The sequence below is a fragment of the Geobacillus uzenensis genome, from assembly GCF_002217665.1.
Lineage (GTDB): Bacteria > Bacillota > Bacilli > Bacillales > Anoxybacillaceae > Geobacillus > Geobacillus subterraneus.
Map to the genome: position 1 here is coordinate 113,804 of NZ_NEWL01000002.1, position 230,686 is coordinate 344,489.

Here is a 230,686-nt window from a genome sequence, read left to right on the forward strand (position 1 = left end):
GGTCTTGGAAGTGAACGGTGTCATTCAAGAGGCAGGCGAAGCGGAGGCGTTCCTTTCCTCGCCGCTTTATAACCATCAAACATTTTTGCAAATGATCAAACAGGTGAAGGAAGATGACCGTGTCAAAGCCATCGTATTGCGCATCAACTCACCAGGCGGCGGGGTCGCCGAAAGCGCGGAAATTCATAACCAGCTGTTGAAATTGAAAAAAGAGACGAAGAAGCCGATTTACGTATCGATGGGAGCGATGGCGGCGTCAGGCGGCTATTACATCGCCACAGCGGGCGATAAGCTGTTCGCTAGCCCGGAGACGATCACCGGCTCGATCGGCGTCATTATGCAAAGTGTCAACTACGAAGGGCTGGCCAAAAAATACGGCGTCGAGCTCGTCACAATCAAAAGCGGCCCGTACAAGGACATCATGAACCCAGCGCGCAAAATGACGGATGCGGAGCGGGACATTTTGCAGCGGCTGATCAACCAGTCGTATGAGGCGTTTGTCGACGTTATTGTCAAAGGCAGAAAGCTGCCGGAAGAGGCGGTGCGCAAACTGGCGGATGGCCGCATTTACGACGGCCGCCAGGCGAAATCGCTCCGGTTGATTGATGAGTTTGGTTATTTGGACGATACAATTGCGGCGCTCAAAAAAGAACATCGGCTCGCCAATGCTCAAGTTGTGAAATATGTAGGCGATGCCCCGTGGGGCTCCCTGTTCGGGTTGATATCCAACCGGGCGAAGCCGGAAACAGAAGCGGCCGAGCTCATCCGTCTGTTGTCGCAGCCGTCATCGCCGCGGCTCATGTATTTATTTACTGAGTAAAGGAAGTGGGAGGATGACTGATACGCAAGCGATGGCGCCGCCTGCGCCTGAACACCGTTTGCCGGTGGAAGCGGCTCCCCGCTACGGCGGATTTTGGCTTCGTTTTTGGGCGTATTTGCTTGACGTTATAGTCGTTTCAAGCATAAACCGGCTTGTCGTTTGGCCGTTGTTTCGCTTGTTTGACTGGCCGTTAGCGCGGGATCATTGGTTTGCGCCGGCCGCGGTGGCGGCGGCTGCCGTCTTTTACGCCTATTTTGTTTTGATGACGAAAGCGTTCGGGCAGACGCTTGGCAAAATGGTGTTCGGCCTAAAAGTCGTCGATGAGCGGGGCGTGCCGCTTACATGGCTGACGGTGCTGTTCCGCGAAGTCATCGGCAAATTTATCGCCAAAAAACTGTTGTTCATCGGTTTTTTGTTTGTCGCTTTTTCGGAAAAGAAAAAAGGGATGCACGATCAGTTTGCTGATACGATCGTCATTCGGGATTGACGGGCTTTTGTTTGCATCCGTCCGCCCTCAATAACCACCACCTGCCGCTATGGCAGGTTTATTTTTTTTCCATATGGTGACAATGTATGGTGAAAGGAAGTGCGGACATTGAGAATCGTGATCATAGCCGTCGTGGTGGTGGCTCTTTTTCTCCTTCTTGTCGCATGGATGAAAATTTCGGTAACGGTCGTATTCCGTCATGCTGAAGACGATGACGAGTACAAAATTGTGCTGCGCACCCTATTTGGCCTCATCCGCTACACGATTCGCGTCCCGCTCATCAAGATCGAAACTGAACCCGAGTCGCCCGGGGTGGCGCTTGTTCATAAAGAGGGAACGGGAGGAACGCGCGGGAAAGAGGAAAAGAAAAGCAAATGGACGCCGAGCGACATTGCCGATTTCTTTCGTCAAGTCAAGCAGTTTCTCAAACAAGTTGTCGACTTGCATGAAATTATGAAACAGTTTTGCCGTCATGTCACGATTACAAAATGGGAATGGCGGACCAAAATCGGCACCGGCGACGCGGCGTCAACCGGGTTGGTCGCCGGGCTTGGCTGGTCGTTGAAATACACGATCATCGGCACGGTGAGCCGTTACACGAAGATGAAAACCATCCCGGTGATTACGATCGTTCCGACCTATGACCGGGCTGTTTCGGAAACGGCGTTTTTATGTATGTTTCAGTTTCGAATCGGGCATGCTATGTTAGCAGGATTGCGAGTGATCAAACATTGGCGCGGACGGCGCTTGAGGAAACGAAACCCGTTGACAGCAAGACAGGCAAATGAAGGATATTAGGAGGAATGAGCATGACGAATCATCCGATTCAAGGCCTAATGACAACAGCGATGGAAAACTTAAAACAAATGATTGATGTCAATACGATTATCGGCGACCCGGTTGAGACGCCTGACGGCAGCGTCATTTTAACCGTATCGAAAGTCGGCTTTGGGTTTGCTGCCGGCGGCAGCGAGTTTATGCTCGACGGCCAGCAAAACGGCCAAGGGACGCAAGCGGGCGGAAATGGGCAAAACGGGCAAGCCCAAGGGAACGGGCATCCGTTTGGCGGCGGCAGCGGCGGCGGTGTCTCCATTACCCCGATTGCGTTTCTTGTCGTCAATTCGTCCGGTGTCAAACTTCTCCATTTGGATGAAAGCACGCACTTATATGAGAAAATACTCGATGTCGCCCCGCAGGCGTTTGAGAAAATTCAAGCGATGTTGAAGAAAAACAAGCAAGACGGGGCGGCTTCTGCTTCGGCGAACGACTTTGACATTTAGCTGAGCGCGGCGCTGGATCGTTTATCGTCCGGCTCTTTTTCATCCTGTCAGTGGCGGAAGGCCAGGCTTTTCGTTCCATGATCAGCCTTCCAATGAGACAAAACAATTGCAAAAATCGTTTCCCCGTTTTACTATGGAAATAGTACATATTTTTTCTTAAGGGGGAGAGAGCCCATGGCTAATGTGACGTTTAAAGGAAACCCGGTCACGCTCGTCGGCAACGAAGTGAACGTCGGCGACAAGGCGCCGGATTTTACGGTGCTTGACCAAAACTTGCAAGAAGTGACGCTTGCCGATACGAAAGGGCATGTCCGCTTAATCAGCGTCGTTCCGTCGCTGGACACCGGGGTTTGCGACGCGCAGACGCGCCGGTTTAACGAAGAAGCGGCGAAGCTCGACAATGTGAAAGTGCTGACCATCAGCGTCGATTTGCCGTTTGCGCAAAAACGGTGGTGCGGCGCTGCCGGCATCGAAAACGTCCAAGTGTTGTCCGACCATCGCGACGTTTCGTTCGGACAAGCGTACGGCGTCTTAATCAAAGAACTGCGCTTGCTCGCCCGCGCGGTCTTTGTCATCGACAGCAACGATACGGTGACGTACGTAGAATACGTGCCGGAAGTGACGAACCATCCGAACTACGAATCGGCGATTGAAGCGGCAAAAGCAGCGAAATAACGGAAAAAGGCCCCGATTTGTTCGGGGTCTTTTCTTTCCTGTCGGCGCGCTTCTTGCGGCACGGGGCGGATCGGCGTACAATAGCAGAAGGGACATGGGCAGAAAGGTGGGATATACGGAATGATGACGCCAGTTGAGCGGCTGTTCACTGTATTGGATGAAACAGCTCAGATTTTGCAGGAAGAATTGCAATGCACGTATTTAGAAGCGGTCGCGGAAACGGGGGAAAACTTGTTCCACGGCGATGTGCTGCAGGATGAAGTGAGCGAGCTAAACGCCAAACGGCTGAAAAAACAATATCGCGAACTTGTGCTCGACCGGTTTCAAAATGAAGAAATCCGCAAGGCGTTCCAGCTCGCTGCCTTAAAAGGGATGCGCCAGCATGTTCAGCCACACCATCAAATGACTCCGGATGCGGTCAGTTTATTTTTGGCGTATTTAGTGCGCCGGTTTACACGCCCGCATTTGGCGCTCACTATCCTTGACCCGGCCGTCGGCACGGCGAACTTATTGACGGCGGTGCTCAACGGACTGAGCGGCAAGCAGGCGAAAAGCTATGGCGTCGATGTCGATGACTTGCTCGTCAAACTCGCGTATGTCAACGCCAACTTGCAAAAACACGCGGTGCAGCTGTTTAACCAAGACAGCTTGCGCCCGCTTTTTGTCGAACCGGCTGATGTCGTCGTCTGCGATTTGCCGGTCGGTTATTACCCGGATGATGACAATGCGTCCCGGTTTGCTCTGAAAGCGGAAGAAGGGCGGTCGTACGCGCACCATTTGCTGATCGAGCAAAGCTTGCGGTATACAAAAGACGGCGGCTATTTGTTTTTCCTTATTCCCAATACGTTGTTTTCAAGCCCGCAAGCGCAACAGCTGAACACATTCTTAAAAGAGACGGCCATCGTCCAAGGCGTGCTGCAGCTGCCGCTGTCGATGTTTCAACACGAACAGGCGGCGAAAAGCGTGTTCATTTTGCAAAAGAAAGGGCCGATGGCAAAGCCGCCAAAAAACGTGCTGCTTGCCGAACTGCCGCGCTTTTCGAACAAGACGGCGATGCAGGCGATGATGGCGAAAATCGAAGCGTGGATCGCGAATGAAAAAGGAAGCTGAGCGGCAAAAGGCGGCCCCGTCTTCAACGGGGGCTAGGAGATGGCGGCAAGGAAGCATGCAGCGCGTGGATATCGTGATGAAAAGGGGGTCCGATCTTTTGGGGACTCCCTCGTTTGCATTTTTCACAACATAAAGACTTTTTCTTGCAACCGATTACTAAACGAGCAAGCGCTTGAAAGAACAATAAGGGGGGCATACAATGAAAAAGGCATAGTGAAACGGCCGCCCATCGCGCACACTAATGGTAGGCGCGATCGGATTTTGCAAAAAGGAGCTGTTTGGATATATGGCGAACGTGTTAGCCATTAACGCGGGTAGTTCATCATTGAAATTCCAATTGTTTGAGATGCCGGCGGAAACGGTGTTGACGAAAGGGGTCGTCGAGCGCATCGGCTTTGACGACGCGATTTTCACCATCGTTGTCAACGGGGAGAAGCAACAGGAAGTGACCGCCATCCCGAACCACGCCGTGGCGGTGAAAATGCTGTTGGATAAATTGATTCGCTACGGCATTATTCGATCGTTTGAGGAAATCGACGGCATCGGCCACCGCGTCGTTCACGGCGGCGAAAAGTTCAGCGACTCCGTGTTAATTACCGATGAAGTGATGAAACAAATCGAAAAAGTTTCCGAGCTCGCCCCGCTCCACAACCCGGCCAACCTTGTCGGCATCCGGGCGTTCCAAGAAGTGCTGCCAAACGTGCCGGCGGTGGCGGTGTTTGATACGGCGTTCCACCAAACGATGCCGGAACAGTCGTTTTTATACAGCTTGCCGTATGAGTATTACACGAAGTTTGGCATCCGCAAATACGGATTCCACGGCACGTCGCATAAATACGTCACCCAGCGCGCGGCCGAATTGCTCGGCCGGCCGATCGAACAGCTGCGCCTCATCTCGTGCCATTTAGGCAACGGCGCGAGCATCGCAGCGGTGGAAGCAGGAAAATCGATTGATACGTCGATGGGCTTTACCCCATTAGCCGGTGTAGCGATGGGGACGCGCTCCGGCAACATCGATCCGGCGCTCATCCCGTATATTATGGAAAAAACAGGGATGACGGCCGATGAAGTGATTGAAGTGTTAAACAAACGAAGCGGCATGCTCGGCTTGTCCGGCATTTCAAGCGACTTGCGCGACCTCGAAAAAGCGGCGGCGGAAGGAAATGAACGGGCCGAGCTGGCGCTTGAAGTGTTTGCGAGCCGGATCCATAAATATATCGGTTCATATGCGGCCCGCATGTGCGGCGTTGATGCCATCATTTTCACCGCCGGCATCGGCGAAAACAGCGATGTCGTGCGCGCCAAAGTATTGCGCGGCCTCGAATTCATGGGCGTCTACTGGGATCCGGTGTTGAACAAAGTGCGCGGCAAAGAAGCGTTCATCAGCTATCCGCACTCGCCGGTCAAAGTGCTCGTCATCCCGACGAACGAAGAGGTCATGATCGCCCGTGATGTGATGCGGTTGGCGAATTTGTAAAATCATTAGAAGGACGTTGAAAATAACCGGTTCGCTCGATTGGCGAGAACTCGAAGTGGATCAGGTTATAGTGTCGCAAGTCTTTTCAACTTGAGAAATGCTGCTGGGAGCACCAGTTTCCCTTAAATCACCATCCTTTTAGAATAACAAAGAATTTTCGCAGCCATTTTGGCCAAAACGGTTGTTCCAAACAAACGGGGCGGCCGTTTTTTTGTATGGCGCTTTGGTGCATTTCGTTCATGTTTCAACCCATATGAAGGGGGATGTCTTGTGTTTTTCGTCTCCCCGGCAATCGTCGGAATTGCCCGTGGCGTTGTTTCGTGCCAAAATGAGAGTGCATACCCGGTTTAAAGGGAGTGAACGGATATGGCTTTGTTTCGTGATGATGTTCATGTGTATCGGGTGATCGGCGAGTTCATGCAAATCCCATCGCGGCCGCGGACGATCGAAGAGCTGCGGCAATGGTGGGGCCATCATCCCGCCTATTATGAACAAGGGAACGAATTGGAGCAAATCAACCGCATCGGCGAGCAAATCCACCGTTCCCGCGCCGCGTTCGTTTTTTACTTGACCGATCCGGAGGCGGTCATCAGCATCGATGCGAGGCGGCCAAAGCCCGGCGCACATTACGAAGTGCTGTTCGGCCGGGGGCTTGATCAGCCTGATGTCGCCATTCAGACAGCGGGGGACGTCGCCCATCAATTTTGGGGCGGCAATGTCAGCGTTCCGTTGGCACTGATGACTGGAAAAATGAGGGCAAAAGGATCGAAAGCGAAGGCGCTCCAGCTGCTGCCGCGCATCGTGCCGGCGTTTCCGCTTTATCGGCGCTATTTGGAACTGATTGATGAGCGCGTGCTTCTCCATGTTTTAAAAGCGTAAAAACATCGGGGGAGCGCCGCGCAGGAGGAAAGAAAGTTCCGACGATTTTCGGGATAGGACGTGGAACGGAAAGACGATATAGTAAAAGTACAAAATAATATTTCAGATAGTTCTAAATTTTAAGGAGGTCATGAAGATGACGACGGTAAGAGACATTTTCCAACTGATCGATTCGCAATTGAGGGAAGATCCATCCCGCGCTGATGGGGTTGTCGCGGTGTACCAGTTTAACTTAAGTGGGTCTGATGCGGGGGTGTACCAAGTCGTCCTTCGCCCAGATGCCGGATTTGTCATTGAAGGAGAGCAAGAAACGTCCGATTGCACGCTCAGCATGGACAGCGAGGATTTTAAGAAAATGGTGGACGGCGAGCTCAACGGAACGGAAGCGTTTATGAGCGGGCGGCTTCGCATTGATGGGGATATGGGGCTGGCGCTGCGTCTTCAAGAAGTGCTGTCCGCCTATAACAGCGCCAATCAGAGCCAATAAGCACACCAAGAAAAACAACCAGCATGTTGTTCCGTGCATTGACAACAGCACCGACCGTCAGAAGGAAAGGAGACAAAATGCAGCGGGCTTGGCCTTTTTCGCAGGCCCACCCAATTTGGTTAAAGGAGACGAGGGCATGGATTTGCGCACGGTTTGGACAAAAAATATCGAGCAGTTCGGTCCTTACGCGGCGTTGATATTTGAAGGGAAAGAGTACACGAACGTCGAGTGCGACGCCCGTTCGTCCCAATTGGCTCACACGTTGATCGAGCTAGGGGTCAGGCCGGGCGACCGCGTTGTCGTGACGATGCCGAACAGCCCGGAAGTGGTGATCGCCTTCAGCGGCGTCGTGAAGGCCGGAGCGGTGGTTGTGCCGGTGTTGCCGCTGTTGCAGGCGCAGGAGATCCACTATATTTTCCGGGATTGTTCGCCGAAAGTTGTGCTTACAGCGGAAATGCTGCTCGGGAAAGTGAGGGAAGCGGCGCGCGATTTGCCGCGTTCGCCGTCCGTGTTGACGCTCGAGCCTTCCAACTCGCCTCACTCTTTGTGGACGAGGATGGAGCAGGCTCCTTCCACTCTGCCGGAGGTGGCGGTCGCTGACAACGATGCAGCCGCATTGCTTTATACATCAGGAACAACTGGCCAGCCGAAAGGGGTCGTATTGACGCATCGCAACTTGTACGCCAATGCCGAAGCGGCAGCCGAAATGGCCAAGCTGCTGCAAACGAAGAGCGATCGTGTCAGCCTCGGTGTTTTGCCGATTTCTCATGCGTTCGGTTTTACGATGATGAATGTGGCGCTGCTGCTTGGCGACCGTGTCGTTCTTCTGCCGCATTTCGAGCCGAAAAAAGTGCTTGAAGCCATCGAAGTGCACCGGGTGACGCACACCGCGATGGTGCCGGCCATGTTTCACGCCTTATGCCATGCTCCTGAGGCCGATCGGTATGACACCTCAAGCTTAGCGGCCTGCGTGTCCGGCTCTGCCTCGCTGCCGCCGGCGCTTGCCGAACGGTTTCAGCGCAAGTTTGGCTGCTTGATTTTGGAAGGCTACGGCCTGTCGGAAGCGGCGCCGATCGTTACAGCAACCGATCCGACGAAACCGATCAAGCCCGGATCGGTCGGACTGCCGTTGCCGAGCGTGAAAGTCGCCGTTGTCGATGAACAAGGCAATCCCCTGCCGCCCAATAAGGTTGGGGAGCTGATTGTTTCTGGGCCGAACGTTTTCCGCGGCTACTATGGAAAAGATGAGGAGACGCGTCGAGCGCTGCGCGGCGGCTGGCTGTACACCGGCGACATGGCGCGCATCGATGAAGACGGGTACGTGTTTATCGTCGACCGGAAAAAAGATGTCATCATCCGCGGCGGATTCAACATTTACCCGCGCGATCTCGAAGAACTGCTCATGTCGCATCCCGATGTGCTGGAGGCGGGCGTTGTCGGCGTTCCATCGCCGAGGATGGGAGAAGAAGTCGCCGCTTACGTCGTCATCCGCCGCGGGGCGAGCGTGACGGAAGAGGAACTCATTCGCTTTTGCCAAGAGAAAGTGGCTAAGTACAAAAGCCCGCGCTTTTTGAAGATCGTTGGTTATTTGCCGAAAAATCTGCTCGGAAAAACGGACAAGAAAAAGTTGCGCGAGTGGGCGAACGAGTTCGTTCCCGCCGTTGTGGATAGGAACGAATGAGCGGAACGCGCGCACCCATTCTGATTGGCATAAAAGGAGGGAGGAACGATGATCTCATTTCGGCCGACCGAAGAGGAGCAAGCGTTTTGTGAAGTGGCGAAAACGATCGCCGATGAAGAGCTGCGGCCGAGCGCCCACGATTGTGAACAGCATCGTTTTGTAAGCGCCTCCATCGTCAAACGCCTTCACGAATTGGGGTTTTTAGGACTGGAACTTCCAGAAAGCTGGGGAGGGCTTGAACTTCCGCTCATATCCCAAGCGCAAATTTGGCAAGTGCTCAGCTATGGAGATTTAGGTATTGTTCAAGGGCTTCCCGGACCAGGTGAAGTCGCCTCGCTCATGCGCCAGACGCCTGATCACCCCATTTGGCAGTCGTATCGGGAAGCAGGCCAAACGGGAATGTGGCCGACGGTGGCATTCATTGACGGTGAAGAAACGATCGATGTCCGCCGCGGCCGCGACGGCTATCGGCTCAACGGGACATCCGTGCCGGTTCGGCGCGCCGCCTTTGCCGATTGGGTGGTTGTGGCCGCCAAAGACGGCGGGGGGGAACCGGTGATTTTCGTCTTCGATGAGCGCACATGGGAGACGGTCGAGGGCGATTTCCGGCTCGGGCTGCTGGCGGCGGGGCTTGGGCGCATTCGCTTTTCCGAGGTGTTCGCGAGCACTGGCCGCATGCTTGCCCGCGGAGAGGAGGCATCCACCTTGCTTGGGCACGCCCGCGCCCGCCAGTGCGTGCTCGAAGCGGCGAAGGAAGTCGGGCTGATGGAGGCGGCGCTTAGTTACACCATCGAATACACTGCTGGCCGAAAGGCGTTCGGGCAGGAAATCGCCAAATTCCAAGGCGTATCGTTTACGGTTGCGGAAATGGCGTTTGAATGCCGCGGGGCGCGGAACATCGCCTGGGCCGCCGCCTGCCGCGTTGACGAGCAAGGAAGGACGGCGGAAGGCTTCGCCTGGCGGGCGCTCGCCCGCGCCCACCGGTCGGTGCGCTACGTCACCGATCAGGCTGTGCAAATGCTGGGCGGGCACGGATATGTGCAAGAATATCCGGCCGAAAAATGGATGCGCGACGCCCAAGCGCAAGTGCTGCTGTATGCGCGGGAAACGGACTGGTTCATCCGCCGCGGCGAACAGCTGCTGGACGAACGGAAAGAGAGGGTGGCGCCATGATTTCGTTTACCTTATCACCGCAGCAAAAACAGATCAAAGAACTCGTCCATTGGTTCGCCAAACATGAAGTGCGCCCGCTTGCCCTCGAGGCCGACCGGCTCGGACGGGTGCCGGAGGAGTGGCTGCAAAAAGTCAACAAAATGGGCATCCAGCTGAACACATCATCATTCGGCGGCGGACGATCGGCACCAGCAACGGAGCAGAAACCGGAAAAAAAAGAACGCGAAGGCAACCGCGTGGCGGTGATTGCCGCCGAGGAGCTCGCGTGGGGCTGCCCGGCCATTACCTTGTCCCTTCCCGGCCCCGGCCTTGGTGGGCCGCCGATTCAGTCAAGCGGCACTCCGGAACAGAAGCAGCGCTTTTTATCGATATTCACGAAAGACGAACCGCGCTGGGGGGCGTATGCGCTGACCGAGCCGGAGGCCGGTTCGGATGCGTCCGGCATTCGGACGACAGCGAGAAAAGTTGACGGCGGCTATGTGTTGAACGGGCAAAAAATTTTCATCACCAACGGCGCCCGCGCTTCATGGGTCGTCGTGTTCGCCACGGTGGATCCGAAGCTCGGCCGCGCCGGACACCGGGCGTTTGTCGTCGAAAAAGGGACGCCGGGATTTTCGGCGGCGCGCACCGTCCATAAAATGGGACTGCGCGCCAACGAGACAGCGGAGCTCGTGTTTGAAGACTGCTTCGTCCCGGCGGAAAATTTGCTCGGCGGAGAGGAGCTGTACAGCGCCGCGGCCCATCAACCATCCGGCTTTCAAGTGGCGATGAAGACGTTTGACAGCACGCGGCCGATCGTCGCCGCCATGGCGGTGGGCATCGCCCGCGCGGCGTACGAATATACGCTTGAGGTCGTCAAACGGGAATATCCGAAGCAAGGCCGTTTGTACTATGAAGCGGCTGAGCTGCTCGCCGAGGCGGAGCAAGAGATCGATGCGGCGCGTCTGCTCACGTGGGAAGCGGCGTGGAAAGGGGACATCGGTGAAGCGAACGCGATGGAAGCGGCGATTTGCAAGGCGGTGGCTGGCAAAATGGCGCTGCGCGTATGCGCGATGTGCCTTGAGCTGCTCGGCCCTGTCGGCCTTGATGGGCATTTGGTTGAGAAACTGTATCGCGACGTGAAAGTGTTCGATATTTTCGAAGGCACGCAGCAAATCCAGCGCCTCGTCACCGCCCGACGGTTGTATGCGCCATACGGCGTGCACGTCTAGAAGGGAGAGGCGGCGGCCCAAGCCTCTTCTGCTCGCGACGGAGAACGATGATCATTTGTGAAGTTGCTGGTTTGATCGAATGAAAGGGGGAATTCCGATGCCTTATGAAACGTTGCGCATCGAGCGGCGTGACAAAGGAGTCGCCTGGCTGATCATCGACAACCCGCCGGCGAACGCCATTAGCGAACGGCTGATGGAAGAGTTGGAGAAAGCGGCTGATGAGTTGGAAGCCGACAGCAAGGTGCGCGTAGTCGTCATCGCATCCGCCCATCCGAAAACGTTTCTTGCCGGCGCGGATTTAAAGGACATGATTCAGCGGGGAAGCCAGTTTGCCGGCAATGAGGCGGGCATTGCCGAACAGAGCGCCCGCATGCAGCGTTGCTTCGACCGCTTCGCGGCGATGCCAAAGCCGGTCATCGCGGCCATCAACGGCTATGCGCTCGGCGGCGGCTGCGAATTGGCGCTCGCTTGCGATTTCCGCCTCATGGGCGGGGGCAAAATCGGCCTCACAGAAGTTTCCCTCGGCCTCATTCCCGGCGCGGGCGGCACGCAGCGGCTGACGCGTCTTGTCGGACGGTCGAAAGCGACAGAGCTTATTTTTCTCGCCCGACGGCTCGACCCGCAAGAAGCGCTCGCTCTCGGCCTCGTTCATCGCGTCGCACCCCCAGAGCGGCTCGAAGAAGAAGCGGCAGCGTTTGCCGAGCAATTGTCAGAAGGCGCGGTGCGGGCGATGGGGCTCGCCAAGCGGGCCATCTATGCGGCCGAGGGGCTTCGGGAAGACGGATTTGGCATCGAAGCGGCGTCATTTGCGGCCACGTTTAAGACGGGAGAGCCGGCGATCGGGCTGGCTGCGTTTTTCCGAAAGAAACAACCGCAATTTTTACGGTAAACGGAGGGATTATCGATGTCATCATGGGCGGAACTGCTGAAAGGAAAAGTGGCGGTCGTCACCGGTGCTTCGCGGGGGCTGGGGCGCGCGGATGCGCTGGCGTTGGCGGAAGCGGGGGCTGATGTCGTCATTACCGATATTTTGCTTGAATCGGATGAGGAAAGCAGGCAAACGGCGCAAAAATACGGACCGCTCTCCCAAGTGATGCAAAGCACGAAAGTTGTGTATGCGGAAAAAACAGCGGAAGAAATCCGCGTCATGGGGCGGCGGGCAATGGCGCTCAAACTGGACGTCACCGACCGCGAACAAGTGAAGGAAGTGTTTGCCCGCGTCAAAGAGGAGTTCGGATCGATCGACATTTTGGTCAACAATGCCGGCACGCTCGACCACGTTTCGCAAATCGAAAAGCAAAATGATGCGTTTTGGGAGCGCGATTTGCGGGTGAACTTAACCGGCACGTACAACTGTACAAAAGCGGTTTGGCCGTACATGAAAGAGCAAGGATGGGGACGGATCATCAACATGTCGTCCGTCGCCGGCACGCTTGGCGGCTTCGGCCAGGCGAGCTATTCGGCGACAAAAGGAGCGGTGTTGAGCTTTACGAAAAGCATGGCGCTTGAAGGAGCGCGCTATGGCATTACAGTGAACGCCATCGTGCCGGGCATTATCAACACGGAAGCGTTCCGCATGGGCAACCCGAAAATGAACGAACGGATGATCCAGCGCACGGCGTTCCGCCGCCCGGGTGAGCCGGAAGACGTCGCCAACGCCATCGTCTTCCTTTGCTCGGATAAGGCGAAATACATTACGGGGATTGGATTGAATGTTTCCGGCGGCATTGAATTGTTTACGTTTTGAACCAAAAACGCGGGAACGGGGGCGCCGGCCTGACGGCAGCCAACTTTTTAGGCTGTCCGGAAGCTCCGTTTTCTAACCGCGTCGGAAACGTCCTTGGCCAAGACCGAGATCAGGTGGAGCATGGTGAGGGGATCCGAAGCGGCGGGGCTTCTGCAGCCCGCAGCGGCTCGCCATGAAGGGAGCAGATGGACTTTCATATAGAACAGGAGGAGCGGCATGAGGGAAGTTGTCATTGTCGATGCCGTGCGCACGGCGATCGGCAAGAAAAAAGGGGCGCTCGCAAACGTCCATCCGGTTGACTTGCTCGTCCCTGTGCTGCGGGCGCTTGTGGACCGAAACGGATTGGACGCCGGCTTGGTGGAAGACATCGTTGTCGGCTGCGTGACGATGACGGGGGAGCAAGGCGGCAATATTGGCCGCCAAGCGGCGCTGGCTGCCGGATTTCCGGTCGAAGTGCCGGCGTTTTCCTTAAACCGGATGTGTGGCTCGAGCCAACAGGCGATTCACAGCGCGGCGCAGGCGATTTTGGCCGGCGACATGGACATCGCCATCGCCGCCGGCGTGGAAAGCATGACCCGCGTGCCGATGGGAAGCGACATGGGACGGTTCAGCCGGCAGCTGACAAGTCGGTACAACATTGTGCCGCAAGGGATTTCCGCCGAGATGATCACGAAAAAATGGGGGTTGTCGCGGGAAGAGTTGGATGCGTTTTCACTCGAAAGCCACCAAAAAGCGGCCGCGGCGGCCGACGGCGGGATGTTTGCGCGGGAAATCATCCCGCTTGAAGTGCGAGGCGAAAACGGAACGATAACATTTGCCCGTGATGAAGGGATCCGCCGCGATACATCGAAGGAGAAGTTAGCGGCGCTTACGCCGTCATTTCAGCCGAAAGGCGGCGTCATTACGGCGGGCAACTCAAGCCAAGTGAGCGACGGAGCGGCCGGCGTGCTGCTCATGTCGTCGGATAAAGCCCGGCAGCTTGGCTTGCGGCCTAGGGCGCGCATCGTCGCCCGCACGGTTGTCGGCGAAGATCCGATTCTGATGCTCACGGGCGTCATCCCGGCCACGCGCCGCGTGCTCGAAAAAACGGGACTGCGCCTTGACCAAATCGATGTCATCGAAATCAATGAAGCGTTCGCTTCGGTCGTGAAGGCGTGGGAGCGGGAACTCGAGCCGGATATGGCGAAAGTCAATCCGCGCGGCGGGGCGATCGCCCTCGGCCACCCGCTCGGCGCGAGCGGCGCCCGGTTGATGACGACGCTGCTGCATGAACTCGAGGACATGGACGGGACATACGGACTGCAGGTGATGTGCATCGGCTTTGGCATGGCGACCGCCACGATCATCGAGCGGCTGTAAGCATAAGCAGAAAGGGGGAAGCGGGTTGCACGCATCACTTGAAACGGCCAAAACAACACCGACGCCCGACTTGGCGGCTATCGGCGCCGCCATTGAAGTCGAGCTGGCCGCCATCACGGCGGGAAGGCGGCGGAGAAAAATCATGGCGACGCTTGTCAAAAACGGGCTTGGCATGGTGTTTGGCGATGTCATTGCCCATAAACTGCGGGGGAAAGAAGGGGACAGTGATTCCTTGCGCCAGATCGGCCGCCGGCTGCGTTTGGCGTTTGAGGAGTTGGGACCGACGTTCATCAAGCTTGGACAGGTGCTCGTCACCAGGCAGGATTTGCTGCCGGAGCCGATCACGGTCGAGCTCGAACGGCTGCTTGATCGGGTGCCGCCGATCGAGTTTGCGAAAATCCAGTACATTCTTGACCGGGAGCTGTCAGACGGTCTTGAGACGTTTGAATGGATCGAAGAAACGCCGCTCGGCTCGGCATCGCTCGCTCAAGTGTACAAAGCGAAACTCAAAGACGGACCGGTTGTCGCGGTCAAAGTCGTGCGCCCGACAGTCGAAAAACTGTTTCAAACCGACATCGCCATTATCAAAAAAATGGCTGCCCGCCTGCAGAAGCGGCTGCCGCCTGAGTTGCAGGCCGCCCTTGACCTCGGGGGACTCGTGCAAGATTACTACAGCAGCGCCATGGATGAGCTCGACATGACGGGAGAAGCAAGAAAAATGCAAGAAATGAAGCAAAAGTACGAAAGGAGGACCGAACATGTCACAGTTCCACACGTGTACGAAGCGACGAAAAGCGTCTTGATCATGGAATACATTGACGGCTGGCTCATTAAAGACTTTCCTGTCGATTTTCTTACTTTCGAAGAGCGGGTCAACATCATGATCGATCTGGTTCATCATTACGTGCAAACGATGCTCGACGGCCATTATCATGCGGATGCCCACGGTTCCAACATCATGATCGACAAACGGACGAAAAAGGCGGTCATCATCGACTGGGGAATGACCGGGCGGATGGATAGCTTGATGGCACAAATTTTGATGCGCGTCATTTTGCACATCCAGCTCAACCAAGCGGAAGACGCTGCCGAAGTGTTTATGGAGCTCCTGACGCCGACCATTTACACCGATGTTGTCAAATTGAAGGATGAGCTACGGACGCTGACGTTAAACTATGTATCCGCCCACCAGGGAAGCAGCCGCTACAATTACGGCCGCCTTGTCCTTGAAGCGACGGCGATCGGGTTTCGCAACTACTGCAAAGTCCCGAATGGCTTGGCGCTTTGGGCGAAAGGATTTTCCGCCACCGAGGGAACGGCGCGCTGGATTTGTCCGGAAATTTCGTACGGCGAAGTCGTCGAGGCGTATGAAATCCCGATTTTGAAGAGCATTCTCGGAAAGCGCTTTAATTTCCGCGCCAACGCCAGCTTTGTCGCCGAAACGGCGGAAATGATCGCCACCTTCCCGCGCCGGTTCAACAAAGTGCTCGAGACGATGGCGGAAAACAAATGGCGCATGACCGTGCAGCTGCAAACCGACCCGGTGACGCGCAATACGCTCAATCAAATCGCCAACCGGCTGGCGCTTTCCCTCATCGCGTTTGCCATCATCGTCGCCACTGGGTTTGTCATTGCCAGCATTCCGAGCGGGACGTTTTTAGGAATGGACAAAACGACGGTCGCCAACATCGGGTTGGCCGCCTCTTTCCTCTTGGTCGTGTTTCTTTGCTGGAGGCTGTTCCGCACGCGCAAGCAGCGACCATGGTTTTAACGAGAGCGTCGCGGAAATGGGAGAGACACTCCGCACGAGATCCGATTGGGCATGAGGAGACGATCAGAGCGGGATTCGCCCTCGGCAAACGTTCGTCAAAGGGAAAAAGCGCGTCAAGGGCGACGGGAAAGACGAGAAGTGGGGAGGGAGGAGAAAGCATGCATGACGATGAACAAGAACAACTGACGATGTCCAAACGAATCGAAGCGTTTTATCGGCAAAGCGGCGGACCGGGAAACCCGACGATCCGTCGGCTGTTGGAGAGGCATTTGTTGTATGGAAAAGACCATGGCATTCCCGGAAAACGGGAAGAATTTACGGACGCGTTTCGTGAAGTGTTTTTGCAGGATCATTCCACCCGCTCGCTCGTTCTCGGGCTGTTCAAGCTGAAAGCCGCCTTCCAGGACGAATGGAACGCCTACCTCGATGCGCTGCGAGGTCAAGGCGCCGTCCGTGAAGAGGAAGCGGATATGGCGGGCAAGCGGGCGTAATATGGGGATGGAAAAGGAGGAAACGACATGACGAAAGCTGCGGTATTGCACCGTTATGGGGAGCCGCTGACAATCGAAGAAGTGGAGGTGGCGAGCCCCAAGCGCGGGGAAGTCAAGGTGAAACTGAAAGCGGCCGGCCTTTGCCATAGCGATTGGCACGTCGTCGAAGGCAAGCTCCCTCTGCCGCTGCCGATCGTGCTTGGCCACGAAGGAGCGGGCGTTGTCGAGGAAGTCGGAGAAGGCGTGACAAATGTCAAGCAAGGCGACCATGTGGTGCTCAATTGGGTGCCATCGTGCGGCCGGTGTCCTTATTGCCGCCTTGGCCGGCCTGATTTATGCGAAACAGCGGCCCAGCTGACGGCGACCGGCACGCTGCCGGACGGGACGACGCGCTTTTCCCTCGGCGGAAAGCCAGTCTATCAATTTCTCACCGCCGGGGCGTTCAGTGAGCGCACGATCGTGCCGGAGCAGGCGGTCATCCCGATCCGTCGGGATGTGCCGTTTGAACTGGCGGCCTTGATCGGCTGCAGCGTCATGACTGGGGTGGGGGCGGTCATTCATACGGCCCGCGTTCGCCCGGGCAGCACAGTTGCAGTCATTGGCGCCGGCGGCGTCGGCTTCAACATCATCCAAGGAGCGGCGCTGGCTGGGGCTAAACAAATTATCGCCGTCGACATTGTCGAGGAAAAATTGGCGATGACGAAAACGTTCGGGGCGACGCATACAGTCAACGCCCGCGAGGAAGATGCCGTCAGCGCCGTGCTCGACTTGACTGACGGCCTCGGCGTCGACTACGCGTTTGAAGCGATCGGCCGCCCGGAAACGATGGCGGACGCGTACAACATGACGAGAAAGGCGGGAACGACAGTCATCGTCGGCATCGCCGCGCCGCATGAAACGGTGGAGATCAACGCCTTTTCGCTGCCATCCCAATCGAAAACGTTGACTGGTTCTTGGCTCGGCCAAGGTAATCCCCCGGTCGACTATCCGAAGCTGCTCGACTTGTACGCGGCGGGCAAGTTGAAGCTTGAACCGCTCATCAGCGCTGTCTATGCGCTCGAACAAATTAACGACGGGTTCGCCGCCTTAAAGAGCGGGCAAAACATCCGCGGCCTGATCCGCTTTGATGAATAAAAGCGCACCAAAAAAGAGCGGCAATGCCTCACGGCGGTCTTCAGCCGAAGGGCTCTGGAATGATCCGTCCCTGCCAGAAGCGGGATTCCGTAAGGCGGCCGTTCATTGGGCGACATCACCAACTTAGAAGGAATTAGGGATGGGGACAGCGCCTTTACGCGACATCACCAACTTAGAAAGGGGAAAACGATATGCCGATGTTTCAAAGTGAGCAAGAGCTGTATGACGTTCTCGGTCGCTTTTTTGAAAAAGTGGCGGAGACGGAAGAATCGAAACAATTGATCGCTGGAATGGAGTTGGGAGCTGGCTATGACGCGTTTGTCCAGTACGTGTTCCATAAGCCGGAAGCGAAAATTACGTGGACGCAAGAAAACGGGAGGCTGAAAATCGTCTGCGGCGAGACGGACTTGCGGCCGGAGCTCATTTTTGAGCAGACGGCGGATGTCGGGCATAAGTTTTGGCTTGGGAAGCTCGACTTGCAGCAGGCGCTCGCCCGCCAGCAAATCAAAGTGCAAGGCCCGCTCGTGAACGCGTTGAAAGTGCTGCCGCAGCTTGACGCCATCTACCCGGCGTACCGCGAATATTTGCAGGAAATCGGACGAAGCGATTTATTGCCGTAGCGGCCTGTTGATTCAGCGCCCGATCGATCGGGAGCGTGGAGCGATGAAAAGGAGGAGATGACAATGATTTCCGCTCAAACGACAGAAGCGGATTTATGGATTGATGGAGAATGGCGGCCGTCCTCAAGTGGCGAACGGTTTGACGTCATCGATCCAGCGACGGGCGAAGTGACGGCACGCGTCGCCAACGCTGGGGAAGACGATGTTGACGCGGCGGTTGCTGTCGCACAAGAGGCGTTTTTGGATCAGCGCTGGCTGGCGATTCCGCCGCTCGAGCGCGGGCGCATCTTGCGCCGCATTGCTGAGCTGATCCGCCAGCATCACGATGAGCTGGCCCGGCTGATGACAAGGGAAAACGGCATGCCGATCAACATGGCGCGGTTTATCGAAATTCCGCTCGCCGCCGATTGTTTCGACTTTTTCGCCTCGCTTGTCGTCAAGCCGCAAGGAGAGGTGCTGCCGTTTTCCGTTGCCGGCGCGGCGCCCGATTATATGGCGTGGACGATGAAAGAGCCGATCGGGGTGGCGGGACTGATTACGCCATGGAACTTCCCGCTTTTGATGCCGGCATGGAAAATCGCCCCGGCGCTGGCGGCGGGCTGTACGATGGTGCTAAAACCGGCGCCGGAAACGCCGCTAACGGCGCTCAAACTTGCCGAACTTTGCCAGGAAGCCGGCGTGCCGGACGGCGTCGTCAACGTTCTGCCGGGGCGGGATGAAGCGGGCAAAGCGCTCGTCCGCCATCCGAGCGTGCCGAAGATCGCGTTTACCGGCGAGACGGCAACGGGGCGCCATATCTTGCAGGCGGCCGCCCCCCACATTAAGCGGGTGACGCTCGAGCTCGGCGGCAAGTCGCCGAACATCATCTTTGCTGATGCGGATCTCGAGCAGGCGGCAAAAAGCGCGCTGTTTGGCGTGTTCTACAACTCCGGGCAAGTATGCCAGGCCGGGAGCCGCATTTTAGTCGAACGGCCGGTGTACGAAACATTCGTTCAGCTGTTGGCCGACCGGGCCAACACATTGCGAATGGGCCCCGGGATGAACGCGCGCACTGACATTGGTCCGGTCGTCAGCCGCGAGCAGTACGACAAAGTGCTGCACTACATCGATATCGGCCGGCAGGAGGGAGCGAAACTGGTGGCTGGGGGGAGCGCGCGGCCGGAGCTCGGCGGCTACTTTATCGAGCCGACGATCTTTGCCGATGTCAAGCCATCGATGCGCATCGCCCGTGAAGAAATTTTCGGCCCGGTGGCGGCGGTTATTCCGTTCGAGGATGAAGAAGAAGCCGCTTCCATTGCCAATGATACGATGTATGGCTTGGCAGCAGCGGTGTGGACGAACGACATCAAGCGGGCGCTCCGCTTAGCGCGCCGGGTGAAAAGCGGAACGGTATGGATCAACACGTATCAAGTGCTGTCGCCGACCGCCCCGTTTGGCGGCTATAAGCAGAGCGGCCTCGGCCGCGAGCTCGGGATGCAGGCGCTTGAACCGTATTTGGAGACGAAAACCGTCATTTGCGACGTAAACGACCGGCCGATGACTTTGTTTTAAGAGAGGGGTTTAAAAGACCGGTGACAACCAGCCGGTTCGCTCGGTTTGCGAGAAGCCGAAAGGGAGCGCGTGATGGTGCTGCAAAATGTTTCCGCTTGAGAAACGCGGTTGAGAGCACCTTTTTCCCTTACATCACTAGCCTTCAAAGGAGGAGAAAAGCGATGACTCGCCATGATGGATTTCAAACGGTGAAAGGAACGATCGATTGGGAGCATCCGATGTACAAATTGTATGAAAAGGCGAAGCGCAACGGGAAATGGAATCCGGCCGACATCGATTTCAGCCAAGACAAAGAAGATTTCGCCCGTTTGACAAGCGAAGAAAAGATCGTGGCGCTGCCGCTCGTCGCCGGCTTTTCCGCCGGAGAAGAGGCGGTGACGCTCGATATTTTGCCGATGACGAACGCCCTCGCGCGCCAAGGGCGGCTCGAGGATGTCCTGTTTTTAACGACGTTTATGCACGACGAAGCGAAACATGTCGAGATGTTTTCCCGCTGGCAGCAAGCCGTTGGCATTGGACAAATGGACTTGTCCGTCTTCCATAACGACCATTACAAACGAATCTTTTACGAAGCGCTGCCGGAAGCGATGGATCGATTGTATACCGACGACTCGCCGCAAGCGATCATCCGCGCCGCCACGGTGTACAACATGATTGTCGAAGGAACACTTGCCGAATCGGGGTATTATACATTCCGGCAAATTCACAAAAAAGCTGGGCTGTTCCCAGGGCTGCTGCAAGGCATCGATTATTTGAACATGGACGAGGGCCGCCATATTCAGTTTGGTCTGTACACGATCCAGCGGCTTGTCAACGAAGACGAGCGGTATTACGATTTGTTCATCCAATATATGGATGAATTATGGCCTCATGTTGTCGGCTATGTCGCCTATTTGACCGAGCTCGGACAGCGCCAGCAGCAGCTCGCCCGCACATCTACGTTAGAAATCGATTATGAGATGCTGAACAACTATGTTATCAAGCAGTTCAACATCCGCAAAAAACAAATCAGCCGCACGAAGCGGTATGACAGCGTCGAGGAACTGGAAAAAACATCTGCCGAGTCCTAGAGCAGACGGGCGGGTTTCGCCCGCCCGCCTGCGTCTGGCAGAAGAAAAAATCGGTTTCGCCAGCATCCTTCTGGAGGGAACCGGAAAGCAGCAGGAGAGAAAGGGATTCGTGCCCGATGTCTGTGGCAACTGTCGGTTTCGTGGGAAACAAGGTATTTATTTTGGGGGGAATAGGGATGAAGAAAGAATCATCGGATGGGAGAAAAACAGGGGGTATGAAAAATGGGGAACTTGTTTGCGGTCAATCCAAAACGATTTGCGATTGCGGGCGGAACGGGATTTCTCGCAGTCATCGCCCTAGTTGCTATGTTGCTTCTGTCAGGGACGGCGTTTGCCGCGTTTCCGCTGTCAGGCGTCGGCGGATTTACGATCAGCGCAGATAAAATTACGGGCACCGGATTTAAACTGTATCCTGCCATCGGTGAAACGGAACAAACAGGGGCCTGGGGACAGGCAGCCATCGACTTGGCGTCGGCGAACATCACGAATTTGGTGCTGGCGAAAAACATTAACACTGAATCGGCTCTCGGCGCTTATGGTATTAAAAGCATCGATGTCGTCGTCACCGGCGGCAATGTAAGTGGGCAAAATTTGAGACTGCGCGTCACCGGCATTCAAACGGACAGCACGTCATTTGCCGGCTTGGAGGTGCAAGAGCATAAAACCGACAACCCACTCAATGTCATAGACATGAGCGCGCCGAACTTGACGCTTGACAAACCGAGCTTGAATACGCATTACCTGTCGGCGGGCTCGATCACCATTCCGAACATGAAGGTGAAATTGATTGCCAACATGAAAGATGGAAGCCGGATCGGCGACTTTTAATCCGTTCTGATCATCATTTGGATGCGAGCTGTTCATGCCCTATTCCTCCCAAAATAAATGAGAAGTTCTATTTGTCATCTTGTTTCCTGTGTCATCACGTATTCATGCACAAGGCTTGTGCGCCGCTTCTTTTCATACAGGAAGGTTTTCTTCTCATCATCGCTTTTGGCAAATGAAGGGATGGTAAAGCAAGGGGGAGCCAAGAGACGAACTGCGGCGTGTTCATGCTGTTGCTCGGCCAAAAAGGAACTGAAAACAGTTAAGGAGGCAAGATGAGATGATGAGGAAAATAGTTGAAATGGGACAAATGACGGCCATCGGTGCGCTGACGGGCGCGTTTATCAGTGGAATCGTCGTTCGCGGTGGAGTGAACGGAGCGCTGTGGGGGGGACTGTTGTTGGCGGTCGTTCTCTCCTTGCTTGTCTGGTTCTTTTCTAACCGTCCAACGGCGATGGTCCGCATGAAATACGGAGCGGCTGCTTTTTTGCCGGGGATGCTTGTTGGTGGCAGCCAATGGGTGTCGCTTGGGGCTGTCGGCGCTGTGGTGGGAGGGATAGCAAGCAGCGTGCTGGCTGCTTTTTTGGCACATGACATCATCGAGAAGCAGGAAGAACAAGGACGATACATTCGCACACGGTTTCATTATATTTGGTTGTTTTTTGGAGGATCCGTTGCGACGTTTTGTGCTTTGAACGCCTTTTTTGCCGTTGAGCAGGCGGTGCCGTGGCAAACATGGGTGCGCTCCATTCCTATGGTGGTTCAGACATCGGTCGTTCTGGCTGTCGTGCTGCTTGGGTCTGTCATTTGCGTCGGTTGGAAAAAGAGAAACGCTGAAACTTGGCAGCAAGCGTGGACGTCTGCCCGCCGCCCGAGAGGAGTGCTAGTGGTTGGTGGAATGGTGGCCATCATCGCCGCTTCGCTTTTCCATTACGGCTTTTTGTCTGTCCATACCGCCGCCCGCTTCGTCGGTCCTCTGTTGTCGTATGCCTTCGGTTGGATGTTGCCGTGTGCTGTCGGGTATTTGCTTGCCGCCAACCGCCGTCGCCCTGTTTTAGGATCGGTGCTGGCGATGATTGGTGCGGTGTTTGTCTTGATTGTAGGTATCAGTGTGTTTCCAATGTTGTTGCTTCCTGGAAGTGGACTGATGTGGGCTGGGCTGGTAACGGGGTTGGTGATGATCGTTTTGGCCATTTTAAGCATCATCAAGCCGCAAAGCCATGTGGTACTCGGCAGTTTTCTCATTCTTGCTTCCATTCTTTCGTTTGTCGGTGCAGCCGGCGGCCTGATCATCGGGGGCATCATCGGTCTTTTGGGCGGTGCGCTGGTGGCGGGATGGAACGGACGGCAAGCGGGGGAGACGGACAGCGACTATCCTCCTCCCGCTTCACCTCTTCCCAACCGCTCATCAACGATGACGGGATGAAGGAGGAGACAAATGAAATCAAGCAAATGGTTGAAAACAGCGCTTCTCGCTTTGACGCTTCTTCTCTGCCTGCCGCTTGGCGGGGCGCGTTCGCTTGCCGCCGGGGAAGAACAAGGCTTTGTCATTCATGCCGATAAAGTGGTCGGCATCTTGGACTTAGGTGGGATTGTCCTTGGTTCGCCGAAAGTGATCGTCGGCAAGCTTCCAATTGCTTTCATCCAAGCCGACATCAGCGGATTGTCCATGGAGAGGGCCATCGACACGCCGCAAGGAACGATCATGTTGTCGATTCGATCGGAAGGAACGGCGCGAGCCACTTGGATGAAGCTGGATGTAACGAAATTAAAGTTTGGGGGCCTTTGCTTCGATGGTTTCCCGATTAAACAATGCTTGAAAGACGTCACGTTGGTGGCGACGAAAATGACGGCCTCGCGCCTCGCCATTCCCGATATGTCGCTGTCAGCCTCATTTTCCGGCGCATCAATGATGCAAGCAGAGCGAAGCGCGCTCGAACAAACGGATCTCGCCCAAGAAGTCGAACGGCTCATTTGGCAGCTTGATGAGCAAAAGCAAGGCAGCAACAGCGCTGCCCGCATGGTGAAGACGCTGCAAACTGATATCCCGACGCTTGAGAAGCACGTCAAGTCCAGGATGGACGAATGGACGGCGATGGAAGAAAAGCAAACCGCTGTTTCAGCTTCCCTCGAACCGCTTGAACAGGCCATGACGGGAGAACAGATAGCCGGAAGCGAAGAGCGGACGCAATATGAAGCGGTGGTGATGCGCTTTCAAGAGTGGAAACAAATGCTGGAGCGGCAAAGCGTCGCCCTTAGTGAAGACGTAGTAAAATGGAATGAACAAGATGCTTTATGGGAAAAAGCCGCTTCATACGCCGCAAAGAGCTTGAAGCTTGGAGAACAATCGAACGCGATGAGCATTCTTTCCGATTTGCGCTCATCGCTCGATGGCATCAAACAGCAGCTCGACAAGCAGAAAGAGGCCAAAGCCGTTTGGAGCCAAACGGTGAACGAGTTCGAGAAGCGGCTGGATGCGGTCGAGGAATGGTTGAAACGGAAACCGGCTGCCGGAGAGAAGAGCACAGCTGGGCGTTCCGACTTACCGCTTTCTTCGCCTAGAACAGACGGTGAAGCCACTCCATAGAGGAATAGAAGGGGGTGTCCCAGAAGGAGCGGGACACCCTGTTTCATCTTATATGCAATGTCTGCTTGTATCTACAGTGGGGATTGTGTCTGTCTTGAAGACAAACGGACCCTAACGCGAAGCGATGCCGTCGGGAAGCTCGGGCACGCGACCGAGGCACCGCCGCTGCCTTAAATGATCCCGTCGCGAATGGCCTTGACGATGGCTTCCGTCCGGTTTTTGGCGTTCATTTTTTGCAAAATCGCCGACACATAGTCGCGCACCGTATACTCGCTCAAATGGAGCCGTTTCGCGGTCTCATAGGTTGACGCACCTTCGGCGACGAGCTTCAGCACCTCGATTTCCCGTGGCGACAGGTGAGGCGTCGATGGAACGAGCTCCGGACGGCCGCCGCTGCACTTGGCCAAAATCTCCCCCGCACTTTGTCCGAATTTCATCATCGCCGTGTAGAGGTCATTGGGCAATTGAAAGGCTGTCTTCGGGCCACAATCCAAAATGGCGACGCCGATGAGCCGGTTTTCCGACGGTGCATAAATCGGGGCAATGACGATTGATTCAAGTTGAAACTGCTTGACGTATTTCATCGGCAATGCTTGCTCCGCATGGCGGATGTAAATCGGTGGTACGTTTGTCATTTGGTGAATGTATCGCTTAATGAAAGGAAGATTGTCAATATGTTCATGAATGCTTTTGATTTCATGATTATCAAGCTGATAGCCGTACAGTCCAAATCCGCTTTTATGAGTGCTGGAATAGGCGAACAGCGCACATCGTTCGAATGGCAGGTAGGCGACAAATCCAGTTGAAATGTATTCAATTGCCTGATAGAGCGATTTGGCTCGCATGATCCATTGATCAAACAACAAGACTGCGTCTTTCCAAAGATGCTGCTCTTTCGTGCGGATGAAAGTCTTCTGAGCGGCATGAAACTGTTCAAGAGCGTGAAGAAGAAACGGGATGGCGAACCGATCTTCCCCTTCGGTACAAACGAGCAAAAGATCGTCCCCCCATGGGAGCGGGATCAATCGCGTTCTGCTGGTATCCATGCGGGAAAGAATGCGTTCACATAAAGCGAAAATCGTCTCTCCGTACACCGCGCTGTCGATAAGCGCATCAGCCGCGTTCCCATACCATTTGGCGACGATGAATAATCCATTGGCTGTTCTTACCAATTGGGCGATCCATGCGATCGGCAACTGCTTGGATGAAACGATTTGCTCAAGAAACTGCTCCAAATCGAATTCCGTGCAATCAGAAGTATTAACGGACTCATGAAGCTTCAAAAAAACGTACTGAATGGCTTGATGGACACGGAAATCCATAACACCGTCCGACTGAATGGCTTCGTGGACCGCGTTTTCCATCATCGATAAAATGGCGGTCGATTGGTTGGACGACAGTTCTCCATTTCGTTTTTCCCATTCGCGGCGAAACGACGCCAGCCATTCGGCGATATCATTCATCGGATGGATCCATCGCGAAGAGAACGCGTCAATGGCAAGCCGCAAAGGCTGGGCGGCGGCGTGCTGTTTGTCCTCCAGTTCACCATATTTGTATAACCAAGCAGAAAGAATGCTGTCGCGGTGATGTTCGATCACATTCCACCCTTCTTTCAAAATGGCGTCCAATCGGCTTGAGAGGCGCAAGTTCATTCGTTTTCCCTCCTTATGTTTCTTATATGTCTTGCTTTGTTTTTTGTTTGAAAGATGAAATCGCTTTTTTCTGTCCATCAATCGTTCCGCACAAAACAGGGCATGTTGGTCGAGTTTGTCTATATGGCTGGTGAAAAACTAGTTTTTGCTTAAACCGGCGATATTTGATCAGAAAGGAGAACAGATCTGACAAGGCTTCTTTAACTGAAAAAGAGTTGGGATGAGCCGCCTTTTTCATTAAATCACCGGCCTTCTATGTCGGGAGAGAAAACCGAGTTCAAACATTTTGACAACAAGAAAAACCGGCTGTGGAGTTCCCTTTTATTTATCAAGGTAATTTATGTTAATAATATTATAACATTATTTATAGTTAATAATATTATAACAATTCAGTCTATTATGATACAAATGATTTGCGAACCGTATTCTAGTTGTGTACGATAGAGGCAAAGAAAAGAAAGGGGCTCGTGAACGGATGAGCACGACCGAACATAAGCAAGAAGCGCTCAAAACCGTCCGCTGCAAAGTCATCACTATCAGCGACACGAGAACGGAGGAAACCGACCGGAGCGGCCGGCTGATGATCGAGCTGCTCACGGAAGCCGGGCATGAGGTCGTCAGCTATGAGGTCGTCAAAGACGAAGCGGACGCCATTCGCGAGGCGGTGCTGGACGGCTGCCGCCGCGCCGATGTTGATGCGGTGCTCACCAACGGCGGCACCGGCATCGCCAAGCGCGACGTGACGATCGAAACGGTGAAAGCGCTGCTTGAGAAAGAACTCGTCGGCTTTGGCGAGCTGTTCCGCTTCCTAAGCTACACCGAAGACATCGGCCCGGCCGCCATGCTGTCGCGCGCCGTCGCCGGCGTGGCGATGGACACCGCCGTCTTTTGCACTCCCGGCTCCACCGGCGCTGTGCGCCTCGCGATGACGAAGCTCATCTTGTCGGAGCTCGGGCATGTCATAAGAGAGATTCGGAAAGACCGGTAAAGAAAAACGTGTCCGTTCGGTAAGAACGGACACGAAGTTTGATCAGGCGTTTTTCTGTTTTTCCCTTTCTTGATTGCGAAGGATAAACCGCTGGATTTTTCCGCTCGGCGTTTTCGGCAGTTCGGCGACAAATTCGACTTCGCGTGGGTATTCGTGCTTTGACAAACGCGTTTTGACAAACAACGACAGCTCTTCAGCCAGCTCATCGGATGGAGCATAGCCCTCTTTCAGCACGACAAACGCTTTGACGATCTCTCCTTTGACGGGATCCGGCTTCCCGACGGCGGCTGCTTCGACGACAGCCGGATGCTCAAGGAGGCAGCTTTCGATTTCAAACGGCCCGATGCGGTAGCCGGCGCTGGAGATGATATCGTCAGCCCGCCCCTGGAACCAGAAATACCCGTCTTCATCTTTGGTCGCCAAATCGCCGGTCAAAAACCAATGGCCGACGAGCCGCTCGGCGGTTTTTTCAGGGTCTTTCCAATCCCCCTTAAAGACGTTGGGGATCGAGTCGGTGTTAAAGGCAATTTGTCCAACTTCGCCGTCGGCGACCGGATTCCCATTCTCATCGAGCAAGGCGATGTCAAACCCCGGAAGCGGCCATCCTATCGAGCCCGGGCGGATGTCCATGTCAGCGGCGTTGAGGTTTCCAATCAGCATCAACGTTTCCGACAAGCCATAATGGTCGTGGATCGTGACGCCCACGTGCTCTTGGAAAAAGCGGATGACTTCCGGATTGAGCGGTTCGCCGGCTGAGCTCATCGCGCGCACGTTTAGATGATAGCGGCGGATGACGTCCGCGCCGGCCGCCGCCATCGCCCGGTACGCGGTCGGGGCGTACGCGAAATTGGTCACCCGGTATTTTTCCATCAAGGAATAGCACGTTTCCGGTTGAAACGGCCCTTCGTAAAAGACGATCGGCACGCCGAACGCCATCGGGGCAAAGGTGCAGAAAATCAATCCGTACGCCCAGCCCGGGTCGGCTCCGCCAAAAAAGATATCGTCGTCCCGCAAATCGATGGCATAGCGCATGTACGGATAAATATTGATCAGCATGTTATGCGGCCACATGGTTCCTTTTGGCATTCCAGTCGAGCCGGACGTATATTGGATGGCGAGCAGGTCATCGGCCGTCGTTTCTTCGATCGAGTGCTCAGTCGATGCTTTCGAAAGCGTTTCCAAAACGGATGATCTTGGCTATCTTCGCGCTCATCATCGACGACAAAAATGTGCTCGAGCGTCGGCATTTTTTCCTTTGCCGGCAATTTGGCGCGCTGTTCCTTGTTCGTCAAGAGGACTTTCGCCTCGGAATGGTTGATGCGATATTCAATTGCCTGCGGGCCAAACGCGGTAAAGAGCGGCACATACACGGCGCCGACTTTCCAAGCCGCCAAAATGTAGACGACAAGAGCCGGGTTTTTCGGCATGAGCGCGCAGACGCGATCCCCTTTTTTCACGCCCAGCTTGCGGAGCACGTTTGCCATTTGGTTGGACCAATCGCGCAATTGCCGATAGGTGATCGTTTTTTGCTCTCCTAAAGCGCTTTCATAAAAGAGCGCAATGCGGTCGGGTCATTGGCATAGCGGTCGCATATTCATGGGCGACGTTGAACCGGCTGCGGGGATCTCCATCATAATGGGCAAATACGTGATCCCAGGAAAACGATTGGATGAGTGAGACGGGTGATGTGTTGTTCACCATGTTGATCCCTCCGTTTTGTATAAAAGAAGATAAGTTAATAATAATCAAAATAACGGAAAAATTCATTATATTTTTGAAGGATAATAACGGGAGTCGTTCACACACTGAATAAAAAAGGGGGCGATTCCCTTATATCGCCCTCATTCCTTTGTTTGTACGTTTTCGCAACGTGACATTCGGCCTTGTCCGATACCAAATCCACAAATCGTTGACCATCGAGGCGAGTTCGGCGATGTCGGCGTTGAGCTGGCAGGAGCGCGCAAAATCCGTTTCTTCGCCGAGCGCGTTTTGTTTTTCATTGATCTGCCGCTCCAACGCAGCGATGCGGTCAGGGATCAAGCCGCGGATCGCTTCCCACTCGAGCAAAATCGCCTCCTGTTCCTCGGCGCTGTAGTCTTCCCAATGTTTGTCCAACTGCGGCACGCGGATGCCGAGCCGCGCGTCATCGACAAATCGATGGTTCATCTGATCCCCTCCCTTTTCTCCATTATACTAAAATGTGACAGAACTAGGAGCGGAATTTTTATGCTTTTCGTTGAATAAGTATTGAAAAATCATCGGAAAGCTGATAAAGTGATTAATGTATCTGATTTGAATATTTATTTATATTTAAGTATATTTATGTGACAGGAGAGGAGAACGACCATGGCAAATCCAAAATTGGTGCTGGCCTATTCCGGCGGTTTAGATACATCGGTAGCGATTAAATGGCTGCAGGAGCGCGGGTATGATGTGATCGCCTGCTGCCTGGACCTTGGGGAAGGAAAAGATCTTGATTTCGTGAAAGAAAAAGCGCTCAAAGTCGGCGCGATCAAATCGTACGTCATCGATGTCAAAGACGAGTTTGCGAACGACTATGCGCTCATCGCTTTGCAGGCGAATGCGCTGTATGAAGGGAAATATCCGCTCGTCTCGGCGCTGTCGCGTCCGCTCATCGCGAAAAAACTCGTTGAAATCGCCGAGCTGGAAGGCGCCGTGGCGGTCGCCCACGGCTGCACGGGGAAAGGGAACGACCAAGTGCGCTTTGAAGTGTCGATCAAAGCGCTCAATCCGGATTTGGACGTCATCGCCCCCGTGCGCGAATGGAGCTGGTCGCGCGAGGAAGAAATCGAATACGCGAAAAAACACGGCATTCCGATCCCGGTTGATCTGGACAGCCCGTTTTCGATCGACCAAAACTTATGGGGCCGCAGCAACGAATGCGGCATTTTGGAAGATCCGTGGGCTGCGCCGCCGGAAGAGGCGTACGAGCTGACGGCTTCGCTTGAAAACGCGCCGGATGTGCCGGATGTCATCGAGATCGGTTTTGAACAAGGCGTGCCGGTGACGTTAAACGAGAAAGCTTACCCGCTTGCCCAATTGATTTTGGAGCTGAACGCGCTGGCCGGCAAGCATGGCGTCGGCCGCATCGACCATGTTGAGAATCGCCTTGTCGGCATTAAGTCGCGCGAAGTGTACGAATGCCCGGGGGCGATCACGCTCATTAAAGCGCATAAAGAGCTGGAAGACTTGACGCTTGTGCGGGAAGTTGCCCATTTCAAACCGCTCATCGAGCAAAAAATCGCCGAAGTCATTTACAACGGCCTTTGGTTCTCGCCGCTCAAAGACGCGTTGGTTGCGTTTTTGAAAGAAACGCAGAAAAACGTCACCGGCGTCGTGCGCGTGAAGCTGTTTAAAGGCCATGCGATCGTTGAAGGGCGCAAATCGCCGTTCTCGCTCTATGATGAAAAACTGGCGACGTACACGTCGGAAGATGAATTTGACCATCAAGCGGCGGTCGGCTTCATTTCGCTGTACGGCTTGCCGACCAAAGTCAACAGCATCGTGAACAAACAAAACAAAGCGTCGGTGTCGACCGGCCAATAAACCATCGGGAATAGGAAGGAGGAAGTCGCATTCCTCTGCGGCGTGAGGCGTGAAAAAGCTTTGGGGTGGACGGTTTACGAAAACAGCGGAAGAATGGGTCGACGAGTTTGGCGCGTCGATCCCGTTCGACCAAGAGCTCGTCGAGGAAGACATTGAAGGTAGCCTCGCCCATGTGACGATGCTCGGCGAGTGCGGCATTCTGCCGGCGGACGACGTCGAAGCCATCAAAGGCGGGCTTTTGCGCCTGCTCGAAAAAGCGAAGCGGGGAGAGCTCGAGTTTTCCGTCGCGTATGAAGATATTCATTTAAACATTGAAAAAATGTTGATTGACGACATCGGTCCGGTCGGCGGCAAGCTGCACACAGGAAGAAGCCGGAACGACCAAGTGGCGACCGATATGCATCTATATTTGCGCAAGCGCGTCGAAGAGATTCTCGGCCTCATCCGCGGGCTGCAGCGGGCGCTTGTGTCTCAAGCCGAGAAGCATGTCGAAACGATCATGCCGGGGTATACGCATTTGCAGCGGGCGCAGCCGATTTCGTTCGCCCATCATCTGCTGGCGTATGTTTGGATGTTGGAGCGCGATTATGAGCGGTTTTCCGAGTCGCAAAAGCGCATCAACAAGTCGCCGCTTGGCGCCGGGGCGCTCGCCGGCACGACGTTCCCGATCAACCGGCAGCGGACGGCCGAGCTTTTGGGCTTTGCCGATAGTTACGAAAACAGCTTAGATGCCGTGAGTGACCGCGATTTCATCATCGAATTTTTCAGCAACAGCTCGATGCTTATGATGCACTTGTCGCGGCTCGCTGAGGAGCTCATCCTTTGGTCAAGCCAAGAGTTCCAGTTCGTTGAGCTTGATGACGCGTTTGCGACCGGCAGCAGCATCATGCCGCAAAAGAAAAACCCGGACATGGCCGAGCTCATCCGCGGCAAAACCGGGCGCGTGTATGGGCACTTAATGGCCTTGTTGACGGTGATGAAAGGGCTGCCGCTTGCCTACAACAAAGATATGCAAGAAGATAAAGAAGGCATGTTCGATACGGTGAAGACGGTCATCGGTTCGTTGAAAATTTTCACCGGCATGATCGAGACGATGAATGTGCGCGCGGATGTGATGGAGCGGGCGACGAAACAAGACTTTTCGAACGCGACCGAGCTCGCCGATTACTTGGCTGCCAAAGGCATGCCGTTCCGCGAGGCGCATGAGGTCGTCGGCAAGCTCGTCTTGCGCTGCATTGAACAAGGCGTCTTTTTGGCCGATTTGCCGCTTGACGTGTATCAAGAAGCGTCGCCGCTCTTTGAAGAGGACATTTATGATGCGTTGAACCCGCGCACCGCCGTCAACCGCCGCAACAGCGCCGGCGGCACCGGGTTCGCGGAAGTGCGCACGGCGCTTGAAAAAGCGAAAGAACGATTGGGCACCCTGTAACATGGCAGGGTGCTTTTTTTGCCGTTGGATCGGTAGGGGCGACGCGGCGGATGATCACCGGGGAGGACGCGGTTGTGTGCTTCCTAGGCCTGCCATCTGATTGGACCGTCCTTGAGGCCCAACACCGCCTGTGTCTCTAGTGAAAGCGGGAGGCAAAGGTTATTCTTTCGGCGTCCTGACGACCAACACATCGCATTTCGCATGGCGGACGATGTTTTCCGACACGCTGCCGATTAAGAACCGCTCGACCGCGTTCAGCCCGGTCGCCCCGCAAATGATGAGGTCGGCTTTGTATTTTGGGGCAACGTCCTTGGCGATTTTTGCTTTCGGCGAGCCAAACGCAATGTCAATCTCCACATCGTTGAGTCCAGCGCCAACGGCCTCGTTTTTATACTGCTCGAGCAGGTCGTTGGCGTATTGCTCCGCCCGCTCCGCGAGCGCATAATCATGCGCTTCGACGGTCGTAAAGCCGCGCAAATCAATGATGTGGGATAAAATGAGCTTCGCCCCATTTCGTTTTGCCATTTCGATCGCTTTTTTCAGCGCCCATTCTGCTTCTTTCGAGCCGTCAACGGCGACGACGATCGTTTTGTATGTCGTTGCCATGTTCTCCACTCCCTTTGGATAAAAATGTTACCTCTATATATAGTATACCCTCCCCGTTCTGGCGGGAAACTAGGCCATATATTTCGATTTCGTGAACGAGGGAGGAAAAACAATGGAAAAGCGGTATGACGGCTGGCAATACGATGAGGAAGAAGTGCGGACGATCACCGAGCAAATTACCGAATCGTATGAGAGCGGCATCATCGATGACGACGAACCGTATTACGACCCGCGCCGGGAAGTCGGCGAGTAACCATAGCGGCCACGCGCTATGGTTATTTTTTTGTATTCTCTCCTGTTTGTAGTAAAGTAAAAATGAGACAGGCGAATAGCGGCAAGGAGGGAGAACAGTGCGGCACGCCTTAATCACGGCCGGAGCAAAAGGGCTGGGGAGAAAAGTGACGGAGCTGCTGCTTGACAAAGGGTATTCGGTGACGGTCAACTACCGGAGCGATGAGCGGGCAGCGCGCTCGCTCCAAGAGCGGTATAAGGATGCGAGCGATCGGCTTCAATTTGTGCGCGGCGATGTGACGAACAAAGACGATTTGGCGGCGTTGATCGACGCCGCCATGGAACGGTTCGGCCGCATTGATTGCCTCATTAACAACGCCGGGCCGTATATTTTTGAGCGGAAAAAGCTGGCCGATTATACGGAAGATGAATGGTATGAAATGATCGAAGGCAACTTGAGTTCTGTGTTCCATTTGGTGAGGCGGACGATCCCGATTATGCGCAAGCAGCGGTTCGGCCGCATTATCACCTACGGGTTCCAGGGAGCGGCCGATGCCCCGGGATGGGTGCATCGTTCGGCGTTTGGCGCGGCGAAAGTCGGATTGGTGTCGCTGACGAAAACGATCGCCCTCGAGGAGGCGGAATACGGCATCACCGCCAACATGGTCTGTCCAGGCAACATCGTCGGCGCCATGAAAGAGGCAGCGATCGCTGACGCCCGCGCGAAGCGGGATGAGGAGACACCGGTCGGGCGCCCGGGAACAGGCGAAGACATCGCTCGCGTCATCGCCTTTTTATGCGAGGATGATTCCGATTTCATCACCGGCGCGGTCATTGACGTTACCGGCGGGGTGAACGTGCTGTACCGCCACTTTTTCCAATAGGCGCCCGCGCCGCTTTTTCGTTTGCTTTTCCGCCGAACGGGGAACAATAAAAGGGGAAAAGCGAAGGAAACAGGAGGAAAAGCGGCCATGAAAATCGGAGTTCCGAAAGAGATGAAAAACAATGAGAACCGTGTCGCCATCACGCCGGCCGGCGTCATGACGCTCGTCAAAGCCGGGCACGACGTTTACGTCGAAACGAACGCCGGCGCCGAGTCCGGTTTTTCAGATGCGGAGTATGAAAGCGCCGGGGCGGTGATCGTGCCAAACGCCGAGGACGCCTGGGCGGCGGAGATGGTGTTGAAAGTGAAAGAACCGCTGCCGGAGGAGTTCCGCTATTTTCGGCCCGGATTGATTTTGTTTACGTATTTGCATTTGGCGGCGGCCGAAGCGCTGACGAAAGCGCTTGTCGAACAAAAAGTTGTCGGCATCGCCTATGAGACGGTGCAGCTTGCCAACGGCTCGCTGCCGCTTTTGACGCCGATGAGCGAGGTGGCGGGCCGCATGTCGGTGCAAGTCGGTGCCCAGTTTCTCGAGAAGCCGCACGGCGGCAAAGGCGTTTTGCTTGGCGGTGTGCCTGGGGTGCGGCGCGGCAAAGTGACGATCATCGGCGGCGGAACGGCTGGAACGAATGCGGCGAAAATCGCCGTCGGCCTCGGCGCGGACGTGACGATTTTGGACATTAACGCCGAGCGGCTGCGCGAGCTCGATGATTTGTTCGGCGACCATGTGACGACGCTCATGTCCAACTCGTACCATATCGCTGAATGTGTGCGCGAATCGGATCTGGTCGTCGGTGCCGTCTTAATCCCGGGGGCCAAAGCGCCGAAGCTCGTCACGGAAGAAATGGTGCGCTCGATGGCGCCGGGGTCGGTGCTTGTCGATATTGCGATCGACCAAGGCGGCATTTTTGAAACGACCGACCGGGTGACGACCCATGACGACCCGACATACGTCAAGCACGGTGTCGTCCATTACGCGGTTGCCAACATGCCGGGCGCTGTTCCGCGCACGTCGACGTTCGCGCTTACGAACGTCACGATTCCATACGCCTTGCAAATCGCCAACAAAGGCTACCGCGCCGCGTGCCTTGACAATCCGGCGCTGTTAAAAGGGATCAACACGCTAGACGGGCATGTCGTGTACGAAGCGGTGGCGGCAGCGCACAACATGCCGTATACTGATGTTCATCAGTTGTTACAGTGACGAAAAGGCGGGGCGCCTGCTGATTCGCTGAAGAGGGAGCACAAAAAACAGGGCCCGGCCCCCATCTTAATCAAGCACAAAGCTGCCCGAACCGGCCTTGCAACAGGCTGACGGGCAGCTTTCGTTGTGCAGGCAATCCTTTAAACGATGATCAAGTCTTTCGAAAATGATGTCAGCACCTCGACCCCGCTGGCGGTGACAGCGACGTCATCTTCAATGCGCACGCCGCCGATCGCCGGGACGTAAATGCCCGGCTCAATCGTAAACACCATGCCGGCAACGAGCGGCTCGTGGTTGGTGCTATGGAGCGACGGGTATTCGTGAATGTCGATCCCTAAGCCATGGCCGACGCGATGGGGGAAGTATGGGCCGTAGCCCGCTTGTTCAATGACGCTGCGGGCGGCGCGGTCGATCTCCCCCATGGCGATTTGCGGGCGGCAAGCGTCGATCGCCGCCTGCTGGGCGCGCCGGACGGTGTCGTAAATGAGCCGCTGCTCGTCGCTCGCCATCCGGCAGACGACGGTGCGGGTAATGTCTGAACAATAGCCGTCAACGATGACGCCTAAGTCAAACAAGACGAAGTCACCCGGGGCGACCGTCGCCGCTCCTGGGACGCCGTGCGGGTCGGCCGTGCGCGCGCCCGTGAGCACGGTCGTCGGGAATGACATCCCCTCGACGCCGAGCTTTTTCAGCTCATATTCAATGACGGCGACAAGCTCGAGCTCTGTTACGCCTGGGCGGATGGCCGATACGCCGATTTCGATCGCCCGGTCGGCGAGTTCGGCTGCTTGGCGCAACCGCTTCATTTCTTCCTCGTCTTTCATGAGGCGAAGCTGGCGCAGCTTTTCTTCGGCATCCTGCCATTGGGCGTTAGGAAACAGCGCCGAAAGCCGCTCAAAACGGGCGAACGACAAATGATGTTTCTCGACGGCGATGATGGTTGCGTTGATGTTTCGCCTTTGCAGGTGGCGGTGAATCTCCTCCCACGGGTCGGTGCTGTCGTCATAGCCGATCACCGTATCCTCCCAGCCCGCGCGTCGGGCGCGGGGAACTTCCATTTGCGGGCAGACGAGCACGGGTTCGCCCTCGGGAAAAACGAGAAGCGCGAGCAGCCGCTCATGTGGGTCACACCAAAATCCGCTGAAATAAAAGACGTTGGCGCTTGACGTGATCAAGGCGAATGAACTATGTTGTTGTTGAAGCCAAGAGGAAAATGCTTGCAGCCGTTGATTCATCGTTCCATTCCTTCCTTTTTTGCTATGGTTTATTTTGAGCGTACCAAGAAACAGGCAGCTTGTAAATGGACAAGCGGGAAAAGAAGGAAATGGACGCGCGGCGGCGAACCATGTTTAAGTGGAAAGGAGAGATGGACAATGAAAATCAGTTACCATGGCCATTCGGTCGTCCGCATTGAAACGAACGGAAAAACGATTTTGATCGACCCGTTCATTACCGGCAACGCGACGACTGATTTGAACGCGGCGGATGTGAAGGCGGATGTCATTTTGTTGACGCACGGGCATGGCGACCATGTCGGCGACACTGTTGATATCGCCAAACGAAACAACGCGCTTGTCGTGGCGACGTTTGAACTGGCGACGTATTTGAGCTGGCAAGGGGTCGAGACGTTCGGCATGAACATCGGCGGGGCGCGCCAGTTTGATTTTGGCACCGTCAAGTTGACGCAGGCGTTTCACAGCTCCGGCTTTGTGACCGATGGCCAACAAATCATTTATTTAGGCATGCCGACCGGCATTTTGTTCACCGCTGAAGGCAAAACGATCTACCATGCCGGTGACACCGGGCTGTTTTCTGACATGAAGCTGATCGGCGAGCGCCATTCAATCGATGTGGCGTTTTTGCCGATCGGCGACAGCTTTACGATGGGGCCGGAAGACGCGGCGGTCGCCGCCGAGTGGCTCGGTGCCAAACTGGTCGTGCCGATTCATTACAACACGTTCCCGCCGATTGTGCAAGATCCGGAGCGGTTCACCTCGCTCCTTCCGCCGGGCGTCGGCCGCGCATTAAAGCCGGGCGAAAGCATCGAACTGTAAAGCAAGCGCTCTTCCCCAGACGGGAAGGGCGCTGTTTCAATCAGTGCCCCGCTCTACCAATCCCTCTTTGCGACATCATTCCCTAAGGAGAAATGGTGTTACTTATGACATGCTCATTCGCCTTTGGATCGGTTGATTCATGATGAAACAAGATGAACATGCCGCAGGGAGAGAACGGGAAGATCGCCGCTGCCTCCTGCCTAACCGTTGAACCCCCGCCGCCGCCACCGTTATAATAAAAGTAACAATGCGTAAAGGGTGAAGGACCGTTGGCGACAAAACATGAACAAATTTTAGAATACATCCATCGGCTGCCGATCGGCGAGAAAATTTCCGTCCGCCAGATCGCCAAAGAAATGGGCGTGAGCGAAGGAACGGCGTACCGGGCGATCAAGGACGCGGAAAACAAAGGGTATGTGAGCACGATTGAGCGCGTCGGCACGATTCGGATCGAGAAGAAGCGGAAGGAAAACATCGAAAAGCTCACGTACGCCGAAGTCGTCAACATTGTCGACGGGCAAGTGCTCGGCGGGAAGGAAGGGCTGCATAAAACGCTGAACCGCTTTGTCATCGGCGCGATGCAGCTCGAGGCGATGATGCGCTATACCGGGGCGGGCGATTTGTTGATTGTCGGCAACCGGACGAAGGCGCATGAACTCGCGCTGCAGGCTGGGGCGGCAGTGCTCATCACCGGCGGGTTTGATACGGCCGACCACGTCAAAAAGCTCGCCGATGAGCGGCAGCTGCCGATCATCTCGACAAGCTACGATACGTTTACTGTGGCGACGATGATCAACCGTGCCATTTACGACCAGTTGATCAAAAAAGAAATTGTGCTCGTCGAGGATATTATTATCCCGCTGGAAAAAACAGCGTACTTGCGCGTCGATGATCCGGTCGAGCGGTGGTATGCGTTAAACAAAGAAACGCGCCACAGCCGCTTTCCGGTCGTCGATGACGATTGGAGAGTGCAAGGGATTGTAACAGCGAAAGACGTGCTTGATATGGATCGCCAGCTGCCGATCGAAAAAGTGATGACGAAGCAGCCGATTACGGTGAACGGAAAAACGTCGGTCGCTTTTGCCTCCCACATTATGGTATGGGAAGGGATCGAACTTTTGCCTGTTGTCGATGACCACCACCGGCTGCAAGGAATCATCAGCCGCCAAGATGTGTTAAAAGCGCTGCAGATGGCACAGCGCCAGCCGCAAGTCGGCGAAACGATCGATGATCTCGTCACCGCTCAGTTTCGCGAGTCAGGAGACAAAGAGACGCTGTTTCGCTGCTCGATCACCCCACAAATGACGAACTATTTAGGGACGCTCTCGTACGGCGTGTTTACGACGATCGTCACCGAGGCGGCGGCGCGGATGCTGCGGGCGTACAAACGCGGCGATTTAGTGATGGAAAGCATCACCATTTATTTCATCAAGCCGGTGCAAATTGACAGCACGGTCGATGTGCAGGCAAAGCTGCTTGAGCTCGGGCGCAAGTTCGGGAAAGTGGATGTCGAGGTGTATAACGAAGGGGCCATCGTCGGCAAGGCGATGATGATGTGCCAGCTGATCGACCGATAAAAGCAAAAAAGAATGTCCATTCCATATTTGGACATCCTTTTTCCTTTCCGGTTAGCCGGCGCATGCACTGCTCCCTGTTATCCTTGTTTCGCCGCTTCTTCCGCTTCTTTGACCGCCTGCGGCAAATAATGGCGATAGGCGCGATAGCCGGCCCAAACGCTGCCAAAGCCCAGGGCGATAAAAATGGCGGAGACGATGTACGTCACCGTTGTCGAATACAAAAACAGTTGGTTGATGCCGAACAACGCGACAAACAATCCGAGCGCCATGCTCGATTTCGCCGAGAAAAACTGGCGCTCGATCGGACGACGGGCGCGGACATAGCGGATTTTATAATAGACGTAAAACGAAAAGGAAAATATAATGAAAATAACCAATGCTGGCATCGCTGCTCCCTCCGTTGTCCATTTCTTTTTCCATTGTACATAGAAACGGAAAAAAAGGCCAGCGGTTGAAAATGACAGGTGATCCAAAAGGGGAAGAACAATGAGAGAACAATGCCAAGAAATTTTAGATGCCATTCGCCAATTTGAGACGATCATCATTCACCGTCATGTGCGCCCGGATCCGGACGCGTACGGGTCGCAAGGCGGATTGGCCGCGCTGCTTCAGGCGTCGTTTCCGGAAAAGCGGGTGTATGCGGTCGGGACAGATGACCCGTCGTTGTCGTTTTTGCGGAAAATGGATGCCATTGACGATGTGGTCTATGAACAGGCGTTGGTCATCGTCTGCGACACAGCCAACGAGGAGCGGATTTGCGACAGCCGCTACCGGCTCGGGCGGAAGCTCATTAAAATCGACCACCACCCGAACGACACGCCGTACGGTGACATCATGTGGGTCAATACAGACGCCAGCTCGACGAGCGAGATGATTTACGAGCTGTATTTGGCCGGGAAAGATCAAGGGCTGACGATGACGGCTGAGGCGGCGCGCTTGATTTATGCTGGCATCGTCGGCGATACGGGCCGCTTTTTGTTTCCGCGCACGAGCGAAAAAACGTTCCGCTACGCCGGGGAGCTCATTTCGTACGGCTTTTCCCTTTCGGAGCTGTATGACGGGCTGTACCGGACGAGCCTGCCGCTGGCGCGTTTGAGCGGTTACGTATTATCCCATTTCACGATCGACGAAGGGGTGGCAGCGGTGAAAATGCCGCGGGCGCTCCTTGAAGAGTACGGCGTCACCCCGCTCGAGGCGTCGCAGCTTGTCGGACTGCTCGGCAATATCGACGGCATTGTCGCCTGGGTGTTTTTTATTGAGGAGGAGAAAGACATTCGCGTCCGCTTCCGCTCGAAAGGGCCGATCATTAACGTTGTCGCCAAACGGCACGGCGGCGGCGGCCATCCGCTTGCGGCCGGCGCTTCCATCGCGTCATGGGAAGAAGCGGACCGCGTTGTTGAAGACGTGAAAGCCGCTTGCCGAGCTGGGCGGTAAGGGAATGCGGCCGCTCTTTTAGACAAAGAACGATATAGGCCGATGCGGCAATGAGAAAAGGTGTCCCGACGCTTTGGGGACACCCTCTTTTGCCGCCGACGGGCAATGGCGCGCAGCCGGACGCTTGATTACGGGAGCGGCGTTAATTTTACTTCGACAGCTAAGACGGTAAAAATGGTGAGTGTGTGAATTTGAAGCCGGTATGGTTTTTCGTGGATCGTATACGTTTTGTTTTCGATGGCCCGCTTGATCAATTCGCGGCTGTTGTATACTGTTTCAATGTCCTTTGTAATTAAATGGGACAAGTCTTCTTTGACGCTGTCTTCGATACGGAACGTCGTGTACGAGTCAAGTTTGTATTGCTCGGCGTTGGCGAGATGAACGGAAACGTCTTGCACGGTCAGCTTTTTTTTCATTTCTTTGTTGTAATGGATATAGTCTTCTTGCCAAATGCGGATTTCATTTTGCAAATCGGCGATCTGCTCGTTGAGCTCATTGACATGCCGCACTTGTTTTTCCTGCAGGACGCCGAAAATATATAAAAAGACAAACCAGCTAATCAGCGCTCCGATCGCTGCGCCGGCGAAAAAGCGCTGCCATGACGGGGATTGGTAATACGGAGGAATTCTCATGGCGAAATGTGCTCCTGCGTCAGCCACGTAATGATCGCTACCCCTGTTTGCGCGCCGCCCATGGCGGACAAAATAAGCAAAAATTGCCGTACGATATCTTTCGTTTCTCCAAGAAACAGCCCTCGCTCGACGACGTAAAACGTATCAAACGTCCCGCCGATGGCGGCCACCACCGCCCAAATGCGCAAATCGCCGGCGAACCGATACATGGCGGTCAGCGGCTGGCCGCCGCTCAAAAAAGCGCCGAGCGCGCCGATCATGGCGCCGCCAAGCAGCACGCCGACCGCGATGAAATAGCTTTGGATAAATGCCGGCAAAAAGGCCACTTTTTCGTTCATCTGTTTCCCCGCCCTTTCTTTATCTTTTACTATGTATATCAACAAATTGGACGGAATATGTAGCCGAAGGAAAAGTTTCTGCCCGTGAAACGTACGGATGAAGGAGGGATGGCCATGACGTTTGTCCATTTGCATGTGTTAAGCGGATACAGCTTGCTGCAAAGCACGGCGACGGTCGAGGCGCTTGCGGCCAAAGCGAAACAGCTCGGCTACGAGGCTTTGGCGCTCACGGACCGCCATGTGCTGTATGGCGCCATTCCGTTTTACCGGGAGTGTCAGCGCCACGGCCTTCGCCCGATCATCGGCATGACGGCTGATGTCGCCCTTGACGGGGATGGTGTGGCATTTCCGCTCGTCCTGCTGGCGGCCAATGAGGAAGGATATCGCCATTTAATCGAGATCAGCACAGCGGTTCAAATGGGGGAAGAAAAGCATATTCATGAAGTCGCCCTCCGCCGTTTGAGCGGCGGCATCATTGCCCTCACTCCGGGGCCGGACGGACGGGTTGAATCGCTGCTTGCCGCCGGAGAGATTGCGCGGGCGAAAGAATCGCTGCTTCGCTACCGGCAGCTGTTTGCCGGCCGTTTGCATATAGCCATCCGGCGCGGCGAGCGGACGCGCGCTCCATACGAAGGCGGGCTGCTGCGGCTGGCTGAAGAGACCGGCGTTCCGATCGTTGCGACGAACGATGTCCGCTACGTTGAGCGCGAGGATGCACTCGCATGGCGCTGCTTGCAGGCGATTGACCGAGGGGTGCCGCTTGCAGATATGGCGGAAGAGGCTGGGCGTTATTTGGCGGCGCCAGACGAGATGGCCCGCCGCTTTGCTGATTTGCCGGAGGCGCTTGCCAACAGTATGAAGATCGCCAATCAATGCGCGCTCCATATCGAGTTCGGCCGCCGGCGGCTGCCGAAGTTTCCGGTGCCGGATGGAGAGACGGCGGATGGCTATTTGCGCCGCTTGTGCGAACAAGGGCTCGCCCGCCGCGTGCCATCAGCTGACGCACGCTACCGGGAACGGCTTGAGCATGAGCTGCGCATCATTCAAACGATGCGTTTTAGCGACTATTTTTTGATCGTCGCCGATGTGCTCGCCTATGCCCGTCAGCGCGGCATTTTGACCGGCCCGGGCCGCGGCTCGGCGGCCGGGTCGCTCGTCGCCTACGTTTTGTCGATCACCGATGTCGATCCGATCCAATACGGGCTCTTGTTTGAGCGGTTTTTAAACCCGGAACGGGTGTCGGTCCCGGATATTGATTTAGATTTCCCCGATGACCGCCGCGAAGATGTGATCCGCTATGTCGTCGGCAAATACGGCCGTGACCGCGTCGCGCAAATCATTACGTTCGGCACGTTCGGCGCCAAAGCGGCGCTGCGCGAGACGGCAAAGGCGCTTGGCGTCCCCAGGCGCGAAGCGGAACAAGTTATGGCGCTGCTGCCGAACAAACAAGGCGTGACCATCAGCCAATGGCAGCGCGAATCCGCCGCCTTCCGCCGCGCGTTCAGCGCCCTCCCTAACGGGGAGCGGTGGCTTGCGATCGCCCAAAAACTCGAAGGGCTGCCGCGCCATACGTCGATCCACGCTGCTGGCGTCGTCATCAGCCCGGAGCCGCTCATGCGCGATGTGCCGCTGCAGCCAAGCCATGGCGAGTGGCCGCTTACGCAATACGCCATGGGGGCGTTAGAAGCGCTTGGTCTGTTGAAAATCGATTTTCTCGGCTTGCGCACGTTGTCGCTGCTCGGAGAGATGGTGCGCCTCGTCGAACGGCAGACGGGAAAGCCGTTTGACGTGCGTGCGTTGCCGCTTGATGATGAAAAAACGTATGCGCTGCTTGGCGCTGGGGATACAAGCGGCGTTTTCCAGCTTGAGTCAGGCGGCATGAAGCGCGTGCTTGCCGAACTGCGTCCGTCGACATTGGAAGAGGTCGTCGCCGTCAATGCGCTGTACCGGCCGGGGCCAATGAACATGATTCCCACTTATATCCGGCGCAAGCGCGGCGAAGAGGCGATTTCGTATCTCCATCCGGACCTTGAGCCGATTTTGGCCCCGACATACGGCGTTCTCATTTACCAAGAACAAATTATGCAAATCGCCGCCCGGCTCGCCGGGTTTTCGCTCGGCAAAGCGGATGTGCTCCGGCGGGCGGTGGCGAAAAAGGAAAAAGCGCTGCTCGCTGAATATCGGGAAGAATTTGTGGCCGGCTGCGCAGCGAACGGCTATCCGGCGCCGATGGCCGAGGAGTTGTACCGGCAAATCGTCCGCTTCGCCGATTATGGCTTTAACCGAAGCCATGCCGTCAGCTATACGCTGTTGTCGTATGCGATGGCGTACATGAAAGCCCATTACCCGCGTTGCTTTTATGCGGTCATGCTCTCGAACGCGTCCGGTGATCGGGAAAAAATGGCGCTTTATAGCCGTGAGGCGTCACGAAAAGGCATTCCGATCCTGCCGCCGTCGGTCAACCGGAGCGGCTATCGGTTCACCGTGGAAGGGGAGGCGATCCGCGCGGGGCTGGCGGCGGTGAAGCACGTCGGCTCGGCGGCGAAGCTCATCATGGACGAACGAAGGGAGCATGGGCCGTTTGCCGACTTTTTTGATTTTGCCGTTCGCCTGCTGCCAAAGGGGTTGGCGCGTCCAGCGCTTGAGGCGCTGATTTCCGTCGGCGCGTTTGACGAGTTGGGCGGGGAGCGGGGGGCACTTTTGGCCAGCATGGAGATCGCCATCGAACACGTGCAATTGATGGGGCCATACTTAGAGGCTGGCGGGCTGTCGCTCAAACCGAAATACGCGGATGCACCGCCGCTTTCCCCTGCCGAGCGGCGGCAGCGGGAAAACGAATGGCTCGGCTTCGCTGTCACCCCGCACCCGGCCGTCGTCTGCCGCCCGCTGTTTCAAGCGGCTCGGGCGGTGCCCATAGCGGAAGTGCACGGTTCGCCGGCCGTTGTCGGCGGCTGCATCGCCGAGCTGCGGAAAACGAGAACGAAGTTCGGGGATGAAATGGCGTTTATCACGGTCAGCGATGAAAGCGGAGAAATGGAGGCGGTCGCTTTTCCGTCCGTCTATGCCCGCGCGGCTGGCGAACTTGCGGAAGGGAATTTTGTGCTGCTCGCGGGAACGATGGAGATGCGCGCCGGACGGCGGCAGCTCGTTCTCCGCCGGGTGGAACGTCTGTCGGCGTCGGCGCTGTATATTCATGCGCGGCTTGCTGACAAACCGCGGCTTTCCGCGCTCAAGCCGCTGCTTGAACAGCATCGCGGCAGCACTCCGGTTTATTTGTACGATGAAGTCAAGCGGACGCTCCTCCGCCTGCCGGAGCAGTATGGCGTCGCGCTGACCGCGCCGCTTATTGATGCATTGACCGCTTTGTTCGGCGCCGGTGGCCTAGCCGTCAAATAAATCGCCCTTTACTATTTCGTTATTTTGTTATATCGTATAACCATTAGGTGGTCAGACCAGTATGGAAGCTAGAAGGCAGGGGAAACAGCGGCTTCTCGTCATTCAACGGCTTTGAAGGCCGTTAAAGAGCAGGATTCATAAGTTTTTTCATTGGAGAAATATCCTTATTACCGAATCGCCGGGAGGGATCTCCGTTCAACGACGAAAAAGTGTATGCCGAGACGCTCAAGCATATTCACCGCCTCATTGTTCACGATGGCCTCGCCCCCGGCGACAGACTGCCGTCGGAGCGGGAGCTCGCTGAACGGCTCGGTGTCGGCCGTTCGTCGGTGCGCGAGGCGCTGCGGGCGCTCGAATTTCTCGGCCTGATTGAGACGCGGCGCGGGGAAGGTACATACATGCGCGAGATCGGCAGCCATCAGCTGATCGATTTGCTGGCGATGTTTTTGCTTGAAAATGAACGGGCGAAAGCCGACTTGGCGGAAACGAAATGGCTTGTCGAACGGTTGCTGCTTGAGCTTTTCTGTCAACGCCGTAGCGAGGAAGCCATAAGCAGGCTTGAAAAAACCGTTCGCCAAAAGCCGATCGATTTCGAGCGATTTTTTCAGACGGTCGCCGAGGAGGCCGACAATTATTTGCTTGTCCGCATTTGGCGGGCGCTGTCCGCGTTTGCGGCCGCCTTTGCGCCGAAGCCGCCGCTTGCGGATTCGTTTTATGACCAGCTGCTAGCAGCATTGAAAAAGCGCGATCGGACGGAAGCCGTCGCCGTATGGGAGGCGCATCGGCCCTGGCCATTGTCGAAAAAGAACTGACACCGTTTGACAAACAATCCTACCTATTTTCGATAAAGTAGTAGAGAGGCGAAAACGCAAAGGAGGGGCTCCCTCGTGTGGAAAGATTTGTTTGTAAAAAAGAAAAAATATGCGGCACTCCCTTCCGAGCAGGTGAGGGCCGAAGTGCCGGAAGGCGTGATGACGAAATGCCCGCAATGTAAAAAAATTATGTATACAAAGGAATTGGTGAAAAACTTGCGCGTTTGTTTAAGCTGCGGTTACCATCATCCGATGCCGGCGCGCGAACGGATTGCCAGCATGCTTGATGACGGCAGCTTCCGCGAGTATGATGCCGGCATGGTGTCGGTCAACCCGCTTGGGTTTCCCGGCTACAGCGAAAAGCTGGAAGAAGACCGGCGCAAATCAGGGCTAAACGAGGCGGTCGTTACCGGCGAAGGGACGCTTGAAGGCCATCCGCTCGTCATCGCCGTGATGGACTCGTCGTTCCGCATGGGCAGCATGGGCTCCGTTGTCGGCGAAAAAATCGCCCGCGCCGTCGAGCGGGCGCGCGAACAACGGATGCCATTTCTCATTTTTACCGCTTCCGGCGGCGCCCGCATGCAAGAAGGAGTGCTAAGCCTGATGCAAATGGCCAAAACGAGCGCCGCGCTCAAACGATTCAGCAATGACGGCGGCTTGTTTATTTCCGTTATGACCCATCCGACGACGGGCGGCGTGTCGGCAAGTTTCGCCTCGCTTGGCGATTACAACTTCGCCGAACCCGGGGCGCTCATCGGTTTTGCCGGCCGCCGCGTCATCGAGCAGACGGTGCGCGAAGAGCTACCGGAAGATTTCCAGACGGCGGAGTTTTTGTTAAAGCACGGCCAGCTGGATGCCGTCATTCACCGCCATGAGCTCAAAGAGAAGCTCGCGATTGTGTTCGCAATTCATGCGGGAGGAGGGGAATCGGGATGGTGGCGGAATTAGAATTTGAAAAGCCGCTTGTTGAGCTGCGCCGCAAAATTCAAGAGCTGAAAGAGTTTATGAAAACGGCGGACGTCGATTTGTCGGCGGAAATCGAGAAACTGGAGGCGCGGCTCGCCAAGCTTGAGAACGAAGTGTATGCGAACTTGACGCCGTGGGACCGCGTACAAATCGCCCGCCATCCGCAGCGGCCGACGACGCTTGATTATATTGAGCGGCTGTTTACGAACTTTCTCGAATGCCATGGCGACCGCTGCTTTGGCGATGATGAGGCGATCGTCGGCGGCATCGCCGATTATGATGGGCTTCCGGTGACAGTCATTGGCCACCAGCGCGGCAAAGATACGAAAGAAAACTTGCGCCGCAACTTCGGCATGCCGCACCCGGAAGGCTACCGGAAGGCGCTCCGGCTCATGAAGCAGGCGGAAAAGTTTTCCCGTCCGATCATTTGCTTTATTGATACAAAAGGCGCCTATCCGGGCAAAGCGGCCGAAGAGCGCGGCCAAAGCGAAGCGATCGCCCGCAACTTATTTGAAATGGCGGGACTGACGGTGCCGGTCGTCTGCATCGTCATCGGCGAAGGCGGAAGCGGCGGGGCGCTGGCGCTTGGTGTCGGCAACCACATTCATATGCTCGAAAACTCCACGTACTCGGTCATTTCGCCGGAAGGGGCGGCGGCCATCTTATGGAAAGATGCATCATTGGCGCAGCGGGCGGCGGAAACGATGAAAATTACCGCTCACGACTTAAAGACGCTTGGCGTCATTGATGAAATCATTCCGGAAGTGAAAGGCGGCGCCCACCGCAATGCCGACGAGCAGGCGAAAGAAATCGACCGCGTGCTGCGCGCTTCGCTTAAGCAGCTGCTGGCGCTCGACGGCGAGGCGCTCGTGGAACAGCGCTACGAAAAATTTAAACAAATGGGCCAAGTCTCGTTTTTACAAGAGACGATTCGGGCAAGATAAGGAAAAAAGCTGTCTCCTTCTGTGGGACAGCTTTGTTCTGTTCAGAAAAACTTGTTCGTGTAAGCCGTTTCAGCGAAGGCTTCCATATTGTGTTCCGTAGTGGTTCATGGTACATTAGGAATGTTCAAGAGCGACAGACGTATGAGGTCGGACGTGTTGAATTTGATGTAAATGAGGTGGAAAATCATGAAACGGATTGGTGTATTGACAAGCGGCGGCGACTCGCCGGGGATGAACGCGGCCATTCGTGCTGTCGTCCGCAAGGCGATTTACCACGGCGTGGAAGTGTACGGCGTCTACCATGGCTATGCGGGGCTGATCGCCGGCAACATCAAAAAGCTGGAAGTCGGCGATGTCGGCGATATTATCCACCGCGGCGGCACGATGCTCTATACGGCCCGCTGTCCGGAGTTTAAGACGGAGGAAGGGCAGAAAAAAGGGATTGAACAGCTGAAAAAGCACGGCATTGAAGGGCTCGTTGTCATCGGCGGCGACGGTTCGTACCAAGGGGCGAAAAAACTGACTGAACATGGCTTTCCGTGCGTCGGCGTGCCGGGGACGATTGATAACGACATTCCGGGCACGGATTTTACGATCGGCTTTGATACGGCGTTGAATACCGTCATTGATGCCATTGACAAAATCCGCGATACGGCCACCTCGCACGAACGGACGTACGTCATCGAAGTCATGGGCCGCCATGCCGGCGACATCGCCTTATGGTCCGGTCTTGCCGGCGGGGCGGAAACGATTTTAATTCCGGAAGCGGACTATGATATGAACGACGTCATCGCCCGCTTGAAACGCGGCCATGAGCGCGGCAAAAAACATAGCATCATCATCGTCGCCGAAGGGGTTGGCAGCGGCGTTGACTTCGGCCGGCAAATTCAAGAGGCGACCGGGTTTGAAACGCGCGTCACCGTTTTAGGCCATGTGCAGCGCGGCGGGTCGCCGACCGCGTTTGACCGCGTTTTAGCGAGCCGTCTTGGCGCCCGTGCGGTTGAACTGCTGCTCGAAGGAAAAGGGGGCCGCTGCGTCGGCATCCAAAACAACCAGCTTGTCGACCATGACATTGCCGAAGCGTTGAGCCAGAAACATACGATCGATCAGCGGATGTACTTACTGTCAAAAGAACTGTCCATCTAATTCCCGAGGGGAAAGGAAGAAGAAACGATGAAGCGGAAAACGAAAATCGTCTGTACCATTGGGCCGGCAAGTGAAAGTGTGGACAAGCTCGTACAGCTCATTGAAGCGGGAATGAACGTGGCCCGTCTGAACTTTTCACACGGCGATCACGAGGAGCATGGACGGCGCATTGCCAACATTCGCGAGGCGGCGGAGCGGACGGGCAAAACGGTCGCCATTTTGCTCGATACGAAAGGTCCGGAAATCCGGACGCACAATATGGAAAACGGAGCGATTGAACTGAAAGAAGGGGCGAAGCTCGTCATTTCGATGAGCGAAGTGCTCGGCACGCCGGAAAAAATCTCGATCACTTATCCGGGATTGATTGACGATGTATCCGTCGGTTCGAAAATTTTGCTCGACGACGGGCTGATCGGCCTTGAGGTCACTGCGGCCGACAAACAAGCCGGAGAAATCGTGACGACCGTTTTAAACGGCGGTGTGCTGAAAAACAAAAAAGGGGTCAACGTCCCGGGCGTGCGCGTCAACTTGCCAGGGATTACCGAGAAAGACCGTGCTGACATTTTGTTTGGCATCCGCCAAGGAATCGATTTTATCGCCGCTTCGTTCGTGCGCCGGGCGTCCGATGTACTCGAAATTCGCGAGCTGCTTGAGGCGCACGATGCCCTCTATATTCAAATTATCGCCAAAATTGAAAATGAAGAAGGCGTCGCCAACATCGACGAAATTTTAGAAGCGGCCGACGGCCTGATGGTGGCCCGCGGGGATTTAGGCGTCGAAATCCCGGCTGAAGAAGTGCCGCTCATCCAAAAGCTGTTGATCAAAAAGTGCAATATGCTCGGCAAGCCGGTCATTACGGCGACGCAAATGCTCGATTCGATGCAGCGCAATCCGCGGCCGACGCGGGCGGAAGCAAGCGACGTCGCCAACGCTATTTTTGACGGCACGGACGCCGTCATGCTTTCCGGGGAAACAGCGGCCGGCCACTACCCCGTCGAAGCGGTCAGAACGATGCACCAAATCGCGCTCCGCACCGAACAGGCGCTTGAGCACCGCGACATTTTGTCCCAGCGTACAAAAGAAAGCGCGACGACGATTACTGATGCCATCGGGCAGTCGGTCGCCCATACGGCGTTGAATTTGGATGTCGCCGCGATCGTCACGCCGACGGTGAGCGGAAAAACGCCGCAAATGGTGGCAAAATACCGCCCGAAAGCGCCGATTATCGCCGTTACCTCAAACGAAGCGGTATCGCGCCGGTTGGCGCTCGTCTGGGGCGTCTATACGAAAGAAGCGCCGCATGTGAACACGACCGATGAAATGTTGGATGTGGCCGTCGATGCGGCGGTGCGTTCCGGTTTGGTGAAGCACGGAGACTTGGTCGTCATCACGGCCGGCGTGCCGGTCGGGGAAACCGGTTCGACGAACTTAATGAAAGTGCACGTCATCAGCGATCTTCTCGCCAAAGGGCAAGGCATCGGCCGCAAGTCAGCGTTCGGCAAGGCCGTTGTGGCGAAAACAGCGGAAGAAGCGCGGCAAAAAATGGTCGACGGCGGCATTTTAGTCACGATCAGCACCGATGCCGACATGATGCCGGCGATCGAAAAGGCGGCGGCGATCATTACGGAGGAAGGCGGGCTGACAAGCCATGCCGCCGTTGTCGGTTTAAGCCTTGGCATTCCGGTCGTCGTCGGGGTGACCAACGCGACAAGTTTGTTTAAAGACGGGCAGGAAATTACCGTCGACGGCGGGTTTGGCGCTGTCTACCGCGGCCATGCGAGCGTCTTGTAATGCGGTTGTCGACCAACGAAAACAGCCTTGGCCATAAGCCAAGGCTGTTTTTATGAGACCGGCTTGCCGATGATAAAGCGCCAAATGTCGCGAAAGACGTTGGCGCTATGGAGCGTGCGGATGATGACGAGCGCGACCGGACCGGCGATCAGTCCGAGAAAGCCGAGCAGCTTGAAGCCGACAAACAAGGCGATGAGCGTCGCGAGCGGGTCAAGGCCGATCGATGAGGAGAGCACTTTCGGCTCCATAATTTGCCGTTGGACGAGAACGACGATATACAACACGCCGAGCCCGATCGCAAACGGGATGTCGCCGCTGACCGCCGCGTAAATGATCCAAGGAACGAACACAATCCCCGTCCCTAAGTAGGGCAAAATATCAACGAACCCGATGATCAAGGCGATCGTAATGGCGTAATCGACGCGCAAAATAAGCAAGCCGATCAGCACGATGACCGTCGTAATCGAAATGAGCGTCGCCTGCGCCTTAATAAAGCCAAACAGCGCCCGCTTCAAATCAAGAAACACCGTTTTTCCGCTCGTGCGGGCTTTCGCCGGCAGCCATTGCTGCACCATCCGCATGAGGCGATGCCAGTCTTTGCTGATGAAAAATGTCGCGAGAAGCGAAAAAATAAACACCGTCGCCGCGTTCGGCAGCCAGGCAAGAAGCTGCGGAATGTTTTGCAGCACGCGCTGGATAAATTCGCCGACCGTCGTCGCGATTTGCGTCCCGACCGCCTGGATGTTTTGCATAATCGTATCTTGTTGGTTAGCGTTTAAGCTTTTAAACAAGACCGCCAAGTCTTGATAGAGCGGGATGAGCTGATTGGCGGCAAACGACTCCATATACGCAATGAGCGCTTGGAATTTTTCCGGCACAACGTCGGCCAAGTATTGCGTTCCGGAAACGATTTCGGCAATTAACAGCGTCACGATTCCAGCGACGGCGGCAAACAGGACGATCAACGTAATGCTGACGGCGAGCCAGCGCGGCATTTTCGCCCTCCGCTCTAAAAAATCAACGAGCGGATTGATGAAAAGCGCGATAAAAAAGGCAATAATAAACGGGTACGTCACCGTCGAGACATAGTACGCGGCAATGGCGCCGAACACAACGGCGGCGATGACAATGAGCAAGCGCAAAAAACGGTCGACATAGACTCGGGACAATGTTTCACCCCCAACGGTTCTCCATACTGATATATTACATGTTTCTTTACGAAGAAGCAAAAAGACAAGTTTCAGAGGAAAGGGCGGACGATCGTGAACGAACCGGTGTTGTTTTTGCTCTTGTTGCTGGCGATCGGGATGCTGGCGAAAAATCAGTCGCTCGTTATCGCCATTGCCGTGTTGCTGGCCATCAAACTGTTCGGCTTGGACGGGCGGTTGCTGCCGGCCATTCAGGCGAAAGGAATCAACTGGGGGGTTACGGTGATTACGATTGCCGTGTTGGCGCCGATCGCCGCGGGAGAGATCGGTTTTAAGCAGCTCGTCGGCTCGCTGCAGTCGGCGGCAGCTTGGATTGCGCTCTTATCCGGCATTTTTGTGGCGCTAATTGCCAAAGGCGGCGTGACGCTTTTGGCCAATGATCCGCACATCACGGCGGCGCTCGTGTTCGGCACGATCATTGCCGTATCGCTGTTTCACGGGGTGGCAGTCGGGCCGTTAATTGGCGCAGGCATTGCCTATACGGTCATAAAAATGGTAGAATATTTTTGAAGCTGGGGCGAGAATCGTTATTCCTGTGTAATAATCTTTTGCCAAATGGATGCATTCCCATTCACAAAAGTCTGATAATTGTTTATAATAATAGGCGTAAGCAAGTTTTCGGGTCAAGCAACACGCACGCTGCCGCAGCAGGGCGGCAGCCGGTGCGGCAATGTAAGCACTTTCGTGTGCGGATTTGTTTTTGCATCCATTTCGAGCAAGCGCTCATCGGCCATCGGTCGTTATGGCCGGAACTTATGAAGAGAAGGGGAGATTGAACATGACAGTAACCCGTGGGTTAGAGGGAGTTGTGGCCACAACTTCAAGCATCAGTTCGATCATCGATGACACGTTGACGTATGTCGGTTATGACATTGACGATTTAGCCGAAAACGCTTCCTTCGAAGAAGTCGTTTATTTGCTCTGGCATCGGGTGCTGCCGACAAAAGAGCAGCTGGCGGAGCTGAAACAGCAGCTTGCTGAAAATGCGGCCATTCCGAACGAAATCATTGAGCATTTTAAATTATATCCGATCGATCAAGTGCACCCGATGGCGGCGTTGCGCACGGCGATTTCGCTTCTCGGCCTCTATGATGAAGAAGCGGATGTCATGACGAAAGAGGCAAACTATCGGAAAGCGATTCGCCTGCAGGCAAAAATCCCGACGATCGTCACCGCATTCGCCCGCGTGCGCAAAGGATTGGAACCGGTTGCGCCGCGCCAAGATTTAAGCTTTGCCGCCAATTTCTTGTACATGCTTACCGGTGAGGAGCCGAACGAGATCGCGGAGGAGGCATTCAACAAGGCGCTCGTGCTTCATGCCGACCATGAGCTGAACGCGTCGACGTTCACGGCGCGCGTCTGCGTGGCGACGCTGTCAGACATTTATTCCGGCATCACCGCTGCGATCGGTGCGTTAAAAGGGCCGCTTCACGGCGGGGCGAACGAAGCGGTCATGAAAATGTTGACGGAAATCGGCACGGTCGACAACGTTGAGCCGTACATCCGCGGAAAACTGGCCAACAAAGAAAAAATCATGGGCTTTGGCCACCGCGTCTACCGGAAAGGCGATCCGCGCGCCAAGCATTTGAAAAAAATGTCGGAAAAGCTGACGAAGCTAGTCGGCGAACCGCACTGGTATGAAATGTCGACGAAAATTGAAGAGATCGTCACATCGGAAAAAGCGTTGCCGCCGAACGTTGACTTTTATTCCGCCTCGGTTTACCATTGTTTAGGAATCGATCATGATTTATTTACGCCGATTTTTGCCGTGAGCCGGACATCGGGATGGCTGGCCCATATTTTAGAGCAATACGACAACAACCGTCTCATTCGTCCGCGCGCGGAATACACCGGCCCGGGCAAGCAGGTGTACGTTCCGATCGAACAGCGCGGCTAAACAAGTGGACAAGGCGGTGAAGGCAAGTCCTTCACGCCTTTTCAATAAAAAATGGCATTGGGGGTTTTACTCGTGACGCAAGGGGAAAAAATTACTGTCACCAATGGTGTGCTCAACGTTCCAAACAATCCGATCATTCCGTTCATTGAAGGGGACGGAACCGGCCCGGACATTTGGGCAGCCGCTTCGCGCGTGCTCGAAGCAGCGGTGGAAAAAGCGTACAAAGGCGAGAAGAAAATCGTCTGGAAGGAAGTGCTCGCCGGTGAAAAGGCGTATAAACTGACGGGCAGTTGGCTTCCGGATGAAACGTTGGAGACGATTCGTGAATACATAATCGCCATTAAAGGGCCGTTGACGACGCCGGTCGGCGGCGGCATCCGCTCGCTGAACGTGGCGCTCCGCCAAGAGCTCGACTTGTTCGTCTGCCTCCGCCCGGTCCGCTACTTCCAAGGCGTTCCGTCGCCGGTCAAACGGCCGGAAGATACGGATATGGTCATTTTCCGCGAAAACACGGAAGACATTTACGCCGGCATCGAGTATGCGAAAGGCACGCCGGAAGTGAAAAAAGTGATCGACTTTTTGCAAAACGAAATGGGTGTGCGCAAAATCCGCTTCCCGGAAACGTCCGGCATCGGCATCAAGCCGATTTCTGAAGAGGGAACGAAGCGGCTCGTGCGTGCGGCGATCAACTATGCGATCGAACACGGCCGCAAATCGGTCACGCTCGTCCATAAAGGGAACATTATGAAGTTCACCGAAGGGGCGTTTAAAAACTGGGGCTACGAGCTGGCTGAACAAGAGTTCGGCGATAAAGTGTTCACATGGGCGCAATACGACCGCATCGTTGAAGCGGAAGGAAAAGAAGCGGCGAACAAAGCGCTGGCGGACGCGGAAGCGAATGGCAAAATCATCATTAAAGACGCCATCGCCGACATCTTCCTGCAGCAAATTTTGACGCGCCCGCGCGAGTTTGACGTCATCGCGACGATGAACTTAAACGGCGACTACATTTCCGACGCGCTCGCGGCCCAAGTCGGCGGCATCGGCATCGCGCCGGGGGCGAACATCAACTATGAAACCGGACATGCCATTTTCGAAGCGACGCACGGAACGGCGCCGAAATACGCTGGCTTGGACAAAGTCAATCCGTCGTCCGTCATTTTGTCCGGCGTCATGATGTTTGAGCATCTCGGCTGGAATGAAGCAGCTAAATTGATTATTCAAGCCATGGAAAAAACGATTGCGTCCAAAGTTGTAACGTACGATTTCGCCCGCCTGATGGAAGGGGCAACCGAAGTGAAATGTTCGGAATTTGCTGATGCGCTCATCCGCAATATGGACTAACCATTTAAGAAGGGGATGGCAAACGATGGCGATGAAACGGAAAAAAATTTCGGTCATTGGCGCCGGATTTACGGGGGCGACGACGGCGTTCCTTTTGGCGCAAAAAGAACTTGGCGACATCGTGCTTGTCGACATTCCACAGCTTGAGAATCCGACGAAAGGGAAAGCGCTCGATATGCTTGAGTCGAGCCCGGTGCTCGGCTTTGACGCAAACATCATCGGCACGTCGGATTACGCCGACACGGCGGACTCCGACATCGTCGTCATTACGGCCGGCATCGCCCGCAAGCCGGGAATGAGCCGCGACGACTTAGTGACGACAAACCAAAAAATTATGAAACAGGTGACGAAGGAAGTCGTCAAATACTCGCCAAACTGCTACATCATCGTCTTGACGAATCCCGTCGATGCGATGACGTATACGGTCTTTAAGGAGTCGGGATTCCCGAAAAACCGCGTCATCGGCCAATCGGGCGTCCTCGATACGGCGCGCTTCCGCACGTTCGTCGCCCAAGAGCTGAACGTTTCAGTAAAAGACGTCACCGGGTTTGTGTTGGGCGGCCATGGCGACGATATGGTGCCGCTCGTCCGCTACTCATATGCCGGCGGCATTCCGCTTGAAACGCTGATTCCAAAAGACCGTCTGGACGCCATCGTTGAGCGGACGCGCAAAGGCGGCGGTGAAATCGTCAACCTGCTTGGCAACGGCAGCGCCTACTACGCGCCGGCTGCTTCGCTCGCCGAAATGGTCGAGGCGATTTTGAAAGACCAACGCCGCATTTTGCCGGCGATCGCCTACCTTGAAGGCGAATACGGCTATGAAGGCATCTATCTCGGCGTGCCGACGATCTTGGGCGGCAACGGCATCGAGAAAGTGATCGAGCTTGAGCTGACCGAGGACGAAAAAGCGGCGCTCGCCAAGTCGGTCGAGTCGGTCAAAAACGTCATGCGCGTGTTAGAATAACGATAAAGCAAAAATTCGGGCATTGTCCCGAATTTTTGCGCCTTCTCTTTGAAAGCGTTTTCTATACAAAGGGGTGGGAACGTGTTAAAAAAACGGAAGCTCGGGAGAACGATCGGGGAAATTCAACCGGGAGAAAAGCTTGTCTTCCAGGCGGCTATCGAAGATAAAGATTTGCTTCTTTATCTCGGGCTGACCGATGATGCGAATCCGCTTTACATTCAGCATGACTACGCCTCACAGACGCCGCTTGGGAAGCCGATCGTCCCGTCCGTCATGCTGACGGGGATGATCACGTCAGCCGTCTCCAAATATTTGCCGGGTCCAGGAAGCTACATTACGCGTCAAGATATTCGCTTTCTCCGCCCGGTCTACCATTATGAAACGCTCGAATTTTTGCTAGAAGTGACAGAGGTCGACGAGGCGGGCCACTGTGTCACATTGACCGTGGCGGCGACACGCGGTGAGGAGACGGTGCTTGACGGAACGCTGTCCGTCTGTCCGCCGCATGCGCTGCCGCGCTTTGACGGCCGCGTGTTAGAGAATTTTTGACAGAAAGAGAAAACGAGACTGCTCGGGACTGTTTTTCCAGGGCAGTCTCGTCCCTTGTTGACAAAACGATCGTTATCCTCTCCGAAAACGGCAAACAAAGGGTTAGAGGCTGTTCTTCGCGGGTAAGCCGACCGTCGAAAGAACAGCTTCTTTCATTTTTTGACGAGTTAAAGCACGAATTATGGTATGATAAAAACGGGAGATATTGGACGGAATGGAGGCGTAGCATGGGGAAGAAAATTTTAGTTGTCGATGATGAGCAGCCGATTGTGACGCTTTTGTCTTACAATTTGGAGAAAGCCGGTTTTCAAGTCGCCGTCGCCTACGACGGCGAAGAGGCGCTTGCCAAGGTGGCGTCTGAGCAGCCGGCGCTGATCATTTTGGACTTGATGCTGCCAAAGCTTGACGGTGTCGAAGTGTGCAAACAGCTCCGCCAGCAGCAAATCATGACGCCGATTTTAATGTTGACGGCGCGGGACGATGAATTTGACAAAGTGCTCGGCCTTGAGCTTGGCGCGGATGATTACATGACGAAACCGTTCAGCCCGCGCGAAGTCGTCGCGCGTGTGAAGGCGATTTTGCGCCGCACCGAGTTTGTCCCTGCGGTGGCCGAATCGGGCGAACGGATCGTCATCGGCGAGCTGGAGATTTTTCCGGAGCGATACGAAGCGGTGATCGGCGGCAAGCCGCTTGAGCTGACGCCAAAAGAATTTGAGCTGCTTCTTCACTTGGCGCGGCATAGAGGACGGGTGCTGACGCGCGATCAATTGCTCAGCGCGGTCTGGAACTACGACTTTGCCGGCGATACGCGCATTGTTGACGTCCATATCAGCCATTTGCGCGAGAAAATTGAGGAAGATACGAAAAAACCGGCGTACATTAAAACGGTGCGCGGCCTCGGCTACAAATTGGAGGAGCCGAAGCGGCATGAATAGCTTCCGCACCCGGCTTCTATTTTGGCTCGTAACGCTCATTGTCACCGTCTTGATCGCCCTTGGCCTTTTGCTCGGGCAAGTGCTCAAGGACTTTTACGCCGAGACGATGAACAAACGGATGGAAAAAGAAGCGAAAGCGCTCGCCATTTTGCTTGAAAATGAGCCGCTTGAGCAAATTCGCGCGGACTTGAAGGAAATGGGGGATGAGCTGTCGTCGCGCATCACGGTGCTCGATCGCCAAGAGCGGCTGCGGTTTGACAGCGGGCGCATCGCGGCGATCAGCGACGAAGACCACGAGCGCATCATCCGCACCATTTTGCACAAAAAGCAGTTTCCCCGCTTTTCGGTGATCGAGAAAGCGAACGACGTGTACTACTATATTGCGCCGTATGGGCGCGGCGGCGAGCGGGGCGGATATGTCATTTTAAGCACGCCGACGAGTTCGCTGAAAAAAGTGAACCAGCAAATTTGGGGCGTGCTCATCAGCAGCCTTGGCATGGCGCTCGTCGTTATCGTTGCTCTCGGCTGGAAGATCGCCAACCAATATATGAGGCCGATTGAGGCGGCGACCAAAGTGGCGTTTGAGCTCGAAAAAGGCAATTATGCCGCTCGGGTGCCTGATGGCGAATATAAAGAAGCCGGCATGCTTGTCCGCTCCATCAACCGGCTTGCCCGCAACTTGCAGGAAATGAGCCGGGCGCGGGAAATTCAAACCGACCGGCTCCATACGCTCATCGAAAACGTCGGCAGTGGCTTGTTGTTTATCGACCACCGCGGGCATATCCATTTGATCAACCGCGCATTCCAAACGTATTTTCATCTTGAGCCGTCCGCCTGTTTGTACCGTCCGTATGCCGATGTGCTGCCGCACCGCGACATTGTCAAGTTGATCGATGATATTTTTATCACCGAAACAGCGATGCGCCGGCACATGCGGTTGACGATCGGCATTGAACGGAAGCATTTCGACGTGTACGGCGCCCCGATTATCGGGACGAACGCGGAATGGAAAGGGATCGTCGCAGTGTTCCATGACATTACCGAATTGAAGCGGCTCGAGCAAATTCGCAAGGACTTTGTCGCTAACGTTTCCCACGAGCTGAAAACGCCGGTCACCTCCATTAAAGGGTTCGCCGAGACGCTGCTTGACGGGGCGATGAAAGACGAAGAGGCGCTAGAGCACTTTTTGACGATTATTTTAAAGGAAAGCGAGCGGCTGCAAACGCTCGTTGAAGAGCTGCTCGATTTGTCGAAAATTGAGCAGCACGGATTTCAGCTGCTGCTCGATGACGTTAACGTCGCCGAAGTGACGGCCGAGGCGGTGGCGGTGTTTCGTCAAAAGGCGGAGGAAAAACAAATCGACTTGCGCGCCGAAGCGCCGCCAGGGCTTGTCATCCGCGGCGACCGAAATCGGCTGAAGCAAATTTTGCTCAACTTGCTCGCAAACGCCATCGCTTATACGCCGGAACATGGGCAAGTGGCCGTCGAAGCGGAAGAAAACGAGCGGGAAGTGCTCATTCGGGTAAAAGATACGGGCATTGGCATTGAAGAGAAGGAAATCCCCCGCATTTTTGAGCGTTTTTACCGCGTTGACAAGGCGCGCAGCCGCGATTCCGGCGGAACGGGGCTAGGTCTTTCAATCGTCAAACATTTGGTGGAGGCTCATCACGGCCATATTACGGTAGCGAGCGAAGTCGGGCGCGGCACCGTGTTTACGATTCATTTTCCAAAGCCGGAGCGGTAGCCGGCTTGTTTTTTATGGCGGGCCGCCGGCATGGTACAATAGAACAAGGAGCGTTCGAGGAGGGATGAGATTGAAGAAAAAACTCGTTTTAATTGACGGCAACAGCGTGGCGTACCGCGCCTTTTTCGCCTTGCCGCTTTTGCATAACGACAAAGGCATTCATACGAATGCGGTTTACGGGTTTACGATGATGTTGAACAAAATTTTGGCCGAAGAACGGCCAACCCACTTGCTGGTGGCGTTTGACGCCGGAAAAACGACGTTTCGCCATGAAACGTTTCAAGAGTATAAAGGCGGGCGGCAGCAGACTCCCCCGGAACTGTCTGAGCAGTTTCCGCTGTTGCGTGAGCTGTTAAACGCGTACCGCATCCCCGCTTATGAACTCGATCGTTATGAAGCGGACGATATTATCGGGACGCTTGCCGCCCGCGCTGAGCAGGAAGGATTTGAAGTGAAAGTCATTTCCGGCGACCGCGATTTAACCCAGCTCGCCTCCCCTCATGTAACGGTCGATATTACGAAAAAAGGGATCACCGATATCGAGCCGTACACGCCGGAAACGGTCGAGGAGAAATACGGCTTGACTCCGGAGCAAATGGTCGATTTAAAAGGGCTGATGGGCGATAAGTCGGACAACATCCCTGGTGTTCCGGGCATCGGGGAAAAAACAGCGGTCAAGCTGCTGAAGCAGTTTGGCACGGTCGAAAACGTGCTCGCATCGATCGATGAGATCAAAGGGGAAAAGCTGAAAGAAAACTTGCGCCAGTACCGCGATTTGGCGCTCTTAAGCAAACAGCTGGCGGCCATTCGCCGCGACGCCCCGGTTGAGCTGTCGCTAGATGACATCATCTACGAAGGGCAAGACCGGGAAAAAGTGATCGCGTTATTTAAAGAGCTCGGGTTTCAGTCGTTTTTGGAAAAAATGGATGCGCCGACAGCCGAAGACGAGACGCCGCTTATGGAGATGGAGTTTGTCATCGCTGACGGCATCACTGACGAGATGCTGGCCGACAAGGCGGCGCTTGTCGTTGAGGTGATGGAAGAAAACTATCACGATGCCCCGATTGTCGGAATCGCGCTAGTGAACGAGCACGGGCGTTTTTTCCTGCGTGCGGAGATGGCGCTTGCGGATTCGCAATTTTTGGCCTGGCTTGCCGATGAGACAAAGAAAAAAAGCATGTTTGACGCCAAGCGGGCTGCAGTTGCCTTAAAGTGGAAAGGAATTGAACTGCGCGGCGTCGCCTTTGACTTATTGCTCGCTGCCTATTTGCTCAACCCGGCTCAAGATGCCGGCGATGTTGCTGCAGTGGCGAAAATGAAACAATATGAAGCGGTGCGGCCGGATGAAGCGGTCTATGGCAAAGGCGCCAAGCGGTCGCTGCCCGACGAGCCGACGCTTGCTGAGCATCTCGTCCGCAAAGCGGCGGCCATTTGGGCGCTGGAACGGCCGTTTCTGGACGAATTGCGAAGCAACGAGCAAGACGGGTTGTTAATCAAGCTCGAGCAGCCGCTGGCAACCATTTTGGCTGAAATGGAGTTCACTGGAATAAAAGTGGATACAAAGCGGCTTGAGCAGATGGGTTCCGAGCTCGCCGAGCAGCTGCGTGCCGTCGAGCAGCGCATTTATGAGCTGGCCGGTCAAGAGTTTAACATCAACTCGCCAAAACAGCTCGGGATCATTTTATTTGAAAAGCTGCAGCTGCCAGTGCTGAAGAAAACGAAAACGGGCTATTCGACCTCGGCCGATGTGCTTGAGAAGCTCGCGCCCCACCATGAAATCGTCGAAAACATTTTGCATTACCGCCAGCTTGGCAAGCTGCAGTCGACGTATATCGAAGGATTGTTGAAAGTTGTGCATCCGGATACAGGCAAAGTGCATACGATGTTCAACCAAGCGCTGACGCAAACCGGGCGGCTCAGCTCGGCTGAGCCGAACTTGCAAAACATCCCGATTCGGCTCGAAGAAGGGCGGAAAATCCGCCAGGCGTTCGTCCCGTCAGAGCCGGACTGGCTCATTTTCGCCGCCGATTACTCGCAAATCGAACTGCGCGTCCTCGCCCATATCGCCGATGACGACAATTTAATCGAAGCGTTCCGGCGCGATTTGGATATTCATACAAAAACGGCGATGGACATCTTCCATGTGAGCGAAGAGGAAGTCACGGCCACTATGCGCCGTCAGGCAAAGGCGGTGAATTTCGGCATCGTTTACGGCATCAGCGATTATGGGCTGGCGCAAAATTTGAACATTACGCGCAAAGAAGCCGCCGAATTTATTGAACGTTACTTCGCCAGCTTTCCGGGCGTGAAGCGGTATATGGAAACCATTGTGCAAGAAGCGAAACAGAAAGGATATGTAACGACGCTGTTGCACCGGCGCCGCTATTTGCCTGATATTACAAGCCGCAACTTCAACGTCCGCAGCTTTGCTGAGCGGACGGCGATGAACACGCCGATTCAAGGAAGCGCCGCTGACATTATTAAAAAGGCGATGATCGATTTAGCAGCGCGGCTGAAAGAAGAGCGGCTGCAGGCGCGCCTGTTGCTGCAAGTGCATGACGAGCTCATTTTGGAAGCGCCAAAAGAGGAAATGGAGCGGCTATGCCAGCTCGTTCCGGAGGTGATGGAGCAGGCGGTTGCGCTCCGCGTGCCGCTGAAAGTCGATTATCATTACGGCCCGACATGGTATGATGCCAAATGAGGTGTATGTGCCCGGGCGCCAACCGGTAATGCGTGCAGGCTGCTGCTAACCGAAAAAACTTCCCCTAGCCGCGGGCTGAGGCCAATATGGAAAGATGCCGAGTCGGCGTCAATCAAGAGAACCGTCCTTGCCCGATTCGGGACGCCGGCGGGCGGCAAGGAAGAAGCCGGCATGTTTGTGAGTGTACAGACAAACGAGCAAAAAGAAAGGAGGGGGCGTGATGCCGGAATTGCCGGAAGTGGAAACGATCCGCCGCACGCTGTTGCCGCTTGTTGTTGGCAAAACGATTGCAGATGTCGAAGTGTTTTGGCCGAACATCATCCGCCATCCGCAAGATCCGAAGGCGTTTGCCGCAAGGCTTGCCGGACAGGCGGTGCGCGGCATCGATCGGCGCGGGAAATTTTTGAAGTTTTTGCTTGACCGCGATATGCTCGTTTCCCATTTGCGCATGGAAGGGCGTTACACCGTCGCCGGCGCACATGAGCCGCTTGATCCGCATACGCACGTCGTGTTCCGCTTCACGGACGGCAGCGAACTCCGTTACCGCGATGTACGCAAGTTCGGAACGATGCATGTGTACGCGAAGGAGGAGGGCGACCGCCGGCCGCCGCTTGATCAATTGGGGCCGGAGCCGCTGTCCCCGGCGTTTTCCCCGTCCGTATTGGCGGAACGGGCTGCGAAAACGAAGCGGACCGTGAAAGCGTTGCTGCTTGACCAAACGGTCGTCGCTGGGTTTGGTAACATTTACGTTGATGAATCGCTGTTTCGCGCCGGCATTCTTCCCGAACGGTCGGCCGCTTCGCTGACGGACGAAGAAATTAAGCGGCTGCATGAACAGATGGTCGCAACGATCGGCGAGGCGGTCATGAAAGGGGGAAGTACGGTGCGAACGTACGCCAACACGCAAGGGGAAGCCGGCACGTTTCAGCATAGCTTGTTCGTCTACGGCCGCAAAGGGGAACCGTGCAAACGGTGCGGAACCCCGATTGAAAAAACGGTCGTCGCCGGCCGCGGTACGCACTATTGTCCGCACTGCCAACGGTAGGCGGCAAATAAAAAGGAGAGAAGTTCAATGGCATTAACGATCGGGTTGACCGGCGGAATCGCAAGCGGCAAAAGTACGGTCAGCGCCATGATGCGTGAACTCGGCCTTCCGGTCATTGACGCGGATGAGGCGGCGCGCGCTGTCGTCGAACCGGGAGAAGAGGCGTATCGGCAAATCGTCGCCGTCTTCGGTCCGGACGTTTTACAGGAGAACGGCGAGATCGACCGGGCAAAACTCGGGGCGATCGTCTTCAACAACGAACAAGAACGGAAAAAGCTGAACGCCATCGTCCATCCGGCTGTGCGCCGAAAAATGCTTGCGGAAAAAGAGAAGCTCGTCCGTTCCGGGGCCAAAACGGTCGTATTGGATATTCCGCTCTTATTTGAAAGCGGACTGACCGATTGGGTAGACAGGGTGCTTGTTGTTTACGTCGACGATGATGTCCAGCTTCGCCGCCTCATGGTGCGAAACGGCTTCACCGAGGAGGAAGCGCTCGCCCGCATCCGCGCCCAGTGGCCGCTCGAAGAAAAAGTGAAACGGGCCGATGCGGTCATTGACAATAACGGAACAATGGAAGAGACGCGCCGACAGCTATTGTCGATTTTACAACAATGGGACGCCTTGGAAAAATAGGCGTCTTTTTTGTTTCTTTTTTGCCATTTTGTTCTCCACATTCCCGAAAAATATGATATACTATTTGTATAGATATGAATAAATAGTATAACATATATGAGAGGAGAACAAGGTGAATGAAGGCGAAAGTGGCGATTAACGGATTCGGACGAATTGGACGGATGGTATTCCGGAGAGCCATCGATTCCCCTGATCTTGATATTGTGGCGGTCAATGCCAGCTATCCGCCCGAAACGTTAGCCCATTTAGTGAAATATGACTCGAACCACGGCAAGTTTGACGGGGATGTCGCCCCCTTAGAAGACGGCCTGCTTGTCAACGGCAAAAAAGTGAAGCTATTAAACTCGCGCGATCCGCAGCAGCTGCCGTGGAAAGAGCTTGATATCGATATCGTCATCGAAGCGACCGGCAAATTTAACGCTCGCGAAAAAGCGAGTCTCCACTTAGACGCCGGGGCGAAGCGCGTCATTTTGACCGCCCCGGGCAAAAATGAGGATGTGACGATCGTCGTTGGCGTCAACGAGCAGATGCTTGACATCGACCGCCATTTCATCATTTCGAACGCGTCGTGCACGACGAACTGCCTGGCGCCGGTTGTCAAAGTGCTTGACGAGGCATTCGGCATTGAAAACGGGCTGATGACGACCGTTCATGCCTATACGAACGACCAAAAAAATATTGACAACCCGCATAAAGATTTGCGCCGCGCCCGTTCATGCGCGCAATCGATCATCCCGACGACGACCGGGGCCGCAAAAGCGCTTGGCTTAGTGTTGCCGCATTTAAAAGGAAAGCTTCACGGCATGGCGCTGCGCGTCCCGACACCGAACGTCTCGCTTGTCGATTTGGTCGTCGACGTTAAGCGGGATGTGACGATTGATGAAGTGAACGAGGCGCTGCTTCGCGCGGCCAACGGTCCGTTGAAGGGCATTTTAGATTTTACGATGGAACCGCTTGTGTCGATTGATTTCAACACGAATCCGCATTCAGCGATCATTGACGGTTTGTCGACGATGGTCATCGACGGACGGAAGGTGAAAGTGCTCGCTTGGTACGATAACGAATGGGGCTATTCGTGCCGCGTTGTTGACTTGGCCCGTCTTGTCGCCGCCAAAATGAATGAGCGTCTGCACGTCAATGCGTAATGACTCCGCCGGCCATCCGCCGGCTTATTTCATCATCCCGAACCGGGAAAAGCCCCGCTTCTTGGCGTGACTGTAGGCAGGAGAGCGTACCGCGGCCAGTTGCCTGAAAGTGCACCGCAAGGCCCATCCGATCCGCTTTTGAAAGCGCCCCGGCCGACGTCGATCGGCTTGGGCGTTTTTTCCTTTTCTTATGTAAAAAAAATTAAAAAAGCCTGTTGCAAAAACCCCCTAAACAAAGTATACTATGTTTCGTGAACTTCTTAAGGGCAAAGGTAATGTGACTACTTAAAGGGTTAGGACCTCTTAGGACTAACTTTCCCCCGTGGTAGTTATACATGCCATTTTGCAAACGACAATCTGTTTTTTTATTTGAGAAAATTGGTTCAAAGGGGGATTCTTTGCATGGATACGATGGGTCGTCACGTTATCTCGGAACTTTGGGGATGCGACTTTGACAAACTGAATGATATCGATTTTATTGAAAAAACGTTCGTCGACGCCGCATTAAAGTCAGGGGCGGAAATTCGCGAAGTCGCGTTCCATAAATTCGCTCCACAAGGCGTAAGCGGAGTCGTCATTATTTCAGAATCGCATTTAACGATTCACACGTTCCCCGAACATGGCTATGCGAGCATTGATGTGTATACATGCGGCCATTTAGACCCGACGATTGCCGCTGACTACATCGCGGAAAAGCTCGGCGCGCAAACGCGGGAAACGATCGAACTTCCGCGCGGCATGCGTCCAATCGAAGTGAAAAAGGCGCACGCGCTGTAATTGGATAATGATAAACCGAAAGGAGCGTAAGCGGAACGCTCCTTTTTTTGCGCCCTCGGCGGTGCAACAGCGGTGAAAATCATGGTATGATGGAAGAAAAAGAACGACTAGGGAGACGTGGCTATGAGCGTGTGGAAAAAGTTGAAGTATGCGTTGACAAACCATTGCGAAACGCGGGAAACCCATGAAGACCCCGAGCTGCGAAGCCATTATTATAAGGCGACGAACCGCGCTGTCATCGATGCGGTCAAGGAGCTGCTCTCGTCGCTGCCCGGCGCCGAGCTCGTTTCTGTTTCCGAAGAGCGCGGCGAAATTTGTGCGCAAACAAAGCGCGGCAAAAAGTTGTTCATCGTCGCTACCGTCATTTCCGTGCGGCCGTTTGAAACGGCGGTCGATTTTTCCGTGACGACGGAGACGAAGCTGTTGCCGTTTGATTTCGGCCGCAGCCGGGCGGTGATCCTTGAGCTGTACCGGAAGCTTGATGCTCGCCTGCCATATATCGGCTCCGGGTTAAACAGCTAAGTATGGCTTGTCTGCTTCCCGCCATTCCGGTATGATAGAAAATAAGAAGACAAACGGAGTGAATGTTATGCGATGTCCGTCATGCCATCATCAAGGCACGCGCGTGCTTGATTCGCGTCCGGCCGAGGAAGGCCGTTCGATCCGCCGCCGGCGGGAGTGCGAACAATGCCATTACCGGTTTACGACGTTTGAGCGGATCGAGGAGCCGCCGCTCATTGTCGTGAAAAAAGAGGGAACGCGAGAGGAATTCAGCCGGGAAAAAATTTTGCGCGGCTTGATTAAAGCGTGCGAAAAACGGCCGGTGGCGCTCGAGGAACTGGAAAAAGTGACGCAAGAAATCGAGCGTGAGCTGCGCAACCAAGGTGTATCGGAAGTGAAAAGCGAAACGATCGGCGAAATGGTCATGGAGCGGCTGTCGCGCATCGATGAAGTGGCCTATGTGCGCTTCGCTTCCGTCTATCGGCAGTTTAAAGACATTAATGTGTTTATCGAAGAACTAAAAGAGCTGATTAAAAAAGGACAGCGGTAAAAGGGCTTTGGCGTTAGGCGGCAAGCCCTTTTTTCAACGGTTTTTCGGGCAGGAAAGGAGAGAGACGGGTTGAAACAACTACGGCGGAATGGAAGGTCGGGACGATGGAACACCATTGGAAAGAACTGATTGCCGTCGACCGGTACACGGTGCAAAGCCGCGGAATCGTGCATGATGTGGATCGGAAAGTGTTGACGATGCTCTATCAGCCGCTCATTGGCTATCGCGCGCTCGCGCTTTATATGACGCTTTGGGGGGAGCTTGAGCTGCTCGGCGGACGGGAAGCGACCCATCACCGGCTAATGGCGCTGATGCAATGCGGGCTGCCGGACATTTACAGCGAACGGCTGAAGCTTGAAGGAATCGGACTGTTGAATACATATGTCCGCGCTTTGGAAACGGAAGAGACGAAACAGTTTCTTTACGAGCTGCGTCCGCCGTTGGCGCCTGATCAGTTTTTCCGCGACGAAATGCTCAGTGTCTTTTTGTATCGGCAAGTCGGCCGCCATTTGTTTGCTCGACTGAACGAGTTTTTTGCCCGCCCCTCGGTCGACGAGACGAAGTTTACCCGGGTGACGCGCTCGTTTTCCGATGTTTTTTCATCCGTCCAAGCGGAGCAAATCGTCGCCGGTTTCGGCGAAGAAGCGAGACATGAACTCGAGCCGCCGGACGGGAAGGTGCACATCGGACGGGATGAGGCAGCGTATGCGCTCGATGACGGCGTGTTTGATTTTGATCTGTTTTTTGCCGGATTATCGAAACAGATGGTGCCGCGCCGGGCGGTGACGGCGAAAGTGAGAGAGGCGATCAAAAGGCTGGCCTTTTTATACGGCATTCCGCCGCTTGAAATGCAAAAAATCGTCCTTGGCGTCATCGATCCGGCGTACCATATCGATATTGATGCGCTGCGCCAGGCGGCGCGCGAATGGTATGAGCTTGAGCATGGGGGCGCCGCGCCGCGGCTTGTCGAACGGGTGCAGCCGCTCGCCCACCGGACGATGGAGAGCGTCGAACCGCGCACGAAGGAAGAGCTGTTAATGAAGCAGCTCGAAACGATTTCCCCGCGCCAGCTGCTGAAAGAAATTGCCGGCGGTGCGGAACCGTCGCTGGGCGATTTGCAGCTGATTGAAGACATTATGTTTCAGCAACAGCTCCTCCCCGGTGTCGTCAACGTATTGATTTATTACGTGATGCTGCGGACGAATATGAAACTATCAAAAAAATATGTCGAAAAAATTGCCAGCCATTGGGCGCGCAAAAAAGTGCGGACGGTCAAAGAAGCGATGGAGCTGGCCAAAGAGGAAGCAAAGACATACCAAAATTGGGCGAATGAGAAGGAAAAAGGAACACGGACTGTGCGCAAGGTTGTGCGTACAGAAATCGTTCCCGATTGGCTGAAGATGGATTACAGCCAACCGGACGACGACGACTTTGATGTGGAACAGGCGCGCAAAGAGCTTGAAGAACGGCTGAAAAAATATCGTGATGGATCGTAGGTGTAAAAGTGATGGAACGAGTAAACCACTTGTTGCAGCGGCTGCTTGGCAACCAAGGGTTTAAGCAGCGTTACGAACAAATGAGGCGCTATATTTTGACACATCCGGACGTGCAGCCGTTTTTGCGGGCGCACGAGCAGCGGCTGTCAGACGATATGGTTGACCGCAGTTTGATGAAGCTGTATGAATTTATCGAGCAAAGCCGGCACTGCCGCCAATGCCCGGGGCTTGAGCAATGCCCGAACATGCTGCCGGGGTACCACCCGAACTTGGTGATCGTCGGCGGGCGGATTGACACCGAGTATGACCGCTGTCCCAAAAAAGTGCAAGACGACGAGCGGAGGCAGCAGGAATCGCTGATTCAAAGCATGTTTGTCCCGCGGGAAATTTTAAACGCCTCACTGTCTGACCTTGACCTTAGCGATGACGGGCGGATTAAAGCGATCAAGTTCGCCGAGAAGTTTGTGACAGAATACAAACCGGGAAAAAAAATGAAAGGGTTATATTTGCACGGATCGTTTGGCGTCGGCAAAACGTATTTGCTTGGGGCGATCGCCAATGAGCTCGCCAAGCGAAACATTCCGTCGCTCATTGTCTATGTGCCGGAGCTGTTTCGTGAGCTGAAACATTCGCTTCAAGACCAGACGATGAACGAAAAGCTCGATTACGTGAAAAAAGTGCCTATTTTGATGCTCGATGATCTCGGCGCTGAGGCGATGTCAAGCTGGGTGCGCGACGATGTGCTCGGCCCGATTTTGCAATACCGGATGTTTGAAAACTTGCCGACCTTTTTTACGTCCAACTTTGATCTGCAGCAGCTTGCCCATCATTTAACGTATTCGCAGCGCGGCGAGGAGGAGAAGGTGAAGGCGGCGCGCATCATGGAACGGATTCGCTACTTGGCGTACCCGATTGAACTGACCGGGCCAAACCGCCGCGAGCAAAACGGCTAATCGACGCGCCGCATTCTCGCAACCCTTGTCCGCTCTTTGCCATCGGCTCCTGAAAACAGGGCGCCGATTTTTTTGTCTGGCCGCGCTTAGGTGAAACGACGCTAAGCTTTGCGCTTTTTTTAGTCTAAACGGCCGGTTGTCCCCATATATATAAACCAAGCATTGATCTCGGACGAAGGGGGGACAGCGGGTGATCGAAATCCATTTTGACGAGGCAAGCGAGGCGGAGAAATTGTTTTGGCTGCTGAATGAACGGAAACGGGATGCGTGTCCGCTGTTTCACGCCGCCTATGACGGAAACAACACCGTGGCGGTTTACATACATGGTGAGGAGAAGCACGTGCTTGAGAGGCATATCATACCGGCCATGACGGCGTTTGTGCAGGAAATGGTGGAAGATCGGCTGCTTTTATCGATCATCTCTGACGTCTTTTATTTCCGTGATGTGGAAGAACAGCAGCAAATTTTAGCGCTCGCCCATTCGTTTTTGGACGGCGAGCGGCGCGACTACCGGAAAGGGGCGGCGTTTGCCGCTTCGCGCGCGGCTCTTGTGCGCGGCGCGTTCGCTTCCTTTTTGCGCGATGGGCTGTCGTTTTCGTTTTCTTCCTTTGTCACGTTTCGGTTAAAGCCGTATATGGAGCGCCTCCAACATTACGTCGAGCTGGCGATTGACGAATACAAACTGGAGCAGGAATACCAAACCTTTGTGCAAATGCTGCGCGACTGTCTTGCCTCCCGGACGCCGAAATGGACGCGCCTCTATTTAGTGCACGATCCGCCGCGCTTTTTGTTTTATGACAGCGACCGACGCGAATTGTCAACGGCTGAAGTGAAGCAAATGATTGACCGCCACCTCGTCTTCAGCCAGCCGATGTACATCGATTCTTCCGTGCTGGCGCCGCTTGTTTCGCTTGCCCCGGCTGAAATCGAGCTGTACACGGACCACCCGGATGACGGCATGGTGCAGACGATGCAAAACGTGTTCCAAGAGCGGCTTCGCCTCCGGCGGCGCGCCGATTTTCTCCGCCCGTCTCCCGCCAGCGCGGGAAAGCGGGAAGAATCTTGATTTTTCCTGTTGTTTTCGCTATAATGACGTCATGAAAATGAATGAACACAAGCGATGATGAGGACATGGGCGCATTTTTACGGTTTCCAGAGAGGGAAGGCAGCGGCTGGAACCTTCCTAACACGAAAAATGTGCTTACCCCCTCAGAGCTGCGGCAGCGAACGCAACGCCCAGTAGTTGCCGCCGGCGGACGGCCGTTATCGGTGTTGAGCCATGGCGTTGGTTTGCCATGGGAAGAAGGGTGGAACCACGACGAAAACTCGTCCCTTTTTGAGGGAGGAGTTTTTTTATTTTGACATCAATGCAAAGGAGTGAACTTCATGCCAGACGTCATTCGCATTACGTTCCCGGACGGAGCGCAAAAGGAGTTTCCAAGCGGAACGTCAACCGAAGACATCGCCGCCTCGATCAGCCCGGGGCTGAAGAAAAAAGCGGTCGCCGGAAAATGGAACGGCCGATTCGTCGATTTGCGCACGCCGCTTCACGAAGACGGCGAGCTCGTGATTATTACCCAAGACATGCCTGAGGCGCTTGACATTTTGCGCCATAGCACCGCCCATTTAATGGCGCAGGCCATCAAGCGGCTGTATGACAACGTTAAGCTTGGCGTCGGCCCGGTCATTGAAAACGGCTTCTACTATGATATTGATATGGAGCATAAGCTGACGCCGGATGATTTGCCGAAAATTGAGGCGGAAATGCGCAACATTGTCAAAGAAAATCTCGACATCGTCCGCAAAGAAGTGAGCCGCGATGAGGCCATTCGCCTGTATGACGAAATCGGCGACGACTTGAAACTCGAGTTGATCCGCGACATTCCGGAAGGTGAGACGATTTCCATCTACGAGCAAGGCGAGTTTTTCGATCTTTGCCGCGGCGTGCACGTGCCGTCGACCGGGAAAATCAAAGAGTTTAAGCTCCTTAGCATCTCGGGCGCGTACTGGCGCGGCGACAGCAACAACAAAATGCTGCAGCGCATTTACGGCACGGCGTTTTTCAAAAAAGAAGAGTTGGATCATTATTTGCACTTGCTTGAAGAGGCGAAAGAGCGTGACCATCGCAAGCTTGGCAAAGAGCTCGAGCTGTTTACGACATCGCAAAAAGTCGGACAAGGGCTGCCGCTTTGGCTGCCGAAAGGGGCGACGATCCGCCGCCTGATCGAACGGTACATCGTCGATAAAGAAATCGCCCTTGGCTACGACCACGTATATACGCCGGTGCTCGGCAGCGTCGAGCTGTATAAGACGTCAGGCCACTGGGACCATTATAAAGAAAACATGTTCCCGCCGATGGAAATGGATAACGAACAGCTTGTGCTGCGGCCGATGAACTGTCCGCACCATATGATGATTTATAAAAGCAAGCTTCATAGCTACCGCGAGCTGCCGATCCGCATCGCCGAGCTCGGCACGATGCACCGCTACGAAATGTCCGGGGCGCTTACCGGGCTGCAGCGCGTCCGCGGCATGACGCTCAATGACGCCCATATTTTCGTGCGTCCGGACCAAATTAAAGATGAGTTTAAGCGCGTCGTCAATTTGATTTTGGAAGTATACAAAGACTTTGGGCTCGACGAATATTCGTTCCGCCTGTCGTACCGCGACCCGCACGATAAAGAAAAATATTACGATGACGACGAGATGTGGGAAAAGGCGCAACGCATGCTGCGCGAGGCGATGGACGAGCTTGGGCTCGACTACTACGAGGCCGAAGGAGAAGCGGCGTTTTACGGGCCGAAGCTCGATGTGCAAGTGCGCACGGCGCTCGGCAAAGATGAAACGCTCTCGACCGTGCAGCTTGATTTCCTCTTGCCGGAGCGGTTTGACTTAACATACATCGGCGAAGACGGAAAACCGCATCGCCCGGTCGTCATCCACCGCGGCGTTGTTTCCACGATGGAACGGTTTGTCGCCTTCTTGATCGAAGAATACAAAGGCGCGTTTCCGACGTGGCTTGCCCCGGTGCAGGTGGAAGTCATCCCGGTATCGCCGGAAGCCCATCTCGATTATGCATATGAAGTAAAACAAGCGCTGCAGGCGAACGGCTTCCGTGTCGAAGTCGACGAACGTGATGAAAAAATCGGTTATAAAATCCGCGAAGCACAAATGCAAAAAATTCCGTATATGCTCGTCGTTGGCGACAAAGAAGCGGCCGAGCGGGCGGTCAACGTCCGCCGCTACGGCGAAAAAGAAAGCCGGACGGTCGCGCTTGATGAATTTATTGCTATGCTGGAAGAAGATGTGCGGCAAAAACAGGCGAAGGAACGATGAACTAACAGCGGCCCGCAGGCGGCATGCCCGCTTGCCGGGCCGCGTTTGTTTCATGGCGGACGGCTGCGCTGTACCAGAAACAGAGGAGAGAAGGACGGCAAAACTTTTTTGTAAAAAATCATCAATTTTCTCTTGTCAACGAAATGATGTTTCGCTATAATAAAGGACGTTGTGTTTATCAAGAGTGGCTCCTTGACATGCCATCGCCAAGGTGGTATAGTGTATAAAGTGGAATGATTGCTTGTTTGTAACAAAAGCAGAAGCACCCGCTTCTCACCTGACCGGCGCCTGGGCGGCTGTTGGCAGGTTGTTACGGTTCGCCAATGGTTTGTTCGAACGTCGTGCGCGGGTGCTTTGTGCATCCGCGCTTTTTCATTAGGAGCGGGGCTCTGCCGGCAAACAAGCCAGTCGGAAAAAACCTTGGAGGTGGCTCATTATTAGCAAAGATTTTATTATCAACGAACAAATTCGTGCCCGGGAAGTGCGCTTAATCGATCAAAACGGCGATCAGCTCGGCATTAAGTCGAAGCAGGAAGCGCTCGAGATCGCGGCAAGACGCAACTTGGACCTTGTCCTTGTCGCCCCGAACGCCAAACCGCCCGTTTGCCGCATTATGGATTACGGCAAATTCCGTTTTGAACAGCAAAAGAAAGAAAAAGAAGCGCGCAAAAAACAAAAGGTGATCAACATTAAAGAGGTGCGCCTCAGCCCGACGATCGAGGAGCATGACTTCAACACGAAACTGCGCAACGCGCGCAAGTTTTTGGAAAAAGGCGATAAAGTGAAGGCGACGATCCGGTTTAAAGGGCGGGCGATCACCCATAAAGAAATCGGACAGCGCGTCCTTGACCGCTTCTCGGAAGCATGCGCCGACATTGCGGTCGTCGAAACGGCACCGAAAATGGACGGACGCAACATGTTTTTAGTGCTGGCACCGAAAAACGACAACAAGTAAGGAGGAACTACGATGCCAAAAATGAAAACTCACCGCGGCTCGGCCAAACGGTTCAAAAAAACGGCGAGCGGCAAATTAAAACGCGGCCATGCGTATACGAGCCACTTGTTTGCGAATAAAACGAAAAAACAAAAACGCCAGCTGCGCAAAGCGACGCTCGTCTCGCCTGGCGATTTCAAGCGCATCCGTCAAATGCTTGACAACTTGAAATAATGACCGATCATAGGAGGGAACGATTATGCCACGCGTAAAAGGTGGACCAGTGACGCGCAGACGTCGCAAAAAAGTATTAAAGCTTGCGAAAGGGTATTTTGGCGCGAAACACGCGTTATATAGAGTTGCGAACCAGCAAGTGATGAAATCGCTCATGTATGCGTACCGTGACCGCCGTCAACGGAAGCGCGATTTCCGCAAATTGTGGATCGCCCGCATCAACGCGGCGGCCCGCCAAAACGGCCTGTCTTACAGCCGCCTCATGCACGGCTTGAAACTGGCTGGCGTCGAAGTAAACCGGAAAATGCTCGCTGACTTGGCGGTCAATGACCAAGCGGCATTTGCCCAACTCGCTGATTTGGCAAAAGCGAACTTGAATAAGTAATTACGATGGCCATCCTGAACGGGGATGGCCATTTTTATTATAGAAAATGGAGTGAGGGAGGGACCGTATGATACAATATGCCATAGCCGTCAATCTTCTCGCTTTTTTTGCCATGGGGCTTGATAAATATAAGGCGAGACGCCATCGTTTCCGCATCGCTGAGCGGACGCTTTGGCTGCTGGCGTGGGTGGGCGGCGCTTTCGGAGCCATGGCGGGCATGTATACGTTTCGCCATAAAACGCGCCATCGTGGATTTCGATACGGCTTGCCGCTGTTGGCGACGGCAGAATTCATTGTGTATTGGCAGTGGATCGAGTAGAAAGGGGAGGAGAGAATGAACTGGACCTTGCTTTACGACATGCAGCGGATGTTGGATGAGCGGATTGAAGCGGAGCACGGTCTCGTGCAGGAAGACTTGTTCAGCCGAAAGATGCTCGCCTTTCTCGTTGAACTCGGCGAGCTGGCGAACGAGACGCGCTGTTTTAAGTTTTGGAGCGTGAAGCCGTCTTCACCGACAGAGAAAGTGCTTGAAGAGTACGTCGATGGGTTGCACTTTTTGCTTTCGCTCGGCCTTGAGTGCGGCTTGTTTTATCAAGAAAATGAAGCCCCGTTAGCCGAGCGGTCGCTAGTCGAACAGTTTCTCGCCGTGTTTCATGCCGCTGACCGGTTTGGGATGACGAAAGCGAGTGCGGATTATCACGAGCTGTTTACCGAGTATTTGTGCCTTGGCGCGGCGCTTGGTTTTTCGCCAGATGAAATCACCGCCGCGTATCGCCGGAAAAATGAAGTGAACCACCAACGGCAAAATGAACGGTATTAAGTTCTTTTTCTTTCGGATGACAAATGATTGAATTTTGCCAACCGCCAGCTTTTTCAAGTATAATAAAAAAGTGGACAAAAACGGAAAGGGGTGCCAAGATGGCGAAGTTAGACGAAACGTTGACGATGCTGAAAGCGCTGACCGATGCCAAAGGCGTGCCGGGCAATGAACGGGAAGCGCGCGAAGTCATGAAAACATACATAGCTCCTTATGCCGATGACGTGACCACCGACGGGCTCGGCAGCTTGATCGCCAAAAAAGAAGGGAAATCCGGCGGGCCGAAAGTGATGATCGCCGGTCATTTGGACGAAGTCGGCTTTATGGTCACGCAAATCGATGACAAAGGATTCATCCGCTTTCAGACGCTCGGCGGCTGGTGGAGCCAAGTGATGCTCGCCCAACGCGTGACGATTGTGACGAAAAAAGGCGACATCACCGGTGTCATCGGGTCGAAGCCGCCGCACATTCTTCCGCCGGAAGCGCGCAAAAAGCCGGTCGACATCAAAGACATGTTCATCGACATCGGCGCGACGAGCCGCGAGGAAGCCATGGAATGGGGCGTTCGCCCGGGCGATATGATCGTGCCGTATTTTGAATTCACGGTATTGAACAATGAAAAAATGCTGCTCGCCAAAGCGTGGGACAACCGAATCGGCTGTGCGGTCGCCATCGATGTGCTCAAGCAGCTGAAGGGCGTCGACCATCCGAACACGGTATACGGCGTTGGCACGGTGCAGGAAGAAGTCGGCTTGCGCGGCGCGCGCACGGCTGCCCAGTCCGTCCAGCCGGACATCGCCTTTGCCGTTGACGTCGGCGTGGCTGGCGACACGCCGGGCGTGTCGGAAAAAGAAGCGATGGGCAAACTCGGTGCCGGCCCGCACATTGTGTTGTACGATGCGACGATGGTGTCACACCGCGGGTTGCGCGAATTTGTCATCGAGGTGGCGGAAGAACTGAACATTCCGTACCATTTTGACGCCATGCCTGGCGGCGGCACGGACGCAGGGGCGATCCATTTGACAGCGAGCGGTGTCCCGTCGCTGACGATCGCCATTCCGACGCGCTACATCCACTCGCACGCCGCCATTTTGCATCGCGACGATTATGAAAACACGGTCAAGCTGCTTGTCGAAGTAATCAAACGGCTTGACGCCGACAAAGTGAAACAACTGACGTTTGACGAATAAAAACACCGGCCAATTCGGCCGGTGTTCGTCATTGTTTCACCGCCTGCTCGAGTGTCGTGAGCATCATGTCTTTTTGCTGTTCATTGGCGTGCGTCCAAATGGCTTCAAAGAGGACGCCGAGGCCGGGCAAATATTTTTCCTCGCCACGCTGGATCGCGTCCTCGATTGTATTCTCGAGCTGTTCTTTCGAGTTGTTGGCGACGTTGTGCATAATGGCTTTCCGCAAGTTCAAATCCATTTGTCTCACCTCATTGGCCGTATTGTACACCGTTATCGTTTGCCAATGGCGGCGGATTTATACATGGAGCGGCTCTCGTATATGGTATAATAGAGGAAAAACTAGACCGAAATGAGTGATGGCGACGATGGACGAGAAACCGCTCTATGGATTGGAACGAACGGTATTTCGCCAACTGCTCCATCTATTTTCCCGTTATGCTGATGTCATTGAAAAAGTCATTTTGTTCGGCTCAAGAGCACGAGGCGATTACAAGGAAGGATCGGATATCGATTTGGCGATCAAATTTCGAAAACCGGGAGGCCCGCTGTACCTTCTGCAATCGGACTTGGATGAACTTCCGATCATTTATCCGATCGATGTTGTTGATTACAATCAAATTCACAACGAACAGCTAAAAATGAATATTGACCAAGAAGGAAAGACGATTTTTCAAACGAACGAGCACGGGAAGGTGATGGTCACCATGAGCCGGCTGATGGATCGATATTACGATTTCGAACGGGCGCTCGCCAAACTCCGGCAAAGCGCCGCAAGAGACGCGCAAACGGATGACCTTGTTGTCGATGCGGCCATTCAACGGTTTGAATTCACGTACGAACTGGCGTGGAAATGGATGAAACTTTATTTGGAGTACCAAGGATACTCCGAAGTGACGAGCCCAAGAAAAACGATTCGCGAGGCGTTTCGAGAAGGGTTGATTGAAGACGGAGAGACATGGCTTCGCATGCTGGAAGACCGCAACCGGACGTCCCATACGTATGATGAAGAAACGGCGATGGACATGTATGAACGCATTCGCACCGACTATATCCCGCTGTTTGACCGCTTGCTTGCCGAAATGAAACAACGGCTTGACTCGGAGACATGAGCGGCTGGCGTGCGGAACGGAACGCGTCTAGTTTGGTGAAGGAACTTGGCTTTGGGCGTGAAAGATGACAATTGTACACCGTTTGCTATAATCAGAAAGAAGAAACTTGACGCATGAGGTGACGACCCAAATGGAAAAAGCGACATTCGCCGGCGGCTGCTTTTGGTGCATGGTGACGCCGTTTGAGGAACTCGACGGCATTTACGGCATCGTCTCCGGCTATACGGGCGGGCATGTCGAAAACCCGACGTATGAGCAAGTGAAAACGGGGACGACCGGCCATTACGAGGCGGTGCAAATCACGTTTGACCCAGACGTGTTCCCGTATGAGCGGCTTTTGGAGCTGTATTGGTGTCAAATCGACCCGACCGATGACGGCGGCCAGTTTCACGACCGCGGGCCGCAATACCGGACGGCGATTTTTTACCATAACGAAAAACAGCGCCAGCTCGCCGAGCAGTCAAAGCGGGCGCTCGAGGAAAGCGGGCGCTTCTCGAAGCCGATTGTGACGAACATTTTGCCGGCCACAACGTTTTATCCGGCGGAAGAGTATCATCAAAACTACCATAAGAAAAACCCGGAGCATTATAAGCAAGACCGCGCCGCCTCCGGGCGCGATGAGTTTATCGCCAAACATTGGGGGGCGAAGCGGTGAAGCGAATTGAATCGCCAAAAAACGCGCGCGTGAAGCAATGGAAAAAGTTGCTGACGAAAAAAGGACGTGAGGAAACCGGGTGGTTTTTGCTCGAAGGGTTTCATCTCATCGAAGAGGCGCTAAAAAGCCAAGCGCCGCTTGTTGAGCTGATTGTGGATGAGCGGGCCGCGATTCCGCCCGGCTGGGACGTCAGCGATGTGCCGGTAGTGATCGTAACGGAAGCGGTGATGAAGGCGATCAGCAGCACGGAAACACCGCAAGGGATCATGGCTGTCTGCCGGCAAGCCGCGACCGAGCTTGGCGATGTGAACACGGCGTTGCTCATTGATGCCGTGCAAGATCCCGGCAATCTCGGCACGATGATTCGCACGGCTGATGCGGCCGGCATCGATGCGGTCATTTTAGGGGAAGGATGCGCCGATTTGTACAACCCGAAAGTCGTCCGTGCGACGCAAGGATCGCTGTTTCACCTTCCGGTTGTCAAAGGCGATCTGGCGCAGTGGATCGCGCGTTTCAAGGAGCAGGGCATTCCGGTGTACGGCACCGCCTTGGAGAACGCCGTCGATTACCGCACCGTTCCACAATCGTCTTCGTTCGCCTTGCTTGTCGGCAATGAAGGAAGCGGCGTCCGACCCGACCTGCTGCGCCTAACGACAGAGAACGTGTACATCCCGATTTACGGCCGCGCCGAGTCGCTGAACGTCGCCGTTGCGGCCGGAATTTTGCTTTATTCCTTGCAGGCGGTGCGGTAAAATAGAATCGAAAATCAATAGGACAAGGGAGCGGAGACAGATGGATGGCGAACTGCGGGCGTTATTGAACGCTGTGCTCGAGCGTCTTGATGTTCAAGGGGCCTACATCGAACAAATGCGCATGGATATCGTCAAGTTGCAAGGAAGCGTGAAACAACTCGAAGACAAAGTCGATCGCCTTCAAAGTGATGTGGACGCCATGAAAAAAGACATGGACGCCATGAAAAAAGACATGGATGCCATGAAAAAAGACATGGATGCCATGAAAAAGGACATGTTGGGGGTCAAAAAAGATGTCGCCGCGCTCAAGGAAGGGCAAGTGCGGCAGGAAAAAATTATGGAGCGCCTTGCCATCCGCTCGATTGAACAGGAAGCGGAAATCGATGAGCTGCGCAAAGAAATTTCGGCCTGACCTTGCCTTCGCCCACTCATTTGCGTATAATGAATAGCGACATTTCTCATACGGACAACAACGATGACGGAGAAAAGTAGCTTGCCGCTCGCCATCCAGGGAGAAAACGCCTTAGACTGGGAGCGTTTTTATGGCCGACGCAAGTGAAGTTCACCTCCCGAGTTGACACCAGGACCATCCCCCATAGGTGGGATGTAAAGGTGATCCGGCTTTTGGCCGTTATGGCAAGGAAGCGAACAGCGCGTCTTCATTGGCGCTGTTAACAAGGGTGGTACCGCGAGCAACAACTCGTCCCTTACTGGGGGCGGGTTTTTTTATTTGAAACGAGGAGGGATTGGCGTGAAAGAACGGTTGCATGAACTCGAGCGAGAAGCGCTTGCGAAAATTGAACAAGCTGGCGATTTAAAAGCGCTCAATGATGTGCGCGTCGCCTATTTAGGCAAAAAAGGGCCGATTACCGAAGTGCTGCGCGGCATGGGAGCATTGCCGCCAGAAGAGCGCCCGAAAATCGGCGCGCTGGCTAATGAGGTAAGAGAGGCGATCCAACAGGCGCTTGAGGCAAAACAAACGAAACTCGAGGAAGAAGAAGTCGAGCGGAAGTTGGCGGCTGAGGCGATCGATGTGACGCTTCCGGGCCGTCCGGTGAAATTGGGAAACCCGCACCCGCTGACGCGCGTCATCGAGGAAATTGAGGATTTGTTCATCGGCATGGGGTATACGGTCGCTGAAGGGCCGGAAGTTGAGACTGACTATTACAACTTTGAGGCGCTCAATTTGCCGAAAGGCCACCCGGCCCGCGATATGCAAGATTCGTTTTATATTACGGAAGAAATGTTGCTTCGCACCCACACGTCGCCGATGCAGGCGCGGACGATGGAGAAGCATCGCGGGCGCGGTCCGGTAAAAATCATTTGCCCGGGCAAAGTGTATCGCCGCGACACCGATGATGCGACCCATTCGCACCAGTTTACGCAAATTGAAGGATTGGTGGTGGACCGCCACATCCGGATGAGCGACTTGAAAGGGACGCTGCGCGAATTCGCCCGCAAGCTGTTCGGCGAAGGCCGCGACATCCGTTTCCGGCCGAGCTTTTTCCCGTTTACGGAGCCGTCGGTCGAAGTCGATGTGTCCTGCTTCCGCTGCGAAGGGCACGGCTGCAGCGTCTGCAAAGGCACGGGCTGGATTGAAATTTTGGGCGCCGGTATGGTGCACCCGAACGTGCTCGAGATGGCCGGTTTTGATTCGAAAACATATACCGGGTTTGCGTTCGGCATGGGGCCGGAGCGAATCGCGATGTTGAAATACGGCATTGACGATATCCGCCATTTCTATCAAAACGATCTTCGTTTCTTGCAACAATTTTTGCGTGTCTAAAAGAAAAAGGAGGAGTTGGGAATGCTCGTTTCGTATCGTTGGCTAGGCGAATACGTCGATTTGACGGGCGTGACGGCCGAAGAGCTCGCTGACCGCATCACCAAAAGCGGCATTGAAGTCGAGCGGGTCGAAGTGCTCAACCGGGGGATGAAGGGAGTTGTCATCGGCCATGTGCTCGAATGCGAGCCGCACCCGAACGCCGACAAACTGCGGAAGTGTCTTGTTGATCTAGGTGAAGGAGAGCCGGTGCAAATCATTTGCGGCGCCCCGAACGTCGCCAAAGGGCAAAACGTCGCTGTCGCCAAAGTCGGCGCGGTGCTGCCGGGCCATTTTAAAATCAAACGGGCGAAGCTGCGCGGCGAAGAGTCAAACGGCATGATTTGTTCGCTCCAAGAGCTCGGCGTCGAAACAAAAGTCGTGCCAAAAGAATACGCCGAAGGCATTTTCGTTTTCCCGAGCGACGCGCCGGTCGGCGCCGATGCGTTGGAATGGCTCGGCTTGCACGATGAAGTGCTCGAACTCTCGTTAACGCCCAACCGCGCTGACTGCTTAAGCATGATCGGCGTCGCCTATGAAGTGGCCGCCATTCTCGGCCGCGCGGTGAAGCTGCCGGAAGCGGCGGTCAAAGAAAACAATGAAATGATCCACGACTACATTTCCGTTCGCGTCGAAGCGCCGGAAGACAATCCGCTGTACGCCGGGCGGATCGTGAAAAACGTCCAGATCGGCCCGTCGCCGCTTTGGATGCAGGCGCGCTTGATGGCGGCCGGCATTCGCCCGCACAACAATGTTGTCGATATCACCAACTACATTTTGCTTGAGTACGGCCAGCCGCTACACGCGTTTGACTACGACCGCCTCGGTTCGAAGGAGATCGTCGTCCGCCGGGCGAAGGCAGGGGAAACGATCGTGACGCTTGACGATGCCAAGCGGAAGCTGACCGAAGACCATCTCGTCATCACGAACGGCCATGAGCCGGTCGCTTTAGCCGGCGTGATGGGCGGAGCCAACTCGGAAGTGCGCGATAACACGAAAACAGTGTTCATCGAAGCGGCGTATTTTACGAGTCCGGTCATTCGTCAGGCGGTAAAAGATCACGGACTGCGCAGCGAAGCGAGCACCCGCTTTGAAAAAGGGATCGATCCGGCGCGGACGAAAGAAGCGCTCGAGCGCGCCGCGGCGCTGATGGCCGAATACGCCGGCGGTGAGATTGTCGGCGGCATCGTCGAAGCCAGCACATGGAAAGAAGAGCCGGTGGTCGTGACGGTCACGCTTGAACGGATCAACGGTGTCCTCGGCACGGCGATGTCGAAAGAGGAAGTGGCCGCGATTTTGGCGAACTTGCAATTTCCGTTCACAGAAGACAACGGAACGTTCACCGTTCATGTCCCATCGCGCCGCCGCGATATTGCGATCGAAGAAGATATCATCGAGGAAGTCGCCCGCCTGTACGGCTACGACCATTTGCCGGCGACGTTGCCGGTGGCCGAGGCAAAACCGGGCGAGCTGACGCCATACCAAGCGAAACGCCGCCGCGTCCGCCGCTATTTGGAAGGCGCCGGCTTGTTCCAGGCGATCACGTATTCATTGACGAGCCCGGACAAAGCGACGCGGTTTGCTTTGGAGACCGCCGAACCGATCCGCTTGGCGCTGCCGATGAGCGAGGAGCGGAGCGTTCTCCGGCAAAGTTTAGTGCCGCATTTGCTTGAAGCGGCGAGCTACAACCGCGCCCGCCAAGTCGAGAACGTCGCTCTGTATGAAATCGGCTCCGTCTATTTGTCGCGTGGGGAAAACGTCCAGCCGGCGGAAAACGAGCGGCTCGCCGGCGTCATCACCGGTTTATGGCATGCTCACCTTTGGCAAGGAGAGAAAAAAGCGGCCGATTTCTATGTTGCAAAAGGCGTGCTTGACGGCTTGTTCGACCTGCTTGGGCTGTCTGATCGCATCAGCTACCGCCCGGCGAAGCGCGCCGACTTGCATCCGGGGCGGACGGCGGAGATTGCGCTTGACGGAACGGTGATCGGCTTTGTCGGCCAGCTCCACCCAGCCGTGCAAAAAGAGTACGATTTGAAAGAAACGTACGTCTTTGAGCTCGCCTTGGCCGAGCTGTTGAACGCGGAAGGAGAAGCGATCCGCTACGAATCGATTCCGCGCTTCCCGTCGGTCGTGCGCGACATCGCTTTAGTCGTCGATGACAACATCGAAGCAGACGCCCTCAAGCAGGCGATCGAAGAAGCCGGGAAACCGCTGTTGAAAGACGTCGCCCTCTTTGACGTCTACCAAGGCGACCGCCTGCCGGCCGGAAAAAAATCGCTCGCCTTCTCGCTCCGCTACTATGATCCGGAACGGACGCTCACCGATGAAGAAGTCACGGCCGTCCATGAGCGGGTATTGGCGGCGGTCGAAGAGCAGTTTGGCGCGGTGTTGCGCGGGTAATGCCGCAGCGGTATGAAGCAGGGAGCACGGGCAGCTCCCTGTTTTTCTATTCTGTCACACCGAAGCGTGCAAAAAGGGGGAGAACGATGCGAACCATTCAGGCCGCGATCATTGCCTTGCTTTTGCTTGCCGGGTTGTATGGATGCGCCGCGGGGCGGCCGGATGGCAGACAACAACCGGTTGAGCTCACCGTCTCAGCGGCTGCCAGTTTGCAAGACGCGCTAGAGGAAGTGAAAACCGTCTTCGAGCGCGAGCATCCGAACATCCGCATTCACTATAACTTTGGGTCATCCGGCGCCTTGCAAAAACAAATCGCGCAAGGGGCGCCGGTCGATTTGTTTTTCTCCGCCGCCGTCCAGCCGTTTGCGGAGCTGAAACAAGAAGGGCTGATGGATTCTGCGCATGAAAAAACGGTGTTAGCCAACGAACTCGTGCTCATTGTGCCAAAACAAGAAGAAGGGGCGATTCAGTCGCTCGATGACATCACTCGCGCGAAACGGGTGGCCATTGGCATCCCTGAGTCGGTGCCGGCCGGCATATACGCGAAACAAACGCTTGAGCAGGCCGGGTTATGGGAAAAAGTCAAGCCGCGCCTCGTTCTGGCCAAAGACGTCCGCCAAGTGTTGACGTATGTCGAAACGGGCAACGTCGACGCCGGCTTTGTGTACCGGACGGACGCGCTTGTCTCCGGCAACGTGAAAATTGCGGCTGTGGTGCCTGATGAGATGCACGAACCGATCGTCTATCCGCTCGGCGTGGTCAAGACGACCAAGTATCTGCAAGAAGCGCGCCAGTTTTATGCTTATTTAACGAGCGAACAAGCGTTGAAGCAGTTTGAACGGCATGGGTTCCGCCGCGCCCGGCAGCACTAAACAGGGGGCTCTTCACAACATCAGGGTATTTATGGTAAAATAAAACTCGTTCAACAACATAGGCGATGGGGTTCGCCATAATCGCCGGCTTCCGGCTGATGACTCCTGCTGCGTTTGCATGCGGCAGGAGTCTGTTTCTTTTTGGAAGGGAGGAACGGTCATTGGTTTATCTCGCCGTTGGCATCGCCGGCATGATCGGCGCGCTTGTCCGTTATGGGCTCGGTTTGCTTGTTCCCGCCGCCCATGGCTTTCCGTTTGCGACGCTTTTCATCAACTGGACAGGCTCGTTTTTGCTCAGCTGGCTCACGGTCACATTCACCCGCCGCCCCACGTGGCCGCCATGGGTGCAAACGGCGGTGACGAGCGGTTTTGTCGGCTCGTATACGACGTTTTCCACCCTTAGCGTCGAGTGTGTCGAATTGCTGGAACAAGGACGATGGGGCATGGCCGCTGGTTATATCGCCGCCAGTTTGTTCGGCGGTCTAACCGCGGCATGGGCGGGCTCCGCTGCCGCCCAGCCAAAGCGAAAGGGGGAAATGGTCCGATGATGGCATCGCTATTGGTGATGATCGGCGGTTTTTTTGGCGCCATCTGCCGTTACGCCGTCAGCCGCTGGGCAGCCCGGCGCTCGCCGCGCTTCCCGCTCGGCACGCTCATTGTGAACTTACTTGGCTCGTTTTTGCTCGGCTGGCTGGCTGGAAGCGGCGCCGCCGATGCTGAAAAATTGCTTGTCGGCACCGGTTTTATGGGCGCGTTCACGACGTTTTCCACGTTCAAATGGGAAAGCGTGCAAATGATGCAGCGAAAACAACAAGGAAAAACGAGGACTTATTTGGTGGTCGTCTGCTCTTATTTGGTCGTTACCTACTCGTTTGGCGTGTTGTTAGCATGGCTTGGCTACCATCTTGGGCGTTGAAAGTTTCCCAAAAAGCGGATCGGTGTGTACAGCGAGGCATGGAGCGGAACATGATGGTAAACTTTGTTCGCCGAACAGAATGGATAAAGCAGCGATGACAGCAAGGCGTTCCAAAATGCCTATCCATCCGGATGTTCGCTTTTCCCAACCGATCCGCTAAACGGGGTGTCGACGGACGACTATGGTGTCAACGAAAACAACATTGATAACATTTATTTCCTCCCTTTTTTTACTAAAAAATAAGCGGTCACCCACGAAGTGATTGGAATAGTTGATGCTACACCAATCCCGGCAAAAAAGATCGCGATCATTTCTGCGCTAAATATTTTTGAATTTACGATTTGATCGATAGAGTAGGATAAATCTTTAAACCAGATAAGCAATGCCAAATAGCTGCCGAAGAAGGCGAAAAACAACGTATTTGTACTCGTTCCTAATAGATCCCTCCCCATACGTAAACCGAAGGCAAACAAATCTTTCCTGCTAATGGATGGATGGTGATGGAATATTTCGCGCATTGGAGACGAAATGGCAATCGCCGTATCTGTAATCGCACCTATTGTACTCATAATAATGACAGATGCCCCGATTTTCACAAAGTCGATTCCAATGTAAAGGGAAAAGGCGGAAATCCCCTCGGCTTCCTCTTCGCCAAATCCTTGAATCATAGCATTTTCAGTCACAATGACAATAAAGAAGAGCAGGATCACCACAGTGGCTATGCTAGAAATGAAGGCAGTGATTGTTTTTGTGCTCACTCCATTGATGTAAAAAAGGCTAATGCAGCTGATCAACGTGGATGCAATCAATGTTAAGATGATCGGATCAGCTTTTGGAATCAGCATAATCAGGATAGTGAGTATGAGCACGCCAAAGTTGAAGAATATGGCCAAGAAAGATCGTGCCCCTTTTTTCCCGCCAACAAGGACCATCAGAATGAATAAAATGGTTCCTAACCAGAACAATGTATTCATGCTCTTGCCCTCTTTCTCTTAATGAAAAAAATAGTCGTATATAACCCTATTGGGATTGTCATTACGATTCCAATCCCCCCAGCTAAAGCTCTAGCCAATTCCAGCGAAAGGTTCATCGACAGGGTGAACATTAAGGGGGAGGCATTTTTTAAATACAAAATAAGCATAGGGATGGAGCCGCTTATATAGGCAAAAAACAAAATATTTGTCATCGTTCCCATAATATCCTTCCCGATCTCCATTCCCGAAGCTTTCAGTGCTTTGATCGATATGTTGTTATTCTTTTCATACAATCCAAAGATGGAAGAGGACATTGTAATTGCCACATCCATTACAGCTCCTAAAGATCCGATAAATACTCCGGCCATAAACACGACTTTATAAGGACGAGTTACAAATTGCATTTCCTCATATCGAAGGCCTTGTTCTGACGTGAATTGCATGACAAGATAAGTGATCAACAGCGACATAAACGTTCCCAGTAAGGTGGCAACAATAGCGGCATATGTTTTTTCATTAAACCCGTTAACGAGCAACAAAGAAATGGTAGTAAACAAAATGATACTAATGCCGCATATGATTAAGAGACTGATGCCGGATGTATGGAGATAAACATCCAATGCATAGGATAACAAAATGGAGTTGACGGCTAAACTTATAATCGACAACAATCCTTGCTTTTTCCCGATGAGAAGCAAAGTCAAGATGAAAACCCATGCCGCCATCAATACGTATTTGTCACGCTTTACACCTTGGATCGTTCCAGTTAAATGTGAGTTTTCGTTTCTATTTGCATCAATCGAAACAAACAATTCATCTCCAACACGATATTGTTGATCATAAGCTTTCGATGAGGAATACTGGTTAGTTAAGTGAATAAGCCGCCCTTTTTGGTCGCCATTTTTCAATTGAGCAATGATGCGTTGGGTGAATAGACGATCTTCATTTTCATGCATATCAGTTACTTTCGTTGTATCTGTCAGTTCTATTTTGATCACTTTGGCAATGGGACGATCATAGAAGGGATGATTGTAGTGAACAAAAAGAACGGAGGCGGCCAAACAAATTCCGATGAGCGCGTACAACAAAATTTGTTTTTGAGACATTTTTTTTAATTTGTCCTTCCATACCATTCGCAAAAACCCCCAAATGTAGGAATGAATTCACCCGGCTTCTAGAAATATTTTCTCTTATAGTCATAATACATTTTTTCACTCACTTAGCGCAAAAAGGGGGATTACAGAGGTCAGGCTGCAGGGGGACACGATGATGTGAAAAAACGATTGATTTTTCCTTTCATCCTTGTTACGTTAATAGTGGTAATGGTTCAATAGTTGAACTAAATAGGCAGATCGAGTGAGCTAATTGATCAGGCTGGCAAATGGTTCAACGAGTGAATGATTGGAGGTGAGCAGATGGTAGAAAGAAACATCGACGATTGGATCGACCGCTATTTGTCCGTTTCGTTTCTCGTGATGAAGCGCGGAGCGGCGCTCGTCAAAGTCGGGCTTGATGAGGAGATGACGCATGACCAATATTATTTGCTGCGCTACATTCGCCGGCGGGGGGCGTGCACGTCGACGGAACTGGCGGCGATGTTTGGTGTGAACAAAAGCGCGGTGACGGCGATGACGAACCGCCTCGTCGACAAAGGCTGGCTGCGCCGTGACCGTGATGAAAGCGACCGACGTGTTGTGGCCTTATCGTTGACGCCACAAGGAGAGGAATGGGTGGCGGAGATGGACCGGAGCGTCTATCGGCTGGTGGAAGACGTGATCGCTCGCTTTCCGGAGAAAGAAATCGAGACGTTCATCCGGACGTATGAAAAACTGGCCCGCGTGCTGCAGGAGGTGGAGGAAGCGAGATGAGGGCGATCATCAAAGGAAAATGGTTCGTGTTCATCGGTTGGATCATCATCGCGGCGGTGCTCATGATGACCGCTCCGAACATGGGTGCGCTCGTCCGGGAAAAAGGACAGCTGAGCGTGCCGGACGGCTATTCGTCGTCGATGGCGGCACAATTGATGAAAGAGGCAAACGAGCAAAAAAACAAAGAAAATGAACGCTCCGCCGTGCTCGTCTTTTATCAGAAAGACGGATTGACGGCGGAAGACAAACAAGAAATTGAACGGGCGGTGAACGCGCTCGAAAAGAAGAAAAGCGATCTCCATATCACGAACATCGTTTCACCGTTTGCCAATCCGGAACTAGAAAAAGAGCTTTTGTCAAAAGACAATACAACGATGCTCGTTTCCATCAGCATCGACCCGGCCGGGCGGACGGCGAAGCAGTTGACCGACGCGTTGTATGAAGCGGTGGACGGCGTCAAGGTCGAGCATTATTTCACCGGCGGGTGGATGATCGATGAAGATGTGGTGACAAGCTCGCTTGAAGGCGTGAAGAAGACGGAAGGGATTACGATCGTCTTCATTTTGCTTGTTCTGCTCGCTGTATTCCGTTCACCGGTAGCCCCGCTGATTCCATTAGTGGCGGTCGGGGCGACGTATGCCGTTTCACAGTCGATCGTTGCTTTTTTGGTTGACAACGTGAACTTTCCGCTATCAACGTTTACGCAAATCTTTTTAGTCGCCGTTTTGTTTGGCATTGGGACCGACTATTGCATTTTGCTGCTGAGCCGGTTTAAAGAAGAGTTGGCGAAACTTGGCGATCGGACAGAAGCGATTGTTGTCACGTACCGGACGGCGGGAAAAACGGTGTTGGCGAGCGGATTGGCGGTGATGATCGGGTTTGCGGCGATCGGACTGTCGACATTTCAGTTGTACCAATCGGCAGCAGCCGTCGCCGTCGGGGTGGCGGTGCTGCTTGTGGCGCTTGTGACGCTCGTGCCGTTTTTCATGGCAGTGCTTGGCGAGAAGCTGTTTTGGCCGGTTCGCGGAAAGCTTGAGCACGGACAAAGCCGGCTTTGGCTGGCGGCTGGACGGTTTGCATTCGCCCGTCCGCTGCTGGCGCTCGCCATCGTCGCAGCGGTAACGGTGCCGGTGCTCGTGACGTACGATGGCAAACTGTCGTTTGATTCAATGGAAGAAATCGGCGACCATTATCGCTCGGTTAAAGCGTTTGACATTATTGCCGACCACTTCAATCCGGGGGATGCGATGCCGACGCAAATCGTGGTAAAAGGCAAGCAGCCGCTCGATTCTGAAGAAGGGTTGGCGCTCATCGAAAAAATCAGCCGCGAGGTTGAGAACGTCGACGGCGTGGCAAGCGTCCGCTCGGCAACGCGCCCGACCGGCGAGCCGATCAAAGAGCTGTTTGTCACCGAGCAGGCGAAACAACTGAAAGACGGCCTTGGCGCCGGCAAAGACGGCATCGAAAAAATCGGTGCTGGGCTTGAAACGGCAAGCGATCAGCTCTCCGCTTCCGCGCCGCAGCTGAAGCAAGCGTCATCCGGCATCGGCCAGCTCGTCTCGGGAACGGAGCAGTTAAAAAACGGCATCGTCAAGCTGCAAAACGGCCTTCGTCAAATCGAACGAGGCGTACGCCAAGGAGCGATGGGCGCCGGCGAGCTGAAAAACGGTTTGGCGACCTTGCGCGACAATGCGAAAAAACTGCAAGACGGTGCCACGCAGCTACTTAGCGGCTACAAACAGGCCGAACAAGGCTTGGCGGCGATCAGCAGCCAATACAAGCAAGTCGAAACAGGCTTAAAGGCGGTCGCTGATCAGCTCACGGCTGTGCAAATGATGCTTGCACAAGTCGAGCAGTCGCATCCGGAGCTCGGTCAAGACGCGCAATATCAACGGGCGAAAATGACGGTCGCTGCTTTATCTGATCAAGCGAAGCAAATGGCGGCTGGCCTCGCGCAGTTGAACGGGGCGCTTGACCAAACGCGCACCGGCCTAGCGAAAGCGAATGAGTCGTTTGCCCAACTCACCGCCGGTCAGGCAGCCGTCAACGGCGGTTTAGACAAGGTGATCGCCGGGCTCGATGAACTGGCGGTTGGCTTGACGAAAGCAGCCGACGGTCAACAACAAGCCGTTGATCAACTGCCGCAATTTGCAGCTGGCCTCGAGCAAGTCAATGGCGGCCAGCGGCAGCTGCTTGAGCATTTCTCGGCGCTTGGCGGTCAGCTCGGCCAGCTTGTCAACGGCCTAGACCAAAGCGCGTCCGGTTTGCGGCAAGTGGCCAGCGGCCTTGGGACGGCGGAGGTGTATTTGGCCGATTTGTCATCGGCACCGGCGAAGGAAATGGCCGGCTGGCATATGCCGAAAGCGGCGCGTGAAAGCAAAGAGTTTGCGCAGGCGAAAGACGCGTATATGTCGAAAGACCGGCGCATTGTCACGTTCGATGTCATTTTAGATGAAAATCCGTATTCCATATCGGCGCTCGGCCGCATTGATGACATTCGCGCCGCCGCAGAACGGGCGGTGAAAGGAACGAAATGGGAAGGCGCGACGATCGCTGTCGGCGGCGTCACAAGCGTGTATGCCGATTTGCGGGCGATTTCGAACGCCGACTATCGGCATACCGCGGTGCTTATGCTTATTGGCATCGCCATCGTGTTGGCGGTGCTGCTCCGTTCGCTCATCATGCCGCTGTATTTGATGCTGTCGCTTGTATTAACCTATTACACATCCATGGCTGTCACCGAGCTGATTTTCGTCAACGGCCTCGGCTATGCCGGTTTGAACTGGGCAGTATCGTTTTTCGCCTTCGTTTTGCTTATGGCGCTCGGCATCGATTACAGCATCTTCCTGATGGACCGGTTCAACGAATATCGCGGCCGGCCGGTGAAAGAGGCGATGCTGTCAGCGATGGGACATATGGGAACGGTCATCATCTCGGCCGCCGTCATTTTGGGCGGGACGTTTGCCGCGATGTATCCGTCCGGCGTTCTGTCGCTCTTGCAAATCGCGACGATTATATTGACAGGGCTTTTGCTTTACGCTCTAGTCGTTCTCCCGCTGTTTGTCCCCGTCATGGTCCGCACGTTCGGCCGCGCCAACTGGTGGCCATTCCGGCAGCCGGTGAGCGAAGCGGATGGGCTGGAACAGCAGAAAATTAGTTAAAATGACCGGTTGCTGCCGCTCCCAAATGATTCGGGAAGCGGCTTTCTTTTTTCGCGGGGCGGTGAACAGCAGCGGTTTTTCCTCACCGTGAGCGAACGAGCGAAACGGCAAGGTTTTTCGATTGGCACAGGATGCGGTGAAGCGGCATGTTCCCTGCAATCGCTGCGCTCTTAGGCATGGTTTGCGCCATCATAGTGACATTTCCGTTTCATAAGCATATTTTTTTCGTTTTCGCTCAATGTAAAGTATGATGAGAAGCAGAGAACATTCCAGACTGGAAAGGAGGAAGGCGGGCATGACGAAACGAGTGCTTATGGTGGTGACGAACCATACGACGATCACCGACGACCACAAAACCGGGCTTTGGCTTGAAGAGTTTGCCGTGCCGTATTTGGTGTTTAAAGAAAAAGGGTATGACGTGAAAGTGGCGAGCATCAAAGGCGGCGACGTGCCGTTGGATCCGCGCAGCATCAATGAGAAAGACCCGTCTTGGGCCGAGGCGGAAGCGGCGCTGAAAAACACGGCACGTTTAAGCAAAGATGACGCGAACGGATTTGACGCCATTTTTCTCCCCGGGGGACACGGGACGATGTTCGATTTCCCGGACAACGAAACGCTGCAATACGTGTTGCAGCAATTCGCCGAAGACGGCCGGATCATCGCCGCTGTCTGCCATGGGCCGTCAGGGTTGGTGAACGCGACATACAAAGACGGGACGCCGATCGTGAAAGGGAAAACGGTCACCTCGTTTACCGATGAGGAAGAACGCGAGGTCGAACTTGATGTGCATATGCCGTTTTTGCTTGAGTCGACCTTGCGCCTGCGCGGGGCGAATTTCGTCCGCGGCGAGAAATGGACCGATTTCTCGGTGCGCGACGGCAACTTGATCACCGGGCAAAACCCGCAATCGAGCCGGAGCACGGCGGAAAAAGTCGTCGCGGCGCTCGAAGAACGGGCATGAGAGGGCGACTGACAGACACTTGAACGAGCAAGGACGGCCGTCCATGGAAAGCCGCTGCCTCTCTTTTATGTGCCGTCTCCGGTCGTTGGTCATCGGTAACCTAGGGGAAAAGGCTGTCCGAAACAACCGGTTCGCCGGATTGGATCGGACAGCCTTTTTCGCTGGTTGCGTGCTGAAAATACTTGCAAAAACGAAGACACGCGGGAAAGAGGGAAAACCGCGTCGTTCAGCCGCGGCGGGCCGGCCGTCGCAGCGACGCTAACGTTTCCCATGGACGCGGATCGAAACGATTACCGGCGCTTGGCGATGGCAAGCGCCTTTTTCGTATTGGCAAAATGAAGCTTGGCGCACGTCTCAAGCATCTCTTCCCCACGCAGGCGGATGATCCGGGCCGCGGCTTCATCGACGACAGCACCGGCGCCTTTCGGGAGCGGGAAGCCGGTGGTGCGCGATAATCGCTCCATCTCTTCTAAAAACACATAGCGGGCGATGATCGAAGCGGCGGCGACGGCTACGTGGACACTTTCCGCCTTTGGGAGGCAATGCACCCGCTCGTGGACGATGCAGTCTTCCTCAGCAAGGTAGCGGAAATACGAGTCGCGTTCTAAAAATTGGTCGATGATGATCGCTTCCGGTTCGATCGGCGCGATAGCGTCAACGAGTTTGGCGAGCGTCCGGTTGTGAAGGAGCGCCTTCATTTTCGTCTGCGGCATGCCGCTTCGCTGCCAGCGGTTATATTCGGCGTTAGTTAGCACGGTGACGGCATAAGGTGCCGTTTTCATGATGGCTGGCGCGATCCGTTTGATCGCTTCATCGTTCAATTGTTTTGAATCTCTCACGCCAAGCGCCGCGATGTTGGCGATATGCGACCGATCAACGTAGGCAGCGGCGACGACGATCGGGCCGAAATAGTCTCCGGTGCCGACTTCATCCGAACCGATGGCGGAAAGCTTCGCGAGCCTATGTTCCAATGGGGGCGAGGTGCTCTCTCTCCTCTGTCGTTTGGCTGGGTCAGCTCCCTGCTCCCCCATCCATTTCGCCGCTTCTTGCTCCGCCGCTTTCCCTTGAAACAGCACTTTCCCCGAGCGGTAGGCGGTAATCGTGACATCCGGGCGCTTGACGGCGAACAACGCTCCGGGCGGAAGCCGGTCGGACAAGGCGTTTTCGTAGTGGGCGCGCAAGGCGGCAAGCAGCTGTTGGTCGGCTTGAATCACATAGTTTGACAACGTTCGCTCTCTCCTTTATCCTCTTTTGGGTCCCTTTGTGTCGCATCTTTCCATTATACCAGCGTTCGTGATATGATAAACAGTAGGATTTGGCGAAATGGGGGAGAAAGCTTGACAAAACAGCCAAAAACGCGGGTGAGCGTCCGCATCTACGGTCAAGACTATACGATCGTCGGCACGGAAAGCCCGGCCCATATCCGGCTTGTGGCGGCGTTCGTTGACGATAAAATGCACGAGTTCAGCGAAAGAAACCCGATGCTTGATGTACCGAGGCTGGCCGTGTTGACGGCCGTCAATATCGCCAACGAATATTTAAAGCTGAAGCAAGAGTACGATCGGCTTGCGGCTAAGCTGAAAGAGGAAAAGGATGGGGAAGACGATGATTGATGTCGTGCTTTTATTTGTCCTGCTGTTAGGCGCGATGATCGGACTGAAGCGCGGTTTTATTCTCCAATTTATCCATATGGCCGGGTTTCTCATCGCCTTTTTTGTCGCTTATAGGTACTATGAGCGGTTTGTGCCGACGCTGCGCCTCTGGATTCCGTATCCGACGTTCGGCGATCCGGAGACAGTAAAGCTGTTGTTTCAGAGCACGCATTTAGATGATGCGTATTACCGCGCGATTTCGTTCGCCCTTTTGTTTTTTGTGGTGAAAATCGTGCTCCAGATCATCGGTTCGATGCTCGATTTTGTTGCCCAGCTGCCGCTGCTGCGCAGCGTCAACCGCTTGGCGGGGGCCGCGCTCGGATTTGCGGAAGTGTATTTGCTCGTCTTTTTGCTTTTGTATATCGGTGCGCTCGTGCCGATTGACAGCGTTCAAGAGCAGCTGCAGCGTTCGCTCATGGCAACCGTGATTGTGAAACATACGCCGGTGTTGTCAGAGATGCTTGACAACTGGTGGATTCATGGCCGCGTCTAACGGAGCGCGGCCGCGGTGTTTTGGGAAAGGAAGGGGACGAGAATGAACGTCCATAAAAAAGAAGTCATCCGCCTGCTCGAAACGATCGCATTGTACATGGAGATCAAAGGGGAGAACCCGTTTAAGGTGAACGCGTTCCGCAAAGCGGCGAGCGCGTTGGAAGCGGACGAACGTAGCTTGTCGGAAATCGGCGATTTCACCGCCATTCCCGGCATCGGCAAAAGCACGGCAGCGATCATCACCGAGTTTGTCGAAACCGGTTCATCATCGGTGCTAGAGGAATTAAAGCGCGACATTCCGGAAACGCTGCTCGCCTTGCTTACGATCCCGGGGCTTGGCGGCAAAAAAATCGCCAAGCTGCATCAAGAGCTGGGCATTGTCGATATGGATGGATTGAAGGAAGCGTGCCTTGCGGGAAAAGTACGAGAGCTTCCCGGCTTCGGGGCGAAAACAGAAGAAAAGCTGCTGGCGGCGATTGAGGAAGCAGGCAAACGCCCCGAGCGGCTGCCGCTTGCCTGGGTGTTGCCGATGGCGGTTGATATCGAGCGCCAGCTTGCCGAAATGGATGGGGTGATCCGTTTTTCACGGGCCGGCAGTTTGCGGCGTTTGAAGGAAACGGTGAAAGATTTGGATTATGTGATCGCTACTGATCGCCCGTCCGAAGTGCGCGAAGCGCTCCTTCGTCTTTCGCGCATCCGCGAGGTGATCGCCGCCGGAGAAACGAAAGTGTCGCTTCTTTTTCAATACGATTATGAAGTGGCGGCTGATTTCCGGCTCGTCAGCACGGCCGAGTTTGCGACCGCGCTTCACCATTTTACCGGATCGAAAGAGCATAATGTGCGCATGCGCCAGCTCGCCAAAGAGCGCAGGGAAAAAATTAGCGAATACGGCGTCGAAGACCAAACGACAGGGGATGTGAAAACATTCCCTGATGAACCGGCGTTTTACGTCCACTTCGGGTTGCCGTACATTCCGCCTGAACTGCGCGAAGACGGTACGGAAGTCGAGCGGTATTCTTCGGATTATCCACTTGTCCATGTTGACGATATCCAAGGCGATTTGCATATGCATTCGGCGTGGAGCGACGGGGCGTGTTCGCTCGAGGAGCTGGCTGAGGCGTGTCGCCGCCGCGGCTACCGGTATATCGCCATTACCGACCATTCGCACTATTTGAAAGTCGCCAACGGTTTGACGCCGGAGCGGCTGCGGCGCCAGCGCGAGGAAATTGAACGGCTGAACGCGCGCTATTCCGATTTTACGATCTTAGCCGGCATCGAGATGGATATTTTGCCGGATGGGACGCTCGATTACGATGATGACGTGCTCAAGGAGCTCGATTTTGTCATCGCTGCCATTCACTCTGCGTTCAAACAGCCACGCGAGACGATCATGAAGCGGCTTGAAGCGGCGCTTTTCCACCCGTATGTCGATGTCATCGCCCATCCGACCGGCCGGCTGATCGGGCAGCGCGACGGCTATGACGTCGATATCGAGCGGCTGATCGAGCTGGCGGCGAAGACGAAAACGGTGCTCGAGCTCAACGCCAACCCGAACCGGCTCGATTTGTCGGCTGCTTATGTGAAAAAAGCGGAGGAAGCGGGGGCGTACATCGCCATCAACACGGACGCCCACCATTTGGACATGCTCGATGATATGGCGATTGGTGTGGCGACGGCAAGGAAAGGCTGGATCAAAAAAGAGACGGTCATCAACACATGGCCGCTTGAGAAACTGCAACAGTTTTTGCGCGCCAAACGAAAGAAATGAATCAGCTGGGGGTTAGATACGTGCAACAAAAAGTGCTTCACACCCTAGAATTCGATAAAGTGAAAGAGCAGTTGGTCGAGCATGCGTCATCCGCGCTCGGTTTAGAGAAAATCACCGCCCTTGTTCCGTCGTCCGACTTGGACGAAGTGGCGGTTTGGCTCGAAGAAACGGATGAAGCGGCCGCGGTGTTGCGGCTGCGCGGCTATGTGCCGCTTGATGGAGTCGTCAACATCCGTCCGCATTTGAAACGGGCGGCGATCGGCGGCATGTTAAGTCCGCTTGAGCTGCTCGAGGTGGCGGCGACGGCCGCGGCGAGCCGGCAAATAAAGCGGTTAATTGCCGACTTGCAGGAAGAGCATGGCGGGCTTATGCGGCTTGCCGGCTATGCCGATGAGCTTGCCGAAGTGCCGGCGCTGGAAGAGGACATCCGCCGCTCAATCGATGAGCATGGCGAGGTGTTGGACGCAGCGAGCGACCGTCTTCGTTCGCTCCGGGGGCAAATCCGGACGGCCGAAGCGCGCATCCGCGAAAAACTCGAAAGCATTATCCGCTCGCCATCGGCACAAAAGCGGCTGTCGGATGCGATCATTACGATCCGCAACGACCGGTACGTCATCCCAGTCAAGCAAGAATACCGCGGCGCTTACGGCGGCATTGTCCATGACCAGTCGGCGTCCGGGGCGACGCTGTTTATCGAGCCGCAGGCGGTTGTCGAGCTGAATAACGCGCTGCGCGAGGCGCGGGCGAAAGAAAAGCAAGAAATCGAACGCATTTTGCGCGAGCTCTCAGCCAAAGTGGCCGAACAGGCCGAACCGCTCGAGCGGGCGGTTGCGGCACTCGCTCATTTGGATTTCTTGTTTGCCAAAGCGAAATACGCGCGCCGGCTACAGGCGGCAAAACCGGCAGTTAACAATCGCGGTTACCTCCGCTTTTTGCAGGCGCGCCACCCGCTGCTCGACCAAGACAAAGCGGTGCCAAACGACATTGTATTGGGCGGTGATTATACGACAATTGTCATCACTGGGCCGAACACCGGCGGAAAAACGGTGACGTTAAAAACGGTTGGCTTGTTGACATTAATGGCGCAAGCCGGGCTGTTTATCCCGGCGTCCGACGGGTCGGAAGCGGCCGTGTTCCGCGCAGTGTACGCGGATATCGGCGATGAGCAGTCGATCGAACAAAGCTTGAGCACGTTCTCGTCCCATATGGTCAATATCGTCGACATTTTGCGCCACGTTGATGAGGAAAGCCTTGTGCTCTTTGATGAGCTCGGAGCGGGCACCGACCCGCAAGAAGGGGCGGCGCTTGCCATTGCTATTTTGGACGAGGTGCACGGGCGCGGGGCGCGGACGGTGGCGACGACGCATTATCCGGAGTTGAAAGCGTACGGCTACAACCGCCCCGGGGTGGTGAACGCGAGCGTTGAATTTGACACCGAAACGCTCCGCCCAACGTATAACTTGTTGATCGGCATCCCCGGCCGCAGCAACGCCTTTGACATCTCGCGCCGCTTAGGGCTCGATGAGCGGATCATCGAGCGGGCGAAGGCGCAAGTGAGTGCTGAAACCCATAGCGTGGAAAACATGATCGCTTCGCTCGAGCGAAGCAAAAAGCAAGCCGAGGAAGATGAGGCGCGGGCGCGCGTGGCGCTTGAGGAAGCCAAGCGGCTGCGCGCCGAGTGGGAACAGAAACTCGAAGAGCTGGAAGACGAAAAAGCAGAGCAGCTCGCCGAGGCGGCGCAAAAGGCGGCCGACATCATCCGTGCTGCCGAACGCGAGGCGGAACGGGTGATCCACGAGCTGCGCCGCCTGCAAAAAGAAAAGCAGGCGGAAGTGAAAGAGCACGAGCTTATCGCTGCGAAACAGCGGCTCGCTTCTGCTATGCCGACGGTGGAAAAACGGAAAAAGGCGAAAAAAACGGCGGCGCGCCATGCGTTCCAGCCGGGTGATGAAGTGAAAGTGACGAGCTTAAACCAAAAAGGGTATTTGATCGAAAAAGTGTCAGAGGACGAATGGCAAGTGCAGCTCGGTATTTTGAAAATGAAAATTCGCGAGCGCGACTTGGAGTATATCGGCAGCGCGCCGGCCAAAGAAGTGACACCGATTGCGACGGTGAAAGGCAAGGACGCCCACGTGAGCCTCGAGCTTGATTTGCGCGGCGAACGGTACGAAGATGCCCTCGTTCGGCTGGAAAAATATATTGATGACGCTGTACTTGCCGGCTATCCGCGCGTCTCGATCATCCACGGCAAAGGAACAGGCGCGCTTCGCCAAGGAGTGCAGCAGTTTTTAAAACAGCATCGGGCGGTAAAGAGCTTCCGGTTCGGCGCGGCGAATGAAGGCGGCACTGGGGTGACGGTCGTCGAACTGAAATGATAAGGGGAGAGAGTGATGACGCCGTTTTGGGAGCACGACATGGTGAGAACGGCGGCCAATTTCAGCGTCGCGGTGTTGTGCATCGTCGTGTTTTTGGCCGTGTTTGAGCTGGTGACGAGATACAAAAATTGGGAGGAAATCCGCAACGGTAATGTGGCGGTGGCGATGGCGACGGGCGGAAAGATTTTTGGCATCGCCAACATTTTTCGCTATGCGCTTGACCGCCATGAGTCGCTGTTATCGATGGTCGGCTGGGGCGTATATGGGTTTTTGCTTTTATTGGCGGCATACTTTATTTACGAGTTTTTGACGCCGAAGTTCAATATTGATGAGGAAATCGCCAACGACAACCGGGCGGTCGGCTTTATTTCGATGGTCATTTCTGTCGGCTTGTCGTTTGTGATCGGCGAAGGCATTCAGTAAAGGGGAACAAAGCGATGGACGCAGTAGTGAAAGGGCTGTTGATCATCGTCGGTCTACTGTTGGTCGGCGGCATTGTGTATATGGCGGTGCGCAACAGATCGATGGATGTGTTGGCGAAAATTTTGTTTGTCATCTGTGCCTGTTTTCTTTTGACGGGGTTGATGTATTGGTTTTGGTGACGCTGGATATAGTTCCAGCGTTCTTTTTTTGTGATGAAAAATTGAGAATAATAGAATAAAATAAGAGCAAGGGGGGATTGTGATGGAAAAGCGATGGCTCGCTCATTATCCGCCGTCCATTCCTGCTACGCTCGACTATCCAAAGAAAACGCTTTCTGGCTATTTGCGGGAGACGGCGGAACAATTCGGAGACCATGAGGCGATTGACTTTTTGGGCAAAACGATGACGTTTCGCGAGCTGTACGAGCAAGCATTGACATTCGCGCATTATTTGCGGACGATCGGATTGAAAAAAGGGGATCGGGTGGCGATTATGCTGCCGAACTGCCCGCAGGCGGTCATCAGCTACTACGGGACGCTCCTAGCCGGCGGCATCGTCGTGCAGACGAACCCGCTTTACACCGAGTATGAGCTTGAATACCAGCTGAACGACAGCGGCGCCTCGGTGCTCGTGACGATGGATCTTCTGTATCCAAAGGCGGAAAAGGTGAAAGGGAGGACGCCGGTCAAACATTGGATTGTCACGAGAATGCAAGATTATTTGCCCACGGTGAAGAAATGGCTGTATCCGCTTGTGCAGCGGAAGCAAAACATGCCCATCGTCCGCATCGCGGAAAGCGAAACCGTTCATCTGTTCCGCACGATCGTCAGTCAGAAGGAAACCGCTCCGATCGGGGTGGACATCGATCCGGTGGAAGATGTGGCGCTGCTGCAATATACAGGCGGCACGACGGGACATCCGAAAGCGGCCATGTTGACGCATCGCAACTTGATCGCCAATACGCTCATGTGTGCCCATTGGGTGTATAAATGCGAAAAAGGAAAAGAAACGGTGCTCGGTGTGCTTCCGTTTTTCCACGTGTACGGCATGACGACGGTGATGAATTTGTCCGTGATGATGGCGAGTAAAATGGTGCTGCTCCCGCGCTTTGATGTCAAGCAAACATTAAAAGCAATCGAGCGCACCCGGCCGACGATGTTCCCAGGCGCGCCGACGATGTACATCGCTTTGTTGAACCATCCGGATTTGCCGAAATATGATTTATCCTCGATCAACGTCTGCATCAGCGGCTCCGCTCCGCTGCCGGTCGAGGTGCAGGAGCAGTTTGAACGGGCGACGGGCGGAAAGTTGATTGAAGGCTATGGGTTAACCGAGGCGTCCCCTGTCACCCATAGCAACTTCCTTTGGGATGGCGAACGGGTGAAAGGAAGCATCGGCGTTCCGTGGCCGGATACGGACGCGAAAATCATTTCCTTGGAAACGGGTGAGGAAGCAAAGCCGGGAGAGCGTGGAGAACTCGTCGTGCGCGGGCCGCAAGTGATGAAAGGCTACTGGAATCGTCCGGAAGAGACCGAGCAAGTGCTGCGCGACGGATGGCTGTATACAGGTGACATTGGATATATGGATGAGCGTGGGTATTTTTATATCGTCGACCGCAAGAAAGATGTCATTATCGCCGGCGGTTACAACATTTACCCGCGCGAAGTCGAAGAAGCGCTGTATGAGCACCCGAAAGTGCAGGAAGCGGCCGTGATCGGCGTTCCGGATCCGTACCGCGGCGAGACGGTGAAAGCGTTCGTCGTGTTAAAGCCGGGGGAGATGTGCAGCGAACAGGAGCTTGACGCGTTTATGCGCCAGCGCCTGGCTGCTTACAAAGTGCCGCGCATCTACGAGTTCCGCAGCGAATTGCCGAAGACGACGATCGGCAAAATTTTGCGCCGCGTGTTGGTGGAAGAGGAGAAAAAGAAGCTTGACAAATCGGCAGAATTGCCCGTAAAATGAAAATATGAATGATGGTTCATTCATTTGGCGGATGGAAAGTGAGAAAAGGAGAATCCATATTGCGGAGGGAAAAGCCGAAATTTAAGCAAATCATTGACGCTGCCGTCGTCGTCATCGCCGAGCACGGCTACCATCAAGCACAGGTGTCGAAAATCGCCAAGCAGGCCGGTGTCGCCGACGGCACGATCTACCTTTATTTTAAAAACAAAGAGGATATTTTAATTTCGCTTTTTCAGGAAAAGATGGGGGCGTTCATCGAGAAAATTGAACAAGAGACAGAAGGAATTTCAAGCCCCCTAGAGAAATTGTATGTATTGGTGAAAACTCATTTTTCCGCCCTCGCCGCTGATCCGCATATGGTGGTCGTGACGCAGCTTGAGCTGCGCCAGTCGAACAAAGAGCTGCGCCATCGCATCAATGAGGTGCTGAAAGGATATTTGCGGCTCATCGACCGCATCATCATGGAGGGGATGGAAAAAGGGGAGTTTCGCCAAGATTTAGACGTCCGGCTCACTCGGCAAATGATCTTTGGCACCCTGGATGAAACGGTGACGACGTGGGTGATGAACGAGCAAAAGTATGACTTGGCCGCCCTCGCCGATCCGGTGTACGAACTGCTCGTCAAAGGGTGCGCCGCCGGACGTTAGGAAAGGCAGAAAGGGGAGAGGCTTCATGAATTTTTTTCGCGTAGCGAAAGAGGAGTTCGTCGCTGTCGTGACGTTTTCGCGGCCGCCGGCGAACGCCCTTTCATCAGCGGTTTTGAAAGAGCTTTCAACCGTGTTGGACGAGCTTGAGATCGACCCGGACGTGCGCGTCGTGTTGCTTCATGGCGAGGGGCGGTTTTTCTCAGCCGGCGCCGATATTAAAGAATTCACGTCCATCGCTTCCGTCGAGGAGGCATCCGGCTTGTCGCGCAACGGCCAACTCGTGATGGAGCGGATCGAACGCTTTTCCAAACCAGTCATTGCGGCGATTCACGGCGCCGCATTAGGCGGTGGGTTGGAGCTGGCTATGAGCTGCCACATTCGTGTGGTGGCGGAAAACGCCAAACTCGGCCTGCCGGAGCTGCAGCTTGGCATCATCCCTGGATTTGCTGGCACGCAGCGGCTTGTGCGCTACGTCGGCTTTGGTAAGGCAGCCGAAATGATGTGGACGAGCGAGCCGATTACCGGCGCAGAGGCTGTGCAATGGGGGCTTGCCAACAAGGCGGTGCCGGAAGAACGGCTTCTTGACGAGGCCAAAGCGCTGGCGAAAAAGATCGCCGCCAAAAGTCCGCTTTCCGTTCGGGCGGTTATTGAGTTGCTTAACGCCGCCAAGGAAAAAACGTTCGTTGAGGCCGTGCGCGAGGAAGCGGAATGGTTTGGCCGCGTGTTTGGATCCGAGGATGCAAAAGAAGGCGTGCAGGCGTTTTTGGAAAAACGGCCGCCCGTCTTTAAAGGGAAATAATCTTTGTCAATATCTGAATGTTGGAACATGAAACAATGTTCAATCAAACCGAGGAGGGAACGACATGAACATTTTTGTGTTGATGAAACGCACGTTTGACACGGAAGAAAAAATCTCCATCGTCAACGGCAAGATTAACGAGGAAGGTGCTGAATTCATCATCAACCCGTACGATGAATACGCCATCGAAGAGGCGATCCAAGTGCGCGACAAACACGGCGGCGAAGTGACAGTCGTCACCGTCGGCAGCGAGGAAGCGGAAAAAGAGCTGCGCACAGCGCTCGCTATGGGCTGCGACAAAGCGGTGCTCATCAACATTGACGACGATGTCGAAGAGCAAGACCAATATACGACCGCGAAAGTGCTCGCCGAATACTTAAAAGATAAAAATCCGGATTTGATTTTGGCCGGCAATGTAGCCATTGACGGCGGCTCCGGGCAAGTCGGCCCGCGCGTGGCGGAATTGCTCGGCATCCCATACGTGACGACGATTACGAAGCTTGACATTGCCGACGGCGGAAAAGTGACCGTTGTGCGCGACGTCGAGGGGGATGAGGAAGTGATCGAAACGTCGCTGCCGCTCCTTGTCACCGCCCAACAAGGGCTGAATGAGCCGCGTTACCCGTCGCTGCCAGGCATTATGAAAGCGAAAAAGAAACCGCTTGATGAGCTCGAGCTTGATGACTTGGATCTTGACGAGGACGAGGTCGAGGCGAAAACGAAAACGATCGAAGTGTTCTTGCCGCCGAAGCGGGAGGCAGGAAAAATTTTGCAAGGCGAGATTGCTGATCAAGTCAAAGAGCTTGTCGGGCTGCTCCGCTCCGAAGCGAAAGTCGTTTAAAACGGCAGACGGTGCGGTTGTCGGCGCTCTCTAACGGACGGAAACCATGAACAATAAGGGTAGGGGGACTGAAACATGGCACGCAAAGTATTAACATTGGCAGAAGTTCGCGACGGATCGCTGCGCAATGTTTCGTTTGAAGCGATCGCAGCGGCCAAAACGATCGCTGAAGGCGGGGAAGTTGTGGCGGCGCTCGTCGGCGATCAAGTGCAAGCGCATGCAAATGAGCTGATTTTCCGCGGGGCGGATCGCGTCGTTGTCGTTGAGCATCCAAACTTGAAATTTTATACGTCCGACGGCTATTCGCAAGCGATAAAAGCGGTGATCGACAAAGAAGAGCCGGAAGCCATTGTCTTTGGCCATACAGCGCTCGGCAAAGACTTGTCGCCGAAGCTGGCCGTGAAGCTGGACGCCGGCCTTGTTTCCGACGTGGTGGCGGTCGAAGAAGCGGGCGGCAACATTGTGTTCACGCGCCCGATCTACTCCGGCAAAGCGTTTGAAAAGAAAATCGTCACTGACGGCATCATCTTTGCGACGGTGCGCCCGAACAACATCGCGCCGCTCGACCGCGATGAATCGCGTTCCGGCAGCGTTGAATCGATGGCGGTCGAGATTAAAGATTTGCGCGCGATCGTCAAAGAAGTCGTCCGCAAAACGGCCGAAGGAGTCGACTTGACGGAAGCGAAAGTGATTGTCGCCGGCGGCCGCGGCGTGAAAAGTGCCGAAGGGTTCCAGCCGCTCAAAGAGTTGGCCGAAGTATTGGGCGGTGCGGTCGGCGCGTCGCGCGGGGCGTGCGATGCCGGCTATTGCGACTACTCGCTGCAAATTGGTCAAACCGGGAAAGTCGTGACGCCAGACCTTTACATCGCCTGCGGCATCTCAGGCGCCATCCAGCACTTGGCGGGCATGTCGAACTCGAAAGTAATCGTCGCCATTAACAAGGACCCGGAAGCGAACATTTTCAAAGTGGCCGATTACGGCATTGTTGGCGATTTGTTCGAAGTCGTTCCGCTCCTGACCGAAGAATTCAAAAAGCTGAAAGTGCATTCGTAATCAGCCCAAACGGGTGGCGTGGCACGCGCTGCCCGTTTTTTCTTGGATAAATTCCACCGCGAAGCGAATATTAGAAACGAGGCAAAATATTCGCGTCGTTTCAAATGTCCATGGTATACTTTGCTTGCAGCATTCTAGCATATGGGAGGGATTTCGCATGGCCATTATCAATGCGACAGATCAAACATTCGCCGCAGAAACGAAAGACGGCGTCGCGCTCGTTGACTTTTGGGCGCCATGGTGCGGCCCGTGCCGCATGATCGCTCCGGTGCTTGAGGAGCTTGATCAAGAAATGGGCGACAAGGTGAAAATCGTCAAAGTCAACGTTGACGAAAACCAAGAAACAGCAGCGAAATTCGGCGTGATGAGCATTCCGACGCTGCTCGTGTTCAAAAACGGCGAACTTGTCGATAAAGCGATCGGCTACCAGCCGAAAGAAGCGCTTGTCCAGCTTGTCGGCAAACATGTGTAACTTGGCGGAAGATCCACGGTTCGATGAACGTGGATCTTTTTTATTGGCATGGTGTTCTTTTCATCACGCAGAGATGAAACATGTCCTCATTTTAGCAAAGACTTATTGACAGTGAAAATCATTATCTATTATAATAAATCGTGTTAATGAAAATCATTATCAAAATAGCGGGGGGATACATAATGTCCTGGAAATGGAAGTGGATGGCCGTGTTCACGGCCGCGGCGTTGGCGCTTGCCGCCTGCGGCCAAAGCGAACAGACGGCGAGGACAGAAAAAGAAAACAGCAATCAAACGGCCGTAGAGAAACAAGAAGAGACGAAAACGGAGACGAAAACGGAAGAGGAAAGCGAACAGGCGGACGTGGATTACGCCGGTGCCTTCAGCGAAGCGTTGGCGGAGCTTGATAAAGCAAAACAGGGCGCGACGGTTGATTTCGCGAAAGTGGAAAGCTTATACAAAGAAAAGCTGCAGCCGCTTGTGCAAAAGCGCGATGCAGAGTTGGAGGATACGCTTGACCAGCATATTACGACGGCATTGGCTGCCGGAAAAGACGGGTCGCTTGAGCCGATGGTCGTCAAGCAAATTTTTGATAAGTTGATGCAAAAAGTGTTTTACACGACGATCAAACACGAGTTTACTGAAGCGGAAGAACATTGGGCCAATAAAGAGGAAGTGAAAGAAGAGATCGAGGAAGCAAAAGCGTTTTACGCGATTTTGCAGCCGACGGTGGAAAAGCGTGATGCGGCCTATGGAACGAAGTTAGTTGACGCGATCAGCGGCGCGTTCGCGCAAATGGAGCAAGCGGTCCAAAACGACGATGCGCTGGCATTCGCCCTCGGCAAGCAAGTCGTCGATAAAACGTTGATGAAAACATTTTACTTAGCGAGCGGAGCGCTGCCGCACGGCTACGCGGCAAAGGCAGCGGCTGCGGCGAAAGAAAGTGCCGAAGAGGCAAAAGTGAAGCAGGCGGAAGGCTGGGCGTTTTATCAGTCCGTCTATCCATATATGAAACGGCATGCGGCCGAGGAAGCCGACTATATTTTGAAACAGTTCGACTTGCAGACGGACGTCAAAACGCTCGATCCGAAAGCAGTGAACCACGCGTTCGTGCGTGGATGGGCGAAAGTGGCCCTTCATGAGTATGAAGAAAGCCAAGAAAATTGGGGGCAAGACAAGTCGGTGATCACCGCTTTAGAAGGTGCGCTTTTTATTAACATGATGGAAAATGATATCAAAACGCTGCTCGGCAACGAGGCCTACAACACCTTGAACGATCAAGCGACACACTACTTAGAAGCAGCGAAGGCGAAAAATAAAGCTGAGGGCGACAAATGGCTGCCGCAAATTGAAGCCGCGCTGCAGCAAGTGATTGAAAAAGCAAAATAATCGCTGACAGGGGTGTCCGCAGGGCGCCCTTTTTTCGCAAGTGTCAGCCGCACTTGATGGCGCCTGTGTCCTAAAACTAGTCTGCCGAGCCGGCTCGACCGCCTGTCTAGATAAATGGGAACATTTAGTTTCCATCCGTGGCTCACGATGTTCACCGGCCGCTATGGTAAGATGCTAATGAACAGGGAATTTCATAACGGGGTGAAGCATATGAAAGTGATTGTGACCGGGGGAGCGGGATTTATCGGCAGCCATCTCGCTGCCTATTTGAGCGGTCAAGGATACGAGGTGGCAGCCGTTGATTGTTTTCATCCGTACTATCCCGCCGAACGGAAAGAGCGGCAGTTTCAGGCGCTTACCGGCGGCCGGGTGCCGCTTGTCCGCTTGGACTTACTTGATGGGGAACAGACAAAGCGGTGGTTTGCGCAGTTCCGTCCCGATGCCGTCTACCACTTGGCGGCGCTGCCGGGGGTGCCGTATTCGCTTGAGCAGCCGCTCACCTATATTGACTACGATATTAAGGCAACGGTGAACGTCTTGGCGGCGGCCGGGGAAGCCGAGGTCCGCCACGTGTTGTTCGCTTCGTCTTCATCCGTGTATGGCGATCGCGGCAATGTGCCGCTTAAGGAAGAAATGGCTGATGGGCGCGTCGTTTCGCCGTATGCGGCCGCAAAATACGGGGCGGAGTCGTTTTGCCATGCATACGCTCACCTCTACGGCTACAAAATGACCATTTTTCGCTATTTTACTGTTTATGGTCCGTGGGGGCGGCCGGATATGGCCATCGGCACGTTTCTCCGCCGGCTGATGAACGGCGAGGAGATCACGGTATATGGCTCTGGGACGGCGCGCGATTATACGTACATCGATGATATTGTCGCCGGCATGGTGGCGGCGCTTGATCGCAGCGGCAGCCAAAGCGAGGTATTTAACTTGGGCGCAGGGGCGCCGGTCACGATGGAACAGCTGCTTGTCGAGCTGCGGAAGCATTTCCCGGATATGAAGGTCGTGCGTGCACCGGAACGGAAAGGCGATGTCAAAGCGACGTGGGCGGACATTACGAAGGCGAAGCGGGCGTTTGGCTACGAGCCGAAGGTGCCGTTTGCTGAAGGGTTGGCCCGGACGGTGGTGTGGGCGCGCGAATATGAGCGGTAAGCTGGCTGCCAAGGTGGTGTTGCGGACGGCCGGCGCGGCGCTGCTGTTCATTTTTGTCTGGCTGACATACCGCTATTTTGACATTCGGCTGCTGCTCCGGCATCTGGCGGAACTAGTCCGCCATCCGGCGGATCTAGCTGCGGCCGCTTTTGTGTATGGCATGTCATTTTGGCTGCGGGCATGGGCATGGAAGCAGTATGTCGGGAAACCGATCGCTTTCTCTGTCTATTGGCGTGCGGTGCTGCTCAGTTTGTTCATCAATCACCTTGCGCCGGTGAAAATCGGCGATGCGGCCCGCGTTGCTGTGCTCGCCCGCCAGCCTGGCGTTTCGGCCAGCGAGTCGGTCGAGTCAGTCGCGGTCATGCGGCTGCTGGACATGGCTGTGTTAGGCAGTTTCGCCGCCGCTGGGATGTATGTGTATATGCATCGAATTCCCGGTGTTCCGCTGTTGGCGGCGCTCGCTGCGGCCGGCCTCGTACTCGCTCTTGCTGTGTTTCGCCGCCCGCTCCGTATGGAACGGTTATGGCGGCGATGGCGGACGGTGTTTCGCAGCCGGCGCGGCGTGTTGATCGCCGCGGCGGTGGCGGCGAGCTGGCTGTGCGAGGCGGCGGTCATTGACATGATCGCTAAAGCGGTCGGCATGCCGCTTTCCTTTTGGCAGGCAGTATGGGTCAACAGCGCAACCGTCTCCGGTCAAATTGCCCAACTCACTCCTGGCGGAGCAGGAACGTATGAGGCGGTGATGGCGTTTGCGTTAACTGCGCTGGGGGCGCCGGGGAGCGTGGCGTATACGGCGGCTGTGCTTACCCATGCGTTGAAATTCTTGTTTTCATACGCGGCCGGGGCCGTTGTGCTCGCGTTTTGGCGGTCCGACTGGCAGGCGGTGCGAAACGTATGGAGAAAGGAAAGGGAGAGGGTATGAAAGAAGCATCACGGTTTGAAAAAATCGCGGCGCGCTGCTGGAATTTGTTGAATGAAGGAAAACCGTTCACGCCGATTTTTGTTGCCGGAACGATGGCCATCTACCATGCTGCTGACCTCACTCAAGTTCATGCATCGGCTTGGCTGCTCGGCCTGGCAGCGGCGCTGCCGCTGTTTGTCGTCTACTATGTATACGATTACCCGCTGTTTTTGCGCAATTATTTATGGATTCCGTATATGGCATTTCTCATCATTTGGTCGTTTGCCGACGCTGCCCTATTGCTGCTGGCGGCCGGGCTCTATTTTTTCTTCACCGTCTTTTTTTGGGGAACGCTGTATTACCATTTGCGCATCGGCACGTCATGGTGGAATTTTACCCGCTTTTGGAAGCTGGTGCTAAAAAATAGCGATTCGACGAGCGGCAATGCTCAAGAACAGCTGCCGAAATGCTTCCTTCTTCTGTCCGTGTGGGAATACGCTGGGCGGCAGATCGAACAAGGGGCGTCTTTGGCGCCGCTGTACAGCTCGTTTTGGCTGTTTGCCGCCGGGGTGTGGCTGTTCTCGTGGGTGTTGCACCGGTATTTGTTCGATTGGAAACCGGATGTCATCCCGACGTATACCGACAACGTGCCCGTTCCGTCCGCGCCGGTCAATGATAAAGTATATGTCATCGTCATTGACGGCATGCGCAAAGATCGGTTTGAGGCGGCGAACGCCCCGTTTTTAAAACGGCTGCGCGCGCATGGAACGGAATTTGCACAAATGGAAACCGTTTATCCGGCGCGTACGGTCGTCTGCTTTACTTCGATGTTCACTGGCACGTACCCGTTTGAGCACGGCATCCGGTCGAATATGGTATGGAAGCTCGGGGTGAAAGTCGAGACGATTTTCGATTCACTCCGCAAAATCGGAAAAACAGGCCGCTTGCTCGGCATCGCCCATTTGGTTGATTCGTTCGGCGACGATGTGGAAACGGTGACGGCCGTCATGCCGAACGACCTCGCCGACCGTTATATCATCGAGCGGGCGAAACGCATCGTCGAGGAACAAAACCCGGACTTGCTTGTCGTACAGTTGATCGCCACCGATCAAACCGGCCATAGCCGCGGTGTGCTGTACGACGAGTATATCGAAAAAATTGAAGAAGCCGACGCCTTGGTTGCCGAGTTTGTCGGCTGGCTTGAGAAACGCGGCGAGCTTGAGCGCGCGACATTGATCGTCTGCGCCGACCACGGCCAAGCGGACGGCATCGGCGGCCACGGCCATTTGGATGAGGGAGAACGGTACGTCCCGTTTTTTCTATACGGGCCGGCCATCGAACCGGGAAAACGGGTCGACGAGAAAAAAAGCCTCGTCTCGCTCGCGCCGACGATCGCCTATTTGTTCGGCGCGCCGTATCCAAGCCATAGCCGCGGCCCGGTGTTAATTGAGGCGATACGAAAGGAGGAGAGCGATGAAGAAGCAGCGCGTCATCGTCTTTTTGCCGGCGCACAATGAAGAAGAAGCGATTGGCGACGTCATCCGCCGCATTCCGCGCCGCTTTCACCCGGATGTCGAAGTAAGCGTCCTTGTCATTGACGATGGATCGACGGACCGGACGGCTGAAGTAGCAAAAGAAGCAGGGGCCGATGACATTTGCCGTCTGCCGGAAAATCGCGGCCTCGGGGCGGCGGTGCGCCGCGGGCTTGAGGAATGCGTGCGCCGCGGCGCGGACGTCGGTGTCATGATTGACGCTGACAATGAATATCCGCCGGAGCAAATTCCCGACATTTTGGATCCCATTTTTGCCGGCGAGGCCGATTATACGATTGGCTCGCGCTTCCTTGGCACGATTCGCGGCATGAAATGGCACCGCCGCCTCGGGAATTATTTGTTCACTCGGCTGCAGTCGCTGCTTCTTGACCAGCGCCTTTATGACGGACAGTCAGGCATGCGCGCCTTTTCGCGCCAGGCAATGGAGGAGGCGGAAATTATCCACGATTACAATTACGCCCAAGTGCTGACGCTCAACTTGGTGCGCAAAGGGTTTCGACTAAAGGAAGTGCCGATCCGCTACCAAGTGCGGACGACCGGCCGCTCGTTCATCAAATTTACCGCCTACATGACCGCCGTTATTCCGGCGATATGGAAAGAAATGCGCCGCCCGGTCGCCAAAGTCGCTATCGACCGCGATTCCCGGAGCAGGTACGGCACTGTCCATAAGGCGGCTTCCCCTAGCCGCCAGCATGTTTTGTAAATCGTATTGACAGAGATTATGATAATCATTATCATTAATCTTAACAGAAGGGAGAGGAAAAAATGAGAATGTTCCGCCTCTTTTTTTACATAGCAATGATCGTTATGATCCATCTCATTCCGATTAAAGCGTTTGCCTACTCGTACGGAAATCCGAATGAAGAAGCGGTCGCCGAAGCTTACAAGCAGATGAAGGAAAAACTGAACGAACAGCCGCCGAATTTTGCCGCGGCTAAAGAAATTTTTGAAACGGTAAAAGAAGAAATCGACATGCATATGGGGCCCGAGCCGGCAAAAGAGGTGCTTGGAGCCATCGAAGCCAAAGACCGTCAAGCGGTGACTGAAAATATGGAAGAAATTTTAGTGCTCAATATCGCCCGCCGCTTAGACAATATTGAGAAAAACTTTGACCAGTATGATACGAGCAAGCGGCTGTTGGCGAAGGCGTTTGCGACGTATGAGGCGCTGTCGCCGATCATTCAAGGAAAAGACACGGCGCTTGACAAGCAGCTGCGCACGGAGTTTGACAACGCATTGCAGTCGCTTGGCAACCCGGGGCTGTTCGGCGTCGGGGAGAAAAAATCGGACATCAATGCGTTTAAACAAAGCAAAGAGACGATTTTAACGGCGCTGCAGAAGCAATTCGGTTTGAAAAGCTTAGAAGTTGGCCATTTTTCGGAAAGCGCCACGGAAAAACCGGATGAAGTGAGAAAAAAGGAATGGACCGACTTGTCAGAATTGAAAAACTGGATTCCTCTCATTGTGATCGTTGCGATCATCATTGGCGCTGTCTTGATTTATGTACGGCGTCGGAAACGGACTTAGTCTACTTGTGAAGGGGGAGGCGGGGGCATGGAAGTTCAAGCGCTGCTCATTACGTTTCGCGAAGCGCTCGAGGCATTGCTTATTATCGGGATTATTACGTCATATTTGAAACGGGTGAACCATCGCGAGTATACGAAATACGTATGGCTTGGCGCCGCCTTGGCGGTGGCCGCCAGCGTCGGTGTCGCTATTTTGTTTCAAGTCGTGTTGACCGGCTTCGCTGCGATGGCAAGTGAAATCTACTTGAAAATCGGCATTATGCTCGTCTCGACGCTGCTGTTGACGCAAATGGTGTTTTGGATGGCTGAGCATAGCCAGCACATAAAAAAAAGCGTCGAAGGGAAAATGGATCAGTTCATCACAGCCGGCAATGTCGTCGGGATGGTCATCCATTCGTTTTTAGTCGTGTTGCGCGAAGGGGTGGAAACCGTCTTTTTCTTCGCCGCCATCACACACGGCAACATCGGCGCGGCGCTGCAAGGCTGGGGAGCCGCGACAGGCATGGCCATCGCCGCCTTGGTCAGCTACTTCTTCTTTAAGGGAACGATGCGCATCCCGCTCAAGACATTCTTTAAGGTGACCGGCGCTTTTATCGTCCTCATTGCTGCCGGGTTGCTCGTGCAAGCCATTTCCATGATGCAAGACATCGGTCTGATCGGCAGCGTCATGCCACATGTGTACGATTTGACTTGGCTGCTTCCGGAACACCCGATCGATTATGAGCATTATTTGCGCGACCACGGTGTGGCCCCCATCTTCTCCGGTGAAGTCGGCGTCTTTTTAAAAGCGCTGTTCGGCTACTCGTCGATGCCGTCGCTTGAGGAAATGATCGCCTATATCGGCTACTTTGTCGTCATTTACTTGCTCGTGACGAGCCGCCAAGGCCAAAAGAACAGCAAAGAGCACCCGTCGGCCGCGGCGCTTAAGGAAAAGACGAAAGGCATTCTGTAAAGGTACAAGGCGCTGCGCCTTGTATTTTTTCTTTGGAGGGAATCTCGTGAAACGACTGCTGCACGACCGGCTTTGGCTTTGTTTCAGCATCGGGCTGGCCGCCGTTTTGGCCGGCGCCGCGTTGTATTGGGCAAGCCCGTATGCGGCCACATGGGATGAAGTCGATTTTGCGCTGGCGCTTGAGCGCTACGACTTGTTAGGCATGCAGCCGCATTTTCCCGGCTATCCGTATTTCATTTTAGGCGGCATGGCCGTTCACACGGCCATCGCCAATCCGGCTAAGGCGCTTTCCGTGTTGAATGTTCTCGTTCTCTTGTCCGCCGTTTTTCCGCTCGTTTGGCTGCTGCGCCGGAACGTTTCGCTCCCGGCGGCGCTGCTCGCCGCTTTGGCCGTGCTCTCTTCAAGCTATGTGCTCCTCGCCGCCGCCCGGCCGATGTCTGACGGCGCGGCGCTCGGCGTGCTCTGGTGGTACATGTGGGCGGTGGAGCGGGCGCACCGACAGACGACATGGAAGGCGCAGCTGTTGCCGGCCGCTTTATTCAGCGTGCTGATGGGAGTGCGCCTGTCGTATGCTCCATTCGGCGCCGCGCTGTTGTTCCTTTGGTATGAAGACTGGAGCACGCACCGCCGCTTGGGCCGGGTGGCGGCCTCCGTTTTGGTGGCTGCGTTGTTTCAATTCATTTGGGTGGCAGCGGTGGCGCGCACGGAGGGCGGTCTTTTCCCGTTTTTCAAGCTCGGCTGGGCGTTTGTCCACGGCCATTTCAGCGATTGGGGCGGAACAGCGGCAGCGAGTCCGCTTCCGTTTTCCGAGCGGGTGCAACGGTTTTTGATCGACAACTTTTTTTGGACCGGCATCGCCTGCCAAAACGCTTGGCTGCTCGCTGCCTATGCGGCAATCGGCGCCATCGCCTGGCGCGCCGGGCGGTTTCGGCCGCCGCGCGCACTTGTCGTTTCCGCCCTGCTGTACGCCGTTTGGGCGCTATTGGCGCAAAACATTGAAAAACCGCGCCACCTTCTTCCGTTGATCCATTTTGCCCTGTTTTATGTGTGGGGCCGCTTTTTGGCTGTGCCGAGGGGATGGGGATTAGCGCTGGCGGCAGCGGTCGTGCTGCTGCAGGCGGCCGTCGGCATCGGGCAGCTGCGCGAGCAAGCGGCGACGCCGCCGGCTGTATACCAGTTGGCGGACGAGTTGCGTGACAAACCGCCGTCGTTTGTGGTATATACGTGGGAAGAAACGCGCGTGTTCGACTATTTGCATGTGCCGTTTCCGCATAAAGATGTGTTCCGTTTTTCCTTCTTTTTGCAAGACAAAGAAAACTACCGCCATGCTACAATTTATATGACCAATCATGTTGTTGACGGGTTTCGCGCCCAAGGAGTCGATGTTTCCCGCCATGTGCGCAAAGTGAAAACATATCGTTCCAGTCTGCTTGCCGATCCGGTGTACGGAACGATTACGCTGTACGAATGGGTCGGGGAATAGGATGGAGTGATGGCCATGAACGACCGGCTGAAGGAAAAGCTGTCCGTGCTCCCGGAACAGCCGGGCTGCTATTTAATGAAAGATAAACACGGAACGGTCATTTACGTCGGCAAGGCGAAGTCGCTAAAAGCGCGCGTCCGCTCGTATTTTACCGGGACGCATGACGGCAAAACGCAGCGGCTCGTCGAGGAAATCGCCGATTTTGAATATATCGTCACCTCGTCAAACGCCGAGGCGCTCATTTTGGAAATGAACTTGATTAAAAAGCATGATCCGAAATACAACGTCATGCTGAAAGATGATAAAAGCTATCCGTTTATTAAAATTACCGCCGAAACACATCCGCGCCTCTTGATCACCCGTAAAGTGAAAAAAGACGGCGGCAAATATTTCGGCCCGTATCCGAACGTGCAGGCGGCGAATGAGACGAAAAAGCTGCTCGACCGTTTGTATCCGCTCCGCAAATGTTCGACGATGCCTTCGCGCGCCTGTTTGTATTACCATATGGGCCAATGCCTCGCCCCGTGCGTCAACCCGGTGTCGGACGAACAAAATAAGGCGATGGTTGAACAAATCGTCCGCTTTTTAAACGGCGGCTATGAAGACGTAAAGCGGGAGTTGGCCGAGAAAATGCACGAGACGGCGGAAGCGCTCGAATTTGAGCGGGCGAAAGAATACCGCGACCAAATCGCGGCGATTGAGATGACGATGGAAAAGCAAAAAATGATGTTCAATGATTTCATCGACCGCGATGTATTCGGCTATGCGTACGACAAGGGCTGGATGTGCGTGCAAGTGTTTTTCCTCCGCCAAGGAAAGCTGATCGAGCGCGACGTGTCCATTTTTCCGCTTTACCAAGACCCGGATGAGGAAATGCTGACGTTTTTGGGCCAGTTTTATGCGAAAGCGCATCATTTGAAGCCGAAAGAAGTCGTCCTCCCGTCCGACATTGACGGGGAGCTTGCCCGTGAATTGCTCGGCGTAGCCGTCGTCCAGCCGAAAAAAGGGAAGAAAAAAGAGCTTGTGGAGCTGGCGAGCCAAAACGCCGCCATTGCCTTGAAGGAACAGTTTTATTTCATTGAGCGCGATGAAGAGCGGACGATCAAAGCCATCGAGCGTCTCGGAGAGCGCCTCGGCATTCCAGCGCCGCGTCGCATCGAGGCGTTTGACAACTCGAACATTTACGGGGCCGATCCGGTCTCGGCGCTCGTCGTGTTCCTTGACGGCAAGCCAGCGAAAAAAGAATACCGGAAATATAAGGTAAAAACAGTGGCGGGACCGAACGATTATGAAACGATGCGCGAAGTTGTGCGCCGCCGCTATACGCGCGTGTTGAAAGAAGGATTGCCGCTTCCCGATTTGATCATCATCGACGGCGGTAAAGGCCACTTGTCGGCGGTGCGGGATGTATTGGAAAACGAGCTCGGCCTCGATGTGCCGCTGGCCGGGCTGGCGAAAGACGAAAAACACCGCACATCGGAGCTCATCGCCGGCGATCCGCCAGCCGTCGTGCCGCTTGACCGGCAAAGCCAAGAGTTTTATTTGCTGCAGCGCATTCAAGATGAAGTGCACCGGTTTGCGGTCACATTCCACCGTCAGACGCGGCAGAAGACGATGTTCCATTCCGTTCTCGATGACATCCCCGGTGTCGGAGCAAAACGGAAAAAGGCGCTATTAAACTATTTTGGCTCGGTGAAAAAGATGAAAGAAGCGACGATTGAAGAGTTGCAACAGGCGAACATCCCGCGGGCGGTGGCGGAGAAAATTTACGAGAAGCTGCATGAATAGCGGTTAAAAGGGCGTCCCGTAAGCGCGGGGCGCCCTTTGTTGCCCTTGCTGAGAAGTCATTGCTTCGACTATAGACGACTAGCGGTGATCAATCAATGGTTTGTTTCCGGTCCCACTTCACTAAAATGCGCGCCTTGCCTGCCTGTTTTGCCGGCAATTCGACCGCTTCGGTGACGAATCGTTTTTGCTGCTCAATTTGTTGGGCGAGAAACCCGGCTTCGAGCTGAAAGGTGCAGCTGTCGTATAAGGAAAGGCGGGCGGAGACAATCGGACCGGACAGCTCGATGTGCAGTTCATCTTTCCGCTCCTCGTCGGCCGACAGCGTCCCCCAGCCAGCCCGCTCAAAAAAGACGGCGATGTCCTCCATTGTAGCGAGCGGATAGCGGCGCGCCAGCTGCTTGCCGGCCCAGTATAAAAGGGCGGCGCCATCTTTACCGAGCAGCTCGGGAAGAAGCGAATGGCGGAGCAGCTCAGCGCCAAATGCGGAAAGCGTGATCGATCCAAACGTTTCATACTGTTCCTCTAACCGTGGCTGTTTCATCGTCTTCCCCTCTTTCTATCCATTTCCTCATTATAGCTGAACTGCCGGCGGCGTGCACTCCCTTTCTTCAGAGAGGGAAAATATGAGAATGTTTGAACATTTTGTGGCGATGTTTTCTTGACGCTTGTACAATGTGGGAGTACAATGAATGTGACAAATGCAAGATGGAAATGGAAGGCGTTTCTATTTCCATCCTGTAACGAGGGGAATTTATTTTTACTTACGTTAAAGGGGGTTTACATAATGGCAGGGAATCGCGAGTTTTATTATCGCCGGCTCCATTCGCTGCTCGGGGTTATCCCCGTTGGGGTGTTTTTAGTGCAGCACTTGGTCGTCAACCATTTTGCGACGCGCGGGCCGGAAGCGTTTAACCGGGCGGCTGCGTTTATGGCAAACTTGCCGTTCCGTATTTTCTTGGAAATTTTCATTATTTTCCTTCCATTGCTGTTCCACGCGGTATACGGCATTTACATCGCGTTTACAGCCAAATTCAACACGCGCCAGTACGGCTATTTCCGCAACTGGATGTTCATGCTTCAGCGGATTACGGGCATTATCACATTGATTTTTGTCGTCTGGCACGTGTATGAAACAAGGGTGCAAGCCGCGTTTGGCGCTGAAGTGAATTATGATATGATGGCCAATATTGTCGATAATCCGTTTATGCTTTGGTTTTATATTATCGGCATTTTGTCGACCGTCTTTCACTTCGCCAACGGTTTATGGTCGTTCTTCGTCAGCTGGGGTTTAACGGTATCCCCTCGTTCACAGCAAGTGTTCACGTACATTACGATGATCATCTTTGTCGCGCTTTCGATTGTCGGCATTCGCGCCATTTTGGCTTTTGCGTAAAAAATTGATTTCAGCTGTTGGATGACATGAACCGCTGCGTTGGCTCTTGATGGATCACGCTGCAGCCGTTTGTCGAACGAACGCTTGATCGACAGAGGCAAACCGTGGGACATTGAAGCAAAAGCAGCAATTTTCTAGGGAGTGAGTAGCCATGAAAAAAGGAAAAATCATCGTTGTTGGCGGCGGATTGGCCGGCTTGATGGCCACGATTAAAATCGCCGAAGCAGGAGTGCCTGTCGAGTTGTTTTCACTCGTTCCGGTAAAGCGTTCTCACTCCGTCTGTGCCCAAGGCGGCATTAACGGAGCGGTCAATACGAAAGGGGAAGGCGACTCGCCGTGGGAACATTTTGACGACACCGTCTACGGCGGCGACTTTTTGGCGAACCAGCCCCCGGTCAAAGCGATGTGCGAGGCAGCGCCGGGGATCATTTACATGCTTGACCGGATGGGCGTCATGTTCAACCGCACGCCGGAAGGATTGCTCGACTTCCGCCGTTTCGGGGGAACGCAGCACCACCGCACGGCTTACGCCGGGGCAACGACCGGCCAGCAAATTTTGTATGCGCTTGACGAGCAAGTGCGCCGCCATGAAGTGGCTGGGCTTGTGACGAAATATGAGCATTGGGAGTTTTTGGGAGTCGTTTTAGATGACGAACAAATTTGCCGCGGCATCGTCGCGCAAGACTTACGATCCATGGAGATTAAAGCGTTTCCTGCCGATGCCGTCATTTTGGCGACCGGCGGACCGGGGATCATTTTCGGAAAATCGACGAACTCGGTCATCAATACCGGTTCGGCGGCGTCGATCGCCTATCAGCAAGGCGTCTATTATGCAAACGGCGAATTTATCCAAATCCATCCGACCGCGATTCCGGGCGATGACAAGCTTCGGTTGATGAGCGAATCGGCGCGCGGGGAAGGCGGCCGCGTCTGGACGTACAAAGACGGAAAACCGTGGTACTTCCTTGAAGAAAAATACCCGGCTTACGGAAACTTAGTGCCGCGCGACATCGCTGCCCGGGAAATTTTCCATGTGTGCGTCGACTTGAAGCTCGGCATTAACGGGGAAAACATGGTGTATTTGGATCTTTCCCATAAAGATCCGAAAGAGCTGGATATTAAGCTCGGCGGCATTATTGAAATTTACGAGAAATTCATGGGCGAAGACCCGCGCAAAGTGCCGATGAAAGTGTTTCCTGCTGTTCACTATTCAATGGGCGGCTTATGGGTCGACTATGACCAAATGACAAACATTAAAGGGCTGTTTGCCGCCGGTGAGTGCGACTACTCTATTCATGGCGCCAACCGTCTCGGCGCGAACTCGCTCTTATCGGCCATTTATGGCGGGATGGTCGCCGGCCCGAACGCGGTCCGCTACATCCGCGGTCTTGAAAAATCGGCCGATGCGCTGCCGTCGGCGCTGTTTGATGGCTATGTCAAACAAGAACAAGAAAAGTGGGAAAACATTCTGTCGATGGACGGTACGGAAAACGCCTATGTGCTGCATAAAGAGCTCGGCGAATGGATGACAGCGAACGTGACGATCGTCCGCTACAACGACCGGCTGCTGAAAACGGACGAAAAAATTCAAGAGCTGATGGAGCGGTACAAAAACATCAGCGTCACCGACACGGCGAAGTGGAGCAACCAAGGGGCGACGTTTATCCGTCAGCTGTACAACATGCTGCAGCTTGCCCGCGTCATCACGCTCGGCGCGTATCATCGCAACGAAAGCCGCGGAGCGCACTACAAACCGGAGTTTCCGGAGCGCAATGACGAAGAGTGGCTGAAAACGACGATGGCCCGCTACACGCCAGACGGTCCGGCATTCCATTACGAAGAGATCGATGTTTCGTTGATCAAGCCGCGCAAACGCGACTACAGCAAAAAGAAAGAGGAAGTGAAGTAAGATGAGCGAGAACAAAACGGTTCGATTCATCATTACGCGCCAAGATCGTCCGGACTCTGCGCCATATGAAGAAGAGTTTGTCATCCCGTACCGCCCGAACATGAACGTCATTTCGGCGCTCATGGAAATCCGCCGCAACCCGGTCAACGCCAAAGGCGAAAAAACGACACCGGTCGTTTGGGAAATGAACTGTTTGGAAGAAGTGTGCGGAGCATGTTCGATGGTGATTAACGGCAAGCCGCGCCAAGCGTGTGCGGCCTTGATCGACCAGCTCGAGCAGCCGATCCGCCTCGAGCCGATGCGCACGTTCCCGGTCATCCGCGACTTGGTCATCGACCGGAGCCGGATGTTTGATGCGCTAAAACGCGTCAAAGCATGGATTCCAATCGACGGAACGTACGACTTGGGTCCGGGTCCGCGCATGCCGGAGCGGAAGCGGCAATGGGCGTACGAGCTGTCCAAATGCATGACGTGCGGGGTCTGTCTTGAAGCGTGCCCGAACGTCAACAGCAAGTCGAACTTTATCGGCCCGGCGCCGCTGTCGCAAGTGCGGCTGTTTAACGCCCATCCGACCGGAGCGATGCATAAAGCTGAGCGGCTGCGGGCGATTATGGGCGACGGCGGTTTGGCCAACTGCGGCAACTCGCAAAACTGTGTGCAGTCGTGCCCGAAAGGCATTCCGCTGACGACGTCAATCGCCGCGTTAAACCGCGACACGACGATCCAAATGTTCCGCGATTTCTTTGGCAGCGACGAAGCGTAACAGTTGAACCTCTCATCCCCTCCGTGGCCAGCCATGGAGGGGATTTTGCGCTTGCCCAGCCCCCTTGTCTTTGATCAGGTGGGGAGGCGAAAAAAAGACCTATTTTTCTATTAGATAAGCAAAATTTCGTCACCGCCGCCCTTGCTCTCACATACGATATGGTGAGGAAATACCCATCCGGCAGTTCGGGCCCATTGAGAGCAAGGAGGGTTACAACCGTTGAAGGATCAATCGTTTCAATCGAAGCCGCTGTTGACAAAGAGAGAAAAAGAAGTCTTCGAATTGCTCGTGCAAGACAAGACGACGAAGGAGATCGCCAAAGAGCTGTTTATCAGCGAGAAAACTGTTCGCAACCATATTTCGAATGCGATGCAAAAGCTTGGGGTCAAGGGGCGCTCGCAAGCGGTCATTGAATTGCTTCGAATGGGCGAACTTGAACTATAAACGATGCCGGCTTTCCCTTTTCGGATGGCCGGCTGTTATGTTCCTTTGCGGCCGGACGAGGCTTTGCCGCCTGTCTGGCCTTTTGTCTGCAGCGGCGTTCTATATTATTTTGTATTGATTATGTCCCCCGGTATTGTAAAATGAAAAATAGAATGGCCGTTGGCTGAGGCACGTTGTTTTGGGGCCAGGCCGCGAAAATGATCAAGGGGAGATTGTATGTCGTCTGCGATGAACGAAAAAACGGTTGCCGAGTTGGAAAAATTGCTTCGCTATATCGCCGCCAACTTAAAACAGCGCGGCCGCGAAATTTTAACGAACTACCCCATCACGCCTCCGCAGTTTGTCGCGTTGCAATGGCTGCTTGAAGAAGGGGACTTGACGGTTGGCGAGTTATCGAGCAAAATGTATTTGGCGTGCAGCACGACGACCGACTTGGTCGATCGCATGGAGCGAAACGGTCTCGTCGCCCGAGTGCGTGATGAACATGATCGGCGCGTCGTCCGCATTCACCTGCTCGAAAAAGGCGAGCGCATCATTGAGGAAGTGATTGAAAAACGCCAGCGCGATTTGGCCCAAGTGCTGGAAAACTTTTCGGATGAAGAAATTGTCGTTTTTGAGCGCTGTTTGCGCAAACTGCATCAAGAAATGATGAAAGAATGAGGCGATCACTTGGAAAGAGCAATTGGTGTCATTGATTCAGGAGTCGGCGGCTTAACCGTCGCCAAAGAAATTATGCGGCAGCTGCCAAAGGAACAGATCATTTACCTTGGCGACACCGCCCGCTGTCCGTACGGGCCGCGCCCGGTTGAAGAAATTCGCCGATTTACATGGCAGATGATTCACTACTTGCGGCAATATCCGTTGAAAATGCTTGTCATTGCCTGCAACACGGCAACCGCGGTCGCGCTCGATGAAGTGCGGGAGCGGCTTGACATTCCGGTGCTTGGCGTCGTTCATCCCGGCGCCCGCGCCGCCTTGAAGGCGACGAAAAGCGGGCATATCGGTGTGATTGGCACCGTCGGGACGGTCAGAAGCAAAGCGTATGAAAAAGCGCTCCAATCGATCAACCCGCACGTTCGTGTCGAAAGCTTGGCCTGTCCGAAGTTCGTCCCGCTTGTCGAAAGCGGCGATTTTGAAGGGGAGAAGGCGGTGGCGATTGTCGCCGAATCGCTTGCTCCGCTGCGTCCGCGGCCGATTGATGTGCTCATTTTAGGGTGCACGCATTACCCGTTGCTGGCCCCGCTCATTCGGGCGTATATGGGCAAAAAGGTGAAACTCATCTGCTCCGGCGATGAAACGGCCCGCGAAGTGAGCACGATTTTGCATCATAGCCACCTCCTTTACACCGGCAGGCGCGAACCGGAGCATTTGTTTTTCACGACCGGATCAAAAGAACTGTTTGAAAAGATTTCAAGAAAATGGTTTGGCAAATCGATCGGCAAAGTCGAGGCGATTCGTCTGTGACCGAAAAAATCCTTTAGCGCGTGGACGCTAAAGGATTTTTTTATTCTATTTTGGCAACCGGCTCGTATACATAGTAGTACAAACTACGAGTAGGAGGGAACGTCAATGGGCAAACGGACGGTTCATAGATGGACAGCGCCGGTGCTCGCTTCGCTTTTGCTGCTTGGCGGCTGCGGTTTGTTTGGGAATGATGAGGCAGTGAAGGAGATCGATCCGCCGCAAGAAACGAGCTATGTCAAAGACGGTCAGGCGCTCCAAGAGGCAACGGGGGACAAAAAGGGAGAGAAAGAGGAAGCGAAGGCTACCGAGACGGTGAAGAGGGAATTATACTTAATTGACAAAAATGGCTTCGTCGTGCCGCAAACAGTAGAGTTGCCGAAAACGCAGGCGGTTGCGAAACAAGTGCTCGAATATTTAGTCGAGGATGGCCCGGTATCCGAAGTGTTGCCAAATGGCTTCCGCGCCGTCATTCCGGCAGGCACGACTGTGCTTGGCACAAAACTGGAAAAAGACGGGACGTTGATCGCCGACTTTTCGCCGGAATTTAAGCAATACAAACCGGAGGATGAAAAGCGGATTTTGCAAGCCATTACGTGGACATTGACCCAATTTGACAACATTAAGCGCGTCAAAATCCGGATTAACGGCTATGACCAAGAGGTGATGCCGGTCAATAAAACACCGATCCAAGGCGGAGTCAGCCGGGCGGATGGCATCAATATCGAGGCGAGCGGCGTGCCGGACATTACGAATACGCACCCGGTCACGGTTTATTTTGTCGCCCAGCAGGGAGACAACACATATTATGTGCCGGTGACAAGACGGGTACCCAATAAAGAAAAGGACGATATCGCTGCGGCGATCAATGAGCTCATCCAAGGGCCGGACCACGGCAGCGGGCTTGTTGGCGTCTTTCAGCCGGATGCCAAGCTTGTCGATGCCCCGAAATATGAGGACGGCAAAGTGACGCTCAACTTTAACGAGGGCATTTATGGCAGCAACAAGAAACATGTGATTTCCGATGTCGTATTAAATTCGCTTGTGCTGTCGCTCACCGAGCAAAATGGGGTTGAAAGCGTGGCGATCACCGTCAACGGCAAAGCCGATCTCGTCACCGAAGATGGCAAGCCGCTCACAAAACCGGTCACCCGGCCGCAAAACGTCAATACAGGGACATTTTAACAAGCTGGAAACAAAGGGGGCCATTATGGTATAACAAAGAGGTGGAAACGTATTCCGCCTCTTTATTTTTTGGAAAACGGCGGAAAGCTGACCGCTTGGGGAGTGCGATCGAAACAGGAAAGATGTTCTTTACACCGCCTGCGGTTTGCCTGAAGGGGCAGCCTGGCGCTAGGCAGCCAAGCGGGAGTCATCCAAGGAGAAAAAAGGAGGATTGTGATGAGAACGGACGGACGAAACAACCGCGAACTTCGCCCTGTACATATACAACCGCATTATATGAAGCATGCTGAAGGTTCGGTTTTGATTGAAATCGGCGACACGAAAGTGATTTGCACGGCGACGGTTGAAGAGAGAGTGCCGCCGTTTATGCGCGGCGGAGGGAAAGGCTGGATTACGGCTGAATATGGGATGCTGCCGCGGGCGACCGAACAGCGGAATGCGAGGGAAGCGAGCAAAGGGAAAGTGTCAGGGCGGACGATGGAAATTCAGCGTCTGATCGGCCGGGCGCTCCGCTCGGTCGTTGAGCTGGAACAGCTCGGCGAGCGGACCGTCTGGATTGACTGCGACGTCATTCAAGCGGACGGCGGAACGCGGACGGCGTCGATTACCGGTGCGTATGTGGCGCTCGTGCTGGCGCTCTCTAAGCTTGTGGAGGAAGGGAAGCTTGCGTCGCTTCCGGTTCGCGATTTTCTCGCTGCCACCTCAGTCGGCATCGATCCTGAACATGGGGTCATTCTCGATTTAAATTACAGCGAGGATGCCCGCGCGAAAGTCGACATGAACGTCGTCATGACCGGAGCCGGCCAGTTTGTCGAAATTCAAGGCACCGGGGAGGAAGCGTCCTTTTCGCGCGCCGAGCTAGAGGAATTGCTCGAGGCGGCGCAGATGGGCATTGAACAGCTCATCGCCATTCAGCGCCGCGTATTGGGCGAGCGGGCGGCCCGCATCGGAGTGAAGCACGAAGCAGAACGGGAGGAGAAGGCGGAATGAAGGAGATCATTATTGCTACGAAAAATGCCGGCAAGGCGCGCGAGTTTGCCGCCTTGTTTGCCAAGCGGGGCATCGAAGTGAAATCGCTCCTTGATTTTCCGGACGTTCCCGATGTCGAAGAAACGGGGAGCACATTTGCCGAAAATGCCAAATTAAAAGCTGAGGCGGTGTGCCAACGCTTGCAGCGGCCGGTCATCGCCGATGATTCCGGGCTTGCCGTTGATGCGCTCGGCGGCCGGCCGGGCGTCCATTCAGCCCGCTACGCCGGGGAAGACAAAAACGATGCGCGCAACATCGCTAAACTGCTTCATGAACTTGACGGAGTGCCGATGGAGAAGCGCACCGCCCGCTTTCATTGCGCGCTGGCCGTTGCCATTCCCGGGCGGCCGACCGTCATTGTCGAGGCGACGTGTGACGGTTATATCGCCGAAGCGCCGCGCGGAGAGGGCGGTTTTGGATATGACCCTGTCTTTTATCTTCCGGAGCGGGGGAAAACGATGGCCGAATTTTCGCCCGAAGAGAAAAATGCCATCAGCCATCGGGCGAAGGCGCTGGCGAAGCTGAATGAGCAATGGGACGAGATCATGGCCGAAAAGGGGCGGACGGAATGAAAGCGGTCATTGTCAGTGACAGTCACGGGCTGACCGCCGAGCTCGCTCAAATTGTGTCGCGCCATCGCCATGAAGCGGATTTGTTCATTCATTGCGGTGATTCCGAGCTGCCGGCGGAAGCGGATGAAATTGCTCCGTTTGCGGTCGTGCGCGGCAATTGCGATTGGACAGCGGCGTTTCCCGACGAGCGAACCGAGGAGGCAGGCGGCGTCCGCTTCTTTGTCACCCACGGCCACTTATACGGCGTGAAAACGTCGCTGTTACGTTTATACTATCGGGCGAAAGAAACAGGGGCCAACGTCGTTTGCTTCGGCCACTCCCACCTCGCCGGCGCCGAGCGAATCGATGAAGTGTTGTTCATCAATCCAGGCAGCATCGCCTTGCCGCGCGGGAGAAAAGAAAAAACATATGCGGTGCTGACAGTCGGCAAAGGCCAAGCGCTCGTTCAATTTTATGATGTGGCCGGGCGTGCGATCCCGGACTTGGAACAAACGTTTTCCTTCTAGGCGGACAAGTGTCCGCTTTTTTATTTTTCGGCGCCTCTCCCCCCTCTTTCTAACTAATCTTATTTGCCTCCTGTTGTGGAGAGAAAAATTTTTTTAAAATCAGCAAATCCTTGATTCTATCACATTGTAAGCGTATACAAGTAGTTTGACCAATCAAAATTTTCAAAAAACGTTATTGACGGCGGGGAAGTTTAGGATTATTATAATTTTCAAATAAGAGAAACGACTCAAACCCATCATCGAGCCGTTCGAAGCAACTGTTGACTGATCAAGGAAGAGGGGAACCGAAGTGGGCGAACAATGGATCTATTTAAACGGAGAATTTGTAACGAAAGAAAACGCAAAAATATCGGTTTATGACCACGGATTTTTGTATGGGGACGGCGTGTTTGAGGGCATTCGCGTCTATAGCGGCAACGTATTCCGCCTGGAAGAACATATAGATCGGCTGTACAACTCCGCGAAGTCCATTTTGCTGAACATCCCGTACACGAAAGATGAAATGATTGACCGTGTGCTCGAAACCATCCGCCGCAACGGCTACCAAGATGCGTACATCCGCCTTGTCGTTTCGCGCGGAGTCGGCGATTTGGGGCTCGATCCGTATAAATGCAAAACGCCGCAAATCGTCATTATCGTTGAGCCGCTGGCGCTCTTCCCAAAACATTTATATGAAACGGGCATCGAAGTGGTGACAGTGGCGACGCGCCGCAACCGCTCTGACGTGTTGAGCCCGAAAGTCAAATCGCTCAACTATTTGAACAATGTTCTCGTGAAGATCGAAGCGCATTTGGCCAACGTCAGCGAAGCGCTCATTTTAAACGACCAAGGATATGTAGCTGAAGGTTCTGGGGATAACGTCTTCATCATCAAAAACGGCGTCGTTTACACGCCGCCGGGATATGTCGGAGCGCTTGAAGGCATTACGCGCCAGGCGATTATCGAAATTGCCGAGGATCTCGGCTATACGGTCAAAGAAGAGCCATTTACCCGCCATGATGTATATGTCGCAGATGAAGTGTTTTTAACCGGGACGGCGGCCGAAGTCATTTCCGTCATCAAAGTTGACGGCCGGACGATCGGCGACGGAACGCCTGGTCCGCATACGAAGCGGCTTCTTGAAGAATTCCGCCGCCGCGTTGTTGCCGAGGGAGTTAAAGTATATCCGACGAACGCCAATGTCGGTTAAGCGGCAATGACAATTGCATACGGAAAAAGCGTTGACGAGGATAAGTAGTCAGCGGGGCCAACATCCACAGAGAGCCGGGGGAGCTGGGAACCGGTGATGTTGCCGCTTGATGAACTCACCTCTGAGCGCCAGCCTGAACGCCAAACAGCAAGTAGGGTTGGACGGGTGGAGACGCGCGCTTCACCCGTTACGAAAACGAGCGGCTGGCTTCGGCCGGTTGCTCCTAAGGCGGCCGTGATGGCCGTGAAGAAGGGTGGTACCGCGGAAAGGAAACCTTTTCGCCCCTTTGGCTGGGCAAGTCCGGCCATGGAGGGTGAAAAGGTTTTTTATATGGATGACAAACAACGGGGAGGATCGACGATGGCAAAGATGAAAGTGGAGGAACAAGTGAGGACGAAGGCGAGAATGAGCGGGTCGCTGATGTTGATTGAAGCGCTGAAGGCGGAAAACGTCGAAGTCATTTTCGGCTATCCGGGCGGCGCGGTGCTGCCGCTTTATGACGAGCTGTATAAAGCCGGCGTGTTTCACGTGTTAACGCGCCATGAGCAAGGGGCCATCCATGCGGCGGAAGGGTACGCGCGCATTTCCGGGAAACCCGGGGTTGTCATCGCCACCTCCGGCCCGGGGGCGACAAACATCGTCACCGGGCTGACGGACGCGATGATGGATTCGCTGCCGCTCGTTGTCTTTACCGGGCAAGTGGCGACGAGCGTCATCGGCTCGGATGCGTTTCAAGAGGCGGATGTCGTTGGGATTACGATGCCGATCACCAAGCATAACTATCAAGTGCGCGACATCAGCGAGCTGCCGAAAATCATTAAAGAAGCGTTTCATATTGCGACGACCGGGCGGCCAGGGCCGGTGTTGATCGATATTCCAAAAGATGTGACGACGGCCGAAGGGGAGTTTGACTACGATCAAGACGTTCATCTGCCCGGCTATCAGCCGACGACACAGCCGAACCATTGGCAAATCCGGCGGCTCGTCGAGGCGGTCAGCCAGTCGAAGCGCCCGGTCATTTTAGCCGGCGCCGGCGTCTTGCACGCCAACGCGGCCGATGAACTGCGACAATATGCAGAGCAGCAAAAGATCCCGGTCGTCCATACGCTCCTTGGCCTCGGCGGCTTCCCGGCTGACCACCCGCTTTTTCTCGGCATGGCCGGCATGCACGGGACTTATACGGCGAATATGGCGCTGTATGAATGCGACTTGCTCATTAACATCGGCGCCCGCTTCGACGACCGGGTTACCGGCAATTTAAAATATTTTGCGCCAAAGGCGACGGTCGCCCATATTGACATCGACCCGGCGGAAATCGGCAAAAACGTGCCGACGAAAATCCCGATCGTCAGCGATGCGAAAGCGGCCTTGCACGAGCTGATCGACCAGCAAGGCAAACCGGCCGACACGGCGGCATGGCTTGCCCAGCTTGATGAGTGGAAGCGGCGATTCCCGCTTTATTACGAGCCGGAAGAAGGGACGATCAAACCGCAAAAGCTCATTGAGATGATTTATGAGCTGACGGGCGGCGAGGCGATCGTTACAACCGATGTCGGCCAGCATCAAATGTGGGCGGCGCAATATTACAAGTTTAACCGGCCGAACCGCTGGGTCACATCCGGGGGGCTTGGCACGATGGGCTTCGGGCTTCCGGCGGCCATCGGCGCCCAGCTTGCCGACCGGAGCGCCACGGTCGTTTCGATCGTCGGCGACGGCGGCTTCCAAATGACATTCCAAGAACTGTCGGTCATTCAAGAGCTGCAGCTGCCGATCAAAGTCGTCATCGTCAACAACCAGGCGCTCGGCATGGTGCGGCAATGGCAGGAGCTGTTTTATGACAAACGGTACTCCCATTCGCTCATTCCGAACCAGCCGGATTTCGTGAAATTGGCTGAAGCATACGGCATGCCGGGGCTGCGGGCGAAGACGGAAGCGGAAGCTGCCGAAGTATTAAAACAAGCATTTGCCATCGACGGTCCGGTGCTGCTTGACTTCCACGTCCGCGCCGACGAAAACGTCTATCCGATGGTCGCGCCCGGAAAAGGGCTTCATGAAATGGTGGGGGTGAAAGCATGCGAAGAATTATCACAATGACCGTCAACAACCGTCCAGGCGTATTAAACCGCATCACCGGGCTGTTTACGAAGCGGCATTACAACATTGAAAGCATCACCGTCGGCCATACGGAAATCGACGGGGTATCGCGGATGACGTTCGTCGTCAACGTTGACGATGAGCGGATCGCTGAACAAATTATTAAGCAGTTAAACAAGCAAATCGATGTGTTGAAAGTGAGTGATATCACTGACCAGGCCATCGTCGCACGCGAGCTGGCGCTCGTGAAAGTGGCGGCCGCTCCGGCGATCCGCCAAGAAATTTATACGCTTATCGAACCGTTCCGCGCTTCGATCGTTGACGTGAGCAAAGACAGCCTCGTCATTCAAGTGACCGGCGAGCCGGAAAAGGTCGAAGCGTTGATCGAGCTGCTCCGCCCGTATGGCATCAAAGAAGTGGCGCGCACGGGTACGACTGCGTTCACCCGCGGAGCGCAAAAAGCGGCGACCAGCCAGAAAACAGCGTTCATCATTTAACAATACTCACACTACATGATAAAGGAGAGGGTACTCATGGCAAAAGTGTACTATAACGGAGATGCAAACGAACAATATTTGCAAGGAAAAACGGTCGCTATTATCGGCTATGGTTCGCAAGGTCATGCGCATGCGCAAAACTTGCGCGACAGCGGTGTTCGCGTCATTGTCGGATTGCGAAAAGGGAAATCGTGGGAACAGGCGGAACAAGACGGCTTCGAGGTATATGCGGTTCGCGAAGCGGCGAAACAGGCCGATATCGTGATGGTGCTGCTGCCGGATGAAAAACAGCCGGCCGTTTACAAAGAAGAAATTGAACCGGAATTGAAACCGGGCAACGCGCTTGTCTTCGCCCATGGCTTTAATATCCACTTCAGCCAAGTCGTTCCGCCGGAGCACGTTGACGTCTTTTTGGTCGCGCCAAAAGGCCCGGGCCATCTTGTCCGGCGCACGTATGCTGAAGGGGCGGGCGTGCCGGCGCTCATCGCCGTCTATCAAGATGTGACCGGCCATGCGAAAGAAACCGCGCTCGCTTACGCCAAAGCGATCGGCGCCACGCGGGCGGGGGTGCTTGAGACAACGTTCAAAGAAGAAACGGAAACCGACTTGTTTGGCGAGCAGGCGGTGCTTTGCGGCGGGTTGACGGCGCTCATTAAAGCCGGATTTGAAACGCTCGTTGAAGCGGGATATCAGCCGGAAGTCGCATATTTCGAATGTTTGCATGAGATGAAGCTCATCGTCGACCTCTTGTATGAGGGTGGGCTGTCGTGGATGCGCTACTCGATTTCTGATACGGCGCAATGGGGTGACTTTACATCCGGGCCGCGCGTCATTAACGAAGCGGTGAAAGCGGAAATGAAAAACATTTTGCATGACATTCAAACCGGTAAATTTGCAAAAAGCTGGATCTTAGAAAATCAGGCAAACCGTCCGGAGTTCAACGCCATCAATCGGCGCGAAAACGAGCATTTGATCGAGGTGGTCGGACGCGAATTGCGGAGCATGATGCCGTTTGTGAAGGCAAAACAAAAAGAGGCGGTGGTGCCAGGTGCGAAAAATTAAGTTTTTTGATACGACGTTGCGCGACGGGGAACAATCAGCCGGGGTAAACTTAAATTTGCAAGAAAAATTGGAGATCGCCCGCCAGCTCGAGCGGCTGCAAGTTGATATTATCGAGGCGGGCTTCCCCGCCTCGTCCAAAGGCGATTTTGAAGCGGTCAAACAAATCGCGGAAACGATTCGAACATGTTCGGTCACCGGGCTGTCGCGCTCGGTTCGAAGCGATATTGACGCCGCATGGGAGGCATTACAAGGCGGCGCCGAGCCGCGGTTGCATTTATTCATCGCCACCTCGCCGATCCATATGGTGCACAAACTGCGGATGACGCCGGAGCAAGTCATTGAAGCGGCGGTGGAAGCGGTGAAATATGCCAAACGTTTCTTCCCGATCGTTCAATGGTCGGCGGAAGATGCGTGCCGGAGCGAACTGCCGTTTTTGGCAAAAATCGTTACCGAAGTGATCAAAGCCGGCGCCTCTGTGATCAATATCCCAGATACGGTCGGCTATATTACACCAAAAGAGTATGGGGAGATTTTCCTCTATTTACGAAATAATGTTCCGAATATTGAAAATATTTCTTTATCCGCCCATTGCCATGACGACTTAGGCATGGCGGTCGTAAACTCACTCTCGGCCATCGAGCACGGGGCGACACAAGTTGAATGCACGATCAACGGCATCGGCGAGCGGGCCGGCAACGCGGCGCTTGAGGAGATCGCCGTCGCCCTTCACATTCGCAAAGATTATTATCAAGTGGAAACGCGCCTCAATTTACAAGAAATTAAGCGCACGAGCAGTCTAGTCAGCAAGCTGACCGGCATGGTCGTTCCGCCGAACAAGGCGGTTGTCGGCAAAAACGCGTTTGCCCACGAATCCGGCATTCATCAAGACGGCGTCCTAAAAGAAAAAACGACGTATGAAATCATCTCGCCGGAGCTCGTCGGTGTGCCGTCGAATTCGATGGTGCTTGGCAAACATTCCGGCCGCCATGCGCTCCGCAACCGGGTCGAAGAGCTCGGCTATACGCTGTCAGAGGAAGAGATCAACCAGCTGTTCGTCCGCTTTAAAGAGCTGGCGGATAAAAAGAAAGATGTGACGGACGATGATTTAGTCGCTTTAATTTTCGAAGAGAAGTTCGACCATTTCAAAGATTTTTACCAATTGTCGTCGATTCAAGTACAGTACGGGACAAATCAAATCCCGACAGCGGTTGTTGTGTTAAAAGACGGGAAAGGAAACGACATCCAAGAAGCGGCGACCGGAGCGGGCAGCGTCGAGGCGCTGTACAACACGTTGGAGCGCTGTTTCCAAACGGCGGTGACGCTGCTAGATTACCGGATTGAATCGGTCGGGGGCGGCCGCGATGCGTTAGCGCAAGTATTTGTTAAAGTGCGCGTCAACGATGTGGAAACGAGCGGACGCGGAACGGCGCAAGATGTGCTCGAAGCTTCGGCTAAAGCGTACATTAACGCGATGAACCGCGTGTTTATGATCGAAGCGATGCGCGCTGAAAACGAAAAAGTGGCAACACCATAAAACGGGGGGATCAAGCATGGGAAACTATCGGATTGCCGTCTTGCCGGGCGATGGCATCGGCCAAGAAGTGACATCTGGAGCGGTGGACGTATTAAAAGCGGTCGGAATCCGGTTTGGACATGAGTTTACATTCGAATACGGGTTAATCGGCGGGGCGGCGATCGATGAAGCAGGGACGCCGCTCCCGGAAGAAACGCTTCGCCTTTGCCAACAAAGCGACGCCGTCTTGCTTGGGGCGGTCGGCGGTCCGAAGTGGGACGAAAATCCTCCGCACCTGCGCCCGGAAAAAGGGCTGCTTGCCATCCGCCAACAGCTTGGGTTATACGCGAACTTGCGGCCGGTCGTCTGCTATGACAGCTTGGCTTCTGCTTCACCGCTAAAACCGGATCTCGTGCAAGATGTCGATTTCATCATCGTGCGCGAATTGACCGGCGGCATTTACTTCGGCCAGCCGAGCGGCCGCGTCGTCGAAAACGGAGAAGAAAAAGCGGTTGACACGCTCTTATATAAAAAGGAAGAGATCGAGCGGATCGTGCGCATGGCGTTTACGTTAGCGCGCGGCCGGAAGAAAAAAGTGACCTCGGTCGACAAGGCGAACGTGCTCTCCTCAAGTCGGTTATGGCGGGAAGTGGCTGAAGAGGTGGCTAAACAATTCCCGGACGTTGAGCTTGAGCATATGCTTGTCGACAACGCGGCGATGCAACTCATCCGCGCGCCGAAGCAATTTGATGTGATCGTCACGGAAAACATGTTTGGCGACATTTTAAGCGATGAAGCATCGATGTTATCCGGGTCGCTTGGGATGCTGCCGTCAGCCAGCTTGTCGGCTTCCGGACCAAGCTTGTATGAGCCGGTGCACGGATCGGCGCCCGATATCGCTGGCATGCGAAAGGCGAATCCGATTGCCGCTATTTTGTCAGCCGCTATGATGCTTCGCCTGTCGTTCGGGCTCGCCGCCGAGGCGGAAGCGATCGAGCATGCGGTGCAGCAGGCGCTTACCGCGGGCTTGCGCACAGCTGACCTGGCGCAAAGCAGCGGCCGCGTCGTATCGACGGACGAAATGGTCGAGGAGATCAAAACAGCGGTACTCGACTATACAGCAATCGCGCAAATTATGACCGTTTATGCATGAGACGTGCGAGGTGAAGGCAGTGAAACCAAAAACGATCATCGAAAAAATATGGGAAAACCATGTCGTCTACCGCGAAGAAGGGAAGCCGGATTTGCTGTATATCGATTTGCATTTAGTGCATGAAGTGACATCGCCGCAGGCGTTTGAGGGGCTGCGCCAAAACGGACGGAAAGTGCGGCGGCCGGACTTGACGTTTGCGACGATGGACCATAACGTGCCGACCGTCAACCGATTTGTCATTACCGATGAAGTGGCGCGCAATCAAATCGCTGCGCTTGAGCGCAACTGCCGCGAGTTTGGTGTTCCGCTCGCCGATTTGCATAGCGAAGAGCAAGGAATCGTCCACGTGATCGGCCCGGAGCTCGGCTTGACCCAGCCGGGAAAAACGATCGTCTGCGGCGACAGCCATACATCGACGCACGGGGCGTTTGGCGCCTTAGCGTTTGGCATCGGCACGAGCGAAGTCGAACACGTGCTAGCGACACAAACGCTTTGGCAGCATAAACCGAAAACGCTGCAAATCCGCATCAACGGCCAGCTCGGTAAAGGGGTGACGGCGAAAGACGTCATTTTGGCCATCATCGGCCGCTACGGCGTCGGCGTTGGCACCGGCTATATTATCGAGTTTACCGGTGAGGCGATTCGCCGCATGTCGATGGAAGAGCGGATGACGATTTGCAATATGTCGATCGAAGCCGGAGCGCGCGCCGGCCTTATCAGTCCAGATGAAACGACGTTTGCCTATTTGCGCGGCCGCAAATATGCGCCAAAAGGCGAGGCGTTTGAGCAAGCGGTTGAACGCTGGCGGGCGCTTGCCAGCGACGAGGGGGCCGAGTATGACAAAACGATCGAAATCGATGCCTCAACCATTGCTCCGATGGTAACGTGGGGAACGAACCCAGCGATGAGCACATCGGTTGACGGAACGGTGCCCGACCCGGAACAGTTCGAAAGCGAAACCGAGCGCAACGCGGTGCGCCGGGCGCTTCAGTATATGGGGTTGAACCCCGGCATGCCGATTACCGACATTCCGGTGCAACATGTATTTATCGGCTCATGTACGAACTCGCGCATCAGTGATTTGCGTGAAGCGGCGAAAATCGTCAAAGGCCAAAAAGTAGCCCCCGGTGTCAGAGCCCTTGTTGTGCCTGGATCGCAGCAAGTCAAAAAACAGGCCGAAGAAGAAGGGCTGGCGCAAATTTTCCTCGAGGCCGGCTTTGAGTGGCGCGATGCCGGCTGCAGCGCCTGTTTGGGCATGAATCCGGACATCATTCCGGAAGGCGAACATTGTGCGTCGACATCGAACCGCAACTTTGAAGGGCGGCAAGGAAAAGGAGCGCGCACGCATCTTGTCAGCCCGGCGATGGCCGCTGCCGCCGCCATTTACGGCCGCTTTGTCGATGTGCGCCAGCTTGAAGCTGAACCGGTCCGGTAACGGACGGACGCTCCTTGAAGCGGCCGCATCCCGCCTTAGGGATATCCACTTTTGGCAAGGTGACTGATACATCTGACGGAGGGAGAGAGACGATGAAGCCGTTTACGATTCACCGAGGAAAAACCGCCGGCATCGATCGGGCGAACATCGATACCGATCAAATCATCCCGAAACAGTTTTTAAAGCGGATCGAGCGTACCGGATTTGGCCAATTTCTATTTTATGACTGGCGCTATTTCAGCGACGGCACGCCGAATCCGGAGTTTGAGCTCAACCGTCCGGAAAATGAAGGGGCAACGATTTTAGTCGCCGGCGAAAATTTCGGCTGCGGTTCATCGCGCGAACATGCGCCCTGGTCGCTTCAAGATTACGGATTTCGCGCGATCATTGCTCCTTCGTTTGCCGATATCTTTTACAATAACTGCTTAAAAAACGGGCTGCTGCCGATTCGGCTTGATGAAGAGGATGTCCGGTATTTATTAAAACAGAGCCGGCGCGCTGATTACGAGCTGACCGTTTCGCTTGAAGAGCAGCGGGTGTTTGATGACGAAGGATTTTCACGCCCGTTTGACATCGATCCGTACCGGAAACAGCTGCTCTTAAAAGGCTGGGACGAGATTGACTTAACGTTTGTGTACGAACCGTATATCGCCGCCTACGAGCAAAAACATTGTCCGCGGCCGTAAAGCGCTCTGTGTTCGGAGCGGCAACGCAAGGCGGATGGAGTGAGGGTGTCCTAAACGCAACGGGACGCCCTTTTTTCATCACGGTATGCGCGCGGTGAACCGTTCCGTTAGGGGGAGGCGATGGTGCTGTCAGTGAGGAGACCCCCTCCAATTGAGAACATTTGACGTTAAGGAAGTATAAACATGACTGAGGGACGGAAGCAGCGGTTTTCTATCGATTTTTTCATCGATCTTTTGCCTGTCTCGTGAAGGAAGGGAGTCCGTTCGGTCGGGTTCGTTTTTTGTCCGGCCGAAGTGGGATCAGGGCGCTGTCGTTATTTTGCCGCGGCGCTTGTTTCGTTAGGGAAAACTTGCTACACTTGTGGTAAATGCAAATGGGAGCAGGCGAAGATGGGAAACGGAAAAAAAGGGAAAATTATTATGTTTCCACGAACGAAAGAACGGTTGATTGAAGAGGCGTTCACAGCGCTTGAGGCGAAGCAGTACAAGGAAGCGCTCCGCTTTTTGCGCGCCGCCGAACAGCTTGGCGACGGCAGCTTTCCGATCCGGCTCGGCCTTGCGGTGTGCTGCTACGAACTCGGAGATTACGATGAGGCGGATTGGCGCCTGGCTGCGCTGCTTGACGAGCAGCCGAACAATAGCGAGCTGTTGCAAATGTATGTTGCCCTGCTGTTGCAGACGAACCGCTACCGGGAAGCGGAAGCGGCGATCCGCTCCGCTTTGCGCCGTCAGACATTGCCGGTTTCGTTGCGCGAACAGCTTCGCCAGCTGCTTCGGTTCAGTGAAAAAATGAACGCCCGTCCGCTGCCGCCCGCCGAATGGAAGCGGGTAAAACGGCTGCTGGAATCGGATGATATCGCCGAACAAATGCAGCTCATTAAACAGTTGGAAAAAGAAGACATCGCTCCCGTACTGTCGTTGCTGAAGCAATATTTACGCGAACCGAAAAAAAGCCCAATGGCGAAAACGATGCTGCTTCGGCTTCTGACGGTGAAACAGATTGACGAGGCAGTGACGGTCGAGAAGTTTGGACAGCGCATCGATGTCGTCCCATCCGCCTTAAACGAACAGGCGGAAACGGAATTTGCTTCGACGCTGCTGCGGCTGCTTGAGCAGCGGCTCACGGCGGAAAGCCCGAGCTTGTATGAAACGGCGGCGGAAATTTGGCTTCGCTATGCCTACATCTTGTATCCGTTCCCGCCGGAGCCGGCCGACGCCGATGTATGGCTTGCCGCTCTCCATTGGATGGCGAGCCGGTTTCAAGGAACGGACGCTGATATGAGCACGTTGGCTGCCCGCTACGGCGTAGCGGTGGCGGAGATAGCGAAACTTTGCAAAAAGCTGCACGAAATAGAGAAACTTTCCTACCTTTGATGGATGGTTCTGTATTGAAACATGGCTTTTGTATGTTATAATATAATGGCTGTGCTATGTATCTGTTTTCGCATACTTGGCTACATAATATGGACATAATAAGAGGATAATGGACAAGCAGATTGCCATGATCCGAGCAATGATTTTAGGTGGAGGGAACAGTATGTCAGTCAAATGGGAAAAGCTTGAAGGCAACGAAGGCGTATTGACCGTTGAGGTCGACGCGGAGCAGGTGAACAAAGGCTTGGATGCCGCATTCAAAAAAGTGGTGAAAAACGTCGCGCTTCCGGGCTTCCGCAAAGGAAAAGTGCCGCGCGTCTTGTTTGAAAAGCGATTTGGCGTTGAGGCGCTCTATCAAGATGCCCTCGATATTTTGCTGCCGGAAGCGTATGCGAAAGCGGTCGAAGAGGCAGGCATTGAGCCGGTATCGATGCCGGAAATCGACATTGAACAAATGGAAAAAGGGAAAAGCTTAATTTTCAAAGCGAAAGTGACCGTTAAACCGGAAGTGAAACTCGGTCAATACAAAGGGCTTGAAGTCGAAAAAATCGATACGACGGTCACGGATGAAGATGTCGAAAATGAGCTGAAGCGCCTGCAGGAAAACTATGCCGAACTGGTCGTCAAAGAAGACGGGACAGTGGAAAACGGCGATACGGTCGTCATCGACTTTGAAGGGTTTGTCGACGGTGAACCGTTTGAAGGCGGCAAAGCGGAAAACTATTCGCTTGAAATCGGCTCCGGAACGTTCATTCCTGGATTTGAAGAGCAGCTTGTCGGCATGAAAGCAGGCGAAGAAAAAGACATTCAAGTCACCTTCCCGGAAGAGTACCATGCTGAACAGCTGGCTGGCAAACCGGCGACGTTCAAGGTGAAAGTGCACGAAGTAAAAGCGAAACAACTGCCGGCGCTTGACGATGAATTTGCCAAAGACGCCGACGAAGAAGTCGAAACGCTTGATGAGCTGAAAGCGAAAATCCGCGCCCGCTTAGAAGAAGCGAAAAAGAACGAGGCAGAAGCGGCCGTGCGCAACGCGGTCGTCGAGAAAGCGGCGGCCAACGCGGAAATCGACATTCCGGCCGTCATGGTGCAAAACGAGACCGACCGGATGCTTCGTGAATTTGACCAGCGCCTGCAAATGCAAGGGCTGAACTTGCAGCTGTACTACCAGTTCTCCGGCCAGGACGAAGCGGCGCTGCGCGAGCAGATGAAAGAAGATGCCGAAAAGCGGGTGCGCGCGGCCTTGACGCTTGAAGCGATCGCCCAAGCGGAAAACATCGACGTGACTGACGAAGAGGTGAACGAAGAGCTCGAAAAAATGGCGGCAGCCTACAATTTGAGCGTTGACAAGTTAAAAGAGCTGCTCGGCAGCTTGGATGGCGTCAAAGAAGATTTAAAATGGCGCAAAACGGTCGATTTTCTTGTAGAGCACAGCACGGTTGCGGCATAATAATAAAGTAGGGAAGGAACAAGGCGCGAGACGTTCGTGCCTTGTTCTTTATCTCACCAATAGCGATTGAAGAGTGATTTTTCAAACTTTTCTAACACATTACAGTTTTTTCATTCGCTTTTTCAGGAACATTTATGGTAAAATAGCGAATACATAAGTTTTTTGCAACGAAGGATGGCGAGGCACGATACATAACGCAGGCGCGATTCCGTTAGCAAGGGGTGAATCACATGTTTAAATTTAATGATGAAAAAGGGCAGTTGAAGTGTTCGTTTTGCGGAAAAACGCAAGACCAAGTGCGCAAGCTGGTCGCCGGGCCGGGTGTCTACATTTGCGACGAGTGCATTGAGCTATGCACAGAGATCGTCGAGGAAGAGCTTGGCAATGAGGAAGAATTTGAGTTTAAAGATGTGCCAAAGCCGTTAGAAATCCGCGAAATTTTAGATGAATACGTCATCGGCCAGGATGAGGCAAAAAAATCGCTCGCCGTTGCCGTTTACAATCATTATAAACGGATTAACTCCGGCAGCAAAATTGACGATGTCGAGCTGTCGAAAAGCAACATTTTGATGATCGGGCCGACCGGAAGCGGGAAAACGCTCTTGGCGCAAACATTGGCGCGCATTTTAAACGTGCCGTTTGCCATCGCCGATGCGACGTCGCTCACGGAAGCGGGTTATGTCGGTGAGGACGTCGAAAACATTTTGCTGAAGCTCATTCAGGCGGCTGACTACGACGTCGAACGGGCGGAAAAAGGCATTATTTACATCGATGAAATCGATAAAATCGCCCGCAAATCGGAAAACCCTTCCATTACTCGCGACGTTTCGGGCGAAGGGGTGCAGCAGGCGCTGCTCAAAATTTTGGAAGGCACGATCGCCAGCGTTCCGCCGCAGGGCGGCCGCAAACATCCGCATCAGGAGTTCATCCAAATCGACACGACGAACATTTTGTTCATTTGCGGCGGGGCGTTTGACGGCATCGAGCCGATCATCAAGCGCCGCCTCGGCAAAAAAGTGATCGGGTTCGGTGCGGAAATGAACCAAGCCGATGTTGATGAGAAAAACTTGCTGTCGAAAGTGCTGCCGGAAGATTTACTCAAATTCGGGCTTATTCCGGAGTTTATCGGCCGTCTCCCAGTCATTACGACGCTTGAGCCGCTCGATGAACAAGCGCTGATTGACATTTTAACGAAACCGAAAAACGCTATTATCAAGCAGTACCAGAAAATGCTCGAGCTTGACGGCGTTGAACTGGAGTTTGAAGAAGCGGCGCTCCGCGAAATCGCCAAAAAAGCGATCGAACGGAAAACGGGTGCGCGCGGCCTCCGTTCGATCATCGAAGGCATTATGCTTGATGTCATGTTTGAGCTTCCATCGCGCGAAGATGTGCAAAAATGCATCATTACGCTCGATACCGTGCGCGGCACAAAACCGCCGAAACTCATCCGTCACGACGGCACGGTGGTCGAACACGAACGGAAAACGTCCGCTTAATAAGGAAACCGCCTTTTACGGCGGTTTCTTTTTTTGACGGCATGCCCGAAGCGCCAGGCGGCGCTTTTTTTGTTTATTCCCGCCGGTTCGCGGAGATACTATCATACTACATACTACTTGAAGGCAGGAGGATATCGGGGCATGGATTGGACGAATATCGTGCTTGTGATTCAGTTGTTTTTCGGGGTCATCATCGGCCTTTATTTTTGGAATTTGCTCAAAGGACAGCGCGTGCAAAAAGTATCCATCGATAAAGAATCGCGCAAAGAGATGGAGCAGCTCCGCAAGCTGCGCTCCATTTCGCTGACCGAGCCGCTCGCGGAAAAAGTGCGGCCGAAACGTTTTGACGATATCGTCGGCCAGGAAGATGGGATCAAGGCGCTCAAAGCGGCGCTGTGCGGGCCGAACCCGCAACATGTCATCATTTACGGACCGCCCGGCGTCGGCAAGACGGCTGCAGCCCGGCTTGTGTTGGAAGAAGCGAAAAAAAACCCGCTCTCCCCGTTTAACAAAAATGCTGTATTCGTTGAGCTTGACGCGACGACGGCGCGCTTTGACGAGCGCGGCATCGCCGATCCGCTCATCGGCTCGGTGCATGACCCGATCTATCAAGGGGCCGGGGCGATGGGACAGGCCGGCATTCCTCAGCCGAAGCAAGGGGCGGTGACGAACGCCCATGGCGGCGTTTTGTTTATTGATGAAATTGGCGAACTCCATCCGATTCAAATGAACAAGCTGCTCAAAGTGCTTGAGGATCGGAAAGTGTTTTTTGAAAGCGCCTATTACAGCAAAGAAAACCCGCAAATTCCAAGCCATATTCACGACATTTTCCAAAACGGACTGCCGGCCGATTTCCGCCTTGTCGGGGCGACGACGCGAACGCCAAACGAGATTCCTCCGGCCATTCGTTCCCGTTGTTTAGAAGTGTTTTTCCGTGAATTGGATCAAGACGAAATCGCCTTGATCGCTAAAAAAGCGGCGGAAAAAATCCGCCTGAACGTCTCCGAAAGCGGCATTCGCCTCCTTGCCGCCTACGCGCGCAACGGGCGGGAAGCAGTCAACATGATGCAGATCGCCGCCGGCCTCGCCATTACGGAAAATCGGGAGAAAATTTTAGATAAGGATATCGAATGGGTCATTCACTCAAGCCAAATGGCCCCGCGCTACGAAAAGAAAATCGCTTCCGCTCCGGCTGTCGGCGTTGTGAACGGCTTGGCGGTGTACGGGCCGAACACCGGCGCGCTTCTCGAAATCGAAGTGACCGCCCTGCCGGCGAAAGGAAAAGGATCCATCAATGTGACCGGCATTGTCGAGGAAGAAAGCATCGGCAGTCCGGAAAAATCGGTGCGCCGCAAAAGTATGGCGCGCGGCTCAGCGGAAAATGTCATTACCGTGCTGCGCGCGATGGGCGTGCCGGCGGATCGCTACGATATTCATGTCAACTTTCCGGGCGGGGTGCCGGTTGACGGCCCCTCGGCTGGGGTGGCGATCGCGGTTGGCATTTATTCAGCCATTTACCAGCTGCCGGTCGATCATACTGTCGCGATGACCGGCGAAATCAGCATCCGCGGCTATGTCAAGCCAGTCGGCGGTGTGTTTGCCAAAATCAAAGCAGCCAAGCAAGCCGGAGCGAAAAAAGTCATTATCCCGATTGAGAACATGCAATCGCTGTTGCGGGAAGTGAGCGGCATTCAAATTATCGCCGTCCGCCGCCTCGAGGAAGCGCTCGTCCATGTGTTCGGCGAAGAAGCGCTCCGTCGGGGAACCGCATTTTTGCCGGCTGCTGCCGCCGATCGCTCGGGGAAAAAGCTCGTATAAGCCAAGGATGGGCGATGGACGGGAGACGTGCGTCCGCCTGCCTCGGGCGGCTGCGGGGCACACCGTTTCGTATGCAGCTGGCGAAGGGGCGGAATCGATAGGTTGACCAGTTGTCAGCACACGGCTTCGGCGCAAGCGGATGATCGCCGGAGTCGGTTTTTCTTTGCCCGTAAACAACGGCCGCCCCTTTTGGCGTTCGTCAAATTTTACAAATCCGGCCGTCGTACTATACAATAAACGAATAGAAGCGAGATATGGAGGTGTTCGGCGTGAACGGAAAGAAAAAGGAGACGGCGGTCCCGCTTTTGCCGCTGCGGGGGCTGCTTGTGTTTCCGACGATGGTGCTCCACTTGGACGTCGGGCGCGAGAAATCGGTGAAAGCGCTCGAACAGGCGATGGTCGAGGACCATATGATTTTGCTGACGTCGCAAAAAGATGTCGCCGTCGACGAACCGGACATGGACGACTTATATAGAATGGGGACGATCGCGCGCGTCAAGCAGCTGTTGAAACTGCCGAACGGCACGTTCCGCGTGCTTGTCGAAGGCATCGCCCGGGCGCTGATCACCGAAGTCGTCAGCGAGGAGCCGTATTTTTCTGTCAAGGTCGAAAAGTTTGCCGACCGGGCGGCGAAAGATCTAGAAGACGAGGCGCTCAAACGGACGATGCTCGAATATTTCGAGCAGTACATAAACTTGTCCAAGCGGTTGTCGGCTGACATTTACGCTTCGATCGTCGACATTGATGAGCCGGGGCGGATGGCCGATATTATCGCCTCGCATTTGCCGCTCAAGCTCGAAGAAAAACAGCGCATTTTAGAAACGATCGACGTCAAGGAACGGCTGAATCAAATTATTCAAATTTTGCACAACGAGAAAGAAGTGCTCCAGCTTGAGAAAAAAATTAGCGCCCGCGTCAAACAGTCGATGGAGCGGACGCAAAAAGAGTATTATTTGCGCGAGCAAATGAAAGCCATTCAAAAAGAGCTCGGCGAAAAAGAAGGAAAAACGGGTGAAGTCGAGACGCTCAAAGAGAAAATCGAAGCGGCCGGCATGCCCGAACACGTGAAAGAAACGGCGCTCAAGGAGCTTGACCGCTATGAAAAAATTCCGGCGACATCGGCCGAAAGCGCGGTCATCCGCAACTACTTAGATTGGCTCATCGCTTTGCCGTGGTCGAAAGAAACGGAAGACATTCACGACATTAAACGAGCGGAGGCGATTTTAAACGAAGAGCATTACGGGCTCGATAAGGTGAAAGAGCGGGTGCTCGAGTTTTTGTCGGTGCAGCAGCTGACCCAATCGTTAAAAGGACCGATTCTTTGCCTCGCCGGACCGCCGGGGGTCGGAAAAACGTCGCTTGCCCGCTCGATCGCCAAAGCGCTCGGCCGCCGTTTCGTGCGCATGTCGCTCGGCGGCGTGCGCGATGAATCGGAAATTCGCGGCCATCGCCGCACGTATGTCGGGGCGATGCCGGGCCGCATCATTCAAGGAATGAAAAAAGCAGGCACGATCAATCCGGTCTTTTTGCTCGATGAAATCGACAAAATGTCAAGCGACTTCCGCGGCGACCCGTCTGCGGCCATGCTTGAGGTGCTTGACCCGGAACAAAACCATACGTTCAGCGACCATTATATCGAAGAGCCGTACGATTTATCGAAAGTGATGTTTATCGCCACCGCCAACAATTTGGCGACAATTCCGCAGCCGCTTTTGGATCGGATGGAAGTCATTCACATTCCGGGCTATACGGAAGTGGAAAAGCTGCATATCGCCAAACGGCATTTGCTGCCGAAGCAGCTGGCTGAGCACGGACTAAAAAAGGCGGCGCTCCAAGTTCGTGATGATGCGATGTTGGCCATCATCCGCCATTACACGCGTGAAGCCGGCGTGCGGGAGCTTGAGCGGCAGCTGGCTGCCATTTGCCGGAAAGCGGCCCGCCTCATCGTCTCCGGCGAGAAAAAGCGGGTGGTAGTTACGGAAAATAATGTCGAAGAGTTTTTAGGGAAGCGAAAATATCGTTATGGTCAGGCGGAAGCGGAGGACCAAATTGGGGTGGCGACCGGGCTTGCGTACACGGCGTTTGGCGGCGATACGCTCGCCATCGAAGTGTCGCTCGCGAAAGGAAACGGCAAGCTCGTTTTGACCGGCAAGCTCGGCGATGTGATGAAAGAATCAGCGCAGGCGGCGTTCAGCTACGTGCGTTCGCGCGCCGAGGAGCTCGGCATCGACCCGAAATTTCACGAAACGTACGACATCCATATTCACGTTCCGGAAGGCGCCGTGCCAAAAGACGGGCCGTCTGCAGGCATTACGATCGCCACCGCACTCATTTCCGCGCTGACGGGCAAGCCGGTGAGCCGCTTTGTTGGCATGACCGGCGAAATTACGCTGCGCGGCCGCGTGCTTCCGATCGGCGGCTTAAAAGAGAAAACGTTAAGCGCCCACCGTGCCGGACTGAAAACGGTCATTTTGCCGAAAGACAATGAGAAAGACTTGGCTGACATTCCAGACACGGTAACGCGCGATTTGCGTTTTGTGCTCGTCTCCCATCTCGATGAGGTGCTGCCGCATGCGCTTGTGGGGTGGAAACGGTGAACGTGACGAAAGCGGAACTCGTGATCAGCGCTGTCAAACCGGAGCAATATCCGGACGGCGGGCGGCCGGAAGTGGCGCTCGCCGGCCGCTCAAACGTCGGCAAATCGTCATTTATCAACAAAATGATCAATCGAAAAAACTTGGCGCGCACCTCATCAAAGCCAGGCAAAACACAGACGTTGAACTTTTATTTGATTAACGATTCGTTTTACTTTGTCGACGTGCCTGGCTACGGGTTTGCCCGCGTGTCCAAGCAGGAGCGGCAAAAATGGGGAAAAATGATGGAGACGTATTTTACGACGCGCGAGACGCTCAAAGCGGCGCTGTTGCTTGTCGATTTGCGCCACCCGCCGACAAAAGACGATGTCATGATGTATGAGTTTTTCAAACATTACGAGATTCCCGTCATTGTCATTGCAACGAAAGCGGATAAAGTGCCGCGCGGCAAGCAGCAAAGCCATGCGAAAATCGCGCGTGAAACGCTGGGGTTGGCGGCCGGGGACTTGCTCATTTTGTTTTCCGCCGAGACTGGGCAAGGAAAAGCGGAAGCGTGGGCGGCGCTCTTGCCGTTTTTGACCGAGTGACAAAACGAAATCGGCATATATGGCAGCGGTGGAAAAGGTGTCCCGATCGCTCGAGACACCTTCTTTTCGTTTCCGGCTACCTCCGTTTGGCCCATAGTACGTAAATGCCGAGGACGATGAGCCCGAGCGGCCAAAACTTCCAGACGGAAGAAAGGCCGGTTTGGACGAGGTGAAACAGCGGCTGGCCGCGGCCGGAGAACGTCAGCACAACGGCGAGAAGCAAAAAAAATGCGCCGAAGCCGGCGCCGCTTTTTTGTTTGCGGCTGCTGGCGAAAAAGGAGAGCGCGATGATGAAAAAAAACATGTTTGCGCCATGGGGCCAGGACGGAAAGGCGTTCGCAAGCAACAGCTCGACGCCGAAGCCGAACAAAAGAAAGCCGGGGAAGACATAATGGTACTCGCGCGCCGAATACGCCTGCCCGAGCAAGGCGGCGCCGCAAATGGCGAGCAAAGCCGGCCACCCTTGGAGGAAGCGGAGCAACGGAATCGCCATTTGCCCGGCGAGAAAGTACAACCCGAGGCCGATAAACAAGATGCCGGAGAAAGCGGTTCTGTTTTTCACGATCGTGTCCCCCGTTTCCCATTTAGACATGTTTATGGTAGAATGATCACTGTATACAGTTTATCATAGCTCGCGATCGATGTTCACAATTTTTTCAAACCGGAACGATGGACGTCTATGTTATAATAATAGAAGGGATTTGGCTAAGAAGGGGGGATTGCACCGTGCAGATCATCGTGGTTGGCGTCAATTATAAAACCGCCCCTATAGAAATTCGGGAAAAGTTGGCGTTTGGCGAGGCGGAGCTCGGCGAGGCGATGACAAAGCTCGCTAAGCAAAAAAGCATCCTCGAAAACGTCATCGTGTCAACGTGCAACCGGACGGAAATTTACGCGGTCGTCGATCAACTGCATACCGGCCGTTACTATATAAAAGCGTTTTTAGCCGACTGGTTCGGGATGGAAGCGGAAGCGATCGCCCCGTATTTGCTTGTCTTTGAAGGGGAGGCGGCTGCGGGACATTTGTTCCGCGTAGCTGCCGGCCTCGATTCGATGGTGCTCGGAGAAACGCAAATTTTAGGACAAGTGAAACACAGTTATTTGCTCGCTCAAGAGCTTGGAACGAGCGGCACGATTTTTAACCACCTGTTTAAACAGGCGGTGACGTTCGCCAAACGCGCCCATTCGGAAACCGGGATCGGCGCGCATGCCGTGTCGGTCAGCTATGCGGCTGTCGAATTGGCCAAGAAAATTTTCGGCCATCTCAACGGCAAACATGTCCTCATTATCGGTGCCGGGAAAATGGGAACGCTGGCAGCCCAAAACTTGTACGGCAACGGTGTCGGCAAAGTGACCGTCGTCAACCGGACGCTTGACAAAGCGAAGCAGCTCGCGGCGCAATTTTCTGGCGAGGCGAAACCGCTCAGCGAATTGTCGTGCGCGTTGCTCGAAGCGGATATCGTCATCAGCTCGACGGGTGCGAAAGGCTATATGTTAACGAAAGAGATGATGGCGCCGCTTGAGAAAATGCGGAAAGGCCGCCCGCTGTTTATGGTCGACATCGCCGTTCCGCGCGATTTAGACCCGGCGCTCGCCGAACTGGAAACGGTCTTTTTGTATGACATTGACGACTTGCAAGACGTCGTCGCCGCGAATTTGGCCGAACGGCAAAAGGCTGCCGCCCGCATCGAGACGATGATTGAAACGGAACTGGCAGCGTTTGGCCAATGGCTGCAGACGCTCGGCGTCGTGCCGGTCATCGCAGCGCTGCGCGAAAAAGCGCTCGCCATTCAGGCGGAAACGATGAAAAGCTTGGAACGGAAGCTGCCCCATTTGTCGGAGCGCGATCGGAAAGTGCTGAACAAACATACGAAAAGCATTATTAACCAGCTGCTCCGCGACCCGATTTTGCAGGCGAAGGAGCTTGCCGTCGGTCCGAACGCCGACGAAGCGCTTCAGCTGTTTATGAAAATTTTTAATATCGAAGATGCGGTGAAAGCAGAGCAACGGAACGCGCAGCAGGCGGAAGGGCAGTTGCGGGATGAGCAACAGGCGGAAGCGGCCCGCGCCGCCCGCCCATCATGGCAGCTGTAAGGTGGGATGAATGGTGGCGCCGTTGTATGAACTGTCTATTTTGCTCTACATTGCTTCGATTCTTTTCTATTTTATCGATTTTTTGCAGCAAAACCGGAAGGCGAATGAAACCGCCTTCTGGTTGCTTTCTGCCGTGTGGCTGCTGCAAACATTGACGTTCGCCTTCCGCATCGTGGAAACAAAGCGCTTTCCGATTTTAACGATGTCGGAAGGGCTTTATTTTTACGCTTGGCTGCTGATCACGCTGTCGCTCGTCATCAACCGGCTGTTGCGCGTCGATTTCATCGTCTTTTTTACGAACGTGCTCGCCTTTTTTATTTTGGCCATTCATACGTTCGTGCCGTCCTCGCAGTCGCCGGCTGTCGCCGAACGGCTCGTCTCCGAGCTGCTGATCATCCACATTACCCTTGCCCTTGGGGCATACGCAGCGTTTACGCTGTCCTTTCTGTTCTCGGTGCTGTACGTGCTGCAGTACAGTTTGCTGAAAAAGAAAAAGTGGGGCGCGCGCCTTTGGCGGATGGCTGATTTGTCGAAGCTCGATTTTTTATCGCACGTTTTAAATTTGCTCGGTTTGCCTATGTTGTTATTAGGATTGATTCTTGGTGTGATTTGGGCGTACATTCAAATTGATCATTTTCACTGGTATGACGCCAAAGTGCTCGGATCGTTTGTCGTTCTTCTCGTTTATGGCGTCTATTTTTACAAACGGGTCGTCCGGCAGATGCAAGGAAAGGCGATCGCGTTATGGAATATCGGTTCGTTTTTATTTTTGCTTGTCAACTTTTTCTTGTTTGACAGTTTATCAAAATTTCATTTTTGGTATGCGTAATTGAGGAGGAACGAAATGCGAAACATTATCGTCGGCTCGCGGCGCAGCAAGCTCGCCTTGACCCAGACGAACTGGGTCATCAACGAATTGAAGCGGCTCGGGGCGCCGTTTACGTTTGAGGTGAAAGAAATCGTCACGAAAGGAGACCGCGTGCTCGATGTCACGCTCTCCAAAGTAGGCGGCAAAGGACTGTTTGTCAAAGAAATTGAGCATGAAATGCTGACCGGCGGCATCGATATGGCGGTCCACAGCATGAAAGACATGCCGGCGGTGCTGCCAAGCGGATTGGTGATCGGCTCGGTCCCGCGGCGTGAGGATGCGCGCGATGTGCTCGTCAGCAAAGGAAATCTGTCGCTTTCCGATCTGCCGCGCGGGGCGGTCGTCGGCACGAGCAGCCTGCGCCGTTCGGCGCAGCTGCTCGCCTATCGCCCGGATGTGACGATCAAATGGATCCGCGGGAACATTGATACAAGACTAGCGAAGCTAGAAAACGAAGATTACGACGCCATCGTGCTGGCGGCCGCCGGTTTGGCGCGCATGGGCTGGAGCGATGATGTCATCAGCGACTACTTATCAACGGATGTATGTGTTCCGGCGGTCGGCCAAGGGGCGCTTGCCGTCGAGTGCCGCGAAGATGACCGCGAGCTGCGCGAGTGGCTGAGCCGTCTGAACGATGAACAGACGGAACGGGCGGTAAGGGCGGAACGCGCCTTTTTGCAACAGATGGAAGGGGGATGCCAAGTGCCGATTGCCGGCTATGCGGAAGTGAAGGAGGGGACGGTGCGTCTGACCGCACTTGTCGCCTCCCCGGATGGCAAAGAAATGTACAAAGAAATCGTCACTGGCGTCGATCCGGAGGCGGTCGGCCGACAGGCGGCTGCCATCTTGAGCGAACAAGGGGCAAAGGCGCTGATCGAGCGGGTGAAAAAGGAGATGGGCGACTGATGGCCAATCGCGCCCTGGCCGGCAAGACGGTACTTGTCACCCGTGACAAAAAGCAGGCGGCATCGTTTTCCGCCAAGCTGCGCGCCGTTGGTGCGGTGCCGATCGAAATCCCGCTCATCACCATCCGCCCGGCGGCTGCGCCGGAAGCCATCGCCGCGCTCGCCGAACGGCTCGGGGAATACCGCTGGCTCGTCTTGACGAGCGTGAACGCGGTTCGCTTCTTTTTTCCGCACGTTTCGTTGCCGCGGCCGCTGCCGAATGTCGCCGTCGTCGGACGGAAGACGGCGGCCGCGCTCGCTGATTACGGCGTTTCACCGGCGCTCGTGCCGGATGATTTCACCGCTGAACGGCTCGCCGCCATGCTTGCACCGCGCGTAAAACAAGGCGAGCGGGTGCTGTTTGTCAAAGGCGATTTGGCAAGCCCAACGCTGCCTGAGGCGTTGAGGAAGGTAGGCGCCGCGGTCGATGAGTTTACGGTCTATCAAACGGTGCCAGACCTAAGCCGTCGAGAACCATTGTTGGCGCTGCTGCGCGAACGGAAACTGGATGCGGTTACGTTGATGAGCCCATCGGCGGTCCATAGTCTTGCCCGCCTTCTTGGCGGAGAAGCGGTTGCGCTTCTTTCCGGCGTCGCTGTCGCCTGCATCGGGCCGGTGACAAAAAAGGCGGCGGAGCAGGAAGGAATCACCGTACATATTTGTCCAACTGATTACACGACGGATGGTATAATGAAAGCGATGGAACAATATTTTTCCATGGAGGGACGATCAATGCCATTGTCATTTGACCGCCATCGCCGCCTGCGGCAAACGGCCGCCATTCGGGCGATGGTGCGCGAGACGCATCTCCGCGTTGATGATCTAATTTATCCGCTGTTTGTCGTCGAAGGAAGCGGCATTCGCCGCGAAGTGCCATCGATGCCCGGGGTGTACCATTTATCGCTTGATCGTTTGACGGAAGAAATCGATGAAATCGCCGGGCTTGGCATCCGGGCGGTCATGGTGTTTGGCGTGCCGGACGAAAAAGATGAAGTCGGTTCGCAGGCGTATTGCGAGACCGGGATCGTCCAGCGGGCGATCCGCCAGATTAAAGCCCAACGCCCGGAGATGGTTGTTATTGCCGATACGTGTTTATGCGAATATACAAGCCACGGCCATTGCGGCGTGGTGGAAAACGAACAAGTGCTGAATGACCCGTCGCTTGAGCTGCTCGCCAAAACGGCGGTCAGCCAGGCGCAAGCCGGCGCTGATATCATTGCGCCGTCGAATATGATGGACGGGTTTGTCGCCGCTATTCGCCACGGGCTTGACGAAGCCGGATTTGAGAACGTGCCAATCATGTCATATGCCATTAAGTACGCCTCGGCGTTTTACGGCCCGTTCCGCGATGCCGCGGACAGCGCGCCGCAATTCGGCGACCGGAAAACGTACCAAATGGATCCGGCCAATCGCCTTGAGGCGTTTCGGGAGGCCGAATCCGACATCAAAGAAGGCGCCGATTTCCTGATGGTCAAACCGGCGCTCGCCTACATGGACATTATTCGTGACATCAAAAACCGGTTTCCGCTTCCGCTTGTCGCCTATAACGTGAGCGGCGAGTATTCGATGGTGAAAGCGGCGGCGCAAAACGGCTGGATTGATGAAAAAACAGTCGTGATGGAGATGTTGACCGGAATGAAGCGGGCTGGCGCGGATTTGATCATCACATATTTTGCGAAAGATGCGGCCCACTGGATGGCTGACTAGAGAGGGGGCGGAATCGTGCGAAGCTATGAACGATCGAAAGCGGCTTATCAAGAAGCGGTGACATTAATGCCGGGCGGTGTAAACAGCCCGGTGCGCGCATTCAAGTCGGTCGGGATGACGCCGATTTTTATGGCGCGCGGCCAAGGTGCGAAAATTTACGATATTGACGGCAACGAATATATCGACTATGTGTTGTCGTGGGGACCGCTCATTTTAGGGCACGCTGATCCCCAAGTCGTCGAAGCGTTAAAACGGGTGGCCGAACAAGGGACGAGCTTCGGCGCTCCGACGCTGCTTGAGAACGAGCTGGCTAGGCTCGTCATCGAGCGGGTGCCGTCCGTCGAGATCGTGCGCATGGTCAATTCGGGAACGGAAGCGACGATGAGCGCCCTCCGCTTGGCGCGCGGCTACACGAAGCGCAACAAAATCATCAAGTTTGAAGGCAGCTACCACGGGCATGGCGATTCATTGCTCATTAAAGCCGGCTCCGGCGTGGCGACGCTCGGGCTGCCGGACAGCCCAGGCGTGCCGGAATCGGTCGCCCAGCACACAATCACCGTCCCGTACAACGATTTAGACAGCGTCCGCTATGCATTTGAGCGGTTTGGCGAAGACATCGCGGCGGTCATCGTCGAGCCGGTGGCCGGCAATATGGGAGTCGTGCCGCCCGTCCCTGGCTTTTTGGAAGGGCTGCGCGACGTGACCAAACAATACGGCGCCCTATTGATTTTTGACGAGGTGATGACCGGCTTCCGCGTCGACTACCATTGCGCCCAAGGATATTACGGCGTTGAGCCGGATTTGACGTGCCTTGGCAAAGTGATCGGCGGCGGCTTGCCAGTCGGAGCGTACGGGGGCAAAGCCGAGATCATGGAGCTTGTCGCGCCGAGCGGCCCAGTGTACCAAGCCGGCACGCTGTCTGGCAACCCGCTCGCCATGACGGCTGGCTACGAAACGCTCCGTCAACTGACGCCGGAAACGTATGAAGAATTCAGCCGCAAAGCGGCGCGCCTTGAAGAAGGGCTGCACCAAGCCGCCGAAAAATACGAAATTCCTCACACTATCAACCGCGCTGGATCGATGATTGGCTTTTTCTTCACAAACGAGCCGGTCATCAATTACGAGACGGCCAAAACGTCCGATTTGGAGCTGTTTGCCGCCTATTACCGGGAGATGGCGAACGAAGGCGTTTTCTTGCCGCCGTCGCAATTTGAAGGGCTGTTTTTGTCGACCGCGCATAGCGATGAAGACATTGAATATACGATCGCCGCTGCCGAACGGGCATTTGCCCGCCTGCGCGGCTAGAGGAAACGGGCTGCCGCCACGGCCAGCCCGATTTTTTTATCATACCGCCTCTTTTCCGTTCATACAATGGATAATGTCATAGAAACTATTTGCCGAGGGGACGGAAGGAGGAAGTCCGGTTGGAGCAATCGTATTTGCGTTTTTCATTGGAAGAGTCAGTCTGGTTTAAAAGCGGACAGGAAGTCGCCGAGTTTTTGTCTATTTCTCTTGACCCGATCATTTCCGTCGACGAGTACGACCAATATATTACGATTCGCGGTGCGCTCGAGTTAAGCGGAGAATTCCGCCAAGCGGACGAACCGCAGCAGGCGGACGTCGACGATGATGCGTTTGAGTTGGCGAGCTATCGATTCATTCAGCACATTTCGGTGCGTGAGGACGGCATTAGCGAACTGTCACACCGTTTTCCGATCGATATTACAATCCCGAAAAACCGCATTCGTGAACTTGAAGATGTGTACGTGACGGTGGAATCGTTCGACTATGATTTAAGCGACAACGGACGGCTGCTCGTGACCGCCGACATCTCGATCAGCGGGATCAGTGAATCGCCGCTCGTCGATGATTTGCCGAACGATGATGAAGATGAAGAGCCGTTGTTTGCCCCGTTTGAGTCAATCGCCCGCAAAGAGGCAGCCGACGATGAAGCGTTTACATCGGAGAACCAACCCGCTAGTGAGGCGGGCGAACAGCCTGTCGCCGCAGTCAGTGAAGCGCCGCCTTCCACCGTTGAGCCAGCGGCTGTGCGTCATGAAGAAACGCTGTCTAATGAAACAGAGGATGTAAAAGAGCCGTTTTTGCCGCTTGAGACGGAAACGAAAGCCGTCAACGCGGAAGGGGAAGAGGAGATTGATTCCGTGTTGCCGCCAACGGAGGCGAAAGTATCGATCGGGGCCGCTAAAAAAGCGGTGAGTGAAGAGGACGAGGAAGAACAACAAGCGGAAGTGAAAAGCGAAAACGCCCTTTATTTGACGAAGCTGTTTGCCAAAAGTGAAGCGGAAGAGTTTACAACGGTCAAAATTTGCATCGTCCAGCAAGGAGATTCGTTGGACAAGATTGCTGAACGGTATGATGTGACCGTCTCGCAGCTGCTGCGCGCCAACGATCTGGAAAGCCCGGATGACGTGCACGAAGGGCAGCTGTTATATATTCCGGCCTTGGCGGGAAGCCGTCCTTTCTCATGAAAGGAACGCTTTCCGTTTCTTTTGCCGGCGAGGGGGCGTAATGATGGCCATACGTTCTGAAACGTGCCGCGCCGTGCTTCATCAGTATGGGATTCAGCCGCAGCGCATCGAACAGCGGGGCAAAGCGGCAAAAGTGTATACCGACCGCGGTGTTTTTGCCTTAAAACCGCTCGACGGTGAACAAGAGGCGGCCGCCATCTGGCACTCGCTTCACTATTACGGCCGCCATTGCCCTCCGTTTTATTGGACGCGGCAACGATCGCCGTTTGCTGCGGAGGGAAGCCGCCTTTATTATTTGCAAGCATGGCAGGAGGGAGAAACGAAAGCAAAAGAAGAAACGGTGCGCGCTTTTTTTCGTGGGCTGGCCCGGCTCCATCGCGCTACCGCCCGCACCGTCGAGGCGAGCGAGGAGGAGATCGCCGCGTATCGAAAGCAAAAAAAAGAGGAATGGCAGCAGGAGCGGGCGATTTGGGAAGAGCGGATTGAGCGGTATGAAACCGCTTGGTACATGTCACCGTTTCAGCTGCAGTGCTGCACGTATTTTCATGAGGTGATGCGCGCCTATTTGTTTGCCGAGGAACAGCTGACTGCGTGGGAGGAGGCGCTCGAAGAAACGAAACAATGGCGCATCGCTTGGGTGCACGGAAAAGCGCGCCTTTCCCATTACGTGGCGCCGTATTGGATCAGCTGGGAGCGGGCGCACTGGAATTCGCCGGTATACGATTTGATTGCCGCGCTTCGCGTGCATGTCCGAACGCTTCCGCCGCTCGGTCCCGAGTGGATGGGGGGAATCGATGAATACGAAAAGGAATTGCCGTTATCCAACGGGGAGCGGGCGTTTTTATACAGCCATTTGGCCGAGCCGCGCGGGTTTGTCCGCTGCCTCGAACAGTATGAAGCCGCTCCGCGAACGGAACGGAACGAGCGGGACTATGTCGCCGCCTTGCAGCGCTGTTATTTTGCCTTTAAAAACATGGAAGCGATCGTGATGCATCTTGTCCAACGCGACGCCGCGCGGCAGCAAGAAGAGGCGGCCGATCATGAAGCGACAGCCGAAGGGGACGGCAGCGGTTAAATCCATTCCAAATGGAGCGCCACAGCAATCAAAACAAAGATGGCTAATAAAATGACATCGAACGTCGTCGGCAAAAAAATGGTGCGAATGGCTTGAAAAATGGTGAGCGGAATGATCACTTGGGCACAGACGGCGCGCACTTGCCTCAGCCACGGCGGCCACGAATACGGGTTGAATCGCCGCATCGGCATTTCCCTCCTTCTCTGGTTTACTATACAATATGAAAAGAACGATCATTTGTCACCAAACCGGGGCGAGTGGAATAAATAAATAAAAACTTGGCAAAGATGATGGACAATGGTAGTATAATAATCGAATAATGACGAAAAAAAGCGAAGACAGGGAGGAGTACAGCAGTCCGCGCCTGCAGAGAGGGAAATCAAAAGCTGCGAGATTTCCTAGGATGGCGGTTGCTGGAAGGTCGCCCTTGAGCTGCTTCGCTGAAAGGCGAAACTGCCGAGTAGGGGAAGCCGGCGTGATGCCGTTATGCCAATGAAGCGCTTAAGCCCTAGAGGGCGGGTGGTTGAATGGAGAATGTGGTTGAAAGACGCCGTTTCCCAAAGTCGGGGAACGTTGCGGCCGCTTCGGATGGAACATCGCCCGGTGCTTGAACGATACGGTTTTGCTATCCTCTAGGCTTAAGAAAAAAGGTGGTACCGCGAAAGCAGCTCCTTTCGTCCTTTTTGGATGAAAGGGGCTTTTTTGCTTGCCAATCGGATGATGCACTCCGTAGGCAACAGCCATTGTCGATCACATGAAGGAGGGAACAAAAGTGGCACAGCATGAAGTGTCGATGCCGCCAAAATACGACCATCGCGCCGTTGAGGCGGGGCGCTATGACTGGTGGTTGAAAGGCAAGTTTTTTGAAGCGACCGGCGATCCGGACAAACAACCGTTTACGATCGTCATTCCGCCGCCGAACGTCACCGGCAAACTGCATTTGGGGCATGCATGGGATACGACGCTGCAAGACATCATTACGCGCATGAAGCGGATGCAAGGCTATGACGTTCTTTGGCTTCCGGGCATGGACCATGCCGGCATCGCCACCCAGGCGAAAGTGGAGGAAAAATTGCGCAGCCAAGGGCTGTCGCGCTACGATTTAGGCCGGGAGAAATTTTTGGAAGAAACGTGGAAGTGGAAAGAAGAGTACGCCGGCCATATTCGCAGCCAATGGGCAAAATTAGGGCTTGGCCTCGATTATACGCGCGAGCGGTTTACGCTGGATGAAGGGCTGTCCAAAGCGGTGCGTGAAGTGTTCGTCTCGCTTTACCGGAAAGGGCTCATTTACCGCGGCGAGTACATTATCAACTGGGACCCGGTTACGAAAACGGCGCTGTCGGATATTGAAGTCATTTATAAAGAAGTGAAAGGCGCTTTATACCATTTGCGTTATCCGCTTGCCGACGGTTCCGGCTACATCGAGGTGGCGACGACCCGGCCGGAGACGATGCTCGGCGATACGGCGGTGGCGGTGCATCCGGATGACGAGCGGTACAAGCATTTGATCGGCAAAATGGTCAAACTGCCGATTGTCGGCCGCGAAATCCCGATTATCGCCGATGAGTATGTCGATATGGAATTCGGCTCCGGGGCGGTGAAAATTACGCCGGCGCACGACCCGAACGACTTTGAAGTCGGCAACCGCCACAACTTGCCGCGCATTCTCGTCATGAACGAAGATGGCACGATGAACGAAAATGCCTTGCAATATCAAGGGCTTGACCGGTTTGAATGCCGGAAGCAAATCGTCCGCGACTTGCAAGAGCAAGGCGTCCTCTTTAAAATTGAGGAACACGTCCACTCCGTCGGCCATAGCGAACGGAGCGGCGCGGTCGTTGAACCGTATTTGTCGACGCAATGGTTCGTGAAAATGAAGCCGCTCGCCGAAGCGGCGATCAAGCTGCAACAAACCGACGGAAAAGTGCAGTTCGTGCCGGAGCGGTTTGAGAAAACGTACTTGCACTGGCTGGAGAACATCCGCGACTGGTGCATTTCGCGCCAGCTTTGGTGGGGGCACCGGATTCCGGCGTGGTACCATAAAGAGACGGGGGACATTTACGTCGACCACGAGCCGCCAAAAGACATTGAAAATTGGGAGCAAGACCCCGACGTGCTTGATACGTGGTTCAGCTCGGCGCTTTGGCCGTTCTCGACAATGGGCTGGCCGGATACCGACTCGCCGGACTACAAGCGCTACTACCCGACCGATGTGCTAGTCACCGGCTATGACATCATTTTCTTCTGGGTGTCGCGCATGATTTTCCAAGGGCTTGAGTTCACCGGAAAGCGGCCGTTTAAAGACGTGTTGATCCACGGTCTCGTCCGCGACGCCCAAGGACGGAAAATGAGCAAGTCGCTCGGCAACGGGGTTGACCCGATGGATGTCATCGACCAGTACGGCGCCGATGCACTCCGCTATTTCTTGGCGACCGGCAGCTCGCCGGGGCAAGATTTGCGCTTCAGCACGGAAAAAGTCGAAGCGACATGGAACTTTGCCAATAAAATTTGGAACGCGTCGCGCTTTGCGTTGATGAACATGGGCGGCATGACGTATGAGGAGCTCGATTTAAGCGGCGAAAAAACGGTCGCCGACCATTGGATTTTGACGCGCCTCAATGAAACGATCGACACGGTGACGAAGCTCGCCGAAAAATATGAATTTGGCGAAGTCGGGCGCACGCTGTACAACTTTATTTGGGACGACTTATGCGACTGGTATATCGAAATGGCCAAACTGCCGCTCTATGGCGACGACGAGGCGGCGAAAAAGACGACCCGTTCCGTGTTGGCGTATGTGCTTGACAATACGATGCGCCTGCTTCACCCGTTCATGCCGTTCATTACCGAGGAAATTTGGCAAAACTTGCCGCATAAAGGAGAGTCGATTACGGTCGCCCCGTGGCCGCAAGTGCGCCCGGAGCTGTCGAACGAAGAAGCGGCCGAAGAGATGCGGATGCTTGTGGACATCATCCGTGCGGTCCGAAACATCCGCGCTGAAGTGAACACGCCGCCGAGCAAGCCGATTGCGCTCTACATTAAGACAAAAGACGAACACGTGCGGGAAGCGCTTTTGAAAAACCGCGCTTATTTGGAACGGTTCTGCAACCCGAGCGAATTGGTCATTGACATGGATGTTCCGGCTCCGGAAAAAGCGATGACTGCCGTCGTCACCGGGGCGGAGCTCATTTTGCCGCTTGAAGGGCTGATCAATATTGAAGAGGAAATCAAGCGGCTCGAAAAAGAGCTCGACAAGTGGAACAACGAAGTCGAGCGCGTCGAAAAGAAACTGGCCAACGAAGGCTTTTTAGCGAAAGCGCCGGCCCATGTCGTCGAAGAAGAGCGGCGCAAGCGGCAAGATTACATCGAAAAGCGAGAAGCGGTGAAAGCGCGCCTCGCTGAGTTGAAACGGTAGACAAACGATTGTTTGGTTGATTATGATGAAGACGAATCCGCTATCATGCGGGTTCGTCTTTTTCGCTGGCGGAAGCCGTTCGGCCCATCGCCAGCCTTTCGATCTAGATCTTCTCAAGGGAGGAGTCGTGAATATGATCCGCACATATGAGGAAGCCGTCGCTTGGATTCACGGGCGGCTGCGGCTTGGCATGAAGCCGGGACTAAAACGGATGGAATGGATGATGGAAAAGCTCGGCCATCCAGAGCGCCGCGTCCGCGCTGTCCATATCGGCGGAACGAACGGCAAAGGGTCGACGGTGGCGTATTTGCGCTCGATTTTGCAGGCGGCCGGGTATTCCGTCGGCACGTTCACTTCGCCGTATGTCGAGCAGTTTAACGAACGGATCAGCGTCAACGGTGAACCGATTCGCGATGAAGAAATCGTGGAGCTGGTGCGAGTCATTCAACCGCTTGCGGACGAACTCGAACGAACAGAACTTGGCGGACCGACCGAATTTGAAGTGATCACCGCCATGATGCTTTATTACTTCGGCAAACAACAGATTCAAGACATCGTGCTCATTGAAGTCGGGCTCGGCGGCCGCTTGGACTCAACTAACATCATTTATCCGCTCGTTTCTGTCATTACAAACGTCAGCTACGATCATATGAACATTTTAGGCGATACGCTTGGGCAAATCGCCGTGGAGAAAGCCGGAATCATCAAATCGGGCGTGCCGCTTGTGACGGCGGTGAAGGAACCGGAGGCGTGGGAAGTGATCGCCAAAACGGCGGCGGAGCGGAAGGCGAAAACATATCGTCTCGGCGTTGATTTTACTGTAACAGACTGGAAAACGATCGCCGAAGGAGAGCAGTTTTCCCTCGCCACGCCGTTTGCCGAATACCGCGATTTGCGCATTCAAATGCCCGGCGCCCATCAAGTCGACAATGCGGCGGTGGCGGTGATGGCGGCAGAATTGTTGCGCCTTGGCTATTCGTTTTTAATCGAGCCGGAGCATATCGCCGATGGGCTGGCCACTGCTGCTTGGCCCGGCCGGTTTGAGCGGGTGAGCGGCAAACCGCTCATCATTCTCGACGGCGCCCATAACGAAGCGGGCATTCGCGCCCTTGTCGAGACGGTGCGCGCTCATTATCCCGACAAGCGCGTCCATGTCTTGTTCGCCGCGCTGACCGACAAGCCGCTTGAACGAATGATCCGGCCGCTTGACGAGCTGGCTGAGACGATCACGTTTACGACGTTTGATTTTCCGCGCGCCGCCCAAGCAGAAGCATTAACAGCCCTTTCTTCCCATCCGCAGAAGGCGGCCGTAAGTGATTGGGCCGGCTGGATCCGTGAGAAGAAAAAACAAATAGGGGACGATGGGCTGCTGCTTGTCACCGGATCGCTTTATTTTCTGTCCGAAGTGCGAAAACGGTTAAAAAATAATGCCAAGCGATGAAAAGGATTGGTATAATGGAAGAAAGATAGTTCCTTTGGCGCGGGAGGGGAGGCGCATGCGGCGACGAGGCTGGCTGTTATGGGGGATGTTGTTCTGGTTGATGGCAAGTATATGGCCGATCACGGCAGATGTCGTTTATGCCGATCGGAAAGAGGGAGCGATCACTTCCGTTTCCGAGGAGAAAATTGCCGGCTGGGCGACCGCTCCGGGAGTCGGCGACGGAAAGGGCAACAGCATCGACTTTTTTAAGATTCGCATCCAGCTGAAAGGACAAAGCGGCACGGCCGTCAGCTACCGGACGGAAGCGGTGGAAGTACAGCCGGACCGAAACGGTGAGAAAAAGTATACATTTTCGCTCGATATGCGCGGCAAGTGGCCATCGGCCCCAGGAGCGACGGCCGCTTATGAAATCGTTGTCGATGCCTACCGGGTGTTAGGAAACGGGCAAGAAGAGGTGTATTTTTCCTTTCCGGAGACGCCTTATGAGTATACGAGGCAAACGGAGGCGAGCACGGCGAAATTGGATTTTTCCCTCTCATTTTCACAGCCGGAATACGCCAAGCCGCCAGATGGCGATGCCCAAGGGCGGCTCGATGTGACGCTCATCCCGCAAGGTGTGGTTCCGGCGCCTGTTCGCCCGCCGATCGATGTCGTGTTTGTGATGGACGTGTCAGGCTCCATGACGATGATGAAGCTGCAAAGCGCCAAATCCGCTTTGCAGGCAGCGGTGAATGATTTCAAAGCCAATTATCACCCAAATGATCGGTTTGCTCTGATTCCATTTTCTGATGACGTGAGGGCAACGAGTGTTGTTCCGTTCGGATCAAAATCAAATGTCGTCAGTCAATTAGACGCCATACTTGATGCAGGAAACCGTTTGACGGCCAACGGCGGGACGAACTATTCGGCCGCTTTGTCTCTGGCCAGATCGTATTTTACGGACCCGACAAGGAAAAAGTATATCATTTTTCTGACTGACGGCATGCCGACCGTGTTGGATACGACCGATTCAATTACGTATCGCGAGGTCAAACCGGATTGGTTTGGGGGATATGAGTATACGGGAAAAAAAATTACGGATTCTCTTCCTGTCACTTACGAATTGTACGGCGATGGGCGGACGGCTGGTATTCGTTTTACCGACAACAAAGGAAATTACCGTCAATTTTATAACGATGGAAGAGATTATGTGAATGGAATCAAGGTGTCTTCGAATAACGGCTACCCATTTACTTACAGTAGTCTGGAAACGAGAATTCGAACGAATGCCATAGCGGTGGCCAAAGCACTTGGAATGGGCAATATCACCCTTTATTCTATTGGCTTCGGCGACAGCGATGATGTTGACATGGACTATTTGAGCGCGTTGTCCACGATGGCCGGAGGGGAAGCGCGGCAAGGAACGCCGCAAAATTTGAACGTCCTGTTTCAGAGGTTTTCTCAGCTCGCGACAACGCCGGCGCTCACGGGGACGATCCGCATTCCGCTTTCGTCGTTTGGCGGCAATGTCGTTGTTGCCGAGAACGGCCAAGTATGGCTAGATGAGACGAAACAAAATGCGTATATTTCATTTTCCATTCCCTATCAGATTGGTCAAGGCGCCCCTTCGCCTACCACGATTCCTATTCCAGTTTCGTTTAAGGCGAAAGGGACGTATACATTCAACGCTGAATTGAGATATCGCGATGTGTACGGCCAGCCGCAGCCGTCCTTGACGAAAACAGTGACCGTCACCGTAAAAGATGAAGCGCCGCCGACCTTTACGGGAACGGTGCGATTGCAAGGATTGACCAACAATGTTATCAATCTCATTAAACAGGGGGCTGTCGATGGCGACGACAACCGCTTCCGTGCCACCTATTCCTTGTCGCTGGTCGGTTACGTGGGCAGTACGACTGGAATGATCAGCAATGTGAAGATCGTCCAACAGTTGCCTGATGGCATCTCCGTCGTTCCAGACGGCAAAGTGACGACGTATACGGAAAATGGCAAACGCTATGCACAATGGTCGTTTGCCAACCAGACGTTTGACTATAGCCAGCTGAACAAGCTGACGCTGACCGCGCAATGGGTGATGCAAGCCGATTACGCCATGGGCGGCACCCAATTGCCGCCGGCGGTCGTAACGTTCACCGACAGCCGCTACGGCGAACGGACTTCGACGCTCACGCCGCCGTCGGAACGAATCGGGATGACGGTTCGTTTAGATGACTTTCCGAATTTCTATTACCGAGGAGACGAAAAAGGAGAGATCTTGAAGTGGCGACGGCAGGCGGTCGACGAAATCGTTGGAGAAGCGAAGCCACCCAGCGACGGACTGCTGCAGCTGCCGGTCAAAGCGCTGCAATACGACCCGAACGATGACGGCGTGCTGCTTGTCACGTACAGCGATGATCGGACAGTGCGCATCTATTTGAAACCGCATTTGTCCATTGAAACCGCAAACGGTCCGGAGGAAAACGGCGCCATGGTGAACGAGGCGCCAACGGTGAAGGTAATCGGGCTTGTCGCTGGCGAAGGGGTGAAGTACGAGTACCAAGTCGTACGAAATGGCGTGGTTTCAGACTGGCAGCCGCTCGCTTCGCCGTATATGATTTCCATTTCCGATGACGGTGAGTATACTGTCGCGGTGCGTTCGGCTGGGGGGCTGACGCGCGGTGACGGAACGACGAAGGTAGCGTTCCGTTATAAGAAATTAATCCGCCACTTAGTGCTTGGCGATTATAAAGAGACGATGAACGTCGGTGAGGAGCAACGCATCCCAGTGGCGATAGAGCCCGCCGATGCGACGAACAGAACGCTTGCGTGGACATCAAGCGACCCGAATATCGCATCGGTAGACCAAAACGGCACGGTGACAGCGCTAAAGCCTGGAACGGTGACGATCACCGTCCGTGCGACTGACGGCAGCAACGTGCAAGCGTCGGCGACGATTACGGTCATCGTGCCGCTCGAACGGATGGCGTTCCGCACCCCGGTGCTGTACATGGAAGTCGGCGAACGGCTTGAAGTCATGCCGCAGCTTCGCTTCGTTCCGAACCATGCGACCGATCAAACGCTTCGCTCCGTTGAATCGTCCGCACCGGAGTATGTCGCGGTTGTCCGTGAAAACGGCGCATGGGTTTTGGTCGCCAACGATGTCGGTTATGCGACGGTGACAGCGACCGCCAATGCGAAAACGAGCGATCAGCAGCCGATTCGGGCGAACGTGACGGTGATTGTTCGCGAACCGGAAGATCACGGTGGTAACGACGGGCGAAACCGCTGGTAATCGACATCAACACCCCCAAGTTTGTCGGCAAGATCAAATGATATCGACAATTGAGTGAAGGTTTTTCCCGTAAAAAAAGGGCGGCCAGATCGACCTAGGCCGCTCTTTTCTTTATTCTACTTTCAACCGGTCTACAACGAGGGACAACCGTTTGACAAACGGAAGACCTTCCCCGCGGTCGATCAGCACTTGCGGGTCGTGACGGATGACAAGACGCGACTGGTCGACGTCGTCATCCGGCGCTGGAATGAACGACAATCCGTTTTCTGCCCGGCCGCGATAAGCGTTGACGACAAGGCCGGAGATGTCGGCGTCCGGCGCGCGTTTGGACGCATCGCCGCGAGCGAACAAGCCGCCTTGAATATGAATGTACGAGCCAACCGCATAGACTGTGGCGTTGCTGCTTGTGTAAAAATAGCCTTTTAAGTTCGGCTGCCGGGGGAACGAATTATGAAACTCGTTAATGCGCGCCAGCTCAAGCGGACCGTCGGTCAAAAGGACAAGTTCTTTTTCGCCCCAGCCGCTAATGTCGGCATCATAAATGAGCGTGCGCCCGGTGACATATACAGAAGCGTCAAACGCGACATTTCCTTGAATCGTTAAATCGCCGAGCACGATCAAATTGCCGCGCACTTTTGTCGGCGTCTGTACGGTATTGCCTAAAAACAAATCGCCGTTGACGATGAGCCAGTGTTTCTTTAGATCAATTTCCCCGCGATCGACAAAAAACGACGAAACTTCCGGATGATAAAGCAGGACAGACTGATGCCAAGAGCGGCGAAGCAGCAACTCAATATCCTCCACCACCGTTAGGCGGTCTTCGAGCATCGAAAGCAAGTCTGGAATGCCCTTATCAATCCATTGTTCGTATTCATCGCTGAACGTTTCAATTCCCGCCGCATTAAGCAGCTTATCTTTCACCGTCCAATTAAAATCAACGTCAATAAAATCGTCTGTTTCTTTTTGGACGGTCGCTCCCTCTAAACCATGGGAAAAGTGAATGGGCTGTCGCAGAAACGTTCCTGTCCCTCTTTGATAGCAGTCAGCTCCGCCCGTGCAAGAGAACGCCTCTCCTTGAACAAGCCAGGCGCTGTCGGTCGAAAGGGTTGGAAAAGAAGTCGGTTCGGTCCGGCGCTGTGAATGGTCGATATAGTTGGCGGCGTTCGTGACATAGGCATCGTTGCCCGCATACACATGCCCGTCGATATATGCGCCGCCGTTGACAGCCAAGTCTTCGGCCGAGCCGAGAGCGTATTTTAAAAAGCTTGGCGTGTTGGCAATAATGACGCGCCGCGTGACCGTTTTGTTTCCATGCGGCGCGGAAATATATAAGACGCGGGTAAACAGCTTTTGCCGGTCGATCTCCTCTTCTTCAGTCGCGTCGCGGATGGTGACGCCGTAGCGCTGTTCAAACGCAGGCAGCCAACGGCTTAGATCATCGTCAAGGCGCGCCGGTGTAGAAAGGACAAAATCCGGCTTGGCGATGGCCGCTTTTAAGGCGGCGACCGTTTCGTCGATGGCGTTGGCTGCTTCCTGAAACGATTCGATCTCTTCCACACGCACGTGAGTCAGTCGCGCCTGTTGAGCAGCAACCGTTAAAATCGTTAAGCCGAGCAAAAAGAAGATGGTGATGACAAGCATCATTGTCACTAAACTGTAGCCGGCCTCGTTCAAGCACAGGCGGTTCATTGCGATTCCCCCCTTAAAAGCCGAACTCCGTTTTTAATGTAAACGGCTGCACATACAGCCAGCTATCCGAGTCGGCGTGGTTGCGGTCTTGCACGGCGAGTTTCATCGTGACGACACCGCTGCGGCAAAGATGCGCTCCCCCCTTTTTTTCTTCGCGCAGGCAGCGGAGCGAAAGTGTGGAATCGGCGGCCAGCGACAGGCGTGATGAGGAAATGGCTTCCCCATTGATGGCCAGCGCTCCGTTTTCAATCGAAATCGTCAATGCAGCACCGTCTTTTTCATGTTCGGCCACAAATCCAGACGAGGCGTCAATCCATTGTTGTCGGTCTTCAATGAAGGTCAACTTCCGCTCATTGCTTGCGCTTAGATCAACGCCGTCAGGAGCAAGTTCGTACAGCTTGTTCATCATCATAGCGACGGCATAGTCCGCCTCACTGCGCAGTTCGTTCTCGATGCCGATCCGCTGATAGGCGCGAATGCCGGTCAGAAAGACGGTATAAATGGCGCCGATGATGAGCAAGGAAATGGAGACGGCAGCGAGCAGCTCGACAAGCGTCATCCCGGCTTGGGCTTTAGCGGATCGTTTCATCGGTGATCACTCCTTCCACCCATTCCGCCTCTTCTGACCGATCGCCCCAGCGGACGATCACGTACATTTTCAACGCATACTGTCCAAGGCCGGGATCAGACTGCCGCACTTTTTCCGCCTCTTCGCTGATCCGTTCGCGCAGTGAACGCGGGAACTCCTCAGGAGGGGATGAAGTGAGCCGTTCCCAGTGCATCTGTTCATACGGAATGAGAAAAACAGCGATCCGCCCGTTGTCGTAAATGACGTTGTTGATCGTTGGGGCGAATTGGGCGCGGCATGCGTCCGGCTCCGGGAAAATGGCCGCATGTTCACAATCGGCATCCGTCAGTTTTACAAATGGCGTTTGTTCGTTGGCCGATTGGCGGACATGTTGTTCGAGCACAGGGAAGTCCAATTTTTCCATATAAGCAGCGACACCGCGGGCGATATTGATGGCGACCGTGCGCCCTTGGTTGTAGGATGTATACGTCATCGCGTTCGTGAAAAAGTAGAACAAGCCGATCGCCACGCCTGATAACAAAGTCAGGGCAAGCAATGTTTCGATGAGGGTGAACCCGTCTTTATGACTAAATGACAAAAAATTGTCCCCTTCCATTTGTCATAACCTTCTTTCAAAATATGTAACTTTATTATACAATATTTTCGAGTCAAATCATGTAGAATTTTAGGATTAGAGGACGATGGGTGGAAGGTCTATCGGCCCTTTGGAAACGTTACGCCGGGAAGGAACGGATGGGCATGTGGAAAGAGGCGGTTATTGATTTTGCGGCATTCATACTGGCTCTTTTGGCGATTTGGTTGTTGCCGCTTGGGTTTAGCCGGGCTGGGGGCGCGATAGTCGTCGCAGCCGCGTTTCTCATCGCCGCGTTGGCCCGACTGGCCGAATCGGCCGTGCCGCTTTGGCAGATCGTGTTGTTGCTTGGGATCTTGTTGGCCGCGGTTTCTTATTTGTTCGACCGCCGGCTCGGCACCATCCTTTATCGGTCGGCAACAAGGAAGGAAGAACGGGACGGGCCGAATGATGAACGGATCGAAAAAACAGTGCACTTGACAAAGCCGGTAGACGATAATGGCAAAGAAGCTGATCAGCGCGGGGCAAATGACCTAGATGATAGGCCCCGGCAAACGGCATTCGTTCAGGAACACGGATATGCCGTTTCTCGAGCGGCTTCGTCGAACGTGTCGATGCGCCTTCATGATGGTTTGAAAGTGGACGAGCCCGCTTCAGACGAGCTCGAGCCAGCGCTGAAAGATTCGGCGTCAGCGCTGAGCGAACCGGCAGCCACTGTCGATGAGCCGGGGATGTCTTCCGATGAATCAGCGTTAAGGTTAGATGACTCAAGTCCAGCTTTCGATGAACGAGGGGCAACCCGCGAACAGGATAAGGACGTCGAACGCGAAAACGAGCATGTGGAACGTTCTGCTGAGCTGTTGTCAGAATCAGCAACCTATGCGGAACAGCGTGCCCCTTTTTCGTTGCAGCCCATTGCCTTGGGAGAAGATCGCGGAGTGGCTGAGCATGGAGGAGGACGCTCTGCGCTTGCGCCTGTCTTGCTTCCGATGCAGGCGGACGATGAGGAACCGCTTCCCGATTCCGCTTTCGAATCAATCATTGCAGCCGATGAGCCGGCACGCCCTCCGCACGATTGGCTCGATGAGCTGCCGGTTGCTATGACGCCGGATATCGAAGCGGCGGCGCTGCAAGCAGGAACGTCCGCTGGCTCCCTCGCTGATGATGGCGGTAGCGGTCAAGGGTTGTTGCAGGCAATCGATCGAAGTGACGCCGCTTTCTTGTTGGCTGTTTCTGAAGCGGCTAACGACTCTGGCGATGAAAGCGAGCCCGTTTCCGAGCAGGAAACGCCGTCCGGGTCGTCTTTTAGAGAGGTGTCGCCGGACATCACCCACGTTTTGCTGCCGGAAGTGAGCGGCGCTGCTGAACAAACAGTCGATGCGGACGGGGGACACGCGCTGTTTGCGCAACAAGGGGAGCAACAACCAAAGTCAAACGGGCAGGCCGGATGCTGCGAGTTCGAGGAAGATGGACAAACGGCAGGCCGATGGCACGAAGACCGGGAGCGGACAGCCGGAGAACAGCAGGAAGGAGATAGGCTGCAGGAACGGAAAACGGTGCGCACAGAAGTCGTGCAGGCGGTGGCCTCTGAATTGCGTCTGAACCGCCGCCGTTTCGATGTTGCCGACTATGAGCGCTGCCTTCTTCAATGCTTGGCAGCGCCGCTTTCCGACCGCGATTATTACGTATTGGCTCGTTTGTTAATGGAACATTATGTAATAGAACAACAGTACGATCAGTTAGCTCTATGGATTGATGAACTTATCGATCGTTTTCGCGCCTACCCGGCCATAGCCGAGGAACTGGCGCTTTGGCGGCAGTCAGCCGCGACATTAGCAAACAGTTGGGGTGAAAATGATGAAAGCTAGCGCACAAATCATTGGATTGCCGATCATCAGCATCGCGGACGGTGCGCAAATCGGCACGGTGAAAAGTTTGGTGATCAATCCGGAGAAAGGGTCAATCGATTTTTTAACGATTGAACAAGACGATGTACAGCTGAGCTTAAAAGCGATTCCGTTTAAAAAAGTGGTCGGCATTGGCGAGTTTGCCGTGACGGTCGAAACAGGGCATGATGTGATCGATCTTTCGGAAATTCCGATCGCCAATCAGCTCGTCAATAAGCAAATCCGCATTAAAAACACGAAAGCCATCACACGCAAAGGCCAGCTGCTCGGCGAAGCCAGCGAGTTTTTTATTGACGAAGAAACAGGGGAGATTATCGGCATCGCTTTACACTTAGAAAACAGAGAAGCGGTGCTGCCGGCGACGGAAGTATTGACGTACGGCAAAGATATTTTGGTCGTTCATGACGAAGCTAAACAATCGCTTCTTGACGACCCTGTGCAGCTGTTGAAGGCGGAAAGCGGTCAACCGGTTGCGGAAATGGACGAAGACGGTCTTTCGGCCCAAATGGATGCGATGGCTGAAAACGCCGAGAACGTCGAGGCGCTGCACACGTTGCGAGAAAAACAAGTCGCGCTGTTAGCCGGAAAACGGCTGACAAAAGACGTTTATGATGCGGATGGACGCTTGTTATTGGCGGCGGGCACAACGCTTCGTGAAGAGGATGTGCGCAAGGCGCAAGAGGCCGGTCCGGGTGTCATCGTTGATGTCTCGATGAACGTGGAAGCATGACGGGGGAGGGTCGGCAGTGAAAAAAGCGGCCCCGTGGAAACTGCTTGCTGTGATGGCCGTTTGCACGATCTATTTTATCGCCTTTTCGCATCTTGGTGTCTTTGCCTATGATGCGTTCGCCCCGGATGACGGCCGCTTGGGTGAAGGGACAGCGGCCGGCCCGGTGTCCCTGGCTGGTATGACAGCGCCTGAAGCCCGTGAGGCGGTAGCTAGCCGGGTGAACGAATGGAAGGCGACCGCATCCATTCCGTTGCGATATCAAGAAAAACAAGTGGATCTGTCGGCGGATGTCTTTACGTTCCGTCTCGAAGAAAGTATGAAGCAGCTCGTTGACGGAAAGCGCACCCCGCTTTTTGTCATCGCGGATTTGGAAAAGTGTTTCAAAGCGTTGGAAGCTGTCGTTCCGTCATCGGCGCTTGAAGCGCTTGATGTCAAGCGGCTCGGAGAGGATTTAGCGAAGTGGGCGTCCCGGCTGCAGTCGCCGTCTTCCCCCATTGACTTAGCAAGCTACATATCATTTCCGGACGGACGCGAGCCGGTGGTGAGCGAAGCAGCCGTGCCGCTGCCTGATGCGGCGGTCGCCCGCTGGCTGTCGGAAGAGCGGCGCGTAACGATCGAAGCGGGGCAACTGTTTTCGCTTGGGGATTGGCTCAAAAAGGAAAAGGCGGATTTCAGTGATGGAGCGGCCGATTTGATCGCTTCGGCAGTTTATCAGGCAGTGCTAAAAACGAATTTTGCTATTGCCGAGCGCTACACGAGCCGCACGCTGCCCGACGGAGTAACACTGGGTTTTGAAGCGGCCATCAGCAACGGCCGCGATTTGGAATGGTACAACCCGAACACAACTGATTACACGCTTTGGCTTCGGTATGACGGGCAAAACGTACACGCCGCGATCTCCGGCTTGCCGTTTGTCTATCAATATATCATTCGCACCGGTGAAGCGGTAGACATCGAGCCGCGCACAGTCGTTCAATACGACGCGCGCTTGGCGCCGGGTGCAAAGCAAACGAAACAAGCCGGCCGCTCGGGTCTGCTAATTGAAGTGACGCGCGAGGTGCGCGACGGGGCGCGGCTTGTGCGCAAAGAAACGGTCAGTGAAGATTTTTACCCGCCGGCGTACACGATTGAAGTGCGCGGTCTCGAGATTCCGGAAAGCAGCGTTGAGCCAAGCGGTGATGGGGAAGGCGAACCAACGGAAAGCGGAGACAGTGAATCGGCGGAATCACCGAACCCGCCGGCGGCAGAACGTAGCGAAGACGATGCGAAGAGCGGAACGGTGCCAAAAGAAGGCGATGAAGCGGGCGATAAGGAATCCGCACCTGCTGCCGGCGGCAAAGGGGAGACGGAAGCGAGCGGGGGGGAAGAAAAATGAGCAAAAAGCAAGAACGGAAACGGCTTGGCGATTTGCTTGTCGAAGCGGGATTGATTACGGAAGAGCAGCTCGCCGAAGCGCTGCGTGAGAAGGCGCCCGGACAAAAGCTTGGCGATGCCTTGTTGCAGCGCGGCTACATTACCGAGCAGCAGCTGATTGAAGTGCTCGAGTTTCAGCTTGGCATTCCCCATGTCAGCTTATACCGCTATCCGGTCGATCCGAAAGCCACAAGCCTTGTTTCGAAAGAATTCGCCCGCCGCCATATGGTGATGCCGCTCAAAGTCGAAGGCGAGCGGCTGCTCGTCGCTATGGCTGATCCGATGGACTTTTTCGTCATTGATGATCTGCGCCTTTCAACCGGGTTTCAAATCGAGACGGCGATCGCCTCGAAAGATGATATTTTGCGGGCGATTAATAAATATTACGACATCGATGAGGGGTTGGATGATTTTTTGCAGGCACCGACGCCGGAGACGCGCGAAGACGAGCGGGCCGATGAAGAGGATTCCCCGATTGTCCGGTTGGTGAATCAAATTTTGCAGCTTGCCGTCGAGCAGCGGGCGAGCGATATTCATATCGACCCGCAGGAGACGAAGGTGCTCATCCGCTACCGGATCGACGGTCTTCTCCGCACCGAGCGGGCGCTGCCGAAACATATGCAAAGCATGTTGACGGCGAGAATTAAAATTTTAGCCAATATGGATATCACGGAACATCGCGTTCCGCAAGACGGCCGGATGAAAATGGATATCGATTTTCACCCCGTCGATTTGCGCGTTTCCACATTGCCGACGGTGTACGGGGAGAAAATCGTTATGCGTGTCCTCGATCTAGGGGCGGCCTTGAACGACATTCATAAACTCGGCTTTAACTCGGTGAACCTCGATCGTTTCATCCGCTTAATTGAACGGCCAAACGGCATCGTGCTGATCACCGGGCCGACCGGTTCGGGAAAATCGTCGACGTTATATGCCGCTTTAAACCATTTAAACCGTGAAGAAGTGAACATCATTACGATTGAAGATCCGGTCGAATACCAAATTGAAGGAGTCAACCAAATTCAAGTGAACCCAAACGTCGGTTTGACGTTCGCTCAAGGGCTTCGCTCGATCTTGCGTCAAGACCCGAACATCATTATGGTCGGGGAAATTCGCGACCGCGAGACGGCTGAAGTGGCGATTCGCGCCTCGCTCACCGGCCATTTAGTGTTAAGCACGCTTCATACGAACGATGCGTTAAGCACGATCACCCGGTTGATCGATATGGGAATTGAGCCGTTTTTAGTCGCGACCTCGCTCGCCGGCGTCGTTTCCCAGCGGCTCGTGCGCCGCGTCTGCCGCGACTGTCAAGAAGCGTATGAACCGACGAAGCGGGAGAAAGAAATTTTCGCCCGCCGCGGAATCGAGGTGCGAACGCTCGTCCGCGGCCGCGGCTGTCCGATGTGCAACATGACCGGCTACCGCGGCCGGCTGGCGATTCATGAGCTGCTCGTCGTTACCGATGAGATGCGGCGCGTCATTTTAAATAATGAACCGTTTTCGAAATTGCGCGAGCTCGCCCTTCAAAGCAAAATGATTTTTTTGCTTGATGACGGGCTGCTGAAAGTGAAGCAAGGGATAACAACGCTTGAAGAAGTGCTGAAAGTGGCGATTTTGCATTGACGGGTGAGACCGATGAAGGAAAAGCTTGAGGCGTTATTGCGCGCCGCCTTTGAATGCCGCGCGTCCGATGTGCATTTAACCGTCGGCGCGCCGCCGATTTTCCGCTTGAATGGGGAGCTGAAGGCATACGGCCATGAGCGGCTTCGTTTGGAAGAGACCGAACAAATGGCAAAAGCCATCATTCCGCCGCCGCTTTGGCAGCAGTTCCAAGAAGCGGGGGAGCTCGATTTTTCGTACGGCATAGCCGGCGTCTCGCGCTTCCGTTTCAATGTGTTTAAACAGCGGTCGTGCGTGTCGCTCGCTGTGCGCCTCATTCCGATGCGCATTCCGACGCTTGAGGAGCTCGGCATGCCGAGCGTCCTGAAACGCATCGCTGAAAAGCCGCACGGGCTCGTGCTTGTCACCGGGCCGACCGGCAGCGGCAAATCGACGACATTGGCGGCGATGATCGACTATATGAACAAAACGATGTCGAAGCATATCATTACGCTCGAGGATCCGATCGAATATTTGCATAAACATGGAAAATCGATCATCGACCAGCGTGAGATCGGATTTGACACCGGCAGTTTTGCTGCTGGTTTGCGCGCTGCGCTCCGCCAAGATCCGGATGTCATTTTAGTCGGGGAAATGCGCGATTTGGAGACGATTCAAACGGCGGTCACCGCCGCGGAAACGGGGCATTTAGTGTTAGGCACGCTTCATACAGCGAGCGCGCCGGCGGCGATCGAGCGGATGATTGACGTCTTTCCGCCGGCCCAGCAGGCACAGATTCGTCTCCAGCTCGCGTCCGTGCTTGTGGCCATCATCGCCCAGCGTCTGTTTCCAAACGGCCGCAAAAGCGGGCGGACAGCCGCGCTTGAGATTTTAATCAACAATGCGGCCGTTGCCAATTTGATCCGCAACAAAAAGGAGCATCAAATCGTCAACATTATGCAGACGAGCCGCAACGCGGGCATGCAGACGATGGAAATGAGCATCAAAGAGCTTGTGGCCGACGGACGCATCGATCCGCTGGCGGCTGAAGTGTATTTGGCAGGGGAGCGTGGCGAGCATGGCGCAATTTAAATACGAAGGGCGCGATCGGAGCGGACGGAAAAAGGCGGGGGTGATCGCGGCCGTCTCGCGGCGCGAGGCGGTGATCAAACTGCGGGAAAAAGGAATTCGCCCGATGGTGCTTGCCGAAGTGCCGCCGTCGGTATGGAACAAAGAAATTTCGTTCGGCCGCGCCGTGAAGCTGCAGCACTTTGTCATTTTTTTGCGCCAGTTTGCGACGCTCGTTCGTGCGGGGGTGACGATTGTCGACTCGGTTCGCATTTTAGCCGAGCAGACCGAAAGCCAATCGCTCGCCCGGGCGCTTTCGGACATCGAACAGTCATTGCGCGGAGGGAATCCGCTCTCGGCGGCCGCGGCACGCCATCCGCGCCTGTTTCCGCCGCTGTTTGTCAACATGGTGCGCGCCGGAGAGGCGAGCGGAACGCTTGACGAGACGCTTGACCGCCTTGCGGATCATTTCGAAAAAATGCATCGGACGCGGCAAAAAATCGCTTCAGCGCTCGCCTATCCGATCGCTGTCGCCATCATCGCCACGGCGGTCGTCATCTTTTTGCTTGTCGCTGTCGTGCCGACGTTTGTTGAGATGTTTGCCGATTTTGACGCCGAGCTGCCGGCGATTACGAAGTTTGTGCTCAAAGCGAGCGGCGTAATGCAGCACTACTGGTGGGCGGCGGTGTTGCTGATCGTGGGCGCATACGTATTGTTCGCCGCGCTTCGGCAACAAAAGGCAATGAAGTATTATTTCGATTACGCGGCGATGCGGCTGCCGATTTTCGGCAAACTCGTGCAAAAGGCGGCGCTCGCCCGCATGACGCGAACGCTCAGCTCGCTTGTTGCAAGCTCGGTGCCGATTTTAGAAGCGCTGTCGATCGCCGGGCGCGTCGTCGAAAATGAAGTGATCGCTTCCGTCCTCGATGAGGCGCGCACCGCCCTTGAGCGCGGCCAGCCGCTCGCCGAGCCGCTCCGCCGTCATTGGGCGTTTCCGCCCCTCGTTTCGCAAATGATCGCCATCGGCGAACAGACCGGGGCGCTTGACGCCATGCTTGGCAAAGTCGCCGACTTTTACGAAGCCGAAGTCGACGCCGGCACCGATCGGCTCAAATCGCTCATCGAACCGCTGATGATCGTGCTGCTCGCCGGCGTTGTCGGGACGATCGTCACTTCCATCATCGTGCCGATGTACGATATTTTTAATCATATCCAACAATAGACAATAAGAACATATTCCTATTTTTATTGCCTTGTTGTAGAATAATAGGGAAAACGTTCTAATTTTGTTGGAAAGGGAGAGGGAACAATGTTGAAGCGAATGATCAAAAACGAGCGCGGCCTGACGCTCATCGAACTGCTCGCCGTCATCGTCATTTTAGGGATCATTGCGGCGATTGCGATTCCGGCGATTGGGGGATTGATTGACAATTCGAAAAAAGATGCGCACGTAGCAAATGCACAGCAAATGATCAACGCAGCGAAAATCGCTGTGACGGCGGATAAGGATTTGATACCGGCGAATGGGAAGGCGAAGGCGATTTCACTTAAGTATTTAGAAGATAATGGGTATTTAGAGACTGTAAAAGATCCTGACAAAACTCAAAATGGCTATACAGAGGCCATTCCGGGGGAGAGTCAAATTACTGATGATCTTAATGTAAACGGAAGTCCAATTAAAGATGGTACTGTGAGTGAGCCGACTTCCGGGTCTTATGTTATTATCATAAATGATAATAATAAATTTTATTATCGCGTAAAACTAGTAAATGCGCAACGCGGAGTGCAAAGTCAAGAGGAAAATAATGCTGTTGCGGAAGATGATTTGAAACGTTCCGAAGTTCGTCCATAAAAGGTGTTTTACGTAGGTTAGTTTAGAAATGGTAAAGTTAAGTATTTTCCTTTACTCCCTCCTCCTCGCCTCCTTCTTTAACGTCGTCGGGCTGCGGGTGCCGGTCGGGGAGTCGATCGTCCGGCCGCGGTCGCATTGTCCGGCGTGCGGGCGGACGCTGTCGGCGAGGGAGCTTATTCCGGTTGTGTCGTACGTTGTGCAGCGCGGGCGGTGCAAAGGGTGCGGGGGGCGCATTTCCCCGCTTTACCCGCTGATGGAAGTGGCGACGGCCAGCTTGTTTACCGCCGCGCCGATGTGGGTCGGTTGGGGCGGGCGGCTTATCATCGCTTGGACGTTGATTGCGCTTTTGGCCATCATCGTTGTGTCCGACATTCGCTATATGCTCATCCCGGACCGGGTGCTTGCGGCATTTGCCGCCCTGTTTTTGATAGAACGGCTCTTCCTTCCGTTTTTGCCGTGGATGGACATGCTCATTGGCGCAGCGGCGGGGTTTTTGTTGTTGCTATTGATCGCTGTGCTGTCAAAAGGCGGGATGGGCGGGGGAGATGTGAAACTGTTTGCCGTGCTCGGGTTTGTGCTTGGCTGGAAAATGGTGTTGCTCGCGTTTTTCTTGGCGACGCTGTACGGTACGGTGATCGGGTTGATCGGCATGGCGCTCGGCCGTGTGCGGCGCGGCGTGCCGATGCCGTTTGCCCCGGCGATCGCTCTTGGGGCGCTGACGGCCTTTTTCTTCGGCGAAGTGATCGTGCGCTCGTATATACAGTTGATTACGTAAAGACGGCAGAAAGGGAGCAATCGAAGATGGCGTTATGGCGGCGAAAGGCGAAACAGGCGAACATCGTGATTAAAGATCATATGATCCGTTATGTCGAAGCGAAGCCGGGCGATCCGCCGGAGGCGAAGCGGTGGGGCGAGCGCGAGCTGCCGCCCGGTGTCATTCGTGACGGAAAAATCGTTGATGGGGAAACATTGGCGATAATTTTGGATGAATGCGTCGACGAATGGAAGCTTAGCGGGCGGCGCGTCCGCTTTGTCGTCCCCGATCCGTTCGTCATGATTCGCAGCGTGCCGCTTCCTCCTCATTTGCCGGACGATGACATTCGCGGGTATTTGTTTATGGAGCTTGGCGAATCGATCCCGCTTCCGTTTGCCGATCCAGTGTTTGACTACGCGGTGGCCGAACGGACGGAAGAAGCGCTAAACGTGCTGCTGTTTGCCGCACCGGAAGAAGCGGTGGCGGAATATGCTGCGCTCCTTGAGGACGTCGATTTGCGGCCAGTGGCGGCCGACGTGTCGCCGCTTTGCGCTTACCGTCCGTTTTACGCCGCCGGACAGGCAGCGGCGGATGATCATATTTTGCTCGTGCAGCTTGACGAATCGGCGGTGAACTTAAGTGTCTTTCACCGCCATTTGCCGCTGTTTATGCGCCATTTGCCGCTTGAGGCGCCCGGGGAGCGAACGATGCCGATCGTTGACCCGTTTGCGGAGGTGTATAAGGAAATCGAGCGGATGATGAGTTTTTATTCGTTTTCTCTCCGACAAGGAAAGCAGCAAATTACGCGCCTGTTCCTCACCGGCGACCACCCGCAGCTTGCCGATGCATTCGCCGCTTTGACAGAGCGGCTTGATGTGTCGCCCGAGCGCCTTTCCCGCCCGCTTGATCCGCTGCCGGACCGGTATCATCTCACCTGGGGGCTGACGTTGAAAGAGGGAATGAATGATGATCGTTGACATCAACTTATTGCCGCGAAAAGAGCCGCGTCATGCGCTCGGCGTCGTGTTGACGGTCTCGGTCGTGCTTTTTCTCCTCATCGGCGCCGCCGGGGGATACTGGCTGATGGAGCGTGCCAACAGCCGCCAAGCGGCGCTTGAAGCGGAACTGAAGCAAGTGCGCGCCTTGCAGGCCGCGGCAGCCGCCAAACAGAGGGACGCCGAGCAGCAGCAAGGGCGGCAAGAGCTGTCCAAGGCGGTTGAGTGGGCGAACCGCTATCCGCTCAAAACGGTGCCGTTGTTGCGCGCGCTGACAAAAGAGCTGCCTGAGCGCGGATTTGTCATGAATTTTGCTTATGCCGACCGCCAGACGGTGACGATGACGGTTCAGTTTGACACCGCCGAAGAAGCGGCGTATTATTTAGCCCGGTTAGAGGCGTTGGACATAGTCGAAGAGGTGAAGCTGACAGGGGTTTCTGCCAGCGGTCCAAGCGGTGAAGTTGAGACGGAAATGACTGTGCCGCGCTACATGGCGCAATACGAACTAAAAATCGGCCAAGCCGAAAAAAAGGAGGCATCGCCATGACCGGTCGCGTAAACAAATGGCTAGCCGTTTCCGTTTTGTTGCTGCTGGTTGCCGCCATCGCCGCTGCGTTTTATGTTCTCTTGTTGGCGCCGCGCTACCAGGAAATCGATCGGCTCGCCGCCATAGTGCAAAGCGAGAAAAAAGTGCTCGCCGCCATGGAGCAAAACATTTCGCCAAAGGAAGGAGAGGCGTTGGAAAGCCTCGCCGCGCTGCAAAAAAAAGTGCCGGTCCGCCCGCTCACCGACCAGCTGTTGCTTGAGTTTCAAAAGGCGGAATACGTCTCGGACAGCGTGCTGTTAAACGTTCGTTTTTCCGAACAAGCGCAGGGGAACGGAGAGGAAAAGGAGGACGCCCCAGCCGGCATTGAGACGGTGAGCGCGCAGCTGACGGTTCAGTCGCCATCGTATTACCAGCTTGAGCAGTTTTTACAAACGTTAGAGCGGGCCGAGCGCATTATGGCCATTGAGTCGCTCACGTTTACCGGGCAGCCGGAGTTGACCTCAACGGCGACCGATGTCCAGCCGTTGACGTATTCGTTAACCGTACGCGCCTTTTACGCGCCGCAGCTTGAAAAATGGAAGCAGCTCTTGCCGGTGCGGGATGTGCCGCCGCCAAGCGGCAAGGACAATCCGTTGACGGAAACCGCGCCATCAGTGAGCCCGTAGCCAGCCGGGGAGAGCAGCATGCTGATTCGGACAAAGCGCGGAATGACGCTCATTGAATTGTTGGCCGTATTGGTGATCGTCGGCATTGCGGCGGCGGTTGCCGTCATCGCCATGCTTGCTGTGGTGGAAAAGGCGCGCGAGCGGGCGTTTGTTTCCGATGCGTATAGTTTGTATGAGGCGGCGCGGCTGTATGTCGGCGCAGAAAACGTCGAGTTTTTGCCAGCTCGTTCATCGGCGGTATTGTCCTACAGTGAACTAGTGGAACACCGCTTGCTTCACCCGATCCGAGATCCGTTTACCGGGAACGTACTATCCATAGAGACGAATCCGTCGTACGTGCTCGTGACGAAACAGGAAGACGGCGGGATCGGCTATGCGGTTTGTTTGAAAGGGGAGACGAAGCAGCTTTGCGATTACGGGGGACGCGAACAGCCGATTCCTGTCGAGGCGTTAACAGGCGAAGCGATTCGTGACCGATGATGTCGGAAAATGAAGAAAAGAAGCAGGAGCAAGACGACAAATGTCTTGTTCTTTTTTTTTTCGTTTATGGTAAGATGGGCGAAAGAAATCGAAGCACGAAGAAGGATGGTGACAAAATGGACAAGCAGCGCCCGGGCATTACGGTGAACATTAACGGACATCCGCGGCCGTTTACGATCAAGCGCCCATCAGAAGGGAATCAGCCGGATGAGCCCAGCGGACACCGACTTGAAGACCGCCCGTCTGCAGATTTCGGCAATGACGGACCACCGGACGACCGTCACCATGCACGCTCGTTCCAAGCGGACAGCCGACAAACGGATGAACGACAAAGGAGCGCTCGGCAAATCGGCGAACAAGAGGCGGAAAAGCAGGCGTTTGACACAGCCAAAGAGGAAGAAGCAGCCGCCCTTGAAGAGGCGGACGAACGAATCGTCCCGATTTCAGAAGCGATTCAAAAAAAGAAGAAAGCCTGTCAAACAAGGCGGTTGTGGCGGCTGCCGCCGCATGCCAAGTCGCTGTTTTTGGCGGCGGCGATTGCCGCTGTAGTCGGCATGGCGTTTGGCATGACCATGCTTCGCCTCATTCCGAAGGAAAAAGCGGAGCCGTCGCCGGCGGCTGAAGCGATGACAGAACTCGCCGAAGCGGGCATAGCGACGGGCGGCGAACGTGCCGAAAGCATAATGCCTGAGCCGTTTTCGATCGCGGTGATCCAAGCGGGGGTTTATTCCGATACGAAGGCGGCCGCGCGGGCGGCGAAATCGATCGAAGCGGCGGGCGTGCCGGTCGTCGTCGTCGGGCAAAAGCCGGCGGCGCTTTATATTGCGGTCGGCGCGGATAAGGAAGGGCTGCGGGCGGTCAACGACAAATACCGCAAGGCTGTGTCGAGCACGTACGTGAAAGAGCTGTCGTTCGCCCCTGAAGCGAAGGCGCGCCAGTCGGATATCGTGCGAAAAGGAGAGGCGCTGTACGGAGACATGGCCGCGCTCTCTGCCGCCTTGCTTGCCGGCAAAGGTGCAAGCGAGGAGGAATGGCAGGCGCTAAGCAAGGCGTACGGTTCATTGGAAAAAAGCGAAGCGACAAACAACAAAACGGTCCGGAATTATGTCGAAGCGTTAAAACAGGCGTATTTGGCGCTTGCCGCCTACAAAGAAAATCAAGACGAAGCATTGCTTGGCAAGGCCCAGCAGCAGCTGCTTGAGGCGCTAAGCGTGTATATGGAACTTGTGCCGCCGCGGAGCTGAAAATGGCTCCGTTTTTTCTTTTTTTGCTCTTTGATTGTGGAAAATTGCCTTTCCGTGAAAAGTTTGCTACGATACAAATGAATCTTCCGAACCGAAGCGAAGGAAAGGAGAATGTACAATGCCCCCACGGCTCGTGCTTGCTTCCCGCTCCCCGCGCCGCAAACAGCTCCTCGAGATGACCGGCTGGCCGTTTGATGTGCAAGAAAGCCAAGCCGATGAGACGATCGCTCCCGGAACGCCTCCCGATGAAGCTGTTCAAACGCTTGCCCGCCGGAAAGTCGAGGCGGTCGCATCATCTATATCCGATGCGTACATTCTTGGCGCTGACACGATGGTTGTGTACGGTGATCGCTTTTTAGGGAAGCCGTGCACCGCCGAGGAAGCGTTTCATATGTTGCGCCTTTTGTCTGGAAAGACGCATGAGGTGTGGACCGGTGTCGCCATTGCAACGCCGGACGGGGAAGCGGTGTCGTTTGCGGAAAAAACGGCGGTGACGTTTTGGGAGTTAAGCGAAGAAGAGATCGCCGCCTACATTGCGACCGGGGAGCCGATGGACAAGGCGGGGGCGTATGGCATTCAAGGCCGGGCCGCCCTGTTTGTCAAACGGATTGAAGGCGACTACTTCACTGTCGTCGGTCTGCCGCTGTCGCGGACGGTAAGAGAACTGCGCCGGCTCGGTTGGCCTCCGCCAGAAGCGTAGGAGCGAAAAACGCGGACGGCTGGCCGCCGGGGCTTTGGACGGACTGAATAGGGCCTGCAAGCGGGCTTTGCTCCCCGGTGGAAGGGGAGACGATAATCATAGAAAAGGGGAGATAGGATGGCGTGGATGATTCGCGATGTACCGAGAGACAGCCGGCCGCGTGAACGGTTGCTGTCATCAGGGCCGGAAAGCTTGTCTGACCATGAGTTATTGGCGATTTTGCTGCGCACCGGGACGAAAGACGAGTCGGTCGTGCAGCTCGCCCAGCGTCTTCTTCGTCATTTTGAAGGACTGAGGTTGCTGAAAGATGCGACGGTGGAAGAAATGACAAACATCAAAGGAATCGGGCCGACGAAAGCGGCGCAAATTTTGGCTGCGCTTGAGCTTGGCCGGCGCATTCACCAGTCCGGCTACAATGACCGCTATGTGATCCGTTGCCCGGAGGACGGGGCCAAATACGTGATGGAAGATATGCGCTTTTTATCGCAAGAACATTTTGTCGCCATTTACTTGAATACGAAAAACCAAGTCATCCACCGCAAAACGGTGTTCATCGGCAGTTTAAACGCCTCGATCGTCCATCCGCGCGAAGTGTTTAAAGAGGCGATCAAACGATCCGCCGCCTCAGTCATTTGCGTGCATAACCACCCCTCTGGCGACCCGACGCCAAGCCGCGAGGACATCGATGTCACAAAGCGGCTCGCCGAATGCGGGCGCATGATCGGCATCGAGCTTCTTGACCATCTCATTATCGGCGATCAAAAATTCATCAGTTTGAAAGAAAAAGGCTATGTCTAACGGTTCTCATTTTTTGTCGAATCAGGTATAATATCAATTATGAGTTTTTCCGAATCCGTTTGGGCGGTGCTGTGCAACTTATAAATGACTGACATCCGACCAATTTTGCCAATATAAAGATGATATGCATTTCGTTTCGGAAAGGAAGATCAACAATATGTTTGGATTTGGAACAAAAGATCTCGGGATCGACTTAGGGACAGCGAATACGCTCGTTTACGTAAAAGGAAAAGGAATCGTGCTCAGAGAGCCGTCCGTCGTTGCCATTCAGCGCGATACAAAGCAAATTGTCGCCGTCGGCAATGAAGCGAAAAACATGATCGGGCGCACGCCGGGCAACATCGTGGCGCTGCGGCCGATGAAAGATGGCGTCATTGCTGACTACGAGACGACAGCGACGATGATGAAATACTATATCCGCAAAGCCATCAAAACGAAAGGACTGTTCGCTGGCAAGCCGTATGTGATGGTATGTGTGCCGTATGGCATCACAGCGGTCGAAGAGCGGGCGGTCATCGATGCGACGCGCCAGGCCGGAGCGCGCGACGCGTATACGATTGAAGAGCCGTTTGCCGCGGCGATCGGCGCTAACTTGCCGGTATGGGAGCCGACCGGCAGCATGGTCGTGGACATTGGCGGCGGCACGACCGAGGTGGCGGTCATTTCGCTCGGCGGCATCGTGACGAGCCAGTCGATTCGCATTGCCGGCGATGAAATGGATGAGGCCATCATTCAATACATCCGCAAAACGTACAATTTGATGATCGGTGAGCGGACGGCAGAGGCGATCAAAATGGAAATCGGCTCTGCCGGAAATCCGGAAGGGATCGGCAAAATGGAAATTCGCGGCCGCGACTTACTGACCGGGCTGCCGAAAACGATCGAAATTAGCGCGGAAGAAGTGGCAGAGGCGCTGCGCGATACCGTTTATGCGATCGTTGACTCGGTGAAAAACACGCTCGAAAAAACACCGCCGGAGCTGGCCGCCGACATTATGGACCGCGGCATTGTGTTGACAGGCGGCGGGGCTTTGCTGCGCAATTTGGACAAAGTCATCAGCAAGGAAACGGACATGCCGGTCATCGTCGCTGAAAATCCGTTGGATTGCGTGGCGATCGGCACCGGCAAGGCGCTCGACCATATTGACTTGTTTAAAAACAAGGCGAGAGACCATCGCTGACAGTAAGAAGGTGCTGATGCATGCCACAGTTTTTCGGAAATAAGCGCCTCATTTTTTTGCTTGTCAGCATTGTCATTCTTGTCATGTTGATCGGCTTTTCGCTGCGCAGCCGCGAGGAACTGACGTGGCCGGAGCAGTTTATCAAAGACACTGCCGGTTTTGTTCAGCTTCTGTTTGGGAAGCCCGCACAGTTTGTCGCGGGCTTCTTTGAAAATGTGAACGACCTCCGCCATACATATGCGGAAAACGAGTTGTTGAAAGCAAGGCTTGAAGAATACGCGGCGCTGCAGACAGAGGTCGAAGCGCTGCGCCAGGAAAATGAGCGGCTGCGCGCGCTGCTTGATAAAAAGGAGAGCTTGCGCGATTTTATTCCGATTCAGGCGACGGTGATCGGACGAAACCCGGACCGCTGGCGGGAGACGATCATTGTCAACAAAGGCGCGCAGCACGGGGTGAAAAAAGATATGGCGGTCATTACCCCGGCTGGGCTCGTCGGCAAGGTGCAGCACGCTTCGCAATTTACGTCCACGGTGCAACTGCTGAGCGCGCTTGACCAAAACAACCGCATTTCCGCTTACGTCCAAGGGAATGAAAATGTATTCGGGTTAATCGAAGGATATGATGAAAAGCGGCGCGAACTGTTGCTTGGCGAAATTCCGATTGACGCCAAGGTGAAAAAGAAGCAAAAAGTGTTGACTTCCGGCCTCGGCGGCGTGTTTCCGAAAGGATTGCCGATCGGCGAAGTGACCGAGGTCAAGCCGGATCAGTACGGACTGACGCAAGTCGTCTATGTCAAGCCGTTTGCCAACTTGTATGATATTGATGATGTGATGATTGTGAAACGAAAAATCGATGCGGCACTGCAAGAAGAGGAGGAGGCAAAGTGAAAAAGTGGCAGCTCCCTTTCCTTGCGGTGTTATGTTTTGTCAGCGAAAGCATTTTTGTTGATGTGTGGCCGAAGGGTGACGTATATGTCCGCTATTTTTTTGTTCCCCGTTTTTTTCTCATTTTTTTAGTGCTGACGGCTGTGTATCTCGGTGGGACGCGGGCGATGGGGTACGGGTTCGTTTTCGGGTTCCTGTACGATTACGTCTATACGGAGCTGCTTGGCGTTTACGCGTTTGCCTACACGCTCATCGCCTATGTAGCGGGCAAAGCGATGAAATGGTTTCACCAGAGCTGGCTCGTTGTTTTTTTGCTGTCGCTGTCGGCCATTGCGTTGCTTGACAGTTACGTGTACGGCATTCAGCTGTTGATCGGGCGGACGGATTGGCCGTTTTCCGTTTTTTGGGATCGTCGTTTATGGCCGACGTTGCTGGTAAACATCGCGTTTTTTCTCATCTTCTCGTACCCGCTCGGACGGTGGCTGGCAAAAATTCGCCGGTTGGAGCAGGAAGAATAAAAGAGGAAAAACGGCCCGTTCTGTAGAATTATTCGTTGGGGTGAACGTTGTGGCAAAACAAAAGCAGCAGTACGTGACGATTAAAGGGACGAAAGATGGGCTGACGCTGCATCTTGATGACCGTTGCTCGTACGACGATTTGTTGAAAGAGATCGAGGAGCGGCTCGTCAAACACTCCGGCGTCGCGCCCAACAGCCCGCTCGTCTCCGTCCATCTGAAAGTCGGGAACCGCTACTTGACGCCCGCCCAAGAGGAGGAGTTGCGTGCGCTCATCCGCCGTTCGAAAAATTTGGTCGTCGATTCGATCGAAAGCAATGTGATGTCGAAAGCGGAAGCGATCGAATGGATACAGAAAACGAAAATCGTCACTGTCTCGCGTATTATTCGTTCCGGGCAAGTGCTCCATGTGGAGGGGGATTTGCTGCTGCTCGGCGATGTGAACCCCGGCGGAACGGTCATTGCCGGAGGCAACATTTTCATCCTCGGCGCCTTGCGCGGCATCGCTCACGCCGGATATGCCGGAAATAAAGAGGCGATTATCGCCGCGTCGGTGATGAAGCCGATGCAGCTGCGCATCAGCGATGTCATGAATCGTGCTCCCGATTACAAAACGGACGAAGGAAATGAGATGGAATGTGCCTATATTAATGAACAGAATCAAATTGTTGTCGACCGCCTGCAGCTGCTCATGCATTTGCGGCCGAATTTGACGCGCTTAGAAAGGAGAATGTAACCGTGGGAGAAGCGATCGTCATCACTTCCGGGAAAGGCGGCGTCGGCAAAACGACGACGACCGCGAACCTTGGAACGGCCCTCGCCATTTTAGGGAAGCGGGTGTGCCTTGTCGATACGGACATCGGGCTGCGCAACCTTGATGTCGTATTGGGGCTTGAAAACCGAATTATTTATGACTTAGTGGATGTCGTCGAAGGGCGCTGTACGGTGCAAAAAGCGCTTGTCAAAGATAAGCGGTTCGATAACCATTTGTATTTGCTGCCGGCGGCGCAGACGAGCGATAAATCGGCGGTCAATCCGGGGCAGATGAAAGAGCTGGTTGAGCAGCTGAAGCAGGAATACGATTATGTGCTCATCGACTGCCCGGCCGGCATTGAGCAAGGATACCGCAACGCCGTCGCCGGCGCGGACGAGGCGATCGTCGTCACGACGCCGGAAGTGTCAGCGGTTCGCGATGCCGACCGCATCATCGGCCTGCTTGAAGCGGAAGAGCACGTCAAGCCGCCGCGCCTCATCATCAACCGCATCCGCAGCCATATGGTGAAAAGCGGCGATATGCTCGATGTCGATGAAATTGTCATGCATTTATCGATCGAACTGCTCGGTATTATCGCCGATGATGAAAACGTGATCAAGGCGTCCAACCGCGGCGAGCCGATCGTCCTTGACCCGAACAGCAAAGCGTCGATCGCCTACCGCAACATCGCCCGCCGCATCCTCGGCGAGTCGGTGCCGCTGCCGCCGCTTGAGGAAGAAGAGAAAGGATTGTTCTCGAAGATTCGAAAAATATTTAGTTTAAAGTAGGGGAATGGGGGCAATTCCGTGGGGAAATTGCCCTTTTTGTTTTGTCCATCGCTTGCAGAAGTGCGGCCGGCGGGCAGGCGCTGACATAACAGGATCCGGAGGGACAAGGAGACCGTGGGGACTCGGTCTCTTTTTTATTGATCGCAGGGCTGACGGAAACGTTGTCTTTGGAAAATGGTTCAAAACCGGCGTCCTCCTTTGACGACAACGGGCCTGCGGCTATAGCGATCGGCTCGACAGGACGCGGCAAAAAACGCTTGCTCATATTCAATGAGGTTGTCTCATAAATTAGTACAAACGTCGTTAGAAAGGTGGAGGGGGGACGTATGGACCGACGCGTTCGGGAAATGAAAAAACGGATCGAAAGGCGGCGAAAAGAGCGCCAATATCGGTCAAACAAGCGAAAGGAGCCGGAGTGGGGGATAGCGGACGAGGAGCGGTACGGGCTGCCGGTCGTCACGTATGACCGCTATTCGTTTGAATCAGAGTCCCATCCGCTGTTTCGCAAAGAGTGGTTTCTCTTCAAAACGCTCATCGCCGCCTGCCTCGTGTTAGTGACCGCCATTTTGTTCAAACATCCGTCCGCTTCGCTTGAGCCGGCACGGCAGTTTGTCGCGCGGACGATGGAAACGGAATTTCAGTTTGCAGCTGTCTCGGCTTGGTATGAAAAGACGTTCGGCGAACCGCTCGCCTTTTTTGCGCCGAAAAAAGAGACAAAAACGGAAACAGCGTCCTCATACGCGGTGCCGGTTTCCGGCCGAGTGCTCGAAAGCTTTGACGAAAATGGCCAAGGGGTGATGATCGAAACCGTGAGCGAGGCGAAAGTCGAAGCAATGAAAGAAGGGATCGTTACGTTTGCCGGCACGAAAGAGAAGCTCGGAAAAACGGTCATCATTCAGCACGCGGACGGCAGTGAAACGTGGTATGGCCATTTAAGTACCATTTCTGTCAAACTGTACGATTTTATCGAAATGGGGAAAGAAGTCGGCACCGCCCAGGCGAGTGACAAAGATAAACAGAAAGGACTGTTTTATTTTGCCATTAAGCAAGGGGATAAATTTATCGATCCGATCCAGGTGATTTCCTTTGAATAAGTATCTCGGGCTGCTTGGAAAGTTGCACGTTCATCCGTTGCTATGGCTGATCGGCGGCATGGCGGTATTGACCGCCCATTTTAAGCAGCTTTGTTTGCTGTTTTTCATCGTGCTCATTCATGAGCTTGGCCATGCGGCGGCAGCGGCGTTTTTTTCCTGGCGGGTGAAGCGGATTTTGCTGCTGCCGTTCGGCGGAGTGGCAGAAGTGGAGGAACATGGAAACCGCCCGTTCCGTGAAGAGTGGATCGTGACGCTCGCCGGGCCGGCGCAGCATCTTTGGCTGACGGCGGCGGGGTTTTTTTTATGGGAGGCCGGCTGGATGGATGACGGAAGTTGGGAGCTGTTTTTCCGTTATAACGCGGCTCTGTTTAGTTTAAACTTGCTGCCGATCTGGCCGCTTGACGGTGGCAAGCTGCTGTTTTTGCTTTTGTCGTACCGCCGCCCGTTCGGCGAGGCGCACCGGAACATGGTTGCCATATCAGCGGCTGTGCTGGCGGTCAGCATCGTCCTTTTGCTTGCATTCGCACCGCGCCAGCTTGATTTATGGGCGATCGCCGCCTTTTTAGCGCATGCGCTTTGGCAAGAGAAGAAACAGCATCCATATGTGGTCATGCGCTTTTTGCTTGAACGGTATTACGGGAAAAAGGGCGATTACGCAAGGCTGCAGACGATTACCGTTCCGGCGGATGAGCGCATCTCCGCCGTGCTGCAGCGCTTTTACCGCGGGCAAAAACATGCGATCGTCGTCGTACGCGACGGCCGCGAACGGACGACACTTGATGAAAACGAGCTGCTGCACGCGTTTTTTGCCGAAAAGCGGACCGATGCGCCGCTTGGCGCACTCATTTATTGATGACGGCTGGCCGTTCGAACCGTTTCATTGTGTCCCACGGTGGGGGAAGATGACGGTTGACGGCTGGCTGTTTCTATGTTACGATAGATGACGTTGTAGACTTTTTGTCCCTTAACGGGGCAAAAGAGGGCGGCTGTCGCAAAAGGACGCACCCGTACTACAACCGCTCAGCGCGGGTTGTGAAGTGTTCCGACTGGAACCGCCTTGACGCTGGCGAGTCTGAGTCCATGAAGGAGGTGCGAGGCATGTACGCAATCATTGAAACTGGCGGCAAACAATTGAAAGTAGAAGAAGGCCAAGAAATTTACATCGAAAAACTGGATGCCAATGAAGGCGATACGGTGACGTTTGACAAAGTGCTGTTCGTCGGCGGGGAAACGGTAAAAATCGGAAACCCGACGATCGAAGGTGCAACGGTCACGGCGAAAGTGCAAAAGCACGGCCGACAAAAGAAAATCATCGTCTTCAAATATAAAGCGAAAAAGAACTATCGCCGCAAACAAGGCCACCGTCAGCCGTACACGAAAGTTGTCATCGAAAAAATCAACGCGTAAGCGATGATCCGCATTACGATTGAGCGAGAAGCGGACGGCCGCATTCGCGCATTCACGATGGACGGGCACGCCGAGTTTGCCAAGCGCGGGCAAGATATCGTCTGCGCCGGCGCTTCGGCCGTTTCGTTCGGCACCATCAATGCCATCGAAGCGCTTGCCGGCGTTCGCCCGCACGTTTCGCTCGGCCAAGACGGAGGCTATCTTCGCTGTGAGCTTCCGAAGCTGGAAGAAGCAGCGACGGCAGAGAAAGTGCAATTGTTGTTGGAAGCGATGGTCGTCTCGCTAAAGACGATCGAACGCGACTACGGGAAGTTCATCCGCGTGACATCTATCTAGCAGGAGGTGACTACCATGCTGAGACTCGACTTGCAGTTTTTCGCTTCGAAAAAAGGGGTCGGTTCGACGAAAAACGGCCGTGACTCGATCGCGAAGCGCCTTGGCGCAAAGCGCGCTGACGGTCAGTTTGTGACGGGCGGCTCCATTTTGTACCGCCAACGCGGAACGAAAGTTCATCCAGGCTTGAACGTCGGCCGCGGCGGCGATGACACGCTGTACGCGAAAATTGACGGCATCGTCCGCTTCGAGCGGCTCGGCCGTGACCGCAAACGCGTCAGCGTCTACCCGGTCAGCCAAGAAGCGTAACTTGTTTCAAAGAAAAAACTCTAACCACGTCGGTTAGAGTTTTTTCTTTTTGCTCTTGAAAAATCGTTCCCGTTTGTTGTCAGAAAATGCTATAGTAAAAGTAAATGTCCTCTCGACGAAGGGGAAGATGAAGAAAAGGCGGTGCGGGCCATCGCACCGCACGAATAGGGGAGCAGTGAATGGATAAGCGATGGACGGTCGTTGAAGTGATGCGCCATGCCCGCCATGACTGGCTGAACAAAATTCAGCTCATTAAAGGTCATTTGGCGCTCAATAAAATCGAGCGGGTGCAAGAGATCATCAATGGCATTATCGGCGAGATGCAGCAGGAAACCCGGCTGACGAACTTGAAGGCCGAGCGGTTCGCCGAACTGGTCATGACCTACAACTGGGAGCCGCGCCCGATTTTTCTTGAGTATGAAGTCACAGGCGGCGAAGCGGATTTGTCAATGTATGACGAACGATTGACCGAATGGTGCTGCGGCTTTCTTCACCTGCTGGAGATGCAGGCCGACAGACAGACAGAAAACCATGTATGTTTGTCGATCGAGCTGTCTTACGGGCGGGCATCGCTGTTTTTTGATTATCGCGGCGCGTGGCAGGACGGTGAGGCCGTCCGCGCTTGGCTGGAACGCTGCGAGCCGGCGCCGCCGCTTCGTCTTGTATCGTTTGCCGTCGGCACCGAAGAGTTGACCGTGGAGCTCGAGCTGCTGTTCCGCCCCGGCGGGCCTTATTCTTAAGCACATATTGACAGCATTGAATCGGCGCTGTATACAATAATAAGTATTAGTGACACTAATTTCGCCATGATGGAAGCGAATCGGAGGAACAGCTATGTTTGTCGATCAAGTGAAAATTTATGTCAAAGGCGGGGACGGCGGCAACGGCATGGTCGCGTTCCGCCGTGAAAAATATGTCCCGAAAGGCGGGCCGGCCGGCGGCGACGGCGGCAAAGGCGGCGACGTTGTGTTCGTCGTCGATGAAGGGCTGCGGACGTTGATGGATTTCCGCTACCAGCGCCATTTTAAAGCGCCGCGCGGCGAAAACGGCATGTCGAAAAACCAGCATGGCAAAAATGCGGAAGACTTGCTTGTCAAAGTGCCGCCCGGGACGGTGGTCATCGATGCCGATACGAACGAAGTGCTCGCCGACTTGACGGAAGAAGGACAGCGGTTTGTTGTCGCCAAAGGCGGACGCGGCGGGCGCGGCAACACTCGGTTTGCGACCGCGGCCAATCCGGCCCCGGAAATCGCGGAAAACGGCGAGCCAGGCGAAGAGCGGAACGTCATTTTGGAATTAAAGCTGCTTGCCGATGTCGGTCTTGTCGGGTTTCCAAGCGTCGGCAAATCGACATTGCTGTCGGTCGTTTCCGCGGCGCGCCCGAAAATTGCCGAATACCACTTTACGACGCTCGCGCCGAATTTGGGTGTTGTCGAAACGGAAGACGGCCGCAGTTTTGTCATGGCCGACTTGCCGGGGCTGATTGAAGGCGCCCACGAGGGAGTCGGTTTGGGGCATCAGTTTTTGCGCCATATTGAACGGACGCGCGTCATCGTCCATGTCATCGACATGGCTGCGGTGGAAGGGCGCGACCCGTACGACGATTACGTCGTCATCAATGAGGAGTTGAAGCAATACAATTTACGCTTGACGGAACGGCCGCAAATTGTCGCTGCCAATAAAATGGACATGCCAAACGCCGAAGAAAACTTGCGCCGTTTTCAAGAGAAAGTCGGCGAGGCGGTGCCGGTCTTTCCGATTTCGGCCGCGACAAGGCAAGGGGTGCGCGAGCTGCTGTTTGCCATTGCCGATCTGCTCGAAACAACGCCGGAGTTTCCGCTCTATGAACCGGAAGAGCCGGCGGTGCAGCGCGTCGTCTATAAGTATGAGAAAGAGAAGCCGCCGTTTACGATCACCCGCGGCAGCGACGGAGCGTTTATTCTATCTGGCGATAAAATCGAAAAGCTGTTGAAAATGACCGATTTCTCGCGCGAAGAATCGGTGCGCCGCTTCGCTCGCCAGCTGCGGGCGATGGGAGTCGACGACGCGCTGCGCGAGCGCGGAGCGAAAGACGGGGACACCGTCCGATTGCTCGATTACGAGTTTGAGTTTGTCGACGACTGGGATGAACGGTAAAAGCGGGGGAAGGTGCGGTGGAAAAAAAGTTTTATTTAGTGCGTGAAGACGTCTTGCCGGAAGCGATGAAAAAAGTCGTGCTCGCTAAGCAGCTGCTTGAGCGGAAAAAAGCCGCCTCGGTCGCCGAGGCGGCGCAGCTTGCGAACATTAGCCGCGGCGTCTTTTATAAATACCGCGATGCCATTTTTCCGTTTCAAGCGGTGACGAAAGAAAATATCGTCACGTTGTTTTTTCATTTGGAAGACCGCTCAGGCACGTTGTCGCGGCTGCTTGGCGTCGTGGCAGCGGCCGGCTGCAACGTGCTGACGATCCACCAGACGATCCCGCTGCAAGGACGGGCGAACGTGACACTTTCCGTCAGCACAAACGATATGCATGAAGACATTGATGAACTGTTGACAAAGCTGAGAGGGCTCGAATTTGTCGAAAAAGTTGAAATTGTTGGTTCAGGAGTGTATTAAAGCAAGGGAGAGGCAAACGTGATGAGAATCGGCTATTTAGGACCGAAAGCGACGTTTACCGAAGCGGCGGTTGCGGCGCTATTTCCATCAGAGCCGCGCGAGCCGTATGACACGATTCCCGACTGCATCGACGCCGTCGCCGTTGGGGAAATTGCGGCGGCGGTTGTGCCGCTTGAAAATGCGTTGGAAGGATCGGTCAATTTAACGCTCGATTATTTGATCCATGAACAGCCGCTGCCGATCATCGGTGAAATTGTCGTCCCGATCGAGCAGCATTTAATGGTGCATCCGTACTATGCGCCGCATTGGCGCGAGATTAAAGAAGTGTATTCACATTCGCACGCCATTGCTCAGTGCCGCAAGTTTTTACATACGGTGCTCAAAGGGGCGAAGCAAGTGCCGATGACGTCAACGAGCGCCGCCGCCAAATTTGTGAGCGAACATCCGCACTTGCCGGTGGCGGCGATTGCCAATCGACTGGCAGCGAGGGAATACGGTTTGACGATCGTGCAGGAAAACATTCATGATTACGATTACAATCATACGCGCTTTATCGTTGTCAGCCGAAGCGGACAGCCGCTTTCGCCGGATTCGCCGCTTTATGCCGGCGACAAAACGACCGTTGTCGTCATGCTGCCGCAAGACCAGCCCGGTGCGCTCCACCAAGTGCTGTCGGCGTTTGCTTGGCGGCGGCTGAACTTGACGAAAATTGAGTCGCGCCCGGCGAAAACGGGGCTCGGCAACTACTTTTTTATCATTGACATCGACGCGCCGATGGATGACGTCCTCATCCCAGGGGCGATCGCCGAAATTGAAGCGCTCGGCTGCACAGTGCAGCTGTTGGGCAGTTATCCGTATTATTTTGTCTAAAATGAATGGTGAAAAAACGGAGAGAGGGGCTGACCCAAAAGTCCGCCAAAAAGCGGACTTTTGGAGTCAGCCCCTTTTTCACTGCGATATCGAACTTTGTCATTCTATAATCCCGCATTCTGTTTGAAGACAGTCGGCCTTGTTAAGTCAGCCTCTTTCCCATCACTGTGAACCATTTCGCCTGATGGCAGTGTGTCTTTCTCTTAAAGAAACATCCCTTTTAACCCAGCTGCTTTTTGCTTCGGTCGCTGCTGCATTTCTTTTTTCTTCCTCTCCTGCAGCCTCCTGGTCATGCGGCATGCCCTGTTCGGCCGCCGTGGGGCGGTTTGCCTTATTTGCAGGACGAGAGTGCGCCGGCAAGGGGGTTAGGCCTCGATTAAAAAGCCTGCTTGTTTTAAGGCACGGCAGGCAGCATCGAGCTTTTCCGGCGAGTCAGCTTCAAGCGTATGCAAATGCGTCCCATCGGTCAGCTGCAATAAATATGACGATTTTGTCGCCTCAATTTTGGCGATAAACTGGTCGACTTCGAGGCGGTTGCTGACCATGACCGAGGCGGTTAAATCCCCATAGACTGGATGTTCGATTTTGACATCTTTTACCGTTACGCCGCAGTCGACGAGCAAATACAATTCTTCTTTCGTCTGCGCTGGTGTATGGGAGCAGGCGATCGTCCTCGCATACGTTTGCGCCGGTTCAGCCGGCTTTAAATACAAGTAGCCTTGGCTTGTCGCGATAATCGGTTCGTTGCGCGCCTTTAACAGCGAAATATCTTGAACGATCACTTGGCGGCTGACGTTCGTTTTCGCCGCCAACTCCGCCCCGGTGAGCGGCGTCCCGCTTTCTTTCAGCCATTGCAAAATGAGCTGGCGCCGCGTTTCTCCTAAAATTTTCTTTTCTTCTTTCACCTTGCCCATGCCTCCTTTCGTGTTCGGATGAGCCGTTCTAATGCGGAAATCAATTGGTCGATCTCTGCTTCTGTCGTGGCCGCACCAAGCGATACACGGACGAACTGCTTCGCCTCCTCTGGCGTTTTGCCGACGGCGAGCATCGTCCGCGACGGTGCCTGCAATCCGACTTGGCAGGCGCTGCCGGTGGAAATGGCGATGCCGGCGCGGTTGCATTCAAGCATGACGAGCTGTCCTTCAAAACCGGCAACAGACAACCCGACAATATGGGCAAGTCGCCAGCGGGGATGGCCTTCCACAGCAATCGGCAGCTGTTTGGCCGCGATGGCGTCAAGCAGCCGGCGGCGCAGCTGTTCAAAGCGTGCCTGTTCACCTTCCATCCGTCCGTAAAGCTGTTTGGCAGCGGTAATGAAGGCAACGATCCCCGGTACATTGACCGTTCCGGGCCGGAAACCGGATTCGTGTGTCGCCCCCGGAAAAACGGGTTTCCAGTGAAGGTGCGGGTCGATGTAGACGGCGCCGACGCCTTTGGGGCCGTACACTTTATGGGCGGAAATCGATACGCTGTCAATCGCCATCGCCTTTATGTCTAGCTGTATTTTAGCAAAAGTTTGCACGCAGTCGCTATGAAAAAGGACGCCGCGCGCCCGCAACAGGCGGCCGATGTCGGCCAGCGGCTGGATGGTGCCGATTTCCGAGTTGGCGTGCTGGATGGAAGCAAGGATCGTCCGCGGCGTGATGGCCCGTTCCAAATCAGCGAGACGAATGCGTCCGAATCGGTCGACGGGCAAATACGTCACCGTATACCCTTCTGTTTCAAGCTGTTGAAACAAATGATATAGTGAGGCGTGCTCGATTTCGGTGGTAATTAAATGATTCCCTTTATGACGATGGGCGGCAATGAGCGACCGAATGGCGAGCACATTCGCTTCTGTGCCGCCGCTTGTGAAATAGATCCCTTCCGCTTCCCCGTTGATCATAGCCGCAAGCTCGCGCCGGCATAATGTCAGCAGTTGCTTCGCTTTCGTACCGGTGTCGTGCAGGCTGCTTTCATTGCCAAAATAAACGGCCGCTGCCTCGGCATAAGCTGCGATGGCTTCCTCACACATCGGTGTCGTCGCTGCATAGTCCAAATAAATCATAGTCCCCCGCCTTTTCTTTACTTTTTTTGATAAACCCCTTGTCATCAGTTTAAATATGTGTAAATATAGATGTCAAGACAGGTGAAAAGAGAGGAGTCCTAAGTGTGGGGGAAGACGGCATCATCATTGTCGGCAGCGGACTGGCTGCTTTAACAGTCGCTTATTATTTGCGGGCGCAAGAAAATGTGATGATTTTCACAAAGAAGGGACGAACCGACAGCAACTCTTGGCGGGCGCAAGGCGGGGTGGCGGCGGCGCTGGCAGCCGACGACGACTGGCGCGCCCATTTCCGCGACACGCTTGCGGCCGGCTGCCATCATAACGATGGGCGGATGGTTGAGCTGCTCGTCCGGGAAGGGCCGAAGCGGCTGCAAGAATGGATGGACGCCGGGATGGCCTTCGATGCAGATGAACACGGTCAGCTCCGCTTCGGTCTTGAAGGCGGACATAGCCGCCGGCGCATTTTGCACGCTGGCGGCGACCAAACGGGCAAGGCGCTCGTTTCGTTTTTGCTTAGGCAGGTGGAAGGGCGCATATCGGTGGTGGAAGGTGAACAAGTCATCGAACTTTTGATGGAAGACGGCCGCTGCGTCGGGGTGAAAGCGAAGCGAACAGACGGCGCTGTCTCAGCTTGGCGGGCGGGGGCGGTCGTCATCGCGACTGGCGGCTGCGCCGGGCTGTATACGTTCACTTCCAACGCGCCGACAGCGGTTGGCGACGGCATCGCTATGGCGTATCGCGCCGGTGCGGCAGTCGCCGACATGGAATTTATCCAATTTCATCCGACGATGCTCGCTGCCGGCGGAAAGGCGGTCGGATTAGTATCGGAGGCGGTGCGCGGCGAGGGAGCAGTGCTTGAGGCGGAAGACGGCCGGCGCTTAATGGATGGCGTTCATCCGCTTGGCGATTTGGCGCCGCGTGATGTTGTCGCCCGCGCCATCGCCGCGGAAATGGAGCGCGGCGGCCGCGTCTACTTGAATATTTCCGCCGTGCGCGATTTTCGCCGCCGCTTTCCGACGATTGCCGCGCTATGCGAGGCGCATGGCGCCGGTCTTGAGGCCGGCCGCCTTCCGGTCGTGCCGGGCGCCCACTTTTTAATGGGCGGCATTATGGTCAATGAATGGGGGCAGACGACCGTGCCGGGCTTGTATGCTGTAGGCGAGGCGGCGTGCACTGGTGTGCACGGCGCCAACCGGTTGGCAAGCAATTCGTTGCTTGAGGCGATCGTCTTTGGCGCCCGCGTCGCTCACGCGATCAGCCGCCAAGAGGGGTGGCCGGCGGCAGCGCACCGCACCGTCCGGCCGTTTGGCCGCCCGCGCCGTCTTTTGGCGCCGCCGCTTCCGGGGCGGGCGCGCATCCGCGAGCGATTGTCTGCGCTTGCCGGCATCGTCCGTGACGGAGAGCAGCTTCGTGAAGCGGTTCGTTGGTTCGAACAGTTTTCCTTGCCGGATTGGTTGGATGGTGACCTTGAGTGGCTGTCGGCAGAGGAGATTGAAACAGGGTATATGCTGCTTGCCGGCTGGCTCGTCGCCTCGTCCGCGCTTCGCCGCACGGAAAGCCGCGGCGGCCACTACCGGAGCGATTTTCCGTATGATCATCCCGACTGGCAAGGCCGGCGTCTCGTGCGAACGAAGGAAGAGTGGGCGCATGCATCGGCCCGGCGATAACACAAGAGCAGGGTCAAAAGGGGGATGGAGCGATGAATCGGTTAAAACTTGAGCAGTTGTTGCGGCACTTTTTTCTTGAGGATATCGGTGACGGCGATGTGACAAGCGACACGATTTTCCGGGCCAACGAACGCGCGGCGGGCGTGTTTACGGCGAAGGCGGATGGAGTTGTGGCCGGCGTCGGCCTGATTGCCGCCGGCTATCAGCTGCTTGATCCGCATATTGAGGTGTCGGTCATGAAACAAGACGGCGAACGGATCGCAGCCAGCGAAACGATCGCCGCCGTTTCCGGGCCGGTCGGTCCGCTGTTGTCCGGTGAGCGCGTCATTTTGAATTTGCTTCAGCACCTAAGCGGCATTGCGACCGTGACGCGGCAGGCGGTCGACCTGCTTGGCGACAGCCCTACGCGCCTTTGCGATACGCGGAAAACGACGCCGGGCTTGCGCATGCTTGAAAAATATGCCGTCACTTGCGGCGGCGGCTACAATCACCGCTTTGGCTTGTACGACGGTGTGATGATTAAAGACAACCATATCGCGTTTTGCGGATCGATTGCCGCTGCTGTGAAAACGGTGAGAGAGCGGCTCGGCCATATGGTGAAAATCGAAGTCGAAACGGAAACGGAAGCCGAGGTGCTTGAGGCGGTCGAAGCCGGGGCTGACATTATTATGTTTGACAATCGGACGCCCGAGGAAGTGCGTTCGTTCGTCCGGCTCGTGCCGAAACCGATCATTACAGAGGCGTCCGGCGGCATTACGCTCGCTAACGTGGCGGCGTATGGCGCGACCGGCGTCGACTACATTTCACTCGGTTTCTTAACGCATTCCGCCGCGGCGTTAGATATCAGCTTTTATTTGCAATAATGGGGGGAGAGAACGATGAACGTACTTGAACAATTCAAACGGCTTGATGATATGCCGGAACAGTACAAAACGATGGAAAGAGACGAGCTCGAAGTGCGCGCCCGCGCTGTGAAGGAGCGGCTCGGGCGGCGCCTTTTTATCCCTGGGCACCATTACCAAAAAGATGAGGTCATTCAGTTCGCTGATGCAACTGGCGACTCGCTTCAGCTCGCCCAGCTGGCAGCGAAAAACAGCGAGACGGAATACATTGTGTTTTGCGGCGTCCATTTCATGGCGGAAACGGCGGACATTTTAACGAGCGAGGCGCAGACGGTCATTTTGCCGGATTTGCGCGCCGGCTGTTCCATGGCCGATATGGCCGATCTTTTCCAAGTCGAGCGGGCGTGGGCAGCGTTGACGGAGCGGTTTGGCGAGACGATTCTCCCGCTTGTGTATGTCAACTCCACAGCGGCGATTAAAGCGTTTGTCGGCCGCCATGGCGGGGCGACGGTCACGTCGTCCAACGCGAAAAAGATGGTGGCGTGGGCGTTTTCAAAAAAGGAGCGCATTTTCTTTTTGCCGGATCAGCATTTAGGGAGAAATACGGCCTACGCGCTCGGCGTCGGCCTTGAGGAGATGGCTGTCTGGGATCCACATGAGGAAACATTGCAAGGCAACGGCGATCTTGACAAGGTGAAAGTCATTCTTTGGAAGGGGCATTGCTCGGTGCATGAAAATTTCAATGTCCGGCAAATTGAGCATATTCGGCGGACGAATCCGGAAACTAAGGTGATCGTTCATCCGGAATGCAGCTGGGACGTTGTTCAACAGGCGGATTATGCCGGTTCCACCAAATATATTATCGAAACGATCCGCAATGCCCCACCCGGCAGCCGGTGGGCGATCGGGACGGAAATGAACTTAGTGAACCGCCTCATGCATGAGCATCCGGATAAAGAAATCGTTTCCCTGAATCCGTATATGTGTCCGTGCTTAACGATGAACCGGATCGATTTGCCGCATTTCGTTTGGGCGCTTGAATCGCTCAGCGAAGGAACGGTCGTCAACCGCATTACCGTTCCAACGGAAGTGGCGTTCGAAGCGAAGCAAGCGCTTGAACGCATGCTTGCCCTTGCCTAGTCCCCCTCCCTGGCAAGACGGAATTTCCTCCGTCCGGCCGGGGGATTTTTTTATCATAAATCAACGCCCATCGTCATACATTGTGTTGAAAGACGATAACAGGAAACAAGCATCGGTCGGATAGAGTGCAAACAGTCTCGGTTTAGGAGGGGAACGGCGTGAAAATCCATATTGTTCAAAAGGGCGACACCCTTTGGAAAATTGCCCAAAAATATGGGGTTAATTTTGAACAATTGAAAAAGATAAATGGGCATTTGAGCGATCCGGATATGATTATGCCTGGAATGAAAATTAAAGTGCCGACAGCAGGGGTGCCAATAAAAAAAGAAACAAAACTGTATGGATCGCCGAAAAAACCGAAGGTGGAAGAACATCCGTACGCAGAGGCAAAACCGTTCGTTTCGTTGAACATTGATACGGAGCTCGACGTAGTCGGCGGCTCCGTCCCGGAAAATGAAGCATCGGTGAACGAAGGGCCAGCAGCTGTCAATGAGATGCCAACGGCCGAAGCGCCGAAAGCGGAAATGAAAGAAAAACCGAAGGCGGCGGCTGAAGCACCGAAAGCGGCAAAAGAAAAACCGGTAGCGCCAACGGCCGAAGCGCCGAAAGCGGTGGTGAACGAAACGCCGATAGCACCGGCAGCCGAAGCGCCAAAGGTGGGGGGAAAAGAAACAGCAAAAGCGTCAGTAGGCGGGGCAGCGAAGGAGGTGGGGGAAGAGACGCCGAACGTGCCGGTGAACGAAGCGCCGAACGTACCGGTGAATGAAACGCCAAACGTACCGGTGAATGAAACACCGAATATACCGGTGAACGAGGTGCCAAAAGTAAAGACGGCGCCGACATCCTATGCACCGCCGCTTGCGCATGCGATTCCGCCGGTCGCTCCGGCTCCTCCTGTTTCGTTTGCCAAGTCGTTGTCAAATTTGCCGCCGATTCCGCCGAAACCGAGCAACATTTTGCCTAGCATGATGGAGGAGGCGGATGAAAGCCCCGCTGAACTGAAAGGGGAGCATATAGCGGACGAAAGCGAGGAAGCCCCGCCGCCGTTGCCAAACATCCCGCACGTCCCAGTTGCCCCGCCGGCAGCGCCAGCTTTCGGGGTTGACCAAGGATGCGTGCCGATGACGCCGATTGTGCCGGGGCCGGGATTTTATACGCCGCCGCTGCCAGCCATGCCGCCCTATTCCCCGCCGCCGGGTTCGTTAGCGGCCGGGGAAAGCCCGGAAAGCAGTTCGGCTCCGTTTCCTGGCATTAGCGAAAGCAGCAGCGAGTCGCTAGCATCCCCGCCGCTTCCTGGACTAGGCGAACAAGGGGCTGCTGCTCCGTCGGCACCGCCAGCTGGAGCTGCTTTCGCTCCGTTCGGCTACGCCGCACCAGGGTATGCGCCGCCTGGAATGTACGCGCCGCCAGCCGGGTATCCGCCTTTTGGGTATGTGCCTGTGTACCCACCGATCCAATACTACGGGGGATATATGCCTCCTGGAGCGTACGCGCCTCCGGCTCCATACGGGTACGCGCCGCAACAAGCCGCGTCGGCGATTCCGTGGCCGGGTGTCGTTTATCCGACAAGCCCGCCGGGATACGCGCCATCGCTTGCGCCGCCGTCCGCCAGTCCGCGCCTGTTCGCCGGACCGCCGGACGAGGAGAGCGGGCATGGTGAAGAGCAGTAACGAAATAGAAAGAGACGCCGCCGGCTGTCTCTTTTTTCTTCTTAACCGCCATTATCGGCTTCCTATTTGGCAGGCGGCAGCGCTGAAACCGCATGTTATCGCCATCGCCACTTCGCGCGGATCATTCGTCGCGAAAGCATACCGCTCGTTGGCGGCGGCTGAACGGCAAGCTTGGCTTCTTGCCGCTCTGCGCCGCGCCGGCTTTTTCGCCGTGCCGGCCGTTGTGCCGCTCGGTCATGGAGGGGTGATCGCCGCCGGAGGGCGATATTGGCTGCTGACGGAATATGTGGCCGGCACGCGCCCGTTCGCATTCGCCAACGAACACGACATCAAGGACGGGCTTCAACTGCTAAATAGCTACCATGCGGCAACGGCGAACATCGTTGGCGGCGAACGGGAAGCCATGCGGCTGCCGCCCATGCCGCTGTATGAGAAATGGCGGCGCCGTTACGATGAGTTTTGCCGGCATTTGCCGGTCGTTGAAACAGTGATGGAAAAAGAGGATATTTTGTTTGCGCTGCGCTGGGCGCATTACTGCCTGGCAACGGGCGGCGATTACGCCCGAGAGCTGGCGGCGGAGCCTGCCGCTATCATTCATGGAGATGTAGCGCCCCATAACTTTTTGCGCACCGCTGCCGGAGAGGTATATATGATCGACTACGACGCGGCTGCCCTCGCCTCGCCCGGGCTTGATTATTGGCAATACGCAAACCGTATTTTGCCGCACATCGGCTGGTCGTATTCGGCGCTCGCCCGCTTCGCTCCGCTTAGCCATTGGCTGGAAAAACGCTGGTTTTTGCATGCGCTTTTGTTCCCTGCCGATGTATTTCGCGAGTGGCGGCAGGCGGCTGCGCGCCGCCGTCCGCTCGCATGGGATCGGGAGAAGCGGGAACGGTTTGTCCGCCGCCTTTGCGCTATGCTAAAATAAAGGATGGAATCTTTAGAAAAGGGAGTCGAAGGCGGATGCAAGAAAAAATCGACAAACTTGTGCAATGGCTGCGGGAGCAGGTGGCGTCAGCCGGCTTGAACGGGGCGGTGGTCGGCATTAGCGGCGGCATCGACTCCGCTGTTGTCACCCATTTGATTAAGCGGGCGTTTCCAGACCGCTCGCTTGGCCTCATCATGCCGTGCAAAAGCCATCCGAAAGATATGGAAGATGCGCTTAAAGTGGTGGAAAGCTGCGGCATCCAACATCTTGTCATCGATTTGACGGAGGCGCATAAGGCGTTGTTCGGTGCGGTGGAAGCCGAGCTGAAAGCCATTGGGGAATGGAATGAAGAAAAAGCGCGGCTCGGCGATGCGAACACGAGGGCGCGCCTGCGCATGACGACGTTGTACGCTGTCGCCAACAACTACGGCTACCTCGTCGTCGGCACGGACAATGCGGCGGAGTGGCACACTGGCTACTTTACAAAATACGGTGATGGCGGGGTCGATTTAGTGCCGCTCATTCACTTCACCAAAGGCGAAGTGCGTGAAATGGGCCGTCTGCTCGGCGTTCCGGAAGAAATTATCACAAAAGCGCCGAGCGCCGGATTATGGGAAGGACAGACGGATGAAAGCGAGATGGGTACGACATATGAAATGATTGACAAATATTTGAAAGGAGAAGACATTCCGGAGCGAGACCGGAAAATTATTGAACAGCTGCACGAACGTTCGCATCATAAACGGCGGTTGGCCGTTGCGCCGCCCAAGTTTTAGCAGCCGCTTTGCTGGTGTGAACTAACAGCGATAACCCCCCTGCTTTTTCCGCAAGCTAAACGTAAGGCTGGCTCCATGCCAGCCGTGGGCGAAGGAAACCAAGGGGGGTTTTCCATTGAGATACGCGGTCAAATGGATCGGTGTATTGTCAGCAGCCGGCTTGCTCGCTTCATGTGCCAATTACGGGGCCGAGGATGAAGGAGTCCGACACTACAATAATGCGGCGAGACCGATCGGCTATTACTCGACGGAACGGGGCGATGATTTCCGCTACGGCCGTTACGGGACGAACGCGCTCAACTACGATAACAACTATATATGGGCGCGCCGCGGACCGGCGACCGACTATTTGACGGATGACGACCGCCTTGGCGGGCCGGCGGCGACCCGATTTGATACCGATGTGCCGGCTCTTCCGCGCGGGGTCGATTTTGGCGACGGCGATTACAACTATCACGGGCATTTGCATTCGCTGAATGTCGATCCGCATCCGTCGTACTACCGCAGCTACGACGGCGCTCTAGTTGAAGAGCTCTCCCGCCGCGCTGCAGCAGTGGATGGGGTGGACGATGCCCGCACCGTTGTGTACGGCGACCAGGCGCTGATCGCCATTGCGACCGATGCCCGCCATCCGGAGCGGCTTGAAGAGCGCGTCGCCAAAGCGGTGGCCCCGTATGCCAATGGCAAACGGGTGCGCGTCACATCCAATCCGGGCATGTACAACCGCGTCCGCACGATTGACAACACCATTCGCCGCGGCGCGCCGATCAGCATGGAAGAAATTCGCCGCGATTTGCGCACCATTTTTATTGGCGATACGATTCAAGAACGGCCGGAAAACAATCGCTAGCCCGGCGAGGGGGGTGCCATTAGGCATCCCCTTTCTTCGTTCTCGGCTTCCAGCTAGGCACAGCTGACATGTTCCTCGTTTTTTGCTATAGTAATGTCGGAACATTCCGTTGTGATGAGAGGAGAAATTTCGATGGCTGGACATTCGAAGTGGAAAAATATCCAACGGCGGAAAAATGCTCAAGATGCCAAGCGTGGCAAGCTGTTTATGAAACTGGCGAAAGAAATTTATGTCGCCGCGAAAACCGGCGGCGGCGACCCGGCGGCTAACCCGGGCCTGCGCCTTGTCGTTGAGAAGGCAAAGGCAGCCAATATGCCGAGCGAAAACATTGAACGGGCGATTAAAAAAGCAACAGGAAACCAAGAGCATACGAATTATGAGGAAATCCGTTATGAAGGATACGGACCGGGCGGCGTCGCTGTCATGGTTGTCTGCCTGACCGATAATAAAAACCGCACCGCCGCCAACGTGCGGGCGGCATTTTCGAAAAACGGCGGCAATCTGGGGGAAACGGGCTGCGTCTCTTACTTGTTTGAGCGCAAAGGCTTGCTCGTCATCGACCGTGAACAGCACAACGTTGACGAAGAGGAGCTGTTGCTTTTGGCGATTGAGGCGGGGGCGGAGGAAATGGAAACGACGGATGAATCGTTCGAAATTTATACGGCGCCTGAATCGTTTGAGGAGGTAAAAGGGCAGCTCGAACAGCAAGGATTAACGTTTGCGAGCGCGGAAATCACGATGATTCCGCAAACATATACAACGTTATCAGGCGATGAATTGAAAAAAATGTTAAAGTTAATCGATACGCTTGAAGATGATGATGACGTCCAAGAGGTGTACCATAACTTGGATGAATCGGTGCTTGAAGAACAATAGCATTCGTCAGCGGCACGCTGGCGATTTTTTTCTTTGATTTACATATAGGCGAAAGTAGTGAAACATAATAACGGGGAAACAAGGGGGTGCAAAAATACATGGAAGGAAATGTTGCTTCATTAACAAGTGCAGAGATTTCAAGCTTATGGAGTACGTATATAAACGACAGCATCGTCGCCTGTTTGCTGACGCATTTTACAGAAACGGTGACCGATGACGATATTCGCCCGCTCATCACCGAGACGCTGAACGTCGCCAACGGGCATATGCGCGCCATTGAGCAGCTGTTCGCCGCCGAAGGGATCGCTAAGCCGGTCGGCTATCCGGTGGAGAAGCATGTGTATTCTGGCGCGCCGAAGCTGTTTAGCGATGTTTTTTACTTGGAATATATATACCATATGTCCAAGTTCGGCCTCACCTCGCATAGCGGGGCGATCGCCCTGGCATCGCGCCAAGATGTTGCCCAGTTATTCCACCAGTTTTTGAACGAGGCGGTGATGTTAAACGACCGCGCCCGCCAGCTCCTGCTGGAAAAAGGGGTGTACGTCCGCCCGCCGTATATGGTGTACCCGAAAGAAGCGGCATTTATTGAAAAACAAAGCTTTTTAACCGGCTGGTTCGGCCCGCGCCGCCCGCTGCTCGCCGTCGAAGTGGCCCATTTGTTTACAACAGCGCGCAACAACGAGCTCGGCAAGGCGACATTGACCGGGTTTGCCCAAGTGGCGGTTGATCCAGAAATTCGCAACTTTTTCTTGCGCGGGCTGCGCGTCTGTTCCGATATTATGAACACCGTTCATGACGTGTTGCGGGAAAGCAACGTGCCGACCGTCATGTCCCCGGATGTTACCGTCACCGACTCGACCAAGCCGCCGTTTTCCGACCAGTTAATGATGGCCGTCGTCAACGCGCTATCCGCGATTGGCACGGCGGAATACGGAGCGGCCATGGCGGTCAGTCTTCGCCGCGATATTATCGCCCTATACGCCAGCTTGATCGCCAAAGCCGGCGCTTTCACCGAGGACGGGGCCAACATGATGATCGACCGCCGTTGGCTTGAGTACCCGCCGCACTTTTTGGACCGGCGTCAGCTTGCCTTGCAAAAAAGCTGACGGAACAGGAATAAAATGGCGCCTGCCGGCGAAACTAATGGTGTAAGGAAACCACCATTTCGGAAGAGAGGAACGGACAATGCGAATTCTTTCCATCCTATTGTTGACTGCTGTGGTCGTATTGCCGACTCATTGGACGTTCGCCGCGCCGGCGCCGGTGAAAATGATGATCGTGTTGCAGCAGCAATATTTAGACGGAGAGATCAGCGAGGAAAAAAGAACAGAAACGGTCGTCTCGTTAACGGAAATATGGAAAAAGTACCGTGACTGGCAACTGATTACTCTCGATGACCGGACGATCGTCTTTCGCAAGGCGGTCAACGACATTTCCCCGCTGCTGAAGGCGAACGGCTATTTCGGGATCACCGATGACGGCACGCTGTCGATTTTTAACGGCAAACCGGGCCGGTCGAACCAAATTATCCAGTCGTTTTTCCAAATTGACGTGCAAAAGCTGGAAAGCCGCCAACAGGCGAAATTAAAACAAGGCATCCGCGTCCTCTCGAAAGAACAATATGAACAAGTGATCGAAATGTACCGGCATTTTGCGGTTGTGCAATAAAACGAAATCCCGTGGTGTGAAAGCGCATCACGGGATTTGTTTTTGTTATAATGAAATCGTATGATACAATGAAAGGGCGAGAAAAGGGGAGGAGCATTGCTTTGATCGAGTTTATCCGCGGGTATGTCGACTACGTCTGCCCGGAGTATATTGTCATTGACCATAACGGCATCGGCTACGAAATTTTTACTCCCAATCCGTTTGCCTTTGAGGGGAGCCACGGGGCGGCGGTGACGGTATATACATACGAATACGTACGTGAAGATGTGCACGCCTTATACGGATTTTTGACGCGCCAAGAGCGGAACTTGTTTGCCAAGCTGCTCCAAGTGTCCGGCATCGGACCGAAGGGAGGGCTCGCCATTTTGGCAGCCGGGCGGCCGGATGAGCTGGCGCGGGCGATTGAGGAAGAAAATGAGGCGTTTTTATGCAAGTTTCCGGGCGTTGGAAAAAAGACAGCCCGGCAAATGATTTTAGATTTAAAAGGAAAGCTCGCGATGTTTTCGATGCCGGCGGCTCCGCGCCCGGCCACCCCGCTTTCCAGGGAGCTCGCCGAGGCGGTGGCTGCGCTCAAGGCGCTCGGCTATGCGGAACGGGAAATTGAGAAAATTGTTCCAGTGCTCCGCGAGGAAGCAATGACGACGGAACAATACGTCAAGCGGGCGCTGGCGCTGTTGCTGAAATAAATGGCAGCTGGCTAAAAGGGAGGGACGACGGTGGACGAACGGCTTGTATCCGGTGCAGCTTTAGGCGGCGAAGCGGCGTTCGAACCAAACTTGCGCCCGCAATATTTGCATGAATATATCGGGCAAGATAAAGTCAAAGAAAACTTGCAAGTGTTTATTGAAGCGGCCAAGCTGCGTGAAGAGACGCTTGACCATGTCTTGCTGTACGGGCCGCCGGGGCTTGGGAAAACGACGCTCGCCGCCATTATTGCCAACGAAATGGGCGTCAAGATGCGGGCGACGTCCGGGCCGGCGCTTGAGCGGCCCGGTGATCTAGCGGCGCTTTTGACCTCGCTTGAGCCGGGGGACGTGCTGTTTATTGATGAAATCCACCGGTTGCCGCGGACGGTTGAAGAAGTGCTGTACCCGGCGATGGAAGATTACTGTTTGGACATTATGATTGGCAAAGGGCCGGAAGCGCGTTCGCTTCGCCTTGATTTGCCGCCGTTTACCCTTGTCGGGGCGACAACAAGAGCCGGGGCGCTGTCCGCCCCGCTGCGCGACCGGTTTGGCGTCATCAGCCGGCTTGAATATTATCAAGTGGACGAGCTGGCGCAAATTATTGAGCGGGCAGCGGCCATTTTGCATATGATAATCAGCAGCGAGGCGGCGCTCGAACTGGCGCGCCGGGCGCGGGGCACGCCGCGCATTGCCAACCGGCTGCTCCGCCGCGTCCGCGATTTTGCCCAAGTGCGCGGGGACGGGGAAATCACGCTGCCGCTCGCCGTCGAGGCGCTTGAACGGCTGCAAGTCGACCGGCTCGGACTTGATCATATTGACCATAAGCTGCTTTTGGCCATCATCGAAAAATTTGCCGGCGGTCCGGTCGGGCTTGAAACGATGGCGGCGGTGATTGGGGAAGAAGCGCAAACGATCGAGGAAGTGTATGAGCCGTATTTGCTGCAAATCGGCCTATTGCAACGGACGCCGCGCGGGCGTGTCGCCACGCCGTCGGCGTATGCTCATTTAGGAATGGAGGTTCCAAAGCGGTGAACAGCTTGCCGAAGTTGATCATGACAATTGGCGCCGTGCTGATCATTGTCGGGTTTGTTATGCAGTTTATCAAACTCGGCCGCTTGCCGGGGGATATCGTCATCCGCAAGGGGAATATGACTTTTTATTTCCCGATCATCACATCGATCTTGTTAAGTGTCGTATTATCGTTGATTTTTTATGTGCTCGGGCGGTTTCGCTAAAGGGAGGAAAGCTTTATGAGAGTGGACTTGTTTGATTTTTATTTGCCAGAAGAGCTCATTGCGCAAACGCCGCTCCCGGACCGGGCGGCGTCGCGGCTGATGGTGCTCGATAAACGGACGGGCGCCATCCGTCATGAAACATTTCGCAACATTATTTCGTATTTACATCCAGGCGATTGTCTCGTCTTAAACGACACCCGCGTCATGCCGGCGCGCCTTTACGGGGAAAAAGCGGAAACGGGCGGGACGGTGGAAGTGTTGCTGCTCAAGCCGCTTGACGGCGATCGTTGGGAGACGCTCGTCAAGCCGGGCAAACGGGTCAAACCGGGAACGAAGCTCGTCTTCGGCGATGGAAAGCTTCAGGCTGTCTGCCTTGATACGCTGGAACACGGCGGCCGGGTGCTCGAGTTTTCGTACGAAGGGTTGTTTTATGAAGTATTGGCCGAGCTCGGCGAAATGCCGCTTCCGCCGTATATTAAAGAAAGGCTCGACAACCCGGAGCGGTATCAGACGGTGTACGCCCGCGAAATCGGCTCGGCCGCGGCGCCGACAGCCGGCCTTCATTTCACCGAGGAGCTGCTTGACGCCATTCGCGAAAGAGGGGTGCATATCGCCTTTATTACGCTTCATGTCGGGCTTGGCACGTTCCGGCCGGTGCAAGTGGATGACGTCGAGAAACATGATATGCACGCCGAGTTTTACCAAATGAGCGAGGAAACGGCGGCGATCTTGAACCGCGTGCGTGCGGACGGCGGCCGAATTATCGCTGTCGGCACGACGTCGACGAGGACGCTTGAGACGATCGCCGGCAAACATAACGGCCGGTTTGTCGCCGAGAGTGGCTGGACCGACATTTTCATTTACCCGGGCTATGAGTTTAAAGGCATTGACGGGCTCGTGACGAACTTTCATTTGCCGAAATCGACGCTTATTATGCTTGTGAGCGCGCTGGCTGGGCGTGAACATATTTTGCACGCGTATGAAGTGGCGGTCAAAGAGCGGTACCGCTTTTTCAGCTTCGGCGATGCGATGCTCATCATGTAAGAAAGGAGAACAGCACGTTGACGACACCGATTCGCTTTGAACTGATCAAAACGTGCCGGCAGACAGGGGCGCGCCTCGGCATTCTTCACACGCCGCACGGCTCGTTTGAAACGCCGATGTTTATGCCGGTCGGGACGCTGGCGACGGTCAAAACGCTGTCGCCGGAAGAGTTGAAGGACATGGGGGCAGGTGTCATTTTAAGCAATACGTACCATCTTTGGCTGCGTCCGGGCCATGACATCGTTGCCGAGGCGGGCGGCCTCCACGCCTTTATGAACTGGGACCGCGGCATTTTGACGGACTCCGGCGGATTCCAAGTGTTTAGTTTGAGTGAATTTCGCCGCATCGAAGAAGAGGGCGTCCATTTCCGCAACCATTTAAACGGCGACAAGCTGTTTTTATCGCCGGAAAAAGCGACCGAAATTCAAAATGCGCTCGGCGCTGACATCATCATGGCGTTTGACGAATGCCCGCCGTATCCGGCGACGCATGACTATATGAAACAGTCGGTCGAGCGGACGAGCCGCTGGGCGGAGCGCTGCCTAAAGGCGCATCGGCGCCCGAACGAGCAGGGGTTGTTTGGCATCGTCCAAGGCGGTGAATATGAGGACTTGCGCCGGCAAAGCGCCCGCGATTTAGTGTCGCTCGATTTTCCCGGCTATGCGGTCGGCGGATTGTCGGTCGGCGAGCCGAAAGAGGTGATGAATCGGGTGCTTGAGTTTACGACGCCGCTTTTGCCGGCGGACAAGCCCCGCTATTTAATGGGCGTCGGTTCGCCCGATTCGCTCATTGACGGAGCGATCCGCGGCATCGATATGTTTGACTGCGTCTTGCCGACGCGCATCGGCCGCAACGGGACGGTCATGACGAGTGAAGGGCGGGTCGTCATTAAAAACGCGCAGTATGCCCGCGACTTCACGCCGCTTGATCCGCACTGCGACTGCTACACGTGCCGGAACTATACGCGCGCCTATCTCCGCCATCTCATCAAGTGTGATGAAACATTTGGCATCCGGCTCACGTCTTACCATAACGTCTATTTTTTGATAAAATTAATGGAGCAGGTGAGACAAGCGATTCGTGAAGATCGGCTCGCCGATTTTCGTGAGGAATTTTTCGAACGCTACGGCTTTAACAAGCCGAATGCGAAAAACTTTTAGCCATCGGAAAGGAGGGGGATTGAATGAACGCGGCGATTGCGAATTTGTTGCCGATCGTGCTGTTTTTCGTCATTTTCTACTTTTTGCTCATTCGTCCGCAGCAAAAGCGGCAGCGTGCCGTCCAGCAAATGCAGGCGAATTTGAAAAAAGGCGACAAAATCATCACGATTGGCGGTTTGCATGGCATCATCGACTCGGTCGATGAAGATAAAATCATCATCCGCGCGGGTGACGGCACACGGCTTACATACGACCGTTCCGCGGTGCGTGAAGTCGTGTCGGAAACTAAAGCATAACCTGAATGAAAAGCCGTCAGCCGATGGTGCTGGCGACAAAAGCGGCTGTTTCGCCCAGAAACAGCCGCTTTTGCATTGGGGCGCCCGCTTATGCCCGCTCGCGGCGCGCCGGCGACAAATTGACCCCGACGATGCCGCCAAGGGCGGCGGCGACAAAAAAGACAAGATGGTACAGCCATTGTTCCGCTGTAAACGGCTTTTCGATGCCAAGAAATTGAAACAAAAAGATGAGCGCTGTAAACAAGAGGCTGGTCAGTCCGCCGGCAAGCCATCCTTTCTCTTGGCTTTTCCCGCCGGCAACGATGCCGCCGATGAACATCGAGATGACCGAGACAGCAAAAATCACCCATGTCAGCGATGATTCATGAATGTCCGTCCACTTAAGAAGCAACGAAAAAACGAAGCTAACAAGCGCCGCCAACACGAAAATGGTGGCGACTCCATATACGAGTGCGTTGCCAAGCCGTGACACTGTATTCCCCCCTGATCACAACCGTTTTACCGCTATATATATTCGTTGCCGGACATGTTTAGAAGTTTATTTTCGTCCGTTCTTCCGAGCGAGCCAATGAAGTCCCGGTAGATAGACGAGTTCTTCGCGCTTGATAAGCTGAAAAAACAACAGGGAAGCCACATATAAAGCAATCGTTGCCGCTATAGCGAACAGCGTCCATAATGACGAAGGCATGGCCGCGGGCGGATAGCGGAAAAGCGCATAGCCGGCCGCACCGGCGGCGGCGATGGCAACGAGCGCTTTCGCATATTCGCGCGCGTTGATCGAAAAGGAGACGGCCTTGGCGACGGTGGCAAAGTGGAGAAGCGTCACAAGCACTGTGCCGATGGACGTCGCGAGCGCCGCTCCCATAATGCCTAAGCTCGGCCGCGAGGCAAGGACGAAGATGCACGCGAGTTTGACCGCCGCCCCGATCAAGCTGTTCGTCATGGCTGCATTTGCCAAGTCGAGCCCTTGCAACACCGCTTGGAGCGGACCTTGGAAATAATAAAATAAGAAAAACGGCGCCATCACTTGAATAAAGATGGCCGCTTCGCTCGTTCCATACATCCACCGCATGAGCGGTTCGGCAAAAATGTAAAGGACGACGGCGGAAAGACCGCCGGTGACAAGCGCCAGGCGCATCGCCTGGGTGATCCGGTATTCGACCAACAGCGGCTTGTTTTGCGCCATCGCCTCGCTAATGGCCGGCACAAGCGCTGTCGAGAGCGCGTACGTAATGAATGACGGCAAAGTGAGCAGCGGCAGCGCGTAGCCGACAAGCTGGCCGTACTGCTTCGTGGCGGCGGAGGCGGCCACGCCAGCCAGAGCTAAGCTGTTGGCGACGACGATCGGCTCGAAAAACCAAGAAAGCGAGCCGATCAAGCGGCCGCCGGTCGTCGGCAGGGCGATCCGCATGAGGCGGCCGAACGTCTCTTTGCCGGCATGTACATAGCGGAAAAAGTTCGTCCGCAGGCGGATGGACTTTTTGAACTTAAATAAAAACAACAAGTACAGTAAGGCGGCCAGTTCGCCAAGGACGGAAGATGCCATGGCGCCGGCGGCGGCGTATTCGACGCCGTACGGCAGGAGCGGCCTTGTGCATAGAGCGATCAGGCTGATGCGGACGATTTGTTCAATCAAAAGCGAGTAGGCGTACGGCTTCATTTGCTGGCGTCCTTGAAAATAGCCGCGCAACACCGAAGAAATCGCCACGATTGGCACGACCGGGGCGATGGCCATTAACGGGTAGTACGTGCGCGGGTCGGTGAACATCGTCCGCGAAAGCCACGGCGCTGCAACAATGAGCGCCGGCAGGAATACGAGACTCAGCACTCCGGTCGTCGTGAGCGACACGACAAGAATTTTTTTTACCCGTTGCCGGTCGCCGGCCGCTTCCGCTTCAGCGACAAGCTTGGAAATGGCGACAGGCAGGCCGATTTGGGTCGCCGTAATCGCTAACACGAGCGTCGGCACGGCCATCATGTACAGACCGACCCCCTCGTCGCCGATCATCCGAGCGACGACGATGCGGTTGATGAAGCCGAGAATTTTTGTAATAAAACCGGCGGCGATTAAAATGATCGTCCCTTGCAAAAATTTGGACATTTTCTTTCCCTGCCTTCTCAAATGCCTTAATCTTTTATACAATATATGCGAGACATATGGCCAAGCATGACAAGGATCATAGCTGGCATGGTGCGGGAGGGTGAGAGAATGGAACGGGAGAGGCAGCTGCGCAAACAGCTCATGCCGGCGCTTGAATGCAAATATGACGAGTTCCGCCTGCTCGGCTACACGCAAGTGACGATCGACGGGCTATGGGAATATTTGTGCGCCCGAAAGTGGAAAAACGCGCTGGCGGAAAAAAAACTGTACGAGCTTGTCAGCGACATTTTGTCGCTTTCGCCCGGGGAATACATGGCGTTTTTGACGAGGCGTTCATACGAACGGCAGCGGGCAGCTGGCGACGATGATTTGGAACGCGTTCTCAACGAATTGTTATAGCAAAAAATTGACACCCATGATCGGCTGGCCCATAATGAAAGTCGAAGCTGATGTGTGCAACGATGGCGCTGCCGGGCGCCAAGACGAATCGAAGGAGGATTTTAAAACGAATGGTAAAACGAAGCCGCATCGTCGCGTTTTTTCTGCTCCTGCTCCTATTTGCCGGAGTGATCGGACCGACGATTCAAGGGATCGTACATAATATCAAGCTAGGCCTTGATTTGCAAGGCGGGTTTGAAGTGCTGTATGAGGTGAAGCCGGCGAAAAAAGGCGACCGCATTGACCAGGAAACGCTCCAAAGCACGGTCAGCGCCTTAAACAAGCGGATTAACGTCCTCGGCGTCAGCGAGCCGCGCGTTGACATCGAAGGCGAAAACCGCATCCGCGTTCAGCTCGCCGGGGTGAAAGACCAGAATGAGGCGCGCGAAATTTTGGCGACTCAAGCCAAGCTGACGTTTCGCGACGTGAATGACAACGTGCTCATGGACGGGAGCGACCTCGTCCAAGGCGGGGCGAAGCTGTCGTTTGATGAAAACGGCCGGCCGAGCGTCGCGATTAAGCTGAAAGACGCCGATAAGTTTCGCCAAGTGACGGAAAAAGTGTACAAGATGGGGCCGCCAAACAACATTTTAGTCATTTGGCTTGACTTTGAAGAAGGGGTTGACTCGTACCGGAAAGAAGCAGGCAAGGCGGATCCGAAATTTATTTCCGCCGCCTCAGTCAACCAAGTATTCAACCAGACGGACGTGTCGATTGTCGGCAACTTTACGGTGAAAGAAGCGCAGCAGCTCGCCGACTTGCTCAACGCCGGCGCGCTTCCGGTTGAGCTGCATGAAATTTACTCGACGTCCGTCGGCGCCCAATTCGGGAAAAACGCCTTGCAAAAAACGGTGTTGGCCGGCATCATCGGAATCGCTGCCATCTTCTTGTTTATGATTTGGTTTTACCGGCTGCCCGGCGTGATTGCCGTCATTACGCTATCGATGTACATTTATTTGATTTTGCTCTTGTTTGACTGGATGAACGGCGTTTTGACGCTGCCGGGCATCGCCGCCCTTATTTTAGGGGTTGGGATGGCGGTCGACGCCAACATTATTACGTATGAGCGGATCAAGGAAGAGCTGAAGCTTGGCAAATCGGTGCTGTCGGCGTTTCGCGCTGGCAACCGCGGTTCGTTTGCGACGATTTTTGATGCCAACATTACGACGATCATCGCCGGCGCTGTCTTGTTCATTTACGGGACAAGCTCAGTCAAAGGGTTTGCGACGATGCTCATCATCAGCATTGTCGCCAGCTTTGTCACCGCTGTCTACGGCACGCGCCTGCTGCTCGGGCTGCTTGTCTCAAGCCGCTGGCTTGATAAGAAACCGGAGTATTTTGGCGTGAAAAAATCGGAAATCTTAAACATCGCCGAAACGACCGACGAGACGGAAGTGCCGACAAAGTTTGACCGCTGGGATTTTGTTAAGCATAGCAAAAAGTGTTTCCTTTTCTCCGGTGCGTTGACGATTGCCGGGGTCATTTCACTTTTTGTCATGGGGCTCAACCTCGGCATCGATTTCACGAGCGGGACGCGCGTTGAAGTAACGAGCAGCCGTCCAATCGATGCCGATGAACTGAGCAGCTATTTTAAACGGCTTGGCCACGAACCGGAGGAGGTTGTTTTATCCGGCACGGATGGAAAGACAGGGGTTGTCCGTTTAATCGGTGTGCTCGATAAACAGGAAATTGCCAAGTTAAAAGGCGAGTTGAAACAGATGTACGGATTTGAGCCAAACGTGAGCACTGTCTCGCCCATCGTCGGCAAGCAGCTTGCCCGCAACGCGCTCATCGCCGTGCTCATTTCGTCGATTGGAATTATTCTTTATGTGACGATCCGCTTTGAATGGCGGATGGCGTTGGCTGCCATCATCGCTTTATTGCACGATGCGTTTTTCATCATTACCGTGTTCAGCTTGACGCGGCTTGAGGTCGATTTGACGTTTATCGCCGCCGTGTTGACGATCATCGGTTACTCGATCAATGACACGATTGTTACGTTTGACCGTATTCGCGATCTCATGAAGAAGCGGAAAGTGAAAACGGTCGACGATCTGAAACATATCGTCAACCGGGCGTTGCAACAAACGTTCACGCGCTCGATCAACACCGTATTGACGGTTTTGTTTACGGTAGTTGCCTTGCTTTTGTTTGGCAGCGAGGCGATTCGCAACTTCAACCTCGCCTTGCTCGTCGGCCTTGTGTGCGGCGTCTATTCTTCGCTCTTCATCGCTGCACAGCTGTGGGTCGTTTGGAAAGGAAATGCACTCAAAAAAGGCAAAGGGGCGAAAAAAGCTGCCCCGGAAGCCGAACCTCATCTATAATGGCCGCACCGGGAAAAGCGAACGCTTTTTTCCGGTGCTTTTTCTTTGCTGACGATGCTTACAACGGAAAATGGATACACTAATGGCCAGATGAAACATAGGCAGCTGCGACGCTGCTAGACATGAAAGTGGGGGAAGCTGGCCATGGAAAACGAACAGCGATTCAGGCAGGCGAAAACAGCGGCGCTTGTCGGCATTGTCGGCAACATGGCGCTTGCCGCCGTCAAGGCGGTCGTTGGGGTGTGGAGCCAAAGCCAAGCGCTGATCGCTGATGCCGCCCATTCGGCGTCCGATGTCGCCGGGTCGTTCGCCGTTTGGGTCGGGCTGCGGGCCGCGGCGCGCCCTCCGGATGAAGACCATCCGTACGGGCACGGAAAAGCGGAATCGATCGCTGCTATTATTGTGGCGGTCCTTTTGTTTCTTGTCGGGCTCGAGATCGGACGATCGGCGCTTATGTCGTTTTTCGCCCCGCTGTCGCCGCCGGGGATGGCGGCTGTTTATGTCCTGTTGGCATCGATCGTTGTCAAAGAAGCGATGTTTCGCTATAAATACCGGCTCGGGCAAAAGCTGAATAGCGATGCTTTGATCGTCAACGCCTACGAACATCGCTCTGACGTCTTTTCCTCGCTCGCTGCACTCATCGGCGTTGGTGCTGCCATTCTTGGCGGAAAGTGGGAAATCGGCTGGCTCGTGTATGCCGACCCGCTCGCTGGGCTGGTTGTCGCCATCCTTGTTTTAAAAATGGCGTGGGAGCTTGGCCGGAAGTCGATCCATACGGCGATCGACCACGTGCTCCATGAAGAGGAACCCGACTATTTGCGGGAGGCGGTGCTGTCGGTTCCGGATGTGCGGCAAATTAACGAGCTATACGCGCGCGAGCACGGTCATTACGTGATCGTCGATTTGAAGATCGCTGTTGATCCGCTGCTGACGGTCGAAGAAGGGCACCGGATCGGCAAAAAAGTGAAGGAAAAGCTGCTGACGCTTCCGCGCGTCCGCAACGTGATGGTCCATATCAATCCGTATGATCCGGAAAAAAAGACGTAATGTCGTTGCCTGCCCTTTTCTCCTTTTTGTATAATAAGGAGAGTTGAGGTGGGGGACATGTTAAAAGCGAAAACGCGTTGGGAAGTCAATCGCCCTGACGAACAGACGGTGAAGCGGCTGGCCGAGGAAGCCGGCATCGCGCCGTTGATGGCAAGGCTTCTTGTTCGCCGCGGCGTGCGGACGGCGGCGGAAGCGGCCGCGTTTCTCGATCCGCTCGGACAGCCGTTTCACGACCCGTTTTTGCTCGACGGGATGGAGCGGGCGATCCAGCGTTTAGAGCGGGCCATCGACGCCGGCGAACTTGTGCTTGTCTATGGCGACTATGATGCCGATGGCGTCTGCAGTACGTCGGTGATGGTGAGCGCTCTGAAAGAGGCGGGGGCGTCGGTTGAGTTCTACATTCCCAACCGCTTTACGGAAGGATACGGTCCGAATCTGACGGCATTTCGCGCCGCAAAAGAGCGGGGCGTTTCCGTGATTGTGACCGTCGACAACGGGATTGCCGCGGTCAATGAAATCGCCGCCGCTAACGAGTGGGGGCTTGATGTCATTGTGACCGACCACCATGAACCCGGTCCGGTATTACCGGAGGCGTACGCGATCATTCATCCAAAAAAGCCGGGAAGTACATATCCGTTTCGCGATTTAGCCGGCGTCGGCGTCGCATTTAAGGTGGCCCACGCATTGCTTGGGCGGGTGCCGCGCCATCTGCTTGATTTGGTAGCGATCGGGACGATCGCCGACTTAGTGCCGCTCGTTGGAGAAAACCGCCTCCTTGCCGCGCAAGGGCTTGAGGCGCTGCGCAAAACGGATCGCGCCGGGTTGCGTGCCCTTTGGCGGCAATGCCGCATTGATGCGGCGACAGTCAACGAGCAGACGGTCGGTTTTGCCATCGCGCCGCGGCTGAATGCGGCCGGCCGCCTCGGCGGTGCCGATCCGGCTGTGGCGCTGCTAATGACAGATGATGAGGACGAAGCGGCCCGATTGGCCCAAGAGATGGACGAGCTAAACCGTGAACGCCAGCAGCTTGTGGCGCAAATGGCGGAAGAAGCGGCGGAGATGGTGCGGCGCCAGTTTCCGCCTGAGGAGCATCGCGTTCTTGTTGTCGCCGGTGAAGGATGGAATCCGGGGGTTGTCGGCATCGTCGCCTCGAAGCTTGTTGAGCAGTTTTACCGTCCGGCAGTCGTGCTTTCGGCCGATCGGGAAAAAGGGATCGCCAAAGGCTCGGCTCGCAGCATCCATAGCTTTGACCTTTTTTCCAGTCTGTCCCAATGTCGTGACATTTTGCCGCATTTTGGCGGCCATCCGATGGCGGCGGGAATGACCTTAGCGCTGGATGATGTGGAGGAATTGCGGGAGCGGTTGAATGATATCGCCGCTAGGACGTTGTCAGACGACGATTTTACGCCGCCGACGTTCATCGATGCTGCCTGCTCTGTTGCCGAACTGACGCTGTCGGCCGCACGAAGCTTTGAGCGGCTCGCCCCGTTTGGCGTCGGCAATCCGCGGCCGCTTCTGCTCATCGAGGAGGCGGCGGTTGAAACGATGCGGCGCGTCGGGGCGAACGGCGCCCATATGAAAGCCGTCTTTTCCCAAGACGGCGCAACGGTTGATGCCATTGGCTTCGGCCTCGGACCGTTCTGCGAGGAAATCGCTCCAGGGGCGCGTGTGTCGGCCGTCGGAGAACTTACGGTGAACGAATGGAACGGGCTGGCGAAGCCGCAGCTGGCGTTGTGCGATGTAGCGGTGAGCGGCTGCCAGCTGTTTGATGCCCGCGGCTGCCGCGACGTCCGCCCGCTTCTTGAACGGCTGCCGAAAGAGAAGCGGCTGCTTGTCTTGTTTCGCCGCGAAACCGAAAATCGCTTGGATTTGGCGGCGTTTCGCGACGAACTTCATTATGTGCCAAGTGATGAAGAGGCGGGCGCCTTAGTGATTGACGGCCGCTATGTCGTGCTGCTTGACTTGCCGCCAAAGCTTGGCCGGCTCGCCGCCCTGCTCGGCAACGGGCAGCCGGAGCGCATTTACGCGGTGTTCGCACAGCCGGAAGCGCAGTTTTTCCGGACGTTTCCGACGCGCGACCATTTTAAATGGTTTTATGCTTTTTTGCATAAATACCGTTCGTTTCCGCTCACCGAGCGGGGCGGGCAATTGGCGCGCGCCCGCGGCTGGACGGAAGAGACGGTTCATTTCATGGCGAAAGTGTTTTTAGAGCTTGAGTTTATTCGCGAACAAAACGGCGTCATCTCACTCGTCCGTACACCGGCGAAGCGCGATTTGCATGAGTCGCCGACATACCGACGCCGACGGGATGAACTTGAGGTGGAACATCAGTTATTATATTCCACTTACGAGCAGTTGAAACGCTGTTTAACAGAAATGACACGTTCGCAAACGTACGAGGAGGCAAACGTATAATGGATTTGAAACAATATATTACGATTGTGCCTGATTTTCCGAAACCGGGGATCATGTTTAAAGACATTACGACGCTGATGGATAACGGAAAAGCGTACAAATACGCGACCGACCAAATTGTTCAATATGCGCGCGAAAAGCAAATTGACATCGTTGTCGGACCGGAAGCGCGCGGCTTCATCATCGGCTGTCCGGTTGCCTATGCGCTTGGCGTCGGTTTTGCCCCGGTGCGCAAAGAAGGGAAATTGCCGCGCGAAGTCGTTCGCGTTGAATACGGATTGGAATATGGGACGGATGTGCTGACGATGCACAAAGATGCCATTAAACCGGGGCAGCGCGTCTTAATTACCGACGATTTGTTAGCAACGGGCGGCACGATGCGGGCGACGATCGATTTGGTCGAGCAATTGGGCGGAGTGGTGGCCGGCTTGGCGTTTTTAATCGAACTGACCGAGCTTGGCGGGCGCAAAAAATTGGAGGGGTATGATATTTTGGCGCTTATGCAGTTTTAAATAGTCGACATTGTTCGCTTCTTCCGCTACAATAGAGAAAAAAGGGGCACTCGCACGAGTGCTCTTTCTTATTAACGTCATCGATGTTTACGCCTTGGCGCGTGAATTTTATTTTATGGAATTAAAGGTGATCCAACTATATGGCCAATGAACAAGTGCTGACAGCGGAGCAAGTGTTTGAACAGGCGGGCTGTTATTTGTCGGAACAAGATGTCGCTTTTTTAAAAAAGGCGTATGAATTTGCGAAACACGCCCACCGCGATCAATTTCGGAAGTCGGGCGAACCATATATCATCCATCCGATTCAAGTCGCCGGCATTTTGGCTGACTTGAAAATGGATGCGACGACGATCGCCGCCGGGTTTTTGCATGATGTCATCGAAGACACCGAGGCGACCAAAGAGGATCTTGAGCGCGAGTTCGGTGCGGACGTGGCGATGCTCGTTGACGGCGTGACGAAGCTTGGCAAAATTAAATATAAGTCGCAAGAGGAACAACAGGCGGAAAACCACCGGAAAATGTTTTTGGCCATGGCGCAAGATATTCGCGTCATTTTAATTAAGTTGGCCGACCGCTTGCATAACATGCGGACGTTAAAACATTTGCCGGCGGAAAAGCAGCGGCGCATCGCCAATGAGACGCTCGAAATTTTCGCCCCGCTCGCTCATCGGCTCGGCATTTCGAAAATTAAATGGGAGCTTGAGGATACGGCACTTCGTTATTTGAATCCGCAACAATATTACCGCATCGTCAACTTGATGAAGAAAAAGCGGGCCGAACGCGAGCAATATTTGGAAGAGGTCATCCAGGAAGTGCGTGAACGGCTCAATGAAGTGCACATTCCGTGCGAAATTTCCGGACGTCCGAAACACATTTACAGCATTTACCGGAAAATGGTCATGCAAAACAAACAGTTTAACGAGATTTACGATTTGCTCGCCGTCCGCATTATCGTCAACAGCATCAAAGACTGCTATGCGGTGCTCGGCATTATCCATACGTGCTGGAAGCCGATGCCAGGCCGATTCAAAGATTACATCGCCATGCCGAAGCCGAACATGTACCAGTCGCTCCATACGACGGTCATTGGTCCAAAAGGTGAGCCGCTCGAAGTGCAAATCCGCACGTTTGAGATGCACCAGATCGCCGAGTTTGGGATCGCTGCCCATTGGGCGTACAAAGAAGGAAAGACAGTGAAGCCGAACTCGTTTGAAGAAAAGCTGTCGTGGTTCCGGGAAATTTTAGAATGGCAAAACGACGCCAGCAACGCCGAGGAGTTTATGGAGTCGCTGAAGATGGATTTGTTTTCCGACATGGTGTTCGTCTTCACGCCAAAGGGCGACGTCATCGAGCTGCCGGCCGGCTCGGTGCCGATCGATTTCGCCTACCGCATCCATTCGGAAATCGGCAATAAAACGATCGGTGCGAAAGTGAACGGCAAAATGGTGCCGCTTGATTATAAGCTGCAAACGGGCGACATCGTCGAAATTTTAACGTCGAAACATTCGTACGGACCGAGCCAGGATTGGCTGAAATTGGCGAAAACGTCGCAGGCCCGCAACAAAATCCGCCAGTTTTTCAAAAAACAGCAGCGCGAGGAAAACATCGAAAAAGGGAAAGAGATGGTTGAAAAAGAGGTGCGCGGCCTCGGTTTCGAGCCGAAAGAAGTGATGACGGCCGACAATGTAAAACGCGTTGCGGAAAAGTTCAATTTCTCGAACGAAGACGATATGTACGCGGCCGTCGGCTATCACGGGATTACGGCGATGCAAATCGCCCACCGGCTGACGGAAAAATGGCGCAAACAGCGCGACCTCGAAGAGCAGCAGCGCAAGCTGGCCGAAGCGGTCTCAGAAGCGAAGCTGCCGGCCGGCAAAAAGCGCGACTGCGGCATTCGCGTCCAAGGGATCGACAACTTGCTCATTCGCCTGTCGCGCTGCTGTAACCCGGTGCCGGGCGATGAAATTATCGGCTTTATCACCCGCGGGCGCGGCATTTCCGTCCATCGCGCCGACTGTCCGAACGTGCAGGCGGGAGAGGCGGCTGACCGGTTGATTCCGGTTGAATGGGAAAGCGGCACGAACGGCGAACGCGAGTATAACGTCGACATTGAAATTACCGGCTTTGACCGCCGCGGCTTGCTCAATGAAGTGCTGCAGGCGGTGAACGAGACGCGCACCGACATTTCCGCCGTCTCGGGTCGCTCGGATCACCGGCATAAAATCGCGACGATCCATATGACGATCGCCATTCATAACATCAGCCATTTGCAAAAGGTAGTGGAGCGAATTAAACAAATTCCGGACATTTATTCGGTTCAGCGCCTGATGAACAACTAGGGGTGTCGAAAGGGGGAGGACGATGAGAGCGGTCATCCAGCGGGCGAAACAGGCGAGCGTCACCGTCAGCGGCGAGGTCGTTGGGGCGATTGACGCCGGGCTTGTCGTGCTGCTTGGCGTCACGCACGATGATACGGAGGATGACGCCGCCTATTTGGCGGAGAAAATCGCCCATTTACGCATTTTTGAGGATGAAGGCGGAAAAATGAACCGCTCGTTGCTTGAGGTTGGCGGGGCCGTGCTGTCGGTGTCGCAGTTCACCCTTTACGGCGACTGCCGGAAAGGGCGGCGGCCGAACTTTATGGCAGCGGCGAAACCGGATCGCGCTTTGCCGCTTTACGAGGCGTTCAACGCCTTCTTGCGCGAAAAAGGCGTCCGGGTCGAAACCGGCGTGTTCGGCGCCATGATGGACGTGTCGCTCATAAACGACGGGCCGGTCACGCTTATTATCGACAGCGGCGACAAACCGGGAAACGAATGACGTTTCCCGGTTTTTTTTATTTTCAGCGGAAAATGGGAAAGATGAAAACAGACCGGCGGCGTAGAAAGGAGGAAGAGCGATGCGGCAAACGGGCAGAAGCGAGCAGGCGCACCGAACAAGCGACGTGCTTTCCGCCGACTTCCATGAATGGATGCGGCTTGAGGCCGAGTACAGCGCTTTTGAGCTGGCGTCTGAGTTCGGCGTGACGCTAAAAGATATGCAAATGCTGAAAAAACAACGGTTTCGCCCGTGAACATGGTCAAGCGCCGACGCTTCGGACGATGGGACGGCGCCCGGCGTGTGAGTGTTTGGCGGGTCTAGGCTGTATGGCAATCAAATTGGATGACCGGTGCGATGGAGCTCTCGAGGAGAAGGAAGGATATGCGAAAACTGAATTGGCTGATCCCCTCCCATTTGGGAGCTTCTCAGTCAGGCGATGAGTCCATGTGCATCCTATGGGCGCTCCGTTCTGCACCCGAAGCCGGATCGGCGTGATGGAAAAATTTTAAGCATATGTGTTGACAAAATATATACTTCTATATGATAATCAATATCGTATTAAAATCATTTTAATTTAAAGACTAGCAATTGCAGGAGGTAGATGAAGAATGTCTCTCGTAGGGAAAAAAGTAGAACCATTCAAAGCACAAGCGTATCACAACGGAGATTTTGTTGAAGTGACGGAACAAAACTTCCTCGGGAAGTGGAGCATCGTTTGCTTCTATCCGGCCGACTTTACGTTCGTTTGCCCGACGGAGCTCGAGGATTTGCAAGATCATTACGCTACGTTTAAAGAACTTGGCGTCGAAGTATATTCGGTTTCGACCGATACGCACTTTACACATAAAGCATGGCATGACACATCGCCAGCCATCAGCAAAATCGAATATGTCATGATCGGCGACCCTTCGCACCAACTGTCGCGCATGTTTGATGTGCTTGACGAAGAGCAAGGTCTGGCTCAACGCGGCACGTTCATCATTGACCCGGACGGTGTCATTCAAGCGGTGGAAATCAACGCCGACGGCATCGGCCGCAAAGCGAGCACGCTGATTGACAAAATCAAAGCCGCCCAATATGTGCGCAACCATCCGGGGGAAGTGTGCCCGGCGAAATGGCAAGAGGGCGGTGAAACGCTGAAACCGAGCCTTGACCTTGTCGGCAAAATTTAAGGAGGCTTTTGACCATGCTTGATGCGGACATCAAGGCACAACTCGCCCAGTATTTGCAATTGCTTGAAAATGACATTGTTTTGACGGTAAGCGCGGGAGACGACAACGTTTCCCGCGATATGCTTGCTTTAGTCGATGAGTTGACGGCCATGTCGCCGAAAATCAAAGTGGAAAAAGCAAAACTTGAACGCACGCCGAGCTTCAGCATCAACCGGGTCGGCGAAAACACCGGCGTCACCTTTGCCGGCGTCCCGCTAGGCCATGAGTTTACGTCTTTGGTGCTGGCCCTGCTTCAAGTGAGCGGCCGGCCGCCAAAAGTGAGCGAGGATGTGGTGCGCCGCATTCAACAAATCCGGGGCAAACATCATTTTGAAACGTACGTGAGCTTAACGTGCCATAACTGCCCGGATGTCGTTCAAGCGCTTAACATCATGAGCGTGCTGAACCCCGATATTTCGCATACGATGATCGACGGGGCGGCGTTTAAGGACGAAGTGGAACAAAAAGGCATTATGGCCGTGCCGACCGTCTTTTTAAACGGTGAGATGTTTGCCAGCGGCCGCATGTCGATTGAAGACATTCTCGCCAAACTAGGAAGCGGGCCGGATGCTGCTTCGTTTGCCGATAAAGACCCGTTTGATGTGCTTGTCATCGGCGGCGGCCCGGCGGGAGCGACAGCTGCCATTTATGCGGCGCGCAAAGGCATTCGCACCGGCATTGTCGCCGACCGCTTCGGCGGACAAATTTTAGATACGCTCGGCATTGAAAACTTCATCAGCGTCAAATATACGGAAGGACCGAAGCTGGCGGCCAGCATAGAGGAGCATGTCAAACAATACGATGTCGACATCATGATCCAGCGCGCCAAACGGCTTGAGAAAAAAGACTTGATTGAAGTGGAGCTGGAAAACGGCGCCGTCTTAAAAAGCAAAACGGTCATCCTTTCTACCGGCGCCCGCTGGCGAAATCTCGGCGTGCCGGGCGAGGAAGAGTTCAAAAACAAAGGCGTCGCCTACTGCCCGCATTGTGACGGTCCGCTGTTTGAAGGCAAGCACGTGGCGGTCATTGGCGGCGGCAACTCCGGCGTGGAAGCGGCGATTGACCTTGCTGGCATCGCCAAGCATGTGACCGTGCTCGAGTTTGCCCCTGAATTAAAAGCGGATGCTGTTTTGCAGGACCGGCTGTACAGCTTGCCGAACGTGACGGTCATCAAAAACGCGCAAACGAAAGAAATTACCGGTACAGACAAAGTAAATGGCATTACGTATATAGATCGGGAGACAGGGGAAGAGCACCATATCGAGCTGCAAGGCGTATTCGTGCAAATCGGCCTTGTGCCGAATACAGAGTGGCTTGAAGGAACGGTGGAACGGAACCGCATCGGCGAGATCATCGTCGATAAACGCGGAGCGACCAATGTCGAAGGCGTCTTTGCCGCGGGCGACTGTACGGACAGCGCCTATAAGCAAATCATTATTTCGATGGGTTCGGGCGCTACCGCTGCATTGAGCGCGTTTGATTACTTAATTCGCCATTAAGAGAGCCGTTTTCGGCTCTCTTTAATAATATTAAAGGATCATCGGTTTCAACCTCTATGCATGGTATAACCCGCCTTTAGACATGGAATGAGCCGATTGCTTTGATGTAGCCGGCTCTATGATTCCTAGCGAAGGGGAGACATGGAACGTCTCAAATCGGGCGCACAGGGCATTTGAAGCCCCGCCTTTAAGCCGGGCGCAGGCAAAGAGCGGTTTCGCAGCAAGGATCGCTTGACAACGCCCGGCTTTCTCCGTAATATAAAATTACATTTTCTATACGTGACAACCGATGACGGAGAAAAGTAGTTAAGGCCCACATGGCCAGAGAGGAAACGCCTGAGGCTGTGAGCGTTTCTCCATGATGGCTTAACGAAAGACACTCCATAGGTTTCCCTTTGAACGCGCTTTGCGCCAGTAAGGGGGAACGCGCGCCACGCGTTAGCGGCGACAAGGGGAAGCTGTATGCTTCAATTAGGGTGGCACCGCGGGAATCACGCTCTCGTCCCTATCGATGATGGGGACGAGAGCGTTTTTATTTTGGCAAAGGAGGAAGAGCATGGCTTTTCAAATTCCGAGAGGGACACAAGATTTGCTGCCGGGTGAAACGGAAAAATGGCAATATGCCGAACAAGTGGCCCGCGACCTTTGCGGGCGGTATGGCTATGAAGAAATCCGGACGCCGATTTTTGAACATACTGAACTGTTTTTGCGCGGCGTCGGCGATACGACCGATATCGTCCAAAAAGAGATGTACACGTTTGAAGACAAAGGCGGCCGTGCGTTGACGCTCCGCCCGGAAGGAACGGCGCCGGTCGTGCGGGCGTTCGTCGAGCATAAGCTGTATGGCAGCCCGAACCAGCCGGTCAAGCTGTATTATACCGGACCGATGTTCCGTTATGAGCGGCCGGAAGCCGGGCGGTTCCGCCAATTCGTCCAGTTTGGCGTCGAGGCGATTGGCAGCAGCGACCCGGCGATTGACGCCGAGGTGATGGCGTTGGCGATGCACATTTATGAGGCGCTCGGGTTAAAACGCATCCGGCTTGTGATCAACAGTTTAGGCGATTTAGACAGCCGCCGGGCGCACCGCGAAGCGCTCGTCCGCCATTTTTCCGGCCGCATTCATGAACTGTGCCCGGACTGTCAGGCGCGGCTTGAGACGAATCCGCTCCGCATTCTTGACTGCAAAAAAGACCGCGACCATGAACTGATGGCGTCAGCGCCGTCGATTTTAGACTATTTGAACGACGAGTCGCGCGCGTATTTTGAGAAAGTGAAGCAATATTTAACGATGCTTGGCATCCCGTTTGTCATCGACGCACGGCTTGTGCGCGGGCTCGATTATTACAACCATACGACGTTTGAAATTATGAGCGAGGCCGAAGGGTTCGGCGCGGCGGCGACGCTGTGCGGCGGCGGGCGCTATAACGGGCTCGTGCAAGAGATCGGCGGCCCGGAAGCGCCGGGCATCGGCTTTGCGCTAAGCATTGAGAGGCTGTTGGCGGCGCTTGAGGCGGAAGGAATCGAACTGCCGATCCGTCAAGGAATCGATTGCTATGTTGTCGCTGTCGGCGAACGGGCGAAAGATGAAGCTGTCCGCCTCGTTTACGAATTGCGCCGTGCCGGCCTGCGCGCTGATCAAGACTATTTGGGCCGGAAACTGAAGGCGCAGTTGAAGGCCGCTGACCGGCTTGGCGCGTCGTTCGTTGCCATCATCGGCGACGAGGAGCTCGAGAAACAGACAGCGGCCGTGAAACATATGGCGAGCGGCGAGCAAACCGATGTGCCGCTTGGCGAGTTCGTGTCCTTTTTAACAGAACGGATAAAACGGGAGGAGGAGTAAAAAGGTGGAACGGACGTATTATTGTGGTGAAGTGCCGGAAACGGCCGTCGGCGAGCGCGTCGTGCTTAAAGGCTGGGTGCAAAAGCGCCGCGACTTAGGCGGGCTCATTTTCATCGATTTGCGCGACCGGACAGGCATCGTGCAAATCGTCGTCAGCCCGGATGTGTCGGCCGAAGCGCTGGCGGCCGCCGAGCGCGTGCGGAGCGAATATGTGCTGAGCGTTGAGGGGACGGTTGTTGCCCGCGCGCCGGAGACGGTCAACCCGAACATCGCGACCGGCCGCATCGAAGTGCAGGCGGAACGCATCGACATTATCAATGAAGCAAAAACGCCGCCGTTTGCGATCACGGATGACACCGATGCGGCGGAAGACGTGCGTTTGAAATACCGGTATTTGGATTTGCGCCGCCCGGTCATGTTTCGAACGCTGGAGCTCCGGCATAGGGTGACGAAAGCGGTGCGCGACTTTTTGAACGGCGAACGCTTTTTGGAAATCGAGACGCCGATGTTGACGAAAAGCACGCCGGAAGGGGCGCGCGACTATTTAGTGCCGAGCCGCGTCCACCCGGGCGAATTTTACGCCTTGCCGCAGTCGCCGCAAATTTTTAAGCAGCTGCTGATGGTCGGCGGTTTTGAACGTTATTACCAAATTGCGCGCTGCTTCCGCGATGAAGATTTGCGCGCTGACCGCCAGCCGGAGTTTACGCAAATTGACATGGAAATGTCGTTTATCGATCAAGAAGACATCATCGATTTAACCGAACGGATGATGGCGGCGGTCGTCAAAGCGGCCAAAGGGATTGACATTCCGCGCCCGTTCCCGCGCATCACGTATGATGAGGCGATGAGCCGTTACGGCTCCGATAAGCCGGATGTGCGCTTTGGCTTGGAACTTGTCGACGTGTCGGAAGCGGTCCGCGGCTCCGCGTTTCAAGTATTCAGCCGCGCCGTCGAGCAGGGCGGCCAAGTGAAGGCGATCAACGTGAAAGGGGCGGCAAGCCGCTATTCCCGCAAAGACATTGATGCGTTAGCGGAGTTTGCCGGCCGTTACGGGGCGAAAGGGCTCGCCTGGTTAAAAGTAGAAGGTGATGAGCTGAAAGGGCCGATCGCCAAGTTTTTCAGCGCTGAGGAGCAAACCGCGCTGCGCCAGCTGCTCGCTGCCGAAAACGGGGATTTGCTTTTGTTTGTCGCCGACCAAAAGGCGGTCGTTACCGCGGCCCTCGGCGCGCTGCGGCTTCGGCTCGGCAAAGAGCTCGGTTTAATCGATGAAACGAAGCTCGCCTTTTTATGGGTGACGGACTGGCCGCTGTTGGAATATGACGAAGAGGAAGGCCGCTATTACGCCGCCCACCATCCGTTTACGATGCCGGCGCGCGACGACATTCCGCTGCTTGAGACCAACCCGGGCGCTGTTCGCGCGCAGGCGTATGATTTGGTGTTAAACGGCTATGAGCTCGGCGGTGGCTCGCTCCGCATTTTTGAGCGTGATGTGCAAGAAAAAATGTTCCGCGCCTTAGGATTCAGTGAAGAAGAGGCGCGCCGCCAGTTTGGATTTCTGCTTGAGGCGTTTGAGTACGGCACCCCGCCGCACGGCGGCATCGCGCTTGGCCTCGACCGGCTTGTGATGCTCTTAGCCGGGCGCACGAACTTGCGCGATACGATCGCCTTTCCGAAAACGGCGAGCGCCAGCTGCCTGCTCACCGAAGCGCCCGGACCGGTCAGCGAAAAACAGCTGGAAGAGCTGCATTTGGCTGTCGTGCTGCCTAACCAGGAATAGCCGCTCCGCCGGCAAGGAAACATCGGTGACAGGTGTTCACAAACGCTGAAAAATATGATACAATGAAAGCAACCCACCGTCCTAATGTGTTCGTCGCATCACCCATCGTTTTGACCGAACAGTCAATGATCCGGGAGCCTGGGGTTTCCAAGCGGCGTGCATGCCCCTTTGTCACAGGGGAAGCGCAAACCTTGGAACAGGGCACCCACCTATGGGAGAGCGGGTTCAAAACGAAGGCATCGACGGCACGATTGGGACTGGTATACATAGGAGAATGAAACAATGATGCCCCTATGCCGACAAACGCATAGGGGGTTTTTGTTTTGCCAGCAAAATGCCGTTGCCACATCGGCTAACTTCATGTAGGATAAAAAGCGGCATAATGATCAATTTCTGAACAAATGGAGAGGAGAACGATGCTGCATCAATTTTCCCGCAATGAACTGGCCATTGGTCCGGAAGGGCTTGAGAAACTCAAAAATGCCACTGTCGCTGTGCTTGGCGTCGGCGGCGTCGGGTCGTTCGCTGTCGAGGCGCTCGCCCGTTCCGGGGTCGGCCGGCTGGTGCTCGTTGACCGCGACAACGTCGATATTACGAACATTAACCGGCAAATTCATGCTTTATTGTCGACGATCGGCCGACCGAAAGTCGAGCTGATGAAGGAGCGCATCGCCGATATTAACCCGGCGTGCGAAGTAATCGCCTTGCAAATGTTTTACACCGAGGAGACGTACGAGCAGTTTTTCGCTCATCACTTGGATTTTGTCATCGATGCGTCCGATACGATTATGTATAAAGTGCACTTAATGAAACAATGTCTTGAGCGCGGCATCCCGATCATCTCGAGCATGGGTGCGGCGAACAAAATGGATCCGACTCGTTTTCGCATCGCCGACATTTCGAAAACGCACACCGATCCGATCGCGAAAGTCATCCGCTCCAAACTGCGCAAAGAAGGGATCCGCCGCGGCATTCCGGTCGTCTTTTCCGACGAGAAGCCGGTGAAAATTCGCGAGGACGTCCGCCAAGTCGTCGGCAATGACGCCTCGCCGATCCGCAAGGCGAAAATGCCGCCGTCATCGAACGCGTTTGTTCCATCGGTTGCCGGGCTCATTATGGCGTCATATGTCATTAATGAATTGTTGAAAGAAATTCCGATCGCCCGCGTCGGCGAATAAGCCATTAAATCAACAAGAGGCGATGAACCCCATCGCCTTTTGTTTTTATTATGAATGTGCCATCGGTTCGCTTTGTTCGCCCGTTTCTGTGAGAAGCAGCTGGGCGAGGGAGAAGCGTTCGCCTTCTTCCGAAGCGAGCTGGCGGGCGCGGGCCATAATTTTGACGAGCGCCTCGTAATCTTCTTGAACGGTCGTCTGGCGCGCCTCGAGGCGCTCCAGCTTTTGGGTCAGCTGCTCGTTGCGCGCCAGCCATTCGGTTCGCTCCCGTTTCAGCCGTTCGTTTTCCTGGTGGGCGGCTTCCAACTGTTCCGCATCACGCCGCAGCGCTTGCAAAAAGGAAATGCATTGGTCAAGCGTCAACGGAGCAGCCGGGAGAAACGGGGATGACCCTTCGGCGCCTTTGTTCTCGTCAAGGGGGCGAAATGTTACAGCGTTCGCTTCTTTTTGCCATTTTTTCATCATCTCTAGCGCCCGTTTTCGCTCTTTTCGCTGTTTTTTCGCCTGTTCGATGGCGGCGAGATGACGTTTCCGCACTTCGGCGTTCCAACGGAAACCGCATGCCGCCGCTGTCCGGCGCAGCTGCCTTCCGACCTCTTCAAAGGCGGCGAGCTGGGTCTTTCCTTCGCGTATGTATTGCAGCACCGTCTCAGCGAGCAGTACGTCTTCTTCGTGTGACCACGCATCCTGTCTTGTCTTCATGCTGTCCACCCCGCAAATGTAATGTTGATATGATGATAGTTTTTCCGTTCTTTTTCCAATTTAAACTCCCTTTTATTCATTTTCCCTCCCTTCCGCCCGGCTGTTTGAATGCAAGCGACAACGAATAGGCTGCGCCGCTCCAATCAACCAGTCTACTACATAACATGAAAAGGAGCGGACGTTTTCCGCCGAAGGAGGTGAGGTTACAGTTGGCGAAGCGGCCGCTGCCGCTGTACAATGGAACGAAGGAGGGATCGGCATGCGAAAAACGACGGAACCGTTGGCGGTGCGGATGCGGCCACGGACGATCGATGATATCGTCGGGCAGGCGCATATCATCGGACCAGGGACGCCGCTTTACAAAATGGTAAAAAAAGGGTATGTGCCATCGCTGCTGCTTTACGGGGAGCCCGGGACAGGAAAGACGTCGCTCGCTTACGCCATCGCCCGCACCGCCGGGCGGGAGTTGGTCGCCATCAACGCGACGGCATCCGGGAAAAAGGAGATCGAGGAAGCGGCCGAAGCGGCGCGCTGGTCGGGCCATGTCCTTTTGTTTATCGACGAAATTCACCGTCTGAATAAGGCGCAGCAAGATGTTTTGCTTCCGCATCTTGAATCCGGGCTCGTGACGTTGATCGGGGCGACGACGGAAAACCCGTTTCATGAGGTGAACCCAGCGATCCGCAGCCGGTGCGGGCAAATTCAGCAGTTAAAGCGGCTTCAGCCGGCTGATTTACTCGTGATTTTGAAACGGGCGCTCACCGATCCGGAACGCGGGGTCGGAGAAACGCCGGTAATCATCGATGAGGCGCTGTTATGGCGCATCGCCGAGGCGGCCGGCGGGGATGCGCGCGCCGCGCTCTCGCTTCTTGAGGCGGCGGTCGCAGCAGCCGATGAGCGCGATGGCTCCCTGTATATCGATGAAGAGATCGTCGCGTCATGCACCGCGAATCGCGGGTTTACTCATGACAAGTATGGCGATACATACTATTCGTTGCTTTCCGCGTTTCAAAAAAGCGTGCGCGGCAGCGACGCTGATGCCGCGCTTCATTATTTGGCGCGGCTGCTTGAAGGAGGGGATTTAGCCGCCGTCTGTCGGCGGCTGCTCGTCATCGCCTACGAAGATATCGGGCTCGCTAACCCGATGATGGGAGTGAAAGTGCAGGCGGCCGTTGCGGCAGCGGAGCGGATCGGGCTGCCGGAGGCGCGCATTCCGCTTGCGGTTGTAACAGTTGAGCTTTGTTTGAGCCCGAAATCCAACAGCGCCTACAAGGCGCTCGATGCGGCGCTCGCTGATGTGCGCGCCGGAAAGCTTGGCGAGATTCCGGATCATTTAAAAGACGCCCATTATCAAGGAGCGGCTGTTCTCGGACATGGACAAGGCTATTTATACCCGCACGATTATCCAAACGGCTGGGTGGCCCAAGCGTATTTGCCGGCCGCTCTGGAAGGCGTCCGCTACTACGAGCCGAAAGAGCATGGGGAGGAAAAATATTATGCTAAAGTGTACCGGCGGCTTCGGCAGTTGAAACAAGACGGCAATGTTGAGCCGTGAACGGAAGAGGCATTTATGGTATAATAACACAAGCGATTGGCTCAACAGAGGGGGCGCATCAACAATGGCTCACAACGATATCCCATGGTTGCGTTGGGGCATTTATTTTGCCGGTTTGTTCGTCATGTCATTTGGCATCGTGTTGACGATTAAGGCCGACGTCGGCTGCGCACCGTGGGATGTGCTTCATATCGGCTTGCAACGACAATTCGGCTTGACGATCGGCGCGTGGTCGATCATTGTCGGGATGGGGGTGCTTGCGGCTTCTGCGCTGCTTGTGAAGCAGCGTCCGCGGCTTGGCGCTTTTTTAAACATGGTGACGGTTGGAATGCTGATCGATGGGTGGATGATGATTCCGCAGCTCAAAACACCGGAACAGCCGCTCGAACAATACGCCTTGTTAATGGCCGGCATCATCGTGTCCGGGTATGGCATGGGCTTATACATTTCCGCCGGCGTCGGCGCCGGTCCGCGTGACAGTTTGATGCTCGCTCTGACCGAGTTGACTAGGTGGAAAGTCGCATACATTCGCATTGGCATGGAAGCGCTCGTGTTGCTCGTCGGCTGGCTGCTTGGCGGTCCGGTGTCGTTCGGCACGCTTCTTTTTTGTGTGACGATCGGCTCGGTCGCCGGCTTGGCGCTGCCGCAATGCCAGAAAATGACCGGACGTCTGCTCGGGACGACAATCGTTCGCGTGCAAGGGTTAAGCCGTTAGGGGGGATATGATGAAAATTTCGACGAAGGGCCGGTACGGGTTGACGATTATGATCGAATTGGCCAAAAAATATGGCGATCGCCCGATTTCGCTTCGTTCGATCGCTAAGGCGAACAATTTATCTGAACATTATTTGGAACAGCTCGTCACGCCGTTGCGCAACGCCGGGCTTGTCAAAAGCATCCGCGGGGCGTATGGCGGCTACGTGCTGGCGGAGCATCCGGCGAAAATTACGGCCGGTGATATTCTTCGCGTGCTTGAAGGACCGCTTACTCCGGTCGAGGAACTTGAAGAGGAGGAGCCGGCCAAGCGCGAGCTATGGATTCGCATCCGTGACGCGGTCGAGGAAGTGCTTGACAGCACAACACTCGAGGATTTGGCGAAGTATAGCGACGGGGATGATGGGGCATATATGTTTTATATTTAAGCGATAGAAAGGGGAATGACTGTTGGAACGGATTTATTTGGATCATGCTGCCACGTCGCCCGTGCATCCGGATGTGGCGGCCGGCATGGTCCATTGGATGACCGAACAGTTCGGCAACCCGTCAAGCATCCACTATTTCGGCCGGCAAAGCCGCCGCGCGGTTGACGAAGCGAGGGCAGCCGTCGCCCGCAGCCTCGGAGCGAAAGAAACGGAGATCGTGTTTACAAGCGGCGGCACGGAAGCGGATAACTTTGCGCTCATCGGAACGGCGATGGCCAACCGCAGCCGCGGCAGCCATATCATTACAACCGCCATCGAGCATCACGCTGTTTTGCGCGCTTGCGAATATCTAGAAAAACAAGGGTTTGACGTGACATATTTGCCGGTTGATGAACAGGGGATCGTGTCGGTTGATGACGTGAAAGCTGCGCTGCGCGATGAGACGATTTTAGTGTCGGTCATGTTCGCCAACAATGAAGTTGGCACAATCCAGCCGATCCGTGAAATCGGCGCGCTGCTTCGCGACCACCCGGCGTATTTTCATACCGATGCCGTTCAGGCGTACGGGCTTCTCCCAATCGATGTGAATGAATATGGGGTCGACTTGCTGTCGCTTTCAAGCCACAAAATTAACGGCCCAAAAGGAAGCGGGGCGCTGTACATTCGGGAGACGGTCCGCATCACGCCGCTGCTTTTCGGCGGTGAGCAAGAACGGAAACGGCGCGCCGGCACGGAAAACGTTCCCGGCATCATCGGCTTGGCGCAGGCGGCGGAAATCGCCGGGCGGACGAGGGAGGAAAAGCGCAAACAATACGCCGCCTGGCGCGAGGTGATGCTTGACATTTTCCGCTCGTCGGGCATTGACTACGTCGTGAACGGCAGCCAAGACGGCCTGCCGCATATTTTAAACGTTGCGTTTCCGGGAACGAACGTCGAATCGCTGCTCGTCAACTTGGATTTGGCCGGCATTGCTGCCTCAAGCGGCTCGGCGTGCACAGCCGGTTCGATCGACCCCTCTCACGTGCTTGTCGCTATGTGCGGAAGGCAGTCTGAGCGCATCCGATCGTCCGTCCGCTTCAGCTTCGGGCTCGGCAACACGAACGAGCAAATCGAGCGGGCTGCAGAAGAAACGGTCAAGATCGTCAAACGGCTCACAAACCGATGAGGGGGTGAAACCGCATGAACAAACCACCGCATGAAACGCGCGTGGTCGTCGGCATGTCCGGCGGCGTCGACTCGTCAGTCGCCGCGCTATTGTTAAAAGAACAAGGATATGATGTGATCGGCATTTTTATGAAAAACTGGGATGACACCGATGAAAACGGCGTTTGCACGGCGACGGAAGATTTCGAAGATGTCGTGCGCGTCTGCAACCAAATCGGCATCCCGTACTATGCAGTCAACTTTGAAAAGCAATATTGGGACAAAGTGTTTACGTATTTTTTGGACGAATACAAAGCTGGGCGTACCCCGAACCCGGACGTGATGTGCAATAAGGAAATTAAATTCAAGGCGTTTTTGGAGCACGCCATGTCGATCGGCGCCGATTATGTCGCGACCGGTCATTACGCCCGCGTCGAGTTTCGCAACGGCGAATATAAAATGCTGCGCGGGGCCGACCCGAACAAAGATCAAACGTACTTTTTAAACCAGCTTGGCCAAGCCCAGCTGTCAAACGTGATGTTCCCGATCGGCCACTTGCACAAAGCGGACGTGCGCCGGATCGCGAAAGAAGCCGGGCTTGCCACCGCCGGGAAAAAAGACAGCACCGGCATTTGCTTTATCGGTGAGCGCGATTTCAAAGCGTTTTTAAGCCACTACTTGCCGGCTCAGCCGGGGGTGATGAAAACGCTCGACGGCGAGGTAAAAGGGCGGCATGACGGGGTGATGTATTACACGATCGGCCAGCGCCACGGTCTTGGCATCGGCGGCAGCGGCGAACCATGGTTTGTCGTCGGCAAAGATGTGCGCGAAAACGTGCTTTATGTCGCCCAAGGGTTTGACAACGAATATTTGTACTCCACGTCGTTAAAGGCGGTCAATGTCAACTGGGTGTCCGACCGCAAACCGGAAGCGCCGTTCCGCTGCACAGCGAAGTTCCGCTACCGCCAGCCGGATCTCGGCGTCACGGTTCATCCGCTTGCGGACGGCAAGGCGGAAGTCATCTTCGATGCGCCGGCGCGGGCGGTGACACCGGGTCAGGCGGTTGTCTTTTACAACGGTGACGAATGCCTCGGCGGCGGCACGATTGATGAAGTGTTCCGTGATGGTGAAAAGCTTTGGTATGTCGGTTGATTGTACGGATAGAAAAAGCCTCAACCCGGCCTCGGGTTGGGGTATTTTTTGCAATTGCTCGAAAAAAACGAACATATGTGCTAAACTAGAAACGGGAGGGATGAGCGGTGGCCAATCTGAATGAACGAGGGTTGGCGCATATGCGCGCCGGAGAGTACGAAGAAGCGCTTCGTTGCTTTTCTGAAGCAGTGAATGAGCGTCCTGATGATCCGGCCGGTTATATTAACATCGGCACCGTTCTTGCCGCTGCCGGCGAAGAAGAGAAGGCGCTTGAATGCTTCCGGCAGGCGCTTATGCTTGACGAACGGGCGGCGGCCTTTTACGGCATCGGCACGGTGTACTACAAGCGCGAGCAGTTCGCCCAAGCGAAAGACATGTTTGAACGGGCGCTTGCGCTCGGATTGGCTGATGCCGATACGCACTTTATGCTCGGGATGTCGTTATGGCGGCTTGAGATGCCGCGCCTCGCGCTGCCTTACTTGCAGCGGGCGGCTGAACTGGACGAAGGGGATGCTGAAGCGCTTTTTCAGCTTGGTCTTTGCCTTGCCACCCTCGATTATGTCGATGAGGCGAAACGGTATTTCGAAAAAACGTTGGAACACAATCCGCGCCATGCGGATGCGTATTACAATTTAGGCGTTATTTATGCGTACAAAGATGATCCGGCCGCTGCCCGCGATTTATTTGCTGCCGCTTTGGATGCCAATCCGGATCACGTGCTCGCTGGGTACGGAAAGAAACTGATGGAAAAGCGGCTTGCGCCGTAAAAGGCAGGGGATGACTGTTGCAAGAGCAGCAATCGCTCGCGCTCGATGGACGCACGTTTATGAAAGGAACGTGTTTGGCCGTCATTTTCCATAACGAAGAAACGTTATATACGGTCGTCCGCATCCGTGTCGAAGAAACAAATGAAGCGGCTGCGGAGGAGGAAGTGGTCGTCACCGGTTATTTTCCTC

General features: G+C 54.8%; 218 protein-coding genes, 1 other RNA gene, 2 pseudogenes, 1 riboswitch and 6 other annotated features (2 of these 228 cut by a window edge). Of the genes and pseudogenes, 197 read left to right on the top strand and 24 right to left on the bottom strand.

All coding sequences use genetic code 11. The features are described 5' to 3' along the window. The 24 genes from sppA to B9L21_RS02210 all read left to right on the top strand — a co-directional run. Nucleotides 1-820: the 3' portion of a signal peptide peptidase SppA gene (gene sppA / locus B9L21_RS02085; protein WP_063164996.1), read on the top strand. The gene continues 188 nt to the left of window position 1, outside the view; 820 of the gene's 1,008 nt are visible here — the last part of the coding sequence; the start codon falls outside the window, past its left edge; its stop codon occupies nt 818-820. Between the two features lie 31 nt (nt 821-851). Further along, a complete protein-coding gene (locus B9L21_RS02090; RefSeq protein WP_409071375.1) occupies nt 852-1,307 on the top strand; it encodes an RDD family protein in 456 nt (151 codons plus the stop codon). A 168-nt stretch (nt 1,308-1,475) separates the two neighbouring features. Further along, entirely contained in the window at nt 1,476-2,105 is a 630-nt protein-coding gene (locus tag B9L21_RS02095; protein WP_089134981.1) for a DUF2953 domain-containing protein, read from the top strand. An 11-nt stretch (nt 2,106-2,116) separates the two neighbouring features. Then, complete coding sequence (gene ytfJ, locus B9L21_RS02100; RefSeq protein ID WP_063164999.1) at nt 2,117-2,587, top strand: GerW family sporulation protein; 471 nt, start codon at nt 2,117-2,119, stop codon at nt 2,585-2,587. A gap of 174 nt (nt 2,588-2,761) precedes the next feature. Next, nucleotides 2,762-3,262: a thiol peroxidase gene (tpx, locus tag B9L21_RS02105; protein WP_063165000.1), complete on the top strand. Its 501-nt coding sequence runs from the start codon at nt 2,762-2,764 to the stop codon at nt 3,260-3,262. Between the two features lie 120 nt (nt 3,263-3,382). Continuing rightward, the gene (locus B9L21_RS02110; RefSeq protein ID WP_063165001.1) at nt 3,383-4,372 is read left to right on the top strand and encodes a class I SAM-dependent methyltransferase; all 990 of its coding nucleotides are present in this window, start codon (nt 3,383-3,385) and stop codon (nt 4,370-4,372) included. Between the two features lie 286 nt (nt 4,373-4,658). Beyond that, complete coding sequence (locus B9L21_RS02115) at nt 4,659-5,849, top strand: acetate kinase (protein WP_063167284.1); 1,191 nt, start codon at nt 4,659-4,661, stop codon at nt 5,847-5,849. Nucleotides 5,850-6,215: 366 nt separating this feature from the next. Beyond that, complete coding sequence (locus B9L21_RS02125; protein WP_063165002.1) at nt 6,216-6,728, top strand: hypothetical protein; 513 nt, start codon at nt 6,216-6,218, stop codon at nt 6,726-6,728. A 136-nt stretch (nt 6,729-6,864) separates the two neighbouring features. Next, complete coding sequence (locus B9L21_RS02130) at nt 6,865-7,215, top strand: SCP2 sterol-binding domain-containing protein (protein WP_063165003.1); 351 nt, start codon at nt 6,865-6,867, stop codon at nt 7,213-7,215. Between the two features lie 136 nt (nt 7,216-7,351). Beyond that, a complete protein-coding gene (locus tag B9L21_RS02135) occupies nt 7,352-8,896 on the top strand; it encodes a long-chain-fatty-acid--CoA ligase (RefSeq protein ID WP_063165004.1) in 1,545 nt (514 codons plus the stop codon). 48 nt (nt 8,897-8,944) lie between these two features. Next, nucleotides 8,945-10,069, top strand: a complete 1,125-nt coding sequence (locus tag B9L21_RS02140; RefSeq protein ID WP_063165005.1) for an acyl-CoA dehydrogenase family protein — start codon at nt 8,945-8,947, stop codon at nt 10,067-10,069. Continuing rightward, a complete protein-coding gene (locus B9L21_RS02145; RefSeq protein ID WP_063165006.1) occupies nt 10,066-11,280 on the top strand; it encodes an acyl-CoA dehydrogenase family protein in 1,215 nt (404 codons plus the stop codon). Before B9L21_RS02140 ends, B9L21_RS02145 begins: the two co-directional genes overlap by 4 nt. Nucleotides 11,281-11,377: 97 nt before the next feature. Next, nucleotides 11,378-12,169, top strand: a complete 792-nt coding sequence (locus B9L21_RS02150) for an enoyl-CoA hydratase/isomerase family protein (protein WP_063165007.1) — start codon at nt 11,378-11,380, stop codon at nt 12,167-12,169. A gap of 15 nt (nt 12,170-12,184) precedes the next feature. Next, nucleotides 12,185-13,027 (top strand): SDR family NAD(P)-dependent oxidoreductase, encoded by an 843-nt coding sequence (locus B9L21_RS02155; RefSeq protein ID WP_063165008.1) that lies wholly within the window; start codon nt 12,185-12,187, stop codon nt 13,025-13,027. Nucleotides 13,028-13,243: 216 nt separating this feature from the next. Next, nucleotides 13,244-14,386: a thiolase family protein gene (locus B9L21_RS02165; RefSeq protein WP_063165010.1), complete on the top strand. Its 1,143-nt coding sequence runs from the start codon at nt 13,244-13,246 to the stop codon at nt 14,384-14,386. 25 nt (nt 14,387-14,411) lie between these two features. Then, entirely contained in the window at nt 14,412-16,157 is a 1,746-nt protein-coding gene (locus B9L21_RS02170) for an ABC1 kinase family protein (protein WP_063165011.1), read from the top strand. A 158-nt stretch (nt 16,158-16,315) separates the two neighbouring features. Further along, nucleotides 16,316-16,648 carry a hypothetical protein gene (locus tag B9L21_RS02175; protein ID WP_062898874.1) on the top strand — a complete coding sequence of 111 codons (333 nt, stop codon included), beginning with the start codon at nt 16,316-16,318 and terminating at the stop codon, nt 16,646-16,648. A 27-nt stretch (nt 16,649-16,675) separates the two neighbouring features. Beyond that, the gene (locus tag B9L21_RS02180) at nt 16,676-17,782 is read left to right on the top strand and encodes a Zn-dependent alcohol dehydrogenase (RefSeq protein ID WP_062898873.1); all 1,107 of its coding nucleotides are present in this window, start codon (nt 16,676-16,678) and stop codon (nt 17,780-17,782) included. 191 nt (nt 17,783-17,973) lie between these two features. Then, nucleotides 17,974-18,402: a hypothetical protein gene (locus B9L21_RS02185; RefSeq protein WP_062898872.1), complete on the top strand. Its 429-nt coding sequence runs from the start codon at nt 17,974-17,976 to the stop codon at nt 18,400-18,402. A gap of 63 nt (nt 18,403-18,465) precedes the next feature. Beyond that, on the top strand, nt 18,466-19,953 hold the full coding sequence (locus B9L21_RS02190) for an aldehyde dehydrogenase family protein (protein ID WP_063165012.1): 1,488 nt from the start codon (nt 18,466-18,468) through the stop codon (nt 19,951-19,953). Between the two features lie 131 nt (nt 19,954-20,084). After that, a complete protein-coding gene (locus B9L21_RS02195; protein ID WP_257722325.1) occupies nt 20,085-21,023 on the top strand; it encodes a R2-like ligand-binding oxidase in 939 nt (312 codons plus the stop codon). Between the two features lie 222 nt (nt 21,024-21,245). Further along, the gene (locus B9L21_RS02200; RefSeq protein ID WP_062898869.1) at nt 21,246-21,851 is read left to right on the top strand and encodes a DUF6230 family protein; all 606 of its coding nucleotides are present in this window, start codon (nt 21,246-21,248) and stop codon (nt 21,849-21,851) included. Nucleotides 21,852-22,131: 280 nt separating this feature from the next. Then, nucleotides 22,132-23,274, top strand: a complete 1,143-nt coding sequence (locus B9L21_RS02205) for a DUF6114 domain-containing protein (RefSeq protein ID WP_063167285.1) — start codon at nt 22,132-22,134, stop codon at nt 23,272-23,274. Nucleotides 23,275-23,286: 12 nt separating this feature from the next. After that, the gene (locus B9L21_RS02210; protein ID WP_063165013.1) at nt 23,287-24,435 is read left to right on the top strand and encodes a hypothetical protein; all 1,149 of its coding nucleotides are present in this window, start codon (nt 23,287-23,289) and stop codon (nt 24,433-24,435) included. A 170-nt stretch (nt 24,436-24,605) separates the two neighbouring features. On the opposite strand, the gene B9L21_RS02215 is transcribed toward B9L21_RS02210, so the two are convergent. Next, nucleotides 24,606-26,087, bottom strand: a complete 1,482-nt coding sequence (locus B9L21_RS02215; protein WP_063165014.1) for a response regulator transcription factor — start codon at nt 26,085-26,087, stop codon at nt 24,606-24,608. A gap of 475 nt (nt 26,088-26,562) precedes the next feature. Here B9L21_RS02215 and B9L21_RS02220 point away from each other — a divergent pair, with 475 nt between their 5' ends. After that, on the top strand, nt 26,563-27,075 hold the full coding sequence (locus B9L21_RS02220; protein ID WP_063165015.1) for a molybdenum cofactor biosynthesis protein B: 513 nt from the start codon (nt 26,563-26,565) through the stop codon (nt 27,073-27,075). Nucleotides 27,076-27,117: 42 nt separating this feature from the next. On the opposite strand, the pseudogene B9L21_RS02225 reads toward B9L21_RS02220, so the two are convergent. Then, nucleotides 27,118-28,776 (bottom strand): annotated as a pseudogene (locus B9L21_RS02225) (acyl-CoA synthetase). 129 nt (nt 28,777-28,905) lie between these two features. Next, entirely contained in the window at nt 28,906-29,241 is a 336-nt protein-coding gene (locus tag B9L21_RS02230; RefSeq protein WP_063165016.1) for a hypothetical protein, read from the bottom strand. 180 nt (nt 29,242-29,421) lie between these two features. Here B9L21_RS02230 and B9L21_RS02235 point away from each other — a divergent pair, with 180 nt between their 5' ends. Beyond that, a complete protein-coding gene (locus B9L21_RS02235) occupies nt 29,422-30,642 on the top strand; it encodes an argininosuccinate synthase (protein WP_063165017.1) in 1,221 nt (406 codons plus the stop codon). Between the two features lie 49 nt (nt 30,643-30,691). After that, on the top strand, nt 30,692-32,071 hold the full coding sequence (gene argH / locus B9L21_RS02240; RefSeq protein WP_063165018.1) for an argininosuccinate lyase: 1,380 nt from the start codon (nt 30,692-30,694) through the stop codon (nt 32,069-32,071). A gap of 159 nt (nt 32,072-32,230) precedes the next feature. On the opposite strand, the gene B9L21_RS02245 is transcribed toward argH, so the two are convergent. Beyond that, nucleotides 32,231-32,677 (bottom strand): universal stress protein, encoded by a 447-nt coding sequence (locus B9L21_RS02245; RefSeq protein ID WP_063165019.1) that lies wholly within the window; start codon nt 32,675-32,677, stop codon nt 32,231-32,233. 112 nt (nt 32,678-32,789) lie between these two features. Here B9L21_RS02245 and B9L21_RS17525 point away from each other — a divergent pair, with 112 nt between their 5' ends. The 3 genes from B9L21_RS17525 to ald all read left to right on the top strand — a co-directional run bounded on the left by B9L21_RS17525 (nt 32,790) and on the right by ald (nt 34,995). Beyond that, nucleotides 32,790-32,930 (top strand): hypothetical protein, encoded by a 141-nt coding sequence (locus B9L21_RS17525; RefSeq protein WP_168157868.1) that lies wholly within the window; start codon nt 32,790-32,792, stop codon nt 32,928-32,930. Nucleotides 32,931-33,027: 97 nt separating this feature from the next. Then, entirely contained in the window at nt 33,028-33,792 is a 765-nt protein-coding gene (locus B9L21_RS02250; RefSeq protein ID WP_063165020.1) for an SDR family oxidoreductase, read from the top strand. 87 nt (nt 33,793-33,879) lie between these two features. Next, the gene (ald, locus tag B9L21_RS02255; RefSeq protein WP_063165021.1) at nt 33,880-34,995 is read left to right on the top strand and encodes an alanine dehydrogenase; all 1,116 of its coding nucleotides are present in this window, start codon (nt 33,880-33,882) and stop codon (nt 34,993-34,995) included. 140 nt (nt 34,996-35,135) lie between these two features. On the opposite strand, the gene B9L21_RS02260 is transcribed toward ald, so the two are convergent. Beyond that, nucleotides 35,136-36,230, bottom strand: coding sequence for a M24 family metallopeptidase (locus B9L21_RS02260; protein ID WP_063165022.1), 1,095 nt, complete (start codon nt 36,228-36,230; stop codon nt 35,136-35,138). A gap of 138 nt (nt 36,231-36,368) precedes the next feature. Between B9L21_RS02260 and B9L21_RS02265 the strand changes: the two genes are divergently transcribed. Both B9L21_RS02265 and B9L21_RS02270 read left to right on the top strand, forming a co-directional pair. Further along, nucleotides 36,369-37,049 (top strand): metal-dependent hydrolase, encoded by a 681-nt coding sequence (locus B9L21_RS02265; RefSeq protein ID WP_063165023.1) that lies wholly within the window; start codon nt 36,369-36,371, stop codon nt 37,047-37,049. A gap of 269 nt (nt 37,050-37,318) precedes the next feature. Beyond that, nucleotides 37,319-38,626 carry a CBS domain-containing protein gene (locus B9L21_RS02270; protein ID WP_063165024.1) on the top strand — a complete coding sequence of 436 codons (1,308 nt, stop codon included), beginning with the start codon at nt 37,319-37,321 and terminating at the stop codon, nt 38,624-38,626. A 77-nt stretch (nt 38,627-38,703) separates the two neighbouring features. Here B9L21_RS02270 and B9L21_RS02275 read toward each other — a convergent pair whose 3' ends face one another. After that, on the bottom strand, nt 38,704-39,012 hold the full coding sequence (locus B9L21_RS02275) for a YtpI family protein (protein ID WP_063165025.1): 309 nt from the start codon (nt 39,010-39,012) through the stop codon (nt 38,704-38,706). Nucleotides 39,013-39,112: 100 nt separating this feature from the next. On the opposite strand from B9L21_RS02275, the gene B9L21_RS02280 reads away from it, so the two are divergent. Continuing rightward, the gene (locus B9L21_RS02280; RefSeq protein WP_063165026.1) at nt 39,113-40,060 is read left to right on the top strand and encodes a DHH family phosphoesterase; all 948 of its coding nucleotides are present in this window, start codon (nt 39,113-39,115) and stop codon (nt 40,058-40,060) included. Nucleotides 40,061-40,188: 128 nt separating this feature from the next. Here the strand turns inward: B9L21_RS02280 and ytrI are convergent, their stop codons facing one another. Continuing rightward, nucleotides 40,189-40,692, bottom strand: a complete 504-nt coding sequence (gene ytrI, locus B9L21_RS02285) for a sporulation membrane protein YtrI (protein ID WP_063165027.1) — start codon at nt 40,690-40,692, stop codon at nt 40,189-40,191. Then, nucleotides 40,689-41,030, bottom strand: a complete 342-nt coding sequence (locus tag B9L21_RS02290; protein ID WP_063165028.1) for a YtrH family sporulation protein — start codon at nt 41,028-41,030, stop codon at nt 40,689-40,691. The genes ytrI and B9L21_RS02290 overlap by 4 nt, the downstream gene beginning before the upstream one ends. A 114-nt stretch (nt 41,031-41,144) precedes the next feature. On the opposite strand from B9L21_RS02290, the gene dnaE reads away from it, so the two are divergent. The 6 genes from dnaE (at nt 41,145) to pyk (ending at nt 50,085) form a co-directional block, all read left to right on the top strand. Continuing rightward, nucleotides 41,145-44,426, top strand: a complete 3,282-nt coding sequence (gene dnaE / locus B9L21_RS02295; RefSeq protein WP_063165029.1) for a DNA polymerase III subunit alpha — start codon at nt 41,145-41,147, stop codon at nt 44,424-44,426. A gap of 209 nt (nt 44,427-44,635) precedes the next feature. Then, on the top strand, nt 44,636-45,238 hold the full coding sequence (locus B9L21_RS02300; RefSeq protein ID WP_063165030.1) for a FadR/GntR family transcriptional regulator: 603 nt from the start codon (nt 44,636-44,638) through the stop codon (nt 45,236-45,238). Between the two features lie 75 nt (nt 45,239-45,313). Further along, nucleotides 45,314-46,186 (top strand): acetyl-CoA carboxylase, carboxyltransferase subunit beta, encoded by an 873-nt coding sequence (gene accD / locus B9L21_RS02305; RefSeq protein ID WP_063165031.1) that lies wholly within the window; start codon nt 45,314-45,316, stop codon nt 46,184-46,186. Further along, nucleotides 46,171-47,148: an acetyl-CoA carboxylase carboxyl transferase subunit alpha gene (gene accA, locus B9L21_RS02310; protein WP_063165032.1), complete on the top strand. Its 978-nt coding sequence runs from the start codon at nt 46,171-46,173 to the stop codon at nt 47,146-47,148. The genes accD and accA overlap by 16 nt, the downstream gene beginning before the upstream one ends. Before the next feature lie 186 nt (nt 47,149-47,334). After that, a complete protein-coding gene (gene pfkA / locus B9L21_RS02315; protein WP_063165033.1) occupies nt 47,335-48,294 on the top strand; it encodes a 6-phosphofructokinase in 960 nt (319 codons plus the stop codon). Nucleotides 48,295-48,321: 27 nt separating this feature from the next. After that, the gene (gene pyk, locus B9L21_RS02320) at nt 48,322-50,085 is read left to right on the top strand and encodes a pyruvate kinase (RefSeq protein ID WP_063165034.1); all 1,764 of its coding nucleotides are present in this window, start codon (nt 48,322-48,324) and stop codon (nt 50,083-50,085) included. Nucleotides 50,086-50,135: 50 nt separating this feature from the next. On the opposite strand, the gene ytvI is transcribed toward pyk, so the two are convergent. Beyond that, nucleotides 50,136-51,254: a sporulation integral membrane protein YtvI gene (gene ytvI, locus B9L21_RS02325; RefSeq protein ID WP_063165035.1), complete on the bottom strand. Its 1,119-nt coding sequence runs from the start codon at nt 51,252-51,254 to the stop codon at nt 50,136-50,138. A gap of 93 nt (nt 51,255-51,347) precedes the next feature. Between ytvI and B9L21_RS02330 the strand changes: the two genes are divergently transcribed. From B9L21_RS02330 to B9L21_RS02445, 24 genes are all read left to right on the top strand, one after another. Next, nucleotides 51,348-51,803, top strand: coding sequence for a DUF441 domain-containing protein (locus B9L21_RS02330; protein WP_063165036.1), 456 nt, complete (start codon nt 51,348-51,350; stop codon nt 51,801-51,803). 268 nt (nt 51,804-52,071) lie between these two features. Continuing rightward, nucleotides 52,072-53,190: a citrate synthase gene (citZ, locus tag B9L21_RS02335; protein ID WP_063165037.1), complete on the top strand. Its 1,119-nt coding sequence runs from the start codon at nt 52,072-52,074 to the stop codon at nt 53,188-53,190. A gap of 72 nt (nt 53,191-53,262) precedes the next feature. Further along, on the top strand, nt 53,263-54,534 hold the full coding sequence (icd, locus tag B9L21_RS02340; RefSeq protein WP_063165038.1) for an NADP-dependent isocitrate dehydrogenase: 1,272 nt from the start codon (nt 53,263-53,265) through the stop codon (nt 54,532-54,534). 25 nt (nt 54,535-54,559) lie between these two features. Next, on the top strand, nt 54,560-55,498 hold the full coding sequence (gene mdh / locus B9L21_RS02345) for a malate dehydrogenase (protein ID WP_063165039.1): 939 nt from the start codon (nt 54,560-54,562) through the stop codon (nt 55,496-55,498). A gap of 81 nt (nt 55,499-55,579) precedes the next feature. Continuing rightward, entirely contained in the window at nt 55,580-56,047 is a 468-nt protein-coding gene (locus tag B9L21_RS02350) for a MaoC/PaaZ C-terminal domain-containing protein (RefSeq protein WP_063165040.1), read from the top strand. Nucleotides 56,048-56,274: 227 nt separating this feature from the next. Continuing rightward, a complete protein-coding gene (locus tag B9L21_RS02355) occupies nt 56,275-56,982 on the top strand; it encodes a response regulator transcription factor (RefSeq protein WP_063165041.1) in 708 nt (235 codons plus the stop codon). Beyond that, nucleotides 56,975-58,726: a two-component system histidine kinase PnpS gene (pnpS, locus tag B9L21_RS02360; RefSeq protein WP_063165042.1), complete on the top strand. Its 1,752-nt coding sequence runs from the start codon at nt 56,975-56,977 to the stop codon at nt 58,724-58,726. Before B9L21_RS02355 ends, pnpS begins: the two co-directional genes overlap by 8 nt. A 64-nt stretch (nt 58,727-58,790) precedes the next feature. Further along, complete coding sequence (gene polA / locus B9L21_RS02365; RefSeq protein WP_063165043.1) at nt 58,791-61,427, top strand: DNA polymerase I; 2,637 nt, start codon at nt 58,791-58,793, stop codon at nt 61,425-61,427. A gap of 220 nt (nt 61,428-61,647) precedes the next feature. After that, on the top strand, nt 61,648-62,472 hold the full coding sequence (gene mutM, locus B9L21_RS02370; protein WP_063165044.1) for a DNA-formamidopyrimidine glycosylase: 825 nt from the start codon (nt 61,648-61,650) through the stop codon (nt 62,470-62,472). A 27-nt stretch (nt 62,473-62,499) separates the two neighbouring features. Next, nucleotides 62,500-63,105: a dephospho-CoA kinase gene (coaE, locus tag B9L21_RS02375; protein WP_063165045.1), complete on the top strand. Its 606-nt coding sequence runs from the start codon at nt 62,500-62,502 to the stop codon at nt 63,103-63,105. Nucleotides 63,106-63,221: 116 nt separating this feature from the next. Next, the gene (locus tag B9L21_RS02380) at nt 63,222-64,250 is read left to right on the top strand and encodes a glyceraldehyde-3-phosphate dehydrogenase (protein WP_063165046.1); all 1,029 of its coding nucleotides are present in this window, start codon (nt 63,222-63,224) and stop codon (nt 64,248-64,250) included. A 402-nt stretch (nt 64,251-64,652) separates the two neighbouring features. Then, nucleotides 64,653-65,027 (top strand): adenosylmethionine decarboxylase, encoded by a 375-nt coding sequence (gene speD, locus B9L21_RS02385; RefSeq protein ID WP_020960856.1) that lies wholly within the window; start codon nt 64,653-64,655, stop codon nt 65,025-65,027. Between the two features lie 123 nt (nt 65,028-65,150). After that, a complete protein-coding gene (locus B9L21_RS02390) occupies nt 65,151-65,549 on the top strand; it encodes a hypothetical protein (protein WP_063165047.1) in 399 nt (132 codons plus the stop codon). 67 nt (nt 65,550-65,616) lie between these two features. Continuing rightward, a complete protein-coding gene (gene nrdR, locus B9L21_RS02395; RefSeq protein ID WP_063165048.1) occupies nt 65,617-66,078 on the top strand; it encodes a transcriptional regulator NrdR in 462 nt (153 codons plus the stop codon). Between the two features lie 104 nt (nt 66,079-66,182). Continuing rightward, nucleotides 66,183-67,574 (top strand): replication initiation and membrane attachment family protein, encoded by a 1,392-nt coding sequence (locus tag B9L21_RS02400; RefSeq protein WP_063165049.1) that lies wholly within the window; start codon nt 66,183-66,185, stop codon nt 67,572-67,574. Between the two features lie 11 nt (nt 67,575-67,585). Continuing rightward, nucleotides 67,586-68,527 carry a primosomal protein DnaI gene (gene dnaI, locus B9L21_RS02405; RefSeq protein ID WP_063165050.1) on the top strand — a complete coding sequence of 314 codons (942 nt, stop codon included), beginning with the start codon at nt 67,586-67,588 and terminating at the stop codon, nt 68,525-68,527. Between the two features lie 190 nt (nt 68,528-68,717). Beyond that, nucleotides 68,718-69,593 carry a putative sporulation protein YtxC gene (ytxC, locus tag B9L21_RS02410; RefSeq protein ID WP_063165051.1) on the top strand — a complete coding sequence of 292 codons (876 nt, stop codon included), beginning with the start codon at nt 68,718-68,720 and terminating at the stop codon, nt 69,591-69,593. A 320-nt stretch (nt 69,594-69,913) separates the two neighbouring features. After that, entirely contained in the window at nt 69,914-71,863 is a 1,950-nt protein-coding gene (thrS, locus tag B9L21_RS02415) for a threonine--tRNA ligase (RefSeq protein ID WP_063165052.1), read from the top strand. A gap of 248 nt (nt 71,864-72,111) precedes the next feature. Continuing rightward, nucleotides 72,112-72,243, top strand: a sequence feature (ribosomal protein L20 leader region). Between the two features lie 53 nt (nt 72,244-72,296). Then, nucleotides 72,297-72,818: a translation initiation factor IF-3 gene (gene infC, locus B9L21_RS02420; RefSeq protein WP_081208289.1), complete on the top strand. Its 522-nt coding sequence runs from the start codon at nt 72,297-72,299 to the stop codon at nt 72,816-72,818. A 12-nt stretch (nt 72,819-72,830) separates the two neighbouring features. Beyond that, a complete protein-coding gene (gene rpmI / locus B9L21_RS02425) occupies nt 72,831-73,031 on the top strand; it encodes a 50S ribosomal protein L35 (RefSeq protein ID WP_025949458.1) in 201 nt (66 codons plus the stop codon). Between the two features lie 25 nt (nt 73,032-73,056). After that, nucleotides 73,057-73,416, top strand: a complete 360-nt coding sequence (gene rplT, locus B9L21_RS02430) for a 50S ribosomal protein L20 (protein WP_011887944.1) — start codon at nt 73,057-73,059, stop codon at nt 73,414-73,416. A 67-nt stretch (nt 73,417-73,483) separates the two neighbouring features. Next, nucleotides 73,484-73,735 carry a DUF1294 domain-containing protein gene (locus B9L21_RS02435; protein ID WP_063165054.1) on the top strand — a complete coding sequence of 84 codons (252 nt, stop codon included), beginning with the start codon at nt 73,484-73,486 and terminating at the stop codon, nt 73,733-73,735. Nucleotides 73,736-73,750: 15 nt separating this feature from the next. Then, nucleotides 73,751-74,236, top strand: a complete 486-nt coding sequence (locus tag B9L21_RS02440) for a dUTP diphosphatase (protein WP_063165055.1) — start codon at nt 73,751-73,753, stop codon at nt 74,234-74,236. A 98-nt stretch (nt 74,237-74,334) separates the two neighbouring features. Beyond that, a complete protein-coding gene (locus B9L21_RS02445) occupies nt 74,335-75,423 on the top strand; it encodes a M42 family metallopeptidase (protein ID WP_063165056.1) in 1,089 nt (362 codons plus the stop codon). A 28-nt stretch (nt 75,424-75,451) separates the two neighbouring features. On the opposite strand, the gene sspI is transcribed toward B9L21_RS02445, so the two are convergent. Continuing rightward, nucleotides 75,452-75,661 (bottom strand): small acid-soluble spore protein SspI, encoded by a 210-nt coding sequence (gene sspI / locus B9L21_RS02450; RefSeq protein ID WP_015375579.1) that lies wholly within the window; start codon nt 75,659-75,661, stop codon nt 75,452-75,454. Nucleotides 75,662-75,788: 127 nt separating this feature from the next. Between sspI and B9L21_RS02455 the strand changes: the two genes are divergently transcribed. From B9L21_RS02455 to crcB, 9 genes are all read left to right on the top strand, one after another. Further along, nucleotides 75,789-76,532 carry an HI0074 family nucleotidyltransferase substrate-binding subunit gene (locus B9L21_RS02455; protein WP_063167286.1) on the top strand — a complete coding sequence of 248 codons (744 nt, stop codon included), beginning with the start codon at nt 75,789-75,791 and terminating at the stop codon, nt 76,530-76,532. A gap of 130 nt (nt 76,533-76,662) precedes the next feature. Continuing rightward, nucleotides 76,663-77,187 (top strand): peptide-methionine (S)-S-oxide reductase MsrA, encoded by a 525-nt coding sequence (gene msrA, locus B9L21_RS02460; protein WP_063165057.1) that lies wholly within the window; start codon nt 76,663-76,665, stop codon nt 77,185-77,187. Then, nucleotides 77,184-77,939, top strand: a complete 756-nt coding sequence (locus B9L21_RS02465) for a TrmH family RNA methyltransferase (RefSeq protein WP_063165058.1) — start codon at nt 77,184-77,186, stop codon at nt 77,937-77,939. Before msrA ends, B9L21_RS02465 begins: the two co-directional genes overlap by 4 nt. A 40-nt stretch (nt 77,940-77,979) precedes the next feature. Next, complete coding sequence (locus tag B9L21_RS02470) at nt 77,980-78,351, top strand: hypothetical protein (RefSeq protein WP_011232182.1); 372 nt, start codon at nt 77,980-77,982, stop codon at nt 78,349-78,351. Nucleotides 78,352-78,405: 54 nt separating this feature from the next. Then, nucleotides 78,406-78,650: a binding site (T-box leader), on the top strand. 40 nt (nt 78,651-78,690) lie between these two features. Then, nucleotides 78,691-79,725: a phenylalanine--tRNA ligase subunit alpha gene (gene pheS / locus B9L21_RS02475; RefSeq protein ID WP_063165059.1), complete on the top strand. Its 1,035-nt coding sequence runs from the start codon at nt 78,691-78,693 to the stop codon at nt 79,723-79,725. Between the two features lie 21 nt (nt 79,726-79,746). Next, nucleotides 79,747-82,161, top strand: coding sequence for a phenylalanine--tRNA ligase subunit beta (gene pheT, locus B9L21_RS02480; protein WP_063165060.1), 2,415 nt, complete (start codon nt 79,747-79,749; stop codon nt 82,159-82,161). A gap of 86 nt (nt 82,162-82,247) precedes the next feature. Continuing rightward, nucleotides 82,248-83,033, top strand: coding sequence for a molybdate ABC transporter substrate-binding protein (gene modA, locus B9L21_RS02485; RefSeq protein ID WP_063165061.1), 786 nt, complete (start codon nt 82,248-82,250; stop codon nt 83,031-83,033). Nucleotides 83,034-83,085: 52 nt separating this feature from the next. Further along, nucleotides 83,086-83,148, top strand: a riboswitch (Fluoride riboswitch). Nucleotides 83,149-83,194: 46 nt separating this feature from the next. Next, nucleotides 83,195-83,581 (top strand): fluoride efflux transporter FluC, encoded by a 387-nt coding sequence (locus tag B9L21_RS02490; protein ID WP_044743520.1) that lies wholly within the window; start codon nt 83,195-83,197, stop codon nt 83,579-83,581. Then, nucleotides 83,578-83,949 carry a fluoride efflux transporter CrcB gene (crcB, locus tag B9L21_RS02495; RefSeq protein ID WP_063165062.1) on the top strand — a complete coding sequence of 124 codons (372 nt, stop codon included), beginning with the start codon at nt 83,578-83,580 and terminating at the stop codon, nt 83,947-83,949. The genes B9L21_RS02490 and crcB overlap by 4 nt, the downstream gene beginning before the upstream one ends. Nucleotides 83,950-84,161: 212 nt before the next feature. Here crcB and B9L21_RS02500 read toward each other — a convergent pair whose 3' ends face one another. Both B9L21_RS02500 and B9L21_RS02505 read right to left on the bottom strand, forming a co-directional pair. Continuing rightward, entirely contained in the window at nt 84,162-84,923 is a 762-nt protein-coding gene (locus B9L21_RS02500; protein WP_044743518.1) for a YibE/F family protein, read from the bottom strand. Continuing rightward, on the bottom strand, nt 84,920-86,056 hold the full coding sequence (locus B9L21_RS02505; protein WP_044743517.1) for a YibE/F family protein: 1,137 nt from the start codon (nt 86,054-86,056) through the stop codon (nt 84,920-84,922). Before B9L21_RS02505 ends, B9L21_RS02500 begins: the two co-directional genes overlap by 4 nt. A gap of 282 nt (nt 86,057-86,338) precedes the next feature. On the opposite strand from B9L21_RS02505, the gene B9L21_RS02510 reads away from it, so the two are divergent. The 3 genes from B9L21_RS02510 (at nt 86,339) to B9L21_RS02520 (ending at nt 90,913) form a co-directional block, all read left to right on the top strand. Then, complete coding sequence (locus tag B9L21_RS02510) at nt 86,339-86,791, top strand: MarR family winged helix-turn-helix transcriptional regulator (RefSeq protein ID WP_063165063.1); 453 nt, start codon at nt 86,339-86,341, stop codon at nt 86,789-86,791. After that, the gene (locus B9L21_RS02515; protein ID WP_063165064.1) at nt 86,788-89,952 is read left to right on the top strand and encodes an MMPL family transporter; all 3,165 of its coding nucleotides are present in this window, start codon (nt 86,788-86,790) and stop codon (nt 89,950-89,952) included. The genes B9L21_RS02510 and B9L21_RS02515 overlap by 4 nt, the downstream gene beginning before the upstream one ends. Before the next feature lie 295 nt (nt 89,953-90,247). Continuing rightward, complete coding sequence (locus B9L21_RS02520; RefSeq protein ID WP_031407790.1) at nt 90,248-90,913, top strand: type 1 glutamine amidotransferase domain-containing protein; 666 nt, start codon at nt 90,248-90,250, stop codon at nt 90,911-90,913. Nucleotides 90,914-91,203: 290 nt separating this feature from the next. Here B9L21_RS02520 and rnhC read toward each other — a convergent pair whose 3' ends face one another. Continuing rightward, nucleotides 91,204-92,139 carry a ribonuclease HIII gene (rnhC, locus tag B9L21_RS02525; RefSeq protein WP_063165065.1) on the bottom strand — a complete coding sequence of 312 codons (936 nt, stop codon included), beginning with the start codon at nt 92,137-92,139 and terminating at the stop codon, nt 91,204-91,206. A 111-nt stretch (nt 92,140-92,250) separates the two neighbouring features. Here rnhC and zapA point away from each other — a divergent pair, with 111 nt between their 5' ends. The 21 genes from zapA to uvrC all read left to right on the top strand — a co-directional run bounded on the left by zapA (nt 92,251) and on the right by uvrC (nt 114,143). Beyond that, nucleotides 92,251-92,526 carry a cell division protein ZapA gene (gene zapA / locus B9L21_RS02530; protein WP_063165066.1) on the top strand — a complete coding sequence of 92 codons (276 nt, stop codon included), beginning with the start codon at nt 92,251-92,253 and terminating at the stop codon, nt 92,524-92,526. After that, nucleotides 92,519-93,058 carry a CvpA family protein gene (locus tag B9L21_RS02535; protein WP_063167287.1) on the top strand — a complete coding sequence of 180 codons (540 nt, stop codon included), beginning with the start codon at nt 92,519-92,521 and terminating at the stop codon, nt 93,056-93,058. The genes zapA and B9L21_RS02535 overlap by 8 nt, the downstream gene beginning before the upstream one ends. Before the next feature lie 42 nt (nt 93,059-93,100). After that, nucleotides 93,101-94,825: a DNA polymerase/3'-5' exonuclease PolX gene (gene polX / locus B9L21_RS02540; protein WP_063165067.1), complete on the top strand. Its 1,725-nt coding sequence runs from the start codon at nt 93,101-93,103 to the stop codon at nt 94,823-94,825. Between the two features lie 20 nt (nt 94,826-94,845). Beyond that, nucleotides 94,846-97,200 carry an endonuclease MutS2 gene (locus B9L21_RS02545; protein WP_318825729.1) on the top strand — a complete coding sequence of 785 codons (2,355 nt, stop codon included), beginning with the start codon at nt 94,846-94,848 and terminating at the stop codon, nt 97,198-97,200. 15 nt (nt 97,201-97,215) lie between these two features. Then, nucleotides 97,216-97,623 (top strand): DUF350 domain-containing protein, encoded by a 408-nt coding sequence (locus tag B9L21_RS02550; protein ID WP_063165069.1) that lies wholly within the window; start codon nt 97,216-97,218, stop codon nt 97,621-97,623. Between the two features lie 14 nt (nt 97,624-97,637). Further along, nucleotides 97,638-97,802: a hypothetical protein gene (locus B9L21_RS17530; RefSeq protein WP_168157869.1), complete on the top strand. Its 165-nt coding sequence runs from the start codon at nt 97,638-97,640 to the stop codon at nt 97,800-97,802. Between the two features lie 82 nt (nt 97,803-97,884). Further along, complete coding sequence (locus tag B9L21_RS02555; RefSeq protein ID WP_063165070.1) at nt 97,885-99,585, top strand: long-chain-fatty-acid--CoA ligase; 1,701 nt, start codon at nt 97,885-97,887, stop codon at nt 99,583-99,585. Nucleotides 99,586-99,644: 59 nt separating this feature from the next. After that, nucleotides 99,645-100,232 carry a TetR/AcrR family transcriptional regulator gene (locus tag B9L21_RS02560; protein ID WP_063165071.1) on the top strand — a complete coding sequence of 196 codons (588 nt, stop codon included), beginning with the start codon at nt 99,645-99,647 and terminating at the stop codon, nt 100,230-100,232. Nucleotides 100,233-100,257: 25 nt separating this feature from the next. Beyond that, on the top strand, nt 100,258-101,031 hold the full coding sequence (locus B9L21_RS02565) for an enoyl-CoA hydratase (RefSeq protein ID WP_063165072.1): 774 nt from the start codon (nt 100,258-100,260) through the stop codon (nt 101,029-101,031). Between the two features lie 64 nt (nt 101,032-101,095). Continuing rightward, nucleotides 101,096-101,872, top strand: coding sequence for an electron transfer flavoprotein subunit beta/FixA family protein (locus tag B9L21_RS02570; protein ID WP_063165073.1), 777 nt, complete (start codon nt 101,096-101,098; stop codon nt 101,870-101,872). A gap of 75 nt (nt 101,873-101,947) precedes the next feature. Further along, on the top strand, nt 101,948-102,925 hold the full coding sequence (locus tag B9L21_RS02575) for an electron transfer flavoprotein subunit alpha/FixB family protein (RefSeq protein WP_063165074.1): 978 nt from the start codon (nt 101,948-101,950) through the stop codon (nt 102,923-102,925). A gap of 157 nt (nt 102,926-103,082) precedes the next feature. After that, nucleotides 103,083-103,397 (top strand): thioredoxin, encoded by a 315-nt coding sequence (trxA, locus tag B9L21_RS02580; protein WP_063165075.1) that lies wholly within the window; start codon nt 103,083-103,085, stop codon nt 103,395-103,397. 182 nt (nt 103,398-103,579) lie between these two features. Further along, nucleotides 103,580-104,785 (top strand): hypothetical protein, encoded by a 1,206-nt coding sequence (locus tag B9L21_RS02585; RefSeq protein WP_063165076.1) that lies wholly within the window; start codon nt 103,580-103,582, stop codon nt 104,783-104,785. A gap of 210 nt (nt 104,786-104,995) precedes the next feature. Then, a complete protein-coding gene (locus B9L21_RS02590; RefSeq protein WP_063165077.1) occupies nt 104,996-105,940 on the top strand; it encodes an NAD-dependent epimerase/dehydratase family protein in 945 nt (314 codons plus the stop codon). Beyond that, nucleotides 105,930-106,862 carry a lysylphosphatidylglycerol synthase transmembrane domain-containing protein gene (locus B9L21_RS02595; RefSeq protein WP_063857323.1) on the top strand — a complete coding sequence of 311 codons (933 nt, stop codon included), beginning with the start codon at nt 105,930-105,932 and terminating at the stop codon, nt 106,860-106,862. The genes B9L21_RS02590 and B9L21_RS02595 overlap by 11 nt, the downstream gene beginning before the upstream one ends. After that, nucleotides 106,859-108,358 (top strand): alkaline phosphatase family protein, encoded by a 1,500-nt coding sequence (locus B9L21_RS02600; protein ID WP_063165079.1) that lies wholly within the window; start codon nt 106,859-106,861, stop codon nt 108,356-108,358. The genes B9L21_RS02595 and B9L21_RS02600 overlap by 4 nt, the downstream gene beginning before the upstream one ends. Then, nucleotides 108,315-109,097, top strand: a complete 783-nt coding sequence (locus B9L21_RS02605; protein WP_063165080.1) for a glycosyltransferase family 2 protein — start codon at nt 108,315-108,317, stop codon at nt 109,095-109,097. The genes B9L21_RS02600 and B9L21_RS02605 overlap by 44 nt, the downstream gene beginning before the upstream one ends. Nucleotides 109,098-109,159: 62 nt before the next feature. Next, on the top strand, nt 109,160-109,921 hold the full coding sequence (locus tag B9L21_RS02610; protein ID WP_063165081.1) for a hypothetical protein: 762 nt from the start codon (nt 109,160-109,162) through the stop codon (nt 109,919-109,921). A 27-nt stretch (nt 109,922-109,948) separates the two neighbouring features. Further along, the gene (locus tag B9L21_RS02615) at nt 109,949-110,872 is read left to right on the top strand and encodes an FTR1 family iron permease (RefSeq protein WP_063165082.1); all 924 of its coding nucleotides are present in this window, start codon (nt 109,949-109,951) and stop codon (nt 110,870-110,872) included. Nucleotides 110,873-110,918: 46 nt separating this feature from the next. Continuing rightward, nucleotides 110,919-112,355 (top strand): nucleoporin-interacting protein, encoded by a 1,437-nt coding sequence (locus tag B9L21_RS02620; protein ID WP_082816517.1) that lies wholly within the window; start codon nt 110,919-110,921, stop codon nt 112,353-112,355. A gap of 15 nt (nt 112,356-112,370) precedes the next feature. Further along, nucleotides 112,371-114,143 carry an excinuclease ABC subunit UvrC gene (uvrC, locus tag B9L21_RS02625; protein WP_063167288.1) on the top strand — a complete coding sequence of 591 codons (1,773 nt, stop codon included), beginning with the start codon at nt 112,371-112,373 and terminating at the stop codon, nt 114,141-114,143. Nucleotides 114,144-114,231: 88 nt separating this feature from the next. Here the strand turns inward: uvrC and B9L21_RS02630 are convergent, their stop codons facing one another. Next, nucleotides 114,232-114,684 (bottom strand): YslB family protein, encoded by a 453-nt coding sequence (locus B9L21_RS02630; RefSeq protein ID WP_063165083.1) that lies wholly within the window; start codon nt 114,682-114,684, stop codon nt 114,232-114,234. 243 nt (nt 114,685-114,927) lie between these two features. Here B9L21_RS02630 and B9L21_RS02635 point away from each other — a divergent pair, with 243 nt between their 5' ends. The 24 genes from B9L21_RS02635 to yihA all read left to right on the top strand — a co-directional run bounded on the left by B9L21_RS02635 (nt 114,928) and on the right by yihA (nt 142,353). After that, nucleotides 114,928-115,536 (top strand): succinate dehydrogenase cytochrome b558 subunit, encoded by a 609-nt coding sequence (locus B9L21_RS02635; protein WP_063165084.1) that lies wholly within the window; start codon nt 114,928-114,930, stop codon nt 115,534-115,536. 151 nt (nt 115,537-115,687) lie between these two features. Beyond that, nucleotides 115,688-117,445: a succinate dehydrogenase flavoprotein subunit gene (gene sdhA / locus B9L21_RS02640; RefSeq protein ID WP_063165085.1), complete on the top strand. Its 1,758-nt coding sequence runs from the start codon at nt 115,688-115,690 to the stop codon at nt 117,443-117,445. A gap of 1 nt (nt 117,446) precedes the next feature. Beyond that, a complete protein-coding gene (sdhB, locus tag B9L21_RS02645; RefSeq protein WP_063165086.1) occupies nt 117,447-118,208 on the top strand; it encodes a succinate dehydrogenase iron-sulfur subunit in 762 nt (253 codons plus the stop codon). Between the two features lie 219 nt (nt 118,209-118,427). Continuing rightward, nucleotides 118,428-118,652 (top strand): helix-turn-helix domain-containing protein, encoded by a 225-nt coding sequence (locus B9L21_RS02650; RefSeq protein WP_020960797.1) that lies wholly within the window; start codon nt 118,428-118,430, stop codon nt 118,650-118,652. A gap of 216 nt (nt 118,653-118,868) precedes the next feature. Continuing rightward, nucleotides 118,869-119,312: a MarR family winged helix-turn-helix transcriptional regulator gene (locus B9L21_RS02655; RefSeq protein WP_063165087.1), complete on the top strand. Its 444-nt coding sequence runs from the start codon at nt 118,869-118,871 to the stop codon at nt 119,310-119,312. 9 nt (nt 119,313-119,321) lie between these two features. Then, a complete protein-coding gene (gene racE / locus B9L21_RS02660; protein WP_063165088.1) occupies nt 119,322-120,116 on the top strand; it encodes a glutamate racemase in 795 nt (264 codons plus the stop codon). A 105-nt stretch (nt 120,117-120,221) separates the two neighbouring features. After that, on the top strand, nt 120,222-121,298 hold the full coding sequence (locus tag B9L21_RS02665; RefSeq protein ID WP_063165089.1) for a GerMN domain-containing protein: 1,077 nt from the start codon (nt 120,222-120,224) through the stop codon (nt 121,296-121,298). A gap of 216 nt (nt 121,299-121,514) precedes the next feature. Continuing rightward, nucleotides 121,515-122,288 carry a ribonuclease PH gene (gene rph, locus B9L21_RS02670; RefSeq protein WP_063165090.1) on the top strand — a complete coding sequence of 258 codons (774 nt, stop codon included), beginning with the start codon at nt 121,515-121,517 and terminating at the stop codon, nt 122,286-122,288. Beyond that, nucleotides 122,285-122,899: an XTP/dITP diphosphatase gene (locus B9L21_RS02675; protein WP_063165091.1), complete on the top strand. Its 615-nt coding sequence runs from the start codon at nt 122,285-122,287 to the stop codon at nt 122,897-122,899. Before rph ends, B9L21_RS02675 begins: the two co-directional genes overlap by 4 nt. Further along, complete coding sequence (locus B9L21_RS02680; protein ID WP_063165092.1) at nt 122,896-123,405, top strand: metallophosphoesterase family protein; 510 nt, start codon at nt 122,896-122,898, stop codon at nt 123,403-123,405. Before B9L21_RS02675 ends, B9L21_RS02680 begins: the two co-directional genes overlap by 4 nt. A gap of 289 nt (nt 123,406-123,694) precedes the next feature. Further along, the gene (gene ilvE / locus B9L21_RS02685) at nt 123,695-124,594 is read left to right on the top strand and encodes a branched-chain-amino-acid transaminase (RefSeq protein ID WP_063165093.1); all 900 of its coding nucleotides are present in this window, start codon (nt 123,695-123,697) and stop codon (nt 124,592-124,594) included. Between the two features lie 22 nt (nt 124,595-124,616). Then, nucleotides 124,617-124,883: a binding site (T-box leader), on the top strand. Between the two features lie 71 nt (nt 124,884-124,954). Next, a complete protein-coding gene (gene ilvB / locus B9L21_RS02690; protein ID WP_063167290.1) occupies nt 124,955-126,688 on the top strand; it encodes an acetolactate synthase large subunit in 1,734 nt (577 codons plus the stop codon). Continuing rightward, nucleotides 126,667-127,185: an acetolactate synthase small subunit gene (ilvN, locus tag B9L21_RS02695; protein WP_063165094.1), complete on the top strand. Its 519-nt coding sequence runs from the start codon at nt 126,667-126,669 to the stop codon at nt 127,183-127,185. The genes ilvB and ilvN overlap by 22 nt, the downstream gene beginning before the upstream one ends. Before the next feature lie 36 nt (nt 127,186-127,221). Then, a complete protein-coding gene (ilvC, locus tag B9L21_RS02700; RefSeq protein ID WP_063165095.1) occupies nt 127,222-128,247 on the top strand; it encodes a ketol-acid reductoisomerase in 1,026 nt (341 codons plus the stop codon). Further along, a complete protein-coding gene (locus tag B9L21_RS02705; protein ID WP_063165096.1) occupies nt 128,234-129,781 on the top strand; it encodes a 2-isopropylmalate synthase in 1,548 nt (515 codons plus the stop codon). The genes ilvC and B9L21_RS02705 overlap by 14 nt, the downstream gene beginning before the upstream one ends. A gap of 16 nt (nt 129,782-129,797) precedes the next feature. Continuing rightward, complete coding sequence (gene leuB / locus B9L21_RS02710; protein ID WP_063165097.1) at nt 129,798-130,913, top strand: 3-isopropylmalate dehydrogenase; 1,116 nt, start codon at nt 129,798-129,800, stop codon at nt 130,911-130,913. Between the two features lie 19 nt (nt 130,914-130,932). Continuing rightward, the gene (leuC, locus tag B9L21_RS02715; protein ID WP_063165098.1) at nt 130,933-132,348 is read left to right on the top strand and encodes a 3-isopropylmalate dehydratase large subunit; all 1,416 of its coding nucleotides are present in this window, start codon (nt 130,933-130,935) and stop codon (nt 132,346-132,348) included. A gap of 92 nt (nt 132,349-132,440) precedes the next feature. Beyond that, complete coding sequence (gene leuD / locus B9L21_RS02720) at nt 132,441-133,034, top strand: 3-isopropylmalate dehydratase small subunit (protein WP_063165099.1); 594 nt, start codon at nt 132,441-132,443, stop codon at nt 133,032-133,034. Nucleotides 133,035-133,424: 390 nt separating this feature from the next. Further along, the gene (locus B9L21_RS02725; RefSeq protein ID WP_063165100.1) at nt 133,425-134,408 is read left to right on the top strand and encodes a tetratricopeptide repeat protein; all 984 of its coding nucleotides are present in this window, start codon (nt 133,425-133,427) and stop codon (nt 134,406-134,408) included. A gap of 163 nt (nt 134,409-134,571) precedes the next feature. Further along, on the top strand, nt 134,572-135,858 hold the full coding sequence (gene tig / locus B9L21_RS02730; RefSeq protein WP_063165101.1) for a trigger factor: 1,287 nt from the start codon (nt 134,572-134,574) through the stop codon (nt 135,856-135,858). A gap of 230 nt (nt 135,859-136,088) precedes the next feature. Next, entirely contained in the window at nt 136,089-137,354 is a 1,266-nt protein-coding gene (gene clpX, locus B9L21_RS02735; protein ID WP_063165102.1) for an ATP-dependent protease ATP-binding subunit ClpX, read from the top strand. 141 nt (nt 137,355-137,495) lie between these two features. Next, nucleotides 137,496-139,172 carry an ATP-dependent protease LonB gene (gene lonB, locus B9L21_RS02740; protein ID WP_063165103.1) on the top strand — a complete coding sequence of 559 codons (1,677 nt, stop codon included), beginning with the start codon at nt 137,496-137,498 and terminating at the stop codon, nt 139,170-139,172. A gap of 254 nt (nt 139,173-139,426) precedes the next feature. Beyond that, a complete protein-coding gene (lon, locus tag B9L21_RS02745) occupies nt 139,427-141,769 on the top strand; it encodes an endopeptidase La (RefSeq protein WP_063165104.1) in 2,343 nt (780 codons plus the stop codon). Next, a complete protein-coding gene (gene yihA / locus B9L21_RS02750; protein ID WP_063165105.1) occupies nt 141,766-142,353 on the top strand; it encodes a ribosome biogenesis GTP-binding protein YihA/YsxC in 588 nt (195 codons plus the stop codon). Before lon ends, yihA begins: the two co-directional genes overlap by 4 nt. Nucleotides 142,354-142,429: 76 nt before the next feature. Here yihA and B9L21_RS02755 read toward each other — a convergent pair whose 3' ends face one another. Beyond that, nucleotides 142,430-142,915, bottom strand: a complete 486-nt coding sequence (locus B9L21_RS02755; RefSeq protein ID WP_063165106.1) for a hypothetical protein — start codon at nt 142,913-142,915, stop codon at nt 142,430-142,432. Nucleotides 142,916-143,079: 164 nt separating this feature from the next. Here B9L21_RS02755 and hemA point away from each other — a divergent pair, with 164 nt between their 5' ends. The 8 genes and pseudogenes from hemA to ysxE all read left to right on the top strand — a co-directional run bounded on the left by hemA (nt 143,080) and on the right by ysxE (nt 151,530). Further along, nucleotides 143,080-144,447 carry a glutamyl-tRNA reductase gene (gene hemA, locus B9L21_RS02760; protein ID WP_063165107.1) on the top strand — a complete coding sequence of 456 codons (1,368 nt, stop codon included), beginning with the start codon at nt 143,080-143,082 and terminating at the stop codon, nt 144,445-144,447. A 10-nt stretch (nt 144,448-144,457) separates the two neighbouring features. After that, nucleotides 144,458-145,276: a cytochrome c biogenesis protein gene (ccsA, locus tag B9L21_RS02765; RefSeq protein ID WP_063165108.1), complete on the top strand. Its 819-nt coding sequence runs from the start codon at nt 144,458-144,460 to the stop codon at nt 145,274-145,276. A 15-nt stretch (nt 145,277-145,291) separates the two neighbouring features. Then, on the top strand, nt 145,292-146,221 hold the full coding sequence (hemC, locus tag B9L21_RS02770) for a hydroxymethylbilane synthase (protein WP_063165109.1): 930 nt from the start codon (nt 145,292-145,294) through the stop codon (nt 146,219-146,221). Then, nucleotides 146,221-146,940 (top strand): annotated as a pseudogene (locus B9L21_RS17860) (uroporphyrinogen-III synthase); the annotation flags it as partial. The gene hemC and the pseudogene B9L21_RS17860, both read left to right, overlap by 1 nt. Nucleotides 146,941-146,991: 51 nt before the next feature. Continuing rightward, the gene (gene hemB / locus B9L21_RS17865) at nt 146,992-147,966 is read left to right on the top strand and encodes a porphobilinogen synthase (RefSeq protein ID WP_063167291.1); all 975 of its coding nucleotides are present in this window, start codon (nt 146,992-146,994) and stop codon (nt 147,964-147,966) included. 15 nt (nt 147,967-147,981) lie between these two features. After that, nucleotides 147,982-149,271: a glutamate-1-semialdehyde 2,1-aminomutase gene (hemL, locus tag B9L21_RS02780; RefSeq protein WP_063165110.1), complete on the top strand. Its 1,290-nt coding sequence runs from the start codon at nt 147,982-147,984 to the stop codon at nt 149,269-149,271. A 119-nt stretch (nt 149,272-149,390) separates the two neighbouring features. Then, nucleotides 149,391-150,455, top strand: coding sequence for a stage VI sporulation protein D (spoVID, locus tag B9L21_RS02785; RefSeq protein ID WP_063165111.1), 1,065 nt, complete (start codon nt 149,391-149,393; stop codon nt 150,453-150,455). Nucleotides 150,456-150,498: 43 nt separating this feature from the next. Beyond that, nucleotides 150,499-151,530: a spore coat protein YsxE gene (gene ysxE / locus B9L21_RS02790; protein ID WP_063165112.1), complete on the top strand. Its 1,032-nt coding sequence runs from the start codon at nt 150,499-150,501 to the stop codon at nt 151,528-151,530. Here ysxE and B9L21_RS02795 read toward each other — a convergent pair. Then, the gene (locus B9L21_RS02795; protein WP_008881097.1) at nt 151,527-151,715 is read right to left on the bottom strand and encodes a hypothetical protein; all 189 of its coding nucleotides are present in this window, start codon (nt 151,713-151,715) and stop codon (nt 151,527-151,529) included. The genes ysxE and B9L21_RS02795 overlap by 4 nt on opposite strands. Before the next feature lie 141 nt (nt 151,716-151,856). Continuing rightward, nucleotides 151,857-152,215, top strand: a binding site (T-box leader). Nucleotides 152,216-152,284: 69 nt separating this feature from the next. Between B9L21_RS02795 and B9L21_RS02800 the strand changes: the two genes are divergently transcribed. The 3 genes from B9L21_RS02800 to B9L21_RS02810 all read left to right on the top strand — a co-directional run bounded on the left by B9L21_RS02800 (nt 152,285) and on the right by B9L21_RS02810 (nt 159,657). Beyond that, the gene (locus B9L21_RS02800) at nt 152,285-154,945 is read left to right on the top strand and encodes a valine--tRNA ligase (RefSeq protein WP_413229264.1); all 2,661 of its coding nucleotides are present in this window, start codon (nt 152,285-152,287) and stop codon (nt 154,943-154,945) included. A gap of 133 nt (nt 154,946-155,078) precedes the next feature. Continuing rightward, the gene (locus B9L21_RS02805) at nt 155,079-156,386 is read left to right on the top strand and encodes a bifunctional folylpolyglutamate synthase/dihydrofolate synthase (protein ID WP_063165114.1); all 1,308 of its coding nucleotides are present in this window, start codon (nt 155,079-155,081) and stop codon (nt 156,384-156,386) included. A gap of 55 nt (nt 156,387-156,441) precedes the next feature. Then, a complete protein-coding gene (locus B9L21_RS02810) occupies nt 156,442-159,657 on the top strand; it encodes a vWA domain-containing protein (protein WP_063165115.1) in 3,216 nt (1,071 codons plus the stop codon). Between the two features lie 111 nt (nt 159,658-159,768). On the opposite strand, the gene B9L21_RS02815 is transcribed toward B9L21_RS02810, so the two are convergent. From B9L21_RS02815 to B9L21_RS02825, 3 genes are read right to left on the bottom strand one after another with little or no spacing between them, the layout of a single operon-like run. Then, nucleotides 159,769-161,346: a hypothetical protein gene (locus B9L21_RS02815; protein ID WP_063165116.1), complete on the bottom strand. Its 1,578-nt coding sequence runs from the start codon at nt 161,344-161,346 to the stop codon at nt 159,769-159,771. 13 nt (nt 161,347-161,359) lie between these two features. After that, nucleotides 161,360-161,935: a PilW family protein gene (locus B9L21_RS02820; RefSeq protein ID WP_063165117.1), complete on the bottom strand. Its 576-nt coding sequence runs from the start codon at nt 161,933-161,935 to the stop codon at nt 161,360-161,362. Then, nucleotides 161,919-162,530 carry a prepilin-type N-terminal cleavage/methylation domain-containing protein gene (locus B9L21_RS02825; RefSeq protein WP_063165118.1) on the bottom strand — a complete coding sequence of 204 codons (612 nt, stop codon included), beginning with the start codon at nt 162,528-162,530 and terminating at the stop codon, nt 161,919-161,921. The genes B9L21_RS02820 and B9L21_RS02825 overlap by 17 nt, the downstream gene beginning before the upstream one ends. An 89-nt stretch (nt 162,531-162,619) precedes the next feature. Between B9L21_RS02825 and B9L21_RS02830 the strand changes: the two genes are divergently transcribed. The 29 genes from B9L21_RS02830 (at nt 162,620) to pheA (ending at nt 187,989) form a co-directional block, all read left to right on the top strand. Further along, entirely contained in the window at nt 162,620-164,374 is a 1,755-nt protein-coding gene (locus B9L21_RS02830; protein WP_174539023.1) for a hypothetical protein, read from the top strand. Further along, a complete protein-coding gene (locus B9L21_RS02835; protein ID WP_063165119.1) occupies nt 164,364-165,143 on the top strand; it encodes a PRC-barrel domain-containing protein in 780 nt (259 codons plus the stop codon). Before B9L21_RS02830 ends, B9L21_RS02835 begins: the two co-directional genes overlap by 11 nt. 16 nt (nt 165,144-165,159) lie before the next feature. After that, a complete protein-coding gene (locus B9L21_RS02840) occupies nt 165,160-166,518 on the top strand; it encodes a G5 domain-containing protein (RefSeq protein ID WP_063165120.1) in 1,359 nt (452 codons plus the stop codon). After that, the gene (locus B9L21_RS02845) at nt 166,515-168,179 is read left to right on the top strand and encodes a GspE/PulE family protein (RefSeq protein WP_063165121.1); all 1,665 of its coding nucleotides are present in this window, start codon (nt 166,515-166,517) and stop codon (nt 168,177-168,179) included. The genes B9L21_RS02840 and B9L21_RS02845 overlap by 4 nt, the downstream gene beginning before the upstream one ends. 12 nt (nt 168,180-168,191) lie before the next feature. Then, nucleotides 168,192-169,247 carry a type IV pilus twitching motility protein PilT gene (locus B9L21_RS02850; protein WP_063165122.1) on the top strand — a complete coding sequence of 352 codons (1,056 nt, stop codon included), beginning with the start codon at nt 168,192-168,194 and terminating at the stop codon, nt 169,245-169,247. After that, complete coding sequence (locus B9L21_RS02855) at nt 169,234-170,445, top strand: type II secretion system F family protein (protein WP_063165123.1); 1,212 nt, start codon at nt 169,234-169,236, stop codon at nt 170,443-170,445. The genes B9L21_RS02850 and B9L21_RS02855 overlap by 14 nt, the downstream gene beginning before the upstream one ends. 87 nt (nt 170,446-170,532) lie before the next feature. Further along, the gene (locus tag B9L21_RS02860) at nt 170,533-171,075 is read left to right on the top strand and encodes a prepilin-type N-terminal cleavage/methylation domain-containing protein (RefSeq protein ID WP_063165124.1); all 543 of its coding nucleotides are present in this window, start codon (nt 170,533-170,535) and stop codon (nt 171,073-171,075) included. Between the two features lie 28 nt (nt 171,076-171,103). Next, nucleotides 171,104-171,850, top strand: coding sequence for a prepilin peptidase (locus B9L21_RS02865; RefSeq protein WP_063165125.1), 747 nt, complete (start codon nt 171,104-171,106; stop codon nt 171,848-171,850). A 26-nt stretch (nt 171,851-171,876) separates the two neighbouring features. Beyond that, the gene (gene pilM / locus B9L21_RS02870) at nt 171,877-172,806 is read left to right on the top strand and encodes a type IV pilus biogenesis protein PilM (RefSeq protein WP_063165126.1); all 930 of its coding nucleotides are present in this window, start codon (nt 171,877-171,879) and stop codon (nt 172,804-172,806) included. After that, on the top strand, nt 172,796-173,371 hold the full coding sequence (locus tag B9L21_RS02875; protein WP_063167292.1) for a PilN domain-containing protein: 576 nt from the start codon (nt 172,796-172,798) through the stop codon (nt 173,369-173,371). The genes pilM and B9L21_RS02875 overlap by 11 nt, the downstream gene beginning before the upstream one ends. After that, on the top strand, nt 173,368-174,036 hold the full coding sequence (locus B9L21_RS02880) for a hypothetical protein (protein WP_063165127.1): 669 nt from the start codon (nt 173,368-173,370) through the stop codon (nt 174,034-174,036). Before B9L21_RS02875 ends, B9L21_RS02880 begins: the two co-directional genes overlap by 4 nt. 18 nt (nt 174,037-174,054) lie before the next feature. Beyond that, the gene (locus B9L21_RS02885; RefSeq protein ID WP_063165128.1) at nt 174,055-174,516 is read left to right on the top strand and encodes a prepilin-type N-terminal cleavage/methylation domain-containing protein; all 462 of its coding nucleotides are present in this window, start codon (nt 174,055-174,057) and stop codon (nt 174,514-174,516) included. Nucleotides 174,517-174,632: 116 nt separating this feature from the next. Next, nucleotides 174,633-175,760 carry a hypothetical protein gene (locus B9L21_RS02890; protein WP_063167293.1) on the top strand — a complete coding sequence of 376 codons (1,128 nt, stop codon included), beginning with the start codon at nt 174,633-174,635 and terminating at the stop codon, nt 175,758-175,760. 118 nt (nt 175,761-175,878) lie between these two features. Continuing rightward, complete coding sequence (locus B9L21_RS02895) at nt 175,879-176,460, top strand: Maf family protein (protein ID WP_063165129.1); 582 nt, start codon at nt 175,879-175,881, stop codon at nt 176,458-176,460. 117 nt (nt 176,461-176,577) lie between these two features. Beyond that, on the top strand, nt 176,578-177,258 hold the full coding sequence (radC, locus tag B9L21_RS02900) for a RadC family protein (protein ID WP_063165130.1): 681 nt from the start codon (nt 176,578-176,580) through the stop codon (nt 177,256-177,258). Between the two features lie 157 nt (nt 177,259-177,415). Then, nucleotides 177,416-178,438, top strand: a complete 1,023-nt coding sequence (locus B9L21_RS02905; protein ID WP_063165131.1) for a rod shape-determining protein — start codon at nt 177,416-177,418, stop codon at nt 178,436-178,438. Nucleotides 178,439-178,458: 20 nt separating this feature from the next. Further along, complete coding sequence (gene mreC, locus B9L21_RS02910) at nt 178,459-179,325, top strand: rod shape-determining protein MreC (protein ID WP_063165132.1); 867 nt, start codon at nt 178,459-178,461, stop codon at nt 179,323-179,325. Then, complete coding sequence (mreD, locus tag B9L21_RS02915) at nt 179,322-179,840, top strand: rod shape-determining protein MreD (RefSeq protein WP_063165133.1); 519 nt, start codon at nt 179,322-179,324, stop codon at nt 179,838-179,840. The genes mreC and mreD overlap by 4 nt, the downstream gene beginning before the upstream one ends. 40 nt (nt 179,841-179,880) lie before the next feature. Next, the gene (gene minC / locus B9L21_RS02920) at nt 179,881-180,573 is read left to right on the top strand and encodes a septum site-determining protein MinC (RefSeq protein ID WP_063165134.1); all 693 of its coding nucleotides are present in this window, start codon (nt 179,881-179,883) and stop codon (nt 180,571-180,573) included. 2 nt (nt 180,574-180,575) lie between these two features. Next, a complete protein-coding gene (gene minD / locus B9L21_RS02925; protein WP_063165135.1) occupies nt 180,576-181,379 on the top strand; it encodes a septum site-determining protein MinD in 804 nt (267 codons plus the stop codon). 326 nt (nt 181,380-181,705) lie between these two features. Then, nucleotides 181,706-182,473, top strand: coding sequence for a M23 family metallopeptidase (locus B9L21_RS02930; RefSeq protein ID WP_063165136.1), 768 nt, complete (start codon nt 181,706-181,708; stop codon nt 182,471-182,473). Further along, a complete protein-coding gene (locus B9L21_RS02935) occupies nt 182,466-183,326 on the top strand; it encodes a site-2 protease family protein (protein ID WP_063165137.1) in 861 nt (286 codons plus the stop codon). Before B9L21_RS02930 ends, B9L21_RS02935 begins: the two co-directional genes overlap by 8 nt. Nucleotides 183,327-183,477: 151 nt before the next feature. Continuing rightward, nucleotides 183,478-183,557: a sequence feature (ribosomal protein L21 leader region), on the top strand. Between the two features lie 14 nt (nt 183,558-183,571). Further along, nucleotides 183,572-183,880, top strand: a complete 309-nt coding sequence (gene rplU / locus B9L21_RS02940; protein ID WP_063165138.1) for a 50S ribosomal protein L21 — start codon at nt 183,572-183,574, stop codon at nt 183,878-183,880. Between the two features lie 3 nt (nt 183,881-183,883). Continuing rightward, complete coding sequence (locus B9L21_RS02945) at nt 183,884-184,216, top strand: ribosomal-processing cysteine protease Prp (protein WP_063165139.1); 333 nt, start codon at nt 183,884-183,886, stop codon at nt 184,214-184,216. Nucleotides 184,217-184,231: 15 nt separating this feature from the next. Then, complete coding sequence (rpmA, locus tag B9L21_RS02950) at nt 184,232-184,522, top strand: 50S ribosomal protein L27 (RefSeq protein WP_008881065.1); 291 nt, start codon at nt 184,232-184,234, stop codon at nt 184,520-184,522. Nucleotides 184,523-184,701: 179 nt separating this feature from the next. After that, nucleotides 184,702-185,262, top strand: coding sequence for a sporulation initiation phosphotransferase B (locus B9L21_RS02955; protein ID WP_063165140.1), 561 nt, complete (start codon nt 184,702-184,704; stop codon nt 185,260-185,262). Between the two features lie 94 nt (nt 185,263-185,356). Continuing rightward, entirely contained in the window at nt 185,357-186,658 is a 1,302-nt protein-coding gene (gene obgE / locus B9L21_RS02960; RefSeq protein WP_063165141.1) for a GTPase ObgE, read from the top strand. A gap of 17 nt (nt 186,659-186,675) precedes the next feature. Further along, nucleotides 186,676-187,119, top strand: a complete 444-nt coding sequence (locus tag B9L21_RS02965; protein WP_063165142.1) for an ACT domain-containing protein — start codon at nt 186,676-186,678, stop codon at nt 187,117-187,119. A 21-nt stretch (nt 187,120-187,140) separates the two neighbouring features. Beyond that, the gene (gene pheA, locus B9L21_RS02970; RefSeq protein ID WP_063165143.1) at nt 187,141-187,989 is read left to right on the top strand and encodes a prephenate dehydratase; all 849 of its coding nucleotides are present in this window, start codon (nt 187,141-187,143) and stop codon (nt 187,987-187,989) included. A gap of 365 nt (nt 187,990-188,354) precedes the next feature. Here pheA and B9L21_RS02975 read toward each other — a convergent pair whose 3' ends face one another. Both B9L21_RS02975 and B9L21_RS02980 read right to left on the bottom strand, forming a co-directional pair. Next, nucleotides 188,355-188,903 (bottom strand): transcription repressor NadR, encoded by a 549-nt coding sequence (locus B9L21_RS02975; RefSeq protein ID WP_172796421.1) that lies wholly within the window; start codon nt 188,901-188,903, stop codon nt 188,355-188,357. Continuing rightward, the gene (locus tag B9L21_RS02980; protein ID WP_063165145.1) at nt 188,891-190,036 is read right to left on the bottom strand and encodes an IscS subfamily cysteine desulfurase; all 1,146 of its coding nucleotides are present in this window, start codon (nt 190,034-190,036) and stop codon (nt 188,891-188,893) included. Before B9L21_RS02980 ends, B9L21_RS02975 begins: the two co-directional genes overlap by 13 nt. A gap of 104 nt (nt 190,037-190,140) precedes the next feature. Between B9L21_RS02980 and nadB the strand changes: the two genes are divergently transcribed. From nadB to yajC, 16 genes are all read left to right on the top strand, one after another. Continuing rightward, nucleotides 190,141-191,703, top strand: coding sequence for an L-aspartate oxidase (gene nadB, locus B9L21_RS02985; RefSeq protein ID WP_063165146.1), 1,563 nt, complete (start codon nt 190,141-190,143; stop codon nt 191,701-191,703). Nucleotides 191,704-191,735: 32 nt separating this feature from the next. Continuing rightward, nucleotides 191,736-192,566: a carboxylating nicotinate-nucleotide diphosphorylase gene (nadC, locus tag B9L21_RS02990; protein ID WP_063165147.1), complete on the top strand. Its 831-nt coding sequence runs from the start codon at nt 191,736-191,738 to the stop codon at nt 192,564-192,566. Between the two features lie 15 nt (nt 192,567-192,581). Continuing rightward, nucleotides 192,582-193,685, top strand: a complete 1,104-nt coding sequence (gene nadA, locus B9L21_RS02995) for a quinolinate synthase NadA (RefSeq protein ID WP_063165148.1) — start codon at nt 192,582-192,584, stop codon at nt 193,683-193,685. 158 nt (nt 193,686-193,843) lie between these two features. Beyond that, the gene (gene safA, locus B9L21_RS03000) at nt 193,844-195,355 is read left to right on the top strand and encodes a SafA/ExsA family spore coat assembly protein (protein WP_063165149.1); all 1,512 of its coding nucleotides are present in this window, start codon (nt 193,844-193,846) and stop codon (nt 195,353-195,355) included. Next, nucleotides 195,339-196,283 (top strand): phosphotransferase, encoded by a 945-nt coding sequence (locus B9L21_RS03005; RefSeq protein ID WP_063167294.1) that lies wholly within the window; start codon nt 195,339-195,341, stop codon nt 196,281-196,283. Before safA ends, B9L21_RS03005 begins: the two co-directional genes overlap by 17 nt. A 35-nt stretch (nt 196,284-196,318) precedes the next feature. After that, a complete protein-coding gene (gene nadE / locus B9L21_RS03010; RefSeq protein WP_063165150.1) occupies nt 196,319-197,059 on the top strand; it encodes an NAD(+) synthase in 741 nt (246 codons plus the stop codon). A 115-nt stretch (nt 197,060-197,174) separates the two neighbouring features. Then, entirely contained in the window at nt 197,175-197,909 is a 735-nt protein-coding gene (locus tag B9L21_RS03015; protein ID WP_063165151.1) for a YhcN/YlaJ family sporulation lipoprotein, read from the top strand. Between the two features lie 132 nt (nt 197,910-198,041). Beyond that, nucleotides 198,042-198,785, top strand: coding sequence for a YebC/PmpR family DNA-binding transcriptional regulator (locus B9L21_RS03020; RefSeq protein ID WP_063165152.1), 744 nt, complete (start codon nt 198,042-198,044; stop codon nt 198,783-198,785). A 98-nt stretch (nt 198,786-198,883) separates the two neighbouring features. After that, entirely contained in the window at nt 198,884-199,894 is a 1,011-nt protein-coding gene (locus tag B9L21_RS03025) for a DUF3231 family protein (RefSeq protein ID WP_063165153.1), read from the top strand. A gap of 79 nt (nt 199,895-199,973) precedes the next feature. Continuing rightward, on the top strand, nt 199,974-200,456 hold the full coding sequence (locus tag B9L21_RS03030; protein WP_063165154.1) for an intercompartmental signaling factor BofC: 483 nt from the start codon (nt 199,974-199,976) through the stop codon (nt 200,454-200,456). Nucleotides 200,457-200,557: 101 nt separating this feature from the next. Next, a complete protein-coding gene (gene ruvA, locus B9L21_RS03035) occupies nt 200,558-201,142 on the top strand; it encodes a Holliday junction branch migration protein RuvA (RefSeq protein WP_063165155.1) in 585 nt (194 codons plus the stop codon). Nucleotides 201,143-201,172: 30 nt separating this feature from the next. Further along, nucleotides 201,173-202,174 carry a Holliday junction branch migration DNA helicase RuvB gene (ruvB, locus tag B9L21_RS03040; protein WP_063165156.1) on the top strand — a complete coding sequence of 334 codons (1,002 nt, stop codon included), beginning with the start codon at nt 201,173-201,175 and terminating at the stop codon, nt 202,172-202,174. Then, nucleotides 202,171-202,377 carry a DUF2905 domain-containing protein gene (locus B9L21_RS03045; protein ID WP_082816519.1) on the top strand — a complete coding sequence of 69 codons (207 nt, stop codon included), beginning with the start codon at nt 202,171-202,173 and terminating at the stop codon, nt 202,375-202,377. The genes ruvB and B9L21_RS03045 overlap by 4 nt, the downstream gene beginning before the upstream one ends. A gap of 15 nt (nt 202,378-202,392) precedes the next feature. Continuing rightward, a complete protein-coding gene (gene queA, locus B9L21_RS03050; RefSeq protein WP_063165157.1) occupies nt 202,393-203,421 on the top strand; it encodes a tRNA preQ1(34) S-adenosylmethionine ribosyltransferase-isomerase QueA in 1,029 nt (342 codons plus the stop codon). Between the two features lie 17 nt (nt 203,422-203,438). Continuing rightward, nucleotides 203,439-204,581, top strand: a complete 1,143-nt coding sequence (gene tgt / locus B9L21_RS03055; protein WP_063165158.1) for a tRNA guanosine(34) transglycosylase Tgt — start codon at nt 203,439-203,441, stop codon at nt 204,579-204,581. A 23-nt stretch (nt 204,582-204,604) separates the two neighbouring features. Then, on the top strand, nt 204,605-204,877 hold the full coding sequence (gene yajC, locus B9L21_RS03060; protein ID WP_063165159.1) for a preprotein translocase subunit YajC: 273 nt from the start codon (nt 204,605-204,607) through the stop codon (nt 204,875-204,877). A gap of 88 nt (nt 204,878-204,965) precedes the next feature. Here the strand turns inward: yajC and B9L21_RS03065 are convergent, their stop codons facing one another. Next, nucleotides 204,966-205,349, bottom strand: a complete 384-nt coding sequence (locus tag B9L21_RS03065) for a TIGR04086 family membrane protein (protein ID WP_063165160.1) — start codon at nt 205,347-205,349, stop codon at nt 204,966-204,968. A 66-nt stretch (nt 205,350-205,415) separates the two neighbouring features. Further along, entirely contained in the window at nt 205,416-206,978 is a 1,563-nt protein-coding gene (gene spoVB / locus B9L21_RS03070) for a stage V sporulation protein B (protein WP_063165161.1), read from the bottom strand. A gap of 108 nt (nt 206,979-207,086) precedes the next feature. Here spoVB and B9L21_RS03075 point away from each other — a divergent pair, with 108 nt between their 5' ends. The 14 genes from B9L21_RS03075 (at nt 207,087) to B9L21_RS03135 (ending at nt 224,039) form a co-directional block, all read left to right on the top strand. Next, nucleotides 207,087-207,377: a post-transcriptional regulator gene (locus tag B9L21_RS03075; RefSeq protein ID WP_063165162.1), complete on the top strand. Its 291-nt coding sequence runs from the start codon at nt 207,087-207,089 to the stop codon at nt 207,375-207,377. Between the two features lie 110 nt (nt 207,378-207,487). After that, entirely contained in the window at nt 207,488-209,740 is a 2,253-nt protein-coding gene (secDF, locus tag B9L21_RS03080; protein WP_063165163.1) for a protein translocase subunit SecDF, read from the top strand. 144 nt (nt 209,741-209,884) lie between these two features. Continuing rightward, nucleotides 209,885-210,787: a cation diffusion facilitator family transporter gene (locus tag B9L21_RS03085; RefSeq protein ID WP_172796420.1), complete on the top strand. Its 903-nt coding sequence runs from the start codon at nt 209,885-209,887 to the stop codon at nt 210,785-210,787. Between the two features lie 57 nt (nt 210,788-210,844). After that, nucleotides 210,845-213,202: a single-stranded-DNA-specific exonuclease RecJ gene (gene recJ / locus B9L21_RS03090; protein WP_063167296.1), complete on the top strand. Its 2,358-nt coding sequence runs from the start codon at nt 210,845-210,847 to the stop codon at nt 213,200-213,202. Continuing rightward, the gene (locus tag B9L21_RS03095) at nt 213,202-213,714 is read left to right on the top strand and encodes an adenine phosphoribosyltransferase (protein WP_063165165.1); all 513 of its coding nucleotides are present in this window, start codon (nt 213,202-213,204) and stop codon (nt 213,712-213,714) included. The genes recJ and B9L21_RS03095 overlap by 1 nt, the downstream gene beginning before the upstream one ends. A 140-nt stretch (nt 213,715-213,854) precedes the next feature. Continuing rightward, complete coding sequence (locus tag B9L21_RS03100; RefSeq protein WP_063165166.1) at nt 213,855-216,053, top strand: RelA/SpoT family protein; 2,199 nt, start codon at nt 213,855-213,857, stop codon at nt 216,051-216,053. 22 nt (nt 216,054-216,075) lie between these two features. Next, nucleotides 216,076-216,534 carry a D-aminoacyl-tRNA deacylase gene (gene dtd / locus B9L21_RS03105; protein ID WP_063165167.1) on the top strand — a complete coding sequence of 153 codons (459 nt, stop codon included), beginning with the start codon at nt 216,076-216,078 and terminating at the stop codon, nt 216,532-216,534. Between the two features lie 79 nt (nt 216,535-216,613). Beyond that, on the top strand, nt 216,614-216,787 hold the full coding sequence (locus tag B9L21_RS17535; RefSeq protein WP_168157871.1) for a hypothetical protein: 174 nt from the start codon (nt 216,614-216,616) through the stop codon (nt 216,785-216,787). A 355-nt stretch (nt 216,788-217,142) separates the two neighbouring features. Beyond that, the gene (gene ahpC, locus B9L21_RS03110; protein WP_020960702.1) at nt 217,143-217,706 is read left to right on the top strand and encodes an alkyl hydroperoxide reductase subunit C; all 564 of its coding nucleotides are present in this window, start codon (nt 217,143-217,145) and stop codon (nt 217,704-217,706) included. 14 nt (nt 217,707-217,720) lie between these two features. Further along, nucleotides 217,721-219,244 (top strand): alkyl hydroperoxide reductase subunit F, encoded by a 1,524-nt coding sequence (gene ahpF / locus B9L21_RS03115; RefSeq protein ID WP_063857321.1) that lies wholly within the window; start codon nt 217,721-217,723, stop codon nt 219,242-219,244. A 280-nt stretch (nt 219,245-219,524) separates the two neighbouring features. Next, nucleotides 219,525-219,754 (top strand) — a binding site (T-box leader). Nucleotides 219,755-219,800: 46 nt separating this feature from the next. Next, nucleotides 219,801-221,084 (top strand): histidine--tRNA ligase, encoded by a 1,284-nt coding sequence (gene hisS, locus B9L21_RS03120; RefSeq protein WP_063165169.1) that lies wholly within the window; start codon nt 219,801-219,803, stop codon nt 221,082-221,084. Between the two features lie 4 nt (nt 221,085-221,088). Further along, nucleotides 221,089-222,861: an aspartate--tRNA ligase gene (aspS, locus tag B9L21_RS03125; RefSeq protein ID WP_063165170.1), complete on the top strand. Its 1,773-nt coding sequence runs from the start codon at nt 221,089-221,091 to the stop codon at nt 222,859-222,861. Between the two features lie 75 nt (nt 222,862-222,936). Continuing rightward, a non-coding RNA gene (ssrS, locus tag B9L21_RS03130) (6S RNA) lies at nt 222,937-223,123 on the top strand. Between the two features lie 154 nt (nt 223,124-223,277). Next, nucleotides 223,278-224,039, top strand: a complete 762-nt coding sequence (locus B9L21_RS03135; RefSeq protein ID WP_063165171.1) for a ThiF family adenylyltransferase — start codon at nt 223,278-223,280, stop codon at nt 224,037-224,039. 48 nt (nt 224,040-224,087) lie between these two features. Here the strand turns inward: B9L21_RS03135 and B9L21_RS03140 are convergent, their stop codons facing one another. Then, a complete protein-coding gene (locus B9L21_RS03140; RefSeq protein WP_063165172.1) occupies nt 224,088-224,738 on the bottom strand; it encodes an RsfA family transcriptional regulator in 651 nt (216 codons plus the stop codon). 259 nt (nt 224,739-224,997) lie between these two features. On the opposite strand from B9L21_RS03140, the gene B9L21_RS03145 reads away from it, so the two are divergent. The 7 genes from B9L21_RS03145 to B9L21_RS03175 form a co-directional block, all read left to right on the top strand. Further along, nucleotides 224,998-226,293 carry a replication-associated recombination protein A gene (locus tag B9L21_RS03145; protein ID WP_063165173.1) on the top strand — a complete coding sequence of 432 codons (1,296 nt, stop codon included), beginning with the start codon at nt 224,998-225,000 and terminating at the stop codon, nt 226,291-226,293. A gap of 64 nt (nt 226,294-226,357) precedes the next feature. Beyond that, nucleotides 226,358-227,008 (top strand): YczE/YyaS/YitT family protein, encoded by a 651-nt coding sequence (locus B9L21_RS03150; RefSeq protein ID WP_063165174.1) that lies wholly within the window; start codon nt 226,358-226,360, stop codon nt 227,006-227,008. Between the two features lie 10 nt (nt 227,009-227,018). Beyond that, on the top strand, nt 227,019-227,435 hold the full coding sequence (gene cymR, locus B9L21_RS03155) for a cysteine metabolism transcriptional regulator CymR (RefSeq protein ID WP_063165175.1): 417 nt from the start codon (nt 227,019-227,021) through the stop codon (nt 227,433-227,435). Nucleotides 227,436-227,457: 22 nt separating this feature from the next. After that, nucleotides 227,458-228,600, top strand: coding sequence for a cysteine desulfurase family protein (locus B9L21_RS03160; RefSeq protein WP_063165176.1), 1,143 nt, complete (start codon nt 227,458-227,460; stop codon nt 228,598-228,600). Nucleotides 228,601-228,614: 14 nt separating this feature from the next. Continuing rightward, nucleotides 228,615-229,730, top strand: a complete 1,116-nt coding sequence (gene mnmA, locus B9L21_RS03165) for a tRNA 2-thiouridine(34) synthase MnmA (RefSeq protein ID WP_063165177.1) — start codon at nt 228,615-228,617, stop codon at nt 229,728-229,730. A 107-nt stretch (nt 229,731-229,837) separates the two neighbouring features. After that, a complete protein-coding gene (locus B9L21_RS03170; protein ID WP_063165178.1) occupies nt 229,838-230,497 on the top strand; it encodes a tetratricopeptide repeat protein in 660 nt (219 codons plus the stop codon). A gap of 17 nt (nt 230,498-230,514) precedes the next feature. Beyond that, nucleotides 230,515-230,686: the 5' end (the start) of an ATP-dependent RecD-like DNA helicase gene (locus B9L21_RS03175; RefSeq protein ID WP_063165179.1), read on the top strand. Its footprint extends 2,183 nt past the window's final position; the window shows 172 of its 2,355 coding nt (coding positions 1-172); its start codon is at nt 230,515-230,517; the stop codon falls past the right edge of the window.

Excerpts from the sequence above, each read along its gene's own strand:
- B9L21_RS02090 (WP_409071375.1), top strand. The coding sequence starts at position 852 with ATGGCGCCGCCTGCGCCTGAACACCGTTTGCCGGTGGAAGCGGCTCCC.
- B9L21_RS02095 (WP_089134981.1), top strand. The coding sequence starts at position 1,476 with ATGAAAATTTCGGTAACGGTCGTATTCCGTCATGCTGAAGACGATGAC.
- ytfJ (WP_063164999.1), top strand. The coding sequence starts at position 2,117 with ATGACGAATCATCCGATTCAAGGCCTAATGACAACAGCGATGGAAAAC.
- tpx (WP_063165000.1), top strand. The coding sequence starts at position 2,762 with ATGGCTAATGTGACGTTTAAAGGAAACCCGGTCACGCTCGTCGGCAAC.
- B9L21_RS02110 (WP_063165001.1), top strand. The coding sequence starts at position 3,383 with ATGATGACGCCAGTTGAGCGGCTGTTCACTGTATTGGATGAAACAGCT.
- B9L21_RS02115 (WP_063167284.1), top strand. The coding sequence starts at position 4,659 with ATGGCGAACGTGTTAGCCATTAACGCGGGTAGTTCATCATTGAAATTC.
- B9L21_RS02125 (WP_063165002.1), top strand. The coding sequence starts at position 6,216 with ATGGCTTTGTTTCGTGATGATGTTCATGTGTATCGGGTGATCGGCGAG.
- B9L21_RS02130 (WP_063165003.1), top strand. The coding sequence starts at position 6,865 with ATGACGACGGTAAGAGACATTTTCCAACTGATCGATTCGCAATTGAGG.
- B9L21_RS02135 (WP_063165004.1), top strand. The coding sequence starts at position 7,352 with ATGGATTTGCGCACGGTTTGGACAAAAAATATCGAGCAGTTCGGTCCT.
- B9L21_RS02140 (WP_063165005.1), top strand. The coding sequence starts at position 8,945 with ATGATCTCATTTCGGCCGACCGAAGAGGAGCAAGCGTTTTGTGAAGTG.
- B9L21_RS02145 (WP_063165006.1), top strand. The coding sequence starts at position 10,066 with ATGATTTCGTTTACCTTATCACCGCAGCAAAAACAGATCAAAGAACTC.
- B9L21_RS02150 (WP_063165007.1), top strand. The coding sequence starts at position 11,378 with ATGCCTTATGAAACGTTGCGCATCGAGCGGCGTGACAAAGGAGTCGCC.
- B9L21_RS02155 (WP_063165008.1), top strand. The coding sequence starts at position 12,185 with ATGTCATCATGGGCGGAACTGCTGAAAGGAAAAGTGGCGGTCGTCACC.
- B9L21_RS02165 (WP_063165010.1), top strand. The coding sequence starts at position 13,244 with ATGAGGGAAGTTGTCATTGTCGATGCCGTGCGCACGGCGATCGGCAAG.
- B9L21_RS02175 (WP_062898874.1), top strand. The coding sequence starts at position 16,316 with ATGCATGACGATGAACAAGAACAACTGACGATGTCCAAACGAATCGAA.
- B9L21_RS02180 (WP_062898873.1), top strand. The coding sequence starts at position 16,676 with ATGACGAAAGCTGCGGTATTGCACCGTTATGGGGAGCCGCTGACAATC.
- B9L21_RS02185 (WP_062898872.1), top strand. The coding sequence starts at position 17,974 with ATGCCGATGTTTCAAAGTGAGCAAGAGCTGTATGACGTTCTCGGTCGC.
- B9L21_RS02190 (WP_063165012.1), top strand. The coding sequence starts at position 18,466 with ATGATTTCCGCTCAAACGACAGAAGCGGATTTATGGATTGATGGAGAA.
- B9L21_RS02200 (WP_062898869.1), top strand. The coding sequence starts at position 21,246 with ATGGGGAACTTGTTTGCGGTCAATCCAAAACGATTTGCGATTGCGGGC.
- B9L21_RS02205 (WP_063167285.1), top strand. The coding sequence starts at position 22,132 with ATGAGGAAAATAGTTGAAATGGGACAAATGACGGCCATCGGTGCGCTG.
- B9L21_RS02210 (WP_063165013.1), top strand. The coding sequence starts at position 23,287 with ATGAAATCAAGCAAATGGTTGAAAACAGCGCTTCTCGCTTTGACGCTT.
- B9L21_RS02215 (WP_063165014.1), bottom strand. The coding sequence starts at position 26,087 with ATGAACTTGCGCCTCTCAAGCCGATTGGACGCCATTTTGAAAGAAGGG.
- B9L21_RS02220 (WP_063165015.1), top strand. The coding sequence starts at position 26,563 with ATGAGCACGACCGAACATAAGCAAGAAGCGCTCAAAACCGTCCGCTGC.
- B9L21_RS02230 (WP_063165016.1), bottom strand. The coding sequence starts at position 29,241 with ATGAACCATCGATTTGTCGATGACGCGCGGCTCGGCATCCGCGTGCCG.
- B9L21_RS02235 (WP_063165017.1), top strand. The coding sequence starts at position 29,422 with ATGGCAAATCCAAAATTGGTGCTGGCCTATTCCGGCGGTTTAGATACA.
- B9L21_RS02245 (WP_063165019.1), bottom strand. The coding sequence starts at position 32,677 with ATGGCAACGACATACAAAACGATCGTCGTCGCCGTTGACGGCTCGAAA.
- B9L21_RS17525 (WP_168157868.1), top strand. The coding sequence starts at position 32,790 with ATGGAAAAGCGGTATGACGGCTGGCAATACGATGAGGAAGAAGTGCGG.
- ald (WP_063165021.1), top strand. The coding sequence starts at position 33,880 with ATGAAAATCGGAGTTCCGAAAGAGATGAAAAACAATGAGAACCGTGTC.
- B9L21_RS02260 (WP_063165022.1), bottom strand. The coding sequence starts at position 36,230 with ATGAATCAACGGCTGCAAGCATTTTCCTCTTGGCTTCAACAACAACAT.
- B9L21_RS02265 (WP_063165023.1), top strand. The coding sequence starts at position 36,369 with ATGAAAATCAGTTACCATGGCCATTCGGTCGTCCGCATTGAAACGAAC.
- B9L21_RS02275 (WP_063165025.1), bottom strand. The coding sequence starts at position 39,012 with ATGCCAGCATTGGTTATTTTCATTATATTTTCCTTTTCGTTTTACGTC.
- B9L21_RS02280 (WP_063165026.1), top strand. The coding sequence starts at position 39,113 with ATGAGAGAACAATGCCAAGAAATTTTAGATGCCATTCGCCAATTTGAG.
- ytrI (WP_063165027.1), bottom strand. The coding sequence starts at position 40,692 with ATGAGAATTCCTCCGTATTACCAATCCCCGTCATGGCAGCGCTTTTTC.
- B9L21_RS02290 (WP_063165028.1), bottom strand. The coding sequence starts at position 41,030 with ATGAACGAAAAAGTGGCCTTTTTGCCGGCATTTATCCAAAGCTATTTC.
- dnaE (WP_063165029.1), top strand. The coding sequence starts at position 41,145 with ATGACGTTTGTCCATTTGCATGTGTTAAGCGGATACAGCTTGCTGCAA.
- accA (WP_063165032.1), top strand. The coding sequence starts at position 46,171 with ATGGTGGCGGAATTAGAATTTGAAAAGCCGCTTGTTGAGCTGCGCCGC.
- pfkA (WP_063165033.1), top strand. The coding sequence starts at position 47,335 with ATGAAACGGATTGGTGTATTGACAAGCGGCGGCGACTCGCCGGGGATG.
- pyk (WP_063165034.1), top strand. The coding sequence starts at position 48,322 with ATGAAGCGGAAAACGAAAATCGTCTGTACCATTGGGCCGGCAAGTGAA.
- citZ (WP_063165037.1), top strand. The coding sequence starts at position 52,072 with ATGACAGTAACCCGTGGGTTAGAGGGAGTTGTGGCCACAACTTCAAGC.
- mdh (WP_063165039.1), top strand. The coding sequence starts at position 54,560 with ATGGCGATGAAACGGAAAAAAATTTCGGTCATTGGCGCCGGATTTACG.
- B9L21_RS02355 (WP_063165041.1), top strand. The coding sequence starts at position 56,275 with ATGGGGAAGAAAATTTTAGTTGTCGATGATGAGCAGCCGATTGTGACG.
- pnpS (WP_063165042.1), top strand. The coding sequence starts at position 56,975 with ATGAATAGCTTCCGCACCCGGCTTCTATTTTGGCTCGTAACGCTCATT.
- polA (WP_063165043.1), top strand. The coding sequence starts at position 58,791 with ATGAGATTGAAGAAAAAACTCGTTTTAATTGACGGCAACAGCGTGGCG.
- mutM (WP_063165044.1), top strand. The coding sequence starts at position 61,648 with ATGCCGGAATTGCCGGAAGTGGAAACGATCCGCCGCACGCTGTTGCCG.
- coaE (WP_063165045.1), top strand. The coding sequence starts at position 62,500 with ATGGCATTAACGATCGGGTTGACCGGCGGAATCGCAAGCGGCAAAAGT.
- B9L21_RS02380 (WP_063165046.1), top strand. The coding sequence starts at position 63,222 with ATGAAGGCGAAAGTGGCGATTAACGGATTCGGACGAATTGGACGGATG.
- speD (WP_020960856.1), top strand. The coding sequence starts at position 64,653 with ATGGATACGATGGGTCGTCACGTTATCTCGGAACTTTGGGGATGCGAC.
- B9L21_RS02390 (WP_063165047.1), top strand. The coding sequence starts at position 65,151 with ATGAGCGTGTGGAAAAAGTTGAAGTATGCGTTGACAAACCATTGCGAA.
- nrdR (WP_063165048.1), top strand. The coding sequence starts at position 65,617 with ATGCGATGTCCGTCATGCCATCATCAAGGCACGCGCGTGCTTGATTCG.
- B9L21_RS02400 (WP_063165049.1), top strand. The coding sequence starts at position 66,183 with ATGGAACACCATTGGAAAGAACTGATTGCCGTCGACCGGTACACGGTG.
- dnaI (WP_063165050.1), top strand. The coding sequence starts at position 67,586 with ATGGAACGAGTAAACCACTTGTTGCAGCGGCTGCTTGGCAACCAAGGG.
- thrS (WP_063165052.1), top strand. The coding sequence starts at position 69,914 with ATGCCAGACGTCATTCGCATTACGTTCCCGGACGGAGCGCAAAAGGAG.
- rpmI (WP_025949458.1), top strand. The coding sequence starts at position 72,831 with ATGCCAAAAATGAAAACTCACCGCGGCTCGGCCAAACGGTTCAAAAAA.
- rplT (WP_011887944.1), top strand. The coding sequence starts at position 73,057 with ATGCCACGCGTAAAAGGTGGACCAGTGACGCGCAGACGTCGCAAAAAA.
- B9L21_RS02435 (WP_063165054.1), top strand. The coding sequence starts at position 73,484 with ATGATACAATATGCCATAGCCGTCAATCTTCTCGCTTTTTTTGCCATG.
- B9L21_RS02440 (WP_063165055.1), top strand. The coding sequence starts at position 73,751 with ATGAACTGGACCTTGCTTTACGACATGCAGCGGATGTTGGATGAGCGG.
- B9L21_RS02445 (WP_063165056.1), top strand. The coding sequence starts at position 74,335 with ATGGCGAAGTTAGACGAAACGTTGACGATGCTGAAAGCGCTGACCGAT.
- sspI (WP_015375579.1), bottom strand. The coding sequence starts at position 75,661 with ATGGATTTGAACTTGCGGAAAGCCATTATGCACAACGTCGCCAACAAC.
- B9L21_RS02455 (WP_063167286.1), top strand. The coding sequence starts at position 75,789 with ATGGACGAGAAACCGCTCTATGGATTGGAACGAACGGTATTTCGCCAA.
- msrA (WP_063165057.1), top strand. The coding sequence starts at position 76,663 with ATGGAAAAAGCGACATTCGCCGGCGGCTGCTTTTGGTGCATGGTGACG.
- B9L21_RS02470 (WP_011232182.1), top strand. The coding sequence starts at position 77,980 with ATGGATGGCGAACTGCGGGCGTTATTGAACGCTGTGCTCGAGCGTCTT.
- pheT (WP_063165060.1), top strand. The coding sequence starts at position 79,747 with ATGCTCGTTTCGTATCGTTGGCTAGGCGAATACGTCGATTTGACGGGC.
- modA (WP_063165061.1), top strand. The coding sequence starts at position 82,248 with ATGCGAACCATTCAGGCCGCGATCATTGCCTTGCTTTTGCTTGCCGGG.
- crcB (WP_063165062.1), top strand. The coding sequence starts at position 83,578 with ATGATGGCATCGCTATTGGTGATGATCGGCGGTTTTTTTGGCGCCATC.
- B9L21_RS02500 (WP_044743518.1), bottom strand. The coding sequence starts at position 84,923 with ATGAATACATTGTTCTGGTTAGGAACCATTTTATTCATTCTGATGGTC.
- B9L21_RS02505 (WP_044743517.1), bottom strand. The coding sequence starts at position 86,056 with ATGGTATGGAAGGACAAATTAAAAAAAATGTCTCAAAAACAAATTTTG.
- B9L21_RS02510 (WP_063165063.1), top strand. The coding sequence starts at position 86,339 with ATGGTAGAAAGAAACATCGACGATTGGATCGACCGCTATTTGTCCGTT.
- B9L21_RS02515 (WP_063165064.1), top strand. The coding sequence starts at position 86,788 with ATGAGGGCGATCATCAAAGGAAAATGGTTCGTGTTCATCGGTTGGATC.
- B9L21_RS02520 (WP_031407790.1), top strand. The coding sequence starts at position 90,248 with ATGACGAAACGAGTGCTTATGGTGGTGACGAACCATACGACGATCACC.
- B9L21_RS02535 (WP_063167287.1), top strand. The coding sequence starts at position 92,519 with ATGATTGATGTCGTGCTTTTATTTGTCCTGCTGTTAGGCGCGATGATC.
- polX (WP_063165067.1), top strand. The coding sequence starts at position 93,101 with ATGAACGTCCATAAAAAAGAAGTCATCCGCCTGCTCGAAACGATCGCA.
- B9L21_RS02550 (WP_063165069.1), top strand. The coding sequence starts at position 97,216 with ATGACGCCGTTTTGGGAGCACGACATGGTGAGAACGGCGGCCAATTTC.
- B9L21_RS17530 (WP_168157869.1), top strand. The coding sequence starts at position 97,638 with ATGGACGCAGTAGTGAAAGGGCTGTTGATCATCGTCGGTCTACTGTTG.
- B9L21_RS02555 (WP_063165070.1), top strand. The coding sequence starts at position 97,885 with ATGGAAAAGCGATGGCTCGCTCATTATCCGCCGTCCATTCCTGCTACG.
- B9L21_RS02565 (WP_063165072.1), top strand. The coding sequence starts at position 100,258 with ATGAATTTTTTTCGCGTAGCGAAAGAGGAGTTCGTCGCTGTCGTGACG.
- B9L21_RS02570 (WP_063165073.1), top strand. The coding sequence starts at position 101,096 with ATGAACATTTTTGTGTTGATGAAACGCACGTTTGACACGGAAGAAAAA.
- B9L21_RS02575 (WP_063165074.1), top strand. The coding sequence starts at position 101,948 with ATGGCACGCAAAGTATTAACATTGGCAGAAGTTCGCGACGGATCGCTG.
- trxA (WP_063165075.1), top strand. The coding sequence starts at position 103,083 with ATGGCCATTATCAATGCGACAGATCAAACATTCGCCGCAGAAACGAAA.
- B9L21_RS02585 (WP_063165076.1), top strand. The coding sequence starts at position 103,580 with ATGTCCTGGAAATGGAAGTGGATGGCCGTGTTCACGGCCGCGGCGTTG.
- B9L21_RS02590 (WP_063165077.1), top strand. The coding sequence starts at position 104,996 with ATGAAAGTGATTGTGACCGGGGGAGCGGGATTTATCGGCAGCCATCTC.
- B9L21_RS02595 (WP_063857323.1), top strand. The coding sequence starts at position 105,930 with ATGAGCGGTAAGCTGGCTGCCAAGGTGGTGTTGCGGACGGCCGGCGCG.
- B9L21_RS02600 (WP_063165079.1), top strand. The coding sequence starts at position 106,859 with ATGAAAGAAGCATCACGGTTTGAAAAAATCGCGGCGCGCTGCTGGAAT.
- B9L21_RS02605 (WP_063165080.1), top strand. The coding sequence starts at position 108,315 with ATGAAGAAGCAGCGCGTCATCGTCTTTTTGCCGGCGCACAATGAAGAA.
- B9L21_RS02610 (WP_063165081.1), top strand. The coding sequence starts at position 109,160 with ATGAGAATGTTCCGCCTCTTTTTTTACATAGCAATGATCGTTATGATC.
- B9L21_RS02615 (WP_063165082.1), top strand. The coding sequence starts at position 109,949 with ATGGAAGTTCAAGCGCTGCTCATTACGTTTCGCGAAGCGCTCGAGGCA.
- uvrC (WP_063167288.1), top strand. The coding sequence starts at position 112,371 with ATGAACGACCGGCTGAAGGAAAAGCTGTCCGTGCTCCCGGAACAGCCG.
- B9L21_RS02630 (WP_063165083.1), bottom strand. The coding sequence starts at position 114,684 with ATGAAACAGCCACGGTTAGAGGAACAGTATGAAACGTTTGGATCGATC.
- B9L21_RS02635 (WP_063165084.1), top strand. The coding sequence starts at position 114,928 with ATGGCAGGGAATCGCGAGTTTTATTATCGCCGGCTCCATTCGCTGCTC.
- sdhA (WP_063165085.1), top strand. The coding sequence starts at position 115,688 with ATGAAAAAAGGAAAAATCATCGTTGTTGGCGGCGGATTGGCCGGCTTG.
- sdhB (WP_063165086.1), top strand. The coding sequence starts at position 117,447 with ATGAGCGAGAACAAAACGGTTCGATTCATCATTACGCGCCAAGATCGT.
- B9L21_RS02655 (WP_063165087.1), top strand. The coding sequence starts at position 118,869 with ATGTCGTCTGCGATGAACGAAAAAACGGTTGCCGAGTTGGAAAAATTG.
- B9L21_RS02665 (WP_063165089.1), top strand. The coding sequence starts at position 120,222 with ATGGGCAAACGGACGGTTCATAGATGGACAGCGCCGGTGCTCGCTTCG.
- rph (WP_063165090.1), top strand. The coding sequence starts at position 121,515 with ATGAGAACGGACGGACGAAACAACCGCGAACTTCGCCCTGTACATATA.
- B9L21_RS02675 (WP_063165091.1), top strand. The coding sequence starts at position 122,285 with ATGAAGGAGATCATTATTGCTACGAAAAATGCCGGCAAGGCGCGCGAG.
- B9L21_RS02680 (WP_063165092.1), top strand. The coding sequence starts at position 122,896 with ATGAAAGCGGTCATTGTCAGTGACAGTCACGGGCTGACCGCCGAGCTC.
- ilvB (WP_063167290.1), top strand. The coding sequence starts at position 124,955 with ATGGCAAAGATGAAAGTGGAGGAACAAGTGAGGACGAAGGCGAGAATG.
- ilvN (WP_063165094.1), top strand. The coding sequence starts at position 126,667 with ATGCGAAGAATTATCACAATGACCGTCAACAACCGTCCAGGCGTATTA.
- ilvC (WP_063165095.1), top strand. The coding sequence starts at position 127,222 with ATGGCAAAAGTGTACTATAACGGAGATGCAAACGAACAATATTTGCAA.
- leuB (WP_063165097.1), top strand. The coding sequence starts at position 129,798 with ATGGGAAACTATCGGATTGCCGTCTTGCCGGGCGATGGCATCGGCCAA.
- leuD (WP_063165099.1), top strand. The coding sequence starts at position 132,441 with ATGAAGCCGTTTACGATTCACCGAGGAAAAACCGCCGGCATCGATCGG.
- B9L21_RS02725 (WP_063165100.1), top strand. The coding sequence starts at position 133,425 with ATGGGAAACGGAAAAAAAGGGAAAATTATTATGTTTCCACGAACGAAA.
- tig (WP_063165101.1), top strand. The coding sequence starts at position 134,572 with ATGTCAGTCAAATGGGAAAAGCTTGAAGGCAACGAAGGCGTATTGACC.
- clpX (WP_063165102.1), top strand. The coding sequence starts at position 136,089 with ATGTTTAAATTTAATGATGAAAAAGGGCAGTTGAAGTGTTCGTTTTGC.
- lonB (WP_063165103.1), top strand. The coding sequence starts at position 137,496 with ATGGATTGGACGAATATCGTGCTTGTGATTCAGTTGTTTTTCGGGGTC.
- lon (WP_063165104.1), top strand. The coding sequence starts at position 139,427 with ATGGAGGTGTTCGGCGTGAACGGAAAGAAAAAGGAGACGGCGGTCCCG.
- ccsA (WP_063165108.1), top strand. The coding sequence starts at position 144,458 with ATGGTGGCGCCGTTGTATGAACTGTCTATTTTGCTCTACATTGCTTCG.
- hemC (WP_063165109.1), top strand. The coding sequence starts at position 145,292 with ATGCGAAACATTATCGTCGGCTCGCGGCGCAGCAAGCTCGCCTTGACC.
- hemB (WP_063167291.1), top strand. The coding sequence starts at position 146,992 with ATGCCATTGTCATTTGACCGCCATCGCCGCCTGCGGCAAACGGCCGCC.
- ysxE (WP_063165112.1), top strand. The coding sequence starts at position 150,499 with ATGGCCATACGTTCTGAAACGTGCCGCGCCGTGCTTCATCAGTATGGG.
- B9L21_RS02795 (WP_008881097.1), bottom strand. The coding sequence starts at position 151,715 with ATGCGGCGATTCAACCCGTATTCGTGGCCGCCGTGGCTGAGGCAAGTG.
- B9L21_RS02800 (WP_413229264.1), top strand. The coding sequence starts at position 152,285 with ATGAAGGAGGGAACAAAAGTGGCACAGCATGAAGTGTCGATGCCGCCA.
- B9L21_RS02805 (WP_063165114.1), top strand. The coding sequence starts at position 155,079 with ATGATCCGCACATATGAGGAAGCCGTCGCTTGGATTCACGGGCGGCTG.
- B9L21_RS02810 (WP_063165115.1), top strand. The coding sequence starts at position 156,442 with ATGCGGCGACGAGGCTGGCTGTTATGGGGGATGTTGTTCTGGTTGATG.
- B9L21_RS02815 (WP_063165116.1), bottom strand. The coding sequence starts at position 161,346 with ATGAACCGCCTGTGCTTGAACGAGGCCGGCTACAGTTTAGTGACAATG.
- B9L21_RS02820 (WP_063165117.1), bottom strand. The coding sequence starts at position 161,935 with ATGAAACGATCCGCTAAAGCCCAAGCCGGGATGACGCTTGTCGAGCTG.
- B9L21_RS02825 (WP_063165118.1), bottom strand. The coding sequence starts at position 162,530 with ATGGAAGGGGACAATTTTTTGTCATTTAGTCATAAAGACGGGTTCACC.
- B9L21_RS02835 (WP_063165119.1), top strand. The coding sequence starts at position 164,364 with ATGAAAGCTAGCGCACAAATCATTGGATTGCCGATCATCAGCATCGCG.
- B9L21_RS02845 (WP_063165121.1), top strand. The coding sequence starts at position 166,515 with ATGAGCAAAAAGCAAGAACGGAAACGGCTTGGCGATTTGCTTGTCGAA.
- B9L21_RS02850 (WP_063165122.1), top strand. The coding sequence starts at position 168,192 with ATGAAGGAAAAGCTTGAGGCGTTATTGCGCGCCGCCTTTGAATGCCGC.
- B9L21_RS02855 (WP_063165123.1), top strand. The coding sequence starts at position 169,234 with ATGGCGCAATTTAAATACGAAGGGCGCGATCGGAGCGGACGGAAAAAG.
- B9L21_RS02860 (WP_063165124.1), top strand. The coding sequence starts at position 170,533 with ATGTTGAAGCGAATGATCAAAAACGAGCGCGGCCTGACGCTCATCGAA.
- B9L21_RS02865 (WP_063165125.1), top strand. The coding sequence starts at position 171,104 with ATGGTAAAGTTAAGTATTTTCCTTTACTCCCTCCTCCTCGCCTCCTTC.
- pilM (WP_063165126.1), top strand. The coding sequence starts at position 171,877 with ATGGCGTTATGGCGGCGAAAGGCGAAACAGGCGAACATCGTGATTAAA.
- B9L21_RS02875 (WP_063167292.1), top strand. The coding sequence starts at position 172,796 with ATGATCGTTGACATCAACTTATTGCCGCGAAAAGAGCCGCGTCATGCG.
- B9L21_RS02880 (WP_063165127.1), top strand. The coding sequence starts at position 173,368 with ATGACCGGTCGCGTAAACAAATGGCTAGCCGTTTCCGTTTTGTTGCTG.
- B9L21_RS02885 (WP_063165128.1), top strand. The coding sequence starts at position 174,055 with ATGCTGATTCGGACAAAGCGCGGAATGACGCTCATTGAATTGTTGGCC.
- B9L21_RS02890 (WP_063167293.1), top strand. The coding sequence starts at position 174,633 with ATGGACAAGCAGCGCCCGGGCATTACGGTGAACATTAACGGACATCCG.
- B9L21_RS02895 (WP_063165129.1), top strand. The coding sequence starts at position 175,879 with ATGCCCCCACGGCTCGTGCTTGCTTCCCGCTCCCCGCGCCGCAAACAG.
- radC (WP_063165130.1), top strand. The coding sequence starts at position 176,578 with ATGGCGTGGATGATTCGCGATGTACCGAGAGACAGCCGGCCGCGTGAA.
- B9L21_RS02905 (WP_063165131.1), top strand. The coding sequence starts at position 177,416 with ATGTTTGGATTTGGAACAAAAGATCTCGGGATCGACTTAGGGACAGCG.
- mreC (WP_063165132.1), top strand. The coding sequence starts at position 178,459 with ATGCCACAGTTTTTCGGAAATAAGCGCCTCATTTTTTTGCTTGTCAGC.
- B9L21_RS02930 (WP_063165136.1), top strand. The coding sequence starts at position 181,706 with ATGGACCGACGCGTTCGGGAAATGAAAAAACGGATCGAAAGGCGGCGA.
- rplU (WP_063165138.1), top strand. The coding sequence starts at position 183,572 with ATGTACGCAATCATTGAAACTGGCGGCAAACAATTGAAAGTAGAAGAA.
- B9L21_RS02945 (WP_063165139.1), top strand. The coding sequence starts at position 183,884 with ATGATCCGCATTACGATTGAGCGAGAAGCGGACGGCCGCATTCGCGCA.
- rpmA (WP_008881065.1), top strand. The coding sequence starts at position 184,232 with ATGCTGAGACTCGACTTGCAGTTTTTCGCTTCGAAAAAAGGGGTCGGT.
- B9L21_RS02955 (WP_063165140.1), top strand. The coding sequence starts at position 184,702 with ATGGATAAGCGATGGACGGTCGTTGAAGTGATGCGCCATGCCCGCCAT.
- obgE (WP_063165141.1), top strand. The coding sequence starts at position 185,357 with ATGTTTGTCGATCAAGTGAAAATTTATGTCAAAGGCGGGGACGGCGGC.
- pheA (WP_063165143.1), top strand. The coding sequence starts at position 187,141 with ATGAGAATCGGCTATTTAGGACCGAAAGCGACGTTTACCGAAGCGGCG.
- B9L21_RS02975 (WP_172796421.1), bottom strand. The coding sequence starts at position 188,903 with ATGGGCAAGGTGAAAGAAGAAAAGAAAATTTTAGGAGAAACGCGGCGC.
- B9L21_RS02980 (WP_063165145.1), bottom strand. The coding sequence starts at position 190,036 with ATGATTTATTTGGACTATGCAGCGACGACACCGATGTGTGAGGAAGCC.
- nadC (WP_063165147.1), top strand. The coding sequence starts at position 191,736 with ATGAATCGGTTAAAACTTGAGCAGTTGTTGCGGCACTTTTTTCTTGAG.
- nadA (WP_063165148.1), top strand. The coding sequence starts at position 192,582 with ATGAACGTACTTGAACAATTCAAACGGCTTGATGATATGCCGGAACAG.
- B9L21_RS03005 (WP_063167294.1), top strand. The coding sequence starts at position 195,339 with ATGGTGAAGAGCAGTAACGAAATAGAAAGAGACGCCGCCGGCTGTCTC.
- nadE (WP_063165150.1), top strand. The coding sequence starts at position 196,319 with ATGCAAGAAAAAATCGACAAACTTGTGCAATGGCTGCGGGAGCAGGTG.
- B9L21_RS03020 (WP_063165152.1), top strand. The coding sequence starts at position 198,042 with ATGGCTGGACATTCGAAGTGGAAAAATATCCAACGGCGGAAAAATGCT.
- B9L21_RS03025 (WP_063165153.1), top strand. The coding sequence starts at position 198,884 with ATGGAAGGAAATGTTGCTTCATTAACAAGTGCAGAGATTTCAAGCTTA.
- B9L21_RS03030 (WP_063165154.1), top strand. The coding sequence starts at position 199,974 with ATGCGAATTCTTTCCATCCTATTGTTGACTGCTGTGGTCGTATTGCCG.
- queA (WP_063165157.1), top strand. The coding sequence starts at position 202,393 with ATGAGAGTGGACTTGTTTGATTTTTATTTGCCAGAAGAGCTCATTGCG.
- yajC (WP_063165159.1), top strand. The coding sequence starts at position 204,605 with ATGAACGCGGCGATTGCGAATTTGTTGCCGATCGTGCTGTTTTTCGTC.
- spoVB (WP_063165161.1), bottom strand. The coding sequence starts at position 206,978 with ATGTCCAAATTTTTGCAAGGGACGATCATTTTAATCGCCGCCGGTTTT.
- B9L21_RS03075 (WP_063165162.1), top strand. The coding sequence starts at position 207,087 with ATGGAACGGGAGAGGCAGCTGCGCAAACAGCTCATGCCGGCGCTTGAA.
- secDF (WP_063165163.1), top strand. The coding sequence starts at position 207,488 with ATGGTAAAACGAAGCCGCATCGTCGCGTTTTTTCTGCTCCTGCTCCTA.
- B9L21_RS03085 (WP_172796420.1), top strand. The coding sequence starts at position 209,885 with ATGGAAAACGAACAGCGATTCAGGCAGGCGAAAACAGCGGCGCTTGTC.
- recJ (WP_063167296.1), top strand. The coding sequence starts at position 210,845 with ATGTTAAAAGCGAAAACGCGTTGGGAAGTCAATCGCCCTGACGAACAG.
- B9L21_RS03095 (WP_063165165.1), top strand. The coding sequence starts at position 213,202 with ATGGATTTGAAACAATATATTACGATTGTGCCTGATTTTCCGAAACCG.
- B9L21_RS03100 (WP_063165166.1), top strand. The coding sequence starts at position 213,855 with ATGGCCAATGAACAAGTGCTGACAGCGGAGCAAGTGTTTGAACAGGCG.
- dtd (WP_063165167.1), top strand. The coding sequence starts at position 216,076 with ATGAGAGCGGTCATCCAGCGGGCGAAACAGGCGAGCGTCACCGTCAGC.
- B9L21_RS17535 (WP_168157871.1), top strand. The coding sequence starts at position 216,614 with ATGCGGCAAACGGGCAGAAGCGAGCAGGCGCACCGAACAAGCGACGTG.
- ahpC (WP_020960702.1), top strand. The coding sequence starts at position 217,143 with ATGTCTCTCGTAGGGAAAAAAGTAGAACCATTCAAAGCACAAGCGTAT.
- ahpF (WP_063857321.1), top strand. The coding sequence starts at position 217,721 with ATGCTTGATGCGGACATCAAGGCACAACTCGCCCAGTATTTGCAATTG.
- hisS (WP_063165169.1), top strand. The coding sequence starts at position 219,801 with ATGGCTTTTCAAATTCCGAGAGGGACACAAGATTTGCTGCCGGGTGAA.
- B9L21_RS03135 (WP_063165171.1), top strand. The coding sequence starts at position 223,278 with ATGCTGCATCAATTTTCCCGCAATGAACTGGCCATTGGTCCGGAAGGG.
- B9L21_RS03140 (WP_063165172.1), bottom strand. The coding sequence starts at position 224,738 with ATGAAGACAAGACAGGATGCGTGGTCACACGAAGAAGACGTACTGCTC.
- B9L21_RS03145 (WP_063165173.1), top strand. The coding sequence starts at position 224,998 with ATGCGAAAAACGACGGAACCGTTGGCGGTGCGGATGCGGCCACGGACG.
- B9L21_RS03150 (WP_063165174.1), top strand. The coding sequence starts at position 226,358 with ATGGCTCACAACGATATCCCATGGTTGCGTTGGGGCATTTATTTTGCC.
- cymR (WP_063165175.1), top strand. The coding sequence starts at position 227,019 with ATGAAAATTTCGACGAAGGGCCGGTACGGGTTGACGATTATGATCGAA.
- mnmA (WP_063165177.1), top strand. The coding sequence starts at position 228,615 with ATGAACAAACCACCGCATGAAACGCGCGTGGTCGTCGGCATGTCCGGC.